We start from the raw sequence: 230,686 nt of genomic DNA on the forward strand, positions 1-230,686 counted from the left end.
ATCTCGACTCAAAACAACCGGATATCACATGATTCGTAATAGATACCAAGCCAAGTTGAATTGTTCTAGCAGGGCATTGATCCTCTAGCCATCGTGGTATTAGGCTGAAGCCCAATGGATTTCTGCACAACAGATGAGAATGAGTGCATCCAGATGGTTCTTGATCATAAAAAAGCCAGCAAGCTGTCTCTGTAACAGAGGAGGCCTGCCGGCTTATCTTGATCGTAGGATAAGTGCAGCAAATCTTAGTAAATCATATCATTGAAGTGAAATTAGAGATTACCACTTCTCTGATACAAGCTTCGCTTGTGTGAAGAGGAGCAGGTAGTCTCTTCCTCCTGCCTTCGAGTCGGTTCCTGACATATTGAATCCGCCAAATGGATGTACGCCTACTAGTGCGCCTGTACATTTACGGTTGAAATACAGGTTGCCGCAGTGCATATGATGGCGCGCATATTCGAGATGCTCGCGGTTCATGCTGTACACTGCACCGGTCAAGCCATAATCGGTATTGTTGAAAATATCGATCGCTTGCTCGAAGTTCGAAGCCTTGCTGATCGCCAGTACGGGACCGAATATTTCTTCCTTCATGATGATTGCTTCTGCATCAACATCTACGTACACTGTCGGTTGGATATAGTATCCGTTGCCATCGGCAATACTGCCTCCAGCTACGAGTCTGCCTTCGCCTTTGCCAACCTCAATATATTTCAGAATACTGTCGTACGCATGCTTATCGATGACTGGACCAATTGGGGCGTTCTCCTCAGCAAGACCTACACGCAAAGCTTGCGTTTTCTCGGTGACGAGTCGAACAACTTCGTCGTATACCGCCTCATGGACAATGGCGCGCGAACCGGCGGAACACTTCTGTCCTTGGAAGCCGAAGGCAGATTGTACGATCGCAGTTGCTGCTTCTTCCACATCTCCGGTTTGATCTACGACGATGCCATCCTTACCGCCCATTTCTGCGATGAAGCGCTTGATCCACAGCTGGCCTGGCTGTGTTTTAGCAACACGCTCATTGATGCGAAGTCCTACATCGCGTGATCCCGTGAAGGATACGAAGCGAGTACGCGGGTGATCAACTAAGAAGTCGCCAATCTCTGAGCCAGAACCAGGAACGTAGTTCACTACACCTGCTGGAAGGCCAACCTCCTCCAATAACTCAACGAATTTCGCTGCAATGACAGGAGAGGCGGAAGAAGGTTTCAGCACGACAGTATTCCCAGATACGACAGCTGCACAGGTCATGCCAGCCATAATGGCAAGCGGGAAGTTCCACGGTGGAATGACGATTCCGATGCCTAGTGGAATGTAAGTGAGACGATTGTCTTCACCAGTAATTGTTGTGATCGGCTGTGGACCACTGAGACGAATCATTTCCCGCGCATAGAATTCTAAGAAATCAATTGCTTCCGCCACGTCTGCATCTGCTTCTGCCCAGTTCTTGCCGACCTCGTATACAAGCCAAGCAGCATAGTCGAACTTGCGGCGGCGCATGACGGCAGCTGCCTTGAACAAATACCCTGCACGCACATCTGGGGCAACGTGCTGCCACTTGGAGAATGCTGCATCCGCAGCTGCAATTGCTGATTCTGCGAGCTCGACGCCAGCTTGAGCAACATGGCCCACAATTTGATCAAGGTCGCCTGGGTTCGAAGAGGTGCTTCGCTTCTCTGTCAAGATTCGCTCGCCGCCGATGACCAATGGGTAGGTATTACCCAGCTGCTCACGCACTCTGAGCAATGCTCCTTGCATTGCCGTGCGATTGCCCTCTGCTGTGAAATCCGTAAATGGCTCATTCCGATAATCGATTACTGTCATCTAGATGACCTCCTTAACGAATGGATACTTAGTAATATGGAGTTGAGTGCTGTCAATTTGTATGAGATGGATCTGCTATAGCATGCAGGATGCTATGCCTTAAACATCGATTTGAGAACGAACCCGACGTTCGCAGGACGTTCTGCAAGTCGGCGCATGAAATATCCATACCAGTCATTTCCGTATGGGACATATACGCGCATGGTGTAACCTTCGTCAGCAAGCTGCTGCTGTGCTTGAGTCCGAATGCCGTATAACATTTGAAATTCGAATTGTGTGCGTGGAATATTGTGAGTTTGTGCGATTTGTTTGACGTGATCGATGATGTGGTCGTCGTGTGTGGCGATCGCGGCATAATTGCCGTTGGCTAGATGTTGTTCAATGATGTGGATGAAATTGCGGTCGACATCAACCTTGTTCGGGTATGCAACCTGTGGTGATTCTTTGTATGCTCCCTTAACCAGCCGCAGATTGGGTTTGTAGCGGTTAAGATGTTCGATATCCTCGCTGCTCTTGTACAGATAAGCCTGAATGACAAGGCCAACCGTGCTGCCGAACTCTTCGCGAAGCTGATTGAAGATGTCGATGGAAGCTTCGTTGCGAGCGTAGTCTTCCATGTCGATGCGCACGAAGTTATTATGACGGCGAGCAGTATCTAGGATGGCGCGCATATGATCCATACAGAGCTGTTGCGAGATGTCCAAGCCGAGCTGAGTTAGCTTGACTGAGAGATTGGACGTAACTTGATGCGCTGCTATTTCATTTAAGGTGCGGATACAATACTGTGCTGATTCTGCTGCTTCCTCTTTGGTGGAAATAAACTCGCCAAGATGGTCGAGCGTGGCTACGATTCCACGATCATTTAATTGCTTAACCGTTGTAATCGCTTCCGAAATTTGCTCTCCCGCGACGAATCGTTTAGCGCCAAATCGCAGTCCGTATTTCTTCGCTGTGCGATTGGCCAGCCGATTCTTCGAGAGAAAGAGAAATGCATTGCGCATGATTGCCTCCATGGCGTGCAGCTTCCTCTCTTTACTGTAATGGTATTTTTACATTCTTCTCATTCGCAATACGTTCATTAGCACTGGAATAAGTGTTCAAAAATTATACACAAATACAATTTATGATTAATTATAATCACATCAAGCGCATAAAGTAAATCATTATTTTAGCATCATATGGAAAATGGGTTGGGCTCTACATGTGCACGGAACAGGTGTCTATTTGTGTTTTCGTTGCTTTTTCCCACTCTTTTTGCCATAATTTAAGAAAAAATAGAGAAGAATCGGTGATAGAATGCTAGAGTCGCAACAAATACAATCATGGCTCGAAGGCGTGTTGAAAGCGACGAATGATGCAGTGACGATTGTTGATCCTGAGGGTACGGTTATCTATTGGAATGGTGCCGCTGAGCGTACGTATGGCATTGAGCGGACTGTCATCGTAGGGCGGAAGATCGGAGACTACTTCCAACGGGAATCGATTATGCTGCTGCAAGTGATGGAGAGCGGACAGGAAGTGCGCGAGGTCTATCATGAACCGCGTCCGGGGATGCATGTGATGATCAATGCCATTCCTGTATTCGATCAGAATCAGGAGCTTATGGGCGCCATTTCGATTGAACGGAATGTAACGCAATATGTGAAATTGAGCGCAGAGATGGTCAGCCGTCCAAGTGAAGAGGGAGTGACGACAGCCTTACTGCCGCTGTCCGCGGAGAAGCAGAGCAGTCTAGGCGCCCTGGCTCGGATGAAGTGTCCGCTGCTGCTAACCGGATCTGCAGGAGCGGGGAAGAAGTCGGTTGCGAAGTGGATGCATGCTCACTGTGGTCGTGAAGGACAGTTCGTCTATGTAAGCTGTAGTGGGATTCCAGCAGGCCTGCTGGAGGCTGAATTGTTCGGCTATGAAGGAGAGCAACCACGAATAGGCAAGCTTGAGCTGGCGCAGAATGGAACCTTGTATTTGAAGGATGTGCATATGCTTCCAACTTCGGTGCAGGAGAGGTTAATAGAAGCACTGCAAGAAGGTCAATATGTTCGGTCGGGAGAGATGGAATCGAAGGAAGCCGTCACGCTCGATGCGCATGTGATAGCCTCGATTCCAGAAGAGAACGGTGAGTGGGCTGGATCTGAGCGGGAACAATCTGCTCAATTGTTGAAGGAGATGTACTATGTGTTTCAGATCGAGCATATTCCTTCTCTCATGGAGCGCCAGCAGGAGCTCCCGGAATTGTCACGCTTCTACTTAAGCGAAGCTGCGGAGAAGGTTGGCGCGGCTATACCGAGTATAGGCGCGGATGCAATGGCGGCGATAACGTCTTATCGTTGGCCTGGCAACATGGCGCAATTGGCCAATGCGATGCAATATGCGCTAGCGTCTCATCTAGGGCGCGGCGGAGGCGGGGTCATTGCTGCTCAGGATCTGCCCGACTATGCCCGGCTTACGACACTGAATGAGTTGACGCAGCCCGAACTCCCGCTGAGCGTTCATTCGGAAGAGATGGAACGAGCGCTTATCTCGGAGACGCTGCAGCGAACGAAGGGCAACAAGGCCAAGGCAGCTAGACAGCTCGGCATATCGCGCGGAGCGTTGTATTATAAGATTAGGCAGTATGGACTGGAAGGTTCATAGCATTACAACTGCATCATAGAATAGACATCTTAGATAGAGATAGGAACAGGTGAGACATCATGAAATTAGGATTGGCCTCATTCCAATGGCTCGTATTTATTTTGGCGGGAAGCCTTGTTGCTCCGCTGGCTGTTGGACATGCGTTTGGATTTTCTCCGCAGGATATTGCGGAATTCATGCAGCGCACGTTTTTGATTATCGGGATATCAGGTATATTGCAGACGATGTTCGGTCATCGGCTGCCGATTATGGAGAATCCGGCTGGTTTATGGTGGGGCGTCTTCGCAGTCTACGGCGGCCTCATCGCGGCAGGAACAATATCGCTCGAAGGCGGACTGCGGCAGCTGGAGATGGGGATGCTGATTGCAGGCGCGCTCTTCATTATCATTGCTGTGCTGCGCTTAACGTCGGCAATTGGCAAGCTGTTCACACCGCTTGTCGTAGGGACGTATCTGCTTCTGCTTGTTGCACAGCTTAGCGGATCCTTCATGAAGGGAATGCTCGGAGTTGGCTATCGTGCCTCTACACATGTAGAGCTTCAGGTTGCGATTCCCGCAATTATTACATTATTGTGTGCCATGCTGCTGCCGCGGAGTTCGAAGGCCTTTTTGCGCAACTATTCTGTGCTCATTAGCTTGTGTATTGGTTGGCTGTTGTTCTATCTGCTCGGCATCACAGAGCCTATACAGCCTTCTGCTTCATGGGTATCAGCGCCTATGCCATTCGCTTGGGGCCTGCCTGAACTGGATTCTGGCATCTTGATGACGTCCTTGTTCGTCAGTCTTCTTCTCATTGCGAATATGATGACGAGCATTCGCGTCATGGAGGGTGTGATGGATAATTCAGGAAAGACATCCAAGCCTGTCAATTATGATCGTACAATGCTGATGATGGGTGCGAATACAGGCTTAGGAGGCATTTTCTCCGCAATGGGATGTGTTCCGATTTCAGGGACAGCGGGCTTCATCATGACGACTCGAATTTATGAGCGTCTGCCATTCGTTATTGCCTGTGTGCTCATTGCAGGGATTAGCTTCTTTCCGCCAGCGACGGCCTTTTTTGCATCGATTCCCATGCCGGTAGGGTATGCAACGATATTCATTCCATTCGCTTCTATGGTCGGATTGGGATTGAAGGAGTTCCAATCGATTCCTATGAATGAGCGCAATCGCTTCATCCTCGGCGTATCTATTATGATGGGGATTGGCTGTATGTTCATCCCGGCTGAAGCAGTTGGGCAATTGCCAGGACTGCTGAAGACTATGGCGAACAACGGATTGATCGTAGGCATGATCCTGTGCATGGCGATGGAGCAGGGAAGCCGCTTGCTGGATCGTAGAGCGGGTCGAACACAGAAGGAAGAATCGTAGGAAGAACAACTAAATTTATCGAAAAGAAAGGCGTCAAATTGGATTTGTCGCCTTTTTCGTATTATAATAGATTGGCAAAATAGGGAAATGGTATATTAGTTCACTTCATCGTTTTTCATTGTTAGAAAAATGAGGACACCCATCATGAATGTAGTCAGTCGATCCGCAGGGAACAAGCCATTCCACTCTGAGGACATCCACATGCCGAACCATTCGCCACCGATTACCTGAAAACCTAGGAACCACACGCACAAGCCAAGAATAAGACCCGCGATCGATACGTTCTTCGCTTTGTGGAAGGATTCTGCATCTGCATGCAAGTGGGAGAACAGGCGAAGTGATCCCCAGATGCAAATGAATGCGACAGCTGCCTCTGTGATGATAATCGCAATATAACCAATATGATGAATCGTCGTTCCCGTTATGGCGCGGTACATAATGTTGTTATCGGGAAATGTGGTGTCCATACTAAGCACATGCTTCACGAATTGGAAGTTCGTATTGTAATCTGTAATATTGCCGAAGGCAACGAGGAACACATACAGCCCGAAGAACATCACGGCTAATGCTTTGGTAAAGCGGATTAACACACCTGTTGAGAGATTCATAGCTGTTACCCCTTTTCTAAGTTTTTCTATGTAATGATTTAACAATACTACTATAGCACCCATGAATATGTTGTCAAACGTTCATATTGGAGTGCGAAAATATCAAATTGCAAGACATACATCATTGACACAAGGAGAGATTTCAATCGACATGGAAGCTCATAAACTATCAATTATTCATCAATTGAATCTAGCTGTTCAATCAATTCGCGGTATCTTGGAACAGGTGACAGAAGAGCAGTTGAATCAGCAGCCTATGCCGCATAAGCGTTCCTTGCGAGACATGCTCGCTCATTTGACTCTCATTTGCGCGGCCGATCTGCATATTATGAACGAAGCAACTCAGACCGATATGGATCGTTTCTATGAAGAACATACACCACATACAATCGAAGAAATGAAGGAAACGTTGGCAGACGCTCACCAATCATTAGTCGAAGCGATGCATTCATGGTCGGAGGAGCAATGGCTTGAAGTCAAAACCGCGTATTGGGGAGTTGCATATTCGCGCTTTGAGTGGATGCTGGAAATCATCCTTCATTTGGCGCATCACCGGGGTCAGTTGTTCACCTTGCTGTGTGAGCATGTGGGGGAGCCTAAGATTGTAATGTTTGAATAGATGGGATTGGAGGCATTACACCATGGGTGGGACTGAGAAGATGATAGAGCTGAGATCGCTCAAGCTTACAGATGGTTATGATATTTACGAGATGCTGCAGGGGATCGGCCCAGGTGAGAATGGCTTCGTCAATAGTGCGTACGGCATAAGAAGAGGCCAATTCCGAAGCTACCTGAGACAGCACTGGAATATATCGCAAGGGATAAATCTAATGCCGCAATATGTGCAGCAGACGATATATTGGCTGTATGTGGATGGCCGACCGGTTGGATATGGGAAGCTTCGGCACAGATTGAATGAAGCGCTGCTTGAACGAGGCGGTCATATTGGCTACGTCATCCGGCTAGATGAGCGAGGCAAAGGATATGGAACGCTCTTACTCCGTGAACTTGTTCGTGAAGCAGCGGGACTTGGGTTGACAGAAGTGCTGTTGACAGTCGATGAAGATAATCTTCGCTCACGAAGAGTGATTGAAGGCAACGAGGGCGTATTAAGCGACACCAAGGATGGAATTTGCAAGTATTGGATTACGATCAAGACGGGGTAAGTTATCAGCCGGGGTTATACTCAGAGTCAACAGATAAAGGAGCAGGGGACTGCATGGGCGTAGGAGGATTCAATGAGCCAGCATCAATGTTCAATCTGATGTCTACGATCTTCCCAATTTTCATTGTTCTGTTTATAGCTGTCTTCATCTTTGTGATTATTAAGGGTATTATGCAATGGAACTACAACAATCAACAGCCTGTTCTAACTGTGGAAGCGAAAGTGACGGATAAGCGAACAGAAGTGTCCAATAGTCATCACGCGGATCATCACAGCCATTATTCAACCCATTATTACGCGACGTTCGAAGTGGAGAGCGGGGATCGGATGGAGTTCCATGTGAAGAAATCGGACTACGGATTGCTGGCCACAGGAGATCGCGGGAAGTTGACATTTCAAGGGACGAGGTTTTATGAGTTCGAGCGGTATCACGTTCGTTGAGAGAAGGATGGTATCATACGCGCAGCTAGACGATACAGTGGGCATGGAACTAGCGAAATGATGTTGGAGCAGCTATCATATAGAGAGACAGACAGAATAGGAACTTTGCAAAGGATGATTGTACATGTGGTGGATTGGAGCGGGTGCGTTCATTCTTATCCTGATTATTGTGATTTCAACGATTGCAGTGAGCCGGTATGCTTTCCGTCAGGTAACGATGTGGGAGAGAAGCACGCTGGACAAAGCATTTGACGCGGTTGAAGGGTTCGGCTTGATGAGCAGGCAGGAATTCGCTGAAATGGCCAAGGAAGATGTATTCATCACTTCGGAGGACGGTCTGACGCTGCGCGGGTACTATATCGAGCCCTATCCAGAGCGCAAGAAAGTCATGATTATCGTCCACGGCTATACGGCAAATCATATTATTGGATCGCAATTTATTCGTCTATTTACCGAGGAAGGCTATAATGTGCTCCTTGTGGATCAACGGAGCCATGGGCGAAGCGAAGGGACGTATGCAACGTATGGCTACTATGAGCGTCAAGACCTCGATCGGTGGGTTGCATGGGTACGTGAACGAGTTGGTCATGATGCCTTCATCGGTCTTCATGGGCAATCGATGGGTGGAGGCACAGTACTGATGTATGCAGGCATTAATAAGCATGCCAAATTCATCATTGCGGATTGCCCCTATTCGGACATGGAAGACTTAATGAAATATCAAATGAAGGAACTGAACCATGTTCCGCATTTTCCATTTATTGCGCTGTTGGAAAGGAACTTGAACCGGATAGCGCAGTTCTCGATGAAGCAGGTGAAGCCGATTCGAGAGGTTGCGAACAAGGACATCCCTCTACTGCTCATACACGGCAAGGCAGACACATTCGTGCCAACACGGATGAGCGAACAGATCTATCAAGAGAAGACAGAGGGATTAACGAAGCTGGTTATTATCGACGATGCTGTGCATGCGAATGCATACCCAACCGATCGTCAGAAGTACGAGTCTGCTGTGCATGAGTTCCTGAAGGAAGTTCAGGATCAATATGACGAGGCGGGAGTCAAGGTGTGGACAGGAAGCAATGCAAACGGAGCATGAAGCGCTGGGATTGGGATTGACGCCAGGTGAATTTATAAATAGCTCCACTTCATATCGATGAAATGGATGAAGGATGACTGTATGATGCAGTTATCCTTTTTTTTTGTCTTCAATTGACAAAAGACGATGGTAAACATGTTCATAAAATGGAGGATATCGACAATAAAAACCAATATCTATGTGACAGCAGCTGAAGTGAAAACCGATGTCGAATCTTTGAAAAAAATAACACTAGTAAGCATATAATTATAGTATAATATAGGCTACCACATGACAAAAAATAGCAGATTTCGATCTCCGCAATCGGGACTCCTTAAGGAAACTCACCATAGAAACGAACCCCCGAACGGTATCCTGACTATATTTCATCCTGCTGCATTCCTGACATTATTCCATGCAATCCTTGAATTTCACGTTTTTGATCGAGAATGATGACCCATCAGTTAGGAGCTTGCTTCTAATTAGGTAGGAGGGGTTATCTCTTCATCTCTTCCTATTCTTATCACTTGCCATTCGCATTATGGTATTGGCTTATATTTTGCCAAGGAGGGATGCCTGCTAACGATGAACACAGGTAAGATGAGTAATTAGGCAAGAGGGGGGATATCACCGCAGCGAAACAGACAAAAAACAACAAGAATCAATAATAAACAATATTATTCGTTGCGATTCCACAATGTAGGTGTTAGTATGAAGTCAATTACAGGAAAATCAAACCAATTTTAGTGCAGGGCATTCATCATTTTCATATGATATCGAGGAGTGTGTTCTATGAAAAGAAACATGTTCAAAGTACTGATCCTATCATTAATGGCTGTAGTTCTTGTTGCAACAGGCTGTTCAACAAGCGGCAAGTCATCCTCAGGCAAGGCCGCCGTAGACAAGGGGGCAATTGCTGATCTTCCACAATCGATTAAAGACAAAGACATAAAAATTATGGTTATTCGCAAAATCGGCGGTGATGACCATACCGCACAGTTTCTAGCTGGAGCCAAACAAGAGGGCGAATCGCTGGGCTTCGTAGTAGATACCTTCTCCGCGAATAACGATTCTGCCAAATTTCATGATGCGATCGCTCAAGCGATGGATAAAAAATATGACGGCGTTATCATCTCGCACGGTGATGATGCGGCAACGGTTGAAGATGTGAAGAAGCTGACGGAAAAGGGAATCCCGGTCGTTACATTTGACTCTGTTCCAGAAGTGTCTTCGGTGAATGGGGTAACCATGACATCACAGGATGATGGCCAATTGGCAAGTCTAGCGCTAGACAGCTTGAATAAGCAGCTTAACGGCAAAGGGAATATTGTATACCTATGGGTAGATGGATTCCCGCCAATGGTAGCTCGTAACGGAATCTATCAGCAATTTTTGAAAGACAATCCTGGTATTAAGGAAGTGGAGCGTTTCGGTGTGGCTGCAACAGACACATCTGTTCAGACACAGAATGCTGTTGCAGCGATGCTGACGAAGCACGGCAAAGGGGAAATCGATGCGATCTTCGCAACATGGGACGCGTTCGCAATTGGAGCAGCACGGGCGTTGAAGGAAGCGGGTCGTGAAGAGGTTAAAATCTACGGTATCGATGTATCGAATGCTGATCTGCAGCTCATGCAAGAGAACAACAGTCCTTGGGCTTCCACGGCGGCAGTAGATCCGAAGGTAATTGGGGCAGTCAATTTGCGCTTGCTGGCAAAGAAGATTGCTGGTGAAGATACACCTTCGAAATATGATTTGAAGCCGACTTTGATTACTCAAGTTCAATTGAACTCCATAGGTGATGCTGTCAACATGGAGAGCCTGAACAAGATTATTCCGGGCTGGGGTGTAAGCACGGACTTCGAAGAAGACTGGATGAAGGCGCTTAAGAAGGCTAACAAGGTGCAATAACAGGTCGAAGCTAGTCTCGCACAGTGACAGCGAACAGGCAAGCGCCGGATCAGACAACTGGTTAGGCGCGCGAAGCGCTTGCCTGCTCATCGTGAACAGGGGGTCAGGGAGATGGGGAAGACGAGCAAGATACTCCTGGAAATGAAGGATATCTCGATAGAGTTTCCCGGTGTACAAGCGCTTAAGAACGTTCATTTTACAACAGAGACGGGGAATGCGCATGCGCTGATTGGCGCTAATGGGGCAGGGAAGTCTACTTTAATGAAGGCATTGTCCGGTGCGTATAGTCACTATACCGGGGGAATCTTGATTAATGGTGAAGCGGTGACGATCCGTTCGCCGCGTCAGGCGAAAAACCTAGGGATTCAGATTGTCTATCAGGAAGTTGATACTGCGCTGATTCCTTACTTGACAGTAGGCGAGAATATCATGTTGGAAGATATGGTTCATGATATGGGGCCGAAGCAATGGATCAGATGGAGGAGACTTCATGATTCCGCTGGGCACATATTGAAGCGAATGAATGTTCAGGTACCAACCAAGAAACTGGTCAGTGAATTAACGCTGGCGGAGAAGCAGATGGTGTTAATCGCGAGAGCAATCTCTACGAAATGCCGCTTTCTTATCTTGGACGAGCCAACAGCGCCGCTAAGTCATGCAGAGACGACTGAACTGTTCCGCATTGTACGCGATCTGAAGGCGAACAATGTAGGGGTAATCTTTATTTCTCACCGCTTGCCGGAACTGTTCGAGATCTGCGATGATATCACGATCATGCGCGACGGGGAACTCGTGACGAAGATGCGGATTGCGGATACCACCCCTGTTGAGACGATTGAATACATGCTGGGCAAGAAGCTTGGCGAGCAGTTCCCAGGGCGTGCATCTTCCATTGGAGGCATGCATTTTGAAGTTAGCAATCTATCTGACTTTCATAAGATTGCAGATATTCATATGCATGTGCGCAAAGGGGAAATTGTCGGCGTCGCAGGATTGGTTGGAGCGGGCAAGACGGAATTATGCAAAGCGCTGTTCGGGGCTTCCGAGATTCAGTCGGGACAGCATAAGCTCGATGATCGACCGATAACCATTCGCAATTCACATGATGCCGTGAAGGCAGGAATTGCGCTTGTTCCCGAAGAGCGGCGCAAGGAAGGGATATTGATATTTGAATCTGTCGTGCATAACATCTCGGCAGCGAATCTATCGAGGTATTGCAAGTGGGGGCCGTTCCTTCAATTTCGCAAAGAAAGAGAAGAGGCAAGAAGGCTTATTGAGGAACTTGGCATTAAGACGCCTAGCGAACATACGAAAGTGCAGAATTTATCGGGCGGCAATCAGCAGAAGGTTGCGATTGGAAAGTGGCTGCTGGCTGATGCGGAAGTATACATATTTGACGAGCCAACCAAGGGTGTGGACGTCGGGGCGAAGAAGGACATCTTCGAGCTAATTACGAGGCTGGCGGAGCAAGGGAAGAGTGTAATCTACGCCTCCTGTGAATTGTCGGAAATCGTAGGTATTACGGATCGTGTGTATGTGCTGTACGACGGACAGATTGTGAAGGAACTGCACACGTACGATACGAATGAAGAGGAATTATTGTTCTATTCAACAGGAGGTAAATAGGTATGAGCATAATTCGGCGTAGTCAAGCTCAAGGACAGACACCCAAGTCGTTTGACTTTTTCGATTTTTTATATAAATACGGCACCATCATTACAATCTTGCTATTGATCGCTGTGTTCGGAACGCTGTCAAGCAGCTTTTTGCTGCCGTCCAATATTATTAATATTTTGCGTTCGATCTCGATTGTAACCATTATTTCTATTGGGATCACGATCTCGCTTGCGGTAGGCGGTTTTGACCTGTCCGTTGGTTCCGTCGCCTCGCTTGCAAATGCGATCGTTATTTCTATGTTCGTATGGCATTCGCAAAATACATTCATCTCGATCATTGCTGCGATCCTGGTATGTCTGATTGCAGGTGTAGTGAACTCGTTCATGATTGTGAAGGTGAAAATACCGGACATGCTCATGACGCTGGCAACGATGTTCATTATACAAGGCTTGGCGCTTACCTATACAAGAGGGGCGACTGTCTCGCAAAATATGGTGATGCCGGATGGCTCGTTCGCAACGGGGAAGATAAGTGCTTTATTTGCTAAGATCGGGCAAGTTCCTTGGATTATTGTCATAATGCTCATTGTAGTCGCTGTTGTGCACGTATTCTTGAACTATACAAAACATGGCAGATATATGTATGTAATCGGGGGAAATATGGAGGCGGCGAAGCTGTCAGGAATCGCCGTCAATAAGTACCGAGTGCTTGCTTATATTCTATCAGCGGGGTTCGCAGCGATTGGCGGCATTATTCTCGCTTCGCGTGTTATGACAGCAGAGGTGAATGCTGGTGCGCCGTATTTGATGGATGCAGTAGCGGCAGCCTTCATCGGCTTCTCCGTAGCAGGTGCTGGGAAACCGAATGCGTTCGGTACATTCATTGGAGCAATCCTGATTGGGATCTTGCAAAATGGTCTTGTCATGATGTCGGTTCCATACTATGCGATGGACATCGTGAAGGGGACGGTGCTCGCATTTGCACTGGCATTAACGTATTACAAGAAAAAATAAGGCTTACGGGAGGGAAAAGGAAGGAATGAAATATACTACGTACTTTACAATGCAAGAAGCAGATGTAATCGACTATGCGTTAACGAAGCTGGATGTATTCTCCGAAGATGCGAGCTTGACCTGCAAGGAGATTGGGGACGGCAACTTAAATTACGTGTTCCGGCTCGTCGATGAGCAGTCGAAGCGTTCTATTATCATTAAGCAAGCAGGCCCTGTAGCACGGATATCGGATGAATTCAAGGTATCTCCTGACCGCAATCGCATCGAAAGCGAGATTCTGAAAATCCAAAATGAGCTTGCACCTGGACTTGTCCCGGAAGTATACAACTATGATCCGATCATGAACTGCTGTGTAATGGAGGACTTGTCCGATCATGTCATTATGCGCACCGCGTTATTGAACCGGGAGCAGTTCCCTCTGTTCGTGGAGCATATTACGACATTTATGGCGAACACGTTGCTGTTGACATCTGATGTTGTCATGAATCATAAGGAGAAGAAAGAACGGGTTAAAACATTTATTAATCCCGACTTATGTGAGATTACCGAAGATCTTGTATATACGGAGCCTTTCTACAATTGTGCGAGAAACGATGTCTACGAGCCGATTCGTGAATTCGCAGCTAAGCATTTGTGGGAAGATGAAGCGTTGCTGCTGGAAACGGCGAAGATGAAGTTTGAATTTATGACGCATACTCAATCTCTGATTCACGGCGATTTACATACAGGATCAATCTTCGTGAAGCAGGATTCGACCAAAGTGATTGATCCGGAGTTCGCTTTCTACGGGCCAGCAGGATACGATGTGGGCAATATTATTGCAAACTTAATCTTTGCCTATGTGAATGCAGAATGTACAATGGAAGCGGGCGACTTGAAGGAACGTCATATGGAATGGATCATTGAAACGATTCAAGACGTTGTTGACCAATTCCAAACGAAATTCTTATCCTTATGGTCAACATCTGTTCTAGATAAGTCAGCTTCGTATCCCGGGTTCGATCGATATTATCTTGATCTGATTATGAAGGATGCAGCGGGTGTTGCGGGGCTCGAATTGTGCCGTCGCACACTCGGCATCGCGCATGTGAGAGAGATTGCATCCATTGCTGATGCTGATGCAAGAGAGCGTGCTGAGCGGATGTGTCTCATCATGGGCAAGCAGCTCATTATGGATCGTTCTGACATGAAGCGAGGCAGTGACTATTTCCGTATCATCAGTTCAAGCAGCGAGATGTACAGCCGATAGAATGGGAGGGTGGAAGGATGAGTCAAGTGAACAGCAGTCAAACAGTCAGCATGATATCGTCAGTTCGGTTAGAGGATGAGAAGAATACGCTAATCATTCTAGATCAGACACGTCTCCCAAATGAAACCGTATATCTCGAGCTTCAGAAGCTCGAAGATATTTGGGATGCTATCTATCATTTGAAGGTGCGAGGTGCGCCTGCTATCGGCATTGCGGCGGCATTCGGGGTATATTTGGGTGTGAAGGGATCCCCTGCGGACACGTATGAGGAATTCTTCGCAGACTTCGGCAAAGCGAAGCAATACTTGGGTTCGTCGCGACCAACGGCAGTGAATCTGTTCTGGGCGCTGAATCGTATGGAAGCAAGGCTGGAACAGGTGCAAGAACGCTCTGTTGCTGAGATTAAGGCAGCGTTGAAAGAGGAAGCAGAAGCGATTCGCGCAGAGGATGAACAGGTATGCGAGAGCATCGGCCGCTATGCATTGTCTCTGCTTCAACCGAACTGGGGCATCTTGACACATTGCAATGCGGGGGCCATTGCAACAGCGAAGTATGGAACAGCTCTTGCACCTATCCATCTCGGCCAAGAGCAGGGCTATCAGTTCAAGGTATACGCAGATGAGACGCGTCCATTGCTGCAAGGGGCTCGCTTAACGGCCTGGGAGCTTAAGGAAGCAGGCGTGGATGTAACGTTGATCTGTGACAATATGGCATCTATCGTTATGAAGGAAGGCAAGATACAAGCTGTATTGGTCGGCTGCGATCGAGTGGCGGCGAACGGTGATGCAGCGAACAAGATTGGCACTTCTGGTGTGGCCATCCTGGCAAAGCATTATGGCATCCCGTTCTATGTATGCGCGCCATTATCTACGGTGGATTTGGAGTGCCAGACAGGCGACGATATTCATATCGAGCTGCGTCCTGACAGTGAAGTAACGAGCAAGTGGTATGAGCAGCCAATGGCGCCAGAAGGGGTTAAGGTATACAATCCTAGCTTCGATGTGACCGATCATTCTCTCATCACAGCAATCATCACGCAGCATGGCATTGCTTATCCGCCGTTTGCAGATTCTCTGCCAGAGATGTTCCGCAAGGAAGCTGCGTCTAAGAAGGGTTGATCGACTGCTTAAAGTAATCGAGTTTATATAATGAGACGAATCCGTATCTAAACAAAAATCCCCTGAGTGCAAATCGACAACGAACAAGGCGATTTGTCTGTCAGGGGATCATTTATTGTACATGTATTTATTCGCATTCGTATAAGGAGATCCCCTTCGTGCTAGTGACCTCATGCCATGTTTCATCCAAACGCTGATCAGTAACAATGGTGTGGATTTGATCCAAATCACAAATACTTGCGAAAGAAGTTCGGTCGAATTTCGTATAGTCCGCAGCTAAATATACCTTGTTTGCCCGTTCTGCGGCAATGCGCCGTACCTCAGCTTGTTGTTCATTGGAGTCTGTCAGTCCATGCTGGATGCTGACTGATCGGCCGGAAATGAATGCCATATCGAAGAAATAGCTCTTCATATTCATTTCCGCATTTCTGCCCAGAGCCGACATGGAACTGGAGGATATACCGCCGCCAATGACAACGAGATGCACTTGTGGACTGTCCATCAATACATTAATAATTTTAATTGAATTGGTTACGACCGTCAGACGCTGCTCTTGAATCTGTTGTGCGATGTACAGCGAGGTGGTAGAGGCATCTAAGAAAATAGAGTCGCCGTTTGAAATAAATTGAGCGCATTGCGCTGCAATTCGCTTCTTGCCATCAACATGGATATGTTCACGGAGCTGGAAATTGATATCATTTTGAACACCATCAGGTATGTACGCACCTCCATAAGTTCGAGTCAATACGCCTTCCTCCTCTAGTTGTTTCAAATCTCGACGAATGGTCTCCTCCGTGACTTGAAATAGTGAAGTAAGCTTGGCGACCGTAACGCTCTTCTCCTCTTGGATGATATCTTTAATTTTCGCTTTTCTCGTAATAGGCAGCATATTGTCCGTTCTCTCCGCTTATGTTTGATTTTAACTCCATTATATCATATCTCCTCTCTATAGCTTGCCAACTTTATACATAAACAATCCACACAAAACAACACAATACATTGACAAAACGGATATAAAGTACGAATATTAAATATATGGCATACGAGGATTCAAACTTTAGATATAAGCCTCTTTATGTTTGATGTGGAGACAAGCCAGAGACACAGGGGGTGTGAAGGATTGAATAAGCTGCAAGCTAACTCAGATACGGAAATGAAAGAACTCATCTGTGAAATCGGTAGAAGGATGTATGCACGGAATTATGTGGCTGCAAATGATGGGAATATTACGATGAAGACGGAAGCGGGTACCATTTGGGCGACACCGACAGGGGTAAGCAAGGGCTATATGACACCTGACATGCTGGTGGAGATGGATATGCAGGGTAATGTTTTGTCGGGTACATACAAGCCTTCTTCTGAAATTAAGATGCATTTGCGAGTATATCAGGAGAACTCGGAGGTACGTGCTGTTGTTCATGCGCACCCTCCAGTGGCAACGGCATTTGCTATTGCGGGGATTGATCTGGATCAAGCTATTTCTCCCGAGGCAATTGTTAATCTGGGACGAGTAGCCGTTGCGCCCTATGCGACACCAGGTACGCAGGAGGTTCCCGATTCGATTGCCCCATATTGCAAAGGATATCATGCTGTGCTCCTAGCGAATCATGGTGCATTAACGTGGGGGAGGGATATGACAGAAGCCTATTTCCGAATGGAATCGCTAGAGCATTATGCACTGATGTACATGTATGCGAGCAGGTTGCTTGGCCGCACGAATGAATTGTCAAGTGAGCAGGTCGCGGAACTCGTAGACATACGAAGCCGGATGGGCGTTACAAGCGGTGGAAATCCATCGTTAAGGCGGCGGGAGGAAGACACCCTCTTCGATCGACTTGCGGATAAGATAGTAGAACGAGTGTTATCCAAATTAAATTCGTAGATATGCGTTTCATCGAGACAGATCCCGAAGTCGGCAAGGTGAAGGGATTACTAGAAATTCAGGATGGATTTTGATTCTAATTTCAGACACATACAGCCCCAAAGAATAGTCACAATCCATGCAGCTGCATCGGATGCGATATCTTTGGGGCTGTTACTTTTTCTAAAGGGAGATATTTATTGTTTTCGCTGACTCATTCCATTCCACAGTGCTTGGCAATGCATCACGAAGCAACTGAAGTGGAACCATGAACTTGCCTTTGTATACAATCATGGGAGCCGTAAGTTTATTAATCGTTCCGTCAATGGAGAAGGTGTAATGGTTATGCTTAATTGGGACAATCACTTGCCGTTCCGATGAAGATATGTAGATTTTGTTGTCTTTAACCGAATAGTTTGCTTGTAGTGCCTTTAAGGTATCGATAAGTGGAAGCATAAGCTGGCTGTCATGGCGTACAGCCTGAATAGGCAGTTTAGTTGCTTCCTTGTTAAGAGTGATGGCAGCAGCTACTTCCGTGACGACAGGTTTGTTTTCTTTTGCCTGTTTATTAGTTGTGTTTGTTGTGTTACCAGGTTTAGCGTTGTTTTTGTTTTTTGTTGTTGATTTACTAGATGATGAAGATTTGGAAGAGTTGGATGATTTGGATGACGAACTCTTCTTAGAAGAAGACTTAGATCCACCATTGTGATAGTGGTATTCCCCATACTCCAGTCCCCATTTTTCGCAATTCGTTCTACACGTATGACCCCCGTTGCTATCTGTTCGGCCAGGGTGTGCGATTGAGATCGATGAGAATGTCGTCATCGCAACGATACAAGCAGTACTTACGGCTATCAGCTTACTCCATCTTACACGTTTCATCGTGGTAACCCCTTTCTATTCGCATAGGTATTATGGATCAATTCTATTATAGTTCCACCACCTCTTAAGAACTAGGAAATATTTGAGAAATGACGAGATAGGTCAATGATTATCGTGTTTTTTGCCATTATGCAATTTCGAATGGCTGTGAGATAATGAGATGTAGAAGCATCTGCAGCAGGGGAATCCTGCACGGATAGCGTAAGGATGACGAAGGGGAATGACGTTCATGGCGGGCATAAATGAAAGATTAATGAAGCAACTTGAATTTGTGAAGGAATTGGATAAATTAAAGAAGGTGTTTCGTCGTTCGTATTTGCTTGATGGAAGCCGCCATGAGAATGATGCCGAGCACACATGGCATTTGACAGCGATGGCAATGCTGCTGCACGAATATACAAGTGAGCGTAATATGAATTTGCTCCGTGTGCTCAAAATGTTAATTATTCATGATGTGGTCGAGATTGATGCAGGGGATACCTTTGCATATGACGCTGAAGGCAATGCAAGCAAGTTCGAGCGCGAGTCAAAGGCGGCCAAGCGGTTGTTTGGCATCCTGCCAGAGGATCAGAAACTGGCGCTAACACAATTATGGACGGAATATGAGCAGCGTCAGACACCGGAAGCGCAATTTGCAGTTGCACTTGATCGCTTGCAGCCGCTGCTTCACAACTATGTGACAGAAGGCAAGTCGTGGAAAGAGCATAAGGTAACGAGTGAGCAAGTGTTGGCGCGGATTCAAGCAATCCGAGATGGGGCTCCGGAACTGGGGAAGCTAGCAGAAGAACTCATCCGCAGTTCAGTGGAGAAGGGATACTTGGCTAACAGCTAACTAATGTCTAGCATCAAACCATGAATAAAGGGGGAAGGAGCGAGTATGCATCCTTCCCTCTTTCCTCCTTGTTCATCTAGACGTAGAGAACCCAACGATTGCGGGTTGCACTCGAACCTTCCAGCTTCCATCCATTATGCTCATAGTATCCATTGAAGCTGGACTGAATAGGGCAGGCTGATTCTATCGGATGAGGAGCAAAAGTATCCAGCATTTGTCGCAACAGATGCTGCCCCCTGAACGGTTCCGCTACAGCAAATTGATAGAGAGAGAGGCGCTCACTCCCTTTGCGAGGGTAGAACCGCAATGCTCCAGCCAAGCGCAGGCCGATGACGGCGACAAGCAGCTGCTTGCGTCTTATTGCAGCAGCAACCCCATCTGGACAGCGAAGCTCTCCGCTTGTCACCCCATCATGATGCAGATCTATTCTTTCATTGAAGAAATGCGTAATTGCGCTCGTTTCTTCCCATTTTGCCAGTCGTATGTACACCGCAATCCCATCCTCAATATTCTTCACTATTTGCCAACTAGAACGAACACGTTGTGATCTGGAGCTTCCATAACGGCAACGTGTCCAGATTCGGTAGGGAACGGTTCTCGAATCCAATGAATATCAGTCCGCTCTTGCAGCTTCGCATACGTCTCTCGTACATCATCAACGAGAAGTTCGATATCGATTTCTTTCAACTCAGGGTTGTTCTGCAGCACAAGCTCTGAGCTGCGTTCATCTGGGAAAGACAACCCCACAATTGTCCATGATTCCCCATTTGGAAGAGGGCGTGTGATCGTCCAACTCTCTTTTAACCCAATTGCGGTGTAGAAAGCAACGGATTCCTCTATGTTGGCAGTATATAATGCGGCACATTCCATTTTTCGTATCATTCTATTTCCTCCTTGTATCTCGTACTGCTCATACTGTACCATCTAACTATGACAAATGATGTCATGGTTATGAAATCGTTTTACGATAGGGGGAGTCTTGGACATGAACAAATCCCAGCGACTCATTGAGTTGATGATGATCGTGAACAAGAAGCAGCAGTTTACCGCGCGTGAGCTGGCGGAAGAAAGTGGTGTATCGGTACGGACAATATTGCGGGATTTGCGCCAATTAGAAGAGCTTGGTGTTCCTCTATATACGGAGTATGGACCTAGGGGCGGGTTTCGTTTGTTGAAGGAGAAGCTGCTTCCGCCGCTGACATTTCTGGAGCAGGAGGCGTTTGCTATCTTTTTCGCCGTTCAGCTGCTGCAAGAATATAAGACAATCCCATTTGGCAAGGATACCACGAGAGCGTTATCGAAGTTCTATCAGGTGCTGTCTCCACATACACAAAAGCAAATCGACGCGATGAAGCGCTGTGTACGATTTTGGGTTCCTCCTCGTGAACAGGATATACCGCATTTGCAGCAATTGCTGCATGCTTCGCTCGACAATAAGGTGATCCAGATCCGTTATGCTTCCATCAGAGGAGAGGAATTGCGCGACATCGTCCCAATCGGCCTATATGCCCATAATGGATATTGGTATTGCCCAGCCTACTGTATGGAGCGGAAAGGGTATCGGTTGTTCCGTGCGGATTGCATGCTTGAGGTGAGCGAGGTAGAGCAGCATACGGTACCTATGTTAGAGCTAATGAGCTTGGAAGAGTGGTTCGAGCCTCCCCAACTGAAGGGCGATGTTGTTGCCATTTATGTTGAATTGACGAAGCTTGGGGTTCGGAAATGTCAAACCGATCCATGGTTGGATAAGTCGCTGACTGTGCGCGAAGATGGAACGGGTGTGATCAATCACGTGATCGCGGCGACTGAAGTAGGCTATTTGGCGGACATTCTGTTTGGAATGGGGACAGATGCGCATGTCATCGAACCTCCAGAGATTATAGAGTTGATTCAGCAGAAGGCGAAGCAGTTAATTGCACAATATCAACACTAAGAGAGGTACACTATGAATCTCTATTACCAGTCTATTTGAGGGATATTCTGGGGTTAAACCCCGTCTTTGGGCTTATTGTAATTGTGTGATCCCAATATATACTAAACAGAGAAGTAATAGATTTGGAGTAAATTTGGTAGGAATAACGAATTAATAGAGTGTTATTTCACATAAATTGACAATAATAGTCAAATGGTGCTAGAGTTGACTTATCACTACGTGCTGGTGTGAGAGGTGCCTTAGCTTATGATACTTACCGTCTCTTTTGGAAGACAAGGCCGTGAGTGGTTCGATATTGATGTAGCGGATGATTGTACAGTAGTTCAGTTGAAGGCAATACTTGGACTGAAGCTATTCGGAGAACCACCGAAGAATCATATGCAATATATATTGGAAGTCAAGCAGCCAGAAGGATTATGGAGTACTGTTCCTGAGCAGCAGCGTTTGCTGGAGGCAGGTGTCCGTGAAGGGGCATACATTCGCGTACAGCGAGCGTTCTCCACGACTACAGATTCAGCACCATCGTTTGGTCGCCGAGCATTGTTCCAACTCGATGAGGCTGATGAACATACTGAGTAGTCGTGACAAGAGGAACGAGACGAGGAGTTGTTCAATGTGAACGTGATGTATCAGAGATCGCCTCGCATTAAGCCGGAATTACCAGAGGAGAAGCTTGAGATATTACGGCCTCCTGCTGAACCGTCGCGTCCGACGTTCTCTATCGTTACACTGATTATTCCGATTGTGATGACCTTGGTCAGTATCGGATTCTACATATATATGTCCATGTCAGGGAAGATGGGCAATAGTAACTATATGATGTTTCAAATGATTACCATTTCGATGATGCTTATGTCTTATACGCTTCCATTTTTCTTGTATTTGAGCAACAAAAGACAGTACGTGCGCAAGCAGGCGGAACGAAGTCAGATGTATCTGGCTCAATTGGAGAAGCATCGCCTGGAGATTATCGAGAAGCAACACGAGCAGCGAGCAGCGATGTATGCGATTCATGGTGATCCAGATGTGTGCCATCAAATTGTGAAAAATCGCAACAGCAGCCTGTGGGAACGCGGGCCTTTTGATGTTGATTTTATGGATGTTCGCATTGGCACCGGAGAAGTGCCTTTTTATATGCCAATCATTACTCCGCGAACCGATGGCTACGAGAAGGATCCGCTTATCGAGGCGGCTCATAAGCTCGAACAAGATTCTCGCAGTGTAGATGAGGTTCCAATTACCTTGCCGTTGTATGAGTCGAAGGTAGTCGGAATCGTTGGAGACAGAGCTTCCGTTATGGAAGCAGTACGGATTGTGATTGCTCAGCTGACGACAAGGCATTCGCCTGATGAGGTGAAGCTAGCTGCGCTCTACGATGAGCAGGAAGCAGAGAATTGGGGCTGGCTGCGATGGCTTCCGCATACATGGAATGATGATCGCACACAGCGTTATTTGGCTGATCGGCGTAGTACGGCGCATCAATTGGCTGATCAATTGTATGGAATTCTAAATCGTCGCAAGAGTTTCCAGACGACCGGCGAGAAGAAGAAGCAGCTTCCCATTTATGTTGTTCTGCTGCAGGATAGCCAAATGATCGAGGAAGAGCCGCTATATCCTCTTCTATTAGAAGAAGCGAGCCGAGTGGACAGCTGTACCCTAGTGCTGTCTGATCGCAAGGAGCGGCTTCCGATGCAATGCCGCCTTATTGTAGAAGTCGGTGCAGATACTGCTGTATCTACGCAAAAAACGGATCAGGAGGGGATCGTTCAGCATTCCTTCCATATGGATCATTTATCTGCTGACAAGATCGATACGCTGGCAAGATATATGGCGCCGATTCGCTTGAAGCGTTCGGCTGCTTCAGATCTTCCACCCGTTCTATCGTTGTTCGATATGTTCGGTGTAGAACAAGTTGAGCAATTGAAGCTGGTGGAACGCTGGAATCGAAATCGATATCCAGATACATTGCCAGTGCCCGTAGGTGTGCGTGCTGGTGGCAAGCTGGTGTCCTTGAATCTCCATGACAAGATTGAACGCAAGGGGCATGGTCCACATGGACTTCTCGCAGGAACAACAGGCTCAGGCAAAAGTGAGGTTATTCAGTCGCTAATTGCTTCACTGGCAGCTGAATACCACCCTCATGATGTGGCCTTCATGCTGATCGACTACAAGGGCGGAGGAATGTCTAATACGTTCGAGAAACTTCCTCATGTCGTAGGAACCATTACGAATCTAGACGAGAGCCTGATCGAACGTGCACAGGTATCGCTTCGTGCTGAGCTGATTCGCAGACAACACATCTTGAATGATGCGGGAAACATGCAGCATATTGACGAGTATTACAAGTCGCCGCTTCGCTATCAGAATCCGCTGCCTCACTTGATCATCATCATTGATGAATTTGCTCAGCTTAAGAAGGAGCAGCCAGAATTCATGGATGAGTTGATCAGTATAGCAGCTATTGGACGTACATTAGGTGTTCACTTGCTGCTGGCGACTCAGAAGCCTGCCGGGGTAGTGGATGAGAAGATATGGAGCAATACACGATTCCGCATCTGCCTTCGTGTTCAGAGTGAAGGCGATAGCCGGGATATGCTCAAAATTCCGAATGCAGCTTGGATTACGCATCCGGGGCGCGGGTATTTTCAGGTGGGCAGTGACGAAGTGTTCGAGGAGATGCAATTCGCATGGAGCGGAGCCCCTTATCTGGTAAAGCGTCAGGAAGGTCAGCCGCTGCGAATTGAAGTGAGCGAGGTTCGTCTGAACGGGAAGATGGAGGCTTTGCTGCCTAGTGATACACTATTGTCGGCCTATGATGAGCAAGATCAGCTGAAGCAGCTTCAAGTATTCATTGATGCTGTTGCCGAGGCGGCATGGTGTGAGGGAATTAATCGATTGCAAGGGCCATGGCTCGACCCGCTGCCACAAGAGCTAGGACGCAGTGAATTGTTCAAGCGTACACGGACGTTGTCAGGTGTTACAGGTGATTCTAAGGGAATACAACCAATTGTAGGCTTGCTGGATGATGTCATGAACCAACGGCAGGAGCCGCTTGCCATCGAAATGGATCATGAACATTGGGCAGTATACGGAATGCCGGGAACGGGCAAGACAACATTTGTGCAGACACTTCTCATGTCTCTCGCTGAGCAGTATGAACCTGATGTCTGGCACGGCTATGTTGTGGATATGGGGCGTATGCTGAAGGATTATGCTGACTTGCCTCATGTGGGCGCGGTAATTGCAGGTGAGGATGAAGATAGACTTAAGCGGCTGTTCCGCTATCTTCTAGCGAAGGTAAAGGAACGAACAGAGATGTTGTCCGAAGCCGGCGTCAAGACGATTGCTTCTTATCGGCAGGTAACACAGCTATTGGTGCCGAATATTGTTGTTATCATTGACGGGTATTTGAATTTCCGAACTTCCTATCCGGATGAGAATGAATGTTTGGAATATTTGCTTCGAGAAGGCGGCAGCTTGGCCATTTCATTCGTGATTACAGCCAATCGAGTAACCGATATTTTTGACAAATTTCGTAGCAATATATCGAATGCGATTTCGTATGAGTTAGCCGATCCAAGCGACTATTACTTTGCTGTGGGCAGACCGGCTAGAACGCCGGCGCGGCTGCAGGCAGGTCGCGGACTCATTAAGCATAACGGAGTACCGATCGAATTCCAGACTGCTTATCCTGCGGATGGGAACAATGATGTAGAACGTGTTCTTCAGTTGCGTTCACAGATTCGATTGATGCACAATTCCTGGCAAGGGGCTGCAGCCCCACTCATTCGCAGCTTGCCTGAGCGTGTGCGTCTTAGTGAACTGCTGAAGCTGCACGACGATTCATACGAGGAAATCGAGATCATAGAAGCGGAGCAGTTGCAATGCTCGGAACGGTTGCAACCCGTGCCTGTTGGCGTGCGCACAGATGATTTGGAGCCATATCTGGTCAATTTGAAGGAAGGTCCTCACTTCGTCGTCGCAAGTCCTATGGAGAGCGGCAAGACCTCATTCCTTACGAGCTGGATGCTGTCTTTGGCTTATCATATGTCTCCAGAACGTTTGCATATCTATGCGATTGATGTTCGATATGGGGACAATGGCGTTGCTTCGCTAAGAGACTTGCCTCATGTAAGGGAGATTGTAACAGAGGAAGAGCGAATTCCTGGATTCATTCAGCAAGTATATGATCAGGTCGCGTCCCGAAGTAAGGATGGAGGGGATCCAATCCTACTGCTGGTTATGGATGATGCAGATATGCTGTGCAAGCAGCTCACAGATTACACGGTCAAAGATCAACTGTCTGCGATCGTACGCCAAGGTCGGGATAAAGGGGTACATCTCGTATTGGCAGGGGTTCCGTCTGATTTTCCAACCTTCGGGGTGGACTGGTTTAACGATGTCAAAGCATCGCAAGCTGGATTTTTATTTGGGACGATTGATGCGAATGATCTGTCCTTCTTCCGAATCCCGATCTCAGAGTCGCAGTCTTCTGGTCCTAGTGGGTCGAAGGTGCTTCCACCTGGTCAAGGATATTTTGTTAGACGTAAATTTACAAAAATAAAGACAGCAATACCCTACGATGAAAAATGGACTCCGGCCGCATGGACAACACATATACATAAACGTTGGAAAGTGCGGGTCTGATGGGGGGTGGACACATTGGTGACGAGTAACGAACCATATCTACAAGCGCAAGATGGCAGAAGTGGTATTGAGCTTCACGTAAAAGAATTGTATTTTCTTGCTGGAATCATTGGATCTGATCGCTTGCTTGGGATCGAGGATCCATTTCGGGGCTATCTAACTGAGGAAATTGCAGAAGAATGGAATAAGGTCAAAGCTGCGCTGCTGCGCAAGGGATACTTAACAGAAGAGCCTGGAGGCAGAGAGCTGGCTATGCCATCTCACGTCTATTCAACGGTAGCGGTAACGGGATTGGCAAATCGATCCTGCTGGGTTCGGTTTTCAAATGCAGCAGATGAGGGGCCTAATCGCGAAGTATACGAAGGCTATTTTCATTTTACGAATGAATTAGTCATCGAACGAGCACAGAAGCGGCTCCAACCGGAAATTTGCTCCTTTCGAGAATATGACTCGACAAATGAGGCATGTTCCGTCATTGTGAACCGTATGAACTGGGCTGATCAGCCGGAAAGTGAGATAACCGCTGTTATGTTGTCTAAGAGGCATTTCCATAAACTGTATGAGCATGCGGCTGAGCTTACCGTAGAGCAAATGACTAGTCAGCTAATGACCTTCGATGGAGAGGAAGCGGGAGCAATGGCCCTGGCGCATTCGCTGAAGCATCGTACCGCAGAAGGGGAGCTCTTGTTTCTTGTGTGGAATGAGAAAAGCTGGGATGTACAGGGAGCTGCTTTTCTCGTCGGAGGTTCCCGCAATTGGCTTATTCGGCAAAGCTCCAAAGGTGATGAGGATTGGCTGACTGCCACATTAACAACAAAGGAACAACTAGAAGGCCTGTTAATCGAGTGGGAACGCCAGCATTCTATAGAAGAAGGAAGGTGACATCGTGCGCATTATCGTAACGCCGGATGCGCTTCGTCAGGGGAGCCGTCAGTTGCAGGCAACAGCGGAGCAATTAAATGCGATTCAATCGTCATTGGAACGTTCTCTGCAGACGCTGGAGTGGGAGGTTTCTATTAAGGCTGCGATCGGAGAAAAATGGCAGCAAGCTTCTCGGTTATCGGCTCAAATACATACGCTTTTGTTTGATTTAAGCCAGCAGCTTCAGTCCAAGGCGGATCAGTTTCAATCAGCTGATCAGCAAGCGCACCCGATTCTAGGCCATGCCTATCAAATCGGTTCGGCGGCGTCATTATATTCAACGATAGGGATAGGGGGGGCATCACTGATTATCCCTGCTCTAGGGACACAGGTAGGCGCCATATCGAACCCAAATGCGGTTGTTCGGGCGATTGGCACACAAGAGGATAAAGGTTCAGGCGGTTGGAATTGGAAGCCAACGACTCCTGAAATGTATGGCTATGGCAAAGACGGATACCGCATGATCAATATGGCGAAGAGCGGGTTCAATGTGAATGTTCGTGGAGACGGCTATGTGACAATCAGCGGTGCAAGATCGAAATTCGCACTGTCTGAGGGGATTCGAGGAACGAGATATGCGGCATCGAATGCAGGGAATCATGCAAATGTGTGGAAATTCGTTGATCCAGTAGTTGCAGCCAAGGAATCGCTCTCTATCAAGGGATGGAGTGCCAAGCTTGGATATGCGGGGCTTGCATACGATACAGGTACCGCAGTCATGACGGATTACGAGAAGGGTGGCCCTAGTCGTGCAGCTGCCAGTACTGTTGTGAATGGATCAATCGGAGTAGGTACCATGGCAGCGAGTGCTGCCGTGGGAGCCTGGGTAGGTTCAGTCGTTCCTGTTGCCGGCACTATTGTAGGGGCAGGTGTAGGGCTAGCAACAGGAGCTGCTATCTCTATGGTTACGGAGGTAACCATTAACGGCAAGTCTATCAAGACCCATGCGGTTGATGCCGTTGACACTGTGGTGGATACCATGACTGATACCGTTGCGAGCGGAACGAAAGCGGCAACTGAAGCCGTTCAAGATGGCGTTAAAGCGGTGAAGAGCGGTGCAACGAAGGCTGCTGGCAAAGTCGTGAATAAGGTTTCAGATATGTTCGGTTCAGTAGGTAAACTGCTGCCTAGTTGAAGCTATTAAAACGGGTCTAATAGACTGACCTAATTTATGACATAGGAACTATATTATGATATTTATTTATCGCTCTGTAGGATCAGAATACTGCTCATGTTATTTGTACATTGGTTAATATGATCAGCTCGTCGCATCGCGTGTGCAGCTTCGATAAGAATTGTAGGATGCAAGAGTAGAAAGGGAAGGATGAATTATGGGGAATCAGACTGAACAACAACATGTTGGGAATGGAGAGGATGCATTGCTTCCACTCGGCTCTATCGTACTGCTGCATGAAGGAAGCAAAAAATTAATGATATATGGCCGCAAGCAGCTGCAGATCACTACGAACCGTTTGTTCGACTATTTGGGAGTCATATATCCTGAAGGGTATATTGACGAGAACTACTCCTATTTATTCAATCAGGAAGACATTGAAATGATTGTCCACGTTGGCTATACCGATGTGGAAGAAGAGCAGTTCCAACTCGTACTTCAGAGCGTTCCTCAGGCTCAGGAGTCCACATTTTAGAATTAGGACTGCAGACTCTTTTAAATTTGTAATAGATTTCATGTACAATTATGAATAGAAATATTTGCATAATTTATTTGTCGTTCAAATGTCTATGTCTACCAAAAGGAGGAACAAACATGGCGGGTCGCATTTTAATTACACCGGAACAGGTTGATCAAGTGTCGAATCAATTCAAGCAGGGTGGAGATCAGAGTCAACAGATCGTAGCTACCCTGACACAGGCTATTCAAGGAATGGAAGGTCAATGGGAAGGGATGACGAAACAGCGCTTCTTCCAAGAATTCCAAGAAGCAAGCAAGCAGATGCAATCCTTCGTTCAAACCTTGAACACAATTAGCGAAGAATTGAAGGCTATTGCGCAGAAGTTCCGCTCTGTGGATGAACAGCGCTAATCGTTCAATTCTTACTTGAATACAAAGAGGAAGCCGGGCGTAGGACACTCCCGGTTTTTCTTACATCATACAGATGCATCATCTCGGGAGGATAGGAATTATGTCATTTCAGCCACAATCAGGAGATACGATCATTATTCAAGATATCGAATATCGGTTCGGCGAACATCCGGCAGCTCCTGGCCTCGTATATGCGCAGGCTGGCAGACAGGGTGTCATCTATCAGCTGCTTCCAACCCGAGGAGATGCTGTAGAGGCAAAGGCGCTCAAAGTGTTCCATCCGAAGTATCGTATCCCTGCGATGGTATATCAATCTGAGCTGCTCGATACCTATAGTGAGCTTCCAGGACTAAGCGTGTGCAGTCGGAACGTATTGACCCCTGAGAAAAACGGAGGACTTATCCAGAAGAGCACGGATTTGCTCTATGCAGTGGTAATGCCGTGGATACATGGCCCGACGTGGCTGGATATCGTTGCAGAACATAATCGGCTGACACGCCAAGACAGCCTGCAGATTGCCAAATCGCTGGCACGAGTATGCTCCGGCATGGAGCAGCGAGGTCTGGCACATTGCGATTTGTCTGCGCCGAATGTCATGCTTCCGTTTTTCTCGGAAGTTAAGCAGAGTTCGAAGGCATTATCGATTGAACTGGTAGATGTGGAGCAGCTCTATAGTCCTAAGATGGATCGACCGGATGTGCTGTTCAGTGGCTCTCCAGGATATGCTGCACATCGTGCGCTGCTGACAGGGATGTGGAGTGCATATGCAGATCGATTCGCAGGCAGCATTCTTCTTGCAGAGATGCTTGGTTGGTCATCTCAGCAGATCGTGGATAAGGCATGGGGCGAGAGCTATTTCGACCAACGTGAAATGCAAACCTCCTGCGAGCGTTATGAGGGATTGAAGCATGTATTAACAGAACGATATGGCGGCAAAGTATCGGATCTGTTCTCACGCGCTTGGGAAAGCCAGGATTTGAGCAGTTGTCCGACCTTCGGTGAATGGTTGATTGTGCTTAATGGCGTAGACGAAGAAGAACAGATCGTTATGGACATTAAGCAGCAGAATGCGCCAGAAGGAACGCAAGCGATTCATGAGCAGCGTTCAGAGGATAAAGCGATAGATAAAGAGGCGGAAGGATGCACAAAGAATTCTGCTGTACAACCCGATGCAGTATCCGCCCCCCTTATTCCTGCCCGGGCCGATGTTGATCCGGATGTGGTCAATCGCCTGTTCCGGCAGGCAAGAGAACTAGAAGAGCAAAATCAACTGCAAAGTGCCTTGGAAGTGTACCGATCGGCTCATCATTTTGTTGAGAAGGAAAGTCCGATGCATATTGAGCTGGCTGCGGCGATTCAAGACTTGGAGCAGAAGCTTGCAAGGGAAGCAGATCAAATGCCACGGTCTAAGGTCAAGCTAGGGAAGCGAGCGATTGCGATCATTAGTGTAGCGTCAGCACTCCTATTGCTTGGCTGTGGAGCTTTTGTGGTGAATCAGATGAACGAAGATGCGGTCAAGAAGGCTGCGGAAGAACAAGCGCTGCTTGACGCGAAGACTCAACATTTGAAGGCGGGAGAGGAACGGAAGCAGGAAGAAGCAAAACGGCTTCGTGAGGAAGAACAGCGCAAGGAGGAAGCGCGCAAGCAAGAGGAACAGCAACGCAAGGAAGATGAGCAGAAGCGCATAGAGGAACAGCAGCGCATCAAGAAGCTGGAGGAACAGAAGAAGAAGGATGCGGAGCGGAAACGCCTGCAGGCCCAGTATGATCAACAAGAGCAATATGAGAAGTATGTGGAGTGGAAGAAGAAGCGGGATGAACAGCTGAAAATAGAACAGGCTCGCGAGCAGGAGCGCAAACGGCTGGAAGCGGCACAGGCCGCACAGGCTGCGGAGAAAGCTGCTCAAATAAAGAAGATTCGCAGTCGTGATGTGGTACTGCTGATTGCCTCTTACAATAAGGCGTATAATGCACTATCAAGAAATAATGTGAATAATGCTTCAAAGTATGCATTAGAGTTTACAGAACGGTATGAAAAGGATCCAGACTACTTCAAAAATGTAGGCAAGGTGGGGACGAGGGCCGGACATATTTATAAGTTCTTGAATGATACGTCCTATATGCTGCCTGATATTTAGCGCGGATCAGGCACGATTGAAATAACATGCTATGAGGTGAATTGGACGGATGAACTACACGATACAGGCTTCACAGCGCACGCCTGCACTTCTCATCTATTTAATTGATATCAGTGCTTCCATGAATATGACGATGGCCGGAAGACGGCGAATCGATGTGGTATATGAAGCATTATCCCAAGCGATTCGACAGATGGTATTCCGTTCTACGAAAGGAAATCGTCTGACACCGCGCTATCGCATTGCAATATTGGCCTACAGTGACGATGTCTATGATGTGCTGAATGGCATCAAGGGAATTGACGAAATTGCAAGCATGGGGGCATTGCCGGATTTGACGCCGGTTCGCTTCTCTGATGCAGCCAAGGCGTTCCTTCAGGCAGAGAGACTGCTGGAGGCCGAGCTGCCTCATATGCAGGACTGCCCTGCTCCGCTAATTTGCCATATGACAGATGGAGTAGCTACTGGGGATGATCCAGCGCCAATTGCTAGGCGGATTATGCAAATGAGTGTGCCGGATGGCAATGTGCTTATCGAGAATATATTTATTACGGATCACATGTTGGATACACCAATTGAAGAACCCCGCAGGTGGAAGGGGATCGTGCAGGATACCATTCTTACCGATGAACATGCACAGAAGCTGCGAAGCATGTCTTCGATCTTGCCGGAAAGCTATCGTGAGATGTTGGTGGAGGCGGATTATCACCTCTCATCAGGAGCCCACATGATGCTGCCCGGAAATTGTCCAGAGCTGGTCTCGATCGGATTCCAAATGTCTGCCGCTACTCCTGTGCGTTAATTGATTCCTAACGAAGGGACTTCACAATGAGGAGAGATTGCAGGAAGCTATTCAATCTCCGTATGCCTATTGTACAACGATACAGCTTGGATTACGTAAGAAAGGCAGGGTGAATCCGATTGAGTCTGACATCCTTTCACTACCGTTGTTCCCAACAGGTGGATCAGCCGTTAATGACGATCGAGCAATCCTCTTTTCGCTGTAGATTTGCTTACGCACGAGCGGGAGAGACGGCGCAATATAAGGATAACAATCAAGATTATTTGGCCTTTCGCATAGATGGTGGTTCGCTCAGCTTTGTATTATGCGATGGGGTCAGTTTGAGCTACCAAGGAGATTTTGCTGCGAGGTTTCTAGGTGCCCATCTATTGGACTGGATTGCTGTTCAGTCTGAATTGAATGCCGAGTCTTTGCATGCTTATCTGGATTCTCTACGTGATGCAGCAGCTGAGCAAATGTCTGGGCTGCCGATTCCCTCGGGACTCCCTCCACTTGTAAAGGAAGTATTGGAAGACAAGAAACGAATCGGGAGCGAGGCGATGTTCACCTGCGGGCGGATCGATGGCACTGATGGAACGGATGAAGCAGAGCCGTATAGTCGAATATGGCTTGCATGGCATGGGGACGGGCGACGTCGGTTATGGCAGCATGGACAAGAAAGCTGCAATCTGTTCGAGACTTCCAGCTCAAGTGGAGAACGGTGGTCAGTCTATCGTGGTCTCATCGGCGGAAGAGCTCATACCTTGCACCACCATATTGAAGGCAATGCACCCTTTCGGCTGATGGTGTATACCGACGGGTTATCCGAATTGGACAGCCTGTCGTATCCGCCTGCAGACGAACTGCTTCGCCACAAGCTGGAGCATCGAAATGGAGAAATGCTGGAGGATGATGTGTCTCTGCTCGACATAAGCTGGTCATCTTGCGGAAAATAAGGAGATATGACAATATATCACATGCCGAACGCTTGCGAGTAAGGTATAATCGTAGCAAAGGAAATTTGAAGCTGGGCCTCTCTTGTCTATCTGCAGATACAGGTGACGAACTGCAGTGCTCGACAATGGGAAATAAAGAGACGGCATCCGAGCTGAGGAAGGTTGCCACATGAAGAGAAAACACGCAGATCGCTACGATTGGAAACGGATTTTGTCCAAGCAGTTCGCGCTAACTGAAGTAGATTCTCCGGAATTTACAGGCTACATCTCTCTGATTAAATTCAATGCGGTGCGGCAGCCGTTAACAGTGACAATGGACGGGAAGAGAATAAAGCTCGTAGATACAGGATATTGCTGGATGCAATATTTCCCCTTGCATGAGCATTATTCAATTACGACTGTATTTGATGAACAGGGAGAGGTCATGCAGTGGTACGTGGATGTTTGTGAACCGGTCGGAACGGATGATCGGGGCATCCCCTATTTCGACGACTTGTACTTGGACGTTGTGCTGCTGCCATCGGGCCATATCTTCCTCTTGGATGAAGATGAGCTGGAAGAAGCTCTGGAGTGGGGACGCATTACCCATGATCAATACAGCACAGCTGTGAAAGAAGCTTCCCGACTCGTTCATGAAGTGAAGGAACACCCATTAGTTAGACGAAGTAAAGAGGACTTTATAATGATGCAGCAATTGCTTGTGCCATGAGAGAAGACTGATATCAGTCTTCTTTATTTCTTTATAGCACTTGTTCGCATTTCTGCATAACTTGACCCGTATTTAAATCCTATCTATAACTGGAAATTATTTCGTATTGGTATACAGTAGGCTAGTCTAGTTCTAGTCACCGTAAGCCAACCAATTTTCAACTCTCATTTGACCAAGGGATGGGTATGGGTTGAAACTTTTTCCATACCTGATGCGTCTAAGATATGTACCTTGCAGTTTGGTTGATACAGAAGTGAACAGCCTATTCTTCGTTGAGCTGTGGGTATGGATATACCAGCCCAACAGCAATTGTCATGTATGCGCTCACACTGGCCTTGCTTCTTTTCGCTGCTGTACTCACATTGCGCAAATAGGAAGGGAACGTAAAAAGAGAGTATGTCAGTCTGACATGAAAAGGGTGGGGGTCAAATGCATTTTCCAGTTGTATATTCTACATTATGCGAGCAAGCACTAAAGGAATGGATAGAAGAGAATTATGCTGTAGGCAAGGTTCAGCGGGTTGAATTTTTGCTGCGCGGAATGAACGATACCTATAAGGTGCATGGCGATGACGCCCTGTATATTTTCCGTGTATATCGTGGGGATTGGAGAAGACACCAGGCAGTGGTTGAATTTGAGATGGATTTCCTTCTTCATCTACAAGCTGAGGGGATATCCGTATCCTCACCGATTACGGCATTGAATGGGGAACGTGTTCATCCGCTCCAAGCGCCTGAAGGTATTCGATTTGGCGTCCTGTTCACCTATGCTGTGGGAGAAGAACGCTCAATCGACAATGCCGACATTAGCCGATTGTTCGGACAAGCAGTAGCGCAACTGCACAGTGCAGCAGATACGTTTACAAGTTCATATGAGCGTCCTGTAATGGATCAGAATTATCTAATAGATAAGCCGCTGCAGGTGATTGCTGACCGAATTCAGCATAGGCCCGAAGATGTTCAGAAGTTGATGGCCATTGGCAGCGCATTGAAGGAGCAAATTACACAGTTCTCAGCGCTGGATTGGGGAGTATGTCACGGGGATTTGCATGGAAATACCAATATTAGTTACAGCGGCGATCAGACGTATACTCATTATGACTTTGACTTGTGCGGTTATGGCTACCGCGCTTATGATATAGCAGAATTTCGCTTGGCTCGAGAGGTGCGCTTAGGCAATGATCATGGAAAGCTGTCAGAGTTGTGGGACGCATTCCTAGAAGGCTATCAGTCTGTACGTCAACTTCACGAAGACGATATTCGAGCAGTTCCCGTATTCGTTGCTGCACGTCAGTTGTGGTTAATGGGACTATGTCTCCATGATTCGCATATTGTCGGAAGCATCGAGTCGGGCGATGATTTTATTGATGAGAAGATGGAGTATTTCAACTCGCTGACTGTTGAATTCGCAGGTCGTCTATAATAAGTTCATCGATAGAAGGAAGTAAACAAGCGACTTAGCAACTTAGGAGGGACATCATGAATGTAAAGAAGCTGCCTAGAGAGCAGAAGGAGAAATGGATAGAGGATTTGAAGCAGTATTTTGAGACAGAGCGTGGAGAATCCCTGGGCATGTTCGAGGCAGAGGAGCTAGTTGACTATCTACTGAAGATGTTCGAGCCCTACTTATATAATCAGGCCATCGAGGATGCGCGTGCGATGTTGGAGCAGCGTATGGCTGGCATTGAAGAGGATCTATATGCAATGAAGAAATCGGAGAAGGGCAGCAGATAATCATGCCTTTTACCTTCGCACATCCACTGTATGCTGCACCTGTTCAGCGTCTTGCGCCGCAATACTTAAGTGTGACGGGGCTAGTTCTTGGAAGCATGGCACCTGACTTTGAATATTTTATCATGCTTGAACCGTACCAATTAATGGGCCATACGTGGAAGGGATTGCTGTTGGAAGCAATCCCTCTGAGTGTATTGTTTGCTTTCCTATTTCATCTCATCATGAAGGAGCAGCTTGCTCGTCATTTGCCCTCGTACTTCGAGCTTGATCGGCGATCCTTGGCGTTCGTCTCTACCTGGCGATTACCGTCAATTGGAGCGTGGCTGCTATTTATCCTGTCGGTTTCAATCGGATTTGGTTCTCATGTCTTGGTGGACAGCTTCACCCATCAAAGCGGATGGGCCGTTCAGCAGTTGCCTCAGCTTCAAGCAACCGCTGTCGGTATCCCAATCTATAAATGGATTCAGCATTCCTTATCCATGGTAGGACTTGCTGTTGAAGTGTATTGGATTTATCGAATAGGCAGACAAGTGTCCCCTACGCTTCTGTCTTCTCAGCTGCAGCGTGTGCCGAGCGCAAGGAAGCGTACCTTCTGGGCAATTGTCGTACTCGTCGCAATGCTTACTCTTATGGCTAAGCTATTATTCAGCAGCCGAACGAATTGGATCGGTATCCTAGTTGTTGCACCATTCTCTGGATCGTTACTAGGTCTATTATTGGCTGCCATGCACGCGAAATGGAGTGGAAGAGGTTCTCATCATCCCAAGTAGAGGATGAACTCACCTGTAGAGGAGGGAGTCAATTGCAAATTCGAAAAGCGATGGCTGGCGATGCGCCTGGTATTGCACGTGTTCATGTTGACAGCTGGCGCACTACCTATCAAGGGATTGTATCAGATACTTATTTGTCAGGCTTATCTGTACAAGCTAGACAAAATATGTGGGAACATGCAATAGGACATTTGACAGCTGACAAGTGTATATATGTCGCAGTACAGGATACTGAGGAAATCGCTGGTTTTGCGATGGGTGGCCCAAGCCGGAGCGAACAATTTCCGGATCGAGCAGAATTATATGCACTCTACTTGCTGTCGACCGTTCAAGGACAAGGGCTCGGTAGCAAGCTGGTTTCACACGTGATGGAGCATTCGAAGTCGTTCGGACATACGAATATGTTGGTGTGGGTTTTGAAAGGGAATCGTGCTCTTCAATTTTATCGTCGTACCGGTGCAATAATCGTCGGCGAGAAGGAAATTGAGATTGGTGGAGAACCGCATACGGAAATCGCTATGGAATGGAGACAACTGTCGTTATAACAGGCAGATATCCGACTACTCCGTTGTGAACAATCGCTCACCACACACGGGAAGCGGGACAGATTCTACATTATACATAAGTAGGTGATTTGCAATGGCTTCAACGATACATTATCAATTGAAGAAGTTGGAAGGTTCCACGGCATTATACGCTTACGCTACGGAGACAGGCGAGGAGAAAGGATTGTTCGAAGTCGACTTTGTGGAGTATGAACGGATGTGTGAGGAAGGGCAAGTACCTTCGATTGAGGATACGGTTTATTTAATACGCAAGAGTGAGCATGACTCTAACTTTTATGGGGGAATACGTGTGTTTTTCCACCTGTACAAGCATTATTTACAGCATGGTGCATATGCCCAGGAATATGGTCAGATGGCGTAAGTTGCATGCTCATGAATCCACACACAAACTCTGTCCTTCACTTGATTCAACCATGCAGGTGAGAAGTGAGAGACAGCTTAGAGGAGGACAATTGTCTTGGAAGCACTCATTATTCCTACGGAAACTCGTAACATCCCACTAGATTTGCTGCTGCTTGCTGATCCGGAAGAAGCTGCCGTGAATCAATACTTGCATCGCAGTATCGGTTATACATTGAATGTGAATGGAGAGACGATTGGAGCTGTACTTCTGCTTCCGACGCGCCCGCACACCCTTGAGCTTGTGAATGTGGCGGTTGCAGAAGAGTGGCAGGGCAAGGGCTATGGAAAGCAGCTTGTACAGCATGCCATTCAGTGCGCTCGAGAGCTTGGTTATCAAGTGCTGGAGGTAGGTACTGGGAACTCCAGTCTGTCACAGCTCGGCTTATATCAGAAATGCGGCTTCCGTATTTGCGGAATCGATACCGATTTCTTCGTCATTCACTATGATGAACCGATCGAAGAGAATGGAATTCCTTGCGTAGATATGATTCGTCTCCGCCTTATCTTGTAAACGTGTACTATAATGGATAAATAGATAGATTTGCATTTATCCATACGTTGATAAGAGTGGGAGCGTGTTACCGATGAATCATTTTACCGATGAAGAAATTCGCATCATTCGAGATCAGGCCTTGACCATTGAACAAGAGGGGAAGCTTCCCCAGCAGCTGCTGCAATGGATTTATGAGCGGGGATTGTTCAAGCTGTTCGTACCAGCTGAATTACAGGGGAATATGACAGAACTTCCCGAAGCGTTGAAATGGTTCGAGCATACGTCCTGGATTAATGGCAGCTTCGGCTGGCTCGTAACGATTGGCTCTGGAGGCGGCTTCTTTGCACCATTTATGACGCCAGAAGTGGCGAAGGATGCTTATACGAGGAAGGATGCGGTTGTAGCAGGATCGGGGCATCCAAGCGGCACGGCTGTGAAGGTTGAGGGCGGATACCGGGTGAATGGGCGCTGGAAGTTCTGCAGCGGCTCCACATATGCGACTGTGTTCACCGCCAATTGTGTGGTTCAAAAGCATGCCGAATCGGATACTGGAGTGGAATCTGCAGCGGAGCCGGTCATTCGTTCATTCGTATTCTGGCCGGATGAAGTCGAGATCGTGAAGGATTGGAACGCATTTGGCCTGAAGGCTACAGAAAGTCATTCCATTGTCGTACATGATGTATTTGTACCTGATGAACGAACCTTTAGCATTATGGAGCCAAATGGTCTTTACGATAACCCGATATACAGATATCCGTTCCTGCCTTTTGCAGAAGCCTCATTCGCTGCTGTAAGCATAGGGCTGGCAATGCACTTCCTGGAAGAGGCACGAAATATTGCGGAGCGGAATCGCACTGTATGGCAGAATGCTTCGGTGAACCGTTATGATTCTATATCGAATAAAATCATCATTCAGAACGAATTGCTGACGGAAGCGGTAAGTGCGTTCTATCAGGCTATCGAGAAATCGTGGAACGAGCATACACAGGGCACGGTACTCACGGACACGGATGTACAGGAAGTATCACTTCGGTGTAAGGAAGCTGGACAAGCAGCCTTATCATCGGCCAATGCGCTATTCCCGTACTTGGGCATCCATGCAGTTATGGAGGATGCGCCAATCAATCAAATATATCGGGACTTGCAGACTGTGTGTCATCACTCATTGTTAGTGAAGTTTGATTAAGTAAGAGGCATACGTCACTTCCAAGATAGATTGGAAACGACATGAAAAAGGCAGAGTAGAGATAGGAGGAACGTCTCCTGATTCTCTTCTCTGCCTTTATTGCTTGGTCTGAAATAATTGGATACATCCTAAACGAGATGGCAGGCTACATAATGACCAGGCTTGGCTTCACGGAATTCCGGTACAGCAGCCGCACACTGCTCAGTTGCCGCGGGGCATCTCGTACGGAAATGACAACCGCTCGGTGGATTGATTGGACTTGGGAGTTCACCGCTTAACACAATTCGCTCCTTCTGCGCCTCGATATCTGGATCGGGAACAGGAATGGCGGACATGAGCGCTTGCGTATAAGGATGAAGCGGCTCATTGTAGAGCGTCTCACTATCAGTCAGTTCAACCATTTTGCCCAAGTACATAACGGCCACGCGATCGCTAATATGCTTGACCATGGACAAATCATGGGCGATGAACAAATAGGTGAGTCCAAGCCGAGCCTGCAGATCCTTTAGCAAGTTAACGACTTGTGCTTGGATGGACACATCAAGTGCGGAGATCGGCTCGTCACAAATAATGAGCTTTGGATCTACGGCAAGCGCGCGAGCGATGCCGATACGCTGTCGTTGGCCGCCTGAGAATTCATGCGGATAGCGAGTAGCGTGATCTGGATTCAAGCCAACAAGATCAAGGAGATCTTCGATCTGTTTCTTCTTTTCTGCGCGGCTCGCAGCTAGCTTGTGAATGTCGATAGCTTCTCCAATAATATCAGAGATGGTGAGCCGCGGATTAAGCGAAGCGTACGGATCTTGGAAGATCATCTGCATTTCTCGGCGCACCGCTGCCATCTGCTTGCGCTTCAGGCTGTAAATATTCGTTCCATTGTAGATTGTCTTACCGCCTGTCGGCTCGTAAAGGCGCAGGACAGTTCGTCCTACAGTGGACTTCCCGCAGCCGGATTCACCAACCATACCGAGGGTCTCACCCTTATGGATGGTGAAGCTGACATCGTTAACCGCTTTTAATATATTGCCGCGGCCTAGATTGAAATACTTCTTCAATCCCTGTACTTCAAGCAATGCCTCTCTGCTCATCGAGCCACCTCCTGCGCCAGCGGATGGAGAAGCCAGCATTTCGCTTGATGCGAATCGCCTACCTTCGTTACTTCCGGATCGTAGGACATGCAGACTTCCATCGCTTCATTGCAGCGAGCGCAGAACCCGCACCCTGCTGGCGGCTTAATCAGATCTGGCGGTGTGCCGTAAATCGGAATAAGCGGCTCCTCCTTCTTCTGATCCAGACGAGGCAAGGAACGGAGCAAGCCCTTCGTATAAGGATGCTGTGGATTTTTGAATATATCCCATTTCGTTCCGGTCTCAACGATTTTACCAGCATACATAACAATGACTCGGTCGCATAGATCAGCGACAATTCCGAGATCATGTGTAATTAATATAATGGATGTGCCCATCTCCTGCTGCAGCTGTTTCATAACGCGCAAGATTTGAGCTTGTATAGTTACGTCAAGCGCTGTAGTCGGTTCATCTGCGATTAGCAGGGATGGTTTGCAGGCAAGTGCGATGGCAATCATCGCGCGCTGGCGCATTCCTCCCGAGAATTCATGCGGGTATTGCTGGAAGCGAGAAGCTGGATTCGGAATGCCAACCATAGACAGCATCTCGATAGCCCGTGCCTTCGCCTGTGAAGCGGTCATTTGTTGATGCTTCATTAATACTTCAGTAATCTGTCGACCTATCGTCATCGTCGGATTTAATGAAGTCATGGGATCTTGGAAGATCATGCCGATGTCCTTGCCGCGAATCGATTGCATGTCACGTTCTTTCAGCTTCAGAAGATCATTTCCCTTGAAGCGTATCTCGCCTTGCTTCACCTTGCTAGGTGGGCTTGGCAGCAGCCGCAATATCGATTGCGCCGTAACACTCTTGCCACAGCCGGACTCGCCTACGATCGCCACGGCCTCGCCTTGATTCACATGAAAATTGATACCGCGTACTGCCTTCACCTCGCCGCCACGGACGTGGAAAGAGACGTGAAGGTCGTTGATTTCCAATAAAGGCTTCATATTCGTCATCCTCCTCGTCTACTTTTTCATCTTCGGATCGAGTGCATCACGCAGTCCATCGCCAAACATGTTGAATGCAAGCATCGTCAAGCTGATAAAGAATGCAGGGAATGCGATACGCCATGGATAGACGGTCATCGCCTTCAATGCATCGCTAATCATCGTTCCCCAAGAGGCAGCTGGGGATTGTACACCAAGCCCGAGGAAGCTAAGAACCGCTTCGCCGAAGATCGATACAGGAATTGCTAAGGTTAGCGTAACGATAATCGGGCCGAGTGAATTTGGAATCAGATGCCGGAACAAGATCCGTGCTCCCGATGCGCCGAGAGAACGGGAGGCAAGGACGAACTCCTGATTTTTGAGCTGCATCATTTGCCCGCGCACAATCCAGGCCATATTTATCCAGCCAGTGAAGCACAGCGCCAATATAATAACGCCAAGACTTGGTTCTAGTACTACTACCAGTAGAATGGCTACAAGAAGGTCAGGAAGTGTGAATATAATTTCAGATGCCTTGTTCATGATTTCATCGAGTTTGCCTCCCACATACCCCATTATGCCACCATATATGACGCCGACAATCAAGTTAATGAGGGCTGCGGAGAAGCCGACGATAAGTGAAATACGAGCGCCCATCCAAGTACGGGCGAACATGTCGCGGCCGAGATCGTCCGTGCCGAACCAATGCTCTGAGGAAGGTGGCAAATTCGTCTTGTCCAAATAATTGGTTTCGTAGTCATAAGAAGTTAACATTGGTCCGATGATGGCCATAATAATGAGCAGAACAAGAATAACGAGGCCTGTCATTGCTGCCCAATTACTGCGCAATCGAAGCCACGAATCGCGCCAAGCGGATATACTCTCGCGTTCGATCGCCTCCGCCGCATGTTCGTCGATGTTCGCTTTTTTGAATTGCTCGGGCTTGATAGGGGGCTGCTGCAATGGATTCTGTTTGTTGTAGGTAATCATGCCGCTTTCTCCTTTCCTTTGGCAAGCTTAATGCGAGGATCGATAACACCATAAGCCAAGTCAGTAAGGAAGCGAGCCACCATCAATATAACGCCATAGAACATAGTGATCCCCATGATGAGAGAATAGTCGCGGTTCGTAATACTCATTACGAATATTTTACCAAGACCACCGATTCCGAAAATATGCTCCACAATGAATGAACCGGTAACAATACCTGCAGTAAGTGGGCCAAGATACGTAACAACAGGCAAGATTCCGTTGCGTAAAATATGTCTGCGCACAATGACACCGGCAGACAGACCTTTGGACTTGGCTGTCTTAATATAATCAGAATGCAGAACCTCCAGCATACTGGAGCGAGTTAATCTGGCGATGAAAGCAATCGGTAGAGCTGATAGCGCAATGGTGGGCATGACATAGGTGAGGGGGCCAGCTAGTCCAAAGACGGGCAGCAGCTTCAGTTTTACCCCAAGCACGTATTGCATAAATGAGGCAAGAACAAAGCTGGGGACAGATACGCCAACGACAGCGAGTACCATGGAGGACGTATCAATCAGCTTGCGATGCCGCATTGCTGCAGCAATCCCGAGTCCTATCCCGATCGTGACGGCTACAATTAAGGCACAGATACCGAGCTTAAGTGAGTAGGGGAAGGATTCGCGGATGGCCTGAACGACTTCACGATCCTGCATTTTCATGGAAATACCAAGATTACCTTGAACGAGCTTGTTCAAATAAACGACATACTGTTCATATAATGGCTTGTCGAGTCCATATTGCTCCATGAGCCTTGCACGTATTTCTGGAGGAACGGCTTTCTCTGACAGAAATGGGTCGCCTGGGACAGCCTTCATCAATAGAAAGGTAAGTGTAGCCAGAACCCATAAGGAAATGATGAGATACATTAGCTTGGTAAGGACATAGCGAATCACATTCCACCAGCCTCCTGAAGGATAATTTCAACCTATAATGCTAAAGTCGGGATACATATGAACATTGCCTGCATATGTACCCCGACTATTTACATGCTCAATGTCACGATCGATCGATTAGTGTTCTGCAATATAACCGCGAGTGAAGTTTATTTGTCCTTGGTAGTCGATAAATACATTTTTGACGTACGGCTTCTGTAAATGAACATTTGTATGATAGAAAATCGGTATGATCGCCATATCGTCTGCAATCAGCTTCTTCTCAGCTTGCTTAATCAAGTCCATACGTGCATTTGGATCCACAGAAATCTTCGCATCTTTCACCAGTTTATCGAATTCAGGATTGTTGTACCCAATATCATTATTGCCGCTGCCAGTCGTATAGAGATCGATGAATGACATTGGATCATTATAGTCTGTCGTCCAGCCGGCGCGAGCGACTTGATAGTTCAATGCCGTCCGGTTCTTTAGGAAGACACCCCACTCCTGATTTTCAACCTTTACTTTCAGTCCAAGCGTATTTTTCCACATATTCGCGACGGCTTGAGCAACTTTCTTATGCATTTCATTGGTATTGTGAGTGAGTGTAAATTCAGGCATTTCTGACAATCCGGATTCCTTCAAGCCTTTTTCGAGAAGAGCCTTTGCTTCAGCAGCATCTTCCTTGAAATAGGCGCTGTCATCAGATTCATTGCGATACTCATCATTTATCCCTGCGATACCTTTCGCAACAATACCAAATGCAGGTGTTTGACCACCAAGCGTGACTTTCTCAACAATTTGCTTACGATCAATAGCCATTGCCAGTGCCTTGCGAATATTGACATTGTCGAATGGCTTCTGCTTATTGTTGAACAGGTAGTAATACGAGGAAGCAATACCTTTGATTTGAAGCTCATCTGGCTTCGACTCCTTCAGCATCGCAATTTGGTCGACCGGAATTTCACCAGTCGGCTGACCTGCGAATTCAAGTGCTCCTGTTTCATACATGCTGACTTCGGTACCAGGATCCTCGACAATTGTAATTTGTACTTTCGTAAATTTGATTTCATCTTTTGCATAGTAGTGTTCGTTTGGAATCAGTTCAAGTGAGTTTTGATGCTTCCAGTCTGACATTTTGAATGGGCCGTTCGATATGATAGTACTTGCCTCAGAAGCCCATTTCGAATCGCGGGCATCCGTGTGTACAGGGAAGTAGGATTGGAAGGAGAGTAAGCTTAAGAAGTAAGCAGTTGGTGTCGTAAGTTCGACTTCCAACGTGTAATCGTCAGTGGCTTTTACTGCTACGGAATTTGGATCCGTGGATTTCTTCGTGTTGTAATCTTCTGCACCTTTAATGTAGTACAGCTGATAGGCATATGGTGGAGCTGGCAACATCTTAGGATCGAGAACACGTTTCCAAGCGTTCTCGTAATCTTTTGCTTTTACAGGATCGCCGTTCGACCATTTGGCATCTTTGCGGAGATGGAAGACATACTTCGTCTTCGTAGCATCTTCTTCCCAGCTCTCTGCGGTACCTGGAATAACTTTGCCGTGCTCATCCAATCGTGTGAGCCCTTCAAAGATATGGCTCAATACTTGGAAGGAAGTCGTATCCTGAGATGTACCAGGATCAAGGGAAGGAGGATCACTCTTCATGTTGAAGCGGAAGGTCTGATCTGAGGCGAGTGCCACGTCCTTGTTCTCTTCTTTTTTCTCACCTGTCCCGCTGTCGCCAGGTTTCTGAGTCTCGCTCGGCTTGGACTCAGGGGCAGGCGTGCTGCTGCTTCCGCAAGCGCTTACAAACGCACTTATTGCCAGTAAAAGCGTCAACATAAGCATCATGGATCTACGTTTCATACGTGTACAGTTCCCCTCTCAATGGAATAATCGTTTACACCATACGCCAACCTTACTAGATGCAGGTCAGAGGAGATAATTGACACCTGGTTTGTACCATATACTACCATAATGTTAGGTGTTCGTCTTTATCTTTTTCGATGATTTTATAAAAAATTTATCAAATTCGTAACGATTACCGCATTGACAGCTTGCTAATTAAGGTACAATTAACTGTTAGAACACTTTTATCAAGGGGGAAGACATATGAAGCCCATACGAAATTCAGCCAAGGCAATCATCATATACGACGGAAAAGTGCTGCTTACGAAAAACAAGGATCAGGAAGGATTCTTCTATCTGTTCCCAGGTGGTGGACAGGAACATGGAGAGCAGTTAAGTGATGCGTTGAAGCGGGAATGTATGGAAGAAATAGGTTGTCATATCCGTGTGCACGACCTCACGTATGTTCGTGAGTACATAGGTAAAAATCATCAATTTGCAGAATGGGATGCCGATGTCCATCAGGTTGAATTTTATTTTGTCGCTGAACTTGATGAGCGTATTCCACCGACAGAGCAAGAGGCTCAGATCTTTGCAGGAACGAATCCTGACGAGTATCAGGTTGGTGTAGAGTGGGTTGCCTTATCAGCGCTTGATCACATTCGAGTTTATCCTGCACAATTGATACCCAAGCTGCAGGGTAGAGGGGAAAAAGACGTCTATATGGGAGACACGAATTAACATATACGCTAACGTTTTAACCTTCGGTATTTAAGAATAGCGTTGAAGGCTAGATCTGGGATGAGGAGCTCGATAGAGCTGCCTTATCCTTTTTTAATTGGCAGAAGATTGCTGCTTGCGCAATGCAACGACTCCAACTATAATGATAATGATTATCAATATCAATTTTTGTACATAAAAAAGTTGGAGGTTATATACATGAGCACATTGTTAATTTATGCGAGTATGACAGGGAATACAGAAGAAATGGCGGAAGCTGTGGCCGAAGGCGTCAAAGGAACTGATGAGGAGCTTACGATGAAGGAAGTCATGGATGCCTATGCATCGGAGATGGCAGAGTACGATGGAATTCTGCTTGGCGCGTACACATGGGGGGATGGTGAACTGCCCGATGAATTCCTTGATTTCTTCGATGAGATGGATGATGTGGATCTGACGGGCAAGAAGGCGGCCGTGTTTGGTTCTTGTGATTCTTCGTACGCACAATATGGTGCCGCAGTGGACATTCTCATTGAGAAGCTGCGTCAGCGCGGCTGCGAGGTTGTGTTGGATGGCTTGAAGGTAGAATTGACGCCTAAGGCTGACGAGAAGGAACTGTGTAGACAATTCGGGAATACTTTCGTTGGCAAGCTTCGTTCATAATCAAGTCTAGTTCTACCTCTGTTATTTCGCAATCATCCAAAGCGATAATTCTAATAACAGCATCTAAAACAGACATCAGCTCGTGCCCTTATTGAAGGTGACGGGCTTTTTGTCTTTGTCACGTTGAAGAGAAAGAGATAGAGATAGAGATAGAAATACGGCATGGTTAGACAATAGCGGGCAGTTATGGCATGATCTTGTGTAGAAGAATAAGGTGAATCCCAGATCCATAAGGAGGGAAATCATGATGCGCAAGACAGAGCTGTTCTTTCCCGTTCCAGTCCTAGAGACAGCCCGTACACGTATGAAGGAAATGAAGCTTCAGGATGCTGAGGATATGTTTGAATATGCTTCTGATGAAGAGATTTCGCGGTTTGCAACATGGCCTGCTCACCAGACGATTGCTGATTCGCAGCGTTTTCTGAACTGGATTATCCAGCGTTATAGTCGCGGAGAGATTGCTCCGTGGGGAATTTACTGCAAGCAGTCGGAGCGGCTTATCGGCACATGCGGCTTTGGGAATTGGAATCAGCAGCATGCACGTGCCGAGATAGGCTATGCGTTGTCCAGATCCTGCTGGGGACATGGCCTCATGACAGAGGTTGTGAACGAGGTGATTCGTTATGGATTTACTTCGATGAAGCTTGTACGGATTGAAGCTAGATGCTATCCAGATAATACTGCCTCGATACGCGTGTTGGTGAAGTGCGGTTTTCAACAGGAGGGAGTGCTTCGTAAGCATATTTTTGCAAAAGGGCGCTACGAGGATGTTCTTTTGTTCTCCATTATTAACGAAGACTTGTTGGATGGGCAGCAAGCATAAAAAAGAGCAGTACAGGTAGGAACAGCCCGTATTGCTCTTTCTAGATTTCAAATCTATCCGCTCTATGGAATTATTGCTGCGTATATCATCCAACCTTCTACCAATTGTTGAGCAGGGTAACGGTTTTCGTTTTGCTATCCCAGTCAAATTGATAAGTAAATACATTCTGCAGAAGACGAAGCGGGATAAAGGTTTTATTGTTAATAATTTGAGGGAATGTCGTGAGCACCGTATCCTTGCCATTCACCTTCATCTTGCCAGTTAGTGAACTCCACGTAATATCTGATTTGTCCCCTTCAATATATACAGTATGGCTGTATGATTCCCATCGTACCTTCAAATTCAAATGCGTGCTTAGATCCTTAATAGGGATATATGTCAGCCCATTCTCGATCAAGGCGTCATGGGATAAGGTATTCCCATCCGTATCTACCACACGTACGACCGGAATCGGAGCCGGTTGCATTTGAACCTTATGCGCGGCACCATCACCAGCATAGGCGAAGCTTGAACCAATCAGTGTTATAAGTAGACAGCCTACTAGAATGGATAGGCTGTATTTCAATGTACGAGTAACATCTCTCATGTAAGCCCGAAACCCCCTTTAACAATAATAACGATGATAGAATGAAAAAGTTGCAACATTTAAAAGTCTTTTTTGATCTGGACAAGTACGGAAACGACGTGAGAAAATAAAAAACATGATTCTAAGCTATAATTGGTATAACAACGATTTCCTGTGGGGGAGTTCACGTTGGATAAAATTATCATCATCTCCTTACTAACTATGCTTATCCATTTATTTGAGACATTGTCCTATGCGGTTCGCTACGCGGGCGTACGTACAGGTAGACTTGCAGTTGCTCTATCATTAACCGGCATAATTGTCCTTGTATCTCGTACTTCGAATTTGCTTCAGGGCCCAATGACAGGGAAAATTATCGATTATGCAAAGCAGCATCCGGAATTTGATTTGGAAGGCCAGTTCCGTATTGTAATCGGCTCATCAACGGTAGGAACGCTGCTGGCAATGCTCTTTTTTCCAACGGCTGTCTTGATTGCAACTAGAGTGATACGTCATATGGAAGTGTCAGGCTCTATACCGAAATTGATTTCATCCGTATCCCTCGATCAGATTCGGCATGTGAAGCATCATCTGCGAACGCCAACATGGAACATGCTCCGCTCGCTGCGGATCATGGGAATTCCGAAGCGCTTGCTGCTATTGAATTGTCTGGTCACCAGCATCTATACGATCGGGGTTCTGGCAGCACTGTACGCATCTGCTTTGAATCCAGAGTATAGTACGGCCGCCTCGCAATCATCTGGACTAATTAACGGACTAGCTACGATCATACTCACGATCTTCGTCGATCCGCAAATGGCAATGCTTACCGATCGCGCAATGGGCGATGCGACAGAATGGAATCGCTTAGGTAAAATATTCGCGCTCTTGATGTTCTCAAGAGTGGTAGGTACGATTATCGCTCAGTTGCTGTTCTATCCAGCTGCTGCATGGATTGCTTGGGTCGTTCAAGTCATCTAGGTGATGAACTCGCGTTCGACAAATTGTCATTACCCATATTTATGAAAAATGAACCGTTCTTCTCCGTGAAACCCAGCGAAATACATGCCTGCTCAATGAATCAAAGGGCAGGTTTTTTGTTGTTGATTTCTTGCAAATAGGTTCCAAATCTATGATGTAAAATGGTAGAAAGGGGCACGTTTCTAACTTACATTCTGTTTTTCTTGTAGATCTGCGTTGAGAGGTGTTGTAATCCGTCGATTTATAGTAATATGAAACTAGTTTATTTTTCCAATGATAATAATGGAATAGGAGTGCTCAATTGTTTATGGTGGGGAAAGATCGCCCAAGTGTGATCGTGTTAGGCGGTGGTATCGCCGGCATGAGTGCAGCGCACGAACTAATGGAGCGTGGATTTCGCGTCTCTGTGTATGAATGGAGAACCATTCCAGGGGGCAAGGCACGAAGTATGCCGGTTCCCAATTCGGGGACGAATGGTCGACCAGATTTGCCAGGAGAACACGGATTCCGGTTCTTCCCAAAATTCTATAAGCACGTTACGGACACCATGAAGCGTATTCCCTATCAGCGTCCGAACAGCACCAAGAGTTCAACCGTATTTGATAATCTAATCGAAGGAACGAACTTGGGACTTGCCTTCTTCAATCGTCCTATGCTTCCTTTTCTTACTGAATTCCCGCAAACGATACGCGGCTGGCGCACACTGCTTAAATCACTATTCGATAATAAACTTGGTTTAAGTGAGAAGGACGTCGACCGTTATGTGAACTGTCTGTGGCAGGTTCTGACTAGCTGTGATGAACGCCGGCTGCTGGATTATCAGCGTGTAGCATGGTGGGATTTTCTACAGGCGGAGAAGCAGTCAGCGGAATTCAGACACATCTTCACTGGCCTAACGCGTATATTGGTCGCAGCACGGGCGAAGGAAGCGAATGCCTGCACAGTAGGCACGGTAGCTGCAACCGTAATGCTGGATATGGTGCTGCCAGGAGGTAGTGCGGATCGCTTGCTGAACGGCCCTACCAATGATGTGTGGATCAATCCTTGGCTGACTTACTTGAGACAGGGGGGAGTCGACTATCGCTTAAGAGCGAAAGTTGAACATATTCATTGCAAGAATGGCCGGATTCAAGGCGTGACCATTCAAGAAGAAGGCCGCTCCCACATTGTAACCGCAGATTACTATATCGCAGCACTGCCCGTTGAGGTGATGGCGGAACTGATTACGGAGGATCTAATCGAGGGTGATCCATTGCTGGGCGGACTGCCCGAGCTAGCGAAGAACGTAGAATGGATGAACGGCGTCCAATTTTATTTGAAAAAAGATGTCCCTATCATCCATGGTCATGTCATCTATATGGACAGCCCTTGGGCATTGACTTCCGTATCCCAAGCTCAGTTCTGGCCGCATTTCAAGATGAGCGATTTCGGCAATGGGGATGTGGCAGGTATCATCTCGATCGATGTATCGGATTGGAAGACGCCTGGTATTGTATTCGGGAAGCCGGCAATGCACTGCACTAGCGAGCAAATTAAGATAGAAGTGTGGGAGCAGCTGAAGCGGAGCTTGAATCAAGGTGAGACCATACTGAACGATGATATGATTGTGCATTGGTATCTCGATGAAGATATTCAATTCCCGAACCCGCATGAAGTGATCAACATGGAGCCGCTGCTCGTGAATCATGTCCACACGTGGAACTTGCGGCCGAATGCATATACAGCAATTCCGAATCTGTTCCTTGCGTCGGATTATGTTCGAACGAATACAGATTTGGCTACGATGGAAGGGGCGAATGAGGCTGCGCGAAGAGCGGTCAATTGCATCATCGAACGATCGTCGATCGATGCCCCACCCTGCAAAATATGGGATATGTATGATTATCCATTGCTATCGGCATGGCGTTCCAATGACCGCTCCCGATTCCATAAAGGGCTTCCATGGAACGGGAAAATCATTGGCTGACTCGAATGCTCAACGTTCAAGGCATTGAATCGATAGGGAAAGGAATAATGATGTTGATCCATTCCATATTAGCGCATGAATTCAAAGGGCTGCTCTATATTATGAGCGCAAGTCTTATGTTTCTCATCATCACGCCGAAATTCATGTTCGCTCATTACCGTCGCAAGCTGTTATTTATCTTTATCTTATTTTTGCTGACTTGTTTTTATATTGGGTATGAAGATATCGATCCATTGCTGTACGGGCTGCACTTAACTCCAGTGTCTCTTGCGCTGGCTGCTCTGTTCGAGGGTTTGCTGCCAGGGATATGTACATGGTTGGCATTCAATCTGTGCACATTACTATACTTGCAGATTTACTCGGTACCGACAATCATTGGTTCCACGATGATGCTCGCAGCTGGACTTATCCTGCACTATAAGCAGGTGCTGCAAAGTACCTATTTGAAGATTTTCCTCATGTCGCTGCTGCTGATTACGGTATATTTAGCTGGCTATCTGTTCTTCTTCGATCAATGGGATCAAGTGCAGGGAGTAGAGGTGGTGATTGCTGTCATTGGAACCTATTTGTCCTCGATGTATGTAAGCTACATCTATCATCATGTCAAAAATCAGGAACGGATGCGGGAAGAGCTTTTTCGTGCTGAGAAATATCAAGTTATCGGTCAGCTAGCCGCTTCCATTTCTCATGAAATTCGTAATCCACTGACAACTGCACAAGGCTTTCTACAGCTTATGAACCGTAAAAACTTGACCCCGGAACAAATTCAGACCTATCGGAATTATGCAGCTTCCGGCATTGAACAGGCGAATTCGATCATTACAGATTATTTGAATTACGCCAAACCAACGGTCGAGGTGGCTCGTCCGCTCTATGTTCAGGAAGAACTAGACACCGTCGTGCCCATGGTATCTCCACTTTGTTTACTGTCGAAGGTGGAGGTAGTTGTCCAGCATCTATCTCAAAAACCGATGTACATTATGGGAGAGTCGAAGAAATTTCAGCAGTCGCTGCTAAACATAATGAAAAATGCAGTTGAGTCCATGCCGGATGGAGGTACGTTGAAGGTTACCACCTGGTCGGATAACGAGGGAGTGCATATTCATATTAAGGATACTGGGGTTGGCATGAGCGATTATCAAATTAAACGAATTGGCATGCCATTCTATACGACGAAGGAGAAGGGAACAGGGCTCGGTCTAATGGTCGTTATTAGTCTGGTGAAATCGATGAACGGCACAATATCGTACTACAGCCGCCCAGACGAGGGTACTACCTGTGTGCTACAGTATAAGCAAGTTCACTTGTAAGGGCTGAATATGGTTTTGCAAGTCCATAGAATGGCGAAACATACAACAAAGGACATTCATCTAGATATTACTGCTGCTAGAGAATGTCCTTTTGTGTGAACAAGTTATTAGGTTCAGTGAACAAATCGGTTAAGACTTCAATTCGACCGTATCTTCGTCATCTGTGCACACGAGCGGCGATAGCTGATTCACAGGTTCGTGAACAATCCACAGCTCGTGCAGCGCACGAGTACAGCCGACATACAACAGCTTCGCATCAAGCAAGCTGCATGGATATCGATGCTCATCGACGTCAAGAACAAGAACCGCATCGAATTCCAAGCCTTTGGACAAGTATACCGGAAGAACGGATATTCCGCCTTCGTATTGCTGCTCGTTGCCATCAATCAGGTGGATGCTGTGCTTCAGTTCTCCTTCGATATTTGCATGGAGTGCTGCGTACAATTCTCTGGCTTCATCCGCTGTTCGAGTCAATAAAGCAATCGTATTATGCCCATTGTCTTGGAAATCAGTGATAATCTGCTTCAGCTGCTCTGCTCTCTCGTTCGCCTTGCTGCTGACAATACGAACCTTCTGACCGCTGCGGAATACCGGAACGGCCAACATGTTTGTTCCTACACCTCGATCTAGGATGACGTTCGCGAACCGGATGATTTCCATCGTCGAACGATAACTGCGTGTTAAGGCGAAGTAATCCGTTGCATCCGCTTCGAACAGTTCTCGCATCTCTGACCAGTCGTGAATACCGGCATACGCATGAATCCCCTGTGAGAGGTCGCCTAAGATGGTGAAGGAGTGGTTTTTGGCAAAGTGGTCGAGTACTGCAATTTGTAAAGGCGAGAAGTCTTGCGCCTCATCGATGACAATATGATCGTATCGGTACTCAGATGAAATCCCGTGCAAACGGGAATGCAAATAGAGCAGTGCTGCCAGATCCTCGTGACGAACCACTTTTTTCTTCAAATACGCTAAGGTTTCTTTGCGCACGGGCTCTGGAATGACGATACTGCTATCGCTATCCGTGTCGCCCTGTTTCTTCGGTTCGAACAGGGAGCGATACATTTCCCATGTATCGAGGACAGGCCATTTCTTCATATAGGCTTTGAGACGCTGCGTTGATAGCTTCTTCTTATCCTTAAGAACTGTCTTGGAGTGTTCTCGCTTCAGTTCCATCTGAATCCAGCGCTGAATGCGGGCCATAACGCGCTCCTTGCGCTTGGCCGGCTCGTAGGAGCGATACTCCTCATGGAACCAGCTGTATATGGTTGCATACGGGAGAACGGTTCCGTCCCAAGGAGAGAAGTCGCCGCTTGGAACCGCGTTCTGCTCGTACTCCTTCATAAGCTGATCCATATAAGACAGCAAGGAGAGGGAGCCTTTGAATCGTCCCGAAACGTGATCGTCAAGAACTGGACGCGAATCCAAGGAACCGTACCATTTCTCGACTTGCTCCATCGGAGATGCGAGTGTTACGGATAGCTGCATATCCATTACCGCCAAAGCCCATTCAGGGAACGTCTGCTGCTGGATGTTGCCGACACCCAGTTCAGGCAAGACATCGGATATATAGTTCAGGAACATGCGGTTGGGCGCAAAAATCATCATCTTCTCGGCACGAATCTGCTCCTGATATTGATAAAGCAAATAAGCAAGGCGGTGCAGAGCAACGGTCGTCTTACCGCTACCAGCGACCCCTTGTATGAACAAGGCAGTGTTCTTCGGAGCGCGAATGATGCGATCCTGCTCCGCTTGAATCGTAGATACGATATCGCGCAGTCGATTGTCCTTGTTCTCTCCTAGCCGGTAGACGAGAAATTCGTCTGTAACATGGCTTTCGCCTTCGGAGCGATTGTAGGTATCGACGACTCTTTGCAATTGTTGTCCGCGTATCGCCAGGTTGCGCTTGAGATGCACGATGCCCTCGATAGGGCCGTCTAATGAATCATAAGATACCGGAGCGGTACCTCCGGAGAAGGAATAAAATAAGCTCGCAATCGGGGCTCTCCAGTCAATCACTAGCGGGTACGCTTCATTCTCGACTTCTGCACTGCGATGAACGCCTCGTTTGCCGACATACAGCTTGAGTGCTTCATCCTTGCCGTTTTCTTCGAAATCGATTCTTCCGAAATAAGGCTCCTTACGGGCTTGAGCCAAGCGTTCTTCCTGCTGCTTGCGGTTGTCCTCTAATACTTGCAGCGTAAAGTCGTGCCCAGTATAAGGGGCTACATTATGAACTTTGTCGTATTGCTGCTCGATGATGTCGAGCGTGTCTTTCAGACGGTGCTGCTCTTCTTGAAAGGCACTTTGAAACGTGTCGCTCACCTTCAGTTACCTCCTAAGAAAGGATTGTGTGATCTCTCCTACTTCTTTGTTGAAACACATCAAAATATGGAAAGAGAAGAACTAATATATCATATTGACCCTGAAAAAGCAATGAAATTTCGATGATACATCGCAGCTATTGCTTGACGAGTAGGCTATGTTCGTCATAATGTACTGCTCCTAGCCATATATAATGAGACAGGAGAGTGCTGCGAAGACGAGCCTACAGCTGAGAACGAAGCGATTATGATGTATGCGCCATTGTTGAGAAATGGTCAAGGGGACATCACTGTTAATGTATCATCTGAACAGTAGCGTATTTCAATATAGGAGGGATGACATTTTAATGAAGCATTCCAAGCGATTTATTCTCTTATGTGTAGTGTTTATCGCCATGACGATTCTGCTGAGCGGCTGTATGCCTGGAGACGGTTCGTACACGGATCAATCACCAGCAGGTTTCTTCTGGGGGATCTGGCATGGCTGGATTGCGCCGATCTCGCTGATTTTTGGGCTTTTCAAGGATGGAATCCGTGTATATGAGATCAATAATACAGGCTGGTGGTATGATCTCGGATTCTATCTTGCGATTGTCGGCGGTTTTGGAGGGTTTGCGTTCAGTCGGAGAAAAGGAGATCATCATTAGTAGACAGTAAGCTAGTTGTCGATGTAACGGTAAAAAGGATTCTTTGCATGTTGTCATGCGAGGATCCTTTTTTATTTTGATAGGAGTAGTAATCTGTCAAAATGGATTACATGACAAAAATGAAAGGAAATTGTAAGGCATAACAATGGTTACATTTCTTCATACCCAGTAAAGTAGGTGGTACAGAACAGGTACGCGAAGGAGTGTAATTAGCATCTATGTTGGAAGTCAGAAATGTATCCAAAATATATGAAGGCAAAGTGTCTTACAAAGCACTTTCCGATTTGAATTTATCGATAGGCAAGGGCGAATTCGTCGGCATCATGGGGCCATCCGGAAGTGGTAAGACGACTTTCTTGAATGTGGTGTCCACGATCGATAAGCCGTCATCAGGAGAAGTATTGATTGGCGGCAGCAATGCACACGCTCTTAGTAAGCGTAAACTAGCCTTGTTCCGTCGCAGAGAGCTTGGCTTTGTGTTTCAGGATTTCAATTTGCTGCAGACTTTGACCGTGAAGGAAAATATTATTTTCCCATTGACGCTGGAGAATGTCAGCATTAAGGAACAGGAACAGCGTGTAAAAGTGATTGCGGACAAGCTTGGAATCGGACATATTCTGGACAAGCGCACCTATGAAATTTCGGGTGGTCAATGTCAACGTACTGCGATTGCGCGGGCAATCATCCATCAGCCGAAGCTGCTGCTTGCGGATGAGCCGACTGGTAATCTGGATTCCAAGTCAGCCAAGGACGTGCTTGAAATGATGGAGAAGATCAACAAGGAAGACGGCACCACGACGATGATGGTTACCCATGATGCATTTGCTGCAAGTTACTGTGACCGCGTCATCTTCATCAAGGACGGTTCGCTGTACCAAGAGCTGCACAAGCATGATGAACGGCAAGTATTCTTCCAAGAAATTATGAATGTCTTGTCAGCATTGGGGGGAGCGGAAGATGAACTTTCGTCAGTTCGCGTTTAAGAATGTATTTCGGAACAAGCGATTGTATGCCGGGTATTTCATAAGCTGCGCCTTCTCCGTAATGATTTTCTTTGTCTATTCGATGCTGGCTTTTCACCCAGAATTGAACATGGCTGGCAGCGGCAAGTACGGCAAGGGTGCACAGGCGGGGATGGAGGTAGCTCAGTACATTATTTATGTGTTCTCCTTCTTCTTCATCCTGTATTCCATGAGCGTCTTCTTGAAGACACGGAAGAAAGAATTCGGTGTGTGTATTATGCAAGGGATGTCTGACATGCAGTTGAAGCGCCTTGTATTTGTAGAAAATATCATTATCGGATTTGCTTCAACGGTTGCAGGGATAGTGACCGGATTAGTATTGTCAAAGGGAATGCTCATGCTAGGCTCATCCTTGTTGTATTTGGATGACCCATTGTCATTCTATTTCCCAACGACAGCGTTGTGGTTCACGTTCGCAGCCTTCATGGCACTGTTTATTGCGATTTCATTATTTACGGCTACCATATTACGTACAAGTTCCTTGATCGACCTGCTAAAAGCTTCAACGAAACCGAAGCCAGAGCCTAAGGCTAATGCGGTGCTCGCGATATTTGCAGCACTGTGCATCTTAGGCGGCTACGGAACTGCGTTCGTAGTCCGCGGGGAACAGGTCCTATTCGCCATGCTGCCTGTAGTCGTTCTTGTCTCGGTAGGCACTTATTTCTTATTCACACAGCTAAGCGTGTTCATTATTAATAGGCTGAAAAAGAAGCAGAAGCTGTACCGCAGAAACACAAATATGCTGACCTTGTCAGACTTGGCCTATCGGATGAAGGACAATGCACGGATGTTCTTCCTCGTCGCCATTATTTCTACTGTAGCTTTTACGGCTATTGGTACACTCGTTGGCTTCAAGGCAATGCTGACAAATAGTGTGGCAGATTTGATGCCGCCTATGTCGTATGAATCGAATACAATGAACAATAAGCAAGAGCAGAAACATGTAGATTTGATTGAGTCAGCACTCAAGAAAGAAAACATCAAGTATGATGCCTACATCATTCATAGCAAAACAGCAGAAATCAAAGATGGATCGATTATGAAGGTGATGGGGGTATCGGAATACAATTCATTCGCCAAAGAGCGCATTCAGCTCCGTCAGGGTGAAGGATTCGTACTGGAAACGATAAGCAATGATTTTGGCAATAGGAGCACAGCTTCGAATTGGTCAAAGGGGCAGTCCTTGACATTGAAGAAGACAGGTAAGCTGAAGCTTGTTGACACACTTGAGATGACCGACGATGTGAGACAATATGTATCGAGCGGCGAAGTACTGGTAATGTCAGATGAGGACTTTAAGGCAATCCCGCTTACGAAGTTCGACGAGACAAATTATATCTTCAACATGGACAACTGGCAGGCGACAAAGACATTGTCAGCAGATCTGGAAAAGCAGTTCCAAAAAGAAAAGCAGCAAGACTATCGCTTCCAATCCAGAGCGACATCGATGTCAGAACTCAATCAAGGAATGGGACAAATCTTGCTGACGGGCTTATTTGTCGGAGTCGTATTCTTCGTATCAGCAGGCAGCTTCCTGTACTTCCGCCTGTTCTCAGATTTGGATAATGATATTGTCCAGTATCGGGCAATTTCGAAGCTGGGGTTGACAGAAGGGGAACTATCCAAGGTTGTTACGACGCAAATCGGACTTCTGTTCTTTGTTCCGATCATTGTAGCAATCGTTCATGGAGCGGTTGCACTGAATACGTTGCAGAATTTGTTCCCGAACGTATCGATTTTGAAAGAAATCATACTCGTATTAGGCACGTTCTTCATCATTCAGGTCGTGTACTTCTTGCTCATTCGTGCGAACTATGTAAGAAAGCTGAAAAAAGTATTGTAATAACACAGTTATATCCTTATCAGAGAGTAAGCCGTATCGTGGCTTGCTCTCTTTCTATTTGAATTGCAGCTGAGGAATGAACGTGACAATTTTGAAAGGAAAATGTAAGCAATAACAATGGTTGTATTTGCTAATCGGGAGTAAAGTGAAGGTACCGAAAACAACAAGGAGCGTGTAATTCTACTATGCTAGAGGTTAAAAATGTATCCAAAGTATACGAGGGTAAAGTCTCTTATCAAGCATTATCGAATTTAAACCTAACCATTGGCGAAGGTGAGTTCGTTGGGATTATGGGGCCGTCCGGAAGCGGGAAAACGACATTTTTAAACGTGGTATCGACAATCGACAAGCCCACATCAGGAGAAGTATTGATTGGTGGGAGCAATGCGCACGCCTTAAATAAACGCAAGTTGGCACTGTTCCGCCGCCGTCAGCTTGGCTTCGTGTTTCAGGATTTCAACCTGCTGCAAACCTTGACGGTGAAGGAAAACATCGTATTTCCATTAACACTGGAAAATGTGAGCATTAAGGAGCAGGAGCAGCGTGTGCAAACGATAGCGGAGAAACTGGGCATCAAGCAAATTTTGGACAAGCGCACGTACGAAATCTCTGGGGGACAATGCCAGCGGACTGCGATTGCGCGTGCTATGATCCATAATCCGAAGCTGCTTCTAGCGGATGAACCGACGGGGAATCTGGATTCGAAGTCAGCCAAGGATGTTCTCGAAATGATGCAGAAAATCAATAAGGAAGACGGCACGACGATGATGATGGTTACTCACGACGCATTTGCTGCCAGTTACTGTGATCGCGTCATCTTCATCAAGGACGGCTCGCTGTACCGAGAGCTGCATAAGCATGATCAACGACAAGTGTTCTTCCAAGAAATTATGAATGTGTTGTCGGCAATAGGAGGCGCGGAAGATGAACTTTCGTCAGTTCGCGTTTAAAAACGTTATTCGCAACGCGCGGCTGTATGCCGGTTATTTTATAAGCAGTGCTTTCTCCGTTATGATCTTTTTCGTATATTCGATGCTGGCGTTCCATCCAGAATTGAATTTGGCGGAGAGTGGGGGATTCGGAAAAGGCGCACAAACAGGGATGCAGGTTGCCCAGTATATCATTTACGTCTTTACGTTTTTCTTCATCCTCTATTCGATGAGCGTATTCTTGAAGACGCGAAAGAAAGAATTCGGTGTCTGCATCATGCTGGGGATGTCCAATATGCAGCTGAAGCGTCTCGTATTTTTAGAAAATACGATCATTGGATTTGCTTCGACTGTGGCTGGTATAGCAGCAGGACTGATTTTTTCCAAAGGGATGCTTATGCTCGGTTCGTCCATGTTGTATTTGGAGCATTCGTTATCGTTCTACTTCCCAACAAAGGCGCTTTGGTTTACATTTGTGGCCTTTATGCTGTTGTTCCTAGTAATCTCGTTCTTTACGGCGACGATCTTGCGAACAAGCTCACTTATTGATCTATTGAAAGCCTCGACGAAGCCAAAACCCGAGCCGAAGGCGTCGGTATGGCTGGCTATTCTGGCTGCTATACTGCTGCTAATCGGTTATGCGATAGCTTTTATCGTACGCGGAACCCTTGTTATGTTTGCACTGCTGCCTGTCGTCATTCTTGTGTCGATCGGTACATACTTCTTATTCACACAGCTAAGTGTGTATATCATTCATAAATTGAAGAAGAACAAGAAGTTGTATCGCCGGAATACAAACATGTTGACACTGTCCGATTTGGCATATCGGATGAAGGATAATGCACGCATGTTTTTCCTTGTCGCGATTATTTCAACCGTTGCGTTTACAGCCATCGGCACGCTTGTTGGGTTCAAAGCGATGCTGACTGAGGGCGTTGCAGGATCGATGCCGCCGATGTCTTATGATTCCTATGCCGACAATAAACAGGAGCAAAAACATCTTGCATACATTGAGACAGAGTTGAAGGAAGAAAACGTTAACTATGACAGCTTCGTTATTCATAATAAAGATGCGGAGCTTAAGGATAAATACTCATTCAATGCAATTTCCGTAACGGATTATAACCTGATCTCGGAGGATAAGATCCGTGTAGATGCAGGAAGTGCGGTATTGATGCAATTCAAGATGGATGACTTCGGATATAACAGAGGGAAGAAGGACTGGTCGAAGGGGCAGACTTTGACTCTGAGCAGTGGAAGCAAGCTTCAATTGACAGATGTACCGGACATGAGCAAAGATGTCCGCCAATACATCACTGGAAATCATGTGCTTGTGATGTCGGATTCAGATTTCAACGCACTTCCAAAGTCGAAAACCGATATGGATATGCATGTATTTGCGATGGATGACTGGCAGGGAACGAAGGCAGTAGCGGAGAAGCTGAATACACAGTTGAATGCTGATAGTACCAATCCCCACTATCGTTTTCAGGCGCGAGCGCTTGCGATGCAGGAAGCGAATCAGGGTATGGGCCAAATTCTGCTGACGGGTTTGTTCGTAGGAATTGTTTTCTTCGTGGCAGCAGGCAGCTTCCTTTATTTCCGACTATTCTCGGATTTGGATTCCGACATCGTGCAGTATCGAGCTATCTCCAAGCTGGGTCTGACTGAAGGGGAACTGTCAAAGGTTGTATCCACTCAAATCGGACTGCTGTTCTTTGTACCGATTGTCGTAGCTATCATTCATGGTGCCGTTGCATTGAACACACTGCAAAATTTGTTCTCGCAAATCTCTATTTTAAAAGAAATCATTCTAGTATTAGGTACATTCTTCGTTATTCAGGTTGTCTATTTCTTATTCATTCGAGCAAATTATGTGAAAAAACTGAAGAAGGTACTGTAATCAAGCAGTCCAAAAAAGATAGGAGCAGGTCGCCGTTGCGATCTGCTCCTTATTATTTATTTGCAACATTATGAGGTGAACCAATGCTTAGGATATTGATTTCCCTGTGTGCGATGATATGTCCACGCCGCCAGTACTAAGACAACGGCTCCTAACCCGACCGGAAACAACAGGTAAGTCCAAGGGGCGCCTGTCATCATAATAAGCAGTGGATCGGCGCCCGCAGGTGGATGAATGGTTCTGGTCCATTGCATGAAGGCGATGGACAGACCGACGGCTAGCGCGAGGCTCCAGACATGCACGCCAACACATGAGCTAATGGTCAGCCCGACCAGTGAACTGATGAGATGGCCCCCTATTACATTGCGCGGCTGTGCCAATGGACTGTCTGGCAGCGCAAACAAAATAACACATGACGCTCCAAAAGGAGCCATCAAAAAAGGGGACGACAACCAGCCTTCAAGGAGTGCTAGTACCAGGATAGCAAGTCCCCCTCCTGTACCTGCGAGTAGTGATGTTTTTACATATTGAAGTGATGGACGTTTTCGGCCAATTTTAAGCATTTTCTGTGTTACGTTAGAATTGTTCATCCTATAGTTTCCTTTCTAAGTAATGAGTTCGTGTCTCGGATTGATTGATTGCACCGGTGCTTGAAATATATTGTATAATGTGATTTGGTATTTGTAATACGAATAATTATGATATCTCACATTTCATTTTCCGATATCAAATTCTTATCGATGTGAGATGTATTGTTCTCGTTACGGTATGAGGGATGTATTATGTGGTATCGATTACGGGATGAGAGAAGTATCATTTACGCTTAGATAAGTGCATGAATTGTATGAAGCTGTTTCATGAAGGGGGAAGAGGGATGTTTGAGCTATTAGATGGGAAGCAAGTCGAAACCGTACGGGTGGTCGCCCACACGAAGAGCATTAGCCGTGCGGCCGAGCAATTAGGATACGTACAATCAACAATTACCTCACATGTAAAGATGGTGGAGAAGACGGTTGGACAAACATTGTTCCATCGCTTGCCGCGTGGTGTAGAACTGACCGAGGCCGGGGCTATCTTCCTGCGTTATAGTGAGAAATGGAGTCTGCTGGGCAGAGAGCTGACCCAAGAGCTTCCGGCGGGCCAATCGATAGAGGGAACAGTCACATTAAGTGTGTTGGAATCCTTTTGCACGACGCGAATGACGGACTTGTTAACAGCAATTTTCCTTAAGTATCCGCGAATCAAGCTTCACCTGCTTCCGGGATTTATGGAGGATACATGCCAGCGAATTCTTCAAGGGGAATGCGAGCTTGGAATTGTGGCCGGTCGGCCGCAAATGGGCGGTGTTGACTTCCTGCCGCTTGTTAATGTACGGATGGTGTGGGTCGTTCCTATGTCGATGCAGCTCCGCTGGGAAGAGGAAGGCTGGGAAGCACTGGATGATGTTCGAGTCATTGGATTTGGCTCGCAATGCGTCTATCAAGCAGTAGCATCTCAACTTCTCCAAGAGAGCGGGATCAAGCCTAGTCAATATAGTACCTTTCATAGCTTAGAGATGATGAAGCAGACAATCAAGGTGGGAATGGGCATGGCGTTATTGCCTTATCGAACGGTAAAGGAGGAGATCGAGCAGGAAGCGCTTGGCTATCTTCCGCTACAAGTACCAACTCTAATCCATGGGCTTGTATGGAAGCAGGGGGATGAATTATCCCCCGCGGCAATTACGATACGCGATATTTTGGTAGAAAAGTTCAAGAACGAGCAGGAAGCGGATTGATGAGGTCTCCAATTAGGGAGTAATCATCAATCATTATTTTCATTTAACTGTTCATACTGCATCGAGCCGTCGCGGCATATTGCTTATTTGGATCGCACTGATCATCGAGAATAATGGATTGTGCCGCCAGTCCCTCTCTCCATTGCAATGGCAGCGGACAATTGGTAACCAGCGTATGGAAGCTGGACAATTCAGCAATTTTGACAAGCCCTATTTTCTCGCACTTCGTTATATCTGCGACTAATATACTCTGCTTCGCATGATGCAGCATAATCTTGCGTATTTCAGCTTCTTCTTCATTGGCGTCAGTTACGCCGTGTGTAAGATCGATACCGGAGCACGAGAGGAAGGCTTTGTCGGCAGTATATCGGGCGAGGGCGTTGGCAGCAGCATGTCCAGAATAGGACAGTGATCGGCGGCGAAGAGTACCACCGGTACAAATTAATTTAATATGTTCAGCATCTGATAGTTCCATGATGACATTTAGTGAATTTGTGATTACAGTCAATTGCTTGCGCGCTTTTATTATTTTGGCGATATGGAGTGAAGTTGTACTCGAATCAAGCATAATCGTATCCCCATGTTGGATAAGCCTAGCGCACTTTGTTCCGATCCACTTCTTTTCAGACAAATAGCAGTCCTCGCGCACCCATACAGGGACGTCAGAGCTTACGGATGTCTCTGCTAAAAATGCTCCCCCATGTGTTCTTAGCAGGAGACCTTCTTTCTCCATACGATCCAAGTCTCTTCGCACTGTTTCTTCCGTCACTCGAAACTGCTTGCTAAGCTCTGCGACGAGAACTCTGCCGTCCTGGAACAGGTGCTGCATGATGCGTTTTCGGCGTTCAATGGCTAACAAGGCATTTACACATCCTCACGATAAGGTGGACAATGGTGGCATCTTGCTTCATGTAGACCTCTATTATAGCGAAATATGGTATTTTTGACGAGTTAAGAAAGCATAACTATTTCACAACACGAATTAGGTAAATATTCTACTCTGTTCATCTCTAGAAAAAGGTTATAGACTAGAGGTGAATTAATCCATGCTTCATGCATTGCAGATCGAATAGAATGAACAGGACAAGGGAGATGAACGATCGATGTCAACACATATGCAGCCTACACTCGTCTTTCCGGTAATCAGTGACATACATATTGATCCTTCGGGTGAAGGTAGTGTCGCCAAGTTCGAACGAGCGATGTTGCAGTTGAATGCAAGGGCGCCTCATCAGGATGCGTTTGTTATTGTAGGGGATTTAACAAACAATGGACTTGAGGAGGAATACGATCGCAATTTAGAAGTATTCCGCAAGCATAAGCTACCAGGAGCGACACCGCTCATCACGATCGGCAATCACGACTATTGGAACGGACTTCCGATTGAAGAAGCGCAGGCTCGCTTTCTTGCAAAAACGGAGATGCCATCCTTATATTTTCATCAGGTCATTAAGGGTTACCATTTCATTGTCATGGCGACAGAGGATAAGGTTACATCAGGGTACTTCTCATTGGATCAGATTGCATGGCTTCGCGAACAACTGCAGGTGGCTGCAGCCGATTCAGCAGAGCGTCCTATATTCGTCTTCCTGCATCAGCACTTGAAGGACACCGTGTACGGCAGCGAGGACTGGGGCATTCAGGACAATATTGAACCGCTTATGGAGGCATTGCGGCCATATCCGCAGGTTATTACGTTCTCCGGGCACTCCCACTACCCGCTTCAGGATCCGCGCAGTATTCATCAGGAGGACTTTACTTCTGTTGGAACGGCTTCGCTTAGCTATTTGGAAGTGGAACATGGCAAGCTTCAAGGGAATTTGCCGTTAGGGTTCGAGAAGTTCAGCCAAGGCTTGCTTGTCGAGGTATATGAGGATCGCGTTGCGATTCATAGGCTTGATTTCGAATATGATCGTCAGATTGGAGACGCTTGGATTGTGTCGCTGCCGGCGTCAACTTCAACCTTTACATATACCATTCATCGTGACACAGATGCGCCATGCTTCCCTGATCACGCACAATTGCATGTAGAAGAGGAGTGTACAACTTCAGATTCTATCGTTATCGTCTTCGATCAGGCGTCCGATAATGAGCTTGTACATGCCTACAACGTTACGGTTGAGAATCGTAGTGATGTAGAAGAGGTTGTACAGTACGCTGCATTTTCCGAATCTTATAAAAATCCGGTTCCGGAGCAGCTTCGTCTGGAAATACCAGGGCTGAAGCCAGATTGTGAATACTCCATCGCGGTACAGGCAATAGATACTTTCGGCAATGTGAGCGAGCGTGTGCTGCAGGGCAGCTGTCGTACTCGTCCTGTTGAAGAGCTGAAGGTGGAAAATTAATTTATCCTAATTAGTATTCGAATATTGTATAACGCAAGTGCCCAAAGCAAACCAGTGCTTTGGGCACTTTTTATAGTTAACTAGAGCAGTACTAGTGTTGGACGCAACTCATTTTGCTGGAGCGGTAGGTTCGCTTCTTCTGAATAACTTAAGTCTATAAAAGTTATTGTTATTTTTTATAAAAGAACGTGTCAAAGTATCAATAATCGTTGGTTTGTCATATATCCGTGAAAGCGCTTTGCTTTTACAATGGAGAAGACAACATCTGGAAGGAGTTAAGATTTAATTCAGCAAGAGTTATATTGAATCAAGGAGGGATTTTCATATGGCGAAGGCAACCACGGGAGCAGAGATAGAACCGGGCCTGAACCTGGATAAGCATAAGAAAAGCGCATTAAAACGATTTTTTATGCAAATAGACATACAGCTCATGGTGCTGCCCGCACTTGCTCTAATCTTTATATTTTCTTATATCCCTATGTATGGCATTCTTATTGCTTTTCAAGATTATAAGCTTAAGGCAGGCTTCAATCTGTTCAGCAATGAGTGGGTAGGATTAAAGCACTTTATTGATTTTTTTAATTCACCAGAATTTGTACCTGTTATGCGCAATACGATTATTATCAGTTTTATGAAATTTATCTTCGGGTTTCCAGCGCCAATTGTTTTAGCGCTTATGCTTAATGAAGTGCGCAAGATGGCCTTTAAACGGGTCATTCAAACCGTCACGTACTTGCCTCACTTCTTATCATGGGTAGTTATCGGATCCATGGTTACATCCTTACTGTCCGTAGACAATGGCAGCATAAATATGCTGTTAGAGAAGCTCAGGATTATCGATGAGCCGATTAACTTCATGTCAATGGCAGAATATTTCTGGTCGATTCTCGTTGCAACCAATGTATGGAAGGAAATAGGGTTTGCCTCCATTGTATATTTGGCAGCGATTGCAGGGATCGATCCTCATTTGTATGAAGCAGCATCGATAGATGGTGCGAGTCGATTCAAGCAGATGACGCTCATTACACTGCCTTGCATTATGCCAGTTGTGATCATCTTTATGATTCTTGCAATCGGCAACCTGCTCAATGCAGGCTTCGAGGACATTCTCATTCTCGCTTCCAATCCAGCTTTGAGAGAAGTATCTGACTCGCTTGATGTATATGTAGTTCGTGTCGGTATTGATAATTACAGGTACTCCTATGCAACGGCAATCGGCCTGTTCAAGGCTGTTGTCAGCGTCACGTTGCTTACATTTGCGAACTTCATTGCCAGAAAGACGGGCAATAGCTTATGGTAATGAATCATTCCATAACTAGGAGGACTGAATAATGATACGTGATAGTATAGGAGACCGCATTTTTACGGTATTTATCTATGTAGTGTTAACCTTATTGGCCTTTTCGACCTTTTATCCATTCTGGAATTCACTTGTCATATCGTTTAATGAAGGATTGGATACGTCTAAGGGCGGCATTACTTTTTGGCCACGCGAGTTTACATTGGAGAACTATAAAATCGTATTCGAAGATTCGCGATTAATGAATGGGTTTGTGATTGCCCTCTTGCGAACGGTCATTGGAACGGTAGCATCCATCTTAGCGACGGCCATTTTTGCATACGGGATGTCGAAGCGAGGGCTTATGGGCCGCAAGTATTATATGATTATGTGTATCGTTACCATGTATTTTGGAGGCGGTCTCATTCCGAGCTATATGCTCATTCGCGGACTTGGTTTGTTCAACTCTTTCTGGGTGTTCATTATTCCAGCACTTATTAGTGTATGGAATATGATTATATTCCGCACCTTCTTCCAAGGCTTGCCGCAAGGCTTGGAAGAGTCAGCGAAGATTGACGGCTGCGGTAACTGGGGTACATTCTTCCGTATTGTCTTCCCGTTATCTGGCCCTGTTATTGCTACCTTGTCTCTGTTCACAGCGGTTGCGCACTGGAATGAATGGTTCGTAGCCAGTATCTATATTACGAACGAGAATCTGCTTCCTATTCAGACGATACTAAGACAGATACTATTCTCCAACATCGCATCTGAACAGTTGTCCAATGTAGATACGAGTGCGCTTGTGCACATCAATGCTGCCAAGAAAATAACCTCTAAGGCATTGACGATGGCGACGATTATGGTAGCAACGCTTCCAATTGTATGTGTGTACCCGTTCTTGCAGCGTTTCTTTGTAAAAGGTGTATTGATTGGCTCGTTGAAAGAGTAGCGATTGTTTAATCTGCTGGACATTTGGATGCGTTTAGAGCAACCTTGCTTTAAACATAGATTACAAAATTGAAAGGGGAAAAAGCCGTGAAGAACAAAAAAAATCTTCTGCTGAGTGTGTTGTCTGTCTTTATGGTATTCACTCTGTTAGTAGGATGCGGCAGTGGGAAGACAAGTGCTCCACCTGAGAATGAACCTGTGAAGCAAGGCGACACGGGCAAAGAATCAAGTGAAACTCCGAAGAGTGACCTGTACGAATTGGGCAAGGAACCACTTGAAGTATCGTTCTATGGCAACTATGGTTGGTACCAGCTGCCGAAATGGGGTAAGGATCCTGCTTCGAAGTGGATACAGGACAACTTGAAAATTACGGTCAATGGAATCAGTTCAGGTGGCAACAATGCACAGAAGCTGCAAACGATGATTGCGGGCAATGAGCTTCCTGATATTATCTGGACTGACAGAGGGGCCGATATAGAACGTCTTCGTGAGGCTGGTATGCTCGTACCATTGGATGAGTATATTGACAAGTACCCGAATTTCAAGAAGTATTTGACTGAAAATCACAAAGCATTGCTCCGTTCGCCTGACGGCAAGATCTATCAGGTACCGAACTATTATACACAGCAGCCAAACGGAAACGCGGGCTATGCAATCAACAAAAAAATCTATAAAGAGCTCGGCTCTCCAAAATTGGAGACGACTGACGACTTGTATGCATACTTGCAAGCTGTTCATAAGAAGTACCCTGACGTCACTCCATTTGAAACGGGATTGGCAAAAGACGGTCACGGTATTGACCAACTCTTCTCTTCCTTTAAAGAAAATAACTTGTCCCTTACTCGCTTCTTCGCAGTTCCAGATGGTGATAAAATGGTCTCCATTTATAAGGATCCAGGCTTCCGTGAATCCGTAGTATATACGGCGAAGCTGATGCGTGAGAAGCTGATGACGCAAGATGCGAATACGCAAACAGAAGACCAAGTAAGAGAAAAAGCGATGAATGGCAAGTTTGCCGTTATTGCAACTTTCGATCCGATGAAGATGCTAGCTGTAGCAGATGAGGAATTGAAGAAGAAGGATCCGGAAGACGGCTATATGTTTATTAAACCGATTGTAAAACAAGGTCTGGATGCTAGCAAAATCTATCCGGGAACATATAACCAACTTGGATGGAACGTAGCTGCCATTACGACAAATGCGAAAAATCCAGAGGCCATATTCGCGATGCTTGACTGGATGACAGGACCTGAAGGCAGCATGGTGCTGAACTGGGGACCTCCAGGAGCTGATGGTTATTGGGATGGATTTGAAGCTGATGGTCTGACACCGAAATTTAATAAAGATAAATACATGAATGATCCGAAAACGCTTTCTGAAATAAATGGTAAAGCTGGCGACTTGGTATGGGTGGGCAATACAATGTTCATGGATAATACGAAAAAGCAAATGTTGTCTACTGTACCAGCAGATAAGATTGATTTCAGCAACCGCTGGCAAATGGAAGTAACATGGGCTTCGCAAGGTGACTTCACGGAGTTCCTCGGCTGGGAGCCGACTCCAGATAGTGAAGAGGGGATTGCTAGACAAAGTGTTAGAGATATTTGGTTGACAGCTAGAGCAAAATCCATGTACGCGAAATCCGATGAAGAAGCACTGCAAATTCTGGATAAAGCACATGATGATTCCATGAAGGTTGGTTATCAGAAGTTCCTTGACCATGTTACAAAAGTTTGGACGGAGAATAAGAAAGCAATGGGTAAATAATCTTCGGAACGAAGGCTCGCTGTCTGCCAGCGGGTCTTCGTTCTTTTGATCAAATCTTTTATTTTGAAATCATCTGACTGTTCAAATGATAGTTGAACTTGTTATACTTTGTTTAGGGAAATGCTGGAATGAGAATTGTATGACTGCATCGTTTGGGGGGCCTCATTCATGTATAACGTGTTGTTAGTTGATGACGAGATGCTTGATCTGGAAGGAATGAAGCAATTCATTCCTTGGGAAGAGCTTGGGTTAGAAGTTGCAGCAGCGGTAAATAACGCCTTTGAGGCTTGTCATATTATTGATAGTACGCCTATCGATATTATCGTCAGTGACGTTAATATGCCGAATATGTCCGGGTTGGAGCTGGCCCGCAGGGCGATTGAGGTAAATTCCAATATCCGAATTATTTTTGTAAGCGGTCATCAAGATTTCAGTTATGTGAAACAGGCATTATCTTTGAAGGCCTACAGTTATGTACTCAAGCCGATGAATGATGATGAGCTTATCGCTGCACTCGAGAAGGTGAAGCAGGATCTTGATGATGACCGGAAGCGTCGTGATGTGGAGGAAGCCTATCAGCATATGATTCCAATGGCGAAGAATGATTTGCTGTTGCGGTTGGTTGACGGGCAGTGGAGAAGTGAGCAGCAGGATGGAATGATGAAGCTAGTTGCCTCTTATGGGCTTGACAAACTGAATTGGCCTGTCCGAGTTGCTGTTATGGAACTTGACTATATGACTTGGACGCAAGAACATACGAGCTTGTCACATGAGGTTACAACGAAGGAATTCCTGTATGCGGTCAATGAGGTTGGATTGAAGCATCATATGCCACATTGCTGCAAGTTGACGCCTCATCGGATGATGGTGTTGATTCATGATCAGTATTTAGACCCTTTCATTGATGATTTATATAAGGTGATTGAGACTCAGTTCTCCGTGACGATGACAGTTGGGGTAGGGGAACCAGTAAACGGATTGGAACAGCTCTATCTCTCGTTCCAACAGGCAACCAAAGCGGTTGATGGCAAAATGTTTATTGGCAAAGGGAGGCTTATCCGCTACGAAGCGGTGAGTTTGAAGCCCGAAATGATGGATGCGCGTACATTGGAACAACGTATGGAGGCACTATTTCACGCCTTGATGGAATATGAACTGGTTTGTATTTACGATGAGATAGAGAGGCTGTTCGAATCTGTGAGCATGCTCCGTTCTAAGTTTACCGTACATAATCTTGCGATGTTCATCATATGGAAGCTGGATGAGCAATTGAAGACAAAGGATGAGAATCTGTTCGATATATTGGGTATGGAGCTGCATAACTTGGATATTCTGCTGCAATTTGATACGGTGAGCGATATTCGCTCCTGGCTCGTCAGGAAGACATTTGAAATATCTGAATATTTGCGAAGCAAATCTACCTCCAAGAATAATCGGCTCATTCGAGAAATGATTCAAGTGATGAAGGATAAAATGAGCGAGAACATTACACTGAAGGACGTGGCGAATCAATTCTCATTCTCACCGAACTACTTGGGGTACATGTTCAGGGAGGAGACTGGGAAATCGTTCAGTGAAGTCCTTATACAGCTTCGTATGGAGCGGGCACGCGAGCTGCTCCATGAGAGCTCCATCAAAATCTATGAAATTGCTAATCAGGTAGGCTATCGATACCTTCCCTATTTTAGCAGACAATTCAAGGAAGCATACGGCATGACTCCGATGGAATATCGCAAGCGGGAAACATGATAGGGGAGAAGTCAATGAACGAACAGCGACCGAAGTTCCGCTATTTGCCGATTGGCTACAAACTCATGCTGACTTATATGGTTTTCATCATTGTTCCTGTATTAGTCATAGGACTTGTCTCCCATTCCATGTATGATCAATCGATTCGCAAGCATACACGGAACAATATACAAGGAACACTGCTGCAGATTCGCGATAATATTGAATATAAGATGCAGGATATAATTCGCATATCTTCTATATTGTACGGCGACTATGAGCTGTATCGATATTTGCGCAGCTACGAGGAAGGCTGGGAAAATTATGATCGCATTACGAAGTATGTTATTCCTAAGATAGAAGCGGCATCTTCGGCAACTGGAATGAAGCTGTGGATTTCTGTTTTTTTTCGTAATGAATCCATAAATGAGATCCATCACAGTACATTTGGGAAAGAGAATCCTACGGATTATAACTGGCCGTATGAAATTTATCATTTGAATCGAATTACAGATAAGGATTGGTATAAGAGCTTTCCACCCGAGAAGTACAGCATCACAATGAAGTGGAGCCAAATTGAGCGTGATGCGGAGAATAGTCGAATTTCCCTGCTGCGTCGGCTTGTGGACACTAATAATCCTCTGAAGCTGCAAGAAGTTGGATTTTTGCGCATTAATGTTGCGATCTCGGAGCTGTTCGATAGTATTAATTATTCGAAGATTGGAAATGACAGTGTAATCTACCTAGTGGATGAACAGGGGAGAAGCATCTATCAGTCTGGCAAGTTGCCTGCTAATGAAGCGGATACGCAGAGCAACTATTTGACGATCCAAGAGACGGTAGGGAAGCAATCTTGGAAGCTGGTCGCTCATGTTCCTCTCTCCATTATACAGGAAGATTCGATGAAGGTTCGATTGTTTGTTATTTTTATTTGCTTGATTTGCTTTATTGTGTTGTCATTCGCAGGAGTGTTCATTTCGAGATATTTCTCGATTCGGATTACGAAGTTCGTGTCCGTGCTTAATGCTTTTCGGGAAGGCGATCTGCACAAACGAATTTCCTATCGGGGCAAAGACGAATTTTCCCAAATAGCTACTGCATTGAATAACATGGGCGAAAATGTTGAGGCGCTAATTAAGGAAGTGTATTTGACACAGCTGCAGAAGAAGGAAGCGGAATTGGAGATGCTGCAATCGCAAATCAATCCTCATTTCCTGTATAACACCCTGTCCTCCATTAATCGGCTAGCGAAGTTCGGGGAGAATGAGAAGCTGCAGCAGATGGTATTAGGGCTGGCTAAGTTTTATCGACTTGCGCTTAACAATGGCAAGCTGATGATACCGGTACATAATGAGTTAGAGCAGGCACAGGCTTATGTGGATATTCAGAAGATTAAATACGGTGATCGCATTAGTGTTATGTTCGATATTGACCCAGCAGTATGGCCGTATCGTACGGTAAAGCTGATTGTACAGCCATTTATTGAAAATGTGTTGGAACATGCTTGGTGTGGAGATCGAATCTTCATTCGAATTGTAGCAAAGAAGGATGTGGATGACCTGCTGTTCCGGATCATCGATGATGGGGTAGGTATGACCGCTCAGCGAATCCATGATATTTTTGATGGAAGAGACCATGTGAATACAGGCTACGGCATTCGAAATGTAGATCAACGTATTAAACTGCACTATGGTGCTGAGTATGGAGTAACGATTGTGAGCGGACTTGGCATTGGCACATCTGTATCCATACGTATACCAGCTGAGGCATCAGAGCAAATAACTTCCCAATAAGCGCCAGACATCCTGTATAATAGATGATTATGAATCCATGCTCAGAAATGGAGGAAAATCAATTGAATGCTCGATCATTGGCCTTCTTGGCTGTTCGGCTCGGCGCTCTCTATTGGATCGTGACCGCCTTCCTAGAGTTGGCGAAGATTGCAGCTGCGCTGGTAAATATGATCTCCTCGATGATTCATATGGAGGTTGGAAGTGAAAATATGGTATACACAAATTTCGTCATACTGCTTCTCCCTGTCCTTGTTCCGCTTATAGGAGGAATCATCCTATGGTGCACGGCAGGATCATTATCGAAGGCGCTAGCACCATCTAAACTACGTGATGTGACTCTAGTGAAGACACAAGATGCAGACGTATCTAGTAGCGGCGAGGAAAGTGTGCTACCGATGCGCAGCCAGACGCATTCTGCGAACCCGGTGCTTCGCACCACCCTTCAAATCGGACTAGGTATTGCTGGTATTATGCTTCTCGTGAACAGCATCCCGGAATTTATCAAGCTATTGATTATGCTCTCGAATCAAGAAGTGGCTTTATTTGCAGAGCGGGCTTGGACGGATGACAGCGCCAAGTTCATAGAAGTGATTGTACAGATGCTTCTTGGGATCTGCCTTGCTGTTGGGGCGGGTGGGATTGCTCGTTTTTTTACTCGTTCAATGGAATAAAATACGGTTAGTTCTCTACATAAATACAGCGGCTGCACCTTGCTCTATTGGCGAGGTCAGCCGCTGTATATTTATTTGCGCGCGTATACGATTCCAATTGTGTTTGGTCCACAGTGGCTGGAGATGACGCAACCACAATCCGACAGGATCACATGTTTTGCGCCCGTCTTCTCTTGCAATTCGGCCTGAATCATTTTGGCATCTTCAGGCGATAAGGAATGAGTGACGAATACGATATCCTTGTCCATCTCATCCACATGATCCAGTGCATTTTGCTTCAACTGCTCAAGTGCTTTCTCGCGTTTGCCGCGAATTTTATTGGCCGCAATCATTTTTCCATCGACAACTTTAATGACAGGACGAATGCGAAGCAAGCTGCCGATCAAGTTCTGCAGACTGTTGCAGCGTCCGCCCTTATATAGATAATCTAATGTATCTATAATGAACTCGGTTTCCATTTTGCCACGAACGTCCTCAACAAGCTCTACAGTTTCCTCCAGAGATGAACCAGATTCCAGTGCCATCGCTGCCTTGAGAACTTGAATCCCGATGCCGGTAGATAAATTTAAGGAGTCAATGACAGTTACAGTATCTTCACCAAGCATATCCCCGGCAATAATGGCATTCTGAATGGTGGAAGATAAGTGGGAAGACAACCCGATATACAGAATTTTGCGGCCTTCGTTCACAAATGGCTCAAATGCCTTTACAAAATCAGCTGGAGATGGCGAAGATGTCTTCGGCAGCTTGCCGCATGCATCTACACGCTTGTACAATTCCGGAGGGGTCATATCCACTCCATCACGATAAGCGTCGTCACCGAAAGTAACATATAAAGGGATAATGCCAATGTCATAACGTTCAAGTAGTGATTTCGGCAAATCGCATGTGCTGTCCGAAAATATTTTAATGTGATTCATTATGCTTCCTCCTGAAAGGTATGTAGCTTTTATTAGGCTATAAGGAATGTTACTCAACTAGACATTTAACCATTATACTGCAAAAGGAATGGACTTACATAATCCGAATTGAGTGAATAGGCTGAAAAAATATTCCAAATACGACGCGAGATTGCGTTCGCTTAAGACGTCACGTTATACTGAAGCAAGATAACAGCATGCTGAACTGTTTCATGATTGCGTACAGCTTGCTTGTGGAAGTACATACGGAAAGGACATGCAGACAACAAAGATGAACAAGATGAATATGGAAGCAAAGGCATTTAGACGAATTCAATGGGGTTTGTTATTTTTTATTGATTACGCGCCGAGGGGCGTTGATCTGCTGCCGGATATCGTAGGCTTTGCCTTGGTATTTAGCGGTGTAACACAATTGATATCCGTATCTGATCGCTTTCTGCATGCGAAGCGAGTATGTATCCCGCTGATCGTTCTAGCGGTGTATGAGCTGCTGCAGCCGATGCTGTTAGGCGGAGTCAGTGCGGAAGCGAGAGCATGGATTGGAGTGTTTCGCAGTATAGCAGAGACGGGGTTGAACATTACACTAGTAACCTTCATGTGCAGTGGTTTGCGGGAATATGCACTGCGCCGTGACTGGGGCTACATCGCACATATGGCCCGTAGACGATCCATCTATTTTACAGTTGCACTCGCTTGTTCATTAAGTATGCTTGGATTCGCGTTTGCATCACCGATGGTGTTCTCCGCAATGGCGGCGCCGATGTTCTTGCTATATATTATCGTTGTGTTCATGCTAATGGGATTGTTCGGTCAAGCTGCGAAGATGGTGCAGAAGTCAGGTAGCTGAGCCTAAGATCGATTGAAGGGGGAACAGCAGTGATTCGAATTCATTGTGATGCGGCAACGAGACAGGGACAGGGCAGTCGAAATGAAGACCGGATAATTGCACTTCCCGAACAGCAGCTATATGCGGTCATCGATGGTGTATCTGGATTGGAGCCGATTACAGATGAGGAAGGGCATACGGCAGGAGAGATGGCTGCCTTAAGTATTGCTCGTGGTCTGGAATCTATCACTACTGCAATAGCAGCTATGGCTTCTCCGCTTGATGTGATGCGTGCTCGACTCTTGGAAGCAAATCGGATGTTGGATGATACGATGCGCCAATACGGTATCGCTCCATACGATACAGGACGAAGGTTCGGTGCGGTTCATGCCGCTGTGTGGCTTGATGAGTATTATGCGTATTGGACGCAGACGGGTGATTGCATGATATACGCGCTATATGAATCCGGGGAGGTTCGAGCTGTAACTTATGATCGAGTTGCCCCCTTCGATGAGCGTGCCTTGTCAGCGTGGATGGAGCATGAGGAGGATTGGAGGGAGCATAGGCAGCCAGAAGAGATTCGGCAGCTGCTGAGGCAGAATCGTTCCCGTGCGAATACAGAGTTCGGTTACAGTGTCCTTAATGGAGATGAGGCCGTGCAGCATCGTCTGGAATATGGAGCTCTCCCACTCCAGGGAGTTACGCATATTCTGCTTGTATCGGATGGCATTTATCCTTGGCGTGTTGACGAGGAACAGAGCAGTATGGAGCGGTGGTTCCAATACATCATTACTACTGGGATGGAGCAATGTGCCGCCGCCTTGGAGGCGCGAGAACGAATGGATGCCTACTGTAATCAAATACCCCGATTCAAAATGTGCGACGACAAGAGCGGTATTTTGTTAACAATTGAGCGAATCTAAATATAGGCCCAAATGAGAACGGTTAGGTCGTTCCTCATTTGGGCCTTCGTACTAGAGAACCCTATTTGTGCGAAAAAAGGGATGCGAATTCCCCATATCCTTCTTGCTCCAGCTTCTCCTTCGGAATGAACCGCAGGGCTGCAGAGTTAATGCAATAACGAAGTCCAGTTGGGGTAGGGCCATCATCGAATACATGTCCCAAATGGGAGTCGGCCAGTTTGCTCCTTACTTCCACACGAACCATGCCGTGAGAAGTGTCCAGCTTATTCTCCACATGATTGGAACGAAGCGGCTTCGAGAAGCTAGGCCAGCCGCAGCCTGCATCGAACTTATCCAACGAACTAAAGAGCGGCTCACCAGATACGATATCCACATAGATTCCTTCTGCTTCATGGTTCCAGTATTCATTGGAAAAAGGGGGCTCTGTGCCATTCTGCTGGGTTACCCGATACTGGATTGGCGTCAGCTTCCCTTGAAGGGCTGTACGCTCTTCATCGGAGATTCCCCAATGGTTCACGATGAAGGCATCTCTGCCCGATGCGGAGCGATAGCGCTTGTAATGGGCTGGATTCTTCTGATGATAGTTTTGATGATGCTCTTCTGCTGGGTAGAACGTGCCAGCGGGAACGATCTCAGTAGCAATTGGTTTATCGAATCTACCGCTCTGCTCCAATTCTTGCTTGGATTGCAGTGCAAGCTGATGTTGTTCCTCATTGTGATAGAAGACAGCTGTTCGATAAGACGAACCGCGATCATGGAACTGTCCGCCTTCATCTGTAGGATCAATTTGCTGCCAGAATAGCTCGAGCAGCTTCTTATAAGGGAATAGGGCAGGGTCGAATGTAATTTGGACGGCTTCGGCATGCCCGGTTGTCTCTGAGCATACTTCTTCGTATGTAGGACTGTCAGTGTGTCCTCCTGTATAGCCAGACACAATCGAATGGATGCCAGGAAGCTCTTCGAACGGCGTGACCATACACCAGAAGCAGCCACCGGCAAAGGTTGCTTTTTCAAGTGAAGGATGATGATTGGATAGTTCTTTGCTCACGATGGGGAAGCCTCCTTATGATTAAATACGTATATCTTCATCATACCCAATTGTTATCATTCGAACAACGCCAGATCTGTAATAGAGCGAGAAAATAGAGAGAAATGATGGTTGAACAATTCGATTGCCGGTGTTATGATTAGTTCACTGAAAAAACGAATACTCCAAAGGGGAGTAGCTAGCACAGTAACCGTCGTCATTACGGGATACGCCACAACGCGCATCCTCGGCGCTACTGGCAACGTATAACGTTGTTTGCGAGACCTTTGCCACGATGGTTGCGTTGGTGAAGGTCTCTTTCTGATCGGAACGCCGTTACCACGAATGTGGTAGCGGCGTTCATGTTTTTTACAGTATTTATACATACTAACGTCAAGGGGGAACTATCAATGGAGCTATTTTCATTAGAGTTCTGGACCACGCTGCTGTCCATTGTCGTCATTGACTTGGTGTTAGCAGGAGATAACGCGATTGTTATCGGTCTAGCGGCTCGCAACCTACCGAAGCAAGATCAGAAGAAAGTCATCATCTTTGGTACGATCGGAGCAGTAATCATTCGAGCACTGGCCACTTTAGGAGTTGTATGGCTGCTCAAAATTCCGTTCTTGCTCGTGATTGGCGGAGCCGTGCTCATATGGATTGCGATCAAGCTCATGGTCGAAGAGAAAGAGCATAATGTGCAGGCGGGAGGCAGCTTTTGGGCGGCAGTTCGAACGATTATTATTGCGGATGCAGCGATGGGGCTCGATAATGTGCTAGCTGTAGCGGGTGCGGCGAATGGACATGGATTGCTAGTCGTGCTGGGACTTGCAATTTCCGTTCCTATTGTCGTGTGGGGAAGCACAATTGTACTGAAACTCATCGAGCGCTACCCGATCATTATTATCATCGGATCAGCGGTGCTCGCGTGGACCGCAGCGAAAATGTTCGTCGGTGAGTTCATGAAGCTCGATTCGCTAGCCGGTCTCTTCTCGAATCCATCCATCAAGTATGGATTTGAGATCGCACTGGTGATCGTTGTCGTGGCAGCTGGACTGTCCATTAAACGAAGCATGCAGGCCAAGAAAGCAGCGCAGGCATCACAAGTGCATAAACGTGCACAAGGGGAATAATGTGCGGTCTTCAAGATATAGCAGTAGAAAAAGCGGTACAGTTGTCGATCAACTGTACCGCTTTTGCATGAGTTCTTCCCTATACGAACTTCGGAAGCCAATCTCCGTGAGCCTCGATCAGTTCATCGCATAAGGATACGATATCATCAAGGCTAAGCTCAGCTGCCGTATGCGGATCGAGCATGGCCGCGTGGTAGATGTGTTCCTTCTTCCCTGTAATAGCCGCTTCGATCGTAAGAAGCTGAGTATTGATATTCGTGCGGTTCAACGCTGCAAGCTGTGGCGGCAGATCGCCAACATAGGTAGGCGTAACTCCGTTGCGATCAACGAAGCATGGAACCTCAACACATGCATTGCGCGGCAAATTGGTGATAAGTCCCGTATTCATAACGTTACCACCTAGTTTGAATGGTGTTCCTGTTTCCATAGCATCGAAAATATATGAGGCATATTCATGGGTACGGTGGTGTTCGATATGCTGGTTATTGACGAGCTGTTCACGCATATTTTTCCAACCTTCAATTTGGTTGATGCAGCGTCGAGGGTATTCATCAAGAGGAATGTTATACTTCTCGATCAGTTCTGGATACTGTTTCTTAATGAAGTATGGATGGTATTCAGCGTTATGCTCGGAGGATTCCGTCACGTAATAGCCGAATTTGAACATAAGTTCGTAACGTACCATGTCGGTGTGCTTTGTCTTTTGTTTCTCCAAGGCAAGGCGTTTAATTTCTGGATATAAGTCCTCGCCGTTGCGAGTTACCTCGAGCAGCCACGCCATATGATTAATGCCTGCAATCTTCGCACTTACACCTTCACTGTCGATGCCAAGATCATGGAACAGCCAAGGTACGCATACTTGAACACTATGACAGAGTCCTACTGTTTTGATCCCGCCGTATGTGTTCATCACATTGGTCAACACGGCCATTGGATTTGTATAGTTCAGGAACCAAGCATCTGGGCATACTTCCTGCATATCTTTGGCGAAATCAAGCATGACAGGGATCGTTCTCAGATTGCGGAAGATACCCCCAATTCCGAGCGTATCTGCAATGGTTTGGCGAAGGCCATACTTCTTCGGAATTTCGAAGTCTGTAATTGTACATGGATCGTACCCGCCAACTTGAATCGCATTCACTACATATTTAGCGCCGCGCAGTGCCTCTTTGCGGTCTGTGTAGGCAACAACTCGGCAGGTGCTGCCAGTCGTTCCAAGCATGTTGGTCAACATGCTTTCGGAATCACGAAGACGCTCGTGGTCAATATCGAACAAGGCAAGCTCAAATCCTTGCAGTGATGGAGTGAGCATGCAGTCACCTAATACGTTTTTGGCAAATACGGTGCTTCCTGCTCCGAGAAATGTAATTTTACTCATACATCTTGTCTCCTTTCGTTCCAAGCTGCTGTCATGAAATGTAAGGGATCATCGGCATGGTGTGATGCAACTTGGAAATGATTGTTGTACAATTAATGTATCTGAATCGATTAAGGCTTGGTATGGGGAAAACGAATGTGAATATGGAGGATTGTTGTCAGTTAGGAGGGAACCGGATGGGTGAACGAGCAAATCTCGCAATTAATGAAGCACCTTCCAAGGGAGAACTGTCCGTATTGTTCTGCGGCCAATCAATCACGGAACCTCTGCACCACGTAGGTCCTAGCGTTCATGATTACGGGATCGTGCATTGTGTACAGTCTGGCAGAGGGAAATTTACGATTAGAGGGGTTGCCTATGAAGTTGGGGCAGGAGAGAGCTTCTTCATCTTCCCGGGGGAGCTTCATCATTATGTAGCTGATGAAGCAGATCCTTGGCAGTACCGCTGGATAGGATATCGCGGCAGCGGTGTCGAACAGCTGTTGGCGATAATCGGCATTGGGCCGCATGCACCAGTTGTTCAAGGCTATCGCATACATCGAGTAGAAGCGTTGTTCCGGAATGTATATAAAGCACTTCAAATAGGAGGCAGTGCTGGGGACATGGAAGCTGAGGGCTATATGCGTGTTGTTCTTGCTGAATATGCACGTACTACTGACAAAGGTTCTGATGCGAATAACGATGATAAACGCTCCGATATCGAACGTCAGGTAGAACAAGCAGCTCGCTGGCTGTCGCTGCAGTTTGATAAATCCATATCCATAGACGAACTTGCACATACGCTAGGCTATCACCGCACCTATTTATCGAAGATGTTCCGCAAACAAATGGGGGAATCGCCTATGCAGTTTTTGCTGCGCATCCGGATGGAGCGCGCCAAAACATTGCTGATGACGACAAGGTTAACAATCGAGCAAATTGCTGCGGCTGTCGGCTACGAAGATGCTCTTTATTTCTCGAAATTGTATAAAAAATGGTATTTACACTCTCCTTCCTCACATCGAACTGAGATGCAGAGTGGAAAGCCGTCAGGGTGTCTATATTTTTGAATGCGCTTTCGTGATGGGATCCATAAAAAAAGCATCCCATTCAGCAGAGGCTGTGTGGGATGCTTGTAGTTCGTTACATGAGAAAATAAAGTGCGGTAATGACTACCGCTGACAGGATAATAAACCATATCATATGCTTCAAATCCCGATTAAGAACCTGTATATCTGTTTTCAATGCTTGCTCTTTGCCGGAAGGCCCGCTCTCTTGCTTCATTTGTTTCTCCGTGTTCGTGTTCGTTGTCGTCATTGTTATTCTCCTCGTCTGTAAGTGATTGTTGAGTTGTACAGGCGAGGGGACGAGCCACGAACCTAGAAGTGAATTTGAGAGGCCTCAAGAATTGACTGCGCAGTAAAATCATATACGGCGTATCAAATCTGTAACTGGGCAGCCGGCTCCTCAAGAGGGCGATCGCGATATAGAGAATGAATAAGATGAACCATAAAGGCATGGAAAAATGCTTAATAGACTGAACCTGATGAATGCCTACTACAGAGCTTACATGCTCGGGATACGTAAATGCGGATTCATCAGGATGCATGAACATCGTTTCATTCGAAGCAAGAGGGGTAAGTGCTGTACATACGATAGCAAGCACACTAAGTACAAGCAATATATACCTTGGCATACGGGCATGTATAAGGCGCATCTTATCCCCTCCTTCCTGTCTATAATCCATGACTAGTTAAGAAGACAGTATCATAACTGGATTGGAAGAAGCAATAGGGTCTTCTGTATCCTACCGCTTAGTCATCATCTCGTTGCGACTGATGACCTGTAATGAAGTTGCTATTGTGAATTACCGAGTGTCACACGTTTTAACCCGGGCAATAGTGCAAAAGCAAATGTAACCAGTGGGGATACCCACAGGAAGAAAGCATATGGCATGTAATCCAGTACGGTAAGACCAAGAGCGCTTGTCATCATTGCACCGCTGACCCCCCAAGGAATAAGCGGATTCACTAATGTTCCGCAATCCTCCAATGTACGAGATAAGGTGAGTCGTGGAATGCCGCGCTTATCATATTCGGATTCGAACAATTGGCCCGGAATCAGAATCGACATGTATTGTTCCCCTGTAATCATGTTCACCCCGATTGAACTAAGTCCGCTTGTGACAACAAGTCCTTCCTTGGTCTTCACAGGTGCAATCAGACGATTGAACATCGTTTCAATGATGCCTGCATGCTGCAGCAATCCTCCTAGAGCGAAGGCAATCGCAATGAGCGATATTGCCCAAGTCATAGACTGAAGGCCACCTCGGTTCACGATGCGGCTTACTTCCTCCAGCTGGAATGACCCTTGGAATCCTCCCTGCATCACTTCCATCCATTGTGGAACATTTACGTCTCCTTGAATGAGCGCAGTAACTAGCAGACCCGATCCAATACCGAGCAGCATCGTAATGATGATTGGCAATCGCTTAAATGCAGCGATAAGCACGACAGCAAGCGGCAGTAAAGTTAGCGGATGAATATGAAATACACTGCGGATATCCTGCTGCATCGACAGCAATTGATCCATATTGGATTGAGCGGAAGAACCGAAAAATAAAAAGGCGATGCAGGTAATAAGAAATGCGGGTACGGTCGTCTTCGTCATATTGCGAATATGATCAGGCATACTGACACGTGCAACGGCAGAGGCGAAATTCGTCGTATCAGAGAGCGGAGACATCTTATCCCCAAAACAGGCACCAGACACGACAGCCCCTGCTACGATTGCGGGATGGACGCCCATGGAATCCGACATGCCTATCAAGGCTACGCCGAATGTTCCGACTGTCGTCACTGAGCTGCCGACGAACATCGAGACGATAACCGTAAGCAACAGAGCGCTAATCGTGAACCATTGAGGCTGAAACCAAGAGGTTCCATATACGAGTAGCGTAGGAACTGTCCCGCTCATCATCCATACTGCAATCAGGATTCCGATAAGAGATAGGAGCAAGGCAGGCATAACAGAAGCTTGAAGTCCCTTAATCAATGATCGTTCTACTAGATTCCACGATTGTCCGAACAGCAAGAGCAGACAGCCTGTGGCAACAGTTGCTGTTAGCAGTGGGATGTGCGGCTGTGCACCCCAGCCAAGTATTGTAAGCAGTAAAATGGCGATGATGACCGCAAAGATGGTAACACTCTGCACGAAGCGGAGTGGCTGCTTGACTGATTGTTCATCATTCGTATTCATAGTTATTCAACTCCTTGATGGTAACGTTTTTAGTATGTAAAGATCGGATAGATGCTTTTACGCTTACACGCTTTTATGCATAAAAGAAAAAGAAGCGTCAATGTTTCTATTCTAGTACGCTTGATTTACTAGGTCTACAGGTAAGAAAATACATTAGAGTCGGAGAAAGAGGCAAGGAACACGATTGGGGCAGCTTCGTGGTATTCACTGGACAAAAAAGACCGGCCTGTTCTGAACAGGGATGAAATCCCGTTCGAATAGGCCGTGAACGTGCTCGAGCTTATTATGGTTCTATAGCTGTCGTACAGATTGCCGCATGTGGACTTGGCAGGGCAAAATAATTCGGCGGGAGGCTTGATCCCGATCCTTGATTCGCTCAAGCAGCAGCTGCATTCCGGTCTCTCCAAATTGATATGCAGGCTGTGAAGCAACAGAAAAGAACGGATTCGCTTCTTCTACCCACCCAAAATCGTCAAAGCAAGCGATCGAGATATCATCCGGAACTCGCAGTCCGACATGATTCAGCGCCGTAAAGATAGAGAGCGCAAGCATGTTGTTGGCAGCAAAGATAGCCGTAGGGCGAGATTGCGGCTCCAATTCCGTCCAATGAGATAAATCGAGCGCATCCCGATCATGTAAATAGCCCATCTGCATGCATAGTTGTTCGTCAAATGGGATGCCGGCTTCCTGCAAGGCGGCGATATAGCCTGCTTTGCGCTCCCTGGCGGTCGATACTTCTTCAGACCCGTTCAATAGGGCAATCCGTCGATGTCCATACCGAATTAATTCACTGACCATCTGTTTGGCACCGCCACGACTATCCCCGAGTACTGCATCACAATCGATCCCTGGAACCTCACGATCAAGCAGCACGAACGGGACATTTTGTCTTGTCAGCCATTCCAGATGTTCTTTGGATTGGTCTCCACTGGGCGCAAATAGGACACCATCCACCCGCATGGACAGTATCATTTGAACATAGTCTTTTTCCTTCACTAAGCTCTCATCACTATTGCCGAACATAAGACGATATCCATGCTGCATGGCGGCATCTTCCGCTCCACGGGCCATTGTTGTGAAGAATGGGTTTGTGATATCTGTAATAAGTAGAGATAATATTTTGCTCTCTTGGGTGACGAGACAGCGAGCAACCGAATTTGGTATGTACTGCATCTCTTCCATCACTTGCTTAACTTTGGTTCGGGTCTTTTCGCTGACCCTGCCTGTATTATTAATGACGCGTGATACGGTCATTGCGGAGACGTTGGCTTGTCTCGCAATATCATAAATGGTAGCCATATGAAAATGCTCCTATTATACAAATTAAAAGAAGGCTGCATCGGGATGTGGATACTTGGAAGTATAAGGGGTAATCATTTCTAGGATTCACCTTCTGATTATATCCTACTACTTTTGTTCATTGTATGCGAAAATTCAGGTTCACATCAAGAGGAAAGCTTGGGGCAAGGCGAAACAGTGTGGAACTTTGTATACTTCAAAAGTAAAAGCGCACTAATTTTAGTGCGCTTTGAAGCAGTACAACTGCGATAGAAGAAATGATGATGAGAACATTAAGTTATACGTAAAAAAGTCCGATCGTATAAGGAAGTGGTATTGTGATCTTCAATTGCTCGGCAGAAGGCCATTCAGGAGGGAGAATGTCAGTTGCCTTCGGATCGAATAGCAGGGAGAACAATTGACTCTCAGTAAGTTCAACTGACGCTGCATCTGGATACTCAAGGCGAACATTGCCGCCTTCAAGCTCTGTGACCTGAATATGGGCAGCCAGTGCCCCTTGATCACTCCACCAGTTCTGCATATAGCGGAATAATCGCTCTATGCTCGGAACATACAACGTCCCTTGGTTTGGCTCCTCTTCCGAAGAATAGCCATGCAGACAAGTGCTGACTTCCGTATCCTGCCATGGTACGTACAGTTGGGAAGCAGTGATTTGCTTCTGTTTCATTACAAGCTGCAGCAAGTATGCAACCTCTTCAGCGGCGCCGCCATACTCATATACACGAGGTGCAGCATCCTGCTGTTTGGCAGAAGGGAACAGGATATAGATGTATGCAGTAATGTGACCGTTGCGTTCCAGTACGTATACCTTAGGCTTCATCATGACGCAGGAAGCGAATGCACCGCCATGCTCAAGTCCGTGCATATCCCATAAGCTTAAGTCAAAAGCAGCTTCTCGTTGCTGCGCAAGTTCATACCAAGCAAAACAGTCATTCTCAGTAAGAACGCGAGCTGTAACACCCGATTCTTCAGCAACATTTGCATCTGCGGTAACCGTATAAATCTGTGTTTGACCGAAGGGATAACAACGATTGCGAGTATAGAGCGATCGTCCTCCGGACACGAACATCATCACTCCGCCTGTAGAAGCAACATGATCTTGAACCTTGTGCAGCAGATCCGTACCGAATCCTTTGCCGCGAGCAGCCTCGGATGTGCATACCGAGCCGAGTGAGAATACAGGTAGTCGAGATCGTCCGATACGGACAACCGATGGAAGCAATCCCATATGTGCGAGCAGTTCCCCGTCCTCAAACGCACCAAATGAGTGAGCGGTAATAGGGGAGAACAAGTACGAAAAACTATGTGCCATCGACATCTGCTTTTCATTGCGAAACACGTCATCAGACAATCTGGCTGCAGCATCATAATCAAGTGCCTGCAGCATGCGAATCGTTGCCATATATTGCTTCCTCCTTTTAAATGGGCTATTACTCTTGGTGCTGCGCGATCCAATGCGTCAATTGCTCTCGAGTCGGCATTCCTCCCTGCGCGCCGAATACGGTCACAGACAATGCCCCTGCGGCTGTCGCGAACGGAATTGCTTCCTCCATAGAGCGGCCTTCCGCAAGCATTACGGCCAGAGCGCCGTTAAATGTGTCACCAGCTCCCGTAGTATCAACAACGTCGACCCGGTGGCTTGGACTATGGTGAAGTTGTCCCTTGGCGTCTGACCAATAGGCTCCATCAGCCCCTTTGGTTAACACGATTTTACCTGGCATCGCTTGCAGAGCAGATTGCCAATCGAAGGCGCCTGCCTGATCCGCTTGCCCGAGAAGCTCGGCAAGCTCATACTCATTCGGCGTGAGCACAGTGACTTGGCTGAGCAATTGATGATCCAGTTCCATTGCTGGCGCTGGATTAAGGATGACAGGGATTGCTGACTCAGCCGCGATCTCGATGGCAGCTCGTACCGAAGGAAGTGGAATTTCAAGCTGCAGAACGATGATGTCCGATTGGCGAATGACATCGGCGTGTTCGCGAACTCGTTCAGCTGTTACCTGTGCATTTGCACCCGGTACAACAATAATGCGATTATCTCCATCCTTCACAATAATGGAAGCGGTTCCTGAAGATACATCACGAAGTACTTCAACAGCTTCAGTATGTATGCCTTCACGATTCAAGTTATCTAACATCATTGTGCCGAATGTGTCATTACCGACACATCCGATGAAGCTGACATCAGCCCCTAGACGTGCGCAGGCTACCGCTTGGTTGGCGCCCTTCCCTCCGTACATGGTCGCGAACGATTGACCAGTTACCGTTTCACCTTGTGCTGGCACTGTGGAGGTGACCGTTACGAGATCCATGTTCAAGCTTCCGATGATTGTTATTTTTGGCTGTGTCACATTACATCTTCCTTCCTCTTGCTTGCTGTGTATGCTGCGGCATTATGCCTTACATACAATAAGACGCGAATCCTGCGTACAGGTTCGCGTCTTATGACCGAGATGTCGGCATATCTAGCATGGTTAGCGTGTTGGCGGAGCAGTTGCGCGCCCATTTGCCTTCACTGCATCCTGTACCTGTTTGCCGTCCATTTTAACATCAAACGAGATGGATTCCAAATACTTTAATTGCTTTCGATCATAAGCCTCATCTTTCTTAATTATTTGGTCTTTATAGATGAAGTAAGGGGTGAAGTGCATTGAGATATCTCCTTGATCCAGCGTTAGATTCAACAGCCCTGTATCCGCTTTGTCTCCTCGCACATAATCTGGAAATAAGAAGTTGCCGATCGAATAAGCAATTGGCTTGCCCTTATAAAATTCGAATCCCTGCAGAACATGGACATGACTGCCGATGATGGCATCTGCACCGGCATCAATGATTTCACGCGCATAGGTACGCTGCCATGGTTCTGGACGATGACTTTTCTCAACCCCCCAATGGAGATACACAAGCAAGTAATCACAGTCTTTACGTTCTCTTTTGATAACAGGGAAAACACTTGATTTATTATATGCTTCCGCAATTCCTGGCCGCTTCTCTCCGGCGAACCAGTACGTTTGAGGGATAAATCGGGAGAAGGCGAGGATCTTAATTGTTTGACCCTTAATCTTCACCGTATGCGCCCGATACGCTTCTTCTTTATTTCTTCCGCCGCCTACATAGGGGATGTCATATTGCTCCAAGTATGATAGTGTGTCGAGAAATCCCTTCTGTTTAAAATCGAGGGTGTGATTGTTAGCGATCGTAACCAGATCAAACCCGGTATTTTTAATTCCTTGCAAGGATTCCGGATCGGACTTGAAATTATACAGTTGATTCGTATCCTTCTCGGTATGGTGTGTGATAGCTGTCTCCAGATTTACAACTGCAAAATCGGCGCTGCTGACCTCGTCCTTGACGTATTCAAATGGATAATCAGGTCCTTTTTTGCGAATGGTTTCCTTGACGGACCAATCCATGAGTGCATCTCCTGCAAAGACAATTCGGATGGGATCCTGCGAAGGAGGCAACACAAATTTACTTGATTCGTCCTTTGCTGCAATGTTCTTCTTTTTTTGCTCGTGATTTGGCTCCAGTGGGGACGTAGGAGTCACACTTTTATTAGGTGGAGAAACCAAATCAGGCTGGTTCTCTACAGTGCGCATGGCCACTGTCAGCGCGAGCATGCAGCCAAGGCCGATAATTACCAGCAATCCCACCCCGGCTAATTGCTTCAGTTTGCGCGCCCTCTGCTTCTTTATGCGGGCATGCCGCTCTTTCCTGCTCTCGCGATATGAATTCAATGGAAGCCTCCTCAGCTCTGCAAGTACCCGATATTTTCGGATTGAATAAATAATGGATTGTAAGTTTTCACCATACTATTATAATGATCGTACGTACCAAAAAAGTTGCAGATTCTTTGCAAGTCCATTAAATTTTGTAATAAATGATGTCAGTCGCGTTTTCTTTTCGAATCAGCTATGGTAAAATAAATATGCTTACATTTTGTAAGTATAGAAGGAGGGATGAACGGATGCAATCAGATCAGTTGGGAATGTGTCCCCGATTCGAAGCGGCATTCTGCATTTTGGGAAAGCGTTGGAACGGGCTGCTTATTCAGGTGCTATTGAGCGGGCCGAAGCGCTTTAAGGATATTTCCGCACTCATTCCTACCATGAGCGACAAAATGTTGAGTGAACGCATGAAAGACATGGAAGCGGCAGGGATTGTAGTTCGTAATGTGTATCCAGAGACGCCTGTACGCATTGAATATACGCTTACGGACAAAGGATTGGCTCTGCAGCCAGTAATGGAAGCCATAGGGCAGTGGGCGGAGCAGTGGGTGAACGAATCAATCGGATGCTGCGATGAGACTAGCTCTACCTTACAGCATTCGGATCAAGAATAATGCGCAGTGGACAGCTCATCGGATGCTGAGCCTAACTTGACAGCAGGTTAGTGCTCGGCATTTTTGCTGTGTCCACAAGATTGCCTACTTTTTGACGTTGTAAACGTATGGACAAGCTCGTATAATTAAGCGGAATGAGCGATACTAACTTACTTTTACTTTAGGACAGGAGAATGACATGACCATTCACATCATTACGGACGGAAGTTCAGACTTGACTCCAGAGATCGTCCAGCAGTTCGGCATCCATGTAGTACCTCTATATGTACGTTTCGGACAAGAGGTGCTGACCTCTGATATGGATACCGCTCAATTCTATGGGCGTATGCGAGAGGAGGAGGATCTGCCGAAGACATCCAGTCCGTCGCCAGCTGATTTCTACCATATGTATCAATCGCTTGGCACTGATAAAGATATATTGGTCCTTTCCTTGACCTCTAGCTTAAGCAGCACTTACAATCATGCATTAATGGCAAAGACGATGTACGAGGAAGAAGGTCATCCGAACCGGATTGAAGTTATAGATACGAAGACAGCATCTGCTGGACTTGGCTTGCTTGCCGTGCGTGCGGCACAGCTGGCTGGAGCGGGGAAGACACTTGATGAGGTTGCTTATACCGTGAGCCACCAAGTGAAGCACACTCGCACGTACTTCACCTTGGATACCCTCGATAATGTCATTCGTGGCGGACGCTTGGGCAAGTTCAAGGGCACGGTCGCTTCTATGTTGAACATCAAGCTGCTCATGGAGGCAAGCGAAGAGGGTTCCATAGAGGTGATGGAGAAGATACGAGGCACACAGAAAACGCTCCGCCGACTGATTGAGAAGGTCGGGGACGCATGGAACCACGTTGACAAAGAGTGGATTGCCTTTGCACATTCCAATTGTGAAGAGCGGGCCAAGGCCTTTATGAAGGAATTGCTCGACAAATATCACTTCGATCAAGTTCTGTTCGTGAATATGGGCCCAGTCATCGGCACCTATGCAGGTGAAGGCGGGGTACTCATCACGTATCAAGAACTACCACAGACAATGTAAATATTTCCAACGTATGAATTATTGAAGGAACACATCGATAAGCTCCCGTCTTAAGAAGCGGGAGCTTTGTTCTGTTGTGTTCATTGTATGGAGAGATTCAGCTCTACTGAATCTGCGTACATAGGCATTCAGGTGGATAGTTCGTTTCTAGATTAAAAGAAGTTTATGTTATGATGGAAACGAGAAAGCAACAAAATAGATAGAAGTACGTTCGCGAACTGGGGGTATTGTTATGTATACAATTATGATCGTGGAAGATGATGATAAGATTGCATCGATCTTGCAGTCTTCTCTTGAAAAATACAATTACAATGTAGCTCGTGCGACAAAATTCAGCCAATTAAAGGATGAAATGCTGGAAATCAATCCAGATTTAATTTTGCTTGATATCCATTTGCCGGCCTTCGATGGTTTCTATTGGTGTCGACAATTCCGCAGTGAGACGAATGTACCCATCATATTCGTCTCAGCACGTACGGGAGAAATGGATCAAGTAATGGCGATTGAAAATGGCGGCGATGACTTTATTACGAAGCCATTCCATCTCGACGTCCTTCTAGCCAAAGTAAAAGGAGTTCTGCGCCGAACCTATGGGGAATACGCAGCTAATGGTGGGGGCAATGGTGAAGAGTTGATTGTCCAAGGCTTGACATTGCACCGGGCGAAGAACACCCTGGAATGGTCAGGCAAGCGTGTGGACTTGACGAAAAATGAGGCGCTTCTCGTTGCTTGCCTTATGGAACGGATTGGCTATATCGTATCTCGCGAGACATTGCTGGAGACGTTATGGGATGATGTGGATTTCGTCGATGACAATACGCTAACCGTGAATGTTACCCGCGTTCGCAAGAAGATGGAGGAGATTGGAATTGCGAAGGCAATAGAGACAGTGCGAGGCCAAGGGTATCGCATGTCAGCTACATGGGTGAATGAATGAAGCCGGGAATGACCTTTCTCCAATATGTAAGAGACCGAACTGTAATTATCTTAACGTGCTTCTTAGCGATAGCGATTGCTTTGCTTGTTGTGTGGCTAGATCTTAGCATTGGGCAGCGATTTGCTGCGAAGGAAAGTCTCATCTATATCTTCATACTTGCTGTGTTCATTCTTATGATTGGTTTAGTCTATGATTATACGAATCAACGGCGCTGGTACAAGGAAATGTACAATGCAGAGACGAATGCAAGTGATAGTGACTTCACGCTTTGTTTGCAGCATCCAAGCACATTAGAGCAGAGACGAATGCATGCGCTTCTATCACGTCAATATCGCTCATTTATGAACGAACTGCTTACGATGCGGAAAGACCGAGAGAAGCATGTTCACTTCACGAACCAATGGGTTCATCATATGAAGACTCCGGTGTCTGTTATTCATTTGCTTACACAGCAGCCAGTATATGAGCTTGATCAGTCTCAGCTTGAGTCGCTGCTGCGGAGTGTGAGTGAAGAGGCTGATCGTCTTACGAGAGGTCTGGACATGATGCTGAGTACGGCACGACTGGACAAGTTCGAGCTGGATCTTCATGTTGGGGGATTGAATCTAAAGCAGGTCATCCGGCAGGTTGTGAATGAGAATAAAAAATCGCTGATTAAGCATAAAATTTTCCCGAAGATTGAAGCCGATGATGTGATTGTCGATAGTGATGAGAAATGGTTGAACTTCGTCTTAACACAGCTTGTAACGAATTCGATTAAATATATGAGGGACAAAGAGGGCTCCAAATCGTTGACGTTTAAGGTGGAGCGGGAAGGTGATTCGATACTCCTGCATGTTCAAGACGAAGGGATTGGTATTGCCCCTGAGGATTTGCCGCGTGTATTTGATGCATTCTTCACCGGTCAGAATGGCCGTAAGGAAGGGGATGCAACCGGTATGGGACTCTACTTAGTTAGACAAGTTTGCTCCAAGCTGGGACACACAATCAGTATTGCATCGAAGCTGAATGAAGGCACGACAGTAACGATGAAGTTCGAGACCAGAGCCATGCACCATCAGTTGCTGGAGCGATTGCACTAAGTACATGACCCGATGAACAAGCGCTTACCCTGAAGCCCTTTTCCATGAGGAAGAGGGCTATTGTTATAGGATTAGACGAATGTGACAACTTTGTAAGGTGGTAGAGGGGATTGAAAGCCAATTCGATGTTGGCACGAAGAAGGGAAAGGGTATACTGTGTGTATACATGAGGATTCTGGAGCGTAAGCAAGGAGGAAGGGACGGACACCTATGCCTGTATTAGAAGCTAAGCAATTATCCAAAGTATATGGAACAAGAGGAAACATGACCTATACGGCTCTTCAAGATATTAATCTAACGATCGACGAAGGGGAATTTGTTGGGATTATGGGGCCATCAGGCAGTGGCAAGACGACACTGTTGAACATATTAGCTACGATAGACAAGCAAACTTCTGGAGATGTGTTTATTAACGGGACGGATCCGGCGAAGCTGAGCAATCGCAAGCTGGCCTATTTTCGTAGAAGAGAACTCGGTTATGTCTTCCAAGACTTCAACCTGCTGGATACGTTAAGTATTCGGGAGAATATTATATTGCCGCTTGCTCTCGACGGCATCTCTGCTAGAGAGATTGAGCGCAGACTGTTAGAAACGGCGAACTGGCTTGGCATCGATCATATATTGGATAAGCGTACTTATGAAGTTTCTGGTGGTCAGAAGCAGCGTACGGCGATTGCACGCGCTGTCATACATCAGCCATCTCTGCTTCTTGCGGATGAGCTGACAGGCAACTTGGATTCCAAGGCAGCGAAGGATGTTATGACTGCGCTCGAAGATTTGAATGAGCGATCGAATCGTACCATATTGATGGTGACGCATGATGCTTTTGCAGCGAGTTATTGCAAACGAATCATATTTATTAAGGACGGCAGATTGTTCTCCGAACTGCGACGTGGTGCCAATCGACAGATTTTCTTCCAACACATCTTAGATTCGCTCAGCTTGTTAGGGGGGAACTTCGATGACATTCCGACAGCTCGCTACAAGTAATATCAAGGGGAATTGGCATCGATACAGCGCTTATTTTTTGAGCAGTGTATTCGCGGTAATGGTTTTCTTCATGTATGCGGCATTTATTTATCACCCTGATGTAATGAATGGACAAGTGCCCGGTGGTCATAAAGTTCGAGAAGTGATGATGCTGTGCGAGTATTTGATCATCATCTTCTCTTTTTTCTTTACGTTATACTCGAGCTCTGCATTTTTGAAATCCAGACAACAGGAATTCGGCTTGCTCACTCTATTCGGAATGACCAAGCTGCAGTTACGAAGACTCGTATTTTATGAGAACATGATTATTTCTATCCTAGCCATTGTCTTAGGAATGGGAATCGGCGCCTTTATGACGAAGCTGTTTTTAATGGCTTTATCCCACATACTGGCTGTCGATACCCCGATTACTTTTTATATTGTTCCGAAGGCAATCCTTTTAACATCGGCAGGATACATGATTTTGTTTACGTGTATTACCTTATATTCCTTGAGAAAAGTAGGGCGCAGCCAAATTGTTGAGCTCATACGGGCGCATAAAGAGCCAAAATCGCCCCCTAAATTCTCATGGGTGCTCGTCGTTCTCTCTGTAATGTCGCTAGCGCTGGGATATAGTCTGGCTTATGTTACGACGATACAGTTGTTCGCCTTAACCGCATTGCCGATATTAGGATTCACGGTGCTGGGCACCTATTTCTTCTACACGCAGTTCAGTGTAGCCATTATCCGCATACTGCAGCGAAATAAGCGCGTCTATTATCGAAGAACCAATTTGCTGAACATCTCGCAAGCAGCATTCAAGCTGAAGGACAATGCCCGTGTGCTGTTCAATGTATCCATCTTGTGCGCAGTAGTATTGACAGCAACCGCAAGCTTTTATGCGTTCGATCAGACGATGAAGCGGAAGCAGTTGAATGATATGCCGCAAAGTTACGTCATCACCTGGACGAAGGACAGACAGAAGCCGATCAAACCGGATATGATAAAGGCTTGGGGGGACAGCACAAAGAACGAGATAGAACAAGATGCTGCCTTCAGATATGTTGAAGTGTATTACATGCAAGCTGAATTGTCAGAGAATTATGGAGCAATGGTTAGTGTGTCTGATTATAATCGGATCATTGCGATGGAGGGGGGACAACCCCTATCCCTTATGAACGATGAGATGGTTCTTGTTCTTCGTGAGCCCTTGAATGTGGATGAACCAAGTGATTCGAAACTATATTTGGGATATCCAGGGCCTGTAACGATCATGATTCGAGATACGTCTACAAAGGTATCCGGGCATATTCGGGAAAAGACCACAAGAAATGTAATCAATTCAGGTATAGGCGTTTACAATGTGTTAGTCGTTAGCGATGATTTGTTTGCCCCTTTTTTCGATAAGGCGCCGGCTGACCGAGCTCGATATGGACATGCATTCAATTGGTCGGATTGGGAGTATTCCTTGGCTTTAGACAAAAAGATTCGGGAGCACGTGTCGTTTAACGAAGAGGAAGATGACAGTATCAGAATCTCAAGCAGGGTGTATGATTGGAGCAGCACGAACCAAGTGTCCTCTCTAGGGATGTTCATCGGTTTGTTTATTAGTTTGTTATTTTTTATTGCGAGCGGAAGTGTCATCTACTTCAAATTGTTCACCGAACTGCAGGATGATCAGGCATACTTCAAGGGGTTAACGCGAATTGGCTTGTCGATTGTGGAGATACGCCGTGTAGTTACGTTCCAAGTAGGGCTTATCTTCTTTGCACCATGCATGGTAGGTAGCGTTCATACGCTGTTCGCCTTGAAGACATTAAGCAACATGGTCTATTCCAATATGATGGGGTATGCATTGACAGTCGTGAGCATGTTCGTTGTGATGCAGGCGCTATTCTTTTTCGCTGCACGAAAAACCTATATGAAGAAAATCCTGGAGGAAGTAGTTGTATAAATTAGGGCCAACTCTCATATTTATGTCGATCAATTCATAATTCGATCGGATTTTGTTACGGGATTGATACGATTTCTTGCTCATCTTATTGCATAATAGACTAAGAAACCTGTATGTTTATAGGTAGAGAAGGCAAGAAAGTGAGTTGACGTAATGAAAAGACGATGGCTACGCATTCGCAACTACGCCGAACACTCCAAAGTTCTTGTTGTACTGATGTTGTTGATATGCATAATCACTGCTTGCTCCAAGACAACTGAGCAGGAGCAGCAGGCAGAAGAGCAATCTAGTCCGGCTTCGAAGGTGACTGTTACTATCGAGGGCGGTTCCTATATACCGAACTTGTCAGAACGCATTGAGATTGATTGGAAGTCAGGCATGACCGTTACCGATTCCTTGAAGCAGACAGGAATTGTGAAGATCTCGGAAGAGGATGGTGCGATCATGTCCGTCGGAGATGTTGCCCTGGATACGAAGATGGGATGGGGCATCGTGGTCAATGATGAAGAACTTAGGCAGCCTACAGCGATGGAGAAGATCGTCGGCCCAGGTGATACGGTTGTTGTGTTTGTGAAGCGAATGGATGTCAAGACGAATTCCCTGCCTACTGCAGGACTGACATTGAGTATCGACGGAGGCACTACGATCCCAGAAATGACCAATACCTATGTGGTCAGCTGGAAAAAGAATATGAATGTAAACGATTTAATTGATGAGTTTGCACAAATCTCCTTGTCAGATGACGGCAAGCAAGTGCTGCACATCGGTCAGCGGAAAATGGAAAAAACGATAGACTTTACATTAAAGGTAAATGGGAAGAAGATGACGGTGGCCGAGGGGCGGAAGCTTGTTCTGCAGCCAGATGACCAGATTGAATTCATCATCACTCCATAAAGGATGCATATCCATACAGTCCTCAATGTGAGCGCGGGACGCGCGTCTCATGTTGGGGGCTTTTTTGTGTGAATATGCATGATGTGCAGGATCCTTGACAAAGAACATCATTTATAGAATTTTCCGCTCGTTTATTCATTTTCCCCGCAAATTTCTTGTGTCCTTGTTTTTGTATTGCAGATTGAGAGCGGTTTCTGGTTAACTAGAAATAGATATTTTTGTTAGTACAATGGTTCGATTTCATCAATGAACAGACAGAGGAGGATAAGCGAGATGAGTGAAACCATTCAGCAACAGGCAGAACCACGTGAGGATGAGCAGATCGTGCAGCAAGGGGTACATAACTTCAGTGCGGAAGACGAATGGGTGAAGCCAGATCGCCCTGAGTTGCTTGAACAGCTGGAATGGTTCAAGGATCAGAAGCTGGGCTTAATGATGCATTGGGGAACCTATTCCCAACTCGGTATAGTAGAGTCGTGGGCGCTTAGTGATGTCGATGAAGAGTGGTCGCGAGATAGTGTGGATTGGGATTATGATGCCGAAGAACTGAAGCAGCAATACTTCGATCTAAATAAGACATTTAATCCGCTGCGCTTTCAGCCGGAATTATGGGCGGAACTTGCTGTTGAAGGCGGCTTCAAGTATTTGATTTTTACCACGAAGCATCATGATGGTTTTTGTATGTGGGACACCAAAACAACAGACTATCGGATAACAGGTGCACAGACGCCATTCCATACCCATAAATACGCAGATGTATGCAGGCATCTTTTTGATGCTTTCCGTGACAGAGGGATGGCGATTGCAGCCTATTTCTCTAAGGCAGATTGGCATACACCAACCTATTGGGCACCAGGGATGGAGCGAAGCAACCCAACGTGGCGGGGCCCGTCCTATAATCCGCAGGAGTATCCTGAATTGTGGGAGCAGTTCGTTCAGTTTACTCATGAACAGATTATGGAGCTGTTAACAGACTACGGACGCATCGATGTGTTGTGGTTGGATGCTGGTTGGGTATGCAAGGAGAGCCGCGTATCTCAGGATATTCGTCTCGGAGAAGTCGTGGAGAAGGCTAGAGAGAAGCAGCCATGGCTGCTATCTGCCGACCGTACGGTTGGAGGGCCATATGAGAATATTATTACGCCGGAACAGACGATTCCAAGTGAAGCGATGAATGTTCCATGGGAAAGCTGCATTACGATGGGAACATCCTTCTCCTTCCGTTTTGAGGACAAGTACAAGACAACCCGACAACTTGTTCATATTCTGATGGAGGTAGTCGCCAAGGGAGGAAATCTGGCTCTAAATGTTGGGCCACAGCCGGATGGTCGGATTCCTGAGGGTGCGATTGCTCGCATCAAGGAACTTGGCGCGTGGATGGGCACCTATGGGGAAGCCGTCTATGGAACGCGCATCTGCGCTCCTTACTTTACACAGCGCTGCGCCTTTACACGCAAGGACGATACGGTATATTGCACGTATTTATATCCGTCGGAGGATACTTGTGTTAACGATAACATCATTCTTCCGTATACAGACAAGGTAACGGCAATTCATTTGGTAGGGACAGAAGAGAAGCTTCCGTTCCATTCTGACGAAGCAGGATTGCATGTAAAGCTGCCCGCACATGAAGTAGGGGGCAAGGCACCAATTGCACATGTGTTCCGTCTCACAGCCAATTAAGTGCATTAGAAGATCAGTGAGGAAAGTACAATGGGTAGGGAGTAGAATGGAATGGACATGTTCCTTATTCATATCGGGAAACCGTTAGCAGTACCCTATCTGTAGAGGTAAACAGAAGTAAGGCCCTCATGCCATGAGCTTGCATGAGGGCGTTTTGTATTAGATGCGGCAAATTTCATTCGGGCACATTTCACAATGACATACTTCCCGCAGGTGTTCTAATTCGCGAATGACAATCATACCATTCTCATATTCAATAACATCGCGTTTGCGAAGATCGCTTAGCATACGATTGACGCTCTCACGAGTAGCGCCGATCATATTCGATAGATCGGTATGTGTAATTTTTTTGTTGATCAGGAGACCGCCGTCTTCTAATTCTTCACCGTAAGTATTGGACAATCTGATGAGAGTGGAGCATAGCGCGCCTGGTTTACCATACATCATTAGATCGCGGAACTTGGTCTGAGTCAGGCGGTGATGGATCCCCATCCACTTCATGAAATCAATTGAGAAGTCGCAGTGCTGGCATATGAGAATCTCAATATCCTTCTGCTCAATAAGCAATACCTCAGCTTCTTCAAGGACTTCCGCTGTGAAAGTGTGCTTTGTACTATGGAATGGATCAACTTGGCCGACCAAATCCCCAGCTTGATACATGTACAGAATTAGCTCTTTGCCTTCATCTGTAGACTTTGTGATTTTTACACGTCCGCTCTTCAGGAGGAACAGCTTATCAGATAGATCTCCTTCCCAGAAGAGATGAGAGCTGTCAGGATAGGTACGTTCTTTACCGATATTGATTAATCGTTCTACATTCTGTTCTGAGAAACAAGAGGTATTGCAGGGCTCTCCAAATTTGTCGGTGATGTTAGTCACTCTGTTCCCCTCCAATTTACATATTTCAAATTTTAGTAATTTTGACCCAAAGAATTCCATGTGACAAGTTTCACTATATGAATACGTATTACTATCATGGATGTTCCGCACGCAGTTGTCAATTTATTTACGATTAAAATTATTTACAGTTTGGTTAAATCGAGTGATTAATATCACGCCAATCAAATAAAATCGGGGAGAAATAAAAAAATAAGTAAAATCAATCAGTGTTGTGAAATTAATCACATACTAACACACGAAAGATGGATACAATGAAAGTGTGAAATGATTCACAAACAATTGTAACCAACACGAACCTCAGAAAAGGACCGTAACAGAACAGCAGACACACCGTATAGAGAAACCCTTTCTTAGGTTCATTGCAAGGTATCCATGAATGGAGGCGGAGAGAATGGCGACAAAACAAGAAACGAAACCAACTGTAGAGAAAAAAACGGAGCAAGTCGATGTTACGAAGCACATTCAGCAACTGATTGACCGCGCGAATAAGGCGCAGGAAGCATTTATGGACATGAACCAAGAGCAGATCGATAAAGTCGTTCAGCAAATGGCACTCGCTGGCTTGGATAAGCATATGATGCTTGCCAAGATGGCTGTTGAAGAAACGGGCCGCGGTGTGTATGAAGATAAAATTACGAAAAACATTTTCGCAACTGAATATATCCACAACTATATCAAGTATGACAAAACGGTAGGTGTCATCGAGGACAATCCGCAGGGTGCTTATATGAAGATTGCGGAACCGGTTGGAATTGTCATGGGGATTACGCCGGTAACGAACCCAACTTCAACAACCATGTTCAAGGCGCTCATCGCGATAAAGACACGCAACCCGATTATTTTCGGCTTCCATCCATCCGCTCAGAAATGCAGCGCGGAAGCAGCTCGCATCCTGCATGAAGCAGCTGTGAAATATGGTGCTCCTGAGCATTGTATCCAATGGATTGAGTATCCGTCTATGGATGCGACTAACGGCTTGATGAACCACCCTGATGTGGCGCTAATCCTGGCGACAGGCGGTGCTGGTATGGTTCGCTCCGCTTATAGCTGCGGCAAGCCTGCCTTAGGCGTTGGCCCAGGCAACGTGCCGTGCTTCATCGAGAAGACGGCAGATCTGAATCAAGCGGTAACGGATTTGATTCTGTCCAAGACGTTCGATAATGGCATGATCTGCGCATCCGAGCAAGCCGTCATCATTGAAGAGCCGATTTACGCACAAACGAAGAAAATGATGACCACACAGGGCTGCTACTTCTTGAACAAGGAAGAGACCGGCAAGCTCCAAGCGATGGCAATGAAGACAGACACCTGTGCGGTGAATCCGAACATCGTGGGCCAATCTGCAAAGAAAATTGCTGAGATGGCCGGACTTCAAGTACCAGATACAACGAAAATACTTGTAGCTGAGCTGGATGGTGTGGGGCCGAAGTTCCCACTGTCTGCAGAGAAGCTGAGCCCCGTGCTTGCTTGCTACAAGGTGAAGACCGCAGAAGAAGGCGTTGACCGCGCGGCTGAAATTGTGGCATTTGGCGGTATGGGTCACTCTTCGGTCATCCACTCGAATGATGACGAGGTAATTCGCAAGTTCGCCGACCGTCTGCAAACGGGCCGCATTCTGGTCAACTCTCCTTCTACTCATGGCGCGATTGGAGACTTGTACAACACCAATATTCCTTCGTTGACACTTGGTTGCGGATCATATGGCCGCAACTCAACTTCTTCGAACGTAACAGCGGTCAATTTGCTGAATATTAAACGGGTGGCGAAGCGTACAGTGAATATGCAATGGTTCAAGGTGCCAAATAAGATTTACTTCGAGAAGGGTGCAACGCAATACTTGGCGAAGATGCCGGATATTAGCCGTGTCATGATTGTTACCGACCCAATGATGGTGAAGCTGGGCTACGTGGAGAAGCTGGAATACTATTTGCGTCAACGCCGCAACCCAGTCGTCATTGAAGTGTTCTCGGATGTCGAACCAGATCCTTCGACGAAGACAGTGGAACGCGGTACAGAAATGATGCTCAGCTTCGAGCCAGACTGCATTATCGCCTTGGGCGGCGGCTCGCCGATGGATGCAGCGAAGGGTATGTGGCTGTTCTACGAACATCCAGATGCTGAATTCGACAACCTGAAGCAGAAGTTCTTAGACATCCGCAAGCGTACATTCAAATATCCACGTCTTGGCCAGAAGGCGAAGTTTGTCGCAATTCCAACGACCTCGGGTACAGGTTCGGAAGTAACCTCGTTCGCGGTTATTACGGATAAGGAAAAAGGCAATACGAAATATCCGCTTGCTGATTATGAGCTGACGCCGGACGTAGCGATTATTGACCCAGAGTTCGTGTACAGCTTGCCGAAGACGGCAGTTGCTGATACGGGAATGGACGTTTTGACGCACGCGATTGAAGCGTATGTATCGGTAATGGCAAGCGACTATACTGATGGTCTGGCAATAAAGGCCATTCAGCTTGTATTCGAGAACTTGGTGAAATCCCATCATGAAGCATGTCCGAAAGCGCGCGAGAAAATGCACAACGCATCGACACTTGCTGGTATGGCATTCGCGAATGCATTCCTAGGCATCAACCACAGCTTGGCGCATAAATGGGGGGCGCAATACCATACTGCACATGGTCGCACGAATGCGATTCTCATGCCTCATGTCATTCGCTACAATGCGAAGAAACCAACGAAGTACGCTTCGTTCCCGAAATATGACCACTTCGTAGCTGATAAGCGCTACGCGGAAATTGCACGCATCCTCGGTCTTCCGTGCCGCACAACGGAGGAGGGCGTGAACAGCCTTATCAACGCAATTCGGGAATTGAACCGCGAACTGGGTATTCCAGAATCGTTCCAAGCAATTGGCTTCGATGCCAAGGACTTCGAATCCAATGTTGATTACTTGGCAGACCGTGCCTTTGAAGACCAATGTACAACAGCGAATCCGAAGCTTCCACTCGTAACAGAGTTGGCTGATGTATATCGGAACGCATTCTATGGACGATTTGAATAAGTAAGAATGATACGATAGCAGGGCAGTGGGCAGCGGGGAAGATCTTCCCCGCTGTCTTTGCTGTTTATCAACTACTGAACTCATTGCTTATAAAGCGGTAAACGAGTGCTAATCAAGTGCTAAGCACCTGCAAAAAGCAGGGCAGCAGTGGAGATTACAACATTTTGAATTATATTATGTGAAAAAAATCATTTGTCTAGCTTATATTGTGATAAATATCACATATTTGAATGTGTGAAAAGAGGTACAATGAAGGCGTAGCAAGGGAGGAACGAAAAAGGTTCAGAATTCGCCTCTAAAAAACTTGCTGCATAGCCTCACTCGGCATTACGAAAAGGCAGCTATCGAACGAATGCGAAAGATAAGATAACCGCCTTGCAGCCTTTTTCGTGAAAATCATCACAAGCAATGTGAAATGGGAACGAGAACATCTTGCTGGGTGTGTGCTTTCAATTCGATTACAACACATACAGAAAAACAAACATGTATGGAGGGATTACGATGTCGGTGATGGAAAAGAACATGACAGAAACAAATGAAATGAATCCTTGGCGTGGATTCAAAGCAGGAAAATGGCAAACTCACGTGGATGTCCCGAACTTCTTGGACGGACACATCAAGCCTTACTTGGGCGATGAAGCATTCTTGGCAGGCCCAACGCAAAACACGAAGGATCTGTGGGATATCGTGAGCCAGCTCTCCAAAGAAGAACGTGAACGCGGTGGTGTATGGGATGTTGATGTTAACACGCCTTCAACGATCGTATCGCACAAACCGGGATACTTAGATAAAGAAAAAGAAAAAGTAGTCGGTGTACAAACGGATGCTCCGTTCCGCCGCTCGATTCAACCATTTGGCGGTATTAAGATGATGATCGATGCTTGTAAAGCATACGGCTTCGAAATGCCGGAAGATGTTATCAAAATTTTCACAGACATTCGCAAAACACACAACCAAGGCGTATTCGATGCTTATACATCCGACATGCGCATGGCGCGTAAAGCTGGTATTATCACAGGCTTGCCAGATGCTTACGGCCGCGGCCGCATCATCGGTGACTACCGCCGTGTAGCGCTGTACGGTATAGACTTCTTGATTAAACAAAAGAAAAACGATCTGAATAATCTTGAGCTGGATGCAATGGATGAAGTTACTATCCGTGACCGTGAAGAAATTTCAGAACAAATTCGCGCACTCGCTGAATTGAAAGAAATGGCTGCAATGCACGGTATGGACATTTCGAAACCAGCTGTCAACGCACAAGAGGCGTTCCAATGGGTATACTTCGGTTACTTGGCAGCCATCAAAGAACAGAACGGTGCAGCAATGTCCCTTGGTCGTGTATCCTCGTTCCTCGATGTGTATGTGGAACGCGATATTCAAGAAGGTACTTTGACAGAGCAAGAAGCTCAAGAATTGGTAGACCATTTCATTATGAAATTGCGTATCGTTAAATTCTTGCGCACACCTGCTTACAACGACCTGTTCAGCGGTGACCCAACTTGGGTAACAGAATCGATCGGTGGTATGGCTTCTGACGGTACAACACGTGTAACGAAGAACAGCTTCCGTTTCTTGCATTCCTTGTACAACTTGGGACCTGCTCCAGAGCCTAACTTGACTGTATTGTGGTCGACAAAGCTTCCTGAAGCGTTCAAGAAGTATTGTGCGAAAGTATCGATTGAAACAAGCTCCATTCAATATGAAAATGACGACCTGATGCGTCCAATCTACGGCGACGACTACGGTATCGCATGTTGTGTATCTGCAATGCGCATCGGTAAGCAAATGCAGTTCTTCGGCGCTCGCGCCAACTTGGCGAAATGCTTGTTGTACGCCATCAACGGCGGTAAAGATGAGAAGCTTGGCTTGCAAGTAGGTCCAGAGCTTCCTCCAATCACTAGCGATGTATTGAACTACGACGAGGTTGTGAAACGCTTCAAGCAGATGATGGAATGGCTCGCGAAGTTGTACATGAACACACTGAACGTGATTCACTTCATGCACGATAAATATTGCTATGAGCGCATTGAGATGGCGCTGCATGATAAAGAAATCTTGCGCACAATGGCTTGCGGTATTGCCGGCTTGTCGGTAGCAGCTGACTCCTTGAGTGCAATCAAATATGCTAAGGTAACACCGATTCGCAACGAAGAAGGCATCGCCGTTGACTTCCAAATCGAAGGTGAATATCCTTGCTACGGTAACAACGATGATCGCGTAGACAGCATCGCTGTTGAACTGGTTGAATCGTTCATGAACATGATTCGCAAGCATAAAGCTTATCGTAATGCATTGCCAACACAATCGGTACTGACGATTACGTCGAACGTTGTGTACGGTAAGAAGACAGGTACAACTCCTGACGGACGTAAAGCTGGCGAACCATTCGCTCCAGGCGCGAACCCAATGCATGGCCGTGATAAGAAGGGTGCACTCGCATCGCTTAGCTCGGTAGCGAAGCTTCCATATGAGCACAGCTTGGATGGAATCTCGAACACATTCTCTATCGTACCTAAGGCGCTTGGTAAAGAACTTGATGTTCGCAAATCCAACCTCGTATCGATGATGGATGGATACTTCGGCAGCAATGCGCACCATCTGAACGTTAACGTGTTCGACCGTGAACAGCTGATGGACGCGATGGAACATCCAGAGAACTACCCGCAATTGACAATTCGCGTATCGGGTTATGCAGTTAACTTCATCAAACTGACTCGCGAGCAGCAATTGGATGTAATCAACCGCACATTCCATGGTTCGATGTAAGAACCTTCTGAACGGTTGAAATTGAAGTAAGTTGAGCAATGTAAAGGATATACTCGATATTTGATAAGTAAAGGGGCGCAACTACACCACATGCCTAGTACCTCTCGGTCAATGGCTGGGAGGGAGCGCCCCTCTTGTCATGTAAGCAGGTTGTAATGGGCTGGAGAGGAAAGTGATAGAGATGATCGGACGTATTCACTCGTTAGAAACATTCGGTACCGTTGATGGACCTGGCATACGATTTATTTTATTCATGCAGGGGTGCGCGCTCAAATGCCAATATTGCCATAACCGCGATACATGGAGCTTAGGTGACGGCAAAGAAATGACACTTGAGGAAGTACTTGCTGAAATTGAACCATACTTGCCTTATTACCGCAGCTCTGGAGGCGGTTTGACCGTATCGGGCGGGGAGCCAACGCTGCAGGCTGCATTCGTTAGAGAGCTATTCCGTGAAGTGAAGCAGCGCTGGGATCTGCATACAACCCTGGATTCGAACGGTTTCAACGAAGTAGCGAAGCTCGAAGAATTGATGAATGTTACGGATCTAGTACTGCTGGATATTAAGCATATTAACAATGAGAAGCATATTGCACTTACAGGTGTGCCGAATGCACGTACGCTGGATACGGCGCGTTGGTTATCTGAGCATGGCAAGAAAATGTGGATTCGACACGTATTCGTACCGACGATTAACGACAATGAAGAGGACTTGCTTGAACTGGGTCGTTTTATCGGTACACTGCAAGGTGTTGAGAAATTCGAAATCCTGCCGTACCATCAAATGGGCGTATACAAGTGGGAACAGCTAGGTGAGAAGTATCCGCTTGAAGGGATTCCTTCCCCGACTGCAGAAGAGGTGGAGCGTGCTTATGCGCTTATTGAGAAGGGCCGCGGGCAGACGAGCGTATAGTGTATTTCATATCTATTTATATAGGAAGAGAGATGACTTGCCTAGCAGGGAAGAGGTCATCTCTTTTTTTGTTGCAATTGTTGAAAGAGTGTTCACTTAGAACGTGCATTCAATAGTATTGTGTGTAAAATGATCGAAAAGAACTATTTCTATAATGGAAGGAAAAAACTATAATGCGCTGTAAGGATAAAAAAAAGGAAATTTCCCTAATCTATAATGGAAGCGCTATCATATAAAATATTTTATCGCCAAACATATATGCTGTTGAAATGCATTCTATTGTCCTCATGACTAGTAGGTGAAGAGATGCTGTTAGCTACTGGTTCAACATAGAAAGGGCAACAGGCATCATGAGGGATCAACTTTCTTGGATGAATTTATGAATAGAGGAGGTATGATTGCAGCTTAATCATTAGATGATTCAGGGCCGTATTCTTCGAAAATGAACGAGTATAGGGGGATATTGATTATGAAGAAAAAGATGACAGCACTTGTCCTTAGCATGATGCTGGTATTGTTGTCAATCATTCCGAACATGCCGAATGCCCAAGCGGCACCACAACTCCGCAATCTTGCACCGAGTTCTACCTACACATGGTCGGAAGCGCCGGAATCGAATTATCCAGATCCGGGCAATAAACTGACTAATGGCGTTAAGGGCGCTGCGAATGTGACGGATCCAGCGTGGGTCGGGCACATTAAGAAGAAGGCGCGGGAAGTCACGTTTGACTTTGGTCAACGGAAATCGATTGCAAGTGTTAGGGCGCACTTCCTTCAAGATTGGCCGGCTTCAGCGATTTTGTTTCCATTGAGCGTATCTATATATGTGTCAGATGATAGTGTGAATTGGGGAATTGTCGGACACAAAGCAACGGAACGTGGCTGGATGAATGGCCCCCCGATTGATCAAACCTATGTATGGGATGGCAGCAAAGATGGGGTTTCAGGCGGAGGAGAAGGTGCTACGATGGCCTATGCACGCTACGTGAAGGTTGTGTTCTCGATGCATCCACGGGCATGGACATTTATAGATGAGATTGAAATTATGGGAACAGACGGTAAGGCTGACGGGGCAGTTGTTGTGAATATGAAGCCGTTCGAATTCCAGTACCCAGGTGTCGACACTGCTGCAATCCGTAATTTATCACTTGTCTACAATGGGTATTATCCTGACGTTCCTGCGTGGACAAAAGACAGCCTGATTCCGGAAATTGGTTACGTGAATCAAGCCGGACAGGTTCAGGATTGGTTCTTTGATGGTGTGTTAATGCTGGGTCTCCAATCTCCGGCGGGTCGTGATTTCGGAAAGGATTCACTCCTGACGGATTGGCAATGGTACCTGGATAAAACATTTGGCGCTCAAGGCGACTTGAAGCAGCTGAATGAAGCTACGAAGGAAGTAGGGCTGCAGCTTGGACAGCCGAATCACAAAACAAAGGTTGTCATGATGCTCCCAAATCCTGGAGAAAACACGACGAACTTCGGAGATATTGACGGCGACGGAATTACGGAGAACTTTAGTGAAGCCAGCGTAGGCATAGAGAAAGCTTTGGCGACACGCCAGAAGGCAGTCAGATGGTGGTTGCAAGAGGTACAAAACCGCTGGAATGCGAACAACTACTCCAACCTTGAGCTGGTTGGCATGTACTGGGTGGATGAAGAAGTTAGCTGGTCCAAGTCAGCCCCAGACTTCCTGCGGATGATGAACTCGGATGTTCATGCAAGAGGGCTGAAATCGTTCTGGATCCCTCATTCCTTGACCTATAAGAGTTTTATATGGAAGGACGCAGGCTTCGATGCAGCGACGTACCAGCCGAACTACTTTTTTGAAGATTTATCAATTGATCGTCTTGTAGATGGGATTCAAACGGCCAAACGATATGGCATGGGTGTTGAAGTCGAGTTCGACAATCGTATGCTAACGGATAATACGTTCCGGAGCCGATTCAATGAATATATGAACGCAGGCTATCAATATGGATTCGCAGGGAAAGGCTTTACTGCGTATTATAAAGGAAGCGGGCCGGTTCTGCGCGATGCAGCGAGCAGCACGAATCCGAGCGTACGTGAACTGTATGATAGGCTGTACAATTTCACAAGAGGGAATTAAATAGAGGATGCAAATGAAATAGCTCATATTCATTCACCTGCTCTACAAAAAATTGTATTGCGTGAGCTGAATTGGGAAGTTACTAGACAAGCAAATATGCTAGGTGTTTCATAAATTGGCGGTCAAATCCTCAAACCGAGGTTTTGATCGCTGTTTTATTTTATCCCTCATTCGTTAGAGGATTTTATCCCCCAATAGTAAAAATGTCGTCCTTACAGGAAGGACATTGTCGAATTATAATAAAAGCGTACCAAACAACAAGAAGATACTGGCAGACAAAAACATACGGGAGGGTCCTTACATGAAAAAAGGATTGGTAATGATTCTGACGCTTCTGTTCATCGCAACGACAGCGCTTACAGGATGCGGATCAAAGTCAGAGAGTGGTTCTGAGAAGCCAGCGAACCAAGCTGGTGAAGATAAAAAGGTTGAACCATTTGAGCTTACTCTTCGTCATACGCAGCTGGGTGATTCAAAGAAAAATCGCTTCGCTATCTTGCAAGATGTTGTAAAGAAGACAGAATCCGAAGTTCCAGGTCTAACAATTAAGCTTGACGGTGTTGACTCTGAGGTTAACCGCAAAGAGAAGCTTCGTGCAGAAATGGGAAGCGGATCTCCTCCAGATATCTTTGATGCCTTCGGTAACCCAGACGTGAAATTGTACGCGGAGAATGGACTTATACTTGATGTAGCTCCGATTCTGGATGAGCTTGGATTGAAGGACAAGTTCCAATCTCTTGCACAATGGACAGTAGAAGACAAGATCTACGGTTTACCAATCGGTGCTTCAATTGAAGGTTACTTCTATAACAAAGACTATTTCGCTGAAAAAGGAATTCAAATTCCTAAAACATTGGCTGAGCTTGAAGCAATCGCTGAAAAAGTAAAGGCTGACGGCAAAATTCCATTCGCAATTGGCTCCAAGGATGCTTGGGTGCCATTGATGACAACAAACACGTTGTGGTCCTACTACGGCGGTGCGGATATTACTTCCGGATTTGCGAAAGGAACAACGAAGTGGAACGATCCAAAAATGGTAGAAGCATTTGCGAAACACCAAGATTGGATCAAGAAAGGCTACTTCAAAAAAGGCGAGCTTGGTCTCGACTATGCAACACAACGCACACAGTTGGTTAATGGCGAAGCCATTATGATGTTCGACGGATCTTGGGCATCTTCCGTATTCGCTGATGCAACACAATCCGGTAAATTGCATAACAAGGCAGGCTTCTTTATGATGCCTCCGGCTAAAGAAGGCGACGGATACAGCGTAATGTTCGATTCGAACAATGGTTATGCATTCTCTTCCAAGATTGCTGAAGATCCACGCAAGATGGAAGCGGTGAAAGCGTTCATCAAGAACCTTTACAATGAAGACATGCAATTGCGCGGCTTGAAGGAAGATGGCGTTATCCCTACATTGAAGATTGACCAGGCGAAGCTGGATACAGCTGCCGAAGGCAATGATTTGCTTAAAGCGATTATGGCTCAAATGAAAGACGTGAAATTCACATGGCCTGCATTTGACGCACTCGTTCAAGCGGATGTGAATACTGCACTCGGTCAACAGCTCCAAAAAATGATTAGCGGCGAAGCTGAACCGCAAGCGGCTCTGGATGCCGTGCAAAAAGTACAAGAAGAAGCGAACGCAGCATCGAAATAAGATAAATAAAAAGCAAGCTTGACCACAAGGAGCACCACCTGTCCGTATCGGGGGGTGGTGCTCATTTATCATCCTGAGCAGCAGTCAACCAGTATGATTACGATGTGGGACGGACGGAGGGAAATCATATGAACAAAGCATTAAGAAACCCCTTAACATATGTGTTATTTTTGCTTCCTACGCTCGTTTTGTTCATCGCATTCTTTATATACCCGGTAATCAATGCGATTTACTACAGCTTTACGAGTTGGAACGGAATATCGAAGGACGTTACATTTATTGGCTTTGACAACTATCTCAATGTGATGAGTAAGCCAGACTTTTGGGAATCGGTGAAGAACAATGGATACTTTATTTTGTTCTCTTTGTTAGTCCAAGTCCCGTTAATCATTTTCTTCTCACTGCTCATCTCCAATGTCAAGCGTTTGAAAGGATTGTACAAGACAGCAGTATTCATGCCGTCTGTTATGTCCACGGCCGTCATCGGTATTTTGTGGGGCTTCATTTACGATCCGGACACAGGGCTTCTTAACAAGCTGTTAGGTTTGTTCGGTATCGATCCGCTTATGTGGCTGGCAGACAAGAAAACGGCAATGATTTCGATCTTGATTACGAACGCTTGGCAGTGGACCGGTTTCTACATTGTTATGGTGTTGGCTGCAATTCTAGCGATTCCGAAAGATCTTGACGAAGCAGCGATGATTGATGGCGCAACTGGCGTTCAACGTGCGATGCGCATTACGATTCCGCTCATTATGCCGATCATCTCCGTGGTTATTATGCTATCGATCGCAGGTGCAATGAAGGCGGCAGATATCGTCATCGTTATGACCAAGGGCGGCCCGGCAGGGGCAACCGATGTTATGGCAACTTATATGATCAAGCACTCGATTACAAGTTTCAAATATGGCTATGGGAACAGCATTGCAGTCCTTATCTTCGTGTTCACGCTCATCGTGACAGTGCTTTATCAAGTACTTATTGCGCGTAGAACGGAAAGGATTGAATACTAATGATGAAACAGCTGAAAAAGGGCACCCCTCATATTTTCCTTCTGTTGTATTTGGCGGTTATTCTATTCCCATTCCTGTTCGTCTTGTTCTCATCGGTGAAGACAGACAACGGAGCCATTGCAGCGAATCCATTCGGTTTGCCGACAGAATTTGCTTGGGATAACTATGTGAAAGCTTGGGTCAATGCCAAAATTAGCACATATTTCGTAAATAGCTTGTATATTTCACTTGCAGCATCCGTGTCTACGATTCTCATCGCGTCTCTAGCGTCCTTTGCGATTACACGTATGCGCTATAAGAAAATGAGTGCAGCAGTGTTCCAGTTCATTTTGCTAGGCTTGCTCATTCCGGGCAATGCATTGCTGCTTCCGATTTACGGCATCTTGAAGAACTTGAACATGCTCGATAAGCACTGGGCCCTATATGTTCCTTACACGGCAGGGGCAATACCATTTACAATAATTATCTTGGCGGCATTTATGCGAAGTCTCCCGTCTGAGATTGAGGAAGCAGCTGTAATTGACGGCTTGAAGGCACCAGGCATTTTCTTCAAAGTCATCTTGCCGTTGACGGTACCAGCGCTCGTGACTGTATTCATTGTCAACTTCCTCGGCAACTGGAATGAATTCTTGCTCGCAAACTTCTTTATCTCAACAGACAACTTGCGTACACTTCCGGTCGGTATGGTCGGCTTCCGTGATACGTATAACACGAACTACGCGCAGATGGCGGCTGGTATCGTATACAGTGTCGTACCTGTTATGGTCATCTACGCAATCCTGCAAGAGAAAATTATTGAGGGTCTCACAGCAGGCGGGGTTAAGGGCTAATCTTTTCATAGTTTCTGCATGAAATGTAAGCTCTTACGTGTTAATATATTCATAGATGACTAGAGAGAGAGTAAAGGGGTAATGTGCACAATGAATTTACGATTTAAGATGTTTAGTGGATTTATTTTGCTTATCATTATCCCTTTGCTTTTACTTGGAACGATTACATTTGTGATTACATTTAATTTGCTAGAGAAGAAATATAGTGAGCAAGCGCAATTCTCGATGCGGGCCATGAGCCACAGCATCGGCTACATATTCGATGAAATCAATAAAGTATCCGACACAGGCATTGCGAATAACGTCTTCCAGAAGGCGTTGGTATCGCCTAATCCCTACGAACACGATATGGTAAGCTCAAGCGTCGTCAGATATGACGATAATGGAAAGCTTTACTTTGTGGATGAACAGGGGCGGCCAGCCGGGAAGCAAGTTGATGATACGCTAAAAGGCACGGACTATATCCGGATGAACGAACGCCAGCAGAATTTCCGCAAGCTGCTGTTCAACCATCCTGCGATTAGTTATGCCTTTTTGTACAATTTCAGCCCATATGCACAAAGAGAAGGGATTATCCCAATATTTTCCAAAGACAACTTCAAGGAAATGCCTTTTCATGAATTCAAAAAGCATCCTGTGTTTAAGAAAGTCATGGACTTGAACGGGGTTCCGTTATGGGTCGGGCCAAATGAATATCCAGAACTGACTGGCTCTGAGCAGGTCTTTACCCAGATTCGAGTTGTAAAGGATCTATCGACGATGAGGCCAATTGGAATATCGATCATCCAGATTAAGAACTGGGATCTCGACACGTTCTTTAACAAGTTTTATACGGCTGATCAGATGGAGAATACGAAGTTCTTTATCGTCAATCGCGATGGGCAGATTCTATACGACAACTCGAAGCAGCTTGCTGGCCATATGATCGCTGATTATGCTTCGAAGCCGATCAAGTTCGAAAATACTTATGTAAGCTACAAGGACAAATTTGGGGAACGCGAAAGTGTGATCACGTACCACCCCATGAGTGATTACGGCTGGTATTTGATCTCCGTGCGCGACTGGAGCTCTCTCTCGAAGGAGATGGTCGTATTTCTGAAATGGGTATCTACCATCCTATTCCTCTGCATCCTTGGAGCGCTGCTGTTCAACCTGTTGTTTACGAACCGAATAACGCGCAACATTACGCGCATCGTTCGATTTATGCGCAGGGTTGAGCATGGTGATCTGAACGCCCGTGTTGATGAAGAGGGCAGAGATGAGCTACGTATGCTCTCGCATGGATTCAATAGTCTCATGGATCGGGTGTCTGGACTTATTGATCAAGTGAAGAATGAGCAGCAGCAGAAGAATAAGGCGGAAATGAGAGTGCTGGAAGCTCAAATTAAACCGCACTTTTTATTTAATACACTTGAATCGATTAATGTTCTGGCAATTCAAAATGAAGGGCGCAAGGTTAGCCAGATGGTTTATCGCCTAGGCAATATTTTACGCATTAGCATTCAGGATAAAGAGGAAATTACGCTTCGCGAAGAACTTGAATATTTGAAGAGCTATCTTGAAATTCAAAAGTTCCGATTCGAAGAGCTGTTCAACTTCGAAATTGACGTACCGGAACACATCATGCACTGCAAGGTGATGAAGCTGACTCTGCAGCCGCTTGTCGAGAACTCAATCCAACACGGATTTGATGGAATTGAGCACACAGGATGGATTCGCATTACCGCATTTGAGGATGAAGATCGCATTCTCATTCGGGTAGAGGATAATGGGATGGGCATGTCGAATGAACAATTAAGAAAGTTCCAATATATGCTCTCCGATGAGCAAAAATCGGTTCTGCCGCAGGAAGAAGAGTCGTACAATACGGAACGTAGGGGACTCGGAGTCCGCAGTGTAGCAGATCGCTTGCGCATTCGATATGGTCCTGGTTATGGATTGTTCATCTGTTCCGCTTCACAGATGGGAACGATGATTCAGTGTGTGATACCGAAATACGAACAGGGTGATACGTTATGAGTGTGAAGGCATTGCTCATTGATGATGAGGTACCGATTTTGAACAACTTGAAGCTGGTCATCCCGTGGGATGAGCTGAATGTTGAATTGGTAGGCACAGCTCGCAATGGTGTGGAAGGGCTGGAAATGGTGCGGCAGCACGAGCCAGACATCATTTTGTGTGATATTCGTATGCCCGTTATGGACGGTATGGACTTTCTGCGAGAAATTCGTAAAATGGGTTGTGAAGCCGAGGTTATGATGCTGACGGGCTATCAGGAATTCGAGTATGCTCGCATCGCAATGCAGCATGGTGTTCGTGATTATGTACTGAAGCCGATTAACTACGATGAGCTGGAATTGACCGTGAAGAAGCTTGCTGATCTTGTACGCACCCGTCAACTGGAGAAGAAGCTGTCGGAAAGGCGCTGGGGGCGCATGATTAGTCTCGCTTATGAGAAGATGATGTTCGATGTTCTTATGGGATTCTCCACTGGCGCACTTGCGGCCTTCATGGTCGATGAAGAGCAGCCGATTGACAAGCTGGCTTACTCGCTGCTGCTCGTTGACTTGGATGGCTATGCGCAGCAAAGCGCCTCTTGGAGTGACAATGAGCGCAAGCTGTGGAATTTCGCAGTTCGCAACGTGCTGCAGGATGCTATAGTGGATGATTGGAATAAATATGCCGTATTGCAAATGCGTGAAGGGGAGTGGTGCGTACTTCTTCAATGCTATCGTGACCAGCATGAGGTTACTTCGGTCGATATGGCGCGCTGGGCACAGGAAATTCAGCAGGCGGTTCGAGGCCATGTGAAGATGACCGTAAGCCTTGCATGGGATAATGGTCCGATCCCTCTCATGAGCTTGGCACATACGTACAAACGCCTGCAGCGTACTCTTATTTTGCATACCGATGATGAACAGCTCGTATCTGTCGATGAAGGCTCAGTAGCAAGACAGGCGGCCTCTGTCTCACAGTGGCAGTTAGTCGAAGATATCGTGGCGGGGATGAAGCAGAATGATCGCTCTAAGGTCGATGACGGAATGCATGCCTTGCAATCCAGCCTGATGTATATGTCTGAGCAGTCCATTGTACGCGCGGAAACGTTCCTTCATTATGTCATCATTCACTTGATTCGTGAGATGAGAGAGTGGGAACTAGTTACACCGCAAGAAGAAGAGGCGGTGTGGAATAAGCTTCAGCATATGATGGGCGTCAAGGACTTAATGTGTGCGATTATGGAGTTGGTCGATCATACGAAGGAACACGCGATGAACAAGAAGTCGAGCGAGCTCCTAATGATATCGGCCAAGGATTATATTCACCGCAATTTAGGCTCAGATATCGGCGTCGAGGAAATGGCTGATTACTTAGGAATCAGCTGCAGTTATTTCAGTTTGTTGTTTAAGAATCATTTCGGGGAAACGTTTGTTGAATACGTGACGCGTCAGCGAATGGAGCTGGCGATGTCATTGCTCCGCACAACAGACAAGAGCATTACACAGATTGGTGCGCTTGTTGGATATTCAGAAAGACGATACTTCTCCAAGGTCTTCCAGAAGTACACAGGCAAGAAGCCGACGGAATATCGCGAGGATGCCGTTCAGACGGGAAAATGATAACGCTTAAATGAATCACATCAAGAATTCACGATATGAAGAGGATGGGATGAGTGAGATGAGTAAACTTCAACTGACGCTTGAGCAAAAAATTGGCCAAATGGTGATGTGTGGATTCGCAACGACAGAGGTAAACGATAATATCCGTTCCTTGATTAAGGAGCACCACGTTGGAGGCATTATTTATTTCAAGCGCAACGTGGTTAGCAAAGAGCAAGTAAGTGCGTTATCTCATCATTTGCAAGAGATTTCCGGTGAACAGACGAATATTCCGCTCTTCATTAGTATTGACCAAGAAGGCGGTATGGTAGCACGGATCGATTGGGAGGATATTACGCTAATCCCGGGCAATATGACAATTGGAGCCACGCGCAGTGCTGAGCATGCTTATGAGGCTGCACGTATTTGCGGAGAAGAGATGCTCCGTCTTGGCATTAACATGAACTTCGCACCGAGCTTGGATGTGAACAACAATTCGGAGAATCCTGTAATCGGGGTTCGTTCATACAGTGAACGTCCTGATCTGGTAGCTGAACTTGGAACTGCACAAATTCGCGGCCTGCAAGAGGCAAATGTGGCTGCAACGGCGAAGCATTTCCCAGGACATGGCGACACGGCTGTCGACTCTCATCACGGCCTTGCTGCTGTACCGCATGATGAGGAACGTTTGGTTGCAGTTGAGCTTGCTCCATTTGCTCGTGCGATTCAAGAGGGTGTTGATTGCATTATGACGGCGCATGTCATTTTCCCTGCATTTGAGCCGGATTCCATCCCAGCTACGTTGTCCCATAATGTGCTTACGAAGCTGCTCCGCCACCGCATGGGCTATGATGGCTTGATCGTAACAGATTGCTTGGAAATGCATGCAATTTCGAAGGAAGTTGGTGTGGCTGAGGGTGCGGTGCGCGCAGTTGAAGCCGGTGCTGATATTTTGCTAGTCAGCCATACGTATGAAGAGCAAGTTGCATCGATTCAAGCGCTGTGCGAGGCTGTTCGTACCGGTCGCATCGCTGAATCGCGCATCGACGAATCCATCGATCGTATCATTACCTTGAAAAATAAGCGTCATATGGGCGAAGAGACAGAAGTTCCAGAGGATTTCGCTTCTTATTTCGCTACGCCTGAATCTAAGGCATTGGTTGATCGTATGTTCGAGGACAGTACGACGCTTGTTAAGGATGAGGCTGGTGCACTGCCGCTTGATCGCAGCGCGAAGACGCTTGTGATCTGGCCTCAAGTGCGGACTCGTTCAGAGGTCGATGATCTTATCGTACAGGAATATACGTTGGCATCTGCACTGCAACCACATATGAACGATGTGGAGCTGCTCCGGATTAACAATGATCCAGACTCCGTTGAAGTGGAAGAAATTTTGGCAAGCACAGAAGGATATAGTCAGATTGTGATCCTGACTTACAATCCAGTATCGAAGCTGCATCAAGGACAGGTTGATGTGGTGAATGCATTGTTAGCACGCAGCAATACACGCGTCATTGTTGCATCGACTCGCAATCCATATGATCTGAATCAATTCCCTGATGCACCTACGTACTTGTGCTGCTATGAGAACCGCCCTGCTGCAATGAAAGCTCTGGGGAATGTGCTGCTCGGCCTGCAGGAGCCGAAGGGCAAACTGCCGGTTACGATTTCGGAGCAATACCCATTTGGGCACAGTGCTTCTTACGCGAAACAGCAATAGAACTCATCTCGAGACCTGTACCGATCGATCGGTGCAGGTCTTTTTTTTGGATATGAAGAAAATGTAAAATCACAATGATTTCAGAAAATGAAATGTAAATATTGACTTTCATTTAATATTCCTTAAAAAAAGAATGAAAAAATAGAAACTTTTTACCCAGGAATGCGTCTATAACTATGTTCAATCTACACATTGTATTAACATTTCGAAATATAAACGATGGATGAGGAGTAGGACATTTACTATGAAATCTTGGAAAAAGCTTTTCGTTGCCTGTGTAGCCGCAGTGCAATTGTTCACAGTAGTACCTGTGTTCGCTGCAGAGGGGACGACGAATACTGAGGTAAGTGGTACAGTCGAAACGGATAAGTCTTCAAATACTGCGGAAGACAGCAGCAATCAGGAAGAGAACCAACTGGATAAGAAGCAAGACAACAAGCAAGTTTCACAGGCACGTGTTCAATCCGTTCTACCTGGGGAATATGACAAGAATGTTGTTGTCCTAATTGCAGACAGCAATAAGATCTATCAAGATGGGATTGAATACACATCTCCACAGCCGATTACGGTCAAGAAGGGCGTTTCCTATATCGCAATTCGTTCACTGATAGATCGCTTTGGATTCAAGCTGGACTTTGATAACAAGACGAAGGAAACGATCATCAAGAACGGTGACAAAGAACTTCGTTACAAAATGGGAAGTGCAGACTATCGGGTAAACGGTGTCTCTACAAAAATGAAGGGCGCTTCTTATATTTCAAATAGCGTATTCATGGTTCCAGTTACATCCGCGATGGATGCAATGGCAATTCCATATAAGTGGGAACAAGCATCGAAGCGCATCATCATTCAGCTTAGCGCTAAGCCAATTGCGAAGTTTAAAGTTGATCAGAAAGACATTATTGCAGGAGAGACTCGTGTTACATTCACAGATCAATCCACGCATCCACGTGGCCGTCAGATTGTTGAAGTAGATTGGGACGGGAATCAAGAAATCTATGACGAGCCAGGCACATATACGATTACACTGCGCGTACGTGATGAGGATGGGGAGTGGAGTGATCCGTATTCCCAGACAATTACGGTTACAAGACCGCATACACCGCCAGTAGCAAGCTTCCGTACGGATAAAACGACATATAAAATGGGTGAACCGATTAAATATGACGATTTGAGTACGGATGAAGAAGATACGGAATTGAAACGCGAGTGGGTGAACAAACAACCGGCATTCTTCGAGCCGGGTGAGAAGACAATTACGCTGAAAGTGAAGAACAAGTACGGCCTTACGGCTGAAGTAAGCCAAACGATCTCCGTAACGGATGAAGTGCTGTACACGTTCGATGATTTTAACAAATTGTTCACACCACAAGGGGATAAATATCAAGTAGACGCTGGGTCTATTCTTGGTTATAAGGAAATCAAACCAAAAGTGACAGAAGAACGCCGTGCATTGTACCGCGCGAACAGTCCAGAAGAAGTATTGAAAGATGGAATCCTATATCAAGATCGTGTTGCAGGCGGAGCGCGGATTTTTGCTCACCATTTGAATTCGACCAATTATAATATGAAGTTTTACATTTTGGTCACGAACGTATCCGATGATCCGGCTACCTTGACGGTGCAGCACCAAGGCTTTGCAGGGCCTAGTCCCAGTCCGCAAGATACGGGGATGAAGGCGACAATTCGTTATTTCCAATCATTTGAGGATGGCAAAACAACGGAAACAAAGTTGAAGCCGAATGAAACGAAAATTGTAGTACCGGAATTGAGTAATCCTACATTCAAGCCGAGAGATGTGTTTACGTTATATTCGGATTTCTACGGAGATAGTACGCTTGAATATACGATCGTAGCGCTGGATGCGAAGAAGGATGTATTAAAAGAATTCGAGAATTTGCCTCAGCTGCCGATTGACGGGAAGCATATCCGCGGAACATTTGAAAATGCCGATCGGGTGTTCACGGTGGACGAAACAGTTGGTACCAAGGAAGAACGCCTGTTAATCGCAGATAACAATAGCGATAAGTACATTACCGGATCCGACATGATGACGTTTGAAGATCGTCTAAATGCGGGCAATTATGGAGTGTTGTATCGTATCCACTTGAACAAGGTCGCGCCTAACACACTTATCGCCTTCAATTCGCGCGCAGGATCATATACTGGTGCCATATTAGTAAATGGTAAGGCGGTAAATACGCCGAATCAGGGATTGCTAAAAGGTTCGAATGAAGCAAGTGTCGTCTATCGTACAGGAGATTATGAAGAAAAGGTTGAGATTTTATTCTCTCCTGCAGCAGGCAGCAGCTTGCCGGTCAATTTCATATTCATGCCACTTCCGAAGGCGAAGTCTTAATTCATAGCACTGATCTTTTATTATAAATTGAATCATTTTTTTGAGAAGGACTGTCTCCGATTTTTGTAGAATAGGGGCAGTCCTTTTTCTATACTTCGGGTTTGACTTTACCGCTAGTAATAGCGCATTATAGTAGTGACGGGTTCCACATCATAGAGGAGGGACTTCGATGCTGAAGACAGAACAAATTATAGAGAAAATGGCTGATTCAGGGATGAGAATTACGGATCAGCGTCGAACCTTGGCGAAGCTGTTCGCTGACACGAATGGATATTTAACACCTAAGGATGTATACGAATTTATGGGGAAGCGCTATTCCGGCTTGAGCTTCGACACGGTATACCGCAATTTGCGAATCATGTTCGATCTAGGCGTTCTTGAGCAGGTAGTGTTCGAGGATGGAGTCAAGTTCCGCGTAACTTGTGCAGATGGGCATCATCACCATCACATGATATGTTTGCAGTGTGAGAAGACGTATCCGATCCATTTCTGCCCGATGTCGCAGACCGATGTACCTGATCAATTTCAGGTCGTTCAACATAAATTCGAAGTGTTTGGATACTGCTCTACATGTACAGATAAGGATAATTCAACTTCTATACCTAACCATAATACAGGTGGAACCGGGATATGACGGAGGAAGAAGGCAAGCGATGCAGTTCCTCAAGTGAGGACACACCTGAGCATGAAGATGACCAACGTCAAATTCGACGAAGTCTGGGAACAAGGGTGGCACAGGCACCAGTTCGAGCCTACCGCAAATGGATATCACCGCTCAAACCGCCTACGTGCCGCTTCTATCCGACATGTTCCACTTATGCGATGGAAGCATTGGAAGTCCATGGGCCTGTGAAGGGCACATGGCTGACGATGAAGCGAATCGCCAAGTGCCATCCATTTCACCCTGGAGGAATAGACAAGGTTCCTCCGAAGCGTCCTTGACAGAGGGACAGTTCCTGATTTATATTTGAGGGTAGTTGTTGGATGCACATAATTGGAAATCGATATCTCCGAGGAACGGATAAGTAAGCAGAGATGCCATTTCAGAGAGCCGGTATTGCTGGGAACCGGTATGGACGCTCTTCCGAACATGGTCCGGGAGGAACTGATGGTGAGCGAGTGATTGAGCTGCGAGAAGCAGGCTCTACCGTAAGCTGTTGGCGCATCATTCCCGTTAACGAATGCTTGATCGGCTACATACCGGTCACAATGAAGCCGCCTGTCGATATGTATGCAGGTGGGAAATTGGGTGGTACCACGTGAGATACAGCTCTCGTCCCAAATTGGGCGGGGGCTTTTTCTGTTTATTGAAGCTTTTGTCGAAGCTTTGATTGAAACTCTAGTGAAGTGCAAGAAAGACAACATCGGATTTGCTGCATGAAGAGGCATATGCTGAGGAGGATGAACGAACAATGAGTCAACAACGCAACACATTTTACATCACAACGCCGATCTACTATCCAAGCGACAAGCTGCATATCGGTCATGCGTACACAACTGTAGCAGGGGACGCAATGGCACGCTATAAGCGTTTGCGCGGTTTTGATGTTCGCTACTTGACGGGTACAGACGAGCATGGTCAGAAGATCGAACGCAAGGCGAAGGACGCAGGGGTAACTCCACAGCAGTTCGTTGACAACATTGTAAGTGGGATTAAGGAACTGTGGAACAAGCTGGATATCACTTATGATGACTTTATTCGCACAACTGAAGAGCGTCATAAGAATGTGGTTCAGACGATTTTCGACCGCTTGGTTCAGCAAGGAGACATTTACAAGGGGACGTATGAAGGCTGGTATTGTACACCGTGCGAATCGTTCTTCACAGAACGCCAGCTCGAGAATGGCAACTGCCCGGATTGCGGCCGTTCTGTGGAACTGGTTAAGGAAGAGAGTTACTTCTTCCGCATGAGCAAATATGCGGATCGACTGTTGGAATTCTATGAAGCGAACCCAGAGTTCATTCAGCCAGAATCCCGTAAAAATGAAATGATTAACAACTTCATTAAACCAGGCTTGGAAGACCTCGCCGTTTCCCGTACGTCCTTCGATTGGGGCGTGAAGGTGAAGAACGATCCGAAGCATGTTGTTTATGTATGGATTGATGCACTGTCCAACTACATTTCCGCTCTAGGATATGGATCGGACAATGATGAATTGTACAAGAAGTACTGGCCAGCGGATGTTCATTTGGTCGGGAAAGAGATCATTCGTTTCCATACGATTTACTGGCCGATTATGCTGATGGCGCTTGATCTTCCGCTTCCGAAGAAAGTGTTCGGACACGGCTGGCTGCTGATGAAGGACGGCAAAATGTCGAAGTCCAAAGGCAATGTTGTCGATCCTGTTATGCTGATTGATCGTTACGGATTGGACGCGCTTCGTTACTACTTGCTGCGCGAGGTGCCGTTCGGATCAGATGGTACGTTTACGCCGGAAGGCTTCGTAGAGCGCATTAACTTCGATTTGGCGAACGATCTTGGCAACCTGTTGAACCGCACCGTTGCAATGATCGAGAAATACTTCGACGGCGAGATTCCTGCATATGCAGGCCAAGTTACGGCATTCGATGGTGAAATTGCAGCCTTCGCTGCGCAGACAGTGGATAAAGTGGAAGCAGCTATGGAAGATATGGAATTCTCCGTAGCTCTGACTGCCATTTGGCAGTTCATCAGCCGTACGAACAAATACATTGATGAGACACAGCCTTGGGCACTTGCGAAGGATGAATCCAAGCGTGCAGAATTGGCTTCTGTTATGGCTCATTTGGCAGAGAGCCTGCGTATTTCCTCCATTCTGCTGCAGCCGTTCTTGACACAAGCCCCAGCGAAGGTGTGGGCTCAGCTTGGTATTGAAGCGGGAACGATTACGTCTTGGGAATCTGTTCGCACATTCGGAGCCATTCCGAACGGAACCAAGGTCGTGAAGGGTGACCCGATCTTCCCTCGTCTGGAAGTAGCAGAAGAGGTGCAAATCATCGCTGAAGCAATGAACGGAGGCAAGAAGGCAGAGCCAGCAGCTGAAGAAGCACCTGCCCAAGCTAAAGCAGACAACAGTGCTGCTGCGGCTGAGACAGGGTCGGCGAAGCCGGAGGATGCCAAAGAAGAAATCGCAATTGATGATTTTGCGAAGGTAGAGCTGCGCGTTGCACAAGTCACACATTGTGAACCTGTTCCTAAAGCAGATAAGCTGTTGCGATTGGAATTGGATATGGGCTATGAACAGCGTCAGGTTGTATCTGGAATCGCTCAATATTACAAGCCAGAAGAGCTTATTGGACGCAAGGTAATCTGTGTAGCGAATCTGAAGCCAGTGAAGCTGCGGGGTGTCTTGTCCCAAGGTATGATTTTGGCTGCTTCGAAGGACGGTCAATTGACGGTTGCTACAGTTCCAGACAGCATGCCGAATGGTGCAATTGTGAAGTAACAGAGGTTTGAACGAAATAAATAGGTGGCAGGCATACGTGGATGATTAGGGTATGAATTGCCATAGAAAAAGGCCGAGATCTAACGATCCCGGCCTTTATTTGTCGAACGTTATTAATTGACGAAGAATAGGACGAACAGTCCAGCAAATACACAATAGAGCGAGAACCATTTCAGATTGCCGCGTGCCATAATGCCCATGAACCATTTCAGAGCGAAGTAGGATGCAGCGAAGGAGCATACAAAGGCAAGCAAGTATGGAATCATCATTTGCCCCAGTGTCGGGTCTTTGATCATATCCTTCCCTTCAAGAATCATACTTCCAAGGCTGACGGGAATGTACAGGAAGAAGGAGAAGCGAAGGGCTGTTTCCTGCTTCCATCCCAATGCCATCGCAGCAACGATTGTTGAGCCGGAACGGCTAATGCCGGGAATGAGTGCGACCGCTTGCGCCAGACCAACGATAAACGTCTCACCGAAGGACAGATCCTTGTCCCCCTTGCGGCCGCGCAAGTTGCGTATCAGCCAGAGAGCTAATGCGGTCACGAGCAGCGTTGCGCCGATAATCTTAACACCTTTGAACACATCTGCAATCGTATCCTTAAACACGACTCCAATAATCCCTGCTGGAATCGTAGCGAGAATTAAATAAATAACGAACATGAAGTCGTCTTTCGCATCCTGAGCGCGTGTAAACAGGAAGCGGAACGTATTTACGGTAAGCCGTACGATATCTTTACGATAAATGAGCAAAATAGCTAGCAAGGAGGCAAAGTTGACGAGCACCTCAAAGCCGAGGCCTTCGATATGTAATCCGAATAATCGCTCAGCAATAACCAAATGCCCGCTTGACGATACCGGTATTGGTTCAGTGAAACCCTGCACCAATCCAAGCACGGCATATTTCAGCCATTCGATCCAATCCAAATCATTCACTCCTTAATTTATTCTTTTCGATATAGTTTTGAGCCTAACGGTAGGAATAGGCACTCTATCATATTAGTATCGTCTATCAATGATGTCAAAGAGTAACATGATAGAGAGTGCCTTACAATTTTGTCACATCTGCTTCCAATGAGTATGCAGGCAGGAAATTGGAATGGCAGAAAAGTTAGGATTGACAAGGGAGAGAAGCCTTTTTATAATCTTAATAGTAATCATTACGAATTACAGAAAATTAACATGCGTAACTACATAATTTGCGCAGAAGGAGTTATTCATATGAAGCTGAGAAGTAAATATAGAAGATTGCGTCATTCCTTGTTGACCCTGTGCTGCTTCGCATTGGTGTTGGCAGGATGTACACAAGGTTCTCAATCCGGTATTGTAGAAGGGAAACTTAATGTTGTTACGAGCTTTTATCCGATTGCATTTTTAACAGAACAAATTGGCGGCGAACATGTAAATACCATCAATCTCATTCCAACTGGGATTGAGCCACACGATTGGACACCAAAAAGCCGTGACCTGCATAATGCATCGAATGCCCAGCTGTTGCTCGTCAATGGTGCAGGCTTCGAAACATGGCTGGACGATTTTTTGAAAGGCTTGGATTCCTCGTCTAATGTGAAGACACTTGAGGTAAGCAAGGGCATTCCTCTCATTGAGGCAGATGGAAGCGAGCACGAGCATCACGAAGGAGAAGGCGATGCTTCCGAACATGAGCATGAACACGAACATGGCAGCACAGATCCGCACACGTGGGTAAGTCCAAAATCAGCCTTGACGATGGCAAGCAATGTTAAGGATGCACTCGTTCAAGCCGATGGTGCGCATAAGGGTGAATATGAAGCAAATTATAAGCAGCTAAAGTCGAAGATTGAATCCGTAGATAAGTTATATACGGAGAAGCTAAGCTCGCTGAAGCAGCGTGAGATAGTGGTATCCCATCATGCATTTGGATACTTGTGCCGGGATTATGGATTGACGCAGCATGCAATTATGGGCATTACGCCTGATGCTGAACCAAGAGCGCAAGATTTGGTGAAGCTCTCGAAGCTGGTGAAGGAGAAGGGGTTGAAGTACGTATTCTTTGAGGAGCTTGTATCGGATCAATTAGCGAATACATTGGCTGGTGAAGCGGGTGTGAGCACACTTGTATTGAACCCGCTTGAAGGCTTAACGAAGCAGCAAGCAGATCAAGGGGACAATTACGTAACGCTCATGGAACGCAATTTGCAAAATCTCCTTGTCGCGCTACAATAAATGAGGAACGGATCAATGTCCGTTACCGAGAGTTGCACGGCTGGACGGTTCGTGCAAGGAAGAGAGAGGGCACAATGAGCACAATGATGAATATGACGGACACCTGCCATAACCAGGTGATTTCAATAGAGGATGTTGGCTTTAGCTATGAAGGACAGACGGTTCTGCGCGATGTCAACTTCACCGTATATGAGCGGGATTTTGTAGGTGTTATCGGCACGAATGGCGCTGGCAAGACGACGCTCCTGCGACTGATGGTCGGTTTGCTGAAGCCGACCTCAGGGCAAATTAAGCTGTTCGGAACGCCGATCAATCGGTTCAAGGAATGGGATCGGATTGGGTATGTGCCGCAGAAGAATTCCTTTAATCCATTATTTCCAGCGACTGTGATGGAGGTCGTACAATCCGGCATGTACAATCGCCGGCGAATGTTCCGGCGGCTGAAGCAAGAGGAAATCAACCAATGCCGCGATGCGATGCGTGTGATGCGGGTTGAGGACTTGGCGGATAAGCGCATCGGGCAGTTATCGGGCGGGCAGCAGCAGCGTGTATTTCTAGCGCGAGCGATGGTGAATAAGCCTGAACTGCTCATATTGGATGAGCCGACAGTTGGGATCGATACGGAAACGCAAAAGGATTTCTTCAATCTGCTGCAGCATCTGCATGAACATCACCATATGACCTTCATTATGGTTTCTCATGATATGGATCTAGTGAATTCATGGCTGGGCTGTGATCCGAAGGGGACATGCGGCAAGCTGAACTTCTACGTGAAGCATTCGCACAATGTGCAATGTTCAGAGCCGGATCTATCGCACGGTATACTCTAAGAGGTTGTTCAAAAAGTCCGCTTTTGATCACGAAGTAAATCATGAAGTGGACTCAACATCGAAAGTTGAATTCAGCCGGGCCTTCCGGTGCTCATGTACCCAAAACGTACACTCCGCTCCTCAGGCCCTAGCTTCATCCAACTTTCTCGGTGCTGAAAACCGACCTTTTTGAACACGCACTATAAGGAAGACTGCTCCTTGCTCTGCATGGAATTGAATTAAAGGGGACGTTGTCATTGCTGGACATCATACAATCTGATTTTTTTATACGCGCATTGATCGGGGGATTATTAATTGGCGCCATAGGCCCGCTTATGGGAATGTTTCTTGTGCTGCGTCGGTTGTCCATGATTGGGGATACCCTCGCGCATGTGACAATCGCTGGGGTAGCACTTGGGTTTCTGCTCGGCGTGTATCCGCTGGCCATGGGGCTTGTATTCGCGCTTGTGGGTGCGATTGCGATTGAGAAGCTTCGCAAAGCTTACAAAACGTACGCTGAGCTCTCCATTGCTGTCATCATGTCAGGCGGTGTTGCGCTGGCATCGCTCTTTTTTACGCTAGGAATGAACTTTAGCGCGAATGTGAACAATTATTTGTTCGGAAGTATTTATACTCTGAATGGCACTGACTTGATCGTAGTTGGGGTTGTAACCCTTATCGTTGTCGTATTTCTGCTCCTCTTCTTCAAGGAAATGTTTTTGCTTACCTTTGATGAAGATGCAGCTGCGGTAAATGGCCTTCCGGTACGAATGCTTAATATTGCCGTCACGGTGCTGACCGCGCTCGTAATTAGTGCAGCTATCAAAATTGTAGGCGCACTTCTCGTCTCGGCCTTATTAACGATTCCAGTAGCCATTAGTCTGTTTGTAGCCAAGGGATTCAAGCAGTCAGTTATCGTATCAGTGCTTGTAGCCGAAGCTGCTGTCGTTGGCGGGCTGCTGACCGCAGGGATTTGGAATTTGGCGCCAGGGGCTACGATTGTCCTATTGCTCATTGCCGTGTTAATATTGACATTGATAGCAAGAAGAGGAATTCGGGTGTGATACAGCGCCCATCTTCTTCCTGTTAGGGCAATCGACTAATACGGGGAGGCGAAGCGGTTGGGTCATATTACGGTGTGGATAGCTTTCTGGGCGGGATTTGTATCCTTTATATCTCCATGCTGTTTGCCGTTATATCCATCTTACATTTCGATCATTACGGGGATGTCGGTGAGTCAATTAAAGGATAAGCAGAATAAGCGCGAGGTTAGATGGCGCACAATGACTCACACGTTGTTTTTCATTTTAGGGATCAGTGTTGTGTTCTATACACTTGGTCTGGGCGCTACTCTGCTCGGTTCTTACTTGGCTGAATATCGAGATTTGATTCGTCAGATTTCGGCTATTTTCATTCTCATTATGGGGCTTGTGCTCATCGGTGTATTCAAGCCTCAACTCTTAATGAAGGAACGGAAGCTGGATTTTGGACAGAAGAGCGGATACTTAGGCTCCTTTTTGTTCGGGATGGGCTTCTCCGCAGGCTGGTCGCCTTGCATTGGCCCAATTTTGACTGCCATCATTTCATTAAGTGCATCTGAGCCAAGCACAGGAATGTTAATGATTACCGCCTATTGTATTGGTTTTGGTTTGCCATTCTTTATTCTATCCTTCTTCATTGGCTCAACTCGATGGCTTACGAAATATTCGGGCGTCATGATGAAGGTAGGCGGGGCAATTATGATCGTGATGGGGATACTCTTGTTCACCGATCATTTGAGTCAGCTGAATATTTGGCTGCAGCAGATTACCCCAGAGTGGATGAGAAGACTGACATAACTGACAGAACCTACATAATTAAATCATATCTACCGTGACCGCTGCCGTCTAATTTCATAGATGGAGCGGTCTTTCTATGAATTTCCATAGATCGCAGCTATGGTAAATGTCGAGCAAAACAGGTCTAAGGTTGAACTTGATCTCGAAACCATGTAAACTTAAAGATACACGATTATTTCCGTATATAAATATGCATGCTTCATTTCCCGCTAAGGGAACGTAATTTTTATTGATGTGAAATGAGGAACATATTGAAGCAGGAAGCGCTTTTGGACAAGTCGTGTAACGTGGAAGGAAATGAGGGACGCTTGATGCCTACACCAAGCATGGAAGACTATTTGGAACGTATCTATAAACTGATTGACGAGAAAGGATATGCTCGCGTATCCGATATCGCAGAAGGATTGGAAGTGCACCCTTCTTCTGTGACGAAGATGATTCAGAAGCTCGATAAGGACGATTATCTTATTTATGAGAAATATCGTGGGCTCGTGCTGACTAGCAAGGGGAAGAAGATCGGCAAGCGATTGGTGGATCGCCATCAGCTGCTCGAAGACTTCTTAACCTTGATCGGTGTAGCCGACGAGCATATTTATACAGACGTAGAAGGTATCGAGCATCACCTAAGCTGGAACTCGATTACATGCATCGAAACACTTGTTGAATACTTCCGCAGAGACCCTCAGCGCCTGCAAGCGCTTCGTGATTTGCGCAGTGAATTGGATAATGAATCGTAAAACATCTGTTTTTTGCGAAACAGATGTTTTATTTTTTGCGTCTAATAGTTGAGGGGAAATGATATTGACTCATTTTCTCGTTCAACATGGACAAGGGAGATGGAAAAAAGAATGATGAATCACGCGAAAAAAGTACTTCTCGGCACATTTGCTGCTGTTATGCTAAGTACACTTATGCCGCAGATGGGGAATGCGGCCAGCAATGACATTCGAATATTGATGAACAATAAGCAGCTTCAAACGGATGTAGCTCCTTATTTGGTGCCAGGCAAGAATGTGACGATGCTGCCATTCCGAGCAGTAGGGGAAGCTACTGGTGCAACTGTAGGTTGGGATCAGGCGAATCGCCAGGTTGAGTTCCAGAAGGATGGACACACCATTCGCTTGACGATTGGCGACAGCAATGCGGAAGTGGATGGGCAACAGGTGCAGCTCGACGTATCTGCCTCCATGCGTGGTGGACGAACGATGGTTCCGCTTCGCTTCATCAGTGAAAGTGTTGGATTGAAGGTGGATTGGAATCAGCGAGAGCGTATTATAACAATTGTCTCTGAGGGTAGCGAAGCAGCCCCTGAAGATGGCGAAGCGATCCATTCGGAATCAATGAGAGGAACGTGGATATCGACCGTCTACAATATTGATTGGCCGCAGGATCCGAAGAAGTCAGGCTTCAATGCGGAACGTCAGAAGCAGCAGTATACAAGCATGCTGGACAAGCTCCAAAAGGCAGGAATCAACGCTGTATTCGTGCAGGTGCGGCCAACTTCAGATGCCTTCTATCCTTCGAAGCTGCTTCCTTGGTCGGAATGGCTGACAGGAACGCAAGGCAAGGATCCAGGATATGATCCATTGAAATTCATGGTAGAAGAGACACATAAGCGCGGCATGCAGTTCCATGCATGGTTTAACCCTTACCGTGTAAGTGTACAAGGAGATGTATCCAAGCTGGTTAATGGTCATCCTGCGAAGGAGCATCCAGACTGGGTTGTCAAGCATCTGAACAAGCTTATCTATAATCCAGGCGTCCCAGAAGCCCGCCAGTTTGTGCTTGATTCCATCATGGAAGTTGTCAATAACTATGATATCGATGGCGTGCATCTGGACGATTATTTCTATCCATATGGTGAGGACAAGGAATCATTTAAGGATAATGATACATATGAACGCTACAACAAGGTGTTCAATAACAAGGGAGATTGGCGTAGAAATAATGTGAATGAGTTCGTTGAATCCCTGTACAAGCAGATTAAGTCGACGAAGCCGAATGTACAATTTGGTATAAGTCCGTTCGGAGTATGGCGCAACTCCAGCGCAGATCCAACCGGATCAGCAACGAAGGCGGGACTTAGCAGCTATGACAATCTGTATGCAGATACAAGAACATGGATCAAGAATCATTGGATCGATTATATTGCACCTCAAGTGTATTGGCACATAGGCCACAAGGCTGCGTCCTACGACACGTTAGTGAATTGGTGGGTCAAAGAAACGGCAGGCACTGGGGTGGAACTATTTATTGGACACGCTGCCTATAAGCTTGCGGATGCAAATGAAACGGACTGGAACAGTGCAGATGTACTCATTAAGCAGTTGGAGTTCAATTCGCGAATTGATGCGGTAGCGGGCAGTATATTCTTCAGCGCTGCTGATCTGGTAAGAAATACGAAGCAGGTATCCGATAAACTTCAACAGTATTACGAGGAAAAATAGAAGAAAGCCATAATCAGAAATTATACCTTCATACATTCATATCCCCTCCTGCATGAGCATACATACAAGAAGAAGCAGTATGTGTGCGAGGAGGGGTATCCCGTGCGTATCAATGCGGTATTCGAAGGCGGGGGAGTCAAGGGGATATCGTTAGTTGGTGCAGTCCATTCAGCCGAGCAGCACGGGATGACATTCAACCGTGTCGCAGGCACTTCATCGGGTTCGATTGTAGCCTCATTTCTTGCCGCTGGCTATACTGCCGAAGAGATGGAGCGGCTCATATTAGAAATGCCTTTCTCATCCTTCTTACAGCGTGCTCCAATTTTCCAGATTAAATGGATAGGGCCAGCCATGCGGCTGATGTGGAAAAAGGGGCTATATTCAGGTGTAGCACTGGAGAAATGGGTGCATGATTGCCTGTTGAAGAAAGGGATTCGCACGTTTGGGGATTTGAAGAAGGAACAGCTACGAATCATTGCCTCGGATATTACGAATGGGAGGCTGATGGTTCTCCCTGACGACATTGCGAACTACGGGATAGACCCAGCATCATTCCACGTGAGCAAGGCAATACGGATGAGCACAAGCATTCCTTACTTCTTCGATCCGGTGATATTACGAGCCCCATTCGAGGTGAAGAATGGCCGAACGAAAAAGTTTGCTGATCAATTCTCCTATATTGTGGACGGTGGGATGCTCTCCAATTTCCCGCTATGGCTATTCGATGACGAGGTTGACCCGCGATCGAATCGTCTGATTCCAACGATCGGTTTTCAAATGGTAGGAAATCAGTCTGGCCAGCCCCATCAGATTACGGGTCTCATCACGATGCTTCAGGCCATGGTATCCACCATGATCTCGGCACATGACCAGCGCTATATCGATAAGCAGAACCGCTTCCGTACGATCAAGATTCCTACACTGGGTATCGGAACAACTGACTTTGATTTAACCGTTGAGCAGAGCATGGCATTATATGAGTCAGGCGAGAAAGCGGGTAACGCCTTCTTCGAACAGTGGACGAGGGAAGCTTATGAGAAGATGTATAAGGTGCATTGTTGCGGGAAGACGAAGATATAACCAAAAAACAGCGCTTGGATGAAGGAAACTCATCTAAGCGCTGTTTTCTTTATTTAGTCTGTTGTCTGTTCTCATCCTTAGCCTTGTTGCCCTCAATGACCGTAAGTTTTGCTTGTGATCGAGGTCGTATGCGCTTCTTAGCTTGAGACGCACGTGCTGCTTTCAGCTTCGCCTCCGTACGAGGTGAGACCTTCACCTTGACGCTCTTCTTCGGCCCAAATCGATAGACGAGGAATACAACGGCAATGATGGCGACGGGAATTAGAATGGATATAGGATCTCGAGTGAAGCTGCTAACGATTCCGATTCCAACCAACACAGCCATGAGGAGCATAAACCATCGCGGCAGTCGAGCCATCGTCATCATTCCCTTCTTGTCATAGTGTTGATGTAGAATTAAGATACAGCCTGTTTAGGCTGTAATTCGCGATCAAGCTCACACATGCGATTGAAGGAAGCAATCGACACTTCCACCTGATCATCTGTAGGTTCCTTCGTTGTGAGCAGTTGCAGCCACAATCCAGGATACCCAAGCCAGCGAAGCACAGGCACATTCCGCAGGGCATTCGTCAACCGCAGGAACTCGTAGGATACGCCCATGACGACCGGTATCAACAGGAGCCTTGGATAAATGCGTTCCCATAAATTATCATATGGGATAAAGGAGTAAATAACGACTCCAACGATGACGGACAAAATAATAAAACTACTGCCGCAGCGATAATGCAGCGTGCTGAACTTCTGTACGTTCTGTACCGTTAGATCTACGCCGGCTTCATATGCGGTAATTACCTTATGCTCAGCGCCATGATATTGGAACAGACGCTTGACAATAGGAGTCTTGGAAATTAGCCACAAATACCCGAGAAGGAACGCAATTTTAATGACGCCTTCAACGACAGTATGGATCACGATATTATTGAAGGTCGACCCGAAAATGAGTTCTTCAATGACAACTGGAACGGTTGTGAAAATAATTTTACTAAAGATAAGCGATAAAATTCCGACTACCGCTACCCCGACGATCATTGCAAGGTTCCATTTGGAGTCTTTGCCTGCCTCAGCAGCTTCAATTCCTTCTTCATCCTCTGCGTATTTCTCTGCAGCGTAGTTTAAGTGCTGATATCCCTTAGCACTGGCATCGAATATGCCAACAATCCCTCGGAGCAGCGGGATTCTTTTTAGCTTGGCAACCCATGCTTTATCTTTCTTTGGTACTTCGTAGAACGTAATGGATTTATCTTTGCGACGGACAGCCGTCACATTGACGTGCTTGCCGCCGAACATTACGCCTTCAATTACGGCCTGTCCACCGTAAATGGATTTCTGATCTGACAATTACTTCACCATCCCCATCTTGAATGCATTCCGCTTTGCGTGTGTACCGAAGGTGCCTCAAGTAAGAGGCACTTCACGATTTTGAAATAATAATAATTTTATTGTAGCGAATTTTGCTGGCGTTTTCCACACCATGATTGTAATCCGCCTAGGTTGGAGCATACTACATACACGTTGAGATGATCACAATTGGGAGGAATGGCAATGAATGAAAGGCAAGCAAGGGCGGAGTGTAAGAAGAATCCTACTGACCCATTATCGTTTTCTGTGCAAATCGGTTTTTTTGCCGGGCTGATATGGGGCGGGATACGTTGGCTCGCTTATACTTTCCACTTTACTTCGGTGATCCCTGGGATGATTGCGGAACCTTTTTACCCGCATAAATATTTGATCACTACCCAAGGCCAGCTAGTAGGATGGGGCGCATTCATTTTATTTTCAATCGCAGCTTCCATACTATATACACTTTTCCTACGGAAAGTACCTGGTCCGTACCCTGGGATTCTATATGGGATAGTATGGTGGGTTCTATTATATGTTGCACCCGGGCCTATGCTTGGTCTCGTGCATCCAGTATGGAGGACAACATGGAACACAATATGGACAGAATCATGTATCATGCTTGTCTGGGGATTATTCATCGGCTATACGGTAGCAACGGAGTTCAATAATGAACAGGAGCGTGAACCCGATGAGGCAGAGCGTCTCAAAATGAAGGGGGGATCGGGCTATGCCAGCGGTGGAGGACAGGGATCTGGAAAGTCAGGAAATAGAGGGCCTGACCGTGTACCCAGCGACGGAGTTGTTCATTCAGCAGCAAGAAGTGATTCTGGGGAAGAGGCGCATGAATACCCAGAGCGACGCAAGCCTAAACCGATCATGTAGCTAAATGCGCGATGTCATGCGGGGTTTGCTGTATTGACGCTTCTCATTTTCTGCATCGTATGTTAAAATACGTGAGGATTCGTCTGTTGACGGTACGCTTGAGAGGTGGAATCATCATGGCTTGTTACTTGTTATTGAACGGACCGAACTTGAATATGCTCGGCATTCGCGAGCCTGGTGTCTACGGGAGCGAATCGTTGGCTGCGATTGAAGCACGGCTTACAGAGATGGCTGCATCTTGGGGCGTTTCACTGGAATGCTACCAGAGCAATCATGAAGGAGCGCTCATAGACCGTATCCATGAGGCATATGGGACATGCGACGGTATTGTCATTAATCCGGGAGCACTTACGCATTACAGCTATGCATTGCGAGATGCATTAAGTGCAGTTCGCATTCCGACAGTGGAAGTTCATATGTCCAACATACATAAGCGGGAAGAGTTCCGGCATGTGTCTGTAACCGCTCCTGTAGTGGTAGGACAAATTGCGGGATTCGGAGCATTAAGCTATGAGTTGGGATTGTCTGCACTGCATCAGTATGTGTCCTCACAACGGGCAGAAGGTTAATCTCAAGGGTGACGGAACAATGCAAAGTCGGGAGATGATGAGAAGATGAGCCAATCACGTTTGACTCGTTTAAGAGAAGCAATGGGGATGAAAGGCTTGGAAGCCATGTTCATCACAAGTGCGGTGAACCGTCGTTACATGACAGGATTTACAGGTTCATCCGGCTATGTGCTGATTACGCAAGACCGCGCAGTGCTGCTGACGGATTTCCGCTATATGACACAGGCGCCGCAGCAAGCTGTTGATTATGACGTTGTTGAACACGGCGCGAAGATGACAGATACGCTGAAGCAGCTTCTGTCTGATATGCATATTAGTCGTCTAGGGTTCGAACAGGATCACGTCGCATTCGCAACTTATACAGGATATCAAGGACAGCTCGAAGGCATCGAACTTGTACCTGTATCTGGGCTGATCGAAGATCTTCGCATGATTAAGGATGAGGGAGAATTGGCGATTATGCGCGATGCTGCTCAGCTTGCGGATCGTACATTCAGCCACATTCTGAACTTCCTCAAGCCAGGCGTATCCGAGAAGGATATTGCGCTTGAGATGGAATTCTTCATGCGTAAGAATGGAGCAACATCGAGCTCCTTCGATACGATCGTTGCATCTGGCGAACGATCCGCATTGCCGCATGGTGTTGCAAGTGATCGCATCATCCAAGGCAACGAGTTCATTAAGCTTGACTTCGGTGCTTTGTACAATGGGTATTGCTCAGACATTACACGTACTGTAGTACTGGGTAAGCCGACTGACAAGCATCATGAAATTTATAACATTGTTCTTGAAGCACAGATGAATGCAATTCAACATATTCGTCCGGGGATGACTGGACGCGAGGCGGATGCCTTAACTCGTGACATCATTAAGGGTTACGGATATGGTGACCATTTCGGACACAGCACTGGTCATGGCTTGGGTATGGAAGTTCATGAAAATCCAAGATTGGCATTCGGAAGCGATACGGTGTTAACTCCCGGTATGACCGTTACGGTGGAGCCTGGTATCTATATTCCAGGATTCGGCGGTGTACGTATCGAAGACGATATTGTGATTACGGAAGACGGGATTGAAATAATAACACAATCAACGAAACAACTGCTCGTATTAGACATGTAGTGACGGGCGCAGTTCAGTAGATATCTAACCGGTACACTGAGCATCGAACGTATTTCATTACGGTTAATCGGGGTTGCCATGCATGTAGGAGGGAATTTAGAGTGATTTCAGTAAACGATTTTAAAACAGGTTTGACGGTAGAAGTAGATGGAGATATCTTTACAGTCTTGGATTTCCAACACGTTAAGCCAGGTAAAGGTGCTGCGTTCGTACGCTCCAAATTGAAAAACTTGCGTAACGGCAACGTTACGGAGAAGACGTTCCGTGCAGGTGAAACAATCGGCCGTGCGCAAATCGATAACCGCGAAGTACAATACCTGTACAACAGTGGTGAAGAGTATACATTCATGGACAATGAGTCCTACGACCAATTCTCCTTGGACAAGAGCCAATTGGAATGGGAATTGAACTTCTTGAAAGACAACATGATCGTTAACATCGTAAGCTATAAAGGTGAAATCCTTGGTATCAACATGCCGAACAACGTTGAGCTTAAGGTAGTTGAGACAGAGCCAGGAGTTAAAGGCAACACGGCTCAAGGTGCAACGAAGAACGCAACAGTGGAAACTGGCTTGAACGTTCAAGTGCCACTCTTCATCAACGAAGGCGATGTACTGCTTATCGATACACGCGAAGGCAAGTACATTTCTCGTGCCTAATTATTGAATAAGATTTTTAATAAGCCCTGAGTGCCCTGTGCATTCGGGGCTTTTATAATTTAACGTACCGCATTGGTAAAATTGTGCTATAATATGCTATTAAAAGAAAGTGCAAGCATTTCTAGTTCATAGGGTGGGAGTGAGTCAGTGTGGCACTATACGTCATGAAGTTCGGAGGCAGCTCAGTAGGAGATATTGAGAGAATGAAGCGGGTTGCCAAACGAATCGTAGAAAAAAAACAAGAAGGCCACAAGTGTGTTGTTGTTGTATCAGCAATGGGAGACACGACGGACGAATTAATCGATCAATCGAAAAGCTTGAATGAGAATCCTCCTGCGCGTGAAATGGATATGCTGCTCACGACAGGCGAGCAAATCTCGGTAGCGCTGTTATCCATGGCCATCCATCAGCTTGGTCACCAGGCGATGTCTATGACCGGATGGCAGGCTGGTTTCCGAACAGACGGTACATACGGCAGGGCACGTATTGTCGACATACAGTCTGAACGGGTGAAGAATGCACTGCAGGAAGGTCAGATTGTAATTGTGGCTGGATTCCAGGGGATGTCGGAAGTCGGAGAAATAACAACATTAGGCCGTGGAGGCTCGGATACGACAGCCGTTGCGCTGGCTGCTGCTATTCAGGCGGATGTATGTGAGATTTATACGGATGTTGACGGCATATACTCTACAGATCCTCGAATCGTAAACTGTGCCCGGAAGCTGAAGGAAATATCCTATGACGAAATGCTGGAGCTGGCTCACCTAGGGGCAGCCGTACTGCACCCGCGTGCAGTAGAATACGCCAAGCACAATTCAGTGTGTCTTGTTGTTCGATCCAGCTTTAACTACAATGAGGGGACAATCGTGAAGGAGGAAGCTACAATGGAACAGGGTGTAGTCGTTAGTGGCATCGCATATGATAAGAATGTAGCGCGTATTAGCATTTTGGGCGTCGCTGATTTGCCGGGAGTATTGGCGAAGGTATTCGGAGCGCTTGCAAATGAACATATAGATGTAGATATTATTGTACAGAGCGGTGTATTAAACGGTGAGGCAGACTTCTCCTTCACGACAGCACTTGCTGATTGTGAGCGAGCAGTATCCGTTATTGAGAACATTCGCGGTGAGGTTCCATACCGTGAAGTTACATCGGAGCGAGATTTGGTGAAAATTTCGATCGTAGGGGCTGGTATGGTTAGCCATCCAGGTGTTGCTGCTAAAATGTTCGACATCATCTCCCGGACGGGAGTCAGCATTAAAATGGTGAGCACCTCTGAAATTAAAGTATCCTGTGTTGTGGCAGCTGATAACCTGCATGATATTATCCGCGCTCTTCATACAGGCTATGGCTTGGACACAATGGAAACAGCATTCGTAGGCGGTCCTCAAGACCGTAGATAATGGATGGACTGCATATTTTAGAACTTATCAATAATCCATCTGCTTATCTGCAATAATAGTGCGGTTATACCGGCGGCCATTAATGGCCCTACCGGAATGCCGCGCAGTAGAACGATCCCGATGATTGACCCAGCCACTAGGCCGACAATCATTTGCGGATCGTTTTTTAATAGCTCCAGTCCCTTGCCATTCATAGAGGTGGCAATAGCACCGCCCGCAAGTGCCATCATACCCGGCCAGGAAGATAGGGCTGACCATAGATCGTGGGTAGTGATTCGCTCTGCCGCAAAGGGAACAAGCACGGCGATGGTAAGAAATAATAACCCGAACTCCAATCCCCGACGTTCAATGGTGGGAAGATAGCGCTCTAAATGGACAAGCTTAACGATTAGCAATATACATGCGGCAGTCGTAATAATTGGAGATCGGCTAACGAGACCTATGAGTATGAGCGTAACGAGTACAAATTCACCATTCATGTATCATGCTCCTCAAGAGAGAGTTGTTCATACCATCGTGCTGATATGCTGTAGTCATTTTCAATGTATGAACAAGCCCCTCTGCTTTAGAACATAGACCGTCTGGCGCCCTGCTCGTAATTGTGACGTTTATGATGATATAAACGGCTTCATCGTGTGGTTGTCTGTAAGAATGGGGACGAGTGAATACGTATTGACCGTTGCACAGAACTCTACATCTTTTGCGAAGCCAAGCTTGCATAGTCTCTTGCCGCCCGAACATTGTTGAAGCGCTTCTGGAATGCGATTCGCATAATACTGATAGGAGCTGTGAACGGTATATCCGACATCATTCATAGTTAGTTCGTTTGCATTACCCATACAGCGTTGCAGCTCCGCAATTATAAGTCCGGCGCATAGGCCGTCCTCGAAGGCGAATTCATCTTGTGCGCCTGAACAGAGCAATGCCACATCCTTGCGCAGTTTGCATGCAGCATGTGCAGTAGCTTGCGCATTAATGATTGCTCCGGCTAATATATAGTCTGCTTTCAATGCTTTCTGGATGGCACGCGTACCATTTGAAGTTGTTAGCACGATTCGCTTGCCTTCTATGCTGTTCGACATGTATTCATAAGGGGAGTTCCCTGCGTCGAATCCTGATATTTTTTTGCAGTAGCGTTCCCCAGCTAATACATCCTCATCTTTGGCAATTTGTTTGGCTTGGGATACCGTCTCAACGGGAATGACGCCGGAAGCGCCATAATGAAGGGCAGTGATGATCGTGCTTGTTGCACGAAGTACGTCGATTACAATCACCGTGCGATGTGTTAAATCTATTGCTCGTGCCTCGTTTACGCTAAGGATGACATCGATATGCATGTTGGTTCCCCCCCTTTTTTATATTTCTGGTTACGTGTATCGAACAATTAGATCATGTATTGAGATTGAACCATGGCGCTCATTGTATCTGAACGCAGTCCTCTGCGGAGTGCTTCGAAGGCAATGATGTCATGTGGGGATACGTTGCCGATATTCGCCTGCAAACCAACCGTTCGCAAGATTTCAACCTGCTGCTCCTTGTGTGGAGCTTCCCACATCAGTCGGCTAGGCGTATGCACTGCGGAGACAATACGATTGACCAATGAGGTATCACAACTGCCGCTGCAATCATACACGCCAACCCCCACACCAGATTCTCTTCCCTCAAGTGTCATCCATTCGGCTCCGTGAGCAAGATCTTCTGTAAAGGTCTCTACGATATCGGAGAGAACAAATGGTGTTGAATTATCCTTCTTGCCATACTCTGTACAAACAAGCAGTCCTTCCTCGCTAGCCCGGCGGATGAGCGCATTCCGCTCCTTGCGGGTTAATGTGATTGTGCCGTCCGACACCTCAACTCCCGTAAAACCAGTCACTCTCATCATATGAAAAAAAGCATCCACCATGCCTTGCGCGACAGCAATTTCTAAAAACGTACCTCCAGGAATGACAATAACATCATGACGTGCTGCGGCTTCCAGCTTGGTGCTAAGCAGAGAAAGAGGCGTAACGGCAGAGGTTCCAAACCCCAGCTTAATGACGTCGATGTGCTCGTGAGCGAGCTCCAGCATATCCGTAAATTCGCTCATTCCCATTCCTTTGTCCATGACCATCGTCATTCCCGTGGTACGCGGCTTCGCAGTACGTATTCCGCTTGGATCAATTAATCGACTCGGCCAACAGCCAACTTGGTTGTCAGTGAAGCTCATGGTTTACAATCTCCCTCATCTCATGAAGATAGTCAAACTATGAAGTCAATATATGCATACCTCACCTGACAGGTGCCTAGTTGCCTGTATGTGCAGCGTCTATCTGCCAGATTCTCGCGATCGACTGCTCTAAACAAGTCTTGTCCTGCATACAATGTGTCAATATGCGTATTGTACAGGCTGCGTTCACTTGGATCGCTTGATGTTTCCAATTCATGATTGTGTACAGGAGGGGAGAACGGTGACGATTGATAAGTTCGTAGCGAGTATGGCGGGACTGCGCTTTCTGTCTGGATCTCTGGAGATTGCTGTAGCCCTCATTATGTTGAAAGTAAATGATACCGAGAAGGCGCTTGCCGTTAATTCATTGCTCGCTCTTGTAGGGCCGCTCGTGCTTATTACAACGACCACAATTGGGCTGATAGGCATAGCAGACAAGTTGAACTGGACGAAGATTGCCTGGATTGTTGCTGGTGTTACATGCTTGCTTATCGGCATTTTGAAGAAGTAGTGGACGGGGGTATAGGGATCAATCGGTACTAGTCCCACCGAGGTGCATATTTGCCGGACAAGGGTCATACATATGGGATACACAAGGTAGCACCTTATTTCCCTTAAAATAATGAGGATGACCCAAGGAGGATGGGAGAGATGAATGTATACAGCTGGTCAGCGGTGCTGCCTCCCGCGCTTCGTTCTATCTTGCTGCACTTGCCTGAACGCATCTTAGGTGAATTGGAAGAAGTGAGAATCCGACAAGAGCGCCCGCTAGAAGTCAGTGCAGCGGGGGAATTTTATTTTGTGACTAGGGAAGGCACATTGACTGATAAGCCTGATACAGCCTATCGTCCCAACCGCGAGGATAGCCTTCAATTGCTTGACTATGTAACGAATCATTCTCTGTATACGATGGAGGAAGAGCTTCGGCGTGGATTCATTACGGTAGCTGGTGGACATCGAATTGGACTAGCGGGTCGGACTGTGCTGACGCAAGGAAGGGTTAGTCATCTTCGGGATATAACGGGCTTCAACTTGCGTATTGCCCGAGAAGTAATGGGCATAGCCGACGACATTATTCCACAACTGCTTGATTTCAAGCATCGGACAATCCATAGCACACTTGTCGTATCCCCTCCACAGCATGGGAAGACAACCCTGCTGCGAGATATGGCTCGGGCTATCTCCTCTGGCTGCTGGAATCATCCACAGGCGCTCTGGAAGGCGCTTAAGGTAGGCATTGTAGATGAGCGTTCTGAAATTGCCGGTTGTACGAAGGGAGTGCCTAGTTACCATCTTGGCTATCGAACAGATGTCATAGATGGGTGCCCGAAGGCGGAAGGATTAATGATGTTTATTCGTTCTATGTCTCCCGATGTGCTTGTTGTGGATGAATTCGGCAGAGAAGAAGATTACGAGGCGATGCGAGAGGCCATACATGCTGGCGTAAGGATGATCGCATCTGTTCATGGATCGGACGCAGAGGATGTGATTCGACGTCCTGGAATGGCATCCTTGCTTGATGGAGGGGGATTTACTCGGGTTGTTACGCTGCGGAGGACAGCTAGACAGTGGCAGCGGAAGGTGTACGACGGCAAGCTGCGAGCGCTTCAGCCCAGCATCGTAGCGAATGTGCAGGGAGGAGGTGGGTACCACGTATAAATTGCTAGGAGCAGCAATTCTCGTTGCGGCTGCAGCGGGGATAGGATGGGTACAAGCAGCTGCATATGCAGCGAGACCGAAGCAGCTTCGGCTGCTGCACCATGCACTGGCTCGATTGGAAACCGCAATAATATACGGGCACACCCCGCTATCGGCAGCATTTCACGATATTGCACAGCAAATGCCCCCTGTACTGCGCGATATATTCCTCAGCGCATCACAAGCAATGGAACATTCCGCAGCACAATCATTTACGGCAAGGGAAGCTTGGGAGCAAGCGTGGGAACGATATGGCAGCAATACCTCGCTAACGAAGGAAGACCTCCGAATTATTAAGGAACTTGGGTTTACGCTTGGAATTAGTGATCGAGAGGATCAGAGCAAGCATATCAAGCTTGCGATTAAGCAGCTGGAGCAAGAGGAGTGGAGCGCTCGGGAAGATCATAGCCGCTATGGCAAAATGACTCGCAGTCTTGGTGTGCTAGCTGGTTTGCTCGTTGTAATTTTGATGTATTGAGGTGCCAGAAGATGAATGTAGATGTCAGCGCCATTTTTCAAATTGCCGGAATCGGTATTATCATCGCGATGATTCACACCGTGCTGAAGCAAATGGGAAAGGAAGATATGGCTCATTGGGTGACGGTCATCGGCTTTGTTGTGGTCTTGTTCATGGTCGTTCGCTTGCTGGATCACTTATTCCAAGAGATTAAAACCATCTTCTTGTTTCAATAAAATAACGGTAGGTATACAGGTCAGGTGATTTCGTGGAAATCATTCAAGTTGTAGGACTCGGACTTTTGGCGACCATTCTAGTATTGGTTGTCAAAGAGCAGAAGCCGATGTTTGCGTTTATCATTTCAACCTTTGCTGGAATCGCCATTTTTCTATTCTTGATTGGGAAGATCGAAGTCGTCATTCAAGTGCTGGAGGACTTGGCCGATCGCTCGGGAATTCAGCCCATTTATTTGAAGACGATATTGAAAATGATTGGCATCGCCTACATCGCGGAGTTCGGCGCTCAAATTGTTCGGGATGCAGGACAGGATGGGATTGCATCCAAGATTGAACTTGCCGGGAAGGTGCTGATTATGGTACTGGCTATCCCGATCATAAGCGTCATTATAGAGACTGTAATGAAGCTTCTTCCTGCTTAACGTGAGGTAAGGTGGAGTGCGAATGAACCGAATTCAATTGCAAGAACGGCATTGGAACATGGTCTATAGGAAGCGGGTATGGCTCCTGTTGCTGCTGTGCGTGTTGTTCGCTAGTGTGGGTACGGCATTCGCTGCTCCTGCGATAGAAGACAAGCAGGTGACACAGCCGCAGCAGCTGCAAGAAGAAGCGCCCGCAAGACCCGCCGCAACAGAAGCATGGATCGAGCAGCAGACGAAGCGATTACAGACGAGCGAAGTGGAGCGATACTGGAATGATCTGCTCGTCAAGTATGGGGGCTACTTTCCTAGAGATGCCATGCCAGATTTTGTTGATTTGCTGCTTCCTGGCGGTGAGAAGCTGACAGTCAGCAATGTGTTCAAGGCTATCGGGAAATTTATGCTGCAAGAAGTGTTTATGAACGGCAAGTTAATTGTCACGATTGTCATACTCGTCGTATTCAGCATGGTGCTGGAAACGTTGCAGACCGCCTTCGAGCGCAACACAGTCAGCAAAATTGCCTACACGATTTCTTACATGGTCATCATTATTCTGGCTATTAACAGCTTCCAGATCGCAATCGGCTTCGCCAAGGAAGCAATATCAAGCATGATTAACTTTATGATGGCGATGGTGCCCTTGCTTCTAACCCTGCTGGCTTCAATGGGGAATGTTGTGACCGTTACAGTCATGCATCCGCTCATCATCTTTATGGTTCATTTGGTCGGAACACTGATCTATGTCGGTGTATTTCCGCTTCTATTCTTCTCAGCAATTCTGCATATTGTCAGTTCCATATCTGACAAATACAAGGTGACTCAACTGGCGAACTTGATGCGGAGCATCAGTGTGGGATTGCTAGGTGTTCTGTTAACGATCTTTCTGGGCGTGATCTCCGTGCAAGGAGCTACGAGCTCAGTCACTGATGGGGTATCTATTCGAACAGCCAAGTATATAACCGGCAATTTCGTTCCTGTAATTGGACGCGCATTCTCAGATGCAACGGATACCGTCATTTCGGCATCGCTGCTCGTAAAAAATGCGGTTGGGTTGTCAGGTGTCATTATTTTGCTGTTTTTATGTGCCTTCCCAGCAATCAAAATATTGACGCTTGCATTAATCTATAACGCCTCGGCAGCCATTATGCAGCCGTTAGGAGATTCCCCTGTGCTTGGGTGCCTGAAGACGATCGGCAAGAGCATGATCTATGTGTTTGCGGCTCTAGCTGCGGTCGGTCTCATGTTCTTTCTAGCAATTACGATTCTCATTACGGCAGGCAATGTGACGGTTATGATGCGCTAGGCCGCGCGGATGAAATGGAGTGAACGAAATGAGCTGGTTAAGTCAATGGATGAAAGAGATCATCATGATAATTCTACTGGCAACGTTCATTGATCTGCTTCTGCCCAATCGCTCGATGCAGCGATACGTCAAGCTAATGCTTAGCTTAATTATTTTACTAACCTTATTATCACCTGTCCTTAAGCTGTTCGATGCAAGACTGGCAGATCAATTAGCAAGCGAATGGAGCTCTACGTTGTCATCCACGTTAACCGCAGAGCGAAATCAGTCAACGAGCGTAAACGAAATCCGAAGACAAGGAGAGTTGCTAGCCCGTGAGCAGGAAGGCAGTGCGCTGCGGCTTGCAGAAGCGGAAATTGGCAGTCAGATGAAGGAACAGCTTGCGCTTGCCTTTCGTCACAGTGTTCAAAATGCCAACGGTACGAAGAGGAACATCTCGGAGGAACAGGTACAAGTGGAGCAGTTGCAAGTCAAGCTTACCCGCAATGCGAAGGGGGAACCAATCATTGAACGGATAGAGCTTGCTCTTTCTGCCGGACAGGCTGCTGTGAGCGAAACCGATTCTATAGATTTCGTTAAAACTGACGGCACAGTGGAGGCTGTGAAGCCGGTTCATCAAGTACAGATTCAATCAGGCTTGATTGGACAAGAGGGCCCGGAGACGGGACAGTCTCAGCAATTCAAGGAAATCCTAGCATCAGGATACTCTGAACAGCTGGGGGAAGAGGCCGAACAGTATCGCAGCAAGGTTACGAATCAAGCGATGCGCTCACTGATGACCTCTTGGATTGTGAATGCGGAGCAAATCAAGGTGGAGTGGAAACGAGCTGAACCAAAGCTGTAGGACAGCCATCCTTTGGTCATGCGCTCAAGCAGGTGGAAATCATGAAAAAACAAGCATATTTTCTATACGGTAGCATATAGGTGAAATAGGACAAGTAAGACAAGTCCATTCGGTAACGAAGGAGTCGATCATGTTGGCGAAATGGTTGCAGCAGATTGAAACGTGGATCGGAAAAGGCAGCAACGGTTCCAAGCGCGTCCGTTCGTTCCGCTGGCTGCTCCTGCTCGGTCTTGTCGGCGCAGCGCTCATATTGTTCGGCTCGTTCCAGCCTCAGGGAAGCGGCGGAGGGTGGTTCGGGGGCAAAGGCAGCGCAGACAAAGAGCCGCCGGCTGTCGGGGCCTTTGACTCGATGGAAACCAAGAATTCATCTGATAAGGCTTCATCGAATGTATTCGAGTCCATTGAGCAGTCATTTGAAGCACGCGTCAAAGGCATTCTGGAGGGAATTGTCGGCGTCGGACAAGTTGATGTGCTTGTCACGATCGACTCCACAGAGGAACTGATTGTTCAGCGCAACTTCAAGGACAATCAGCAGCAGACCGAAGAGACAGATTCGAACGGCGGCAAGCGGCACACTACCCAATACACGCGCGATGGTCAAATCGTGACGCTGGAATCATCGGGCAATCAAGCTCCAATCGTGACGAAGCGCATTAAGCCGAAAGTGCGGGGAGTCATAGTCGTTGCGAAAGGGGCAGAGAATGCGACGGTGAAGAAGATGGTCGTCGATGCTGTCGAGAAAGGCTTGAATGTACCGGCTTATCGGATATCGGTCGTTCCACGCAAGATTGCTCAATAAGTAAGATTGAACGAGAACTGAATGAACATTAGGAGGTAATGAAGAATGAATACGAAAAGACAGACGATATGGTTAGTGTCTATGCTGAGCTTGATGGTCGTATTGTCCGCATATTATTTGTTCACGGAGGACACAACAGCTCCAGCGAAGCAAACGGTAGACAATGTACGTTCAGAACAGACGTTGAAAGGTGATGCAACAGAAGTTGGGCAATTGCCTGAAATCAAAGTAACTGAGGTATCTACAGGGCATGGAGCTGATCCAAGCGTCAATGGCAAGGACGCTGCATCCGAAGCTAAGGAGAACAGCAGCAAGAGTGACGGAACTAATCCTTCTGCGACAAGCACTGGCAAGGACGATGAAGCCAAGAATGCTGGAAATGAGACTAGCGCTGCTGCGAAGGAAGACCAAGAGAAGGCGATGCTGGACAAGGTTGAAGCAGAAGGTGTTATGAAGCGGAGCTCTATTGAAGAACTGCAAATGCAGCGTGCAGAGAAGTATCAGCAAGAGATGGAGAAACTCATGAGTGACCTGAACTCAACAAGCAGTGAGAAGACTGCTGCAGTCCATGACGAAATGGGCAAGCTGGAAGAGCATGAGACGAAATTATCAAACCTGGAAACGGAGCTGCAGAAGCAGTATCAGAGTGCAGTCATCACACAGGATAATGATAAATATCAAGTGCTTGTGCAGAGCAATAAGCTTGAAGCCAAAGATGCTGTTGAAATAGTAGATAAAGTCATGAAGGACTTGAATGTGACACAAGATAAGATTGTTGTAGAATATGTCAGTGAATAGCGAATGTACTCGAATCTAGCCCAGTTGCAAACTGGGCTCTTTCCATTTGGAACGATTATGTTATAATACTAACGTCTGTAGATTGTCCTTTTTTGAAGGTTGTTCAAAAAGACAGCTTATTTTTGAGAAAGCAACGGAAGGTCTCTCAGCATGGAATCTAGCATTCAATCACAAGGATTGTCGCATCGAATATGTTATTTCTTCTGCGGCAACACGGCACTCTGCTATGCATGCAGCTTAACAGCTACTTGTGCGCACTGCTGAACAGATTCGGTATTATATTCTGCATAGACAGCATGCGCTGAGCGTCCTTGCGGATCTCTGTTGCGGAATACCGCTCCCTTTTTGGACATGTATTTGCAGTATGAAACTACCTTGCTATAAGAGACTTATCAATTGTCACGAGGAGTGAAACATGTTGTTCAAGATTGGCGAAATCAAAGAACTGATCAAGCTGTTGGACCAAACTTCCGTGCAGGAATTGGAAATCGAGAACGAAGGTTATCGTCTTTCCATTCGCAAGCCCGGCAAGACTGAAGTCATTAGTGTTCAGCCAGCTCCTGCACAGCCTACATATACCCCGGTTCCAACTGTACCTGCACAGCCAGCAGCTGCAGTTGAGACAGCTCCTGCACAGCCAGCTGTAGATGTTGTTGCCGACACGAAGGAGCAGGCGGGATTGCATAAGATTGTGTCTCCGATGGTAGGTACATTCTATCGTGCTTCTTCACCAGACACGCCTCCATTTGTGAATACGGGAGATAAAATTAACGAGAAATCGGTCGTATGTATCTTGGAAGCGATGAAGCTGATGAATGAACTCTTAGCTGAAGTCAAAGGCGAAATTGTTGAGATTCTTGTAGAAAATGGCCAGTTGGTTGAGTTCGGCCAGCCTTTATTCTTGGTGAAGCTGGATTAGTGGATGCTAACATCCCGAACAGATGTAAAGCCAAGGAGGTTTAAAACATTGAAATTTCAGAAGATTCTAATTGCTAACCGTGGTGAAATCGCTGTTCGTATCATTCGTGCTTGCCGAGAACTTGGAATTACAACGGTTGCAGTCTACTCGGAAGCCGATCGTGATTCACTTCATGTACGTCTTGCAGATGAAGCGTACTGTATTGGCCCTACATCTTCCAAGGACAGTTACTTGAACTTTACGAATATAATGAGTGTTGCTACATTGACAGAATGTGATGCAGTACATCCTGGCTATGGTTTTTTGGCGGAGAATGCTGACTTTGCTGATATTTGCGAGTCATGCGGCATTACATTCATTGGTCCTTCTTCCGATGCGATTGAGCGTATGGGAGACAAGGCTGTAGCGAAGCAGACGATGAAGGATGCAGGAGTTCCTGTCATTCCTGGTTCCGACGGTCTCGTTGAGAATATCGAAGAAGCTCTTATGATCGCACGCGATATCGGTTATCCTGTCATCATTAAGGCAACTGCCGGCGGCGGTGGCAAAGGGATCCGAATTGCGGATGATGAAGAGATGCTGGTCAAGCAAATTACGACAGCACAACAGGAAGCGGAGAGAGCCTTCGGTAATGCCGGCGTTTATTTGGAGAAGTATTTGACGGGCATGAAGCATGTTGAAATCCAAATTATCGCAGACAAGCATGGTAATGCAGCATATCTAGGCGAACGTGACTGCTCCGTGCAGCGCAGACGTCAGAAGCTGGTTGAGGAAGCTCCATGTCCAGTGCTGACGCCAGATATTCGTATGAAGATGGGCGAGGCAGCTGTACGCGCAGCACTCGCTGTTGACTACTCGGGTGCAGGTACTTTGGAGTTTCTGTTCGGTCCAGACGGCAATTTCTACTTCATGGAGATGAATACTCGTATTCAGGTTGAACATCCTGTTACCGAGATGATAACTGGAATTGACCTTATTCAAGAGATGATCCATGTAGCGGAAGGCAATCCATTATCGTTCCGACAAGAGGATGTTCAGCTTAATGGATGGGCGATTGAGTGCCGTGTTAACGCAGAAGATCCTGATCGCAACTTTATGCCTTCCGCAGGGCAAATTCAATTCTATTTGCCTCCGGGAGGAGCGGGTGTACGTGTGGATAGCGCAGCATATCCAGGTTGTGTGATTTCTCCGCACTATGATTCCATGATTGCGAAGCTGATCGTGTGGGCTCCTACTCGCGAACAAGCGATTGAACGTATGAAGCGTGCACTTGCGGAGTTCGCGATAGAAGGTATTCATACAACAATTCCGTTCCATCAACGGTTGCTGCGGCATCCGAAGTTCGAGCAAGGGGATTTCGATATTAAGTTCCTGGAAGAGCATGAAGTCTAGAACGTCATCATGAGTAATTTGTCATAAAAATAGACAAATGCTATAGTTATGATTATGACGGACAAGAACTGCCTCTTTTCAAAAAATAATGAGGAGTGTGTAACGGATGAATCAGACGATTATTCCGGAATTTGAGCGTACTGATCTTGGCAATATTCAGATTGCTCCTGACGTGATTGCAGTGATCGCTGGTCTAGCTACTATTGAAGTAGAAGGTGTAGCGGGTATGAGCGGTGGCTTTGCAGGCGGTATTGCTGAATTACTTGGCCGTAAGAACTTGTCCAAAGGCGTTAAGGTTGAAGTTGGACAACGTGAAGCTGCAGTAGATGTGAACATCATCGTAGAATATGGTCGCCGCATTCCTGTGATTGCTGATGAGATTCAGCAGAACGTAAAGCGCTCCATTGAGATGATGACAGGTCTTCATGTTGTTGAAGTGAACGTGCATGTGCATGACGTGCATTTTAAATCGCAAGAGAAACCGGAAGAAACGGAAGTATCTACGCGAGTGAAATAATGATGGCAGTAAACCCCCTCCTGGTGGTAGGGGGTTTACTGCCATTCCATGAGGAGGATCGTCAAGCGTGAGCAGAATTGTAGACAGACTGTTGTTGTTTGTGTATAGTTTGGTCATTGGTTCGTTATCGGTAGCAGCCATTTTAGCTGCATTAGGCTTCATTCCCGAGCGGCTTGATCCAACTCAGCCTCTATGGCTGCAAACAACAGTAATAGCGGTTGCGGCCGTTATTTTATTGCTTAGCGTCCGCTTCGTTTACGTTTCTATCCGTCGTGAGCGGAAGTCAATGTCATCGATTGATCAACGCACCGATATTGGTGATATTAAGATATCGATAGAAACGATCGAGAACGTGGCGTTGAAGGCAGCGTCGCGCGTCCGTGGTGTTAAGGACTTAAAGGCACGAATCCGCACCAATGAATCAGGGCTCGATATCACGATTCGCACCGTTGTGGACGGGGAGACGGCGATACCAAGCATGACGGAGGATGTTCAACGCCAGGTTCGCGATTATGTGCAGGAAATTACCGGAATACCGGTTTCTTACGTTTCGGTATACGTTGCAAATATTGTGCAGACGCAAACCTTTAAAGCGCGCGTTGAATAGGTGGTGAGCTGTCCGATGTGGAAGGAAATATGGGAGAGTCACGGCGGACGTCTACTCGGCGTCACGGCGGGCATTTTTTTTGGCATCTTGTATCTAATTGTTGGTTTTTGGGATATGCTATTTTTTGCACTTCTTGTATTCATCGGATTTGCAATCGGCAGACAGCGGGATCTGAAATTAGGCCCCTTGTTCCCATTTCAGCGAATTGGAATGTGGATGTCTGAACGTTGGAGAAGGTTGAAGTAGTCCTATGGACGCTCCGAACGACTGCTTGACCGCCGGTTCTGGCCGACGGAAGGGAATCGGGGAGCTTCATAGGATTTTTTTCACAAATAAATCGTAAGTAGATGCATCGAAGTGCTTAAGATCGTAGTAACGTTGGCAATTGCCTTAATGAACAGTAGAGTGCATGCGCTAGTGAATTGAAGGAATACGAATTCGACATGTCGGATGCTTTACATGCAGGAGGATAAATCATGAAAAGACGCATCGCCAGAGAAATGGCTATTCAAAGTTTGTATCAGCTTGAAATGACAGAGGTAACGCCACATCAGGCTGTTGCTATGATTGTGCAAGAATCTGCACAAGACAATGAAATAGGTGTTAAGCATGAGCATGCGGAAGCCATGCATGCTCATGTATTGGAATGGGTACGAGCTACATGGGAGCATCACGTTGAGATCGACGAGCTTCTGGCACGTTATTTGAAAGGGTGGCACGTTGAGCGTTTGTCCAGAGTGGATAGACAGATCCTTCGTCTGGCTACGTACGAAATGAAATATCGCGACGATGTCCCTCCTAAAGTAGCGATCAATGAGGCCATCAATTTGGCGAAGCACTTTGGTACGGACGAGTCCGGAAAATTCGTCAATGGAGTTCTAGGGCAGATGATGCGTGATATGGACGGAGCTTCTACTGCGGAAGCTGCAAAGGAAGAAACAACAGAAGAATAGAAGTAAGTTCAGCTTGGATGACAATGTCGAGTATTCGGATGGAGGCGCAGAGAATGATAACAGCAACTTTATTGGATGGTAAGGCATTATCTCGTACAATTCGTGAGGAGATTACGGCGGAGACCGCTGGGCTGAAGGACAAGGGGATACAGCCAGGGCTGGCTGTCGTTCTCGTTGGTGAAGACGCTGCTTCGCAAGTATATGTGAACAGCAAGCATAAGACATGCTTGGAGCTGGGCTTCAGTTCGGAAGTACATCGTCTTCCGGCAAATACGTCTCAGGAAGAGCTGCTGGCTCTTGTTCATCGCTTGAATGAAGAACCTTCCATTCACGGAATTCTTGTGCAGCTTCCGCTGCCGAAGCATATTGATGAGAAGGCTGTCATCGATGCAATTGCCGTTGAGAAGGATGTGGATGGATTCCATCCTGTCAGTGTCGGTAATATGGTCATCGGGGATGACTCTTTATTGCCTTGTACGCCAGCAGGCATTATGGAAATGCTGAAACGCAACCAGATTGACGTTGCTGGCAAGCACGCTGTTGTTATTGGGCGAAGCAACATTGTAGGCAAACCCATATCTCTCCTTCTTCAACGTGAGAATGCAACAGTTACGATGTGCCATTCTCGGACTGTCAATATGAAGGAGATTACGAAACAGGCAGACATTTTGGTTGTTGCGATTGGTCGCGCTAACTTCGTGGATCGTTCTTATATTAAGCCAGGTGCAGTCATTATCGATGTGGGCATGAACCGCCTTGAGAACGGTAAGCTGGCTGGAGATGTTGACTTTGAGGACGTGAAGGAAATTTGCGGCCCGATTACACCTGTACCAGGCGGTGTAGGACCAATGACAATTACTATGCTCATGTTCAATACACTCAAGGCCGCCAAACGAATACATCACATTGCGCACAACGAATAGTTGTGCGCTGTCTGTCATTGGGAACGAAAGGGGGCAGACAATGTGTCCGACGATGCACGAATATTATCAATTAAAGAAGTGAACCGCTATATCCGCATGAAGATGGAAGGCGATCCGAGGCTTCAGGATGTATGGCTTCGTGGAGAGATATCGAACTTCACACATCATTCAAGCGGGCATATGTATTTCACATTGAAGGATTCGGATAGCCGTATACGTACGATTATGTTTGCTTCGCACAATCAGAAGCTGGCTTTTCGTCCGAAGGAAGGAACGAAGGTCATTGCTCGCGGCAATATTACGGTGTATGAACGGGATGGTCAATACCAGTTCTATGCGCTGCATATGCAGCCTGATGGAATTGGAAGTTTGTTCATGGCCTTCGAACAGTTGAAAGAGAGATTGAACGCTGAGGGATTGTTCGGGCAGGAACGCAAGCGAAGTATCCCGCGATATCCTGCTGCAATCGGCGTCATTACTTCGCCGACAGGTGCTGCTGTACGGGATATCCTCATTACGCTGCGCCGCCGTCAACCCGGTGTTGCGGTATTGCTCTACCCCGTATTAGTACAAGGAACACAAGCGGCAGGATCGATTGCACAGGCGATCGAGGCGATGAACCGCAGCGGCGAGGTGGACGTGCTGATTGTGGGCCGCGGCGGAGGATCGCTAGAAGAACTATGGGCATTCAATGAAGAAGTGGTTGCGCGAGCAATCGCTGCATCGACGATCCCGATCATCTCAGCGGTTGGACATGAGACGGACTTTACGATTTCGGACTTCGTTGCAGATCTACGAGCTCCTACACCTACAGCTGCGGCTGAATTAGCGGTAGCGAACAGGGAAGAGCTCAGGCAGCATCTTACACATGTAAATCGCAGGCTGCAATCGGCAATGAATCGTTTCTTGAATCAGAACCAGGAACGGTTGCTTCGGGCACAGCAATCTGCCGTGTTCCGCAAGCCTGAACAGTTGATGATGAAGCATGCGGATAAGGTTGCGCGCCTGCAGGAGCAGTTAACGTACCGGTTGCAGTTGATCCAAGGCCAATCTTCACAGCGATGGAAGGAACTGCGTGGTCGATTGCGTGAACAGACGCCTGTACATCAAGTGCGCGCTGCACGCAAACGGTTGGATGGCAATCAACATCAACTCGTTCAGTCTATGGCTGCAATCACGAAACAGAAGCGGATGGAGACAGCTGGGATGATTAGACAGCTGGACGCGCTTAGCCCACTTAAGATTATGTCAAGAGGGTATAGTCTTGTGTATGATGAACAGGAGGCGAAGCTGATCCGCTCGATCGAAGAAGTGCAGCCTGGAGACGTAGTACGGGTGAAATTATCGGATGGCCAATTGGATTGTCATGTATGGTCGATGAAAGGAGAGCGTGAATAACTCTCATGGAAAATAAAGAGACTATTGAACAATTAAGCTTCGAGGCGGCGATGGATAAGTTGGAAGAGATCGTTGCGAAATTAGAAAGCGGAGACGCTCCTCTTGAACAATCAATTGAGTTGTTCCAAGAAGGAATGATGCTCTCTAAGCTTTGTTCAGAGAAGCTGGAACAAGTTGAACGCAAGATAGAGATGGTAACCGAGCAGAACGGCGAATGGAAGCGTCAGCCGTATGCAACAGAGGAGACGGGTGATTCGATTGATTAATTATCAATCGGCCGGAGTATTTGCCGATTATGTGAAGCAGCAGGCAACTCGGATTGAATCGATACTGCCGAAGATGCTGGATAGCAAGCGCAATACTCCTGAGCCGTTAACACAATCGATGCAATATTCGTTAATGGCGGGCGGCAAGCGGCTGCGGCCAGTATGTGTCTTAATGGCCTGTGATAGCTTAGGAGGCAATACACGTGCAGCGGAGCCGGTTGCATGTGCCATTGAGATGATTCATACGTACTCATTGGTACATGATGATCTGCCTGCAATGGACAATGATGATCTACGCCGTGGCAAGCCGACCAATCATAAAATCTATGGTGAGGCCATGGCAATTCTGGCTGGAGACGGTCTGTTGACTCAGGCTTTCCACTGTATTGTGCAGAGCACACGCCAGCATGGTGTTGCAGCTGAGGTATCGTTGTCTATTGTTGAGGAATTGGCAGAGTATGCAGGCATGAACGGGATGGTCGGCGGACAGGCTGCTGACATGCTCGGTGAGCAAGGGATTACGACATTGGATCAGCTGGAATACATCCATCTGCATAAGACAAGTGATCTTATTGTCTGCTCCCTCCGCGCAGGCGGGCGGATTGGTGGAGCATCGGAACAGCAGCTGCAAGCGCTGACGACCTATGGTTATAAGCTTGGGCTCGCCTTTCAAATTCAAGATGATATATTGGATGTCATCGGAGATGAAGCCATGCTGGGTAAGCCGAAGGGAAGCGATGAGAAGAGCGGGAAGGTTACTTATCCGTACTTCATCGGCCTTGAAGAATCGAGACAGGAAGTGGAACGTTTGACAGAGGAAGCGAAGGCTGCAATTGCGAATGCAGGGTTCCAAAAACCTGAGCTATTGGTTGGCATGGCAGATTATTTGATGAAGCGAGACCATTAATTGGCGAGTATTTAGGCACTATTTATGATATAATAGGCCTTGCGTAGAGTGGTGCAGTATTCTAGTCGGCCTACCAACGCTGAAGGCGGGCCTAAAAATTCGCTAAAGGGCACATCGATGAAGTTCCTGGTGTTGGCTTTCGACGCCCAGTCGGGGGCTGATGCTGGGAGTTAAGGTTGTGGGGCGATCCACAATGGCATGTGGGCGTTGACCCCGCTTCCGCGGAGGCCCAAGTGCGTGGTATGACGCCCTCGAGCGTCGCATTACGGCTTGGGGTATGAACCTACATTACGAGTCGCACATTGCAATTCTTCATTCTATTATGAAGCGTGATGTACGTACCCGGCTTGTTTGTAGCGTAGCCTGCCTTGAGTGAGCCTGCGGGGATTGCGGATGTGTAGATTCGGCGGACTTTGGCCAAAGAACGCATGAATCGTATGCCGTATGAAATCTGGCTTGCAAAAGAGGCTAGGGGTTGGTTCAGGGCTGCCCGAGGAAAACTCCTAGACTGTTCACTGGCGTGAAGCTTCTTAAGGATTATAGTGTGGACTAAGTGGTAATTCAGTCTGGCGATTGGCGACAACGTCAAGGCGCTCTTAATTGGAAACGGCCTGCTCGGCGACGAGGAGGCGAGCATCTGGGAAAACCTACTGGACCTAAGCCACAGCGTTTACTTGAGAAGTTGCCACTCTTAACTTTACGTAACTGATCAGACAGTTCTAACACATAAAGGATGGAACATCACATACAATGAAATTCTCTTTCAAACATTCCGTTCGGTGGAGCGTATTTATTTTCATCGTCACATTTGCTCTAGCTGCTATTTTTTCCGTCGTATCGACTTCGATGCTGGAGGGAGTAGGCTGGGGCATCGGGATGGTGATCGTGCTCTTACTCGTGCTCATCGGAGTGTTTTTTGATATGATGGGGTTATCTGCAGCGGCAGCGAAGGAGACACCTTTTCACGCCATGGCTTCTGAGAAGGTTGCTGGCGCGAAGCAGGCGATCGCAATCGTTCGTAACGCAGACCGATTCTCCAACTTCTGTAATGACGTGATCGGCGATATGACTGGAGTAATCAGTGGGTCGGCCACAGCAATAGTCGTTACGAACTTGTTATATTCGATGGATGCTGACTCCGCAGTAATGAAGACGGTAACGAGCGTTGTCTTCACAGGACTCGTATCAGCATTGACGGTTGGCGGGAAGGCACTCGGAAAATCCTTTGCTATTTATTACGCCACTCCGATCGTCCTGCTAATTGGGAAGTGTTTCTACGTGTTGGAGACGAAGTTCAATATTTCATTCTTCACCGTGAAACGCAGCAAATCGAAACAACGAAAGCGAGGGAAATCCCGTGCTGCTCGAACAGATTAATCAACCTAGCGACTTGAAGCAGTTGCCTAAGGAGCAACTGGAGCCGCTAGCGGCCGAAATTCGTCAATTCTTAATTGAAAAGCTGGCAGTGACCGGAGGTCATCTAGCATCTAACTTGGGGATTGTTGAGCTAACGCTTGCCCTGCATTATTACTATGACAGCCCGAAGGACAAAATGTTATACGACGTTGGCCATCAAGCCTACGTTCACAAAATATTAACAGGACGCAAGGATCAGTTCGATACATTGCGCCAATATAAAGGTTTATGCGGCTTTGTGAAGCGTGCAGAGAGCGAACACGATGTATGGGAAGCCGGACACAGCAGTACGTCTTTGTCCGCCGCAATGGGGATGGCATTGTCCCGTGACCTGCAAGGTCAGGATAATCGGGTAGTCGCAATCATTGGAGACGGTGCGCTCACAGGCGGTATGGCGCTGGAAGCATTGAACCATATCGGCCATGAAAAGCGCAAGTTGATGGTTGTGCTGAATGACAACGAAATGTCCATTGCGCCAAATGTAGGAGCATTACATAATTATTTGTGTAAAATTCGCTCTGACCGCAACTATAAAAAAGCCAAAGAAGAAGTTGAACAGCTGCTCAAAAAAATTCCGGCTATTGGTGGTAAGCTGGCTAAAACGGCAGAACGCGTGAAGGACGGACTGAAATACCTAGTCGTCTCCGGCATGCTGTTCGAAGAATTCGGCTTGAAATATTTTGGCCCTGTAGACGGTCATGATATTGATAAGCTTCTGGACATTTTCCAGCAGGCAGACCGTATCGATGGACCGGTTCTCGTCCATGTTGTAACCCGCAAAGGGAAAGGATATTCACCAGCTGAAGCCGATTCCCATAAATGGCATGGAGCAACACCTTATAAGATTGAATCCGGCCAGCCCCTTAAATCAGTGGGCACGCCGAATTACACCGATATCTTCAGTGATGTGCTCATTGAGCTCGCTGAGCAAGACGAGCGAATCGTGGCAGTAACACCTGCAATGCCAGGCGGATCAGGACTCTTGAAGTTCGAGAAGCTGTATCCGAACCGGATGATTGATGTAGGTATCGCAGAGCAGCATGCAGCAACGATGTGCGCTGCTATGGCTATGGAAGGAATGAAGCCTGTATTTGCGGTATATTCAACCTTCCTGCAGCGAGCGTACGATCAGGTTGTACATGATATTTGCCGTCAACAAGCTAATGTCATCTTTGCAATTGACCGAGCGGGCTTCGTAGGCCCAGATGGGGAGACGCATCAAGGGGTATATGATATACCATTCTTGCGTCATATCCCGAATATGGTCATTATGATGCCGAAGGACGAGAATGAGCTTCGTCATATGATGAAGACGGCTGTTGATTATGACGCAGGCCCGATTGCCGTTCGCTATCCGCGTAATGCGGTTGTAGGGGTGCCAATGGACACCGAATTGAGCCCGATTCCAATAGGAACGTGGGAAACCGTTCGGAATGGAGATTCAGCGGCTGTGCTGGCTATCGGTCCGATGGTGCAGGTTGCAGAGGAAGCAGCAGAGTTGTTGCGCAAAGAAGGCATTCGTATTCGAGTGATTAATGCGAGATTTGTTAAGCCGCTTGATGACGAGATGCTGCATCAGCTAGGTAAGGATCGCATTCCGGTAATCGTGTTGGAAGAAAGCTCGGCAATCGGAGGTTTAGGTAGTGCTGTACTGGAATGGTATGCTAACCATGGCGTTTACGATATGAGAGTGAAGCCAATTGGGGTTCCTGATTGCTTCGTCGAACATGGTAGCATTAAGGAACAGCGGAATGAAGTTGGCTTAACGCCTGAACGGGTTGTGAAAGAAGTTCATTCGATGTTATTCGCAACAGGCGGCAATAATCGGTTGACTCGGGCTTAATTATGTTCGCATTGATGAATGAATGGAATGAGACGGGAGTACAGAATGTCTATACCGAAGGAACGAATTGATGTCCTGCTCGTCGAGCAGGGGTATTATACGAGTAGAGAGAAGGCCAAGGCTGCCATCATGGCAGGCCTTGTGCTTGCAAATGCGGAACGAATTGAAAAGGCTGGCATGAAAGTACCGCGTGATGCTGCAATTACCGTGAAGGGAGCGGTTCATCCTTATGTGAGCCGCGGCGGACTTAAGCTGGAGAAGGCGATCCAGCAATTCGGATTGAACATGCAGGACGCTGTAATGCTTGATATTGGAGCATCTACTGGGGGATTTACCGATTGCGCATTGCAAAATGGTGCACAGAAGGTGTATGCGGTAGATGTCGGCTACAACCAGCTTGATTGGTCTTTGCGCAATGATGATCGGGTAATCGTCATGGAGAGAACGAATTTCCGATATACGGAGCCAGGGGATTTAGTAGGACCGGTACCGGATACAGCTTCTATTGATGTTTCTTTTATTTCCTTGAAACTGATCCTACCACCACTTGCGCGATTGCTGGCTAAGCCTGGACGGGTAGTTGCACTGATTAAGCCTCAATTCGAAGCAGGGCGTGAGAAGGTTGGCAAATCGGGAATTGTTCGTGAAGCAAGCACACATGAGCAGGTGTTGAGAGAGATTCTTGATTTTGCTGCCTCGATCGGTTTCCAATTGGAAGGGTTAACGTACTCTCCAATAACGGGCGGAGAGGGCAATATTGAATTTCTAGCGTACTGGAATGTGCCTGAACTTACGGAAGAAGAAGTGCCGCATGTATCACGCGATCTGATCGCTGACATCGTAAGGGAGGCACATACTACGTTCCGATCCTAGCTGGCAATGGAACATGCTGTAGAAGAAACTCATCCGGGACAAGCATCCGTCGGATGAGTTTCTTTTGCACCATAGCACGTATCTAATCAAATCTATATGCGCATAGGCTGCGAACCAGGAGTGAATTTCGATGGGTGATCGTTGGATCATGGGATTGATCGGAATTGGTTTGGCTGTATGGATTGGATATGCAATACGACATTATATGCGAACACCTGAAGCGATGGAGAATGTGTGCTTATCCGAGAGATATCCGCAGGATGATGAGATTGTCGCATTGCTTGAGTCAGCGGGTTACGAGATCATTGGCGGCAAGTATTTTGTGCCAATTCAGATTCAGATGAACGGAGAAGAGCTAGAGTCCACGAAATTGTGGATTGATATGGTCGTCAAACGGGGCGAACAATGGTATATTGTTCGTATCGTACGCGAACGGATGAAGCTCGATTGGAGCGCAAGTGCGATTCGCAGACATTGGGGAGTTTACTTCGCGGCATATCCTGAATGTGATGGGCTGCTTGTCGTTGATATGGCAGAGCGGCGAATTCGCATGCTTCATATGGAGTTTGGGGAAGCAGAAGCTTGACCCTTGCAAGATTAGGCGTAGTTATGAAAGAATGGCAAGCGAACAATGCAATATGAAAGTTATCGCAATAAGCAAATAATAAGTCATGGAATTATGGTGTAGACAGTATGGAGGGCATGCATGAAAGGACAACGACATATTAAAATCCGAGAAATCGTAATGAATAACGATATTGAGACGCAAGACGAGCTGGTGGATTCATTGCGCAATGCAGGGTTCCATGTTACTCAAGCAACTGTATCTCGGGATATGAAAGAATTGCATCTCATTAAGGTGCCAATGGACAATGGCCGATATAAATATTCACTCCCAATCGATCAGCGCTTCAATCCTGCACAGAAGTTAAAGCGGTCACTTCTTGATAACTTCGTCAGTGTAGACAGCGCTGAGAACTTAGTAGTCATGAAGTGTCTACCAGGTACAGCAAATGCGATCGCTGTATTGATGGACTCGATTGAATGGCCTGAAATTATGGGCACGGTATGCGGTGATGATACAATCTTGATTATTTGCCGTACCAAAGAATTGAGTCAGAGTGTTGTTGATCAAGTGATGAGTTACATTTCATAAGTGTTCTTCCGGGAGGGGTTCTTCTTGCTAGTAGCTATATCTATCCGCAATTTGGCGGTTATTGAATCGGTACAGCTGCGGTTTCACCGTGGATTTCATGTCTTAACGGGGGAAACGGGCGCGGGCAAGTCGATCATTATTGATGCGTTAGGTCTTATCGGAGGAGCAAGGGGATCAGCAGATTTTGTTCGATATGGCTGTGATCGCGCGGAAGTCGAGGCTTCGTTCGATCTTGCCATTGATCATCCGGTATGGGAGGCGCTTTCCCGCTTGGGGATTCAGGGAAGCAGTGAAGAGCTCCTCATTATTCGCAGGGAATTGACCGCGCAGGGCAAGAGCATGTGCCGGATCAATGGTCAAATGGTTACGTTGACGATGCTGCGCGAAATCGGTGAGCTGCTCATAAATATTCATGGGCAGCATGAGCACCAATCCCTGCTCAAGGTTGAGCGTCACTTGGACTGGCTCGATGCTTATGGCGGGGAAGAGGTTGCTGTACTTAAGCGGAAATATCGTGATGATTACGGATGCTTCATGGCGCTGCAGCATGAATTGAATCAATTGAAGGAAACGAGTCAGCAAGCCTACCAGATGCTTGATCTGTACCGGTTCCAGATTGAAGAGCTGCGCAATGCCCAACTGAAAATTGGCGAGGATGAATCATTAACGGAAGAAAAGCGCAAACTAGCCAATGCGGAGCAGCTAATGGATCATGTAAATGTATCTTATGAACGCTTGTATGGCCAAGGTGCAATGGATTCCGTTAGTGTCGCGATCTCCAAACTTGAAGATGTGCTCATGTACGACACAGTTAAGTTTCAGCCTATAATTGAGCAAATGCAAAATGCGTATTATCAACTGGAAGATGCGGCTTACCAGCTCCGCGATTACCGTGAGAATATCGAGTTCAATCCGGAACGCCTTGAACAAATTGAGGATCGACTGGATCAGCTGACTTCATTGAAGCGCAAGTATGGCTCAACTGTTGAGGAGATGCTTGAATATTTAGCCAAGATTGAAGATGAAGCTGACAAGCTGGAACATAAGGATGAACGCATATTGAAGCTCGAAGCAGAGACACAAGAACGTCTGGGTAAGCTCGCTAAGCGAGCGCAAGCCCTGAGTGATGCTCGCCGAGAGTTATCACTGGAATTGACGAAGCGAATTGAAGCGGAACTGCAGCATCTTCATATGGAACGTACTCGGCTCGATGTCCGTTTGGATCGATTGCAGGATGGACAAGGCGGGCATGAGGTCGACGGTGTATCTGTTCGCTTCACGAAGAACGGATGGGATGATGCAGAGTTCCTTATTTCACCGAACCCTGGAGAACCATTGCGTCCGCTCCATAAGATCGCATCTGGCGGTGAGCTGTCACGTATCATGCTTGCCATGAAGACAATCTTTGCCGAAGTTGATCGAATCCCAGTGCTCGTATTTGACGAAGTGGATACTGGCGTAAGTGGCCGGGCCGCTCAAGCCATTGCTGAGAAGCTTGCTGAAGTGTCTCGGAGTGGACAAGTATTCGCTATTACTCATCTTCCACAGGTTGCTTGCATGGCTGACCACCAATACTACATCGAGAAGCAGGTTCGAGATGAACGGACTTCTACTCAGGTACATGAATTGGAGGATGAAGGTCGTATTATCGAGCTTGCTCGCATGCTAGGCGGGGTGGAAGTAACGGAAGCGACTATGCATCATGCACAAGAAATGCTTGAATTGGCTGAACGTCAAAAAGGTGCGTAATTCTAAGGGATTTAGGAATCATTTTCACTTATAAAACGTAGGGGCCGGGGATACCTTAAAGTTACGAAATGGGCACGTCTCTTTTCGTCAAGCTTCCGTCTAACAAAGGAGTGTGACCACCTTTGAACCCCAACGTCAAACGACTGCTTGGCCTAATGCTCGTCATTCTTGTATGCTTAAGCACTACAACAGCAACCTTTCGCACGTATGCGGCGCTGCCGAATCAACTGAGGTTATTTGAAGGACAGCAAACGAAGCTTGATCTCGTGATGCCTGTTCAGGCTTCAGCGACGGTAGATCGACCGGATATTTTGCGTGTGAACGGCGAGAATCGACCTACATTCCAATTATCACCGAATCGTCCAATTTCATTACAGTCAGCCCAATCTGGTCAAGCAGAGCTGAAATTGAAGCTGTTCGGAGGCATTCCACTCAAGACATTGAAAGTGAATGTAGTTCCGAATTTGCGTGTCATTCCCGGAGGCCAAACGATTGGCGTCAAAGTCAAATCAGCAGGCATCCTTGTTGTCGGCCATCATCTTGTGAAGGTTGAGGGAGAACGCAAAGTATCTCCAGGTGAAGAAGCAGGTGTTCGCCTTGGTGATCTCATTACGAGTATGAACGGAAATCGATTGAATGATGTAAGCAAGGTTGCGGATATCGTGAAGCAGGCTGGCGAGAACAAACGTCCACTTGATCTTGTAATTCGGCGCGGCGATACTGAAGTGAAAGCTCAGTTGACCCCCGCGTACGATCAGGAGGACAAAACGTGGCGGCTAGGCTTATACATCCGAGATTCAGCAGCCGGAGTAGGAACTTTGACGTTCTATGCTCCAGACCAAGGAGTGTATGGGGCGCTTGGACATATCATTACGGATATGGACACGCAGACTCCGATCGTGGTGGGGCAAGGTGAAATTGTCCAGTCCCATGTAACTTCCATTTCGAAAAGTCAAAATGGAGAACCAGGTGAAAAACGTGCTCAATTTGTGAAGGAAAGCCGTGTTTTAGGCAATATCGAACGCAATACGCCATTTGGCATTTTTGGTAAGATGGTATCGAATCCAGAACATAGTGTATATAAAGAACCGATTCCTGTTGCATTCCGCGAAGAGGTTAAGGTGGGACCTGCCGAAATGCTGACCGTGGTGAATGGTCAACAAGTGGAACGATACAAGATTGAAGTCGTCCATGTTACGAAGCAATCAGCACCTGCAACCAAAGGGATGGTTATCCGCATAACAGATCCGCGGCTGCTGCAAAAAACCGGAGGCATTGTGCAAGGGATGAGCGGCAGTCCGATTATTCAAGATGGCAAATTGATTGGTGCAGTTACGCATGTGTTCGTCAATGATCCAAGCTCAGGCTATGGATGCTTTATCGAATGGATGCTGCAGGATGCTGGTGTTGTCCTGGCTTCACCTCAGTCAATGAATGAACAAGGGAAGGTTCACGTTCAACGTGATCCTTCTTTTTCTTTTACATCACGACGATCGCATCAATCTTCAGGATATGTCGAATCGATACGAATGAATACGAAATCTGTTGGATCGTTGGACAAATCATTAATTATAATAGAAAAATTTTAAAAAATAAAGAAAAAAAGTTTTCGACAGAAGGAATTTCATCTTTGATGTCGAATAACATGATCTGGAAGCGATAAACACCAAACCGGTTACTATCGTGTGCGAAACTTTGACAAGGGAGGATCCCAAGTTGCAAAAGATCGAAATATTGTTAGCGGACGACAACAGAGAATTTACAAATTTGTTGGCTGATTTCTTATCCGAACAAGACGACATGGTCGTTACTGGTGTTGCCTATAATGGCGAAGAGGTGCTCCAATTCCTTGAGCAGACGAGAGCGGTGCCTGACGTGCTCATTCTCGATATTATTATGCCTCATTTGGATGGTTTGGGTGTACTTGAGCGCTTGCGCAATATGGACTTGTCCCCGCAACCGAAGATCATTATGCTCACAGCCTTCGGCCAAGAGAGCATTACGCAACGTGCGGTTCAACTTGGCGCATCCTATTACATATTGAAGCCTTTCGATATGGACATTTTGGCGAATCGTATTAGACAGCTGGCAGGTGTTGCATCCAATGCTTCGGTAACTGGAGGATCTGCTAGTAACTTAATGACATCATCTGTATCGAAGTCGAATGTCGTACCGCTTGGCAAATCCAAAAACTTAGACGCGAATATCACGTCTATCATACATGAAATCGGTGTTCCTGCGCATATTAAGGGATACCAGTACTTGCGCGAAGCAATCACGATGGTGTACAACAATATCGAAATTTTGGGCTCTATCACGAAAACGCTGTATCCAGCGATCGCGGAGAAGTACAAAACGACACCAAGCCGCGTTGAGCGCGCGATCCGCCATGCGATTGAAGTTGCATGGACTCGCGGCAACATCGACAGCATTAGCCGTCTATTTGGCTACACAATCAACATCAGTAAGTCGAAGCCAACTAACTCCGAGTTCATCGCGATGGTCGCTGATAAGCTGAGAATTGAGCATAAGGTGTCGTAAATAGGTTAGAAATAAGGTTTTAGTATATCGATAGGTAATAATATTCAATTAATGCTACTAACATCTGAAAACGCCTTTATCAACTCATTAACTTCTAAATGATATATCAAATAATACTGCTTCCTTATTGGGTATCAAAAAACCAATGAGGGAGTGGTATTTTTTATGACCGATTTAGAGTTCCAATTATAAAATTTATGTGTACTGGGCTCAATGAACCTCTCAAGAAAGACAGGCATGATTCAATACAAATGACTAGAGGTATATTGGACCATCTGAAAAGGATTTGAAAAAAGAAGAAATACAACAAATCAGAAATTATTGACATACGAATTATTCCCGATGAAAGCACCAAAGATACATTGTAGACGCTGACTTGCAACTGATATGCATGCGAAGAAAAATAAAAGAACCATCGTTAAAAAGGGGGCTTTAGGAAGGATTGGAAAGAAGATTGTTGAATAAAATAGTAATAAATAATAATGTGATTGGAGTGTAGAACAGTGAGCAATCTAGAACAACAATTAAATGAGCAGAAAAGAAAGGTAGATTTTAATACATTTGATATCAGTGTTAAAGAATTAATAAGTATGGTTGGAGACGGTTTGATTGATATTGCCCCCGAATATCAGAGGCAGTTTCGTTGGGAAGCTAACAGACAGTCCAGTTTAATTGAGTCAATTTTCTTAGGAATACCTATTCCAAGCCTTTACATGGCTACAAATCCGGATGGTGGCTGGGAACTCATTGATGGTGTACAAAGACTTAGCTCAATTGTTCATTTTGCTGCTGATGAAGAAATAAGAAAGAAAATTATAAAACAAGATGAACCTCTGAAAATATCGGGGCTAAAAAAATTTTCAGAACTGAATAATAAGAAGTTCAGTGATTTAAGCAAGACAGTGCAACTAGCGTTTACTTTGAAACCATTAAAAGTTACCACATTAAGTGATAAAAGCGATCTTGACGTAAGATTTGATTTATTTGAAAGACTTAATACTGGTGGAGTTAAGCTGAGCGATCAAGAAATTCGTAGTTGTATTTTCAGAGGGAAATTTAATGATTTCATTAAGGAACTTGCAAAGAATGAGGATTTCAAAAAAGTCGCACTCTTGCCTGAGGCTAAAGAGCAAGATGGAACTAGAGAAGAACTGGTACTAAGATTCTTTGCTTATCTTAATAACTACGAAGAATTTGATCATAGTGTGGTTGATTTTCTAAACAATTATATGAAGGCATCAATTAAGCAGTTTGAATATGAACAAAATGAAGAGTTGTTTAAAAAAGTGTTTCAATCCTTAAGTGTGGCATTGCCAGAAGGCATAACTCGGGGGAGAAATACAACTCCGGTGAATTTGTTTGAGGCAGTGAGCGTTGGGGCAGCACTAGCTTTGAAGGAAAGTGGAAAATTATTAGTTGAGGGTATTCAGAATTGGATAGCAAATGATGAGTTGACACAACTGACCTCCGGCGCAACAAACTCTAGGCCGAGAGTTAAAAGTCGAATCGAATACTGCAAAGAAAAATTTGAGGGGAAATAATGTTCGAACATGTAAAGCGTGAATCGGCAGCTCGGTTTGTAGAGTTAAGAGATTATCTTAACTACATTACTCCAGCAAAGATTGAGGTAAACCAAGTAGATGCTGCAACACAAAGGGGTCAAGCACCTGTAGAGCCTTCTCATAAAATAGTCGAAAGAGGGCTTTTTTTCGTTCATTTATATGGAGTTGTTGAATATACGGTGCGAAATACCGTATCTACGGCAATATCGACGATTAACAATGAGCAATGTAAATACTCCGATTTGAAGCCAGTTTTTTTAAGTCTAGCCCTAGATGGAGAATTCGAATCTTTGTCACAGGTCAAGGCAAGTAAAAAATGGGAAAAGAGATGGGAAATACTATCCAAGGGTTTTTCGAATGAGGTAGCAGTACTCAATAACGATATTATTCCAACCGATGGAGCTAATATAAAATTCAAACAGTTAGAGAGTATTTGGAAAAGTTTCTGTATTGATGATCCTATTCTTCCTAGAGTTGGAACAGGAGGGCTGCTAAATGAATTGGTGACAAACCGTAATAAAATAGCCCATGGCGTTGAAACACCAGAAACAGTGGGAAGACGCTTTACTTATGATGAATTAACGTTACGTTTTGATGCAATAAGTGAACTTTGTTCCTATATCATAAATACATTTGAATCATATATTGAAGAAAAAAAGTTTAAGAAGTAGTGATAAGATGGTATAAAAGATATAATTTGTAGGTTCAAATTAATCAGGTATGCAACAATCAAATTACATTGATGAACCAAGCCTTTTGGTTCAATTCCTTAATAAAATCAGGAATCAACTAGAGATATAAAAAAAGATTGGATGAACTTTGCTTATTTTTCAGTATATACCATATAAACATATCAGTTTTTATCATTTAGAAGTCGCATGGACGCTCGGCAACATCGACATCATCAGCCGTCTCTTTGGCTACAACACAATCATCATCAGCAAGTCGAAGACTACGAACAGTGAACTTATCGCATGGTGGCGGAAAAGCTGAGGATCGAGCATAAGGTAACGTAGCGCCTAAAGCGATGATGCCTTGGTTGATAAATGCTGTAACTGGTTTACCTCGTCTGTTATGGTTCTGAGTCAATATCTCAGAGTCCTACAGGCCAGATAATAATCGTTTTCAGACGTAATAGATCGATAATCACATGAAAAGGGCCCCGTTGGTGAAACGGGGTTTTTCTTATTTTGCATGGAACTAGATATTAGGTTCATCTCTACACAATCTCTTATATCAACGCCAACCGGATTAACCCCATAAATTTGGACACATAGACACTAATTCTTTCTTTTTCATTCATTTTCGCTTAGACTCGAACCATTTTAATTGGAATCGCTTCCACTTGATTCTGGTTGTAAAATTTCTCTGGTGCCATATCCCTAATACTGGAATGAATCCTGCGTTCATTGTAGAATCGCATGAACTCGGATACCACTTGATATGCTTCACCATAAGTTTGAAATTCGTATTTACTTAAACAATCATCCTGCAATATTCGATGAAATGACTCGATATGGGCATTCATATTCGGCGTTCTAGGCGGTATTCTCTCATGTTCCATACCAAAGTCGATACAAGCTTCCTCGAAAGTGTTTGATATGAACTGAGGGCCGTTGTCTGAACGGATTACTGGCATCGTCTGAGAGCTAAATAATTGACGCTTAAACAAAGCCGCTTGTATGGTTCGTACGACGTCATTGGCTTCACATCGAAGACCAATATGATACGATACAATTGCACGATCATAGACGTCAATAATGGATTGTATGAAGAAAAATCGCTGTTCACCTGCTATATAACCGTATTTAATATCGGTTTCAAACAATTGATTGGAGTTTGTTATCGTTCGATTTGATGCGATCTTTTTCGAAAATCGAACTCGTTTCTGACGTTGCGGCTTTAGGATACCCAGTTCCTTGCACAGTCGATATACTTTCTTCTTGTTTATGCGAAGATTGTGCTGTTCGCGCAATACCACCGTCAATTTACGGTAACCATAACTAGCCCCATCGCTAGCGATAAGCTCCATAAGCCATTCTTTAATCTGTTCATCAGATATTTTGAAACCATTTATAAGCTGCGAGAATCCTGGTGTTGGGCGTCCCTCACTCACTAATTTGCTTCGTAATTGTGCTTTCTTATGATAGTAATAACTCGAGCGTGGAATGTTAGCTAGACGTAGAACGAGCTGGGTGCTATATCCATGTTCGATGTAGAAATCGGCTACTTCAATTTTTTCAGCAAGTGAGGGTTTTTCTTTTTTATAAGATCACGGAGAATCGCGATCTCCAGCGCTTGTTCTCCGAGCAATTTTTTTAACTGATCATTTTCTTCAGCTATTGCTTTGGAGTCAAACTCCGGGATTTGTTCCATGTGAACATCACCGAACTTGCCATTGCGATATTCTTTAATCCAACGATGGAGCATATTCGTTGCTATTTCATAACGGCGAGCAACCGCTGCTGTATTTTCAGTTTCCAGTGCTTCTTTCACCAATTGTAATTTGAAGTCTGTTGAATGTTTTGTTCGTTTCATTTCATCATCCCCTGTCAACTATTAGTGTAAATCATATACACTCTTAGTGTCCAAGTTCATTAAGGGGCTTATGAGCAACGATACTGACGGGTATTATGGAATAAGGAGTTTGGAGAGCTACAACCACTTGAGGATAAGTGAATGACCTGGGGCTTGCTTAGGTGTTACATTCTAACCTCGAAATATGCTTGCTTTACCCTATTGATCTGGGCAAGGTGGTCGCGGACATGCTGGGTGCGGAGTTTTAGCAGCTCTTTGAACGTGTACTGCACTCCATCGGGATACTTCCCAACCCGTTCAAGCTGCTCGGGAGTCAGATTTTCCAGAAGCGGTAGCATGCTGGCCCGCAGCGTCTGGAACAGGAGCAGATGTTGTTCAAGGTTCAACAGTTCATATCCCAGATTATCCGACCAGGCATTCTGATCAAATGATAGCAGAAGCGGTTCTTCCTCCGCCAAGACTTTTCTCAACCGATGTGTAGATAGAATTTCGTCATCTGTTACATGGATTACTACCTGATGGATGCTCCATTTGTCCGGCGCAGGGTGGAAATGCAGTTCTTCCTCAGACAGTCCTTCGACGGCTTCTCGTAGTAGCACATAGTCTTGTTTGTACTCCTCGATTAACTTTTCCATCCGATCCTCTCCTTCATCATACATTGTGTGGTAGGGAACAATCGATAAGGGTATTCTTCTTGAAGGAACAAATACCTTCTTGGTTGTAATCCACAATCATACACCACAATCTGATTTCTTTCGTAAAACCATACATGTGTATTTCGCTGTATAAAACTCTTCCTGGTCTTTCGTCTTCTTATCCCTCTCAATGGTTCTGGATCATTCCTTAAATTGGATAGGGTTTACTCATTCAAATATTATTAAAGCTCAATCGCCTTTATGAAGACGATGAAAAACAGAATTCGAGAGTAGAAGAGCATAGATTGCAATGATGCCAGTGCTTTTTTCATGGAATGGGAATAATCCAGGATGTTATTCGGAGTTAACGTGTATTACAATAGGTTTATAGAAAAATGTTCCAAACCAAAGGAGAAACCCTGCACATGAGAACGATATTGGTCGCGGATGATGATGAAAATATAGTGGAACTGATAGGATTATATCTCCGAGCAGAAGGATTTCACGTTATTGAAGCAAGGGATGGGATGGAGGCGCTACGGTACATGGATGCGGAGCGAGTCGATCTTGTCATTTTAGATATAATGATGCCGAATATGGATGGGTGGGAGCTGTGCGAGGAGCTGCGCCGTTCGCATCCTGATTTGCCTATTCTTATGGCTACAGCCAAAGGGGAACCCGGGCAGAAGGTAAGAGGATTCCAATTGGGAACGGATGATTATATCACGAAGCCATTCGATCCAGTGGAGCTGGTGATGCGCGTCAAAGCACTGCTCCGGCGTTACCGGATTGCATTCTCGCAGATTGTGCAGCTTGGCCCGCTGCGCTTGGATCGAAGTAGTTATAAAGTAATGATGGAGGATGACGACTCTGTCATTACACTGCCACTGAAGGAATTTGAACTCTTGTTTAAGCTTGCGAGTTGCCCTGGGCAGATCTTAACGAGGGAACAGCTCATACAGGATATATGGGGGATGGACTATACAGGGGACGACCGAACCGTTGACGTACATATTAAGCGGCTCCGTGAACGATTTTCCAGCTACTCGGAGATCTTTAATATTGTGACTGCTCGCAGCCTCGGATATCGAATTGAGGTATGTCATGATTAAGACCCTGTACGTTCAAGTGGTGCTTACGTTCATATTAGCAATTATTATCGGCATTATTGCCGCCTTTTCTGTGTCGGGGTTGTTGTTTCAGAAGGAAATGGAAGAAGTGTCGTACCGTCAATTGATGAATCTTGGTGATGACTTGGCTCGTCTGCGTACTTCGATGTCAGCATCTCAATTTAAGGATTATGTGATGTCGTTGAAGGCACTTACGATGTATGAGGTTCGGATATTGAATAGTGATGGAGACACTGTTATTCACCACAATGCGAAAGAACGGGCAGGTTACCCCATTAAGGCAGAACAGCTGAAGAAGGTGCTGGAAGGGGAGCGGATTCGTGCAATTGCGGACAATGATGAACAAGAGCCGATTATCGGGATCCCTATACAGATTGGTAACGAGCGTCAGGCTTTATTTTTGCAAATGTCGATTGGCGGGTTGGATGTAATCGGCCGATTTATTACAATGGTTCTCGTCATCGTGCTTGTTGTTGGCAGCTTATGTTTCCTGATCGCTGCCCGATTTGTTGTATTGCCGGTTAAGCGAATGACTGCAGCAACGAGGAAGATGGCAAAAGGGGATTTCTCGGCAGAGCTGCGCATGAGGAGAAGAGATGAGATTGGCGAGCTGGCGAATAGCTTCAATCAAATGGCTAAAGAGCTGAACCAGCTTGAGCAGATGAGGCAGGATTTCGTCTCCAATGTATCGCATGAGATCCAGTCCCCTCTAACCTCAATCATAGGATTCACTAAAGCTCTAAAATCGAATGTCATTCCGGAACAGCAGCGGGAGAGATATCTGCACATTATTTTAACGGAAAGTGAGCGATTATCTCGGGTAAGCGATAACCTGCTCCAGCTGGCCTCTCTGGAGTCGGATCATCATCCGATGAACATGAGAGCTTACGCGCTCGATGAGCAGCTTCGGAGAATTGTAGTGGCCTGCGAGCCGCAATGGAAAGACAAGACGCTGCATATGGATTTGCAGTTGACTCCTATAACGATTGTCGCGGACGAAGATCTGCTTAGCCATGTTTGGATGAATATAATCGGCAACAGCATGAAGTTTACGCCGAACAATGGGACAATTACCATTTCGTTAACGAACCAGCCGACAGGGTGGACGCAAGTGACGATTACCGATACCGGGATAGGTATCCCTGATCAAGAGCTAAATCGGGTATTTGAGCGGTTTTATAAAGTTGATCGGTCAAGGCGTAGAGATGGAAATGGAAGTGGTTTGGGACTGGCAATTGTCAATAAAGTCATAGCACTCCATCAAGGGACAGTCACAATTGCGAGCCGTACTGGGGAAGGAACGACGGTGACGATTAGACTGCGATCGCCTAATGCGATGTAAGGAATTGCAATCATGAAATTTATATATAAGAGAACGAATGGAACCATAGCCAAAGGAGAACCGCGGTTATGGTTTTTTTGTATCCACAAATTTGCAGAACATTATTGTAAAAATGTTCCTGAGTTCATACTCCGTTCATATTTCCTTGTTAGCGTATATCTCAAGCTATCGCAAGGGGACGCGGAGACGTTAAGGAGGAGGAAGAGACACACATTATGAATTCGTTGATTCGATTTTCAATGAAGAATGTGGCTGCGGTGTTCATTATCGTAGCAATGCTGTTCGGGGGAGGTATCTATGCGTCGACGGGCTTGAAAATAGACAACATGCCAGACGTTTCCATCCCGTATGTATTGGTGACTGCACAATATGCAGCACCCCCTCAGGACGTAGTGGAACAGGTTACGAAACCGATTGAGAAGAAGCTCTCCGGCATGGAAAGAATCAAGTCGATATCTTCCACATCCAGTGACCAAACAGCGTCCATTCTTATCAGGTTTGAAGAAGGGGTGGATACTGATCGGAAGAAGGCGGATATAGAAAGCTTGATCCAAGAAATAGCGTTCCCATCGGGTGTAGAACGACCGCGTGTATCCACATTTGGGGTAGCCTCCATCCCTTCCTACTATTTAGCGGTATATGGGAAAGAGGGGGTAACGCAATCTCAATTAGAGGAGCATTTCACCAAGACGATTAAGCCGGGATTTCAAGCATTACGAGGCTTGGATCATATGGACGTGATCGGTGATCGAAGTACACATCTGAGCATAGGACTCCTTCCAGATAGGCTTCGTTCCTATGGGTTAACGCCTGCTCAGGTATCAGAAGCCGTCCGCAACGCTTTGGCATCAGGTCCGGCAGGAACAGTGGAATTGGAGGGGAATACGCTGCTTGCCCGCATGAACAACGGATTAACTAGTGTCAAGCAACTAGAGGAAATTGCTGTGCAATCCCCTCAGGGGGATACGATCCGATTGACGGAGCTCGGGAAGATCACTGAGATCTCGGAATCCAAGTTCATCGCGAGGCTGGATGATCAGCCGGCTATCGGTATTTTGCTATATAAGGCGAACGGAGCTAACGCGGTTGAATTCTCTACAGGTGCCGATCATTTGATGAGCAAGTGGGAATCAGAACTTGCAGGTGTAACCTTCAAGAAGGTCTACAATTATGCTGACGAAGTGAAGCAATCCATTGGCGGGCTTGTCCGGGAGGGATTAGTTGGTGCACTGCTTGCCTCTCTCATGATTCTGGTTTTTCTGAGAAATATGCGAATGACCTTAATCGTGCTCATATCCATTCCACTCTCCGTGCTTATTGCCCTATTGCTGATGAAATGGATGGATATCTCCCTTAATATTATGACGCTCGGCGGCATGTTTATTGCGATAGGCCGTGTGGTCGACGACAGTATTGTCGTCATTGAGAATATATATGCCAAGCTGTATCGGGCTGAGGAACGGAATGAATCCGTTATCGCGCTGGCGACGAAGGAAGTGGCCAATGCAATTACGTCATCTACGTTAACAACAGTGGGCGTATTTGCACCGATCGGCATGATCAGTGGAGCAGCAGGGCAGCTGTTCCGTCCTTTCGCAATTACATTGGCCTGTGCTTTGATGGCATCACTGCTCGTGGCCCTGACTGTTATCCCAATGCTGGCGAAGCTGCTCGTACTGAAGCAGGCTAATGTAAAGGGACATGATGCTGGAGAGCACAAGCCATCCAGAATTACGACCGGTTATCGCAAACTCTTAGAGTGGTCGCTCAATCATCGGATCAAGACATTGTTCATCTCAATTCTGTTGTTTATCGTTACAATGGTTGCGCTTGTCCCACAGCTTGCCTTTACCTTAATGCCAGAAGGGACACCGCCGCGTCAGTTCTTCTTCACCATTAAGCTGCCTTATGAGAATTCCTTGAAGGCGACAGATAATGTGATGAAGGAGATGGAAGCGGAGCTTCGCGCTGCTAAAGACGCACAGAATAAGCCGCTGTTCACGTTCATTGAGACGCTGGTCGGGTACGCAGGCGATCCGAATGCGATGCCATACATGGCCCAAATCTATACGGAAGTAAATGAAGAGGCTAATGTGGAGCAAGTAAGACGTGAATATAAAGCCAAGCTGGAAGCATATATTCCCGCTGGATCGGAGCTGGATACACGGACATTGACAGGGGACACCAGTGCAGCGCCGGATTTTGTATATGTGTTGTCTGGTGAAGATGCAGTTCAGCTAAGAGAGGCAGCGGCAATTATCAAGCAAGAAATGATCAAATTCCCTGAGTTGTCGGAGATCAAAGATTCGTTAAGCGAAGCTTCCTCTGAAGTGGTGATCGATGTCGATCCGCGGAAAGCGAAACAATTCGGACTAACACCGGCTATCGTCCAGGGCACACTGCAGACGTGGCTGTTCCAAGATAAGATTGGCGAGTATCGGTACCAAGAAGGGCTGTTGTCCACGGTAGTAGAGACGGAGAAGGGGTTGAGTGGTGATCTGAGCGCGGTTGGGCAGATTCAACTGAGAACACCGACTCAGGAAACCATTTCAGTTGCGGATATCGCTACGATTAAACGAGTGAAGTCCCCAGCTTCCATTAAGCGAGACAATCAGAAACAGGTCATCAATGTTACGGCGAAATTAAATGGACAGAACAAAGGCGGCATTAGTGCACAAGTAGCAGCCTCCTTAGATCTGATCCAACTGCCAGACGGGGTTGGACGATCCGTGTCGGGCATAAGTGCAGATATTGGAGACAGCTTTGGACAGTTATTCATAGCAATGGCTGCGGCAGTGTTTGTCGTGTACTTGATTATGGTACTTACGTTCGGCAATGCGACTGCTCCATTTGCGATTATGTTTTCCCTGCCGTTTGCAGCTATAGGCGGTGTGCTTGGTTTGATTGTTACGAATGAATCGATTAATATTACCTCCTTAATCGGTTTCATGATGTTGATCGGCATTGTAGTGACGAATGCCATTGTGTATATCGATAAGGCGCAGCAGCTGCGAGAAGCCGGACAGGATGTGAGGAGTGCGTTGATAGAAGCGGGTATATCCCGTTTGCGGCCTATCATCATGACGGCAGGAGCAACCATTATGGCGCTGCTTCCACTTGCATTTGGATTCGGCCACGGTACGCTTATATCCCGCGGATTGGCGGTTGTTGTAATTGGCGGCTTGACGGTATCCACATTATTAACGCTTGTGGTTGTTCCAATTATGTATGATATGATAGCTCGGCGTAAAAAAAACAAGAACCAGTTTCTTGATCAACAAGGGAATGGAGCAGCGCCGCTAACAGAAGGGAAGGAGACCTCATCATGAATCAATCCCATTTACGAAGCATGAAAATACTGCTTATGTTGATGCTTGCGGGAGCGGCTGTGGGAGTGGCTGGGTGCTCTGCGTCGGATCAAGTGAATGGTCCCGAGGCGACAAGCGAACAACATTCGCAATCTACAGTTGCAGAGGTTAAGACGACCGGTGTGACCAAACAGATCATGGGGGCCGCACCTGAGATCGTCGCTGATATTGCGCCGTCAGTGACGATAGACATCGTAGCTAAGGGTAGCGGAGAAATTGTGGCAGTGGAGAAGAAGCGCGGAGATCGTGTGAAGCGCGGAGAAGTGATCGCTCGGACGGATGTGTCGCGTATTCTTTCTCAAAAGCAGCGAGCAGAGCAGGCGTTGCAGAATGCCAATAAACTGCTGGAAACTTCACATGAGACGAAACGTGTGAACAATTCGGAAACGCGAATGTCCATAACGAAGATGGAAGAGCAAATCGAAGAGCAAACAAAGGCGTTGAATAAGCTGAAAAACGGCTATGATGAAGGCACTGTAGAAAAAGCTTCTGTAGAACAGTCTGAGCTGCAACTTAAAAATACAAAGTTTGATTTGCAAGTGTTGAAAATGAAGCTGGATACAGCGGAAAGACTTGCAGAGGATGTAGGTGCCGAGGATCAAATCTCGGCAGCAGAGTTTCAATTGAAAGAGGCGAAATTTGCGATTGCAGAAGCTGAAATCAAGGCTCCTACCGATGGCGTCTTGACAGAATGGACTGTGCTTGCTGGAATGAATGTGGCTCCAGGCACGAAGATCGGACGCGTTGCCAATGTCCACACCGTTCGCGTACAGGGGAAAGTGACCGAAGACATGCTTTCTCTGCTTCATGGTAAGAAGAAGTTGCCTTTCTATGTGTCTGGCAAGCCAGAAAAAAAGTATGAGGGCTCTATTACCTATTTATCCGCAGTTATGGATATGGACACACGTACGTATGCTGTGGAGCTGTTAGTGGATAATGCCAAGCTTGAATTAAAGGCGGGGATGAAGGTTCAGGTCATTCTTGCTGGGGAGAATGAACGCAAGGTTCCTGTCGTACCAGCAACTGCTGTCGTACGTGAACAAGGCTCTGCATTTGTGTTCATCTATCAAAATGGTACGGCGATTAAGCGCTCTGTCACACTTGGCACATTGGAGGATGCGATATATCCGGTAATTGAAGGATTGCAGGATGGAGAATCCATTATTATCTCAGGCCAGCACCAACTGAAGGACAAACAACAGGTGCGGCTTGCGAAGTAGAGGAGTTGACAAGATTTGAAACAGAAAACAATTCAGGTTGTGGCTTTTGCCGCTCTGTGCGGAATAATCATTGGGACTCTTCCGACAGAAGCGCTTGCTGCTGCCACAGATGGGAGCAAGTCAGCTAATACTGCTAATCAAACTACGCATCCTGCCAGCGCAGCGAAAGCGAAGCCAGTTCAGAAGCAGATACCGAAGGCTCAGGATTACTGGAAGAATAGGTTTGGATTACAGATTGACCTAACCAATGTGATTAATAGCGTAACGGACAAAGGGAAACAAGTTGCTGCCACCATGAAAATCAAAAATAATTCTAGCAAAAAGCTCCGTCTTCCTGATTATGAATTATATGTACTGATGGATAACAAAAAGGAATATGCGATGATATCTAGCGAGAACAGTGCTCGTGTTCTGTCTCAGGGCGAAGTGGTGGAGTGGAGGTTAATGAGTCATGTCGTCGAAGATGACATGGCGGCTCCTGTACGATTTATTTGGAAGGAAGTTAATCGGGAGGTATATCCGAAAAAGGAAACAGTCGTTGCGGTGATGGATGTCGTGCAGCCTGCATGGGAAAATGACTATACTCCAATTACCGATCCCGCCTTGATTAAGGAATGGGGGCAATCCTTCCAACTGCAAGCATTGTCGGATTCATCAATGCTTACGTATACGCCTGTAAGCATCATGAAGAGTTCAGGCAAGCCAGCGCAAGTGGCCGAGCGGTTCAAACAAAAGCTGGAGACGGTTCATGTGGTCACTTTCCGTGTCGTAAACAGGAACAATATACGCGAGAATGTCCCAGACATCAAATTGACGGCATGGTCGAACAACGATCTGTATCAGTCTACAAAACTGGGCAAGGCTCCTGAATCGCTCATGCCGGGTGAGGGCGCAACGCTGCGATACGCTGTAGAGACAGGTGCGAATACGGTGCTGACAGGATTGAAGCTATTAACCTCGGAATCGTTCCTGCCTCCTGGGGCGGCCGATCCGACCAAGGCTGCAACCTATCAAGTAGGGCGATTATATATTAACATTCCGAATCGAGGAACGAGTCAGGTTGTACCGACCGATTATAAGCTGCGGGATAAGCTGAATTTCAGCGATAGTACGGATTTATTTCCAGAGGGCTTGAATGTCTCGATGGAAGAAGAGACGCTGTTAGAGAACAAGGAGGCAGGATTCAGAGCACTTCTTCTCCGTTTCAAATTCGAGAATAAGAGCAGTTCCTCAATCACGATCCCATCCTATCAATTTGAACTGGAAGATAAGGATGGATCTCGATTTGGAGGGGAACGACTTGGTGCTAAGACGGATAAGAAATCACTGCTTCCAAGCGCTGCTGTAGTTGAATCTCACATGTTCGTGATCCCTGATGGCTCGAAGGAACCGGAGTTACTGCTGCATGTTGTCGACAACCGAGAAGAACAAACCTATCCTTTCATTGTGGATACGTTCCGTTTCAAGACGAGTTACGATAATACTGGAGACTTGCTGTTTGATATGTATCCATTCCAATTGAAAATTAATGATTGGGGAGGAAGCTGGTTGCGGGGCGGAGCTGACATGGTTCAATCGTCTTCGTATGCCTTAAGACTGAAACTGAATATTATTCGGGCGAAGCAGGTAATGAGTGAGCCGAACTTATCGAAAATCAAACTGGAGCTAACCGATCATAGCGGACGGATGCTTGGATCCAAGCTGTTCTCACTTGTTGAGGAGCCACTCTTGAGGGAAGGAGAACAGAACATCATTTTTGAGAACATTGATATGCTTGGCTTGAGTTATCCTGTCACGGTCAGCTTCTATGAAATGTTTGATACGCCATATGGACCGGTAAAGCGGTTCCTGGGTAGAGTGATAAGAAGTTAATTTTGACCAGAGATTAACTACTATGATAGAAGAGGGTTAGAGACTTATTTTCTCTAACCCTCTTTTCTTATTGTTACAGATCGAGTAAAGGCAACATCCATTCCTTTAACCCCCGAACTTGTCCACGTTTACGAATGCGAAATACAACCCTATTCACCAAATCGTTTTAAACTTTCCAGGAAATCACCGACAGACAGCTCGCTTATTTGATTAAGCAGGTTATCCATTTGAGTTTTCTTGCGAAGAGAACCGACGAGCAATATCTCAACGGCTTGATCGCGATCGACAAGAACAGATTGAACGTGCAGGGAATTGGTTAATAATGCAGCAATAACTGCAATTTGGTCGATGCTTAGTTTAGGGCAGTTGGCATTTTTCTTATTCTTATTTTTAGAGTTTCCGTTTCCATTTCCATTTGATTTTTTCTGATTATTTTTTGAAAAGGACACAGCCACTCACCCTCTTGTCAGATTACGGTATTATTGTCTCAGCCGGTTCTTCTGCTCCTTGCACGAGTCCGAAAGCAAACGATACAACCAATACGATGAGCACTATAAGAAGGATCACTCGTTGATTATCATCTTCAGCGGCCATGCTCATTCTCCTCATAACATGATATTTTATAATGATTATTGTAATCAGGATGAGGGGGAAAGGTTCCAACAGTTCGGCCTAATCTGGCAGTAAATCATCCAGAATACTGGCTTACAAAAATGTAATGTGGCAAATACAATGTATTTCGTTGACTTTTGATCGTCTAATCGATAAAGTTACGAATGCGACTACAGTGATAAAGAGGGTTACAGATGAACGCGTATCTATTTCCAATTAAATTTGCTTTTCTTACGTTCCCGATAGCGGCATTACTCTTGACGCTTCCTTTTTTAATCGTGCAATATCGCAAATACGGGTATGTCAATAAGGTTCGCGCTTTGGTGCTTTATTCCATGCTGCTCTATTTTATTTCTGCTTATTATTTGGTGATATTGCCGCTGCCGCAAAATGTGCACAATTGTGTGGATCGGGCAGGTGCAGTATTTGAGCAGCTGCGTCCATTCCAATTCGTTCGCGATATTATGAAGGAGTCTAATGTTGAATGGTCGCATCCAACGACCTATGTACAGCTGCTGAAGGAAAGAGCCTTTTTCCAGGCCGCATTCAATGTGGTATTGACGCTTCCGCTTGGCGTATATATGCGCTACTATTTCCAACGATCGTTCTTGCAGACGACGGTTATTGCATTTCTTGTCTCATTATTTTTTGAGATTACGCAACGAACAGGCTTGTATGGGTTCTACGATTGTCCATATCGGTTGTTTGATGTAGATGACTTGATTTTGAATACTGCGGGGGGCTGTATCGGATTTTTACTGGCACCAGTATTTACATACTTCCTGCCGCGTTCACACCAGCTGGATGATCATGTAGATCTGAGCAAGAAGCCTGTTGGATTCATTCGCAGAGGAATCGCGGTGTGGCTGGATATGACATTGCTATCGATTATCATGGGTTGCATATACATTGTATACCGTACGATTGCATATGGAGACAACTATAGCAATTTCGAGCTGAGTGAATTCAATTTCTTGTATTTGGCAGCAGGTGTTTTCGTTTATTTTATACTCATACCAACGTTTACGGATGGGAAAACCTTCGGCAAATGGGTAACACGTATCCACTTGGTTCAGGACGATACAGAGGGTTCCCTTTGCAGAATTACATTTGTCGGTTTGCTGAAGCGATACGGTATATTGTATTTCGGTGTAGGTGGCATCAATTACGTACTTGGATATGTATTGAAGTTCAACGAGGCTATGGATTCGCTGGTTATGATATTGGTAGTGATTGCGTGGCTTGGTTTCAACGGTTTACTCTTCCTGCACCTCATGCTGCATCTGTTCAAGAAAGATAAGCGTCTATTTTACGAAAAAATAAGCCGAACTCGTAATGTGATTACCATCCCAGAACGAATGAGGCGAGAGATGGCAGACGAACAATATGCTCCTTCTGCGCAGGATGAATCAGTTGGTAATGAGCCTGAAATCACTTCTATACCAAACTACGATGACATCCTGAACAAAGAGCTGGTTGTTGATGACGTGACAACCTCAGTACCATCCAGACATGAAGTGCATTCAGATGAGACAACTGAAAATCAGGTTATGCAGGCTCCGCAGTCAACAGGGTCAGCACGTTCGAATAATGCTCGCGACTTGGTTGATCAAGAGCTGGCTCGTCTGAAGGAGAAGCTGGCGAAGAAAGAAGAATAAATACAAATAAATAAGGGCCTCTAATGATCACAACATTTGTGATCATAGAGGCCCTTCTTCTTGGAATTTCGTTCATCTAAATCGAGATGCGGGCGTAAATTGGTAATAAATGCAGTATAGAACAATATCATTCGTTCTTTGACCAGAAGGGTTACTCCTAATGGTGCGCCAGCAACAGTTCTTAACGAGGCTTACTCTTTGCCTTCTACTGAGCCATCCGCACTAGGACGGAAGGATGGTGGCTTGGGGCTTTTTTTTGGACGGAAACGTGCCGCTACGTAGTTGCGCTTGCGGTCGCGATAAAATATCCATCCCCCTATGAAACCCACGCCAATAATGAACAGAAGCAGACCAGCGGTGAAGGGCAGCCATTGGAATGCGGGAGCAGACAGCTTATCATTGCCATGGTCGACCACATAATCGAACACAGCATTTTTCATAAGCAGAAATCCGCTTGTCGCGGTTACGCCTGGAATAACCAGAAGCAGAACCGCAATAAATCGAGTGATAACATGTGTTTGCTTCATTATGATCTTCACCTGCTCACGTCATGTAAGTTAGCTTCATATTACCTTGATTGCGCATACTTGTCTAATGTTTCCTCTCCTTTAGAACCAATAGAATGACAGTTGTCATGTTTGCTGCGCAAAGAAAAGGGAGTACAATAGAACCATCGGAAATGAACACGAAAGGAGAGTTGCTTGCATGACGAAACAAGTAGATGTTGCGATTCTGGGTGGAGGAACTGGAGGTTATATCGCTGCAATTGCAGCAGCCCAGGCTGGCAAGTCAGTCGCTGTCATTGAGCGTGAGAAGCTAGGGGGAACATGCTTGCATCGAGGATGCATCCCAAGCAAGGCTCTGCTTCGGAGTGCTGAAATATACCGTCAGACAGGAGAAGCCGCATCCTTTGGCATCGAGATTGAGGGACGGAAGCTGCGCTTTGATCGGGTTCAGGCCCGCAAGCAGAAGGTTGTAGACCAGCTTCATAAAGGTGTGCAATTTCTGATGAAGAAGCACAAAATTGAAGTCATTCATGGAGTGGGACGGATTATGGGCCCTTCCATCTTTTCACCGAGAAGCGGCTCAGTCGCCGTAGAATGTGATGAGGGAGAAGCGATTACAATCGTACCGAACCATGTCATCATTGCAACAGGATCACGCCCGCGCATATTGCCGGGACTTCCAGTAGATCATCCTTCTGTTGTTACGACGGATGAGGCGCTAGAATGGACAGAGCTGCCGAAGCGAGTGGCGATTCTAGGGGGCGGAGTCATTGGGGTAGAATGGGCTTCCATGCTGACAGACTTCGGTGTTGAAGTGAATGTCATTGAGTCTGCTGCTCATCTCGTTCCGCAGGAAGATAAGGACGTCTCAACCGAACTTCAGCGTCAATTGGCGAAGCGTGGTGCGCGAATACATACACAAGCAATTGTTGAACCGGAGAAGGTTCAGATAGATCCAGACACAGGAGAAGTGAAGCTCGAGATTACCTCGAACGGACAAGCGATAGACATAAATGCAGACAAGCTGCTCGTATGTATAGGAAGACAGGCCAATATTGAGAACATTGGGCTGGAAAATGCGGGCATTGAATACGGCAATGGTCGAATTATTGTTAATGAATTTATGCAAACAAATGAGTCTCATATATATGCGATTGGCGATGTTGTTGGGGGATTACAACTTGCTCATGCTGCATCTGCAGAAGGAATTCTTGCAGTGCGTCACATATGTGGCGAGGCAGAGACGGGAATCGACTCCCGTCGTATACCTCGCTGCATCTATACAGCGCCAGAAACGGCATCCATCGGTTGGACGGAGAAGGAAGCAGTTGAAGCGGGATATTCGATTAAAACGAGCAAAGTTCCGTTTCAAGCAATAGGCAAGGCAATTGTGCAGGGTGATACGACAGGATTCGTGAAAATAATTGCAAATGCGGATACCAATGATTTACTTGGGGTTCACATTGTCGGGCCTCATGCTACGGAACTGATAGGCGAGGCAGCAGTTGCACAATGGCTTGATGCAACACCATGGGAAGTAGGCGAAGTTATTCATCCGCATCCTTCTTTAAGCGAGATTATGGGCGAGGCAATGCTTGCTGTTGATGGTCATGCGTTGAATCTATAAGTGCATGTTCAAAAAGGTCGGTTTTCAGCACCGAGAAAGTTGGATGAAGCTAGGGCCTGAGGAGCGGAGTGTACGTTTTGGGTACATGAGCACCGGAAGGCCCGGCTGAATTCAAGATTCGATGCCGAGTCCACTTCATGATTTACTTCGTGATCAAAAGCGGACTTTTTGAACAACCTCTATAAGGGGATGAGAATAGTCTGACGTTTTCTTTTGGGAATGTTCAGAGTATAATAGTTTTTAGACTCTAGTCTTAGTACCTGGTATTAGATAACTGACCACTGTTCATGACTTGTGTGCAGGATAGCTATGAAGCTGCTCTGTACAAGGGTCGAAGAACGGATTTTGCGATAATAAAGGAGGATGACTCCATGACACCAGATATGACGACTCGTCAGCAGACGAGACATGAAGAGCTTGGCCTAACCCATAAGCAGGCACAGGAAATGTACCGCATGATGCTTCTTGCACGCATGTACGATGAACGTGCGCTGCTGCTGCAGCGTGCCGGTAAAATCAACTTTCACGTATCAGGCATAGGCCAAGAAGCAGCGCAAATTGGCGCGGCTTTTGCGCTCGATCATCAGAAAGATTACTTCCTGCCTTATTACCGAGATTATGGATTTGTCATGTCGGTTGGTATGACCGTACGTGAACTAATGCTCGCCTTGTTCGGCAAAGCGGGCGATCCGAACAGCGGTGGGCGCCAAATGCCAGGTCATTTCGGCTGCAAGCGGTTGCGTATCGTAACCGGCTCTAGTCCGGTAACGACACAGGTTCCACATGCGGTAGGCATAGCTCTGGCAGCGAAGATGCGCAATGAAGATTCTGTATCATTTGTGACGCTTGGAGAAGGTTCCAGCAACCAGGGAGATTTCCATGAGGGCTGCAACTTCGCAGGAGTTCATAAGCTGCCAACCATCATTATGGTAGAGAACAATCAATATGCCATCTCTGTTCCAATTGCGAAGCAAATCGCAGGTCGCGTATGTGATCGGGCTTTGGGTTATGGCTTCCCAGGGGTTCAGGTTGATGGCTGTGATGTGTTAGAAGTATACCGAGTTATGAAGGAAGCGCGTGAACGTGCTGTCCGAGGTGAGGGGCCTACGTTGGTAGAAGCAGTCATGTATCGCTTGTCTCCCCATTCAACTGCGGATAATGACATGGTATATCGTACGAAGGAAGAAGTGGAGGAGCACCGGAATAAGGATGGTCTTCCTCGATTCAAGGCCTACCTGATTGAATGCGGCATCTGGTCTGAAGATGAAGATGCTGTTCTGCGCGCTGAACTGAAAGCTGTGCTCGATGACGCAACCGCATATGGTGAACAGGCGCCGTTCCCGCAAGGGGAAGAAGCACTGAAGCATGTCTACGCGGAGGAGGGTCAGGGAACATGGCAGTAATGGAGTATATTGACGCAATTCGACTTGCAATGAAGGAAGAGATGGAACGAGACAGCAATGTATTCGTGCTCGGTGAGGATGTCGGGGTCAAAGGTGGCGTCTTCACAACAACCAAGGGGCTGTATGAACAATTTGGCGAAGCTAGATCGTTAGATACCCCGCTTGCAGAGTCGGCCATTGCCGGCGTTGCAATTGGAGCCGCAATGGTAGGAATGAAGCCAATTGCTGAGATGCAGTATTCGGACTTCATGTTCCCAGCAACGAACCAAATCATTAGTGAGGCCGCTAAGATTAGATATCGTTCAAACAATGACTGGACCTGTCCACTTGTGATACGCGCCCCAATTGGCGGTGGTGTTGCAGGGGGGTTGTACCATTCACAATGCCCGGAATCTGTATTCTTCGGGACACCAGGTCTAAAGATAGTTGCTCCTGCAACGGCATACGATGCCAAGGGTCTGCTGAAGGCGGCAGTTCGTGATCCTGATCCGGTTATCTTCTTCGAGAATAAGAAGTGCTACCGAATGATCTCGGGAGAGGTTCCAGTTGAGGACTACGTAGTACCGATTGGTGAAGCGAAAGTGGTTCGCGAAGGAACGGATATAACAGTTATTGCCTACAGTTTGCCAGTCCATTATGCATTGCAAGCTGCGGAAGAATTGGCGAAGGAAGGCATCAGCGCACATGTACTGGACTTGCGTACGATTCAACCGCTTGATCGAACAGCGATACTTGAAGCTGTCTCGAAGACCGGCAAAGTGCTGATTATTCATGAGGATAACAAGACTGGCGGCGTCGGGGCAGAGGTAGCGGCAATCATTGCAGAAGAGCTGCTCTATGATCTCGATGCGCCGATTCAACGTCTGTGCGGACCGGATGTGCCTGCAATGCCTTATAGTCCTCCGATGGAGAAATTCTTCATGCTGAATAAGGACAAAGTGAAGGAAGCGATGCGCCAATTGGCGATCTTCTAATCGAATGGCAGACGGTATGAAGGAGGGAGAGACATGGCACAGCCTATGACGGAACTTCTCTTTCAACCGTACAGAACGGGAGTGTGAAAACGATGTCTTCAAATCAGGGAACAGAAGTATTGATGCCGCAGTTGGCAGAATCCCTTGTACAGGCGACTATCGGCAAATGGCTGAAGCGTCCAGGGGAGACCTTTGATGCGTATGAACCGATTTGTGAAGTGATTACAGATAAGGTAGTAGCTGAATTGCCAGCAACAGAAGCAGGCATTATGCAGGAAATTGTGGCGCATGAAGGCGAAACCGTTGCGGTAGGCGCGGTGATCTGCCGTGTTCAGTCACAAGCTGCTGCATCTGTGCCATCGTCAGCTGCAGGTGCCTCTGAGCAGAATCAGGGCCATACAGCGGACGCCCCACTAAATCAAACGGGGCAGGCAGGGCAGGATATGCGCAATCGGTATTCACCCGCCGTGCAGCGACTTGCGCAGGAGCACGGAATTGATTTGCAGCGAGTAGCTGGTTCTGGATTGGGCGGCCGCATTACACGCAAAGATGTAATGGCTGCAATTGAAGCTGGTGGAGAAACCGTAGTAACGCCATCAAGTGCTGCTACAGTTGGCAATGCACCAGCCTCATCGTCTGGTATAGGAATAGCTGGTGGAGCAAGTGCAGCCCCGCAATCAAGTGCGGTGCAGCATGCAAGCGGGCATGTGCGCAACACCGGACTTCATCTTACAGAGACGCCGCGTATCCCTTCGATTGAAGTAGAAGGAAGAACACAAGCTGGTAATGGAGAGACCTTCATTGACGTCACACCGATTCGGCATACAATCGCAACGCGTATGCGCCAGAGCGTCTCTGAAATTCCGCATGCTTGGACGACAATTGAAGTCGACGTTACGAATCTTGTACAGCTTCGCAACAAGATTAAGGATGAATTCAAGCGCAAGGAAGGCATTAATCTGACTTATTTGGCATTCGTGCTGAAGGCGATCGTCAATGCGATCAAGGATTATCCAATTATGAACTCGGTGTGGGCTGTCGATAAGATTATCGTGAAGCGTGACATTAACTTGTCTTTGGCTGTAGGTACAGAAGATTCTGTATTAACGCCTGTCATTAAGAAGGCTGACCAGAAGAACATTGCGGGGTTGGCACGAGAGATTGATGAGCTGGCACGGAAGACAAGAGAGGGAACTTTGTCTCCGAATGATATGCAGGGTGGGACATTTACCGTGAATAATACGGGGTCGTTCGGCTCCATCCTGTCTTATCCGATCATTAATTATCCGCAGGCTGCCATTCTTACCTTTGAATCGATCGTGAAGAAGCCTGTTGTGATTAATGACATGATTGCCGTCCGCTCGATGGCGAATATGTGTCTGTCGTTGGATCACCGCATATTAGATGGCGTAATTTGCGGTAGATTTTTACAACGCGTGAAAGAAAATCTCGAAAGCTTCTCATTGGACACGAAAGTGTATTAAAATAGAATCAGCACGAATCGACGGAAGAAAGCGTGATGACAATGAATAATGAATGGAATAAAGCGGATAAGGCTCTTCGTGTAACCCATATGGGGCGTGTCGATTATGGCGCAGCATGGGATATGCAGAAGGAACTCGTTCATGCCATTGATGATGGTACGAGAGAAGATACGCTGCTGCTGCTGGAGCACCCCCCTACGTATACAATCGGTTCACAGCGCCACCCGGAGCATTTGCTGCTAAGCAAGGAAGAACTGGAGCGACAAGGAATTGCACTGTACGAGATTGATCGTGGCGGGGATATTACATATCACGGTCCAGGACAGCTGGTTGGTTATCCGTTAGTGCTATTGGATGGGCCACAGCTTGATCTTCACGGGTATTTGCGATCATTGGAAGAAGCGATTATTCAATTTCTTGCGACATTCGGTGTAATCGGAAGCCGCAAGCCAGAGTATACCGGTGTGTGGGTTGGCAATGTTAAGATAGCTGCGATAGGTGTGAAATTCAATAAATGCAGACGCCGTCGTGGCTTCGTAACCAGCCATGGCTTTGCACTCAATGTGAAGAGCGGCATCCAGCATGAAGGGTTCTCAGGCATTATTCCGTGTGGAATTAGCGAGTATGGGGTAACATCACTGGAGGATTGCACAGGTCAAACCTTCACAGTGGAGCAAGTAGGCCAATTGCTGCTGCCTCATCTTGTTCATGTTTTCGGATTCGAAGCGGCCAAGCTTGACACTTCGCTGTTGGTGTAGGAGGCTGCAATAAGTTCAAGCCATGCGATTGCTCGCATGGCTTGTCCCGTAGCTGCTCTGCTTATGTGGTTGCAAGATGAGATGCAGCTAGGTACCCCTAGCATGGATCAGCTTGAAGCACTAGCCATATATAAATGGCTCGACAATCACAAGCACGGTGGATGCGAGCATCGCGGCGAGCATGACATATATAATGATTTTAAACCATCGTTTGGATTGCATAAGAACAGAGAACTCCTTTCATCAATAAGTTCATGAGTTATTCTCTATTGTACCTTAAATAAACGTTTGGAGGAAAGAGATATGGTTCAACAGGAAAGACTTGTAAAGCACTTTATGGAATTGGTTCAAATTGATAGCGAGACGAAAAATGAACGTGCGATCTGTGATGCGTTGAAACAGCAGTTCGAGGCACTTGGCCTCCAAGTAACGGAAGATGATACAACGTCTGCAACGGGACATGGAGCAGGCAACCTGATTGTGAACTGGTCAGCAACAGAAGGTCAAGAGAACGCAAAGCGTTTCTTCTTCACCTCCCATATGGATACTGTTACACCGGGCAATGGCATTAAGCCGCAGCTTGGCGAAGATGGATATATCCGCAGTGACGGTACCACGATTCTTGGATCAGACGACAAGGCAGGCCTTGCTGCTATGTTCGAAGCGATCCGACTCATTCAAGAATCGAATACACCACACGGTTCGATCCAGTTTATCATTACAGTAGGTGAGGAATCCGGCCTTGTAGGTGCTCGTGCAATGGACAGCAGCCACTTGCAGGCTGACTTCGGTTATGCGCTGGACTCAAATGGTGAGATTGGAGCAATTGCAGTTGCGGCTCCTACGCAAGCGAAAATTACAATGGAAGTGTTCGGTAAGTCCGCGCATGCAGGCGTGAATCCGGAAGATGGCATCAGTGCAATTCAAGTTGCCAGCAAAGCGATTTCCCGTATGCCGCTTGGACGCGTTGACCACGAAACGACTGCGAACATCGGCAAATTCGAAGGTGGTGGAGCGACGAACATTGTATGCGACTATGTGAAGCTGCATGCGGAAGCGCGCAGTATCGTACAGCATAAGGTTGAAGCTCAAGTAAAGGCAATGAAGGAAGCGCTCGAGAGTGCTGCAGAGGAATGTGGAGCAAGAGCCGAGTTCCACAGTGACATCGTGTACCCTGCATTCCAATTCACAGAGAAAGATGAAGTTGTGCAGCTCGCGAAGCGTGCTATTGAGAGTATTGGCGCAACGACGCGCTTGTTCCATTCAGGCGGCGGCAGTGATGCAAATATCTTCAACGGCATGGGTGTACCTACCGTTAACTTGGCAGTAGGATACTTGGACATCCATACGACGAAGGAGCGTATTCACGTATCCGACTTGGTGAAGACGAGTGAATTGGTAGTCGCGATTATTCAACAAGCTGTACAAGCATAGCATGCAATAAACATGTAGCTTGCTCTTGGATGATTATTGCAGGAAATGAATGAAATGATTATCATACTCAGCAGTTGTGCTGCATAGGATAAGCCCTTGTTCGATACCATTCATGAACAAGGGCTTAATTGTTTTGAAACGGTTCGATTGTGCATAAGATGCAGGGGGATTAAGCATGGTAAGGACTGAACAGCGGAAGCCGCCAAGAGGTAAGCTATTTGCTGGATAATTTGCGGGTGGCGGGTTGGTTGTCCAATATCTGAGACAGTGGAGTGTTTCCGCCATGGCGCATCATGAGACGACGCAGTTCGACGATTACTTCTTGCTTCTTGCCAACTAACAGCATTTCCTGTGCTTGATATATGCGTTGCATCCATTCATCACTCCCGGATCGAATCGGACAAGCCGTAATGATATAATGGGTATGTTCAGCGGAACGGAAATATGTACATAAAGGAGCACGAATATATGAATGAACAACGAGGTTCTGAACGGGCAAGCAATCCTTTAGAAGAAGTTACAATAGAGACGAAGCCTATTTTTGATGGGAAGATCATTAAGCTTCAGGTAGATACGGTTACGCTCCCTAACGGTTCGACTGCAACAAGGGAGATTGTCCGTCATCCAGGGGCTGTTGCGGTATTAGCGATCAAAGAGGATAAAATGCTTGTTGTTGAACAGTATCGCAAGCCTCTTGGGCGCAATCAGGTTGAGATTCCAGCAGGCAAGCTTGATCCGGGTGAAGAGCCAATCGTAGCTGCAATGCGTGAGCTTGCGGAGGAGACAGGCTATCGTACAGATCATCTCATTCCATTAGGCTCATTCTATACATCGCCTGGTTTTGCGGATGAAATCATTCATTTGTATGCAGCAGATCAATTGATAGCCGGCGAAGCGCATACGGACGAAGATGAATTTTTGGAAGTAGATGCGATGACGCTAGAGGAAGCATTTGCTGCGATGCGCGCAGGGCGAATTAGCGATGCGAAGACTATCAATGCGATGTATGCATGGCAAATTTACAAACTAACAGGAAAGTGGCCGGTATAACCGAATGGAGAATGCAGCAAGAAGTGGACAGCATGATGAGTTGCATACCATGTATGGTGACTTCCATATTCATATAGGCAGTACCGCGGAAGGACAGCCTGTGAAAATCAGCGCGAGCCGCAACTTGACCTTCGAGGCAATAGCACATGAAGCTTCCGAACACAAAGGGGTTCATCTGATTGGCATCATTGATGCGCATGCGCCGGGTGTACTGCGGGATATCGCAACGCTTCTTGATAAAGGCGAGATGGAGGAACTTCAGGATGGCGGTATCCGGTATAAGAACACCACGATATTTCTAGGAACCGAGCTCGAAATTCGTGAAGAAGGATATGGCATTGCACATGTGCTGTGTTATTTGCCGAATATCCATGCAATGGAACGATTCTCGAATTGGCTATCCCCTCATGTCACCAACATGAGTTTATCGTCCCAGCGTGTGTACTTGCCAGGGCGAGCACTGCAGGAAGAAACTGCGGCATATGGCGGATTGTTCGTTCCTGCGCATGTGTTCACACCTTTTAAAAGTATATATGGGAACTGTGCTGACAGAATGGCAGATGTGCTCGATCTGGAGATTATAGATGCTGTGGAGTTGGGCTTAAGTGCTGATACGGAAATGGCGGGATGTATCTCTGAGTTGGATCGATTTACATTGCTGACGAATTCAGATGCACATTCACTAAGTAAAATTGCAAGGGAGTACAATGCACTTGCCATGGCTTCACCAACATTCAAGGAGTGGGCAATGGCCTTGCGTAGGGAAGCTGGACGCGGGGTTACAGCCAATTATGGTCTTAATCCGCGGCTTGGTAAATATCATCGCACTTCTTGTGCGAAATGTGGCCACGTTGTAGACAGTACTGCTTCCGTAGAAATCACAGATACCCACGCGAATCAGGTACAGCCAAGATGTCCAGAATGTGGTTCAACGAAGTTCAGCCGTGGTGTATCTGAGCGGATACGTTCTATCGCAGATCGTGAACAATCGGAGATTCCAGCTCATCGCCCACCATATTGCATGCAGATTCCGCTTGAATTCATCCCTGGTGTAGGGAAGCGAACGCTTGCCAAGCTGCTGGAGCATTTCGGAACGGAGATGAACGTACTGCACCATGCAACGGAGGAGGAACTCAAGCAAGTGGTTGGACAAGCTACAGCAGAACTTATTGTGCTCGCTAGGAGCGGACAGCTGTCTCTACAAAGTGGCGGCGGAGGCACATACGGCAAAGTAATCACAGGAGAATAGTTCGAATCATAAAGGGACGAGCATGAGCATAAGCTGGATGGACGAGGTATTCGTCGCTTCAACTTATTCGAAAGGGGCATCATCCATGAAGCCTATTGCTCACTCTTTTCGCTCTCAGCTCCATTTATATATTTTCGTGTCCGTTCTCTTCCTCGTCGGCGTTGTGTTTGGTTCCTTGCTCGTGAATGCACTGACATTGGAACAACAGCAGGATATCGGGAACCATGTGAGTCAGTTTGTGTCCACAATGGGACAAGAGTCTGCTGCTTCTAATCAGGTGGGGAATAGTGGAGAGACGTTTTTGAACTCGACGATGTTCTACGTCAAATGGATTGCATTAATTGCATTGCTTGGCATATCTATAATCGGATTTCCGCTTGTGCTTGCACTTGTATTTGCGAAGGGTGTGTTTATCGGATTCTCGGTGGGGACACTCATCAGTCAGTATGCATGGAAAGGCGTATTATTCGCATTAGTATCAGTCGCCCCGCATAATATTATTGCGATTCCTTTTCTGATGATTGCAAGCGTTGCGTCTATGGTATTTGCCATGCATATTCTGAAAAATCGTTTGTTCGTTCCTAGGATGCAATCCTTGCGTGAGCCTCTGCAGCGCTTCATGACACTGCAATCTGTATCCTTAGTAGGAATGGCAGGAGTTGCAGCTGTTGCAACTTGGGTGTCACCTCTTCTAATGAGATGGGTTGTTCCAATATTGACAATGTGATCAAGAATAGACAGCACCAAGAATATTGACTTTGTGCAATTCATTTGACACTGCTTGTGTTCTCCCCCTATAATATATAGAAGTGATACAAATGAAACGTGGATGGCAGGCAAGGGGGGAGACCATTGGAAGCGCGGATTGAGAAGATTAAGCAGCAACTTCAATCCCAAGGGTACAAGCTGACACCACAGCGCGAGGCAACCGTGCGCGTCCTGCTCGAGAATGAAGAAGATCATCTTAGTGCTGAGGACGTATTCATGCTCGTGAAAGAGAAAGCGCCTGAAATCGGTCTTGCCACCGTATATCGTACATTGGAACTGTTAAGTGAGCTGCATGTCGTGGAGAAGATGAACTTCGGCGACGGCGTTGCACGATATGATTTGCGCGGTGATACGAATAAGCACCATCATCACCATTTGATATGTGTCCAATGCGGCTCTATGCAAGAAATCCGTGAGGACTGGCTTGGGCCATTGGAAGAGCGCTTGGAGCGAGAATTTCAATTTTCTGTCGTAGATCATCGTTTGGATTTCCAAGGCATTTGTAAGAATTGCCGGGAGAAGCAAGCAGAAGAGCAGGCGGAGTAACCGCAAGCATCCAACAGGGAATTGAAATGGCGCTACGCTATGACAGCAGGTCGATAGCAGCGAATGAAGATGGATATGATGAGGAAGCCTCGGCAGGACTGCCGAGGCTTTATTGCTTGAGCAATTACATAATTGAAGGATTCGCAGATACCCTTCTTCTTCGCTGCACTTGCCGTTTGCGATGAGCGGCAGAGGTGCTTTTGGCGCCGATGGAGGAATGCCGCGGGACAACAGCTTGAGAATGACGGGCGGTACGTTGACGATTGCGGCGACGAATTACCAGCACCTTTGACCTGTGTTTGTGTCGGGAAGCGGCTGCAGCCTGAATAGGGATGGCTGGAGTCGAATGCGCTGATTCGAGACCCTCGCTGGCTTCTGCTTCTTGCTGAGTGGCAATAGAGAGTGAAGAGAAGGCGCGGTCTGCTTGAATAAGGCCAGATCCTTGTGAATGGCGAGAGTAGCCGTTCAGAGGCCTCGCAGTATCCATGAGCAGCTTGCGAATAAGGGAAGGTTTTACCTTGCGGTTGTGAGCAAGCAGCAATGCAGCTGTACCTGATACATGTGGGGCAGCCATAGATGTTCCTGAATTTGAGATGAATCCTTGTTTATTGCTTGTGGATACAATATCGCTGCCGGGCGCAGCAACATCAATTCCGCGTCCGCGGCTGCTAAATGTTGCAATTCGATTGTTTTTGTCAGTGGCGGCTACTGCGATGACTTCCGGGTAGCTGGCAGGCTGATCGATTTTACCGCTGTTTCTTCCTTCATTTCCAGCTGAGGACACGATCACGATGCCCTTGCGATGAGCACGTTTGACCATAGAGCGCAGCGATGCACTGGCGCCATTCAGTCCTAAGCTCATATTGATGACATCCATGTTATTGCGAATGCACCATTCCAAGCCTTCCACAATATCTGACACATATCCGTCACCAGACTGATCCAGTACCTTTACAGCATACAGAATGACCTCTGGGGCAACGCCATACTGCATACCACTTTTCCCAAGTGCAGCAACAATCCCGGCTACATGTGTTCCATGACCATTATCGTCTCTATAGGAACCTCCCTTGCGAATCGTGTTCACACCACCCGCAATATTGAGATCAGGATGAGCCGATATCCCTGTGTCGACTACGGCTACCTTTATGCTCTTCCCCTGGGATGATTTCCATACTTCTGGAGCCTGTATGCGCTTGACGCCCCACGGAATTTGCTTGCTGGAAGTAGGTTCTGCTGTAACAGAATTCAGGATCTGACTAGCAGGATAGTACGATAAGGGATAAATATGTGCCCTTACTCTCGCATCCGTTTCAATTCTGCGGACGCTGGGGTGCTTCCTCAATCGCTGCAAGGCATGATGGTTGCCGTCCATATGACAACACAGCATGTTAGCTGAACCTACTTGTTTTACTGGGGTAATGCCAAATTTTTTGAGTTCGAGTATGCATGCATTGTAGCTTTTTTCGTCTTTTAAAATGATCATTTTCCGTACAGCTTTACGATGAGGACGGCTGCTGACAGCCGCCTTCAACATGCGTGATAAGGTGCGCATGCTTGCTAGCCCTCCAGTTCGAAACGAATTTGTGCAACTTCTTAGACAAGTGGAATGGAATGCCTTGTTGTATCGTATGAGACAAATATAGAACGGTGAAATGTTTTAGCAGCGAATTTCAAAAGGGAATACGGAGAGAACCGCATATCCGAAGGCTTGGCATCATATGTTACAGGAGAGTCGAACTTGCCCAGCGGAAGGGGATGAGCAGTGTGATAGTGCCTTTGCGAGCTCTATTAAGACGAATCAAGTTTATGGCGTTATTCCTCATGATGACCTATGCGGTTGCTTATATTATGGGGGCCGTCAGTGATTGGATTTATCCAGTGGACAAGTACCGCGAGCCACATGGCAAGGCAGTTAAGGTCTTTCGCTGGGAGGATGGCTTGGATAGAGAGCATATGACGTTCACAGAACGATTGCGGTTGTACTATTGGTTGGGCGAGTAGCGAACTGTTCGGACAAGGGAAGGGATTTACACTCGTGTTGTTGAATTATTGTAGAGCAGTTGCTTAGATTTGCAGATGTGAAAGTCGCAAGGTAAGGAGTATAGTACGATGGCAGGCTTAATCGAACAACAGGTGGAAGCATACCGAGATTATTTAATACATGAACGGCGAGTGTCCTCGAATACGCGAGAAGCCTATATGCGTGATATACAGATGTTCATCGCATCAGTCGCCGACAATGTGAGCATGGTGGACGACATTCGTGCGTATCATGTGAATCATTATATGTATCAATTGAAGCGGGATGGACGTGCGGCCTCAAGTATTGCACGCATTGCGGCCTCACTGCGATCCTTTTTCCATTTCTGTATCCGTGAAGGGAATTTGAAGCTGGATCCATCCTATGAAGTAGAGCGCCCGAAGGCATCTTCCAAAGCGCCAGAGATCTTGTCATTGCAAGATACAGAGCGGTTGCTGGCATTACCCGACGAGAGCAATCCGTTAGGGATTCGTGATCGGGCGATGCTGGAGACTTTATATGCGACAGGGGTTCGAGTGTCGGAGCTTATGTCGCTTAATATGGAGGATGTTCAGCCTAAGCTGGGGTTTCTGCGCTGCATGAGCGGCAAGGAGCGTGTTGTGCCTCTCGGACAGGTTGCGGCTGAAGCGTTGGAACGATACTTAAACGATGCACGCCCTCAATTATTATCCTCCTCTTCACAGGCTGATGGATTGGAGACTACCGAGCATAATGCGCTCTTTGTCAATGTGCGCGGACAAAGGATGTCACGGCAAGGCTTCTGGAAAATGATCAAAAAGTATGCAGAAGAGTTGGAATTATCCTTTCCCATTACGCCCCATACGCTGCGGCACTCGTTCGCTGTTCATATGTTATCGAACGGCGCGGATGTCCGTGCAGTGCAAGAAATGCTCGGACATGCAGAGCTTGCGACCACACAGCGGTATGTGGAGCATATGAGGAAATCAAGTATGAAGGATGTATATACCTCCGCCCATCCAAGAGCGAAGAAGAAATAGCGGGAGTATGGTTCAAATCTCCTTAACATAATCTAAGACGGAGAAAGAGAAGGAGTGGTAACCATGGATAGAGGGAGCAAGCAATTTGGACGCATTGCAGTTATTGTTCTGGACAGTGTTGGCATTGGGGAACTGCCGGATGCATTGCAATTTGGTGATGCGGGTACACATACCTTGGGACATATCATAGAGCATAAACCGAGTATCAAACTCTCGAATTTACAGCGCCTTGGCTTAGGCAATATCGCCGATCTTGGCAGCTTGAAGGCTGCCGAGTGCCCAGAAGGCGTATATGGTAAGATGGCGGAGATTTCAGTCGGCAAAGACACGATGACTGGTCACTGGGAACTGATGGGACTTCGTATTACTTCACCTTTCAATACGTATCCAAATGGATTCCCACAAGAGCTGATTGAAGCATTCGAGCAAGAAACAGGCCGCAAAGTGTTGGCCAACAAGCCGGCGTCAGGCACCGAAATCCTAGATGAATATGGCGAGGAGCAGATGGCGACTGGATCGTGGATCGTATATACATCTGCGGATAGTGTGTTCCAAATTGCCGCCCATGAGGATATTATTCCACTTGATGAGCTATATCGCGCTTGTGAGATCGCCCGGAAGCTGACATTGTGTGAACCGCACACTGTCGGCCGTGTTATCGCACGGCCTTATGTTGGCAAGCCAGGTGCATTCACGAGAACGCCGAATCGCCATGATTATGCAATCAAGCCCCCGGCAAATACCGTGCTCAACCTGCTGCAGCAGGCAGGCAAGGACGTTATTTCGGTGGGGAAAATTAATGATATCTTCTCGGGAGAAGGGATAAGTGCTTCTTATCCAACCAAGAGCAATGCGCATGGCATCGACACGACGATCGAGTTGCTAGATCAATCATTTGAAGGGCTGCTGTTCGTCAACTTAGTGGATTTCGATTCATTGTACGGACATCGTCGTGATCCGGCAGGCTATGCGAAGGCATTGGAGGAGTTCGACGCCGCCCTTCCTAAGATGATGGATAGAATCGGGCCAGATGATTTATTAGTCATTACGGCAGATCATGGCAATGATCCGACACATATGGGGACCGATCATACGAGGGAGTATGTTCCACTTCTGCTGTACAGCCCTTCCCTGCATGCAGGTCAATCTCTTGGGGTTCGTACCACATATGCAGATTTGGGTGCCACGATCGCAGATAATTTCCGAGCAGGGCAACCTCAAGTAGGCACTAGCTTTTTGCATGAACTGTAAAGGGTATGGGCAACAATGGGGAACAACACATTTTGAACAGCATGATGAAGACGATGTTACAACCGATCGATTCTGATCGGACAATGATGAATGGGGGAAATAAGATGAGCAACACAATTACACACGATCATATTCAAGAGGCAGCGACTTATATCCAATCTAAGATTAGTGATACGCCTGAAGTAGGTTTGATTTTGGGATCTGGACTAGGTGTGCTGGCAGATTTGGTGGAACAGCCTGTAACGATTGCATACGGGGACATTCCGCATTTCCCTGTATCGACTGTAGAAGGCCATGCGGGCGAGCTTCTGATCGGCAAGATCGCAGGCCGTACGGTAGCGATGATGAAGGGCCGGTTCCATATGTACGAAGGATATGGACCAGAGCTAACCGCATTCCCGGTTCGCGTTATGAAGGCGATTGGCGTATCCAAGCTGCTCGTAACGAATGCGGCAGGCGGGATCAACACTTCCTATAAGCCTGGGGATCTTATGCTCATTTCCGACCATTTGAACATGACTGGGCGCAATCCGCTGATTGGTGCGAACGACAACCGTCTTGGGGTACGCTTCCCCGATATGTCTCAGGCGTACAGCCCGCAGCTTCGCCAGAAGGCGAAGGACGTTGCAGCTTCGCAGGGTGTTGAACTGCAGGAAGGTGTATATGTCGGCTTTCTTGGCCCGAACTACGAGACGCCTGCGGAAATCCGCATGCTTCGTGTGCTAGGTGGCGACGCTGTAGGGATGTCGACGGTATCCGAAGTAATTGTTGCACAACATGCAGGCATGGAAGTGCTCGGTATTTCCTGCATCAGCAACATGGCGGCGGGCATTCTGGATCAGCCATTGTCGCACGATGAGGTCATGGAGACGGCAGAGCTCGTTCGTGACCAATTCCTTAAGCTTGTTATCGGGATTATCCCTGTGATGTAAAGGGAACCTATTATGTGAAAAAAGGCCGCTGCATGGCTGTCCGTTGATCGGGCAGCAGCAGCGGCCTTATCTTATGGTTCCAGCAATATAAAATTAGCGAGTCCATTCGAAGAAGGCAATTGTATAACGTTCAATTCGATGAGCTGGTCAGTCACATAAGTATATAAAAAATGATAATACCAAATAAAATACTCCTCGAAGGAAGTTTCTTCAGCGAAAGGAGAGGCGTGATACGCTTGAACTAGCATAGAACGATAATCCTCGAACAGTCTGATTAAATCCGCCGTAATAAGATTGGCAATGCGATGCAGTGCTTGATATTCCTTGTTGTTCAGTACAGGGATCATCAGCTTGCCGTTCTTCCACAAATGTAACTGCTCCAAACCCTTTCGTATCTCACTGTCAATCGAACCGTTGCCAGATGAGCTTTGAATAATGTGATCGATTATCGTTGGAATTGCAGCCTTATTTTCCGATAATGAAGGGCCAAATAAAGTACATGCCTGTTCCTTGCTGAACAGGGGAAGAAGAGGCTGATTGTATCTGTTATTCCCATACGCGCAATAGTATGCCGAACCAATAGGAACACAGTGGTTTCCGTAAATTCCGAACGGCTCTAGCTGCTGATCAGCATGTTTTTCCAACAAACCATAGTAATAGTTCTTTCCATTGCGAGACGGTCTGTCGGACTTGAGGAATAACTGTTCCACATAGTCGATTTGCACGAAATCTAATAATACATCGCTCATTATAAATAGGGAGAGATCAGCAAATTCAAAATTGTGCAATGCCGGGATCTTGAAAGTCTCTTGCTGGATTTGATTCGCGTTGTGCTTGATTAGAGATACGATGTCATTTCCGATTGCGATGCTAAGCTGGTAGAACTGTTGCCCCGCCTCATGTGAGATGACAGGAAATGTCGGAACATATCGCCCCTCTACTTTTTTGGCGAGACCTTCACCATAGAGCAGATCGATGCTCTTCTTCCACTGTGCCTGCGAAATAGAGAACTCCTTCATTAGCTGTTCCTCTGAATAGCCCAGATGCAGCCCGATACAGATGCGATCAAGGTTATCCTTAGTAAAATCAAAATCCGGGAAATTCAAACCCCTCGAGATCATTTTGTGTTCAAATTGCGACTGAAGCATGATGTCATCCTCTCTCGTTGTGTACTGCATTTCATTTTCATAGGCTATAAATTTATTTCGTAAATTTTTTCGACATCGTGACATGATAAACCTTTCAAGTTCTGCTCTATCTTTCGATAAGAGTGGAATATTTTGCTTCTGAAAGGTAACACTGGATAGAAAGTGCATCCTGCGCATGTAATGCGCTCAGAATGTACGCTATTTAGATAGGAGGGGACAATCTGTGAACAAATGGCTGTGTGCTAGCCTTAGCTTTTTATTCGCTGCCGCTTGTATATTGCCTTCTTCGGCGAACGCATCTTATGCACGGGCAGACTTGCCGCCTTGGACAAATTCAGAAACGCCAAGCCAAGCAACATCCTCAGCTGCGCCGGAAGCCCAACTGGCGGATAACGCGCGCTCAGCGGTGCTTATGGATGCGGACACGGGAACGGTGATTTTCGAGAAAAATAGCCACGATCGCCTTCCGCCAGCAAGTATTACGAAAATTATGACGATGCTGCTTGTCATGGAAGCCATTGACAAAGGAAAGCTGAAGATGACGGACAAGGTGGCAACAAGCGAGTATGCCGCGTCTATGGGCGGATCGCAAATCTTTCTGGAACCGGGCGAAGAGATGACGGTTGAGGAAATGATGAAGGGAATCGCAATGGCCTCAGGCAATGATGCATCGGTTGCGATGGCTGAGAAGATCGGCGGCTCCGAGAAGGCGTTCGTACAAATGATGAACGATAAGGCTGCAGAGCTTGGCATGAAGGATACACATTTTGTGAATTGCAATGGCCTCCCTGCTGAGAATCATTATACGTCAGCGCATGATATTGCCTTGATGTCGCAAGCGTTGTTGAAATATCCGAATGTAACGAAATTTACAGGAGCATATGAGGATTATTTGCGACAGAACACCAGTAAGAAATTTTGGCTTGTCAATACGAATAAGCTTGTACGGTTCTACCAAGGTGCAGATGGGTTGAAAACAGGCTTTACTTCAGAAGCTCGTTATTGCCTGTCTGCGACAGCGAAACGGGATAATATGCGTGTGGTAGCTGTTGTGCTTGGCGAACCGAATACGAAGACACGCAATGCAGAAGTAACGCAGATGTTCGATTATGCCTTCGCTCAGTATACGAATGTTCCGCTGCTGAAAAGCGGAGATAAGATTGGTGATATTCGTGTGGAGAAAGGGATGGTCGAAAATATTGAGCTGAAGGCTCAGCGTCCATATCATGTTTTGCTCAAAAAAGGCGAGGGCACTGACAATCTTCGCTTCGAACTGGAAGGTCCGAAATCTGTAAAGGCGCCAGTAGCGGCAGGTCAGTCGCTTGGGAAACTTGTCGTTTATCAGGGAGATAAGAAGGTTCGTGAATATCCTGTCGAATCCACCGAGGAAATTGCGAAAGCTGGCTGGTGGACACTCTTTAAACGTACGTGCGGCAAGTTGTTTTTTGTCAATTAACGGCGTGCAGCTTCTAGTTTTGTCGTCAGGCAGGAATTGGTTATCCCATTGACGAACTGTATCGGCATCATGGGGAGGAGAGTGAAGCGCCATGAATCTGCAGGTGGAATTGGAACACCAGCGCAACGTATTGATTACCCGTCTGAGAGGGGAACTGGATCATCATACGTCTGAGTACGTACGAATTCAGCTCGACGAAGCGATTCAACGCAAGCAAGTGAACCATGTCGTGCTAAGCCTTCGTGATTTGACGTTTATGGACAGTTCGGGTTTGGGGGTCATTCTAGGAAGATACAAGCAGATCAAGGGACGAGGCGGCAAAATGGCGGTATGCGATATGAATCCCGCGGTACGACGTCTGTTCGAATTGTCTGGCTTGTTTAAAATTGTGCATGTTTACGATAATGAGCGCAAAGCGCTTAATGGGTTGGAGGTCGTATCATGAGTGTACAATCAGACACGAACGTAATGACGCTGCAATTTTCCAGTCGTTCCGAGAATGAAGCATTTGCCCGTGTGGCTGTTGCAGCCTTTGTATCGCAGCTGGATCCGACAATGGACGAGCTGACAGATATGAAGACCGTAATCTCTGAGGCAGTGACGAATTGTATCATCCACGGATATGATAATGATCCTACTGGGATGGTTACGATTTCAGCGGTTATTTCCGGTGAGGAGATTATGCTGACCGTATCAGACAATGGACGAGGCATTGAGGATCTTGAGCTTGCAAGACAGCCGCTGTATACGTCGAAGCCGGACATGGAACGCTCTGGCATGGGCTTCACGATCATGGAGAACTTCATGGATGAATGCGAAGTAACTACCGAACTGGGCGTGGGTACGAGCATCCGCATGAAGAAGCGGATTGAATCGAAAAAAGCGCTCTATAATTAGGGGTTGAAGCCATGGAAGCTGATTTGAAGCAGTCGTCGCCCAATTATTTGGATGACGCGGAAGTGAAGCGTCTGATTGCACTCAGTCAGACAGGTGACTCGCTAGCGAGAGAAACACTTGTCAATTGCAACATACGCCTTGTCTGGTCCGTCGTTCAGCGCTTTATGAATCGAGGATATGATCCAGATGATTTGTTCCAGATTGGTTGCATCGGATTGCTGAAATCTGTTGATAAATTCGATTTATCATATGACGTGAAGTTCTCGACTTACGCAGTGCCGATGATCATCGGTGAAATTCAGCGTTTTCTGCGTGATGATGGAACGCTGAAGGTGAGTCGATCACTGAAGGAGATGGCGAACAAAGTTCGCAAGACGAAGGATGAGTTGTCTAAGCGGCTCAATCGGCTTCCAACGATTAAGGAAGTTGCAGCGGAGCTTGGGGTGTCACCGGAGGATGTTGTGTTCGCACAAGAAGCGAATAAACCACCGACATCCATTCATGAGACGGTATTCGAAAATGATGGTGATCCAATTACGTTAATGGATCAAATTGCCGATGATACGCAGGACAAATGGTTTGATAAGCTTGCGCTGAATGAAGCGATAGAAGGCTTGAGTGAACGGGAGCAGCTTATTGTCTATTTGCGGTACTATCGGGATCAGACGCAATCTGAGGTTGCCAGTCGCCTCGGAATATCGCAGGTGCAAGTGTCGCGGCTGGAGAAGAAAATATTGCAATCCATCAAAGCCCAGATCGCTCAGTGAGCTAGAGAGGGTATGAGGAGCGAACCGCAGGGAGATGTCCTTGCGGTTTTTTTGCTGTCTATTCAACCATACTAACACTATGGAGGAAGGAGGGGGATGAACATGGCGACTTTGGATGAGTTGCCTGATTCCGGCAGTACCTGCTATATCCGGCTGCGCAAGCAATCTTCGGTCAAGCCGGATCATCCGATTCGACTAAAGGATGTAGCTGAGGTCATTGCAGACGATGCATGGTACACGAAATTAAGAGAGCTTGTGCTGAAGGAACCAAAGACAAGCGACGGTAACATGATATTGATTGACATGATGCACATTACGAGGGCAATTAAGGAACTGTGTCCGAGAATGACCATAGAATGCTTCGGCCAGCCGCATACATTAGTTGAGGTTGTGACGCAGGTGAAGAAGCCAAATATCGCCCTAATTGTTCTTGTCTGGCTGCTGCTGTTCTTCGGTTCTGGCTTAGCGATCATGAACTTTCACGCCGATGTAAGCATGCTCCCTGTACATAAACGAATTGTAGAAATGCTTACGGGTCGGAAGGATGCGAATCCATTTTGGTTCCAAGCCTGCTATTCCATTGGCATCGGTCTTGGGATGGTCGTATTTTTTAATCACTTTTTCCGCAAGAAGTTCAATGAAGAGCCGACACCGCTTGAAGTTGAGATGTTCCTATATCAGGAAAACTTGAACCAGTACATGATAACCGAGGAATACAAGCGATTGCGCAAGGAGGATCTGAAGCGTGACTGAGACTTGGCTGTATGGTCTTGCACAGCTGCTGGCATCGTTCGCGGGAATCGCTGGCGGGATTACGGTTGGGGGCGCGATGGTGGCATTATTTGTCGTGCTTGACATGCTTCCACGGCTAGCACAGCTTACTCGCTCCTTCCACTGTTCGTATTGGTTTGAGTACGCCATTATTGCGGGCACGCTGTTCTTTACCGTAACAGATTTATGGAGTATCCGATTCTTCTATGCGGGATGGTTCTCTCCATTCATCGGACTGCTGGATGGAATATTCGTGGGACTATTGGCTGCAGCGCTGACGGAGGTATTGAATGTTTTTCCGATATTGGCGAAACGGCTTGGTATGACACACGCGCTCCCTCATCTACTGACCGCTATGGTAATTGGCAAGGTTCTTGGATCTTGGTTCGACTGTTTTAAATACCCGCATTGAGTTTGAAGTATCTGTGTTGAATGATGAGAATCTCGCAATGAAGGATATGCCAATACATTGCGATTCTATAAGAAGGAGGATATTGCCCAATGACAGAGCAGCAAACTGAACAAGAATCGTCGCACAAGGACGTACTTTCCCCTCCTAATTCGAAATCACTGAAAGAGCAGTCTGAGGATGGGGGCAATCATCAGCATGCATCTGAGCAAGGCAGCTTGCATGACAGAAAAAAGCAGCATGAGAAGTCCGATACGATAGAAGAGTCCATCATCTATTGGCAGGACAAGGACGAAATCTCCAAGAAGCTGGACGAGACGAAACGAACGCTGCAACAGGTAGTCGGACTGGGGGAGTCGTTTGATATCGTGCTGCGCGAGATGGTCTTTGGCGAGCGGCGGGTGGGTCTGTTCTATGTGAATGGGTTTGCTAAGGACGAAGTGATGACGTTGATCTTGTCCCGCATGTCTTACTTGGATAAGGAAGAAATGTCGCCGAACGCGCTCAAATCCTTGTTCGAACGCTACATCCCTCATGTTCAAGTAGAGCGGGAGAATAAGTTAAGCAGCGTCATTAATAAAGTGCTCGCTGGCAGCAGCGCTTTCTTTATTGATCATGAATCAAGTGCGATTATTGTGGACTGCAAGACTTTCCCTGTGCGGGGTCTTGAAGAACCGTCGCTCGAGCGGGTGGTTCGGGGTGCACGTGACGGATTCGGCGAAACACTGCTCACGAACGTTACCCTTGTCCGACGCCGCTTGCGTGATCCAGGGCTTATGTATGAAATGGTGCAGGTGGGGCGGCGTACCCGTACTGATGTGTGTATTGCCTATATAGATGATATTGCTGACAAGCGTCAAGTGGAGTCGGTTCGTAATAAAATAAAAGCGGTGAATGTGGATGGTCTGCCACTGGCCGACAAGCAACTGGAGGAGGCGATTATCAATAAGGCGTGGAACCCTTATCCGCTTGTACGATACTCGGAACGCCCGGATGTCGTCGCTTCCCATTTGATGGATGGCAGCATTGTCATATTTGTCGACACTTCTCCATCTGTCATCATTTTGCCGACGACGTTTTTCGACTTATGTCAGCATGCAGAAGAGAATCGACAAACTGCATTTATGGGAACCTATTTGCGGAGTGTGCGCTTCATCGGTATTTTTGCATCGCTCTTCATTCTCCCATTGTGGCTGCTGCTCGTTATCGAGCCGGGATTAAAGCCTGCCGCCCTACAAATTATTGGACCGCAGGAGACAGGGAAGATACCGCTCATTTTCCAGTTCCTCATCGCAGAGCTCGGCGTGGATCTCATGCGAATGGCGGCTGTTCATACTCCGTCGCCGCTTGCGATAGCATTGGGCTTGCTAGCTGCGATACTCGTAGGTGACATAGCGGTCAAAACGGGAGTGTTCGTCAATGAGGTTATTTTGTACATGGCTGTAGCTGCCGTAGGGATGTTTGCGACACCGAGCTATGAGCTGGCGCTGGCCAATCGAATAGTGAGGCTCGTGCTGCTTGTTGCGGTTGCACTATTCAGAGTTCCCGGACTCGTCATTGGTACAACCGTTTGGCTGCTCTGGCTAACCCTGCATCGCTCGTACAATGCATCATACTTATGGCCGTTCATTCCGTTCAATGCCAAAGCGATGTACAATATCATCGTGCGACAGCCATTCTTGCTGATAAAGACGCGCCCTAGCTTGAATCAGACGCGAGATAATACAAAGATGCCGCCAAGAACGAAGCGATAGCTTCAACGTTTGGAAGGCAATGTGTTTGTCCCTTGACAACCTCTATAATGCAAATGATGGACGGAAAAATCCATTCTTTCATGATCGAATAAGCTGATATACTCGATGTAATATTTTCACCAACAATTGGAACAACATGAGGGGATAGACATAGAAGATCGAGTGGGAGTGGGGAGAAATGACGATGTACTTACACGGAACGAGCAAGATTAATGGGGATGGACATTTAGAAATTGGTGGTTGCGATGTAACCGAATTGAAGCAGCAATTTGGTACTCCGCTTTATATTTTTGACGAAGCATTAGTCAGAGAACGCTGTGGACAATACATGGAAGCATTTCGCGAGTCAGGGTTAACCTTTCAGGTTGCATATGCAAGCAAAGCATTCTGTACAACAGCAATGTGCCGACTAGTCGACCAAGAGGGGCTGTCGCTAGATGTTGTATCGGAAGGGGAATTGTATACAGCCTTGCAGGCTGGATTCCCAGCTCAGCGAATCCACTTCCATGGGAATAATAAGACGCCCGAGGAGATCGAAATGGCGCTTGATGCCCGCATCGGCTGCTTTGTTGTTGATAATTTCACTGAGCTGAAGCTGCTGAATGCGATTTGCCAAGAGCGCAATCAGTACGTGCCTGTGCTGCTCCGCGTTACACCGGGGGTTGAGGCACATACGCATGAATACATTTCGACAGGTCAGACGGATTCGAAGTTTGGCTTTGACATCGGCAATGGCACGGCGCTTGAGGCTGTGCGTCATGCGGCGGATGCAACTCATTTGGAGCTGCTGGGCATCCACTCGCATATCGGATCTCAAATCTTCGAAACTGAAGGATTCCAAATGGCGGTTGAACGCGTTGCACAATTTGCTCGTGGGGTGAAGGAACAGCTAGGGATCGCATTCCGGGTTGTGAACTTGGGCGGCGGCTTTGGCATCCGCTATGTAGAAGGGGATACGCCTCTGCATGTTCGCGATTATGTAAAGGCCATTACAGATGCTGTAAAGCAGCATTTTGCTGACATCGGAGAATGTTTGCCTGAAATTTGGGTAGAGCCAGGCCGCAGTATTGTTGGAGAAGCGGGAACAACACTGTATACAGTTGGCTCTGTGAAGGATATTCCAGGCGTGCGCAAATATGTAGCTGTTGATGGAGGGATGACCGACAACCCTCGACCAGCGCTGTATGAGTCTCGTTATGAGGCACTGCTTGCTAACCGTGCGACTAATGAGTACACGGAGACAGTGTCGATAGCAGGAAAATGCTGCGAAAGCGGCGATATGCTGATTTGGGATGCTGTGCTTCCTGCCGTCCAGCAGGGCGATCTGTTGGCTGTGTCCTGCACAGGTGCGTACAATTATTCGATGGCAAGCAACTATAACCGTATTCCAAGACCAGCTGTCGTGTTCGTGCACAACGGGGAAGCGGATATTGTTGTACGTCGTGAGTCGCATGAAGATATCGTGCGCAATGACTTCATTCCAGCTCGTCTGCGCAAGGAGCCAGCGCTGAAATAGTACGGGATGTGACGATTGCAAGCTCGCGGCAGCAGTTGAATTTCATATCCGAAGTTACACCAGATATGGAAACTATTACATCATCCGATTATCTGTCTTGTCGTGGCATAACGATGAGGCAGAAATCGGGTGTTTTCTTTTTGTTAAGAAATAACGTATAATCGGATGAGCAAGCGTGAGCATTGTACATATGGAAGGAGACGATACATGATGAGCAAATATGCATTGATTGAATTGGAAAAAGGCGGCACGGTGAAAATCCAGCTCCATGAGCAAGAGGCACCAGGTACCGTTGCAAACTTTGAGAAGCTGTCCAACGAAGGTTTCTATAACGGCTTGACATTCCACCGTGTTATTCCGGGCTTTGTAGCGCAAGGCGGTTGCCCGCACGGAACAGGTACAGGCGGCCCAGGCTACACAATCAAATGTGAGACAAAAGGCAACCCGCACAAGCATGAGCGTGGTGTACTTGCGATGGCGCATGCCGGCAAGGATACAGGCGGTTCCCAATTCTACATCACTTACGATGCATTCCCTCACTTGGATGGCGTGCATACGGTATTTGGCAAAATTGTAGAGGGCATGGAGCATGTAGATGCTGTTAAGCAAGGCGACAAGATGAAGCAAGTTACAATCGTGGAAGAATAGAAATAATTGAGGGAAGGCGTGTATGCAGCTTGGCTGCTGCACGTCTTTTTTATTTGAACGCATCTGAATGGTTCCATGCGGTGAAGCGACACAAGTTGCATTTTACCAGGTCAGGTGGTACACTTCTAAGTGCAACATCTTAGAAACTAATTTTATAGCAATACGAATGACAGACCTTCAGGGCAGGGTGAAATTCCCGACCGGCGGTGATGAACTATTCTTGCGTGTGCAAGGTGTTCTTAGTCCGTGACCCGGGTGGATTCGTCCACACGGTGGATCTGGTGCAACTCCAGAGCCGACAGTATAGTCTGGATGGGAGAAGGGGCGTCAGGAGAGAAGAACTCGATAATTAGTTCTTTCAAGTTCTTATTTTCACAATTTCATGAGCATTCCAGGCGAAATGGACGGCGAATACCTGCGTAAGCGTGAGGTTTTCTATTCATCTATCGTCGTATTTGACATATGCGAAATCGTTGCAGTTTGCTGAGAACATCCTTGTTGTCGGTTTTATTTGTCATATACAAATGGAAATTATGCTTATGTGCGTCTATTGTGAAATTAAGTACATACCTGCAAGCTCAATCAATCATGCCCTTCGGAGGATCCGAAGGGCTTTTTTGCGTTAGCCTTGATCTGTTTGTGGAAAGGAGGATACCCAATGTCTGCTGTTATCAATGATGAACTGTACATGCAGCTCGCTGTGAACATGGCAGAGCAGGTGCTTGGACAGACCGATGTGAACCCTGCAGTTGGCTGTGTCATTGTGAACGAGGGACGAATCGTCGGTCTTGGAGCTCATTTGCGGCGTGGTGAAGGCCATGCGGAAGTCCATGCTTTACAGATGGCTGGTGAAGCGGCGAGAGGAGCAACTGCGTATGTGACCCTTGAGCCATGCAGCCACTATGGGCGAACACCGCCTTGCAGTCTGCGATTGATTGAAGCGGGAATTGCCCGTGTCGTGATCGCTTGCGTCGATCCGAATCCAGCGGTTGCAGGGAGAGGAATTGCTCTACTGAAGGATCATGGAATTGGGATAACGTTGGATGTGCTTCGGGAGAGAGGTCTCGCACTGATTGAAATGTTCGCTAAGCATATTACGACCGGCATTCCGTTCGTTACCCTCAAGACAGCAAGTACGCTGGACGGCAAGATCGCTACTTCGACTGGGGACAGCAAGTGGATCTCGAATGAGCGAAGTCGTGAACTCGTTCATTCGATGAGGCACCGTCATCAAGCGATTATGGTAGGCATAGGCACTGTGCTTGCGGATGATCCATCGCTGACAACACGTCTGTCAGTCCCTGGGGTAAACCCAGTGCGCTTGATTGTAGACTCGAAGCTTCGGATCCCTATGGACGCCAACGTCGTAACCGATCAAGCTGCACGAACCTGCATCTTCACAACTGCACGGGCAAGCGGGGAGAAGCGGCGTGAATTGGTGTCCCGAGGCGTGGAGGTCATCGAGTGCGGAGAAGGCGAGAAGGTAGACCTTCGGCAGATGATGGAATGGTGCGGCCAACATGAGATCGGATCCATACTCCTTGAAGGTGGAGGTCGATTGAATGGAGCGATGCTAGAGAAGAAGCTGGTCGACAAAGTTGCAATATTTATGGCTCCGATTGTCGTCGGCGGTCAGCATGCGCCTGGTAGTTTTGTGTTTGAAGGTGTAGAGCGGATGCAGGATGCATACCGGCTTCAGTATGTGGAGGTTGAGAAGTTCGGAGATAATATCTGCATCACTGGATATCCGTTCGGCAAGCGTGAGGTGGAGCATTTGACTCATTCCAGCATAAAGGAGGAGCATAGCAATGTTCACCGGACTCATTGAAGAAGTGGGCTCACTGCAGGCTGTGATGAAGCGAGGCGAGGCGATGGTGCTTCATATCCGAGCATCTAAGGTTCTAGAAGGCATGAAGCTGGGGGATAGCATCGCCGTCAATGGTGTTTGTCTGACCTCAACGTCCTATGATGGCAGCTCCTTCATGGCGGATGTGATGCCGCAGACGTTCCGCCATACGAATTTGAAGGATTTAAGGCCGGGCGATCCGGTCAATCTAGAGCGTGCAATGGCAGCAGGCGGACGATTCGGCGGTCATATTGTGCAAGGACATGTAGATGGTCTTGCAACGATTGTGGGACGAACAAGAGATGCGAATGCTGTTGTCATCGAATGTCGGGCGAGTCGGCCTGAGATGGCGAAATATATGATTCCACAAGGTTCTGTCACCATTGACGGCATCAGCTTAACCCTAACACGAGCAGAGCGTGGAGAGTTTGCCGTATCGATTATTCCGCATACGTTGGCGCAAACCGCTCTTCAGCGCAAGCAGCCGGGTGATACCGTCAACATTGAATGTGATGTGCTTGGCAAGTATGTGGATCATTTGCTCCGGTATGGTAGATCAGGGCCGGAGAACGAGACAAAGGATTCGAATCGTTCTGGTTCTGGAGGTCTGAATGCAGCGTTTTTGGCTGAGCATGGTTTTATGTAATGGTGAAAGGGGAGGAACAACATGAAGGAAGCATTTCACTTTGATTCGATAGAAGACGCAATTGCAGATTTGAAGCAGGGCAAGGTCATCATTGTGGTTGATGACGAAGATCGGGAAAATGAAGGCGACTTTATCGCGTTAGCCGACAAGGCAACACCGGAAGTTATTAACTTCATGATTACAGAAGGCCGAGGATTGGTATGCGTACCTATTACGCAGGAGCGTGCCGAGGAGCTTGAGCTTCACCCAATGGTTACACACAACACGGACAATCACGGTACGGCATTTACCGTATCCATTGATCACGTAGATACGACTACTGGCATTTCAGCGCACGAACGCTCACTAACGATCCAGAAGATGCTGGATGCGGACGCCAAGGCAGAAGATTTCCGCCGCCCGGGTCATATCTTCCCGTTAATAGCGAAGAATGGTGGTGTGTTGCGCCGTGCAGGGCATACGGAAGCAGCGGTTGATCTCGCCCGGTTGAGCGGATCTGCACCTGCTAGTGTCATCTGCGAAGTGATTAAGGAAGATGGCACGATGGCTAGACTGCCCGACTTGATGGAACTGAAGGAGCAGTGGGACTTGAAGCTAATCAGCATCAAGGATCTCATTCATTACCGTAATGAGAAGGAGAAGCTGGTTCAACGTGAGGTCGAGGTGAACATGCCTACTGACTTCGGCATATTCCGAGCTATTGCCTATACGAATGGTGTGGACAATAAGGAACATGTTGCCTTAGTGAAGGGTGACATTGATGGAACTCAGCCAGTTCTTGTTCGCGTTCATTCGGAATGCTTAACCGGGGATGTATTTCATTCACATCGCTGCGACTGTGGCCCTCAATTGGCCGCTGCGCTTTCACAAATAGACGAGGAAGGCATTGGCGTCCTGCTCTATATGCGCCAGGAAGGCCGCGGGATTGGACTTATTAACAAGCTCAAAGCTTATCAGCTTCAGGAGCAAGGGCTAGACACTGTGGATGCCAACTTGAAGCTTGGATTCCCAGCGGATCTGCGGGATTACGGCATTGGAGCTCAAATCTTGAAAGATCTTGGCATTCGTCAAATTCGCCTTCTTACAAATAATCCTCGCAAAATTAAAGGGTTGGAAGGCTATGGTCTAGAGGTCGTTGAGCGCGTCCCGATTCAAATGCAGGAGAATGAAGACAACACAAAATATCTGCATACGAAGGCTGCAAAGCTCGGGCATATGCTCGTATTCGACGATATTGAACAGGATGAACAAGCACGCAGATAAGCCCTGAAGGAAATGAAGTACCGCAAGCGTGCGATAACCTTATCGATATGATTCAGTTATTTATCACAGAGGAGGACTTTACTTATGCCACATGTATTTGAAGGACACTTAGTTTCCGAAGGATTAAAATATGGAATTGTTGCTGGTCGATTCAATGAATTTATTGTCAGCAAGCTTGTTTCGGGAGCACTTGATGCGCTGAAGCGCCACGGGGTTAAAGATGAGGAGGTAGATATTGCCTGGGTTCCGGGTGCATTTGAAATTCCACTAATTGCGCAGAAAATGGCGGAGAGCGGGAAGTATGATGCGGTGATCACACTTGGCGCAGTTATTCGCGGGTCCACTCCGCATTTCGATTATGTGTGCAGTGAAGCGGCTAAAGGCGTTGCGCAAGTGAACATGAAGACAGGGGTTCCGACCATATTCGGAGTGCTGACAACAGACTCCATCGAGCAGGCAATTGAACGTGCAGGAACGAAGGCAGGCAACAAGGGTTGGGAAGCTGCGTCTACTGCAATTGAAATGGCGAACTTGACGAATCAGTTAAAATAGTGCTTATTTAATGTAGTGCCCTTTTTGCAAGGGCGCTACATTTGTTTTTATTGCTCAGGAGGTTATCACGGGGTGACCGTAACGTATAAGCTGGAACAGTTTGAAGGACCGCTCGATTTGCTCCTGCATTTAATCGACCAAGCGGAAATTAATATTCAAGATATATCGATTAGTGAGATTGCAGATCAATATATGGAATATTTGCACAACATGCAGGAATTGGAGCTGGAGATTACGAGCGAGTTTCTCGTTATGGCGGCAACGTTGCTGTCCATGAAATCACAGCAGCTGCTTCCCAAGCCTCCGGTCATGGAATGGGACGACTATGAAGATTATGTGGATGATGAGCCTGATCCGCGGGCAGAGCTTATACGCAAGTTGATCGAATACCGAAAGTACAAGGGAATTGCGGAGCATCTCCGGGAACGCGAGACAGAACGAAGCATGATTTTTTCCAAGGAACCAGAGGACTTAACGCCATTTATGCCAACAGCTCCTGATAATCCAGTGGATGGATTACATGTCACAGACTTGATCGCAGCATTCCGCAAGGCACTTAGCAAAGCGTCGCGCAGAACGCAGGTCGCAACAATCCACCGGGATGAAATATCGGTTAAGGATCGGATTAAGAGCATTATCGACACGCTGCGTCCATTTGGCAAGGGAGGCAAGATGATGTTCTCTAACTTGCTTAGCGAGCATCTCACGCGTTCGGAAATTGTCGTTTCCTTTCTCGCGCTGCTGGAGCTGATGAAGATGAAGCAAGTTCGCTGCTACCAGGATAGCCTCTTTGAGGACATCGTGATTCAATGGAGTGGGGAGGTGGACACGGAAGATGGACTTTCAGATGCTGAAGTCGATTATTGAGGGGTTGTTGTTCATGGCTGGAGATGAAGGCTTGAACATTAAGCAAATCTCAGAAATTACAGAACAGCGCCCAGAGGTTATAGAGGAAGCGATGAACGATCTGCGCGCGGACTTCGAGCGCTCGAAACGTGGTCTGCAAATTGTTGCAATCGCAGGGATGTACGAGCTAGCTACATTGCCAGAACATGCCCCGTATTTTGAGAAGATGGCATATTCGCCATCGCGTTCTTCTCTGTCGCAAGCAGCCCTAGAGACCTTGTCTATCGTTGCCTATCGACAGCCGATTACCCGTGTTGAGATCGAAGAAATCCGCGGCGTAAAATCGGATCGTGCGATTCAGACACTAACGAACAAGGGTTTGATCGAAGAGGTTGGACGAGCAGAAGCGATCGGAAGGCCGATTTTGTATGGCACAACGAAATCATTCTTAGATTATTTCGGATTATCAACAATTAAAGAACTGCCGGATTCCTCTGCTTTTGAACAAATGGATGGGTTAGAAGAGGAAACGCAGCTCTTGTTCGAGAAGTTAGATGGACGCCAATTGACGATTGAAGACGTGAAGGAAGTTGAAGAACAATTGGAAGCAGGAGTTCAAGATGAGCACGAGGAAGAGATACGATAAGAACTTCTGCGTATGAAGCTGTTGAATATGCAAATATGAGGAGGAACTGCTTTGAACATTCATTTCCACGGTCATTCCTGCATTCAGCTTGTTACCGAACAGCATAGTATTATCATTGATCCTTTCTTGACTGGCAACCCTGCAGCAGTCACACGTTCAGAAGAGATTCATGCTGACTATGTGCTGCTCACACATGGCCATGGCGATCATATTGGTGATGCGGTATCCATCTCCAAGCGCTGCAATGCGCCTATTATTGGCATGGTAGAGCTTACGAACTACATGGAATCGCAAGGTGCGCAAGCTATAGGCATGAACCTAGGTGGGCCAGCTCCATTCGAATTTGGATCGGTTGCGCTAGTGCCTGCCCTGCACAGTTCCTCCGTTACAGTCAATGGTCAGGATATTTATATGGGCAACCCTGTAGGGATTGTCCTGCAAACAGAGGGGCTAACGATTTATCATGCCGGAGACACTGCATTGTACAGCGATATGAAGCTCATTGGCGATCGCTACAAGCCAGATATCGCCTTCTTGCCAATTGGCAGCTTCTTCACGATGGACCCGGAAGATGCATTGCTAGCTGCGCAGTGGGTACAGGCTAAAGTTGTCATCCCCGTGCACTACAATACATTTCCTCCTATTCAACAGGATGGGGCAGCATTTGTGGCGAAGCTTCAGGAGCTTGGGATGCAAGGACTGGAACTTTTGCCTGGTCAATCTATTGATCATTCCAAGCTGATGCTGTAAAGAGGCGCTTGTCCCTAACATTCAAAGAAACTTGCTTGAACGAGGAGCATCAATATGTGCTAATGCTTGCCCGTCAGCTTCGTATGCGATAATACGAGCTGACGGGTTTTTTTTATTTGATAAAGTCAATCGGAAATATGCTAATCGTGCATGCTAGTCTGGATGAAAGGCCATAATACGGATAGTTTAGGAAATGGAGGCGCATGACATGATAGGATGGGCGATTGCTGGAGGGATAGTAGTTGTCTTGCTTGCCCTCATTGTCTTTTCGTCCATTGAGTGCAAAATCATCATTCACAAATCAGGAAAACATGAGCGAGTTGTTCTATTGATTCGGGCATGCTATGGACTGCTTCGTTGGAAATATGAATGGCGATCCATTCGATTTATTAACATGGAAACAGGGGTTCACCTGCATGTAAAAGCTAAGGATAATGTCGGAACAGGTCATGCAAGTCGAGATGAAACTCAGGTCGATAAAAAATTGATAGAGAGATATAAGCACAACGTGCGGCGACTTCTACGTCATACGCGTTGCATCATTCTATGGCTCAAAGAAACTCTCCAGCGGGTACAGTGCAGCATGTTTACTTGGGATACGGAGATTGGACTGCTTAATCCAGCAACAGCTTGTCTATTGACAGGGGCATCATGGTCAGTGAAGAGCATGCTGGTAGGAGCATTGTCTCACCATATTCGATTTCGAAGACATCCTCAGATGGAAGTGAATCCGCAATTTCACACCCCTTTTTTTTCCACTAGGATCGTTTGTATAACCAAAATTCGCATCGTGCACGCTATAACTGCTGTAATCAAGTTGATTATTCGCATCGTTCGCGCAGAAGGAGGAATACGAACATGGCGGAACATCCTATCGAGGGCTTAATGCATGCAGCCTTTAACAATATTAAGGCTATGGTAGATGTAAATGCAATCGTGGGCGATCCTGTCCAAACACCTGACGGCAGTGTCATTTTGCCGATAAGCCGTGTTGCATTTGGCTTTGCGGCAGGAGGCAGCGACTTCCGGTTGGATGAGAGGCACGACAGACATGACAGACCAGCCTCAGAACGTGGTGAGGCGCGTACAGTTCCTGCAGCCTATGCCTATGGTTCGAAGCCATTTGGAGGAGGTAGCGGCGGTGGCGTCTACATAACACCGATTGCCTTTCTCGTCGTTGGCAGGCGGGGCATTGATGTCGTGTCGCTCGACAATCAGACGCATTTGCTGGAGAAAATTATTGATGCCGCACCTAATGTGCTGGATCAAATCAGTTCGATGTTCAAGAAGCAGGAATCAACGACGGCCGAGGATATTATTATATCGGATCGGTAGGAATATGGCGTCAGGCTTGATTGTTGCTGCCGTTATTGCCGGTAAAATGGCGATGCAGTCAACGGGAGCTTGACGCTATTTTTCATTAGAACAACTCCTGCTTGCTTAAGTAATCGTAAGTGATGGACATACTCGGTCTCGAACAAGCATACATATGGAACAACTTGACCGGTATACAGATTAAGGAGGAACGTATGAGCAAGCATCCATACGTAGGACAAGTTGGAAAGATGATTGCGTTGTGTGCATTGTTGGGTTCGGTTCTGGCATATGATTTGTATGGACGTGCCGCGTCAGCTGATCCATCCGTGGACACAAGTCGCACACAGCGTGAGGCTGCACAGGAATGGTCTGTCCCGCTGCAGGTTGAGCCATCGAACGCAACTGCTTCGGCTCGAATCGCGCCTCCATCTACTGCAGCAAGAGCAGCAGCCTTAATAGATGTAGCATCTGGAAGAATGCTGTACAGCCATAACGGGAAGCAGGAGCTTCCAATGGCGAGTACGACGAAAGTGATGACCGCGATTGTGGCAATTGAGCATGGCCGGCTGGAGGATAAAGTAAAGGCGACTTCTCGTGCTGTAGGGAAGGAAGGCTCCTCCATTTACTTGAGACTTGGAGAAGAGATGAGTCTCAACCATTTGTTGTATGGCCTTATGCTTCGTTCAGGCAACGATGCTGCGGTGGCGATTGCTGAGCACGTTGGAGGCTCGGAAGAAGGCTTCGTCCACTTAATGAATGAGAAGGCGAAGCTTCTCGGGTTGGAGCATACCCAGTTCCGCAATCCTCATGGTTTGGATGAGAAGGGTCACTATACGACTGCAGAAGATCTAGCTCGTATATCAGCATATGCACTGCATAATGCAACCTTCCGTGAAATCGTGCGCACCCGTACGAAGAAGGCGCCTAATACAATCGACAATTGGGATTATGTGTGGGGCAATAAGAATAAAATGCTTCACTTGTATGAAGGAGCAGATGGTGTGAAGACAGGTTACACGAAAGGTGCATTGCGGTGTCTAGTCAGTTCTGCCACACGGAATGGCCAGCAGCTTGTTGCTGTAACGCTGAATGACTCCAGAGATTGGGAAGACCATAGAAGGATGCTCGATTACGGCTTTCAAGCGTTTCCGCAAGCGAAGATTGTAGAGGAAGGCCAACATATTGAGGGTCAGCCATTCGAAGCTTCTAGATCGCTGACGTATCCGCTTGGATATGGGGAGCAATCGAAATTGTCTGCCAAGCTCTTCGTACCGGCTAGCGGTAGTCTCGATGCAAGGTTAGGTCATCAGGGACGCTTGACGATGTATGTGGACAAGGAACCGATAGCCAGTGTAGATGTTCGAAGAATTTCTCCAGACGAATCTGCGCCAACTCGAGGTGGTTCAGCCAAACACACTTCTGCAGTTCCAAGTGAAAGAAAGAGCGGCAACGTACTCAGTGAATGGATGATGGTACTAAAACGTGTAACAGGTAGACTATTTGGCGCAGCTTGATCGCCCATGGGAAGGGAGACGGTTGTCATTGTAAATGCGATATGGATGTTCATGCTGCTTGTGGGATTCATCGCTGCTGCCGCTCAGGGAAAGATTGACGTAGTGACGGAAGCCGTGTTCGAGGGAGCAAAGACAGGAGTATCTGTAAGCTTTGGACTCATCAGTGTGATGGTGTTCTGGCTAGGGATCATGCGGATTGCAGAGGATGCAGGGCTGCTGAAGCGGCTTGCCAAGGCTCTTGGTCCAGTCGTTAGGTATTTGTTTCCCGATGTACCTCGGAACCATCCTGCTCTCGGCTTCATTATGTCGAATATGAGCGCGAATTTGCTTGGGCTAGGCAATGCAGCTACACCGATGGGGATAAGAGCTATGCAGGAGCTCCAGAAATTAAATCCGAATAAAGATACGGCTACACCTGCCATGTGCACGCTGCTTGCAATCAATACGTCAAGTATAACCCTAATCCCAACAACATTGATTGCGATAAGGATGAATTTCAACTCTGCTAATCCTGCCGAGATTGTAGGTACTACGCTGCTTGCGACCATTGTAGCAACATTTGCAGCGATCTTCGCGGATCGATGGTACCGAAGAAAGGATGCAAAGCGTCCGCCCCCGCAACAATTAAAGTCTGACAAAGGGCGGTATACGGAATCTCAGGGAGCGGGATATCATACACCAGCTAGTTGAACAATGATTTGATGATTATGGCATCATGACCTTACTTCCAGCCTCGAAATGAAGTAGAAAGGATGGTCCGGTTATGTATGCATTTGTTTCCTCTATATCCGCATGGGCCATACCGGCCATTATCGTTTTTATTCCGCTGTTTGCCTATTTTCGGCGTGTGCCCGTATATGAGACCTTCGTTGAAGGGGCGAAGGATGGATTCCAAACTTCAATCAACATCATTCCAACCTTAGTAGGCATGATGGTTGCGATCAGTGTATTCCGTGCATCTGGTGCGATGGATTGGATGGTGGGGCTGCTGCGTCCGATACTCGATTGGATTGGCATTCCTGGTGAGGTGATGCCGCTCGCTTTCTTGCGGCCCATTACAGGAGCTGGCTCTCTTGCCTTTACTACCGATCTGATTAAGATGTACGGGCCTGATTCCGTGATTGGAAGAATTGCTTCAACGATACAGGGGAGCACTGATACAACGATCTATGTGTTGACCGTATATTTCGGCGCTGTTGGGATTAAGAAAGGCCGGTATGCACTAAAAGTTGGCCTATTCTCTGATTTGGTCGGATTTATTGCAGCAATTGTCGTCTGTTTCCTTGTATTTGGTTTCATTACAGGGTAATATCATAATAGCTTGAATAATGTAAGTTAATGACAAGCTCGCGCCCTCTTGGCAGCGGGCTTTTCTTTTCAATGAGGATAATAAAAGTTTGAGGTGACAGACATTCATGGAAGAACGTTTACAGAAGATTTTAGCGAACGCGGGTATCGCTTCGCGTCGTAAGTGTGAGGAAATTATCAAAGCAGGTAAGGTAGAGGTTAACGGAGAAGTCGTAACAACTTTGGGTGTGAAGGCTGATCCGTCAAGCGATGTGATTACCGTTAGTGGGAGAACGATATCGGTTAAGTCCGACAAAATAGTATTAGCCTTCCATAAGCCAAAAGGCGTTATTACAAGTACATCAGATCCAGAAGGCCGTAAGACAGTCATGGATTTTATGAAGGGTGTAAAGGCGCGAGTATATCCGGTAGGACGCCTCGATTACGAAACAGAGGGGCTGCTGCTGTTTACAAATGATGGTGAGTTAGCCAATATGCTCATGCATCCGCGTCATCATGTGGAGAAGACCTATCATGCAACCGTGAAAGGCGTACCTCATGGGGATAAGCTGGAGCAACTGAGAAAAGGGGTTAAACTTGAGGATGGTATGACTCAGCCAGCTGCGGTGGAATACCATGATGTTGACTTGGAGAGCAATACGGCAACCATCAGTATAACGATCCATGAGGGTCGCAATCGTCAAGTTCGCCGCATGTTCGAGGTGATTGGCCATCCTGTCACCAAGCTGAAGCGTGTGAAGTTCGGCAATATTACGCTGCAAGGAATTGCCCGTGGCAAACACCGTGTGCTGACGAAGTCGGAAGTCAACGAACTCCGTATGGAGATGAAATCCAACCGTACCATGCATACGTAAAATCGGATAGAGCAGTAAATCGCTTTTATTGCACCCCGCCCAGTATATGGTGACACATAATTTTCATATTGAGGAAGATATGTCCGCTAATCTATGAATTATAATAGTCGTGGATGGTGTAATGCAATTGTTGCAATTATGTCGTCTGAATGTGAAATATGTCATAGAAAGCAAGTGTTCAATCTATATCAATTGAACCACATCAAGAAGGGGCGATGATATTGGGCAAGAGAAACAAGACAGTCCAGATTCTCATACTATCTGTCATTGCGATACTTGGCGGGATTGCAATTAGCAATGCGTACAGTAAGCCTACATACCCTGAGGTTGGCAGCCGCATACCAGATGTGTCGCTTCATACGCTGAAGGGCGATACTGTGCAGCTGAGTGATTACAAGGGAAAGTCCCTGGTGCTTAATTTCTGGGGCTCCTGGTGCGAACCGTGTGAGCGGGAGATGCCCACCTTGCAGAAGGCAGCAGATGATTGGAAGGATCGCAACGTGGAAGTCGTCGGCATCAACTATGGAGAAGATGCGATCGTTGTGGACAATTATATGAAAGCGGTAAATGTTCATTTCACGATGCTGCTCGATTCAAATAAGAGTGTAACCAAAGCCTTCGGTGTCCGTCCATTGCCGACCACATTCTTCATCAAGCCTGATGGCAAAGTCCATGCTATTCATACTGGGGAAGTCACTACAAGCCAGCTAGAGTCCTATTTGGAACAAATGGCGAAAGAATAGGGCTTGAAGGGGAGGAGGACTAGGCTGTGCGGTTTGAGAATACGAAGTGCGAATGCGGCCATCAGAATGCAGTAGGAACTGTATTGTGCGAGGCCTGCGGCAAGCCGCTATTTGAAGGGGATGAGGTGGATTCCGTACTGGAAATGCGTTATGACGGGGTTGCGCGTAAGTCACAGAAGGCAAGTCCGTCATGGATTGATCGCATTTGGAATTTCTTCTCCTCAGTAAAAGTGGCGGTTATTCTTATCGTCATTACATTAATTGGTGCGTCACTCGGCACCATCTACCCACAGGAAAGCTCATTTCTCAGCATAGACCCGACACAATATTATAAGAGCACGTACGGTACATTGGGACAAATCTATTATATGCTTGGCTTGTCTCATACATACGAATCCTGGTGGTTCATTACATTGCTTGTCATGATCGGCGCCTCACTGGTCATTTGCAGCATTGATCGTGTACTTCCGTTATATCGTGCATTACATCGGCAGAAGATACGTAAGCATGTCCAGTTTATTTCGAGACAGCGGATTGTCTATGAAGGATCAATAAACCAAGATGCTGAAGCTTGGCTGGATAACATGTCGAACGTACTCAAGAAGAAAGGCTACCGAGTTATTAAGGATAATGAGGCGCTATTAGCTGAGAAGAACCGGTTCAGCCGCTGGGGGCCGTACATCAACCATATCGGACTTATTCTCTTCTTGCTTGCTATACTTGCACGCAGCATCCCAGGCTGGCATTACGATTATTATGACGGCTTCCCGCAAGGAGAAGCCCGTGAAATACCCGGAACTCCCTATTATTTGCAGAATGATAAATTTACAGTTGAATATTACGGCAAGGAAGATATGCCTGAGCAGTTCGTGAAGGAAGGGCGTGTTATACCGAAGCTGTTCGAGACGAAGGCGACACTGTTCAAGTGTGTGGACAAGTGTGGTGATACGCGTGTGAAGCCTGTGCTTGAACAGGTAGCTCAGCACAATATACAGTTGAATTCACCGCTTGAATATGAAGGGCTCATGGTCTATCAGAGCGACTTTGAATCGCGTCTCGTTGCGGTAAGCCCTGTACTTAGCAATGTGGACACAGGAGAGGTATACGGCAAGTTTGAACTTCGGGTGCAGAATACGGCTACGGAGTTTCAAGCAGGTCCATATTCACTGAAACTGACAGGGAAATACTTGGATTTTGCAATTGGCAAAAACGGAGAACTGACTACAAAATCGCAAAACCCGAACGCACCTGCATTCAGCTTCTTGATTAAGGGGCCGAATCTCCCAAGTGAAGGCTTGCCTTACTTGTATTTCGCGCTGCCTAAGGACAAAGATCAATTTCATCAGGATGACATTAATGCCAAGCTGAGAGAGAGTTTAGGGTCTGGCTCGATGCCCAATCTTCGCATCGGATTAGAATCCATGAAAGATATCATCTATACGAATTCAATCAGTTATATGACCGTGCGTAAGGAGACGGCGCTGCCGCTCATCTGGATTGGGGCTGGTATCAGTATGATCGGTCTAGTTATGGGCTTCTATTGGCAGCATCGCCGCATATGGCTTCGAATCGACGGCAATCGCTTGCTGCTCGGTGCCCATACGAATAAGAACTGGTATGGAATTCGGAATGAGGTGGCGGGTGCACTCGGAGCTGTTCACGTAGAAGTAGATGCCAAATCGATCGATCGTGGGGGGAATAAGGCGTGACTTTGCAATGGAGTCAGGACGCATATATTATCGCGTTTTTCTTGTTTTGTCTTTCCTTTATTTTGTACGTCGTGACTGTTGCTGGCCGGAAGATGAAAACTCGCGATCCCGTTCGCTTCGAACGCAGATGGGGAGCAATTTCATTTGGTGTAACGATACTTGGATTTATTAGCCAGATCGTATATTTCGGATTGCGCTGGGCATACGCTGGGCATATCCCTGTCAGCAATATGTATGAGTTCATGTCATTTTTGTCGATGATGATTATCGGTGCATTTATCGTTGTATACCTTATTTACCGAAGCACTGTATTAGGGCTCCTTGCTGTACCGCTCGCCTTCTTGATGATGGCGTATGCATCGGTCTTTCCAAGCGAGGTACAGCCGCTTATTCCACAGCTGAACTCGGTATGGCTGAAGCTTCATGTGACGATGTCGGCACTTAGCTATGCTTTCTTTGCGGTAGCCTTCGTTGCAGGACTGCTCTACTTATTGCGTACCGTCCGTTGGGATGCTGGAAGTTCGCGCAAGCCGCAGCGCTGGCTTGAGTTCACAATGGGCTGCATCGTTGTATTCATCGGCTTTATCGTGGTCGTATACAGTTTTCGTGCTGCAAGCTATGAGGTGGTTATAGGACAGAAGGTTGAAACGGTCAAGACCGGAGGAGAGATCGAGACAGGCTTGGAGATGGTCACCTATACAATGCCGCCGCTTGTGGCTCCGCATTTAAGTGATGAAGCTACCTTGCAATCACTACCCTCTTTCCTAGGCATGAAGCTGCCGTTAATGGAAGCACCGGGCTGGATGAAGGGAGTTCAAGCGGGCCGGAAGCTGAATACGGTAGTATGGTCGGTCATCGCGGGACTGATCTTGTACGGATTAATTCGCTTGCTGCTGCGCAAGCCAATCGCGAAGGCCCTTCAACCCTTATTCCATGGGATAGATCCAGACACTGTGGATGAGATTAGCTATCGCTCAATCGCGATAGGATTCCCGATCTTTACGTTAGGCGCACTTATCTTTGCAATGATATGGGCCCAGGTTGCATGGTCAAGATTTTGGGGCTGGGATCCGAAGGAAGTATGGGCGCTTGTGACTTGGCTTGCATACAGCGCTTACCTGCACTTGCGTCTAGCACGCAGCTGGCAGGGAACTAAGTCTTCTTGGATGTCGGTAATTGGATTTATCATCGTCATGTTCACACTTGTTGGGGTGAACTTGGTGATATCAGGCCTACATTCCTACTCAGGGGTATAAAAATAAAGGTTAACAAATGGAAAAAAGATGAAACGACTGGGATTACGAACAAGGAGTACCCCAGTCGTTCACATTTTTGCTATAATAGAGCCAAGTATCAAGGCGACGACGAGAGGAGCATCCTGCGAGTTGCCTGCTTATATTACAGCTAGAGCTACCAACCTCATCAATTGCAGCCGCACTTGGCTTCGCTTGAGGTTTTCTTTTATGGTGGAAAGGGGAGTCATACATGTCCGAGCAAGTGAATCGAATCTTGATCGTCGATGATGAAGAGCGGATACGCCGACTGTTGAAAATGTACCTTGAAAAAGAAGGTTTTGAAATTGAAGAGGCGGAAGATGGAGAAGCAGCGCTGCGAATGGCTGTAAGTGAAGAGTATGACCTCATTCTTCTTGACTTGATGCTGCCAGGCATCGACGGTGTAGAAGTATGCACGCGCTTAAGACAAGTGAAGGCGACGCCAGTCATAATGCTGACAGCCAAGGGGGAAGAGATTAACCGAGTGCAGGGCTTCGAAGTTGGTGCAGATGACTATGTCGTCAAGCCCTTCAGTCCGCGCGAGGTCATCTACCGGGTGAAGGCAGTCCTGAGACGATCTTCGGCTACAGCCTTTTTGACAAGCGATCCGAAGGCAAGCAACAACATTGTATTCCCGCATCTCATTATTGAACATGATGCACATCGTGTGACAGCAGGGGGGCAAGAGATTAGCTTGACGCCTAAGGAATATGAACTGCTGCATTATTTGGCGGTATCTCCGGACAAGGTGTTCTCAAGAGAAGAGCTGCTGAAGGATGTATGGAATTACGAGTTCTTTGGAGACCTTCGTACTGTAGATACACATGTGAAGCGCCTGCGTGAGAAGTTGAATAAGGTCTCGCCAGAAGCAGCTACTATGATCACTACGGTATGGGGTGTCGGCTACAAGCTCGAGGTGCCAAAATAACGTGAAATTTTGGCGAAGCATTGTCGGCAAGTTGTGGATGACCATTATTGGTCTAGTTGCATTCGTACTTATCATTTTAGGTCTGTATTTGCTGCATTACATTGACAGCAATTTCGCGCATCCGAACGATATCAAGCAGTTGTTCGTATATACAGGAATTATTGGATTTTCACTTACAACTTTCTTTGCGTTCTTCTTATTTACGAAGATTACGCAACCGCTTCGTAAGCTGAAGCAAGCGGCCGATACGATTCGTCAAGGCGATTACTCCACACGAGTAGCACTTCGTTCCTCTGATGAAATCGGGGAGTTGTCCCAGACGTTTAATCATATGGCGGAGGAACTGAACTCCACCATTTTGGATTTGCAGCATGAGAAGGAGCATCTAGCGAGTATTTTGCGCAGTATGACGGATGCTGTTATTACCTTTGATGCATCGGGACAGGTGCTGCTCGCGAACCCGCATGGTGAAACAGTCATGAGCCGCTGGAATGGAATGGATTGGGCGATCGATGAAGATATGACAGGTGCATCCGGAGTGCCGGAGCCGTTAAGACCCATTTTTCATACCGTTATTTCTGAAGCTCGGGAGGTTACGACCCGTGTTCATGTGAAGCAGCAGGTTTGGTCTGTTGTGATGGGGCCTCTGCATGCAGACAGCCGCGTACGCGGTGCCGTAGCCGTATTGCGGGATGTGACCGAAGAAGTGCAGCTGGAGAAGCTGCGCAAAGACTTCGTCGCGAATGTATCGCACGAGATTCGTACTCCACTGTCCATGCTTCAAGGATATAGTGAGGCATTATTGGATGATATAGCTGCTTCGCCAGAGGAACGCAGAGAGCTTGTTCAGGTTATTCATGACGAGTCCTTGCGTATGGGAAGGCTGGTGAAGGATCTGCTCGACCTAGCTCGCATGGAGGCGGGCCATCTGCCAATGCACAAAGCAGAGACGGATGTTCACGAACTTGCTTCCCGAGTCTATCGTAAATTCACAGTACTTGCGAAGGAACGTAATATACCGATTGAAATGAAACTTCATGCGATGGATCCAATTCTTCCTGAAGCGGATGAAGATCGGTTAGAGCAAGTGTTGACGAATTTGCTGGACAATGCACTACGCCACTCCTCTGAAGGACAACCGATTCATATTCGGACGGAACGTACGGACAATGAGTGGTTGTGGATTCACATTGAGGATCATGGTCAGGGTATTCCGTCAGAGGATGTCCCGTATGTGTTCGAACGATTCTATAAGGCTGATAAGGCACGCAAACGCGGCCCTTCAGGCGGCACAGGACTAGGTCTAGCGATTGTCAAAAATATTATTGAAGCACATCAGGGTCATATCCGAGTCGACAGCATATTAGGGAAGGGAACTACATTCTCCATTGCTCTACCCGTACAGCCAACACAAACCAGTATATGACACAAAACACCCTATTGCGCAGTTCAGCGGCAATAGGGTGTTTTTTTGTAGAATGACGATTGGAATATGTGTCAGACGAGGGCACAATTTTCCGATTAATCTTGATGCTCGTGGAACAGTTTCCACTACTCCACGAGCTGATGAAGGATAAGTTCGGTTTACAGCACAATTTCTTTGGCTTTTTTAATGTCTGTAGATTCTTTCAGTTTTGCGATTACCTCTTCTGGAATGGCTTTGTCGACGGAAAGCACCATGATGGCAGACCCTCCGACAATTTTCCGACCAACTTGCATGGTTGCGATGTTAACACCATTTGATCCAAGTAGTGTACCGACAATTCCAATTACGCCAGGCTTATCATCATGCGAAATTACTAGCAGATGCCCTTCTGGCGAGAGGTCTACAGGGTACTTGTCAATTTGTACGATACGTTCCCCATATCCGTTCAACAATGTACCAGCTACGAGTCGTTCTTCTGTGTTCGTCTTCAAAGTTACGGACAACAGATTTGTAAACCCTTTGGCAACGTGGGATTGCTGAACGATAATATGAATATCGCGCGTTTTGGCAAGGTGAACAGAGTTGACGATGTTCACATCTGAGCCAAAATGCTGGGTGAGAACGCCTTTCACGATATGTCTCGTAATAGTTTGCGTATCGACCTCAGCCAGATCACCAGAGTAGTTAACAAGGATTTCAAGAATTGGACTCTTTGTCATTTGTGAAGCGAATTGCCCCAGCTTCTCCGCAAGTGTGAAGTAAGGTTGGATTTTATTCAATACAGCCGGCGCAATCGGCGGCATGTTAACTGCATTCTTGAACGGTTCATTGCGTAGAATATGCAGTACCTGCTCCGAAACATCGACAGCCACGTTCTCTTGCGCCTCAACAGTGGATGCGCCAAGGTGAGGTGTGACGATAATCTTCGGATGACTCAAGAATGGGTGATCCGGTTGTGGAGGTTCAACCTCGAATACATCGAATGCGGCCCCTGCCACAATGCCTTCATCAATTGCCTCGACAAGTGCCATTTCATCGATAATTCCACCACGTGCGCAGTTAATAATGCGCATACCGCGTTTCATGACCTCGAATTGTGGACGAGCAATCATATGCTTCGTCTCAGGCGTCAATGGTGTATGAACCGTCAGGAAATCGGCTGCGCGAATAATTTCATCAACTGTGCCAAGCTTAACGCCTAATTTTTCAGCACGCTCTTCTGTCATGAATGGATCATATCCGATGATGTCCATGCCAAATGCCTTCGCTCTCTTGGCAACCTCGCTGCCGATACGACCCATACCAAGAACACCAAGGGTTTTGTTCATCAGCTCGACACCTAGGAAAGTCTTGCGATCCCATACTCCATTGATTGTCTTTGCGTAAGCCTGAGGGATATGACGGGATAATGCCATCATCATGGCAAAAGCATGCTCACAAGTTGTAATCGTATTCCCATCAGGAGCATTGATTACGATAATTCCGTGCTGTGTGGCTGCTTGCAGATCAATGTTGTCTACACCGACTCCCGCACGGCCCACGACTTTAAGCTTCTTACCTGCTTCCATGACGCGTGCTGTAACGCGAGTCTGACTGCGAACGAGCAGAGCATCATAATCTGCGATAATGCCAACCAGCTCATCCTCCGACAACCCCGTTTGCTTTACAACTGTAATATCCTCTGCGTCAACAAGCTTCTGAATCCCGAAATCGCTAATCGGGTCTGATACTAGTACTTTAAACATGGAATTCTCCCTCCTGAGCATAGCTTCATATGTATTAGAAACGGCAATGCCGTTATCTTGCTGTTGAAATGAGGCCTTGGTTATGAATATAGCAAAAAACTCCCGTCCACATACTACGACCGTAGTAAGGGACGAGAGTTCCATCTTCGTGGTGCCACCCTAATTCGCTGCTTATTCGCACAAGCAGCCTTACGCGTCTATGCTAGACGCCGAACGTTAACGGGTTCGATTCGGTTACGCCTACTGTCATCAGGGTTCGACGCAACAACTCCGGAACGCTGGAACAAGTCAATCCGCCACCGATTCACACCGACCATCGGCTCTCTGCAGGCTTCACTGAATGTTCGTTTCCTTCACCGTTTGACTCATGAAATTTTACTTAATGTACCATGCAAATGTTAGGGTGTCAATAGATTTTTATACGAACATAACTGTGGAGTATTTGTAAATTGTACGGATTATGATGATTTGCCGGATTCTTTAAGAATATGTTTTATACAGGCGTCTATTGCGATTTGGGAAGAATGGATCAGTTCTTCGTTTTCGGACTTTGTTCGGATTTTTAATGCTTTTTCAAACCAAGGGAGAGCTGATTCGTACTTGTATTGGTCATATAGATTTTTACCATAATGTTGATAGAGAAAGTCAAGCAAATTGAAATGTTGATCGTTCGAAATCGAATGTTCCAGTAGATCGTCGAACATGCGGTTCGATGTGTGGAAGTTACGCATCCATTGATAGGAATGAGCGAGACGGAGCTTATTGATCCACACCTGCTTAGCATTGTTCATTGCAGAATGAATAGAGATTGCGGAAGTTAAGTACGTAATGCTGTCCGCGTAATTGCCGACAATTCGGCTGTAAACACCCAGCATTCCGTATTGTCTTCCTAATTCCTCTTGATTCTGCTGATCAGATTGAGTCTGTTCTTTTATATAAGCAATGGCATTACACATATCAGAGAGGGAGTGCGGAACCTCTCTCAGATCGTCATCGAAATAGAAGGTGCAATTGAAATGCATAGATGCAGGCAAAAAAATCGGTCTCCTTTCGTGTGAAGTGCATTTATTTTACAAGGCAGTGTCGCATTAGGCAATACAATCGCAGATTTTGCAGAATCCTCAACTTGAATGAACCATCTTCAATCTGATATGATGCATCTATTGAGGGATATAATATGGATTGCTAACTCGTTAGGCAGGGATGTAATGAAACAGAAATGGAATGATTTCAAATCTCGACAAGTAGACATACAACAGTTAGATGATAAGGTGCTTCTTCTTAATTTGTATGTAACACAGGGAATCACACTGATTCTCGGTTTGGTGTGGATTTGGCTTCAAGGCAGAAATCCTTTCTTATTGCTAACTACACAGACATCGAATCTGTCATGGCTATGGCTTGGAGCCGGATTGGCTGCTCTAGTTATTGTTGTTGACATCGCGGTTTCTAGATTTGTTCCTGATGATATGACGGACGACGGTGGGGTGAATGAAAAGCTCTTCCGCAATCGTCCAATATGGCATATAATTGCTATCTCTTTTATCGTTGGCGTATGTGAGGAAATGCTCTTTCGCGGGGCAATACAGCACGCATTTGGAGCATATTGGACGAGTATTATTTTCGCAGCTATCCATGTACGTTATTTGCGCCATTGGTTACCAACTGGAATGGTGTTTCTAATTAGCTTTGCTTTGGGTACTATTTATGAGTGGACAGGAACCCTGTGGGCTCCTATACTAGCACATTTTATCATTGATCTCATTATGGGACTCATTATACGATTTCGGAGGGAAGTATGAGCGAGAATCACCCACACCCTTTATTTCGAGGGTTCTCTCGCAAGCAAGAGCCAGACCTACATAGCCCGGCACTAGATGCTTTACGTTCATTGAGAGAAAATTCATCGAAGAAAGACACACATACGGAGCAACAAGACAGCAACCATGCGATATCGGAAGAACAGCTGCTTCATCTTGCAGAGAATATCTCCGCATCAGATGAAGATATGGATGATCGTTCATTGCCGTCACGCAAGAAGTTATTTCCGTCGAGTTATGTTAGACTGACAAAATGGTTTTATAATTTTCTATTTTTATTATTTGTAGGATTGTTAATTGGACTACTATTTTGGGGTCGTCATAAGCTGGGGCTGGAGGGGTAATCGATGATGGTTGCTTTTACTATCATTGCAGGCTTGCTGGCAGCAGCCGGAGTGCTTGTTGTTTATATGTTATGGGAAGCACGGGGGTTTACAATTACAGAAGAAGAAGTGGTGCTGAAGCGGTTGCCGTCGACATTCGACGGGGTCCGCTTGTTTTTTATAAGTGACTTTCATCGAAGGCAATTGACTGACAGACATATTGAGCAGATTTTGGGTCATCGACAGGCTTCTTTGTTTCTGGTCGGTGGGGATATGACTGATCAAGGTGCTCATCTGGAATCCAGTGTAGAGAATATAGCAAAGCTGCGCCAATTAGGGCCTGTAACGGCTGTACATGGCAATCATGATTATAAGGCCAATGTTCGAGAGTTAGATGATAAGCTGAATCAGCTAGGTGTTAAGGTGCTGGACAATGAAGCAATGCGGTTGGAGCAGAATGGTCAATTTATATGGCTTGTTGGTTGGGATGACTATAGCTCGAAGCGAACGAATGTGAAGCTTGCTATGAGTGAGCCTAAACAAGAGCCTAGCTGCACCATTGTTCTGACACATGATCCGCTGTCCTTGCGCAAGGCTGAGCTGCAAGGGATTGATCTCGTATTGTCAGGACATACGCACGGAGGGCAAATTTACCTGCCTGGATACGGGCCACTTCGCACCTCTAAGTTTTACCGCAAATATCTATGTGGCTGGCATAATTTTCTTGGACAAGGTTCTACAACATTGTTTATCACGAAGGGGTTCGGCACCTCGCATGTTCCTTTTCGTTTATTATGTAAGCCTGAGGCACATTTTATTACGCTTCGTTCGGGCATTGATGGCCAGATTTCCTGATTTTTTACCGGATGGTTCGATACAGTTGCGCTCACACTACAATTGATCCTAACGAATTGAAGGAGGGAACAACAGTGAAAGTGACATCGTTCATTTCTGGTGCAGCCATTGGCATTCTGGCTGGTATGTACTTGGCTGACAGACGTTCGCTGGCTAATTTGCAATCCAAATTGCATGTTGCAGGCAATGTCGTCCAGGATGTGGTTGGCAAAGCGAAGGATAAGGTTATGGATGTAACGACGTCCAATATGCCGGATATTGCTTCCTTGCTTGACATGAAGAAGTTGTCCAAAGAGGCATCTAAGTCGGACTCATTCAGCTTGGATCGCGTCAAGGAACTGATTGAGCGGGATCCAGAAGTGAAGCGCAAGGTGGATGCGATTTTGCGTGAAAATGGGCTGGCTCCGACGCCATCCGATTTGTCAGCTGTGAAAACAGAAACGTCTACTACAACAGTATCTAGCGTTTCCAAAACGCAAGCTGCTCCACGCAGCAAGCCGTTCGAAGAACAACAGTCCACTCACTGATAGCTGAGGAAATTTTATCTTAGAAGCTGCCGATTTTCTTCGGCAGCTTCTTCAATGTTTGGTACATTTACTCTCTGACAACTATTTTATGTAGTGCAAATCCATACAAGAAATGATAACATGAAATACATAGAACCATTTTCAGCACATATTATATGTTGCTTCATAATCTGTTATAACCGAAGTTGCAAAGGAGGGTCCTGTCATGAAGATCGAACGTATCAGTCAAGACAAGATTCGAATTTTCCTTACGTTCGACGATTTGTCTGAGCGCGGGATCAAACGCGACGATCTGTGGCGGGAAATGTCTAAGCTGCAGGAACTGTTCGCGGAAATGATGGATCAGGCGTATACCGAACTCGGATTTGATGCGACGGGACCATTAGCCGTAGAAGTATTCGCAATGCCTGCACAAGGTATGGTAGTTATCGTAACGCGAACGCAGTGGAACCATGCTTCAGGTCATGGTGACGGCATTGAGGATGACGAGTTGGATGATGTATATGAAATGGAAGTAACGCTTGAGGAGAGCGATACGATCGTATTCGCATTTCGAGATTTTGAAGACTTCATCGAGGCGGCACATACGGTTCATGGCAATTTTACCGTACCAGGTGCGCTCTACCAATATAATGGACAGTGGATTTTCCATGCGGAGCCGGCAAATACGGATCCTCAGCGATTGCAAGCCTTCATTGCAATCATGGCTGAGTATGGAGAAGCGGCGTCAGTGACGACAGCTGTTCTGGAGGAGTATGGGAAGTGTATCATTGCAGAGGATGCCATCGACGTTACTTGTACACATTTCAGTCCGCGTCGCGCGTAGGACAGTTTAATATGCGTCCGTGAACAGGGGGGCTTGTGATTTTTCATGGCAAGTGAAAAATTCGGGCTCCCTGTTTCGTGTTTTTTCAGCAGTTGGCTACGTCAACCAATATATGCATTTTCCAATGATTTGGACACTGCCGTTTCGATATCTTTATTTGAAACCATCATTTATTCCTAGCATTCGACAGGGTAAGCGTACTTTGTAAACGTATGGTATACTTACTTTTATCCTAATGATCATTATTTTTATGTATAGTCGCCAAAGGAGGATGGGAAGGTGACTTTGCTAACTGCTATCGGCATGCTAGTCGCAGACACTTCTCAGATGGCGGCACAATCTGGTGAAGCTTCGACGCCTATATTGCCTTTGCTAACAGCAGCAATCGCTCCAGGTATCGCATTGCTGGCGTATTTCTACTTGAAGGATCGATATGACTATGAACCGATTCATATGGTCATTCGTGTCTTTCTACTGGGGTTTCTTATTGTATTCCCGATCATGATTATTCAGCATGGCCTTGTGTTGTGGTGGGGAAACAATCCGTATGTGTATTCCTTTCTAATCTCGTCCGGTGTAGAGGAATTTGTCAAATGGTTCGTTCTGTACCACATGATCTACAATCATGTAGAGTTCGATGAACACTATGATGGGATTTTGTATGCAGTTGCGGTGTCGCTCGGATTTGCTACCATAGAGAATGTCATGTATGCATGGCTCAATCAGACATCATTCTCTCAAATGCTCGTGCGTGCCTTGCTACCTGTATCCGGACATGCCTTATTTGGTGTCATCATGGGCTATTACATGGGAAAGGCAAAATTTCTTGGCGGACGTTCACGTAAATATTTAATGTACTCGATTGGATTACCGTTGTTCTGGCATGGAGTATATGATCTTATCCTAATGATGTCCACCCGTTACTGGCTATGGTTCATCGTGCCGCTGATGCTGTTTCTCTGGTACTACGGCATGGGGAAAGTACGTCGTGCCAATGCCCGATCTCCGCTCCGATTAATGAATCCGGAAGATGAGGTTAATATGGAGCAATAATGGGAATGCTATTATTTACATGCTCAAGTTGTGCACTGCACGAACGGGCGCAGTACATGGTAGCAAGGAGGGCTCATGTGAGGGTGAAGGTAACCATTCGCTGCCAATGCTGTGGCGAAAAATTCATTCTACGTGGCAAACGGGAAAAGGGTCGAATTGAAACGGGCTTCAAACAATGCATCTGTGATAATCGAGATGCGTTTCATATTGATGAAGAGCCAATATAAGTATCGTAATAAGAGCGCAATAATGGGAATCGATGCATAAACCTCCCTGATATCCAGCAAACTAACATCACTATGATGTATAAGTAGCTGTGAAGGGAGACGTTTGTACCATGTATAAACGATTAAGTGCAGTGATGTTTCCGATTTTTGCGCTCTTATTTATTGGAGCGATTGTATGGGGATATCAAGAGCATCAAGAGAAGAACTCTATATTGATTAAGGCAGAGAACCAATATCAGCGTGCCTTTCATGATTTGACGTATCATGTTGATAAACTGCATTCTGAATTGGGACAAACACTTGCAGTTAACTCCAAATCGCAAGCGATGCATCGCAAAGGTCTTGTGAATGTATGGAGAATTACGAGCCAGGCGCAAAATGAAATTAATCAGCTGCCGTTGACGCTGCTGCCATTTAACAAGACAGAAGACTTCTTATCACGGATCTCAAACTTCTCATATCGAGCAGCCGTAAGAGATATGACGAAGCAGCCGCTTAGTGATGATGAAGTGAAAATTCTGAAGACGCTGCATCAGAATGCTGCACAAATCTCACAAGACTTGCAGCAGGTTCAGAATAAAGTCATCAGTCAAAGCTTGCGCTGGATGGATGTTGAGACGGCAATGGCCTCCGAGCAGAAGACAATGGACAATACAATTATCGACGGCTTCAAAACGGTGGACAAAAAGGTTAGCGAGTACCCGGAGTTGAACTGGGGACCTTCCATATCGAGCGTGTATACGAAGCGCTCCGTGAAGATGCTGAAGGGAAATCCACTATCAGAGCAGCAAATTAAAGAAAAAGCAGAGAAATTCCTAATCAAGAAGCCGAATGAACCTGTTCAAGTTAGAAGAAACGGCAAAGGTACCGAATATGAATCGTTTACCGTGTTCACGAAATATAAGAACGATGGCAGTGCCCTCACGATGGACTACACGAAACAAGGCTTCCTGATGTCATATATGGACACGCGTCCCGTTGGCAAGAAAAAGCTGACAATGGCGCAAGCCGAAGAGTCAGCGAAACGATTCCTGAAGAAGAATGACTATCCTGACATGGCTGCAGTTCGTTATGATGAGTACAACAATACAGGCAGTCTTACACTAGTTCCGGTTGCAGATGGCGTATATCTATATCCGCAGCAGGTGACAGCTCGCGTAGCATTGGACAATGGCGAAGTTACAGGGTTGCAGGCAGCTGATTTCGTCTATGAAGGCAAGGAGCGCAAGGTCGGCAAGCCGAAGTTGGGCAAAAAAGAGGCGCAAGCAATGCTGAATCCTGACATGGACGTTATGTATGACCGCATGTCGCTTATAAAAAATGATCTGTCTGAAGAAGTGCTTTGTTATGAGTTCGGAGGCAAAATTAATGGCGGTGCTTACCGCGTGTACATTAATGCCGACAATGGAACAGAAGAACAAATTGAAGAGATGAAGCTTCTCAAATCATAAATAAATAGCTAAGTAAAGGTTCCAATTCCTAGCAAGGAAAATGGAACCTTTTTCTTTTTGGCATATTAGTATCATGGTATAATCTTCATGGAGGGGAAGCATATGTTACCGAATGTCAGTGACACCTTGTACGTGCAGCCGGTTCGGGATGAAGCGGACGAGCTTGCTTATAAGGCGAGAGTAACGGAGATAAATGAACAGCTGATCTGGATGGAAATCCCGCTGTCGGAACAGACGGGGAAATACGGCTTGTTCTCCAATGGAGAGGAGCTGAATGTCTACTTCTCGCAATCAGATGGGGTAAAGTGGCATTTTCGTACACAGGTAATGGGCAGGCGCAATGAAACCATTCCGATGATGTCAATTCGGAAGCCTGAGCCCCATTGGGTATCACGAATGCAGAGACGCAACTATTTGCGTGTACAAGCGTCGTTGGAGATGGCAATCAGTACGTTGGATGGTGTGAAATTTCTAGCATTGACAGAGGATATTAGCGGTGGAGGCCTCTCCTTTGTTACTGAGTCCAAATGGGGGCTGCGCGAATCACAAATCATCCAAAGCTGGGTTGCAGTACCGTTCCGCAGCGGTGCTATCGAGCATGTTTTCTTTACTGGGCAGATTGTTCGTGTTCAGCCTCTCAATGATGAGCGCCAGTTAATCATGCTTAAGTTTGACCAGATTGCGAATGTAGA

The 230,686-nt window shown here is 46.7% G+C and carries 217 protein-coding genes, 2 pseudogenes, 1 riboswitch and 1 other annotated feature (1 of these 221 running past the window's edge); of the genes and pseudogenes, 175 read left to right on the forward strand and 44 right to left on the reverse strand.

The features are described 5' to 3' along the window. Positions 1-279: 279 nt before the first annotated feature. Positions 280-1,827 carry an L-glutamate gamma-semialdehyde dehydrogenase gene (gene pruA, locus M3661_RS05235; protein ID WP_065291268.1) on the reverse strand — a complete coding sequence of 516 codons (1,548 nt, stop codon included), beginning with the start codon at positions 1,825-1,827 and terminating at the stop codon, positions 280-282. 92 nt (positions 1,828-1,919) lie between these two features. Beyond that, positions 1,920-2,840: a proline dehydrogenase family protein gene (locus tag M3661_RS05240; protein ID WP_065291267.1), complete on the reverse strand. Its 921-nt coding sequence runs from the start codon at positions 2,838-2,840 to the stop codon at positions 1,920-1,922. Positions 2,841-3,123: 283 nt separating this feature from the next. Here M3661_RS05240 and M3661_RS05245 point away from each other — a divergent pair, with 283 nt between their 5' ends. Further along, positions 3,124-4,458: a sigma 54-interacting transcriptional regulator gene (locus tag M3661_RS05245; RefSeq protein ID WP_251482844.1), complete on the forward strand. Its 1,335-nt coding sequence runs from the start codon at positions 3,124-3,126 to the stop codon at positions 4,456-4,458. A gap of 59 nt (positions 4,459-4,517) precedes the next feature. After that, positions 4,518-5,828 (forward strand): purine/pyrimidine permease, encoded by a 1,311-nt coding sequence (locus tag M3661_RS05250; protein ID WP_065291265.1) that lies wholly within the window; start codon positions 4,518-4,520, stop codon positions 5,826-5,828. A 95-nt stretch (positions 5,829-5,923) separates the two neighbouring features. Here M3661_RS05250 and M3661_RS05255 read toward each other — a convergent pair whose 3' ends face one another. Continuing rightward, a complete protein-coding gene (locus M3661_RS05255; protein ID WP_142543140.1) occupies positions 5,924-6,436 on the reverse strand; it encodes a DUF2165 family protein in 513 nt (170 codons plus the stop codon). A 151-nt stretch (positions 6,437-6,587) separates the two neighbouring features. Between M3661_RS05255 and M3661_RS05260 the strand changes: the two genes are divergently transcribed. From M3661_RS05260 to mtnA, 9 genes are all read left to right on the forward strand, one after another. Next, positions 6,588-7,055: a DinB family protein gene (locus M3661_RS05260; RefSeq protein ID WP_251482846.1), complete on the forward strand. Its 468-nt coding sequence runs from the start codon at positions 6,588-6,590 to the stop codon at positions 7,053-7,055. A 22-nt stretch (positions 7,056-7,077) separates the two neighbouring features. Then, positions 7,078-7,602: a GNAT family N-acetyltransferase gene (locus tag M3661_RS05265; RefSeq protein WP_083189148.1), complete on the forward strand. Its 525-nt coding sequence runs from the start codon at positions 7,078-7,080 to the stop codon at positions 7,600-7,602. A gap of 53 nt (positions 7,603-7,655) precedes the next feature. Beyond that, entirely contained in the window at positions 7,656-8,042 is a 387-nt protein-coding gene (locus M3661_RS05270) for a DUF2500 domain-containing protein (protein ID WP_251482849.1), read from the forward strand. Positions 8,043-8,166: 124 nt separating this feature from the next. Continuing rightward, a complete protein-coding gene (locus tag M3661_RS05275; RefSeq protein WP_251482850.1) occupies positions 8,167-9,141 on the forward strand; it encodes an alpha/beta hydrolase in 975 nt (324 codons plus the stop codon). A 771-nt stretch (positions 9,142-9,912) separates the two neighbouring features. After that, positions 9,913-11,031 (forward strand): sugar ABC transporter substrate-binding protein, encoded by a 1,119-nt coding sequence (locus M3661_RS05280; RefSeq protein WP_251482853.1) that lies wholly within the window; start codon positions 9,913-9,915, stop codon positions 11,029-11,031. Positions 11,032-11,142: 111 nt separating this feature from the next. Further along, entirely contained in the window at positions 11,143-12,657 is a 1,515-nt protein-coding gene (locus M3661_RS05285; protein ID WP_251482855.1) for a sugar ABC transporter ATP-binding protein, read from the forward strand. Positions 12,658-12,659: 2 nt separating this feature from the next. Beyond that, the gene (locus M3661_RS05290) at positions 12,660-13,661 is read left to right on the forward strand and encodes an ABC transporter permease (RefSeq protein WP_065291258.1); all 1,002 of its coding nucleotides are present in this window, start codon (positions 12,660-12,662) and stop codon (positions 13,659-13,661) included. Positions 13,662-13,686: 25 nt separating this feature from the next. After that, a complete protein-coding gene (gene mtnK, locus M3661_RS05295; RefSeq protein WP_065291257.1) occupies positions 13,687-14,910 on the forward strand; it encodes an S-methyl-5-thioribose kinase in 1,224 nt (407 codons plus the stop codon). Between the two features lie 17 nt (positions 14,911-14,927). Beyond that, positions 14,928-16,028 carry an S-methyl-5-thioribose-1-phosphate isomerase gene (gene mtnA, locus M3661_RS05300; protein WP_065291256.1) on the forward strand — a complete coding sequence of 367 codons (1,101 nt, stop codon included), beginning with the start codon at positions 14,928-14,930 and terminating at the stop codon, positions 16,026-16,028. Positions 16,029-16,155: 127 nt separating this feature from the next. On the opposite strand, the gene M3661_RS05305 is transcribed toward mtnA, so the two are convergent. Continuing rightward, positions 16,156-16,917 carry a DeoR/GlpR family DNA-binding transcription regulator gene (locus tag M3661_RS05305; protein ID WP_065291255.1) on the reverse strand — a complete coding sequence of 254 codons (762 nt, stop codon included), beginning with the start codon at positions 16,915-16,917 and terminating at the stop codon, positions 16,156-16,158. Between the two features lie 264 nt (positions 16,918-17,181). On the opposite strand from M3661_RS05305, the gene M3661_RS05310 reads away from it, so the two are divergent. After that, positions 17,182-17,910 carry a class II aldolase/adducin family protein gene (locus tag M3661_RS05310; protein WP_065291286.1) on the forward strand — a complete coding sequence of 243 codons (729 nt, stop codon included), beginning with the start codon at positions 17,182-17,184 and terminating at the stop codon, positions 17,908-17,910. 162 nt (positions 17,911-18,072) lie between these two features. On the opposite strand, the gene M3661_RS05315 is transcribed toward M3661_RS05310, so the two are convergent. Further along, on the reverse strand, positions 18,073-18,714 hold the full coding sequence (locus tag M3661_RS05315) for a stalk domain-containing protein (RefSeq protein ID WP_397376495.1): 642 nt from the start codon (positions 18,712-18,714) through the stop codon (positions 18,073-18,075). A 286-nt stretch (positions 18,715-19,000) separates the two neighbouring features. Here M3661_RS05315 and M3661_RS05320 point away from each other — a divergent pair, with 286 nt between their 5' ends. Continuing rightward, positions 19,001-19,603 carry an HD domain-containing protein gene (locus M3661_RS05320; protein WP_251482857.1) on the forward strand — a complete coding sequence of 201 codons (603 nt, stop codon included), beginning with the start codon at positions 19,001-19,003 and terminating at the stop codon, positions 19,601-19,603. 76 nt (positions 19,604-19,679) lie between these two features. Here the strand turns inward: M3661_RS05320 and M3661_RS05325 are convergent, their stop codons facing one another. Both M3661_RS05325 and M3661_RS05330 read right to left on the reverse strand, forming a co-directional pair. Further along, positions 19,680-20,093, reverse strand: a complete 414-nt coding sequence (locus M3661_RS05325; protein WP_251482859.1) for an N-acetyltransferase — start codon at positions 20,091-20,093, stop codon at positions 19,680-19,682. Positions 20,094-20,119: 26 nt separating this feature from the next. Beyond that, a complete protein-coding gene (locus M3661_RS05330) occupies positions 20,120-20,485 on the reverse strand; it encodes a VOC family protein (protein ID WP_251482861.1) in 366 nt (121 codons plus the stop codon). Between the two features lie 103 nt (positions 20,486-20,588). Between M3661_RS05330 and M3661_RS05335 the strand changes: the two genes are divergently transcribed. The 18 genes from M3661_RS05335 to M3661_RS05420 all read left to right on the forward strand — a co-directional run bounded on the left by M3661_RS05335 (position 20,589) and on the right by M3661_RS05420 (position 38,881). Beyond that, on the forward strand, positions 20,589-21,536 hold the full coding sequence (locus M3661_RS05335; RefSeq protein ID WP_251482863.1) for a helix-turn-helix transcriptional regulator: 948 nt from the start codon (positions 20,589-20,591) through the stop codon (positions 21,534-21,536). A gap of 246 nt (positions 21,537-21,782) precedes the next feature. Continuing rightward, positions 21,783-22,115, forward strand: a complete 333-nt coding sequence (locus tag M3661_RS05340) for a hypothetical protein (protein WP_021253121.1) — start codon at positions 21,783-21,785, stop codon at positions 22,113-22,115. Positions 22,116-22,151: 36 nt separating this feature from the next. Continuing rightward, positions 22,152-26,183, forward strand: a complete 4,032-nt coding sequence (gene essC / locus M3661_RS05345) for a type VII secretion protein EssC (RefSeq protein WP_251482865.1) — start codon at positions 22,152-22,154, stop codon at positions 26,181-26,183. Between the two features lie 18 nt (positions 26,184-26,201). Continuing rightward, a complete protein-coding gene (locus tag M3661_RS05350) occupies positions 26,202-27,065 on the forward strand; it encodes a hypothetical protein (protein ID WP_083189152.1) in 864 nt (287 codons plus the stop codon). A gap of 4 nt (positions 27,066-27,069) precedes the next feature. Further along, positions 27,070-28,239, forward strand: a complete 1,170-nt coding sequence (locus M3661_RS05355; RefSeq protein ID WP_251482867.1) for a WXG100 family type VII secretion target — start codon at positions 27,070-27,072, stop codon at positions 28,237-28,239. A gap of 196 nt (positions 28,240-28,435) precedes the next feature. Beyond that, positions 28,436-28,753 carry a DUF4176 domain-containing protein gene (locus M3661_RS05360; RefSeq protein WP_021253117.1) on the forward strand — a complete coding sequence of 106 codons (318 nt, stop codon included), beginning with the start codon at positions 28,436-28,438 and terminating at the stop codon, positions 28,751-28,753. Between the two features lie 119 nt (positions 28,754-28,872). Next, positions 28,873-29,148 (forward strand): WXG100 family type VII secretion target, encoded by a 276-nt coding sequence (locus M3661_RS05365; RefSeq protein WP_021253116.1) that lies wholly within the window; start codon positions 28,873-28,875, stop codon positions 29,146-29,148. 100 nt (positions 29,149-29,248) lie between these two features. Next, entirely contained in the window at positions 29,249-31,285 is a 2,037-nt protein-coding gene (locus tag M3661_RS05370; RefSeq protein ID WP_251482869.1) for a hypothetical protein, read from the forward strand. 49 nt (positions 31,286-31,334) lie between these two features. After that, a complete protein-coding gene (locus M3661_RS05375; RefSeq protein ID WP_065291245.1) occupies positions 31,335-32,087 on the forward strand; it encodes a vWA domain-containing protein in 753 nt (250 codons plus the stop codon). Between the two features lie 119 nt (positions 32,088-32,206). Then, complete coding sequence (locus M3661_RS05380; RefSeq protein ID WP_251482871.1) at positions 32,207-33,022, forward strand: hypothetical protein; 816 nt, start codon at positions 32,207-32,209, stop codon at positions 33,020-33,022. A 169-nt stretch (positions 33,023-33,191) separates the two neighbouring features. Next, positions 33,192-33,731 carry a DUF402 domain-containing protein gene (locus M3661_RS05385; protein ID WP_142543123.1) on the forward strand — a complete coding sequence of 180 codons (540 nt, stop codon included), beginning with the start codon at positions 33,192-33,194 and terminating at the stop codon, positions 33,729-33,731. A 429-nt stretch (positions 33,732-34,160) separates the two neighbouring features. Then, positions 34,161-35,153 (forward strand): phosphotransferase, encoded by a 993-nt coding sequence (locus M3661_RS05390; protein ID WP_251482873.1) that lies wholly within the window; start codon positions 34,161-34,163, stop codon positions 35,151-35,153. Between the two features lie 56 nt (positions 35,154-35,209). Continuing rightward, the gene (locus M3661_RS05395; RefSeq protein ID WP_021253110.1) at positions 35,210-35,464 is read left to right on the forward strand and encodes a DUF2164 domain-containing protein; all 255 of its coding nucleotides are present in this window, start codon (positions 35,210-35,212) and stop codon (positions 35,462-35,464) included. 2 nt (positions 35,465-35,466) lie between these two features. Continuing rightward, the gene (locus M3661_RS05400; RefSeq protein ID WP_251482875.1) at positions 35,467-36,234 is read left to right on the forward strand and encodes a DUF4184 family protein; all 768 of its coding nucleotides are present in this window, start codon (positions 35,467-35,469) and stop codon (positions 36,232-36,234) included. A 32-nt stretch (positions 36,235-36,266) separates the two neighbouring features. Next, positions 36,267-36,779, forward strand: coding sequence for a GNAT family N-acetyltransferase (locus M3661_RS05405; protein ID WP_083189145.1), 513 nt, complete (start codon positions 36,267-36,269; stop codon positions 36,777-36,779). A 94-nt stretch (positions 36,780-36,873) separates the two neighbouring features. Further along, entirely contained in the window at positions 36,874-37,161 is a 288-nt protein-coding gene (locus M3661_RS05410) for a hypothetical protein (protein ID WP_065291239.1), read from the forward strand. 96 nt (positions 37,162-37,257) lie between these two features. Next, positions 37,258-37,713, forward strand: a complete 456-nt coding sequence (locus M3661_RS05415) for a GNAT family N-acetyltransferase (protein ID WP_065291238.1) — start codon at positions 37,258-37,260, stop codon at positions 37,711-37,713. A 73-nt stretch (positions 37,714-37,786) separates the two neighbouring features. Next, positions 37,787-38,881: an acyl-CoA dehydrogenase family protein gene (locus M3661_RS05420; RefSeq protein ID WP_251482878.1), complete on the forward strand. Its 1,095-nt coding sequence runs from the start codon at positions 37,787-37,789 to the stop codon at positions 38,879-38,881. A gap of 128 nt (positions 38,882-39,009) precedes the next feature. Here the strand turns inward: M3661_RS05420 and M3661_RS05425 are convergent, their stop codons facing one another. The 5 genes from M3661_RS05425 to M3661_RS05445 form a co-directional block, all read right to left on the reverse strand. Beyond that, complete coding sequence (locus M3661_RS05425; protein WP_251482880.1) at positions 39,010-39,969, reverse strand: ABC transporter ATP-binding protein; 960 nt, start codon at positions 39,967-39,969, stop codon at positions 39,010-39,012. Further along, positions 39,966-40,958 (reverse strand): ABC transporter ATP-binding protein, encoded by a 993-nt coding sequence (locus M3661_RS05430; RefSeq protein WP_065291235.1) that lies wholly within the window; start codon positions 40,956-40,958, stop codon positions 39,966-39,968. The genes M3661_RS05425 and M3661_RS05430 overlap by 4 nt, the downstream gene beginning before the upstream one ends. An 18-nt stretch (positions 40,959-40,976) precedes the next feature. Next, entirely contained in the window at positions 40,977-41,927 is a 951-nt protein-coding gene (locus M3661_RS05435; RefSeq protein WP_065291234.1) for an ABC transporter permease, read from the reverse strand. Next, positions 41,924-42,862, reverse strand: coding sequence for an ABC transporter permease (locus M3661_RS05440; protein ID WP_065291233.1), 939 nt, complete (start codon positions 42,860-42,862; stop codon positions 41,924-41,926). Before M3661_RS05440 ends, M3661_RS05435 begins: the two co-directional genes overlap by 4 nt. A 117-nt stretch (positions 42,863-42,979) precedes the next feature. Beyond that, on the reverse strand, positions 42,980-44,701 hold the full coding sequence (locus M3661_RS05445) for a peptide ABC transporter substrate-binding protein (RefSeq protein WP_065291232.1): 1,722 nt from the start codon (positions 44,699-44,701) through the stop codon (positions 42,980-42,982). A 246-nt stretch (positions 44,702-44,947) separates the two neighbouring features. Between M3661_RS05445 and M3661_RS05450 the strand changes: the two genes are divergently transcribed. The 3 genes from M3661_RS05450 (at position 44,948) to M3661_RS05460 (ending at position 46,889) form a co-directional block, all read left to right on the forward strand. Next, the gene (locus M3661_RS05450) at positions 44,948-45,424 is read left to right on the forward strand and encodes an NUDIX domain-containing protein (RefSeq protein ID WP_065291231.1); all 477 of its coding nucleotides are present in this window, start codon (positions 44,948-44,950) and stop codon (positions 45,422-45,424) included. A 198-nt stretch (positions 45,425-45,622) separates the two neighbouring features. Continuing rightward, positions 45,623-46,066: a flavodoxin gene (locus M3661_RS05455; RefSeq protein ID WP_065291230.1), complete on the forward strand. Its 444-nt coding sequence runs from the start codon at positions 45,623-45,625 to the stop codon at positions 46,064-46,066. A gap of 244 nt (positions 46,067-46,310) precedes the next feature. Then, the gene (locus M3661_RS05460; protein WP_251482882.1) at positions 46,311-46,889 is read left to right on the forward strand and encodes a GNAT family N-acetyltransferase; all 579 of its coding nucleotides are present in this window, start codon (positions 46,311-46,313) and stop codon (positions 46,887-46,889) included. A 97-nt stretch (positions 46,890-46,986) separates the two neighbouring features. Here the strand turns inward: M3661_RS05460 and M3661_RS05465 are convergent, their stop codons facing one another. Then, positions 46,987-47,475: a copper amine oxidase N-terminal domain-containing protein gene (locus tag M3661_RS05465; RefSeq protein ID WP_251482884.1), complete on the reverse strand. Its 489-nt coding sequence runs from the start codon at positions 47,473-47,475 to the stop codon at positions 46,987-46,989. Positions 47,476-47,643: 168 nt separating this feature from the next. On the opposite strand from M3661_RS05465, the gene M3661_RS05470 reads away from it, so the two are divergent. The 3 genes from M3661_RS05470 to M3661_RS05480 all read left to right on the forward strand — a co-directional run bounded on the left by M3661_RS05470 (position 47,644) and on the right by M3661_RS05480 (position 51,711). Beyond that, complete coding sequence (locus M3661_RS05470) at positions 47,644-48,435, forward strand: lipid II flippase Amj family protein (protein WP_251482885.1); 792 nt, start codon at positions 47,644-47,646, stop codon at positions 48,433-48,435. A 307-nt stretch (positions 48,436-48,742) separates the two neighbouring features. Continuing rightward, entirely contained in the window at positions 48,743-50,401 is a 1,659-nt protein-coding gene (locus tag M3661_RS05475; protein ID WP_251482887.1) for a hydroxysqualene dehydroxylase, read from the forward strand. A 47-nt stretch (positions 50,402-50,448) separates the two neighbouring features. Next, a complete protein-coding gene (locus M3661_RS05480; RefSeq protein WP_251482889.1) occupies positions 50,449-51,711 on the forward strand; it encodes a sensor histidine kinase in 1,263 nt (420 codons plus the stop codon). A gap of 129 nt (positions 51,712-51,840) precedes the next feature. On the opposite strand, the gene M3661_RS05485 is transcribed toward M3661_RS05480, so the two are convergent. After that, complete coding sequence (locus M3661_RS05485; RefSeq protein ID WP_251482891.1) at positions 51,841-54,033, reverse strand: HelD family protein; 2,193 nt, start codon at positions 54,031-54,033, stop codon at positions 51,841-51,843. A 346-nt stretch (positions 54,034-54,379) separates the two neighbouring features. On the opposite strand from M3661_RS05485, the gene M3661_RS05490 reads away from it, so the two are divergent. The 5 genes from M3661_RS05490 (at position 54,380) to M3661_RS05510 (ending at position 60,376) form a co-directional block, all read left to right on the forward strand. Next, complete coding sequence (locus M3661_RS05490; RefSeq protein ID WP_021253091.1) at positions 54,380-54,679, forward strand: hypothetical protein; 300 nt, start codon at positions 54,380-54,382, stop codon at positions 54,677-54,679. A 218-nt stretch (positions 54,680-54,897) separates the two neighbouring features. Then, complete coding sequence (locus tag M3661_RS05495) at positions 54,898-55,662, forward strand: ABC transporter ATP-binding protein (RefSeq protein WP_044355020.1); 765 nt, start codon at positions 54,898-54,900, stop codon at positions 55,660-55,662. Continuing rightward, positions 55,637-57,544, forward strand: coding sequence for an FtsX-like permease family protein (locus M3661_RS05500; RefSeq protein WP_251482893.1), 1,908 nt, complete (start codon positions 55,637-55,639; stop codon positions 57,542-57,544). The genes M3661_RS05495 and M3661_RS05500 overlap by 26 nt, the downstream gene beginning before the upstream one ends. Before the next feature lie 185 nt (positions 57,545-57,729). After that, on the forward strand, positions 57,730-58,494 hold the full coding sequence (locus tag M3661_RS05505; protein ID WP_251482894.1) for an ABC transporter ATP-binding protein: 765 nt from the start codon (positions 57,730-57,732) through the stop codon (positions 58,492-58,494). Further along, a complete protein-coding gene (locus M3661_RS05510) occupies positions 58,469-60,376 on the forward strand; it encodes an ABC transporter permease (RefSeq protein WP_251482896.1) in 1,908 nt (635 codons plus the stop codon). The genes M3661_RS05505 and M3661_RS05510 overlap by 26 nt, the downstream gene beginning before the upstream one ends. Before the next feature lie 68 nt (positions 60,377-60,444). Here M3661_RS05510 and M3661_RS05515 read toward each other — a convergent pair whose 3' ends face one another. Continuing rightward, a complete protein-coding gene (locus M3661_RS05515) occupies positions 60,445-60,966 on the reverse strand; it encodes an HPP family protein (protein ID WP_251482897.1) in 522 nt (173 codons plus the stop codon). A gap of 284 nt (positions 60,967-61,250) precedes the next feature. Here M3661_RS05515 and M3661_RS05520 point away from each other — a divergent pair, with 284 nt between their 5' ends. Next, entirely contained in the window at positions 61,251-62,153 is a 903-nt protein-coding gene (locus M3661_RS05520) for a LysR family transcriptional regulator (RefSeq protein ID WP_072727853.1), read from the forward strand. Between the two features lie 43 nt (positions 62,154-62,196). On the opposite strand, the gene M3661_RS05525 is transcribed toward M3661_RS05520, so the two are convergent. Beyond that, a complete protein-coding gene (locus tag M3661_RS05525; RefSeq protein WP_021253081.1) occupies positions 62,197-63,012 on the reverse strand; it encodes a DeoR/GlpR family DNA-binding transcription regulator in 816 nt (271 codons plus the stop codon). A gap of 244 nt (positions 63,013-63,256) precedes the next feature. Here M3661_RS05525 and M3661_RS05530 point away from each other — a divergent pair, with 244 nt between their 5' ends. From M3661_RS05530 to M3661_RS05560, 7 genes are all read left to right on the forward strand, one after another. Then, on the forward strand, positions 63,257-64,498 hold the full coding sequence (locus M3661_RS05530; RefSeq protein ID WP_251482898.1) for a metallophosphoesterase: 1,242 nt from the start codon (positions 63,257-63,259) through the stop codon (positions 64,496-64,498). 325 nt (positions 64,499-64,823) lie between these two features. Next, positions 64,824-65,798, forward strand: coding sequence for an ABC transporter permease (locus M3661_RS05535; RefSeq protein ID WP_065291914.1), 975 nt, complete (start codon positions 64,824-64,826; stop codon positions 65,796-65,798). A gap of 31 nt (positions 65,799-65,829) precedes the next feature. Next, complete coding sequence (locus M3661_RS05540) at positions 65,830-66,726, forward strand: carbohydrate ABC transporter permease (protein WP_028533157.1); 897 nt, start codon at positions 65,830-65,832, stop codon at positions 66,724-66,726. A gap of 86 nt (positions 66,727-66,812) precedes the next feature. Continuing rightward, positions 66,813-68,492 (forward strand): extracellular solute-binding protein, encoded by a 1,680-nt coding sequence (locus M3661_RS05545; protein WP_142543101.1) that lies wholly within the window; start codon positions 66,813-66,815, stop codon positions 68,490-68,492. A gap of 168 nt (positions 68,493-68,660) precedes the next feature. Then, a complete protein-coding gene (locus tag M3661_RS05550) occupies positions 68,661-70,241 on the forward strand; it encodes a response regulator (RefSeq protein ID WP_065291915.1) in 1,581 nt (526 codons plus the stop codon). Positions 70,242-70,255: 14 nt separating this feature from the next. After that, entirely contained in the window at positions 70,256-72,013 is a 1,758-nt protein-coding gene (locus tag M3661_RS05555) for a sensor histidine kinase (RefSeq protein WP_251482899.1), read from the forward strand. 62 nt (positions 72,014-72,075) lie between these two features. After that, positions 72,076-72,684, forward strand: coding sequence for a hypothetical protein (locus tag M3661_RS05560; RefSeq protein ID WP_065291917.1), 609 nt, complete (start codon positions 72,076-72,078; stop codon positions 72,682-72,684). Between the two features lie 71 nt (positions 72,685-72,755). On the opposite strand, the gene M3661_RS05565 is transcribed toward M3661_RS05560, so the two are convergent. Next, a complete protein-coding gene (locus tag M3661_RS05565) occupies positions 72,756-73,604 on the reverse strand; it encodes a DegV family protein (protein WP_065291918.1) in 849 nt (282 codons plus the stop codon). A 271-nt stretch (positions 73,605-73,875) separates the two neighbouring features. Here M3661_RS05565 and M3661_RS05570 point away from each other — a divergent pair, with 271 nt between their 5' ends. Together M3661_RS05570 and M3661_RS05575 are read left to right on the forward strand one after the other, a co-directional pair. Further along, positions 73,876-74,451 carry a hypothetical protein gene (locus tag M3661_RS05570; RefSeq protein WP_251482900.1) on the forward strand — a complete coding sequence of 192 codons (576 nt, stop codon included), beginning with the start codon at positions 73,876-73,878 and terminating at the stop codon, positions 74,449-74,451. 29 nt (positions 74,452-74,480) lie between these two features. Next, positions 74,481-75,353, forward strand: coding sequence for a protein phosphatase 2C domain-containing protein (locus tag M3661_RS05575; RefSeq protein WP_065291919.1), 873 nt, complete (start codon positions 74,481-74,483; stop codon positions 75,351-75,353). 61 nt (positions 75,354-75,414) lie between these two features. Here M3661_RS05575 and msrA read toward each other — a convergent pair whose 3' ends face one another. Beyond that, complete coding sequence (gene msrA, locus M3661_RS05580) at positions 75,415-76,401, reverse strand: peptide-methionine (S)-S-oxide reductase MsrA (RefSeq protein WP_083189250.1); 987 nt, start codon at positions 76,399-76,401, stop codon at positions 75,415-75,417. Positions 76,402-76,512: 111 nt separating this feature from the next. Here msrA and M3661_RS05585 point away from each other — a divergent pair, with 111 nt between their 5' ends. Further along, a complete protein-coding gene (locus tag M3661_RS05585; RefSeq protein WP_175400519.1) occupies positions 76,513-76,650 on the forward strand; it encodes a hypothetical protein in 138 nt (45 codons plus the stop codon). Positions 76,651-76,790: 140 nt separating this feature from the next. Further along, positions 76,791-77,513: a TerC family protein gene (locus M3661_RS05590; RefSeq protein ID WP_251482901.1), complete on the forward strand. Its 723-nt coding sequence runs from the start codon at positions 76,791-76,793 to the stop codon at positions 77,511-77,513. Between the two features lie 79 nt (positions 77,514-77,592). On the opposite strand, the gene melA is transcribed toward M3661_RS05590, so the two are convergent. Beyond that, positions 77,593-78,891 carry an alpha-glucosidase/alpha-galactosidase gene (melA, locus tag M3661_RS05595; protein WP_251482903.1) on the reverse strand — a complete coding sequence of 433 codons (1,299 nt, stop codon included), beginning with the start codon at positions 78,889-78,891 and terminating at the stop codon, positions 77,593-77,595. Positions 78,892-79,067: 176 nt separating this feature from the next. Here melA and M3661_RS05600 point away from each other — a divergent pair, with 176 nt between their 5' ends. Beyond that, positions 79,068-79,940: an AraC family transcriptional regulator gene (locus tag M3661_RS05600; protein WP_065291922.1), complete on the forward strand. Its 873-nt coding sequence runs from the start codon at positions 79,068-79,070 to the stop codon at positions 79,938-79,940. A gap of 73 nt (positions 79,941-80,013) precedes the next feature. On the opposite strand, the gene M3661_RS05605 is transcribed toward M3661_RS05600, so the two are convergent. The 6 genes from M3661_RS05605 to M3661_RS05630 all read right to left on the reverse strand — a co-directional run bounded on the left by M3661_RS05605 (position 80,014) and on the right by M3661_RS05630 (position 87,164). Next, positions 80,014-80,187, reverse strand: coding sequence for a hypothetical protein (locus M3661_RS05605; protein WP_155987320.1), 174 nt, complete (start codon positions 80,185-80,187; stop codon positions 80,014-80,016). A gap of 540 nt (positions 80,188-80,727) precedes the next feature. After that, positions 80,728-82,128, reverse strand: a complete 1,401-nt coding sequence (gene nhaC, locus M3661_RS05610; protein ID WP_065291923.1) for a Na+/H+ antiporter NhaC — start codon at positions 82,126-82,128, stop codon at positions 80,728-80,730. Positions 82,129-82,419: 291 nt separating this feature from the next. Continuing rightward, on the reverse strand, positions 82,420-83,427 hold the full coding sequence (locus tag M3661_RS05615; protein ID WP_065291924.1) for a LacI family DNA-binding transcriptional regulator: 1,008 nt from the start codon (positions 83,425-83,427) through the stop codon (positions 82,420-82,422). A 277-nt stretch (positions 83,428-83,704) separates the two neighbouring features. After that, complete coding sequence (locus M3661_RS05620; RefSeq protein WP_065291925.1) at positions 83,705-84,829, reverse strand: GNAT family N-acetyltransferase; 1,125 nt, start codon at positions 84,827-84,829, stop codon at positions 83,705-83,707. Positions 84,830-84,857: 28 nt separating this feature from the next. Next, complete coding sequence (gene rbsK, locus M3661_RS05625) at positions 84,858-85,778, reverse strand: ribokinase (RefSeq protein ID WP_021253036.1); 921 nt, start codon at positions 85,776-85,778, stop codon at positions 84,858-84,860. Between the two features lie 123 nt (positions 85,779-85,901). Next, on the reverse strand, positions 85,902-87,164 hold the full coding sequence (locus tag M3661_RS05630; protein WP_251482905.1) for a CapA family protein: 1,263 nt from the start codon (positions 87,162-87,164) through the stop codon (positions 85,902-85,904). 230 nt (positions 87,165-87,394) lie between these two features. On the opposite strand from M3661_RS05630, the gene M3661_RS05635 reads away from it, so the two are divergent. The 8 genes from M3661_RS05635 (at position 87,395) to M3661_RS05670 (ending at position 96,327) form a co-directional block, all read left to right on the forward strand. Next, positions 87,395-87,769, forward strand: coding sequence for a winged helix-turn-helix transcriptional regulator (locus tag M3661_RS05635; protein WP_021253034.1), 375 nt, complete (start codon positions 87,395-87,397; stop codon positions 87,767-87,769). A 178-nt stretch (positions 87,770-87,947) separates the two neighbouring features. After that, on the forward strand, positions 87,948-88,808 hold the full coding sequence (locus M3661_RS05640; protein WP_065291927.1) for a DegV family protein: 861 nt from the start codon (positions 87,948-87,950) through the stop codon (positions 88,806-88,808). A gap of 232 nt (positions 88,809-89,040) precedes the next feature. Next, on the forward strand, positions 89,041-89,745 hold the full coding sequence (locus M3661_RS05645; RefSeq protein WP_021253032.1) for a response regulator transcription factor: 705 nt from the start codon (positions 89,041-89,043) through the stop codon (positions 89,743-89,745). Then, the gene (locus M3661_RS05650) at positions 89,742-90,827 is read left to right on the forward strand and encodes a sensor histidine kinase (RefSeq protein ID WP_251482907.1); all 1,086 of its coding nucleotides are present in this window, start codon (positions 89,742-89,744) and stop codon (positions 90,825-90,827) included. The genes M3661_RS05645 and M3661_RS05650 overlap by 4 nt, the downstream gene beginning before the upstream one ends. 210 nt (positions 90,828-91,037) lie before the next feature. Further along, positions 91,038-91,817 carry an ABC transporter ATP-binding protein gene (locus M3661_RS05655; protein ID WP_065291928.1) on the forward strand — a complete coding sequence of 260 codons (780 nt, stop codon included), beginning with the start codon at positions 91,038-91,040 and terminating at the stop codon, positions 91,815-91,817. Then, entirely contained in the window at positions 91,789-93,750 is a 1,962-nt protein-coding gene (locus M3661_RS05660; RefSeq protein ID WP_251482908.1) for an ABC transporter permease, read from the forward strand. Before M3661_RS05655 ends, M3661_RS05660 begins: the two co-directional genes overlap by 29 nt. 153 nt (positions 93,751-93,903) lie before the next feature. After that, positions 93,904-94,644, forward strand: a complete 741-nt coding sequence (locus M3661_RS05665) for a hypothetical protein (protein ID WP_065291929.1) — start codon at positions 93,904-93,906, stop codon at positions 94,642-94,644. A 273-nt stretch (positions 94,645-94,917) separates the two neighbouring features. Beyond that, on the forward strand, positions 94,918-96,327 hold the full coding sequence (locus tag M3661_RS05670; protein ID WP_251482910.1) for an alpha-L-fucosidase: 1,410 nt from the start codon (positions 94,918-94,920) through the stop codon (positions 96,325-96,327). Positions 96,328-96,486: 159 nt separating this feature from the next. Here M3661_RS05670 and M3661_RS05675 read toward each other — a convergent pair whose 3' ends face one another. Further along, positions 96,487-97,206, reverse strand: a complete 720-nt coding sequence (locus M3661_RS05675) for a Crp/Fnr family transcriptional regulator (RefSeq protein ID WP_021253026.1) — start codon at positions 97,204-97,206, stop codon at positions 96,487-96,489. Between the two features lie 412 nt (positions 97,207-97,618). Here M3661_RS05675 and adhE point away from each other — a divergent pair, with 412 nt between their 5' ends. From adhE to metG, 15 genes are all read left to right on the forward strand, one after another. Next, positions 97,619-100,246 carry a bifunctional acetaldehyde-CoA/alcohol dehydrogenase gene (gene adhE / locus M3661_RS05680; RefSeq protein WP_251482911.1) on the forward strand — a complete coding sequence of 876 codons (2,628 nt, stop codon included), beginning with the start codon at positions 97,619-97,621 and terminating at the stop codon, positions 100,244-100,246. Between the two features lie 501 nt (positions 100,247-100,747). Then, positions 100,748-103,015 carry a formate C-acetyltransferase gene (gene pflB / locus M3661_RS05685; RefSeq protein ID WP_285852843.1) on the forward strand — a complete coding sequence of 756 codons (2,268 nt, stop codon included), beginning with the start codon at positions 100,748-100,750 and terminating at the stop codon, positions 103,013-103,015. A gap of 181 nt (positions 103,016-103,196) precedes the next feature. Continuing rightward, positions 103,197-103,928: a pyruvate formate-lyase-activating protein gene (pflA, locus tag M3661_RS05690; RefSeq protein ID WP_065291933.1), complete on the forward strand. Its 732-nt coding sequence runs from the start codon at positions 103,197-103,199 to the stop codon at positions 103,926-103,928. A gap of 469 nt (positions 103,929-104,397) precedes the next feature. Continuing rightward, complete coding sequence (locus M3661_RS05695; RefSeq protein ID WP_251482913.1) at positions 104,398-106,038, forward strand: DUF4855 domain-containing protein; 1,641 nt, start codon at positions 104,398-104,400, stop codon at positions 106,036-106,038. 301 nt (positions 106,039-106,339) lie between these two features. Further along, positions 106,340-107,701: an ABC transporter substrate-binding protein gene (locus tag M3661_RS05700; protein WP_065291934.1), complete on the forward strand. Its 1,362-nt coding sequence runs from the start codon at positions 106,340-106,342 to the stop codon at positions 107,699-107,701. Between the two features lie 128 nt (positions 107,702-107,829). After that, the gene (locus tag M3661_RS05705; protein WP_021253020.1) at positions 107,830-108,714 is read left to right on the forward strand and encodes a carbohydrate ABC transporter permease; all 885 of its coding nucleotides are present in this window, start codon (positions 107,830-107,832) and stop codon (positions 108,712-108,714) included. 2 nt (positions 108,715-108,716) lie between these two features. Continuing rightward, complete coding sequence (locus M3661_RS05710) at positions 108,717-109,544, forward strand: carbohydrate ABC transporter permease (protein WP_036590578.1); 828 nt, start codon at positions 108,717-108,719, stop codon at positions 109,542-109,544. 90 nt (positions 109,545-109,634) lie between these two features. Then, complete coding sequence (locus M3661_RS05715) at positions 109,635-111,563, forward strand: cache domain-containing sensor histidine kinase (RefSeq protein WP_251482914.1); 1,929 nt, start codon at positions 109,635-109,637, stop codon at positions 111,561-111,563. Next, complete coding sequence (locus tag M3661_RS05720; RefSeq protein WP_251482916.1) at positions 111,560-113,161, forward strand: response regulator; 1,602 nt, start codon at positions 111,560-111,562, stop codon at positions 113,159-113,161. The genes M3661_RS05715 and M3661_RS05720 overlap by 4 nt, the downstream gene beginning before the upstream one ends. Positions 113,162-113,219: 58 nt before the next feature. Then, positions 113,220-114,860, forward strand: coding sequence for a beta-N-acetylhexosaminidase (gene nagZ, locus M3661_RS05725; protein WP_251482918.1), 1,641 nt, complete (start codon positions 113,220-113,222; stop codon positions 114,858-114,860). 244 nt (positions 114,861-115,104) lie between these two features. Then, a complete protein-coding gene (locus tag M3661_RS05730) occupies positions 115,105-117,219 on the forward strand; it encodes a stalk domain-containing protein (protein ID WP_251482920.1) in 2,115 nt (704 codons plus the stop codon). A 169-nt stretch (positions 117,220-117,388) separates the two neighbouring features. Continuing rightward, positions 117,389-117,853: a Fur family transcriptional regulator gene (locus tag M3661_RS05735; RefSeq protein ID WP_142543075.1), complete on the forward strand. Its 465-nt coding sequence runs from the start codon at positions 117,389-117,391 to the stop codon at positions 117,851-117,853. A gap of 83 nt (positions 117,854-117,936) precedes the next feature. Continuing rightward, entirely contained in the window at positions 117,937-118,161 is a 225-nt protein-coding gene (yidD, locus tag M3661_RS05740; RefSeq protein WP_251483218.1) for a membrane protein insertion efficiency factor YidD, read from the forward strand. A gap of 93 nt (positions 118,162-118,254) precedes the next feature. Next, complete coding sequence (locus tag M3661_RS05745; protein WP_251482922.1) at positions 118,255-118,482, forward strand: hypothetical protein; 228 nt, start codon at positions 118,255-118,257, stop codon at positions 118,480-118,482. 149 nt (positions 118,483-118,631) lie between these two features. Further along, positions 118,632-120,644 carry a methionine--tRNA ligase gene (gene metG, locus M3661_RS05750; RefSeq protein ID WP_251482925.1) on the forward strand — a complete coding sequence of 671 codons (2,013 nt, stop codon included), beginning with the start codon at positions 118,632-118,634 and terminating at the stop codon, positions 120,642-120,644. Between the two features lie 113 nt (positions 120,645-120,757). Here metG and M3661_RS05755 read toward each other — a convergent pair whose 3' ends face one another. Further along, positions 120,758-121,570 (reverse strand): undecaprenyl-diphosphate phosphatase, encoded by an 813-nt coding sequence (locus M3661_RS05755; RefSeq protein ID WP_251482927.1) that lies wholly within the window; start codon positions 121,568-121,570, stop codon positions 120,758-120,760. A 294-nt stretch (positions 121,571-121,864) separates the two neighbouring features. Here M3661_RS05755 and M3661_RS05760 point away from each other — a divergent pair, with 294 nt between their 5' ends. From M3661_RS05760 to M3661_RS05790, 7 genes are all read left to right on the forward strand, one after another. Next, a complete protein-coding gene (locus M3661_RS05760) occupies positions 121,865-122,848 on the forward strand; it encodes a metal ABC transporter solute-binding protein, Zn/Mn family (protein WP_251482929.1) in 984 nt (327 codons plus the stop codon). 83 nt (positions 122,849-122,931) lie between these two features. Next, positions 122,932-123,678: a metal ABC transporter ATP-binding protein gene (locus M3661_RS05765; RefSeq protein WP_251483220.1), complete on the forward strand. Its 747-nt coding sequence runs from the start codon at positions 122,932-122,934 to the stop codon at positions 123,676-123,678. 236 nt (positions 123,679-123,914) lie between these two features. Beyond that, positions 123,915-124,721: a metal ABC transporter permease gene (locus tag M3661_RS05770; RefSeq protein ID WP_021253007.1), complete on the forward strand. Its 807-nt coding sequence runs from the start codon at positions 123,915-123,917 to the stop codon at positions 124,719-124,721. 57 nt (positions 124,722-124,778) lie between these two features. Further along, complete coding sequence (locus M3661_RS05775) at positions 124,779-125,495, forward strand: cytochrome c biogenesis CcdA family protein (protein ID WP_021253006.1); 717 nt, start codon at positions 124,779-124,781, stop codon at positions 125,493-125,495. A gap of 311 nt (positions 125,496-125,806) precedes the next feature. Then, on the forward strand, positions 125,807-126,232 hold the full coding sequence (mntR, locus tag M3661_RS05780) for a transcriptional regulator MntR (protein ID WP_021253005.1): 426 nt from the start codon (positions 125,807-125,809) through the stop codon (positions 126,230-126,232). A 111-nt stretch (positions 126,233-126,343) separates the two neighbouring features. Continuing rightward, on the forward strand, positions 126,344-127,942 hold the full coding sequence (locus tag M3661_RS05785) for a family 10 glycosylhydrolase (RefSeq protein ID WP_251482931.1): 1,599 nt from the start codon (positions 126,344-126,346) through the stop codon (positions 127,940-127,942). Positions 127,943-128,044: 102 nt separating this feature from the next. Next, positions 128,045-129,022: a patatin-like phospholipase family protein gene (locus tag M3661_RS05790; RefSeq protein WP_251482933.1), complete on the forward strand. Its 978-nt coding sequence runs from the start codon at positions 128,045-128,047 to the stop codon at positions 129,020-129,022. 49 nt (positions 129,023-129,071) lie between these two features. Here the strand turns inward: M3661_RS05790 and M3661_RS05795 are convergent, their stop codons facing one another. Both M3661_RS05795 and M3661_RS05800 read right to left on the reverse strand, forming a co-directional pair. Further along, on the reverse strand, positions 129,072-129,380 hold the full coding sequence (locus M3661_RS05795) for a hypothetical protein (protein ID WP_028533133.1): 309 nt from the start codon (positions 129,378-129,380) through the stop codon (positions 129,072-129,074). 38 nt (positions 129,381-129,418) lie between these two features. Beyond that, a complete protein-coding gene (locus M3661_RS05800) occupies positions 129,419-130,309 on the reverse strand; it encodes a DUF1385 domain-containing protein (RefSeq protein WP_251483223.1) in 891 nt (296 codons plus the stop codon). Positions 130,310-130,564: 255 nt separating this feature from the next. Between M3661_RS05800 and M3661_RS05805 the strand changes: the two genes are divergently transcribed. From M3661_RS05805 to M3661_RS05825, 5 genes are all read left to right on the forward strand, one after another. Then, on the forward strand, positions 130,565-131,245 hold the full coding sequence (locus M3661_RS05805) for a YqhR family membrane protein (protein ID WP_065294051.1): 681 nt from the start codon (positions 130,565-130,567) through the stop codon (positions 131,243-131,245). A 116-nt stretch (positions 131,246-131,361) separates the two neighbouring features. After that, complete coding sequence (gene aroQ, locus M3661_RS05810) at positions 131,362-131,814, forward strand: type II 3-dehydroquinate dehydratase (protein WP_065294050.1); 453 nt, start codon at positions 131,362-131,364, stop codon at positions 131,812-131,814. Positions 131,815-131,859: 45 nt separating this feature from the next. Further along, on the forward strand, positions 131,860-132,936 hold the full coding sequence (locus tag M3661_RS05815) for a M24 family metallopeptidase (protein WP_021252998.1): 1,077 nt from the start codon (positions 131,860-131,862) through the stop codon (positions 132,934-132,936). 101 nt (positions 132,937-133,037) lie between these two features. Beyond that, the gene (gene efp / locus M3661_RS05820) at positions 133,038-133,595 is read left to right on the forward strand and encodes an elongation factor P (RefSeq protein ID WP_021252997.1); all 558 of its coding nucleotides are present in this window, start codon (positions 133,038-133,040) and stop codon (positions 133,593-133,595) included. A 149-nt stretch (positions 133,596-133,744) separates the two neighbouring features. Continuing rightward, the gene (locus M3661_RS05825; protein WP_021252996.1) at positions 133,745-134,998 is read left to right on the forward strand and encodes an aspartate kinase; all 1,254 of its coding nucleotides are present in this window, start codon (positions 133,745-133,747) and stop codon (positions 134,996-134,998) included. 17 nt (positions 134,999-135,015) lie between these two features. Here M3661_RS05825 and M3661_RS05830 read toward each other — a convergent pair whose 3' ends face one another. The 3 genes from M3661_RS05830 to comA all read right to left on the reverse strand — a co-directional run bounded on the left by M3661_RS05830 (position 135,016) and on the right by comA (position 137,204). Beyond that, positions 135,016-135,477 carry a DUF441 domain-containing protein gene (locus M3661_RS05830; RefSeq protein WP_021252995.1) on the reverse strand — a complete coding sequence of 154 codons (462 nt, stop codon included), beginning with the start codon at positions 135,475-135,477 and terminating at the stop codon, positions 135,016-135,018. A 129-nt stretch (positions 135,478-135,606) separates the two neighbouring features. Then, entirely contained in the window at positions 135,607-136,335 is a 729-nt protein-coding gene (locus M3661_RS05835) for a 2-phosphosulfolactate phosphatase (protein WP_065294049.1), read from the reverse strand. A 47-nt stretch (positions 136,336-136,382) separates the two neighbouring features. After that, positions 136,383-137,204 (reverse strand): phosphosulfolactate synthase, encoded by an 822-nt coding sequence (gene comA / locus M3661_RS05840; protein ID WP_065294048.1) that lies wholly within the window; start codon positions 137,202-137,204, stop codon positions 136,383-136,385. A gap of 241 nt (positions 137,205-137,445) precedes the next feature. On the opposite strand from comA, the gene M3661_RS05845 reads away from it, so the two are divergent. The 30 genes and pseudogenes from M3661_RS05845 to M3661_RS05990 all read left to right on the forward strand — a co-directional run. Beyond that, the gene (locus M3661_RS05845) at positions 137,446-137,715 is read left to right on the forward strand and encodes a YqhV family protein (protein ID WP_021252992.1); all 270 of its coding nucleotides are present in this window, start codon (positions 137,446-137,448) and stop codon (positions 137,713-137,715) included. Between the two features lie 140 nt (positions 137,716-137,855). Beyond that, on the forward strand, positions 137,856-138,863 hold the full coding sequence (spoIIIAA, locus tag M3661_RS05850) for a stage III sporulation protein AA (RefSeq protein ID WP_021252991.1): 1,008 nt from the start codon (positions 137,856-137,858) through the stop codon (positions 138,861-138,863). Beyond that, on the forward strand, positions 138,847-139,380 hold the full coding sequence (gene spoIIIAB, locus M3661_RS05855) for a stage III sporulation protein SpoIIIAB (protein WP_231586916.1): 534 nt from the start codon (positions 138,847-138,849) through the stop codon (positions 139,378-139,380). Before spoIIIAA ends, spoIIIAB begins: the two co-directional genes overlap by 17 nt. An 11-nt stretch (positions 139,381-139,391) precedes the next feature. Continuing rightward, positions 139,392-139,595: a stage III sporulation protein AC gene (gene spoIIIAC / locus M3661_RS05860; protein WP_005546700.1), complete on the forward strand. Its 204-nt coding sequence runs from the start codon at positions 139,392-139,394 to the stop codon at positions 139,593-139,595. A gap of 32 nt (positions 139,596-139,627) precedes the next feature. Further along, a complete protein-coding gene (gene spoIIIAD, locus M3661_RS05865; protein WP_021252989.1) occupies positions 139,628-140,017 on the forward strand; it encodes a stage III sporulation protein AD in 390 nt (129 codons plus the stop codon). 22 nt (positions 140,018-140,039) lie between these two features. Then, entirely contained in the window at positions 140,040-141,317 is a 1,278-nt protein-coding gene (gene spoIIIAE / locus M3661_RS05870; RefSeq protein ID WP_065293207.1) for a stage III sporulation protein AE, read from the forward strand. Positions 141,318-141,345: 28 nt separating this feature from the next. Continuing rightward, the gene (gene spoIIIAF, locus M3661_RS05875) at positions 141,346-142,161 is read left to right on the forward strand and encodes a stage III sporulation protein AF (protein ID WP_065293208.1); all 816 of its coding nucleotides are present in this window, start codon (positions 141,346-141,348) and stop codon (positions 142,159-142,161) included. Between the two features lie 130 nt (positions 142,162-142,291). After that, positions 142,292-142,960, forward strand: a complete 669-nt coding sequence (spoIIIAG, locus tag M3661_RS05880; RefSeq protein ID WP_021252986.1) for a stage III sporulation protein AG — start codon at positions 142,292-142,294, stop codon at positions 142,958-142,960. 45 nt (positions 142,961-143,005) lie between these two features. Further along, positions 143,006-143,758, forward strand: coding sequence for a SpoIIIAH-like family protein (locus M3661_RS05885; RefSeq protein ID WP_021252985.1), 753 nt, complete (start codon positions 143,006-143,008; stop codon positions 143,756-143,758). A 418-nt stretch (positions 143,759-144,176) separates the two neighbouring features. Beyond that, positions 144,177-144,677, forward strand: coding sequence for an acetyl-CoA carboxylase biotin carboxyl carrier protein (gene accB, locus M3661_RS05890; protein WP_028533131.1), 501 nt, complete (start codon positions 144,177-144,179; stop codon positions 144,675-144,677). Between the two features lie 48 nt (positions 144,678-144,725). Further along, positions 144,726-146,069 (forward strand): acetyl-CoA carboxylase biotin carboxylase subunit, encoded by a 1,344-nt coding sequence (accC, locus tag M3661_RS05895; protein ID WP_251482936.1) that lies wholly within the window; start codon positions 144,726-144,728, stop codon positions 146,067-146,069. 106 nt (positions 146,070-146,175) lie between these two features. Continuing rightward, the gene (locus M3661_RS05900) at positions 146,176-146,586 is read left to right on the forward strand and encodes an Asp23/Gls24 family envelope stress response protein (RefSeq protein ID WP_021252982.1); all 411 of its coding nucleotides are present in this window, start codon (positions 146,176-146,178) and stop codon (positions 146,584-146,586) included. Between the two features lie 67 nt (positions 146,587-146,653). Continuing rightward, positions 146,654-147,193, forward strand: a complete 540-nt coding sequence (amaP, locus tag M3661_RS05905) for an alkaline shock response membrane anchor protein AmaP (protein WP_021261777.1) — start codon at positions 146,654-146,656, stop codon at positions 147,191-147,193. 15 nt (positions 147,194-147,208) lie between these two features. Continuing rightward, the gene (locus M3661_RS05910) at positions 147,209-147,439 is read left to right on the forward strand and encodes a DUF2273 domain-containing protein (RefSeq protein WP_021252980.1); all 231 of its coding nucleotides are present in this window, start codon (positions 147,209-147,211) and stop codon (positions 147,437-147,439) included. 230 nt (positions 147,440-147,669) lie between these two features. Continuing rightward, on the forward strand, positions 147,670-148,146 hold the full coding sequence (nusB, locus tag M3661_RS05915) for a transcription antitermination factor NusB (protein ID WP_021252979.1): 477 nt from the start codon (positions 147,670-147,672) through the stop codon (positions 148,144-148,146). A gap of 53 nt (positions 148,147-148,199) precedes the next feature. Continuing rightward, the gene (gene folD, locus M3661_RS05920) at positions 148,200-149,069 is read left to right on the forward strand and encodes a bifunctional methylenetetrahydrofolate dehydrogenase/methenyltetrahydrofolate cyclohydrolase FolD (protein WP_285852844.1); all 870 of its coding nucleotides are present in this window, start codon (positions 148,200-148,202) and stop codon (positions 149,067-149,069) included. Between the two features lie 42 nt (positions 149,070-149,111). After that, on the forward strand, positions 149,112-150,467 hold the full coding sequence (gene xseA, locus M3661_RS05925) for an exodeoxyribonuclease VII large subunit (protein ID WP_083189487.1): 1,356 nt from the start codon (positions 149,112-149,114) through the stop codon (positions 150,465-150,467). 5 nt (positions 150,468-150,472) lie between these two features. Continuing rightward, positions 150,473-150,733: an exodeoxyribonuclease VII small subunit gene (gene xseB / locus M3661_RS05930; protein ID WP_021252976.1), complete on the forward strand. Its 261-nt coding sequence runs from the start codon at positions 150,473-150,475 to the stop codon at positions 150,731-150,733. After that, complete coding sequence (locus M3661_RS05935) at positions 150,699-151,640, forward strand: polyprenyl synthetase family protein (RefSeq protein ID WP_065293210.1); 942 nt, start codon at positions 150,699-150,701, stop codon at positions 151,638-151,640. The genes xseB and M3661_RS05935 overlap by 35 nt, the downstream gene beginning before the upstream one ends. Positions 151,641-152,390: 750 nt before the next feature. Then, positions 152,391-153,017 carry a hypothetical protein gene (locus M3661_RS05940; RefSeq protein WP_021252974.1) on the forward strand — a complete coding sequence of 209 codons (627 nt, stop codon included), beginning with the start codon at positions 152,391-152,393 and terminating at the stop codon, positions 153,015-153,017. Further along, positions 152,998-154,899 (forward strand): 1-deoxy-D-xylulose-5-phosphate synthase, encoded by a 1,902-nt coding sequence (dxs, locus tag M3661_RS05945; RefSeq protein WP_072727897.1) that lies wholly within the window; start codon positions 152,998-153,000, stop codon positions 154,897-154,899. Before M3661_RS05940 ends, dxs begins: the two co-directional genes overlap by 20 nt. 45 nt (positions 154,900-154,944) lie before the next feature. Beyond that, positions 154,945-155,772: a TlyA family RNA methyltransferase gene (locus M3661_RS05950; RefSeq protein ID WP_065293212.1), complete on the forward strand. Its 828-nt coding sequence runs from the start codon at positions 154,945-154,947 to the stop codon at positions 155,770-155,772. Positions 155,773-155,902: 130 nt separating this feature from the next. After that, entirely contained in the window at positions 155,903-156,358 is a 456-nt protein-coding gene (locus tag M3661_RS05955) for a DNA-binding protein (RefSeq protein WP_065293213.1), read from the forward strand. Positions 156,359-156,478: 120 nt separating this feature from the next. Continuing rightward, the gene (gene ahrC / locus M3661_RS05960; RefSeq protein ID WP_005546729.1) at positions 156,479-156,928 is read left to right on the forward strand and encodes a transcriptional regulator AhrC/ArgR; all 450 of its coding nucleotides are present in this window, start codon (positions 156,479-156,481) and stop codon (positions 156,926-156,928) included. 24 nt (positions 156,929-156,952) lie between these two features. Further along, positions 156,953-158,677: a DNA repair protein RecN gene (gene recN, locus M3661_RS05965; protein ID WP_065293214.1), complete on the forward strand. Its 1,725-nt coding sequence runs from the start codon at positions 156,953-156,955 to the stop codon at positions 158,675-158,677. A 122-nt stretch (positions 158,678-158,799) separates the two neighbouring features. Then, a complete protein-coding gene (gene spoIVB / locus M3661_RS05970; protein ID WP_072727900.1) occupies positions 158,800-160,266 on the forward strand; it encodes a SpoIVB peptidase in 1,467 nt (488 codons plus the stop codon). A 127-nt stretch (positions 160,267-160,393) separates the two neighbouring features. Continuing rightward, positions 160,394-161,218, forward strand: coding sequence for a sporulation transcription factor Spo0A (gene spo0A, locus M3661_RS05975; protein ID WP_021252968.1), 825 nt, complete (start codon positions 160,394-160,396; stop codon positions 161,216-161,218). Between the two features lie 503 nt (positions 161,219-161,721). Further along, positions 161,722-162,759, forward strand: a complete 1,038-nt coding sequence (locus tag M3661_RS05980) for a GmrSD restriction endonuclease domain-containing protein (RefSeq protein ID WP_251482938.1) — start codon at positions 161,722-161,724, stop codon at positions 162,757-162,759. Beyond that, a complete protein-coding gene (locus tag M3661_RS05985) occupies positions 162,759-163,451 on the forward strand; it encodes an MAE_28990/MAE_18760 family HEPN-like nuclease (RefSeq protein WP_251482940.1) in 693 nt (230 codons plus the stop codon). The genes M3661_RS05980 and M3661_RS05985 overlap by 1 nt, the downstream gene beginning before the upstream one ends. Before the next feature lie 196 nt (positions 163,452-163,647). Then, positions 163,648-163,796 (forward strand): annotated as a pseudogene (locus tag M3661_RS05990) (sporulation initiation factor Spo0A C-terminal domain-containing protein); the annotation flags it as partial. Between the two features lie 293 nt (positions 163,797-164,089). Here the strand turns inward: M3661_RS05990 and M3661_RS05995 are convergent. The 3 genes from M3661_RS05995 to M3661_RS06000 form a co-directional block, all read right to left on the reverse strand. Beyond that, positions 164,090-165,016, reverse strand: a complete 927-nt coding sequence (locus tag M3661_RS05995) for an IS3 family transposase (RefSeq protein ID WP_397376496.1) — start codon at positions 165,014-165,016, stop codon at positions 164,090-164,092. Next, complete coding sequence (locus M3661_RS30670) at positions 165,007-165,318, reverse strand: transposase (protein WP_397376493.1); 312 nt, start codon at positions 165,316-165,318, stop codon at positions 165,007-165,009. The genes M3661_RS05995 and M3661_RS30670 overlap by 10 nt, the downstream gene beginning before the upstream one ends. Positions 165,319-165,482: 164 nt before the next feature. Then, the gene (locus M3661_RS06000) at positions 165,483-165,953 is read right to left on the reverse strand and encodes a DinB family protein (protein WP_251482944.1); all 471 of its coding nucleotides are present in this window, start codon (positions 165,951-165,953) and stop codon (positions 165,483-165,485) included. Positions 165,954-166,378: 425 nt separating this feature from the next. Between M3661_RS06000 and M3661_RS06005 the strand changes: the two genes are divergently transcribed. The 5 genes from M3661_RS06005 to M3661_RS06025 all read left to right on the forward strand — a co-directional run bounded on the left by M3661_RS06005 (position 166,379) and on the right by M3661_RS06025 (position 174,885). Then, entirely contained in the window at positions 166,379-167,065 is a 687-nt protein-coding gene (locus M3661_RS06005) for a response regulator transcription factor (protein WP_251482946.1), read from the forward strand. Continuing rightward, positions 167,058-168,425, forward strand: a complete 1,368-nt coding sequence (locus M3661_RS06010) for a sensor histidine kinase (protein WP_065293218.1) — start codon at positions 167,058-167,060, stop codon at positions 168,423-168,425. Before M3661_RS06005 ends, M3661_RS06010 begins: the two co-directional genes overlap by 8 nt. 215 nt (positions 168,426-168,640) lie before the next feature. Further along, positions 168,641-171,754: an efflux RND transporter permease subunit gene (locus M3661_RS06015; RefSeq protein WP_251482948.1), complete on the forward strand. Its 3,114-nt coding sequence runs from the start codon at positions 168,641-168,643 to the stop codon at positions 171,752-171,754. Beyond that, on the forward strand, positions 171,751-173,013 hold the full coding sequence (locus M3661_RS06020; protein WP_251482950.1) for an efflux RND transporter periplasmic adaptor subunit: 1,263 nt from the start codon (positions 171,751-171,753) through the stop codon (positions 173,011-173,013). Before M3661_RS06015 ends, M3661_RS06020 begins: the two co-directional genes overlap by 4 nt. A gap of 15 nt (positions 173,014-173,028) precedes the next feature. Then, the gene (locus M3661_RS06025; RefSeq protein ID WP_251482952.1) at positions 173,029-174,885 is read left to right on the forward strand and encodes a DUF4352 domain-containing protein; all 1,857 of its coding nucleotides are present in this window, start codon (positions 173,029-173,031) and stop codon (positions 174,883-174,885) included. 149 nt (positions 174,886-175,034) lie between these two features. Here M3661_RS06025 and M3661_RS06030 read toward each other — a convergent pair whose 3' ends face one another. Together M3661_RS06030 and M3661_RS30195 are read right to left on the reverse strand one after the other, a co-directional pair. Continuing rightward, complete coding sequence (locus tag M3661_RS06030) at positions 175,035-175,334, reverse strand: hypothetical protein (protein WP_251482954.1); 300 nt, start codon at positions 175,332-175,334, stop codon at positions 175,035-175,037. Positions 175,335-175,356: 22 nt separating this feature from the next. Continuing rightward, on the reverse strand, positions 175,357-175,479 hold the full coding sequence (locus M3661_RS30195) for a hypothetical protein (protein ID WP_285852847.1): 123 nt from the start codon (positions 175,477-175,479) through the stop codon (positions 175,357-175,359). 212 nt (positions 175,480-175,691) lie between these two features. On the opposite strand from M3661_RS30195, the pseudogene M3661_RS06035 reads away from it, so the two are divergent. Next, positions 175,692-176,846: pseudogene (locus M3661_RS06035) on the forward strand (VanZ family protein); the annotation flags it as partial. 500 nt (positions 176,847-177,346) lie between these two features. Here the strand turns inward: M3661_RS06035 and M3661_RS06040 are convergent. Then, on the reverse strand, positions 177,347-177,682 hold the full coding sequence (locus tag M3661_RS06040; protein ID WP_065294340.1) for a DUF2627 domain-containing protein: 336 nt from the start codon (positions 177,680-177,682) through the stop codon (positions 177,347-177,349). Positions 177,683-177,860: 178 nt separating this feature from the next. On the opposite strand from M3661_RS06040, the gene lpdA reads away from it, so the two are divergent. From lpdA to lipB, 5 genes are all read left to right on the forward strand, one after another. Beyond that, the gene (gene lpdA / locus M3661_RS06045) at positions 177,861-179,288 is read left to right on the forward strand and encodes a dihydrolipoyl dehydrogenase (RefSeq protein ID WP_251482958.1); all 1,428 of its coding nucleotides are present in this window, start codon (positions 177,861-177,863) and stop codon (positions 179,286-179,288) included. Between the two features lie 371 nt (positions 179,289-179,659). Beyond that, the gene (locus M3661_RS06050; RefSeq protein ID WP_285852848.1) at positions 179,660-180,691 is read left to right on the forward strand and encodes a thiamine pyrophosphate-dependent dehydrogenase E1 component subunit alpha; all 1,032 of its coding nucleotides are present in this window, start codon (positions 179,660-179,662) and stop codon (positions 180,689-180,691) included. Beyond that, a complete protein-coding gene (locus tag M3661_RS06055) occupies positions 180,682-181,665 on the forward strand; it encodes an alpha-ketoacid dehydrogenase subunit beta (protein WP_142543046.1) in 984 nt (327 codons plus the stop codon). Before M3661_RS06050 ends, M3661_RS06055 begins: the two co-directional genes overlap by 10 nt. A 92-nt stretch (positions 181,666-181,757) precedes the next feature. Further along, the gene (locus M3661_RS06060) at positions 181,758-183,149 is read left to right on the forward strand and encodes a dihydrolipoamide acetyltransferase family protein (protein ID WP_065290812.1); all 1,392 of its coding nucleotides are present in this window, start codon (positions 181,758-181,760) and stop codon (positions 183,147-183,149) included. A gap of 41 nt (positions 183,150-183,190) precedes the next feature. Next, entirely contained in the window at positions 183,191-183,907 is a 717-nt protein-coding gene (gene lipB, locus M3661_RS06065) for a lipoyl(octanoyl) transferase LipB (RefSeq protein ID WP_065290868.1), read from the forward strand. Between the two features lie 120 nt (positions 183,908-184,027). Here lipB and prli42 read toward each other — a convergent pair whose 3' ends face one another. Continuing rightward, positions 184,028-184,129 (reverse strand): stressosome-associated protein Prli42, encoded by a 102-nt coding sequence (gene prli42, locus M3661_RS06070; protein ID WP_005546772.1) that lies wholly within the window; start codon positions 184,127-184,129, stop codon positions 184,028-184,030. An 81-nt stretch (positions 184,130-184,210) separates the two neighbouring features. On the opposite strand from prli42, the gene M3661_RS06075 reads away from it, so the two are divergent. Continuing rightward, positions 184,211-185,341 (forward strand): M20/M25/M40 family metallo-hydrolase, encoded by a 1,131-nt coding sequence (locus M3661_RS06075; RefSeq protein ID WP_251482960.1) that lies wholly within the window; start codon positions 184,211-184,213, stop codon positions 185,339-185,341. A gap of 214 nt (positions 185,342-185,555) precedes the next feature. Here M3661_RS06075 and M3661_RS06080 read toward each other — a convergent pair whose 3' ends face one another. Then, positions 185,556-185,714 (reverse strand): hypothetical protein, encoded by a 159-nt coding sequence (locus tag M3661_RS06080; protein ID WP_174810645.1) that lies wholly within the window; start codon positions 185,712-185,714, stop codon positions 185,556-185,558. Positions 185,715-185,809: 95 nt separating this feature from the next. On the opposite strand from M3661_RS06080, the gene M3661_RS06085 reads away from it, so the two are divergent. The 4 genes from M3661_RS06085 (at position 185,810) to fur (ending at position 188,954) form a co-directional block, all read left to right on the forward strand. Next, complete coding sequence (locus M3661_RS06085; protein ID WP_065290815.1) at positions 185,810-186,391, forward strand: NUDIX domain-containing protein; 582 nt, start codon at positions 185,810-185,812, stop codon at positions 186,389-186,391. A 4-nt stretch (positions 186,392-186,395) separates the two neighbouring features. Then, positions 186,396-187,640, forward strand: coding sequence for an endonuclease Q family protein (locus M3661_RS06090; protein ID WP_251482962.1), 1,245 nt, complete (start codon positions 186,396-186,398; stop codon positions 187,638-187,640). Positions 187,641-187,725: 85 nt separating this feature from the next. Then, positions 187,726-188,367, forward strand: a complete 642-nt coding sequence (gene spoIIM, locus M3661_RS06095; protein ID WP_397376497.1) for a stage II sporulation protein M — start codon at positions 187,726-187,728, stop codon at positions 188,365-188,367. A gap of 125 nt (positions 188,368-188,492) precedes the next feature. Next, positions 188,493-188,954 carry a ferric iron uptake transcriptional regulator gene (fur, locus tag M3661_RS06100; protein WP_065290817.1) on the forward strand — a complete coding sequence of 154 codons (462 nt, stop codon included), beginning with the start codon at positions 188,493-188,495 and terminating at the stop codon, positions 188,952-188,954. A gap of 124 nt (positions 188,955-189,078) precedes the next feature. On the opposite strand, the gene M3661_RS06105 is transcribed toward fur, so the two are convergent. After that, on the reverse strand, positions 189,079-190,509 hold the full coding sequence (locus M3661_RS06105; RefSeq protein ID WP_065290818.1) for a S8 family peptidase: 1,431 nt from the start codon (positions 190,507-190,509) through the stop codon (positions 189,079-189,081). Positions 190,510-190,712: 203 nt separating this feature from the next. Here M3661_RS06105 and M3661_RS06110 point away from each other — a divergent pair, with 203 nt between their 5' ends. From M3661_RS06110 to M3661_RS06125, 4 genes are all read left to right on the forward strand, one after another. Then, on the forward strand, positions 190,713-190,958 hold the full coding sequence (locus tag M3661_RS06110; RefSeq protein WP_227774397.1) for a DUF4227 family protein: 246 nt from the start codon (positions 190,713-190,715) through the stop codon (positions 190,956-190,958). 108 nt (positions 190,959-191,066) lie between these two features. Further along, positions 191,067-191,996 carry a tyrosine recombinase gene (locus M3661_RS06115; RefSeq protein ID WP_174810510.1) on the forward strand — a complete coding sequence of 310 codons (930 nt, stop codon included), beginning with the start codon at positions 191,067-191,069 and terminating at the stop codon, positions 191,994-191,996. Between the two features lie 63 nt (positions 191,997-192,059). Then, positions 192,060-193,247 (forward strand): phosphopentomutase, encoded by a 1,188-nt coding sequence (locus tag M3661_RS06120; RefSeq protein WP_251482966.1) that lies wholly within the window; start codon positions 192,060-192,062, stop codon positions 193,245-193,247. A gap of 104 nt (positions 193,248-193,351) precedes the next feature. After that, a complete protein-coding gene (locus M3661_RS06125) occupies positions 193,352-194,179 on the forward strand; it encodes a purine-nucleoside phosphorylase (RefSeq protein ID WP_065290870.1) in 828 nt (275 codons plus the stop codon). Positions 194,180-194,250: 71 nt separating this feature from the next. Here the strand turns inward: M3661_RS06125 and M3661_RS06130 are convergent, their stop codons facing one another. After that, entirely contained in the window at positions 194,251-195,327 is a 1,077-nt protein-coding gene (locus M3661_RS06130) for a hypothetical protein (RefSeq protein WP_251482968.1), read from the reverse strand. A 223-nt stretch (positions 195,328-195,550) separates the two neighbouring features. Between M3661_RS06130 and M3661_RS06135 the strand changes: the two genes are divergently transcribed. The 27 genes from M3661_RS06135 to M3661_RS06265 all read left to right on the forward strand — a co-directional run bounded on the left by M3661_RS06135 (position 195,551) and on the right by M3661_RS06265 (position 221,167). Continuing rightward, positions 195,551-196,783, forward strand: coding sequence for a D-alanyl-D-alanine carboxypeptidase family protein (locus tag M3661_RS06135; protein WP_065290823.1), 1,233 nt, complete (start codon positions 195,551-195,553; stop codon positions 196,781-196,783). 91 nt (positions 196,784-196,874) lie between these two features. After that, a complete protein-coding gene (gene spoIIAA / locus M3661_RS06140) occupies positions 196,875-197,228 on the forward strand; it encodes an anti-sigma F factor antagonist (RefSeq protein ID WP_021252942.1) in 354 nt (117 codons plus the stop codon). Then, positions 197,225-197,680 carry an anti-sigma F factor gene (gene spoIIAB / locus M3661_RS06145; RefSeq protein WP_021252941.1) on the forward strand — a complete coding sequence of 152 codons (456 nt, stop codon included), beginning with the start codon at positions 197,225-197,227 and terminating at the stop codon, positions 197,678-197,680. The genes spoIIAA and spoIIAB overlap by 4 nt, the downstream gene beginning before the upstream one ends. A gap of 11 nt (positions 197,681-197,691) precedes the next feature. Continuing rightward, positions 197,692-198,447 (forward strand): RNA polymerase sporulation sigma factor SigF, encoded by a 756-nt coding sequence (gene sigF / locus M3661_RS06150; protein ID WP_021252940.1) that lies wholly within the window; start codon positions 197,692-197,694, stop codon positions 198,445-198,447. A gap of 102 nt (positions 198,448-198,549) precedes the next feature. Then, positions 198,550-199,200: a stage V sporulation protein AA gene (locus M3661_RS06155; RefSeq protein WP_065290824.1), complete on the forward strand. Its 651-nt coding sequence runs from the start codon at positions 198,550-198,552 to the stop codon at positions 199,198-199,200. Continuing rightward, entirely contained in the window at positions 199,193-199,630 is a 438-nt protein-coding gene (locus tag M3661_RS06160) for a stage V sporulation protein AB (RefSeq protein WP_083189090.1), read from the forward strand. The genes M3661_RS06155 and M3661_RS06160 overlap by 8 nt, the downstream gene beginning before the upstream one ends. Positions 199,631-199,719: 89 nt before the next feature. Then, entirely contained in the window at positions 199,720-201,381 is a 1,662-nt protein-coding gene (locus M3661_RS06165; protein WP_065290825.1) for a spore germination protein, read from the forward strand. 184 nt (positions 201,382-201,565) lie between these two features. Next, complete coding sequence (gene lysA / locus M3661_RS06170) at positions 201,566-202,897, forward strand: diaminopimelate decarboxylase (protein WP_251483257.1); 1,332 nt, start codon at positions 201,566-201,568, stop codon at positions 202,895-202,897. Positions 202,898-203,107: 210 nt separating this feature from the next. Further along, positions 203,108-203,545, forward strand: a complete 438-nt coding sequence (locus M3661_RS06175; RefSeq protein WP_021252935.1) for a peptidylprolyl isomerase — start codon at positions 203,108-203,110, stop codon at positions 203,543-203,545. A 169-nt stretch (positions 203,546-203,714) separates the two neighbouring features. Then, positions 203,715-203,873, forward strand: a riboswitch (FMN riboswitch). A gap of 330 nt (positions 203,874-204,203) precedes the next feature. Next, positions 204,204-205,373, forward strand: a complete 1,170-nt coding sequence (gene ribD / locus M3661_RS06180; protein ID WP_251482970.1) for a bifunctional diaminohydroxyphosphoribosylaminopyrimidine deaminase/5-amino-6-(5-phosphoribosylamino)uracil reductase RibD — start codon at positions 204,204-204,206, stop codon at positions 205,371-205,373. After that, positions 205,354-206,037, forward strand: a complete 684-nt coding sequence (gene ribE, locus M3661_RS06185; protein WP_251482972.1) for a riboflavin synthase — start codon at positions 205,354-205,356, stop codon at positions 206,035-206,037. Before ribD ends, ribE begins: the two co-directional genes overlap by 20 nt. 21 nt (positions 206,038-206,058) lie before the next feature. Further along, positions 206,059-207,300, forward strand: a complete 1,242-nt coding sequence (locus M3661_RS06190; protein WP_251482974.1) for a bifunctional 3,4-dihydroxy-2-butanone-4-phosphate synthase/GTP cyclohydrolase II — start codon at positions 206,059-206,061, stop codon at positions 207,298-207,300. Between the two features lie 84 nt (positions 207,301-207,384). Further along, on the forward strand, positions 207,385-207,852 hold the full coding sequence (ribH, locus tag M3661_RS06195; RefSeq protein ID WP_021252931.1) for a 6,7-dimethyl-8-ribityllumazine synthase: 468 nt from the start codon (positions 207,385-207,387) through the stop codon (positions 207,850-207,852). A 72-nt stretch (positions 207,853-207,924) separates the two neighbouring features. Further along, positions 207,925-208,719: a segregation and condensation protein A gene (locus M3661_RS06200; protein WP_251482976.1), complete on the forward strand. Its 795-nt coding sequence runs from the start codon at positions 207,925-207,927 to the stop codon at positions 208,717-208,719. Then, positions 208,688-209,344 (forward strand): SMC-Scp complex subunit ScpB, encoded by a 657-nt coding sequence (gene scpB / locus M3661_RS06205; RefSeq protein WP_065290829.1) that lies wholly within the window; start codon positions 208,688-208,690, stop codon positions 209,342-209,344. The genes M3661_RS06200 and scpB overlap by 32 nt, the downstream gene beginning before the upstream one ends. Before the next feature lie 51 nt (positions 209,345-209,395). Next, entirely contained in the window at positions 209,396-210,094 is a 699-nt protein-coding gene (locus M3661_RS06210) for a metal-dependent hydrolase (RefSeq protein ID WP_251482978.1), read from the forward strand. A 208-nt stretch (positions 210,095-210,302) separates the two neighbouring features. Continuing rightward, positions 210,303-210,980: a DUF2953 domain-containing protein gene (locus M3661_RS06215; RefSeq protein WP_021252927.1), complete on the forward strand. Its 678-nt coding sequence runs from the start codon at positions 210,303-210,305 to the stop codon at positions 210,978-210,980. Beyond that, positions 210,953-211,429 (forward strand): GerW family sporulation protein, encoded by a 477-nt coding sequence (gene ytfJ, locus M3661_RS06220; protein ID WP_138186565.1) that lies wholly within the window; start codon positions 210,953-210,955, stop codon positions 211,427-211,429. Before M3661_RS06215 ends, ytfJ begins: the two co-directional genes overlap by 28 nt. 194 nt (positions 211,430-211,623) lie before the next feature. After that, complete coding sequence (locus M3661_RS06225; protein WP_251482980.1) at positions 211,624-212,925, forward strand: D-alanyl-D-alanine carboxypeptidase family protein; 1,302 nt, start codon at positions 211,624-211,626, stop codon at positions 212,923-212,925. Positions 212,926-212,952: 27 nt separating this feature from the next. Continuing rightward, entirely contained in the window at positions 212,953-213,615 is a 663-nt protein-coding gene (locus M3661_RS06230; protein ID WP_072728493.1) for a nucleoside recognition domain-containing protein, read from the forward strand. Positions 213,616-213,688: 73 nt separating this feature from the next. Continuing rightward, positions 213,689-214,234 (forward strand): spore maturation protein, encoded by a 546-nt coding sequence (locus M3661_RS06235; RefSeq protein ID WP_251482982.1) that lies wholly within the window; start codon positions 213,689-213,691, stop codon positions 214,232-214,234. Between the two features lie 106 nt (positions 214,235-214,340). Next, positions 214,341-215,087: a pseudouridine synthase gene (locus tag M3661_RS06240; RefSeq protein WP_065290832.1), complete on the forward strand. Its 747-nt coding sequence runs from the start codon at positions 214,341-214,343 to the stop codon at positions 215,085-215,087. A gap of 215 nt (positions 215,088-215,302) precedes the next feature. Continuing rightward, positions 215,303-215,830, forward strand: a complete 528-nt coding sequence (locus tag M3661_RS06245; protein WP_251482984.1) for a redoxin domain-containing protein — start codon at positions 215,303-215,305, stop codon at positions 215,828-215,830. Between the two features lie 26 nt (positions 215,831-215,856). Continuing rightward, entirely contained in the window at positions 215,857-217,539 is a 1,683-nt protein-coding gene (gene resB, locus M3661_RS06250) for a cytochrome c biogenesis protein ResB (protein ID WP_251482987.1), read from the forward strand. After that, complete coding sequence (gene ccsA, locus M3661_RS06255; RefSeq protein ID WP_021252919.1) at positions 217,536-218,795, forward strand: cytochrome c biogenesis protein CcsA; 1,260 nt, start codon at positions 217,536-217,538, stop codon at positions 218,793-218,795. Before resB ends, ccsA begins: the two co-directional genes overlap by 4 nt. Positions 218,796-219,024: 229 nt before the next feature. Beyond that, positions 219,025-219,741, forward strand: coding sequence for a response regulator transcription factor (locus M3661_RS06260; protein ID WP_021259234.1), 717 nt, complete (start codon positions 219,025-219,027; stop codon positions 219,739-219,741). A gap of 1 nt (position 219,742) precedes the next feature. Beyond that, on the forward strand, positions 219,743-221,167 hold the full coding sequence (locus tag M3661_RS06265; protein ID WP_251482989.1) for a sensor histidine kinase: 1,425 nt from the start codon (positions 219,743-219,745) through the stop codon (positions 221,165-221,167). A 158-nt stretch (positions 221,168-221,325) separates the two neighbouring features. Here M3661_RS06265 and serA read toward each other — a convergent pair whose 3' ends face one another. Then, entirely contained in the window at positions 221,326-222,912 is a 1,587-nt protein-coding gene (gene serA, locus M3661_RS06270) for a phosphoglycerate dehydrogenase (RefSeq protein WP_251482991.1), read from the reverse strand. A 124-nt stretch (positions 222,913-223,036) separates the two neighbouring features. Then, positions 223,037-223,278 (reverse strand) — a binding site (T-box leader). Between the two features lie 92 nt (positions 223,279-223,370). Then, complete coding sequence (locus M3661_RS06275; protein WP_251482993.1) at positions 223,371-223,946, reverse strand: tetratricopeptide repeat protein; 576 nt, start codon at positions 223,944-223,946, stop codon at positions 223,371-223,373. A gap of 174 nt (positions 223,947-224,120) precedes the next feature. Here M3661_RS06275 and M3661_RS06280 point away from each other — a divergent pair, with 174 nt between their 5' ends. The 8 genes from M3661_RS06280 to M3661_RS06315 form a co-directional block, all read left to right on the forward strand. Then, positions 224,121-224,714 carry a type II CAAX endopeptidase family protein gene (locus M3661_RS06280; protein WP_065290875.1) on the forward strand — a complete coding sequence of 198 codons (594 nt, stop codon included), beginning with the start codon at positions 224,121-224,123 and terminating at the stop codon, positions 224,712-224,714. Then, positions 224,711-225,076 carry a hypothetical protein gene (locus M3661_RS06285; RefSeq protein ID WP_021252914.1) on the forward strand — a complete coding sequence of 122 codons (366 nt, stop codon included), beginning with the start codon at positions 224,711-224,713 and terminating at the stop codon, positions 225,074-225,076. Before M3661_RS06280 ends, M3661_RS06285 begins: the two co-directional genes overlap by 4 nt. Before the next feature lie 3 nt (positions 225,077-225,079). Further along, positions 225,080-225,910 (forward strand): metallophosphoesterase, encoded by an 831-nt coding sequence (locus M3661_RS06290; protein ID WP_251482995.1) that lies wholly within the window; start codon positions 225,080-225,082, stop codon positions 225,908-225,910. A gap of 74 nt (positions 225,911-225,984) precedes the next feature. Continuing rightward, positions 225,985-226,437: a hypothetical protein gene (locus tag M3661_RS06295; protein WP_021252912.1), complete on the forward strand. Its 453-nt coding sequence runs from the start codon at positions 225,985-225,987 to the stop codon at positions 226,435-226,437. 205 nt (positions 226,438-226,642) lie between these two features. Further along, on the forward strand, positions 226,643-227,263 hold the full coding sequence (locus M3661_RS06300) for a genetic competence negative regulator (protein ID WP_021252911.1): 621 nt from the start codon (positions 226,643-226,645) through the stop codon (positions 227,261-227,263). Between the two features lie 327 nt (positions 227,264-227,590). Next, positions 227,591-228,316, forward strand: coding sequence for a glutamic-type intramembrane protease PrsW (gene prsW, locus M3661_RS06305; protein ID WP_138189433.1), 726 nt, complete (start codon positions 227,591-227,593; stop codon positions 228,314-228,316). A 337-nt stretch (positions 228,317-228,653) separates the two neighbouring features. Next, positions 228,654-229,994, forward strand: a complete 1,341-nt coding sequence (gene ypeB, locus M3661_RS06310; RefSeq protein WP_251482997.1) for a germination protein YpeB — start codon at positions 228,654-228,656, stop codon at positions 229,992-229,994. A 102-nt stretch (positions 229,995-230,096) separates the two neighbouring features. Further along, positions 230,097-230,686, forward strand: the 5' portion of a protein-coding gene (locus tag M3661_RS06315; protein WP_251482999.1) for a flagellar brake protein. The gene runs 55 nt beyond the window's last position; 590 of the gene's 645 nt are visible here — the first part of the coding sequence; its start codon is at positions 230,097-230,099; its stop codon lies off the right edge, out of view.

This window comes from Paenibacillus sp. MER 180, assembly GCF_023713665.1.
In the GTDB taxonomy this organism is placed as follows: domain Bacteria; phylum Bacillota; class Bacilli; order Paenibacillales; family Paenibacillaceae; genus Paenibacillus_B; species Paenibacillus_B suaedae.

Bases quoted from the DNA above. Each gene is read 5' to 3' on its own strand.
- pruA (WP_065291268.1), bottom strand. From the start codon at position 1,827: ATGACAGTAATCGATTATCGGAATGAGCCATTTACGGATTTCACAGCA.
- M3661_RS05240 (WP_065291267.1), bottom strand. From the start codon at position 2,840: ATGGAGGCAATCATGCGCAATGCATTTCTCTTTCTCTCGAAGAATCGG.
- M3661_RS05245 (WP_251482844.1), top strand. From the start codon at position 3,124: ATGCTAGAGTCGCAACAAATACAATCATGGCTCGAAGGCGTGTTGAAA.
- M3661_RS05250 (WP_065291265.1), top strand. From the start codon at position 4,518: ATGAAATTAGGATTGGCCTCATTCCAATGGCTCGTATTTATTTTGGCG.
- M3661_RS05255 (WP_142543140.1), bottom strand. From the start codon at position 6,436: ATGAATCTCTCAACAGGTGTGTTAATCCGCTTTACCAAAGCATTAGCC.
- M3661_RS05260 (WP_251482846.1), top strand. From the start codon at position 6,588: ATGGAAGCTCATAAACTATCAATTATTCATCAATTGAATCTAGCTGTT.
- M3661_RS05265 (WP_083189148.1), top strand. From the start codon at position 7,078: ATGGGTGGGACTGAGAAGATGATAGAGCTGAGATCGCTCAAGCTTACA.
- M3661_RS05270 (WP_251482849.1), top strand. From the start codon at position 7,656: ATGGGCGTAGGAGGATTCAATGAGCCAGCATCAATGTTCAATCTGATG.
- M3661_RS05275 (WP_251482850.1), top strand. From the start codon at position 8,167: ATGTGGTGGATTGGAGCGGGTGCGTTCATTCTTATCCTGATTATTGTG.
- M3661_RS05280 (WP_251482853.1), top strand. From the start codon at position 9,913: ATGAAAAGAAACATGTTCAAAGTACTGATCCTATCATTAATGGCTGTA.
- M3661_RS05285 (WP_251482855.1), top strand. From the start codon at position 11,143: ATGGGGAAGACGAGCAAGATACTCCTGGAAATGAAGGATATCTCGATA.
- M3661_RS05290 (WP_065291258.1), top strand. From the start codon at position 12,660: ATGAGCATAATTCGGCGTAGTCAAGCTCAAGGACAGACACCCAAGTCG.
- mtnK (WP_065291257.1), top strand. From the start codon at position 13,687: ATGAAATATACTACGTACTTTACAATGCAAGAAGCAGATGTAATCGAC.
- mtnA (WP_065291256.1), top strand. From the start codon at position 14,928: ATGAGTCAAGTGAACAGCAGTCAAACAGTCAGCATGATATCGTCAGTT.
- M3661_RS05305 (WP_065291255.1), bottom strand. From the start codon at position 16,917: ATGCTGCCTATTACGAGAAAAGCGAAAATTAAAGATATCATCCAAGAG.
- M3661_RS05310 (WP_065291286.1), top strand. From the start codon at position 17,182: ATGAAAGAACTCATCTGTGAAATCGGTAGAAGGATGTATGCACGGAAT.
- M3661_RS05315 (WP_397376495.1), bottom strand. From the start codon at position 18,714: ATGACGACATTCTCATCGATCTCAATCGCACACCCTGGCCGAACAGAT.
- M3661_RS05320 (WP_251482857.1), top strand. From the start codon at position 19,001: ATGGCGGGCATAAATGAAAGATTAATGAAGCAACTTGAATTTGTGAAG.
- M3661_RS05330 (WP_251482861.1), bottom strand. From the start codon at position 20,485: ATGATACGAAAAATGGAATGTGCCGCATTATATACTGCCAACATAGAG.
- M3661_RS05335 (WP_251482863.1), top strand. From the start codon at position 20,589: ATGAACAAATCCCAGCGACTCATTGAGTTGATGATGATCGTGAACAAG.
- M3661_RS05340 (WP_021253121.1), top strand. From the start codon at position 21,783: ATGATACTTACCGTCTCTTTTGGAAGACAAGGCCGTGAGTGGTTCGAT.
- M3661_RS05360 (WP_021253117.1), top strand. From the start codon at position 28,436: ATGGGGAATCAGACTGAACAACAACATGTTGGGAATGGAGAGGATGCA.
- M3661_RS05365 (WP_021253116.1), top strand. From the start codon at position 28,873: ATGGCGGGTCGCATTTTAATTACACCGGAACAGGTTGATCAAGTGTCG.
- M3661_RS05370 (WP_251482869.1), top strand. From the start codon at position 29,249: ATGTCATTTCAGCCACAATCAGGAGATACGATCATTATTCAAGATATC.
- M3661_RS05375 (WP_065291245.1), top strand. From the start codon at position 31,335: ATGAACTACACGATACAGGCTTCACAGCGCACGCCTGCACTTCTCATC.
- M3661_RS05385 (WP_142543123.1), top strand. From the start codon at position 33,192: ATGAAGAGAAAACACGCAGATCGCTACGATTGGAAACGGATTTTGTCC.
- M3661_RS05390 (WP_251482873.1), top strand. From the start codon at position 34,161: ATGCATTTTCCAGTTGTATATTCTACATTATGCGAGCAAGCACTAAAG.
- M3661_RS05395 (WP_021253110.1), top strand. From the start codon at position 35,210: ATGAATGTAAAGAAGCTGCCTAGAGAGCAGAAGGAGAAATGGATAGAG.
- M3661_RS05400 (WP_251482875.1), top strand. From the start codon at position 35,467: ATGCCTTTTACCTTCGCACATCCACTGTATGCTGCACCTGTTCAGCGT.
- M3661_RS05410 (WP_065291239.1), top strand. From the start codon at position 36,874: ATGGCTTCAACGATACATTATCAATTGAAGAAGTTGGAAGGTTCCACG.
- M3661_RS05420 (WP_251482878.1), top strand. From the start codon at position 37,787: ATGAATCATTTTACCGATGAAGAAATTCGCATCATTCGAGATCAGGCC.
- M3661_RS05425 (WP_251482880.1), bottom strand. From the start codon at position 39,969: ATGAGCAGAGAGGCATTGCTTGAAGTACAGGGATTGAAGAAGTATTTC.
- M3661_RS05430 (WP_065291235.1), bottom strand. From the start codon at position 40,958: ATGAAGCCTTTATTGGAAATCAACGACCTTCACGTCTCTTTCCACGTC.
- M3661_RS05435 (WP_065291234.1), bottom strand. From the start codon at position 41,927: ATGATTACCTACAACAAACAGAATCCATTGCAGCAGCCCCCTATCAAG.
- M3661_RS05445 (WP_065291232.1), bottom strand. From the start codon at position 44,701: ATGAAACGTAGATCCATGATGCTTATGTTGACGCTTTTACTGGCAATA.
- M3661_RS05450 (WP_065291231.1), top strand. From the start codon at position 44,948: ATGAAGCCCATACGAAATTCAGCCAAGGCAATCATCATATACGACGGA.
- M3661_RS05455 (WP_065291230.1), top strand. From the start codon at position 45,623: ATGAGCACATTGTTAATTTATGCGAGTATGACAGGGAATACAGAAGAA.
- M3661_RS05460 (WP_251482882.1), top strand. From the start codon at position 46,311: ATGATGCGCAAGACAGAGCTGTTCTTTCCCGTTCCAGTCCTAGAGACA.
- M3661_RS05465 (WP_251482884.1), bottom strand. From the start codon at position 47,475: ATGAGAGATGTTACTCGTACATTGAAATACAGCCTATCCATTCTAGTA.
- M3661_RS05475 (WP_251482887.1), top strand. From the start codon at position 48,743: ATGGTGGGGAAAGATCGCCCAAGTGTGATCGTGTTAGGCGGTGGTATC.
- M3661_RS05480 (WP_251482889.1), top strand. From the start codon at position 50,449: ATGATGTTGATCCATTCCATATTAGCGCATGAATTCAAAGGGCTGCTC.
- M3661_RS05490 (WP_021253091.1), top strand. From the start codon at position 54,380: ATGAAGCATTCCAAGCGATTTATTCTCTTATGTGTAGTGTTTATCGCC.
- M3661_RS05495 (WP_044355020.1), top strand. From the start codon at position 54,898: ATGTTGGAAGTCAGAAATGTATCCAAAATATATGAAGGCAAAGTGTCT.
- M3661_RS05500 (WP_251482893.1), top strand. From the start codon at position 55,637: ATGAACTTTCGTCAGTTCGCGTTTAAGAATGTATTTCGGAACAAGCGA.
- M3661_RS05505 (WP_251482894.1), top strand. From the start codon at position 57,730: ATGCTAGAGGTTAAAAATGTATCCAAAGTATACGAGGGTAAAGTCTCT.
- M3661_RS05510 (WP_251482896.1), top strand. From the start codon at position 58,469: ATGAACTTTCGTCAGTTCGCGTTTAAAAACGTTATTCGCAACGCGCGG.
- M3661_RS05515 (WP_251482897.1), bottom strand. From the start codon at position 60,966: ATGAACAATTCTAACGTAACACAGAAAATGCTTAAAATTGGCCGAAAA.
- M3661_RS05520 (WP_072727853.1), top strand. From the start codon at position 61,251: ATGTTTGAGCTATTAGATGGGAAGCAAGTCGAAACCGTACGGGTGGTC.
- M3661_RS05530 (WP_251482898.1), top strand. From the start codon at position 63,257: ATGTCAACACATATGCAGCCTACACTCGTCTTTCCGGTAATCAGTGAC.
- M3661_RS05535 (WP_065291914.1), top strand. From the start codon at position 64,824: ATGGCGAAGGCAACCACGGGAGCAGAGATAGAACCGGGCCTGAACCTG.
- M3661_RS05540 (WP_028533157.1), top strand. From the start codon at position 65,830: ATGATACGTGATAGTATAGGAGACCGCATTTTTACGGTATTTATCTAT.
- M3661_RS05550 (WP_065291915.1), top strand. From the start codon at position 68,661: ATGTATAACGTGTTGTTAGTTGATGACGAGATGCTTGATCTGGAAGGA.
- M3661_RS05555 (WP_251482899.1), top strand. From the start codon at position 70,256: ATGAACGAACAGCGACCGAAGTTCCGCTATTTGCCGATTGGCTACAAA.
- M3661_RS05565 (WP_065291918.1), bottom strand. From the start codon at position 73,604: ATGAATCACATTAAAATATTTTCGGACAGCACATGCGATTTGCCGAAA.
- M3661_RS05570 (WP_251482900.1), top strand. From the start codon at position 73,876: ATGAACAAGATGAATATGGAAGCAAAGGCATTTAGACGAATTCAATGG.
- M3661_RS05590 (WP_251482901.1), top strand. From the start codon at position 76,791: ATGGAGCTATTTTCATTAGAGTTCTGGACCACGCTGCTGTCCATTGTC.
- melA (WP_251482903.1), bottom strand. From the start codon at position 78,891: ATGAGTAAAATTACATTTCTCGGAGCAGGAAGCACCGTATTTGCCAAA.
- M3661_RS05600 (WP_065291922.1), top strand. From the start codon at position 79,068: ATGGGTGAACGAGCAAATCTCGCAATTAATGAAGCACCTTCCAAGGGA.
- M3661_RS05605 (WP_155987320.1), bottom strand. From the start codon at position 80,187: ATGACGACAACGAACACGAACACGGAGAAACAAATGAAGCAAGAGAGC.
- nhaC (WP_065291923.1), bottom strand. From the start codon at position 82,128: ATGAATACGAATGATGAACAATCAGTCAAGCAGCCACTCCGCTTCGTG.
- M3661_RS05615 (WP_065291924.1), bottom strand. From the start codon at position 83,427: ATGGCTACCATTTATGATATTGCGAGACAAGCCAACGTCTCCGCAATG.
- M3661_RS05620 (WP_065291925.1), bottom strand. From the start codon at position 84,829: ATGGCAACGATTCGCATGCTGCAGGCACTTGATTATGATGCTGCAGCC.
- M3661_RS05635 (WP_021253034.1), top strand. From the start codon at position 87,395: ATGCAATCAGATCAGTTGGGAATGTGTCCCCGATTCGAAGCGGCATTC.
- M3661_RS05640 (WP_065291927.1), top strand. From the start codon at position 87,948: ATGACCATTCACATCATTACGGACGGAAGTTCAGACTTGACTCCAGAG.
- M3661_RS05645 (WP_021253032.1), top strand. From the start codon at position 89,041: ATGTATACAATTATGATCGTGGAAGATGATGATAAGATTGCATCGATC.
- M3661_RS05650 (WP_251482907.1), top strand. From the start codon at position 89,742: ATGAAGCCGGGAATGACCTTTCTCCAATATGTAAGAGACCGAACTGTA.
- M3661_RS05655 (WP_065291928.1), top strand. From the start codon at position 91,038: ATGCCTGTATTAGAAGCTAAGCAATTATCCAAAGTATATGGAACAAGA.
- M3661_RS05660 (WP_251482908.1), top strand. From the start codon at position 91,789: ATGACATTCCGACAGCTCGCTACAAGTAATATCAAGGGGAATTGGCAT.
- M3661_RS05665 (WP_065291929.1), top strand. From the start codon at position 93,904: ATGAAAAGACGATGGCTACGCATTCGCAACTACGCCGAACACTCCAAA.
- M3661_RS05670 (WP_251482910.1), top strand. From the start codon at position 94,918: ATGAGTGAAACCATTCAGCAACAGGCAGAACCACGTGAGGATGAGCAG.
- adhE (WP_251482911.1), top strand. From the start codon at position 97,619: ATGGCGACAAAACAAGAAACGAAACCAACTGTAGAGAAAAAAACGGAG.
- pflB (WP_285852843.1), top strand. From the start codon at position 100,748: ATGTCGGTGATGGAAAAGAACATGACAGAAACAAATGAAATGAATCCT.
- pflA (WP_065291933.1), top strand. From the start codon at position 103,197: ATGATCGGACGTATTCACTCGTTAGAAACATTCGGTACCGTTGATGGA.
- M3661_RS05695 (WP_251482913.1), top strand. From the start codon at position 104,398: ATGAAGAAAAAGATGACAGCACTTGTCCTTAGCATGATGCTGGTATTG.
- M3661_RS05700 (WP_065291934.1), top strand. From the start codon at position 106,340: ATGAAAAAAGGATTGGTAATGATTCTGACGCTTCTGTTCATCGCAACG.
- M3661_RS05705 (WP_021253020.1), top strand. From the start codon at position 107,830: ATGAACAAAGCATTAAGAAACCCCTTAACATATGTGTTATTTTTGCTT.
- M3661_RS05710 (WP_036590578.1), top strand. From the start codon at position 108,717: ATGAAACAGCTGAAAAAGGGCACCCCTCATATTTTCCTTCTGTTGTAT.
- M3661_RS05715 (WP_251482914.1), top strand. From the start codon at position 109,635: ATGAATTTACGATTTAAGATGTTTAGTGGATTTATTTTGCTTATCATT.
- M3661_RS05720 (WP_251482916.1), top strand. From the start codon at position 111,560: ATGAGTGTGAAGGCATTGCTCATTGATGATGAGGTACCGATTTTGAAC.
- nagZ (WP_251482918.1), top strand. From the start codon at position 113,220: ATGAGTAAACTTCAACTGACGCTTGAGCAAAAAATTGGCCAAATGGTG.
- M3661_RS05730 (WP_251482920.1), top strand. From the start codon at position 115,105: ATGAAATCTTGGAAAAAGCTTTTCGTTGCCTGTGTAGCCGCAGTGCAA.
- M3661_RS05735 (WP_142543075.1), top strand. From the start codon at position 117,389: ATGCTGAAGACAGAACAAATTATAGAGAAAATGGCTGATTCAGGGATG.
- M3661_RS05745 (WP_251482922.1), top strand. From the start codon at position 118,255: ATGCCATTTCAGAGAGCCGGTATTGCTGGGAACCGGTATGGACGCTCT.
- metG (WP_251482925.1), top strand. From the start codon at position 118,632: ATGAGTCAACAACGCAACACATTTTACATCACAACGCCGATCTACTAT.
- M3661_RS05760 (WP_251482929.1), top strand. From the start codon at position 121,865: ATGAAGCTGAGAAGTAAATATAGAAGATTGCGTCATTCCTTGTTGACC.
- M3661_RS05765 (WP_251483220.1), top strand. From the start codon at position 122,932: ATGATGAATATGACGGACACCTGCCATAACCAGGTGATTTCAATAGAG.
- mntR (WP_021253005.1), top strand. From the start codon at position 125,807: ATGCCTACACCAAGCATGGAAGACTATTTGGAACGTATCTATAAACTG.
- M3661_RS05785 (WP_251482931.1), top strand. From the start codon at position 126,344: ATGATGAATCACGCGAAAAAAGTACTTCTCGGCACATTTGCTGCTGTT.
- M3661_RS05795 (WP_028533133.1), bottom strand. From the start codon at position 129,380: ATGGCTCGACTGCCGCGATGGTTTATGCTCCTCATGGCTGTGTTGGTT.
- M3661_RS05800 (WP_251483223.1), bottom strand. From the start codon at position 130,309: ATGTTCGGCGGCAAGCACGTCAATGTGACGGCTGTCCGTCGCAAAGAT.
- M3661_RS05805 (WP_065294051.1), top strand. From the start codon at position 130,565: ATGAATGAAAGGCAAGCAAGGGCGGAGTGTAAGAAGAATCCTACTGAC.
- aroQ (WP_065294050.1), top strand. From the start codon at position 131,362: ATGGCTTGTTACTTGTTATTGAACGGACCGAACTTGAATATGCTCGGC.
- M3661_RS05815 (WP_021252998.1), top strand. From the start codon at position 131,860: ATGAGCCAATCACGTTTGACTCGTTTAAGAGAAGCAATGGGGATGAAA.
- M3661_RS05830 (WP_021252995.1), bottom strand. From the start codon at position 135,477: ATGAATGGTGAATTTGTACTCGTTACGCTCATACTCATAGGTCTCGTT.
- M3661_RS05835 (WP_065294049.1), bottom strand. From the start codon at position 136,335: ATGCATATCGATGTCATCCTTAGCGTAAACGAGGCACGAGCAATAGAT.
- comA (WP_065294048.1), bottom strand. From the start codon at position 137,204: ATGAGCTTCACTGACAACCAAGTTGGCTGTTGGCCGAGTCGATTAATT.
- spoIIIAA (WP_021252991.1), top strand. From the start codon at position 137,856: ATGAATGTATACAGCTGGTCAGCGGTGCTGCCTCCCGCGCTTCGTTCT.
- spoIIIAC (WP_005546700.1), top strand. From the start codon at position 139,392: ATGAATGTAGATGTCAGCGCCATTTTTCAAATTGCCGGAATCGGTATT.
- spoIIIAE (WP_065293207.1), top strand. From the start codon at position 140,040: ATGAACCGAATTCAATTGCAAGAACGGCATTGGAACATGGTCTATAGG.
- spoIIIAF (WP_065293208.1), top strand. From the start codon at position 141,346: ATGAGCTGGTTAAGTCAATGGATGAAAGAGATCATCATGATAATTCTA.
- spoIIIAG (WP_021252986.1), top strand. From the start codon at position 142,292: ATGTTGGCGAAATGGTTGCAGCAGATTGAAACGTGGATCGGAAAAGGC.
- M3661_RS05885 (WP_021252985.1), top strand. From the start codon at position 143,006: ATGAATACGAAAAGACAGACGATATGGTTAGTGTCTATGCTGAGCTTG.
- M3661_RS05900 (WP_021252982.1), top strand. From the start codon at position 146,176: ATGAATCAGACGATTATTCCGGAATTTGAGCGTACTGATCTTGGCAAT.
- M3661_RS05910 (WP_021252980.1), top strand. From the start codon at position 147,209: ATGTGGAAGGAAATATGGGAGAGTCACGGCGGACGTCTACTCGGCGTC.
- nusB (WP_021252979.1), top strand. From the start codon at position 147,670: ATGAAAAGACGCATCGCCAGAGAAATGGCTATTCAAAGTTTGTATCAG.
- folD (WP_285852844.1), top strand. From the start codon at position 148,200: ATGATAACAGCAACTTTATTGGATGGTAAGGCATTATCTCGTACAATT.
- xseB (WP_021252976.1), top strand. From the start codon at position 150,473: ATGGAAAATAAAGAGACTATTGAACAATTAAGCTTCGAGGCGGCGATG.
- M3661_RS05935 (WP_065293210.1), top strand. From the start codon at position 150,699: ATGCAACAGAGGAGACGGGTGATTCGATTGATTAATTATCAATCGGCC.
- M3661_RS05940 (WP_021252974.1), top strand. From the start codon at position 152,391: ATGAAATTCTCTTTCAAACATTCCGTTCGGTGGAGCGTATTTATTTTC.
- M3661_RS05950 (WP_065293212.1), top strand. From the start codon at position 154,945: ATGTCTATACCGAAGGAACGAATTGATGTCCTGCTCGTCGAGCAGGGG.
- M3661_RS05955 (WP_065293213.1), top strand. From the start codon at position 155,903: ATGGGTGATCGTTGGATCATGGGATTGATCGGAATTGGTTTGGCTGTA.
- ahrC (WP_005546729.1), top strand. From the start codon at position 156,479: ATGAAAGGACAACGACATATTAAAATCCGAGAAATCGTAATGAATAAC.
- M3661_RS05985 (WP_251482940.1), top strand. From the start codon at position 162,759: ATGTTCGAACATGTAAAGCGTGAATCGGCAGCTCGGTTTGTAGAGTTA.
- M3661_RS30670 (WP_397376493.1), bottom strand. From the start codon at position 165,318: ATGAAACGAACAAAACATTCAACAGACTTCAAATTACAATTGGTGAAA.
- M3661_RS06000 (WP_251482944.1), bottom strand. From the start codon at position 165,953: ATGGAAAAGTTAATCGAGGAGTACAAACAAGACTATGTGCTACTACGA.
- M3661_RS06005 (WP_251482946.1), top strand. From the start codon at position 166,379: ATGAGAACGATATTGGTCGCGGATGATGATGAAAATATAGTGGAACTG.
- M3661_RS06010 (WP_065293218.1), top strand. From the start codon at position 167,058: ATGATTAAGACCCTGTACGTTCAAGTGGTGCTTACGTTCATATTAGCA.
- M3661_RS06015 (WP_251482948.1), top strand. From the start codon at position 168,641: ATGAATTCGTTGATTCGATTTTCAATGAAGAATGTGGCTGCGGTGTTC.
- M3661_RS06020 (WP_251482950.1), top strand. From the start codon at position 171,751: ATGAATCAATCCCATTTACGAAGCATGAAAATACTGCTTATGTTGATG.
- M3661_RS30195 (WP_285852847.1), bottom strand. From the start codon at position 175,479: ATGGCCGCTGAAGATGATAATCAACGAGTGATCCTTCTTATAGTGCTC.
- M3661_RS06040 (WP_065294340.1), bottom strand. From the start codon at position 177,682: ATGAAGCAAACACATGTTATCACTCGATTTATTGCGGTTCTGCTTCTG.
- lpdA (WP_251482958.1), top strand. From the start codon at position 177,861: ATGACGAAACAAGTAGATGTTGCGATTCTGGGTGGAGGAACTGGAGGT.
- M3661_RS06050 (WP_285852848.1), top strand. From the start codon at position 179,660: ATGACACCAGATATGACGACTCGTCAGCAGACGAGACATGAAGAGCTT.
- M3661_RS06055 (WP_142543046.1), top strand. From the start codon at position 180,682: ATGGCAGTAATGGAGTATATTGACGCAATTCGACTTGCAATGAAGGAA.
- M3661_RS06060 (WP_065290812.1), top strand. From the start codon at position 181,758: ATGTCTTCAAATCAGGGAACAGAAGTATTGATGCCGCAGTTGGCAGAA.
- lipB (WP_065290868.1), top strand. From the start codon at position 183,191: ATGAATAATGAATGGAATAAAGCGGATAAGGCTCTTCGTGTAACCCAT.
- prli42 (WP_005546772.1), bottom strand. From the start codon at position 184,129: ATGCAATCCAAACGATGGTTTAAAATCATTATATATGTCATGCTCGCC.
- M3661_RS06075 (WP_251482960.1), top strand. From the start codon at position 184,211: ATGGTTCAACAGGAAAGACTTGTAAAGCACTTTATGGAATTGGTTCAA.
- M3661_RS06080 (WP_174810645.1), bottom strand. From the start codon at position 185,714: ATGCAACGCATATATCAAGCACAGGAAATGCTGTTAGTTGGCAAGAAG.
- M3661_RS06085 (WP_065290815.1), top strand. From the start codon at position 185,810: ATGAATGAACAACGAGGTTCTGAACGGGCAAGCAATCCTTTAGAAGAA.
- M3661_RS06090 (WP_251482962.1), top strand. From the start codon at position 186,396: ATGGAGAATGCAGCAAGAAGTGGACAGCATGATGAGTTGCATACCATG.
- spoIIM (WP_397376497.1), top strand. From the start codon at position 187,726: ATGAAGCCTATTGCTCACTCTTTTCGCTCTCAGCTCCATTTATATATT.
- M3661_RS06105 (WP_065290818.1), bottom strand. From the start codon at position 190,509: ATGCGCACCTTATCACGCATGTTGAAGGCGGCTGTCAGCAGCCGTCCT.
- M3661_RS06110 (WP_227774397.1), top strand. From the start codon at position 190,713: ATGAGCAGTGTGATAGTGCCTTTGCGAGCTCTATTAAGACGAATCAAG.
- M3661_RS06115 (WP_174810510.1), top strand. From the start codon at position 191,067: ATGGCAGGCTTAATCGAACAACAGGTGGAAGCATACCGAGATTATTTA.
- M3661_RS06120 (WP_251482966.1), top strand. From the start codon at position 192,060: ATGGATAGAGGGAGCAAGCAATTTGGACGCATTGCAGTTATTGTTCTG.
- M3661_RS06125 (WP_065290870.1), top strand. From the start codon at position 193,352: ATGAGCAACACAATTACACACGATCATATTCAAGAGGCAGCGACTTAT.
- M3661_RS06130 (WP_251482968.1), bottom strand. From the start codon at position 195,327: ATGCTTCAGTCGCAATTTGAACACAAAATGATCTCGAGGGGTTTGAAT.
- spoIIAA (WP_021252942.1), top strand. From the start codon at position 196,875: ATGAATCTGCAGGTGGAATTGGAACACCAGCGCAACGTATTGATTACC.
- spoIIAB (WP_021252941.1), top strand. From the start codon at position 197,225: ATGAGTGTACAATCAGACACGAACGTAATGACGCTGCAATTTTCCAGT.
- sigF (WP_021252940.1), top strand. From the start codon at position 197,692: ATGGAAGCTGATTTGAAGCAGTCGTCGCCCAATTATTTGGATGACGCG.
- M3661_RS06155 (WP_065290824.1), top strand. From the start codon at position 198,550: ATGGCGACTTTGGATGAGTTGCCTGATTCCGGCAGTACCTGCTATATC.
- M3661_RS06165 (WP_065290825.1), top strand. From the start codon at position 199,720: ATGACAGAGCAGCAAACTGAACAAGAATCGTCGCACAAGGACGTACTT.
- lysA (WP_251483257.1), top strand. From the start codon at position 201,566: ATGTACTTACACGGAACGAGCAAGATTAATGGGGATGGACATTTAGAA.
- M3661_RS06175 (WP_021252935.1), top strand. From the start codon at position 203,108: ATGAGCAAATATGCATTGATTGAATTGGAAAAAGGCGGCACGGTGAAA.
- ribD (WP_251482970.1), top strand. From the start codon at position 204,204: ATGTCTGCTGTTATCAATGATGAACTGTACATGCAGCTCGCTGTGAAC.
- ribE (WP_251482972.1), top strand. From the start codon at position 205,354: ATGTTCACCGGACTCATTGAAGAAGTGGGCTCACTGCAGGCTGTGATG.
- M3661_RS06190 (WP_251482974.1), top strand. From the start codon at position 206,059: ATGAAGGAAGCATTTCACTTTGATTCGATAGAAGACGCAATTGCAGAT.
- ribH (WP_021252931.1), top strand. From the start codon at position 207,385: ATGCCACATGTATTTGAAGGACACTTAGTTTCCGAAGGATTAAAATAT.
- scpB (WP_065290829.1), top strand. From the start codon at position 208,688: ATGGACTTTCAGATGCTGAAGTCGATTATTGAGGGGTTGTTGTTCATG.
- M3661_RS06215 (WP_021252927.1), top strand. From the start codon at position 210,303: ATGATAGGATGGGCGATTGCTGGAGGGATAGTAGTTGTCTTGCTTGCC.
- ytfJ (WP_138186565.1), top strand. From the start codon at position 210,953: ATGGCGGAACATCCTATCGAGGGCTTAATGCATGCAGCCTTTAACAAT.
- M3661_RS06225 (WP_251482980.1), top strand. From the start codon at position 211,624: ATGAGCAAGCATCCATACGTAGGACAAGTTGGAAAGATGATTGCGTTG.
- M3661_RS06235 (WP_251482982.1), top strand. From the start codon at position 213,689: ATGTATGCATTTGTTTCCTCTATATCCGCATGGGCCATACCGGCCATT.
- M3661_RS06240 (WP_065290832.1), top strand. From the start codon at position 214,341: ATGGAAGAACGTTTACAGAAGATTTTAGCGAACGCGGGTATCGCTTCG.
- M3661_RS06245 (WP_251482984.1), top strand. From the start codon at position 215,303: ATGATATTGGGCAAGAGAAACAAGACAGTCCAGATTCTCATACTATCT.
- M3661_RS06260 (WP_021259234.1), top strand. From the start codon at position 219,025: ATGTCCGAGCAAGTGAATCGAATCTTGATCGTCGATGATGAAGAGCGG.
- serA (WP_251482991.1), bottom strand. From the start codon at position 222,912: ATGTTTAAAGTACTAGTATCAGACCCGATTAGCGATTTCGGGATTCAG.
- M3661_RS06280 (WP_065290875.1), top strand. From the start codon at position 224,121: ATGAAACAGAAATGGAATGATTTCAAATCTCGACAAGTAGACATACAA.
- M3661_RS06285 (WP_021252914.1), top strand. From the start codon at position 224,711: ATGAGCGAGAATCACCCACACCCTTTATTTCGAGGGTTCTCTCGCAAG.
- M3661_RS06290 (WP_251482995.1), top strand. From the start codon at position 225,080: ATGATGGTTGCTTTTACTATCATTGCAGGCTTGCTGGCAGCAGCCGGA.
- M3661_RS06300 (WP_021252911.1), top strand. From the start codon at position 226,643: ATGAAGATCGAACGTATCAGTCAAGACAAGATTCGAATTTTCCTTACG.
- prsW (WP_138189433.1), top strand. From the start codon at position 227,591: ATGGCGGCACAATCTGGTGAAGCTTCGACGCCTATATTGCCTTTGCTA.
- ypeB (WP_251482997.1), top strand. From the start codon at position 228,654: ATGTATAAACGATTAAGTGCAGTGATGTTTCCGATTTTTGCGCTCTTA.